We start from the raw sequence: 224,985 nt of genomic DNA on the forward strand, positions 1-224,985 counted from the left end.
CCAACCTCGTCGCCCTCAACACCATTGTTTATCGGGAAGTCCGGCGCTTTACCCGGATCTGGCCGCAGACCCTGCTGCCGCCGGCGATCACCATGGTTCTGTATTTCGTGATCTTCGGTAACCTGATCGGCCGGCAGATCGGCGACATGGGTGGCTTCACCTACATGGAGTACATCGTGCCGGGGCTGATCATGATGTCGGTGATTACCAACTCCTACGGCAACGTGGTGTCGAGCTTTTTCGGCAGCAAATTCCAGCGCTCCATCGAAGAACTGATGGTGTCGCCGGTATCGCCGCACACCATCCTGATCGGCTACACCATTGGCGGCGTGCTGCGCGGCTTGATGGTCGGGGTGATCGTGACGATTTTGTCGTTGTTCTTCACCCATCTGCAGGTGCATCACCTCGGCGTGACTTTGCTGGTGGTGATTCTGACGGCGACGATCTTCTCGCTTCTGGGCTTCATCAACGCCGTGTTTGCGCGCAACTTCGATGATATTTCGATCATCCCGACGTTTGTGCTGACGCCGCTGACCTACTTGGGTGGCGTGTTTTATTCGATCACGCTGCTGCCGCCGTTCTGGCAGACGGTGTCGCTGGCCAACCCGGTGCTGCACATGGTCAACGCCTTTCGGTACGGCATTCTTGGTGTGTCGGATATCCGTATCGGCATTGCGATCACCTTCATGCTGGTGGCGACCGTGGTGCTGTATGTCGGTTGTGCGCGGTTGCTGGTGAGTGGGCGCGGGATGCGGACCTGATCCCAAACCGCGTCGCTGCCATCGCGGGCAAGCCCGCTGCGACAGGGATTGTGTCGTTCACATAATTCCGGGCAAACCCGATTCTGTGAGAGCGGGCTTGCCCGCGATGGGGTTCATTCAGACGCTACAAAAAAACGGCCTCCAATGCGGAGGCCGTTTTGCATTCAGCGCATGCGGCTTTTCTTGCGCCGCGCCCATTGCCGCGCCACCCACCAGCGCCAATACATCATCACAATGCAGTAGGCGAGGGCACCGAGTACCAGCCCGCAGACCACCGAGCCCAGCAAAAACGGCTGCCACAACGTCGACAATTGGCCGCTGATCCATTCCCAGGTCAACTCATCGGGCAGATGCCGGGCAGGCACATCCATCAACCATGCCCCGGCCTGATAGGTGCAAAAGAACACCGCCGGCATGGTGATCGGGTTGGTCAGCCAGACCAGACTCACGGCGATCGGCAGATTGCCACGCACGGTAATGGCCAGCGCAGCGGCCACCAGCATCTGCGCCGGAATCGGCAGAAATGCAGCGAACAGGCCGACGGCCATCGCACGGGCCACCGAGTGGCGGTTGAGGTGCCAGAGGTTCGGGTCGTGCAGCAACTTGCCGAGAAAGCGTAAGGATTTGTGTTCCCTGATGCTCGTCGGGTCGGGCATGTAACGTTTGAATAAGCGCCGGGGCATAAGGCTTCTCGGTCGGTTAAGGCGGCAAGTATGTCTGGATTCTACGAAGCGCCCATTCAGACTTTGTGACAATTGTTGACGACGGTCGTGCCCGCCAACCGCTATGCCTAAGTGCGGGACTCTCAAGGACGGGCTTATGCGCACAGGGATGATGGCGCTGGCAGTCGGTCTGCTGGTGCCGCTTTTTATGCCGGCGTTACCGCCGGTCGGGGTCGTGGTGCTGCTGCCGGTGGTGGCGTTGATGGTGTTGCCGTTTCGCAGCTATCCAGTGGCGTTTCTGCTTTTCGGCTTCACCTGGAGCTGCGTCGGTGCGCAGTGGGCGTTGAATGATCGACTCTCGCCAGTGCTGGACGGCGAAACCCGCTGGATCGAAGGGCGGGTGACGGGATTGCCGCAAACCAGCGATGGCGTCGTGCGCTTCGAACTTGCCGATGCCCGCTCGCGTCACGAGAAACTGCCAACGTTGCTGCGGCTGGCCTGGTATGCCGGGCCACCGGTCAACAGCGGCGAGCGCTGGCGATTGGCGGTGAAGTTCAAGCGCCCCGGCGGGCTGCTCAATCCGGATGCCTTCGATCATGAAGCCTGGTTGTTGGCCCAACGCGTCGGTGCGACCGGCACGGTCAAGGACGGGCAGCGTCTGCGCGAGGCACACTGGGCCTGGCGTGACAGCATTCGCCAGCGTGTGCTGGCGGTGGATGCGCAGGGGCGGGCCGGAGCGCTGGCGGCTTTGGTGCTGGGTGACGGCTCGGGGCTCAGTCGCGAAGATTGGCGCATTCTGCAAGACACCGGCACCGTGCATTTGCTGGTGATTTCCGGCCAGCACATCGGCCTGTTGGCGGCGGTCATGTACCTGTTGGTCGCCGGGTTGGCCCGTCTGGGCGTATGGCCACTGCGCTGGCCATGGCTGCCGTGGGCCTGCGGTCTGGCGTTCGCGGCGGCGCTCGGCTACGCGTTGCTGGCCGGGTTTGACGTGCCGGTGCAACGCGCCTGCGTGATGGTGGGGCTGGTGTTGCTGTGGCGCCTGCGCTTTCGTCATCTGGGCGCGTGGTGGCCGCTGTTGCTGGCGTTCAATGGCGTGCTGTTGCTCGATCCACTGGCCGGGTTGCGGCCGGGGTTGTGGCTGTCCTTCGCGGCAGTGGCGGTGCTGATCTTCACCTTTGGCGGACGCCTCGGTGCCTGGCGCTGGTGGCAGACTTGGACACGGGCGCAATGGCTGATTGCGATCGGTTTGTGTCCGGTGTTGCTGGCGCTGAACCTGCCGATCAGCCTCAGCGGGCCGTTGGCGAATCTGTTGGCGGTGCCTTGGGTCAGTCTGGTGGTGCTGCCACCCGCGCTGCTTGGCACGGTGTTGTTACCGCTGCCGTATGTCGGCGAAGGCTTGCTGTGGCTGGCGGGTGTCTTGATCGACGGGCTGTTTCGCGGGCTGGCGCTCATTGCCGGACACTGGCCGGCCTGGGTGGCAGCTTCGATGCCGGTGTGGGTCTGGGCGATCGGCGCACTTGGCGCGTTGCTGTTGCTGCTGCCGCGAGGCGTGCCCATGAGGATTTTGGGCTGGCCACTACTGCTGATCCTGGCGCTGCCGCCACGCGAGCCACTGGCACACGGCCTGGCGGATGTCTGGCAATTGGATGTTGGCCAGGGCCTGGCGATTCTGATCCGCACGCGTCATCACACGTTGCTGTATGACGCCGGGCCGCGTTTCGGCGATTTCGACCTCGGTGAACGGGTGGTAGTGCCGGCGTTGCGCAAACTGCGCGTGGAACACATTGATCTGATGATGCTCAGCCATGCCGACGCCGATCATGCCGGCGGCGCGCTGGCGATCACACGCGGCTTGCCGGTGGCGCGAGTCATCAGCGGCGATCCGCCGGGCCTGCCTGCCGAATTGAGTGCCCAAGCCTGCGAAAGTGGACAGCAGTGGCAGTGGGATGGCGTCCGTTTTCGTCTCTGGCAATGGGCCGATGCCGACGACAGCAACCAGCGTTCCTGCGTGTTGCAGGTCGAGGCCAATGGCGAGCGCCTGTTGCTCACCGGCGACATTGACCTTCACGCCGAACGGGTTCTGCTCGACAGCGCGCTGGCAGTCCCGACCCAATGGCTGCAGGCCCCCCATCACGGCAGCCGCACCTCTTCCTCGATGGCCCTGCTCAAAGTGTTGAATCCTGAAACGGTGCTGATTTCCCGCGGCCACGGCAATTCGTTCGGCCATCCTCATCCGACGGTACTGGCGCGCTATCGCAAACAGGGCCTGCGCATTTACGACAGCGCCGAGCACGGCGCGATTCATCTGCAACTGGGCAGGTTCAAACCGGCGCGGACGATGCGTCAACACCGGCGTTTCTGGCGTGATTCGCCAGTATTGGCCCGTTGATCGGAGCGCGCTTGAATGCACCATCACGGTCGTCGGGCCGGCGGGTCCTGATCGCGAAGCGGTATGGTAAAGTGGCGCACTTTTTCGAGGGGACTGTCACTGTGTGGGAATTGGTCAAATCCGGCGGCTGGATGATGTTGCCGATCATTCTGAGTTCCATCGCGGCCATGGCGATTGTCGCCGAGCGCCTGTGGACCCTGCGCGCCAGTCGCGTCACCCCCGAGCATCTGCTGGGCCAGGTCTGGGTGTGGATCAAGGACAAGCAGCTCAATAAAGAAAAACTCAAGGAATTGCGCGCCAATTCGCCGCTGGGTGAAATCCTTGCCGCGGGCCTGGCCAATTCCAAGCATGGTCGCGAGATCATGAAGGAATGCATCGAAGAAGCCGCCGGGCGGGTGATCCACGAGCTCGAGCGCTACGTCAACGCGCTGGGCACCATTGCTGCCATGGCGCCGCTGCTCGGCCTGCTGGGTACGGTGCTGGGCATGATCGACATTTTCAGTGCCTTCACCGGCTCCGGCATGACCACCAATGCATCAGTGCTGGCCGGCGGTATTTCCAAGGCGCTGATCACCACGGCGGCGGGCCTGATGGTCGGTATTCCGTCGGTGTTCTTCCACCGTTTCCTGCAACGCCGCATCGACGAGCTGGTGGTGGGCATGGAGCAGGAAGCGATCAAACTGGTCGAAGTGGTGCAGGGCGACCGTGACGTCGATCTGGCCGGGGAAAGAGCGTGAAATTCCGTCGCAAACCCCGGGAAACGGTGGACATCAATCTCGCGTCGCTGATTGACGTGGTGTTCATCCTGCTGCTGTTTTTCGTCGTGACCACCACCTTCACCCGCGAGACCCAGTTGCGTGTCGATCTGCCTGAGTCGGTCAGTGGTTCGCCCGCCGAAGACCAGCAGCTCAAGCAACTGGATGTCGCGATCAGCGCCGAAGGCGTGTTCTCGGTGAACAACAAGATTCTGCCGAAGAACGACCTGGCGACGCTGATGGAAGCCATGCAGAAAGAAGCCAACGGCGACACCAACATGCCGTTGTCGATCAGTGCCGATGGCAAGACTCAGCATCAATCAGTGATCACCGCCATGGATGCGGCCGGCAAGCTCGGTTTCAGCCATCTGCGCATGACCACGGTCGAGGCGGCGCCCAAATCCTGATGAGCCTGTCCGATCGCTTGCTCGCCGCGTGGTATCAGGGGCACCCGGCCCTGACGCTGTTGCGGCCGCTGGAAATGTTGTATCGCCGCGTGGTGGTCAATAAACGTCGGCGCTTTCTTGATGGTGAAGGCGCAATCTATCAGCCGCCGGTGCCCCTGATCGTCGTGGGTAACATCACCGTCGGCGGTACCGGCAAGACGCCGATGATCCTCTGGCTGATCGAGCACTGCCGGCGCAGCGGTTTGCGCGTGGGTGTGGTCAGCCGTGGTTACGGTGCCAAGCCGCCGCAATTGCCGTGGCGGGTCGAAGCCGACCAGCACGCCGCCATCGCCGGCGACGAACCGCTGCTGATCGTCCAGCGCACCGGGGTGCCGCTGATGATCGACCCTGATCGCAGCGCCGCCGTCAAAGCTTTGCTCGCCAGTGAGCCGCTGGACCTGATTCTCTCCGACGATGGCATGCAGCATTACCGCCTGGCCCGGGATCTGGAACTGGTACTGATCGACGCCGCCCGTGGCCTCGGAAACAAACGCTGCCTGCCGGCCGGTCCGTTGCGTGAGCCGATCGAGCGCCTGCAAAGCGTCGACGGTGTGCTGTTCAACGGCGCCACGGCCGACCGCGACGATGGCTTCGCGTTTCGCCTGCAACCGACCGCGCTGGTCAATCTGCGCAGTGGCGAGCGCAAGCCGCTCGAGCATTTTGCGCCCGGTCAATCGGTGCACGCAGTGGCCGGTATCGGCAATCCGCAACGTTTCTTCAATACCCTCGAAGCGCTAGACTGGCGGGCAATCCCCCATGCGTTTGCCGACCACGCGCAATACAGCGTGCAGGCCTTGAATTTCACACCGTCATTGCCGTTGGTGATGACCGAAAAGGACGCGGTGAAGTGCCGTGCCTTTGCGGCTGACGACTGGTGGTATCTGGCGGTCGATGCCGTGCCGTCACCGGCCTTCGTGGCCTGGTTCGACACACAGTTGATGCGCCTGTTGCCCGATCGCCTTTTGCCTTAACTCTTTATCCAGGGAATGTTCATGGACACCAAATTGCTCGACATCCTCGCGTGCCCGATCTGCAAAGGCCCGCTCAAGCTCAGCGCCGACAAGACCGAACTGATCAGCAAGGGCGCCGGCCTGGCCTACCCGATCCGCGACGGCATCCCGGTGATGCTCGAAAGCGAAGCGCGCACCCTGACCACCGACGAGCGTCTGGATAAATGACCACTGCCTTCACCGTTGTCATCCCGTCGCGTTACGCCTCGACCCGTCTGCCGGGTAAACCGCTGCTGGATATTGCCGGCAAGCCGATGATCCAGCACGTCTGGGAACAGGCGAGCAAAAGCAGCGCCAGCCGCGTGGTCGTGGCGACAGACGATGCGCGCATTGTCGAGGCCTGCCAGGGTTTCGGCGCCGAAGTGGTGCTGACCCGTGAAGACCACAATTCCGGCACTGACCGCCTGGCCGAAGTCGCGGCGAAACTGGGCCTTGAGCCTGACGCGATCGTGGTCAACGTGCAGGGCGACGAGCCGCTGATCCCGCCGAGCGTGATCGATCAGGTCGCCGCCAACCTTGCCGCCCACACCGAAGCGCGCATGGCCACCCTGGCCGAGCCGATCGAGGACGTGCAGACCCTGTTCAATCCGAACGTGGTCAAGGTTGTCAGTGACCTCAACGGTCTGGCGCTGACCTTCAGTCGCGCAACCTTGCCGTGGGCGCGCGATGCATTCGCCAAGAGCCGCGAGCAGTTGCCCGAGGGTGTGCCGTACCGTCGCCACGTCGGCATTTATGCCTACCGCGCCGGTTTCCTGCAGGATTTTGTGAACTGGGGCCCGTGCTGGCTGGAAAACACGGAATCCCTCGAGCAACTGCGTGCCCTGTGGCACGGCGTGCGGATTCATGTCGCTGATGCGTTGATCGCACCGCCGACTGGCGTCGATACCGTCGAAGACCTCGAGCGCGTTCGTCGCCTGCTGGAGGCCTGATGCGCGTTCTGTTCGTGTGCCTGGGCAACATTTGCCGTTCGCCCACCGCCGAAGGCGTATTGCGCCACAAACTGCGCGAAGCCGGGCTGGCGGATCGAGTCGAGGTGGCTTCCGCCGGCACCGGCGACTGGCACGTCGGCAACCCGCCGGACAAGCGCAGCCAGGCCGCCGCCAAAGTGCGCGGCTATGACCTGTCGGCGCAACGCGCGCAGCAGGTCAGCCGGGCCGATTTCGCCAGTTACGACCTGATTCTGGCCATGGACAACAGCAACCTGCGTAACCTCAAGGCGCTGCAACCGTCCACCGCCAAGGCCGAACTGGATCTGTTCCTGCGCCGTTATGCCGGGGTGGTCGATGAAGTGCCGGATCCGTATTACGACGGCGATCAGGGTTTCGAACAGGTGCTGGATCTCATCGAAGCGGCCTGCGACCAACTGTTGATCGAAGTGAAGGGCCGGTTATGAGCGTGCAACTGCAACGGCAGGTTTCCCTGAAACCGTTCAACAGTTTTGGCGTGGATGTTCGCGCGCAACTGTTTGCCGAAGCCCACAGCGATGCCGATGTCCGTGAAGCGCTGGCTTATGCCGCTGCGCATGACATGCCGTTGTTGGTGATTGGCGGTGGCAGCAATTTGTTGCTGACCGCAGACATTCCGGCGCTGGTGCTGCGCATGGCCACTCGCGGCATTCGCGTGGTGAACGATGACGGCAATCACGTCGTGATCGAAGCTGAGGCCGGCGAACCGTGGCATCCGTTCGTGCAGCACACGCTGGCGCAGGGTTTTTCCGGTCTGGAAAATCTCAGCCTGATCCCCGGCACCGTCGGCGCTGCGCCGATGCAGAACATCGGTGCCTACGGTGTCGAGATCAAGGACGTGTTCGCCGGGCTGACTGCGCTGGATCGCCAGACCGGTGAGCTGCGCGACTTCAGCCTGGAAGAATGCAACTTCGCCTACCGCGACAGCCTGTTCAAGCAGCAGCCGGGGCGTTGGCTGATCCTGCGCGTGCGCTTCAAGCTCGACCGGGTCGCCCATCTGCATCTGGACTACGGCCCGGTGCGTCAGCGCCTGACCGAGCAGGGCATCGAGCAACCGACGCCTAGCGACGTCAGCCGGGCGATCTGCAGCATTCGCAGCGAAAAACTGCCGGACCCGGCGGTGCTCGGCAATGCTGGCAGCTTCTTCAAGAATCCGCTGGTATCGGCCGCTCTGGTTGAGCAGATCAAGGCGCAGCACCCGGATCTGGTGGCCTATGCGCAACCGGACGGGCAGATGAAGCTGGCCGCTGGCTGGCTGATCGAGCGCGCTGGCTGGAAGGGTTTCCGTGAGGCCGATGCCGGCGTGCATAAATTGCAGGCGCTGGTGCTGGTCAATTACGGCGCGGCCACCGGCCTGCAACTGCTGGAGCTGGCGCAACGCATCCAGAAAGATATTGCCGAACGTTTCAATGTCGAGCTGGAAATGGAACCCAACCGCTATTAATGCAGCTACGAGCCTCAAGTTTTTAGCGGCGAGCTACAATCTTGATCGTGAGCCAGCTCCTGCTTTTGCTTGCAGCTTGTAGCTAGAAACTTGCAACTGAAAAGCCCTGTCTCAGCAGGGCTTTTTTGTTAACGATGGGTTAACTTAGCCAGCTAACGATAACCGTCATTTGCTTCACCAAAGGCCCGGTGCAGACGTTCGCGTCGGCACGAGAGAGCCTATTAGCCTGAGTCGATCTGCGTGAACCATCGCCAGCCTCCGGCGGCAGATTGCTCGACCCCATAACCACCAAGAATATGCGGGCGTGCCCATGATTACCCTGAAACTCAACGGTCAAGACCATCCTCTCGATGTCACTGAAGACATGCCGCTGCTTTGGGCCATCCGTGATGTCGCCGGTTACAACGGCACCAAATTCGGCTGCGGCATGGGCCTGTGCGGCGCCTGCACCATTCACATCGACGGCTTGCCGGCCCGCAGTTGCATCACCCCCATCGGCTCGGTGGTTGGACAAAACGTCACCACCATCGACAACCTGCATGCCGATCCGGTCGGGCAAGTCGTCCAGCAAGCCTGGCTCGACAGCGCCGTGGCCCAATGCGGTTTCTGTCAGGGCGGGCAGATCATGTCCGCCACCGCGTTGCTCAAGACCAACCCGAACCCGAGCGATGAGCAGATTGAAGAGGCGATGGTCGGCAACATTTGCCGGTGCGGCACTTACAACCGCATCAAAACCGCGATCCGCCAGGCTTCCACTCATTTGAAGGAGGCCAAGGCATGAGCCGTTTGCCGAATGATTTTGCCCTGAGCAACCTCAGCCGCCGTGGTTTCCTCAAGGGTGTCGGCGCCACTGGCGCATTGGTGCTGGCCGCCAGTTGGGGCTGGCAGGACGCGTTGGCCGAAGATGCACCGAAGAAATTCGGCGCTGACGGCATGCCCAACGGCTGGATCGACGATCCGAAGGTCTACGTCAGCATTGCTGCGGACGGCACGGTGACCGTGGTCTGCAACCGTTCGGAAATGGGCCAGGGCGTGCGCACCAGCCTGACCATGGTCGTCGCCGATGAACTGGACGCCGATTGGGCCAAGGTCAAAGTCCGGCAGGCGCCGGGCGATGAAGTGCGGTTCGGCAACCAGGACACCGACGGTTCGCGCAGCATGCGCCACTGGTATGAGCCGATGCGCCGTTGCGGTGCGGCGGCCAGGACCATGCTGGAGCAAGCCGCTGCTGCACAATGGAAAGTGCCGGTGGGCGAGTGCCATGCGCAGTTGCACAAAGTCCTGCACAAACCGTCCGGTCGTGAACTGGGTTATGGCGAGCTCGCCGCTGCCGCCAGTGCGCTGGCCGTGCCGGCGCGCGACAGTCTGCGCCTCAAGCAACCGGCGGAGTTCCGCTATATCGGCAAGGAAGGCACCAAAGCCATCGACGGCGACGACATCGTCAACGGTCGTGCGGTGTATGGCGCCGATGTGCATTTTGACGGCATGTTGTTCGCCACTGTCGCTCGCCCGGCGGTGTACGGCGGCAAGGTCAAGTCGGTGGATGACAGCGCCGCGCTGAAAGTCCCGGGTGTGCTTAAAGTCATTCAGATCGAAAGTCGTCCGTTGCCGTCGGAGTTTCAGCCGTTGGGTGGCGTGGCCGTAATCGCCAGCAACACCTGGGCAGCGATCAAGGGCCGCGAGGCGCTGAAGATCGAATGGGACGATGGCCCGAATGCCAGTTACGACTCGGTGGCCTATCGCAAGGAACTGGAAGCTGCCGCGCTGAAACCCGGCAAAGTGGTGCGCAACACCGGTGATATCGACAAGGCCCTCAGTGGCGCCGCGAGTACGCTGGAAGCGTCTTACTATTTGCCGCACTTGGCGCAGGCGCCGATGGAGCCGATGGTCGCCATCGCCCGGTACAAGGACGGCACTTGCGAAGCCTGGGCGCCAAGTCAGGCGCCACAGGTGACCCGTGAACGGATTGCCGAGCGCCTTGGCCTGCCTTTCGATAATGTCACCTTCAATGTCACGTTGCTGGGCGGTGGTTTCGGGCGCAAGTCGAAACCGGATTTCGTCGTAGAAGCGGCGATCCTCGCCAAGGAATTTCCCGGCAAGGCCGTGCGGGTGCAGTGGACACGGGAAGACGACATCCATAACTCGTATTTCCACACGGTGTCGGCCGAATACCTGAAAGCCGGCGTCGGCAAGGATGGCATGCCGTCGGGCTGGCTGCATCGCACGGTGGCGCCGAGCATCACCGCGTTGTTCGCGCCGGGCATGAACCATGAGGCGGCGTTCGAACTGGGCATGGGCTTTACCAACATGGCCTATGCCATTCCCAGCGTGCGCCTGGAAAACCCCGAAGCGACGGTGCACACCCGGGTGGGCTGGTATCGCTCGGTGTCGAACATTCCTCACGGCTTCGCGATCCAGAGTTTCGTCGATGAACTGGCGCACAAGGCCGGCGTCGATCCGCTCGAGTATCAGATCAAACTGCTTGGCCCGGACCGGCAGATTGATCCGCGCACCCTCAGCGAAGAGTGGAACTACGGCGAATCTCCCGAGCGTTATCCAATTGATACCGGGCGCATGCGCGCAGTGCTGGAGACGGCGGCGAAGGCAGCCGGCTGGGGTCGCCAATTGCCCAAGGGCCGCGGGCTGGGGCTGGCGGTGCATTACAGCTTTGTCACTTATGTGGCGGCGGTCATTGAAGTTGAGGTCAAGGACGACGGTACGCTGATCGTGCACAAGGCCGATATCGCCGTCGATTGCGGGCCGCAGATCAACCCGGAGCGTATTCGCTCGCAGTTCGAGGGCGCTTGCGTGATGGGCCTGGGCAACGCGGTACTGGGGGAAATCAGCTTCAAGGATGGCAAGGTCCAGCAGGACAACTTCCATATGTACGAGGTGGCGCGCATGTCGCTGGCACCCAAGGAGGTCGCGGTGCATCTGGTGACGCCACCGGGTGATGTGCCGTTGGGCGGTGTCGGTGAGCCAGGCGTGCCGCCGATTGCGCCGGCACTGTGCAATGCGATTTTCGCCGCCACCGGCAAACGCATCCGTGACTTGCCAGTGCGTTACCAGTTGCAAGGCTGGCAGAAGGCGCAGGCGTAATGGACAGCGCTGATCTCAACGTCCTGCGCAGCGTGCTGGAATGGCGCCGCGCCGGGCAGCGCGTGGTGTTGTTCAGCGTGGTGCAGACCTGGGGCACTGCGCCCCGCGCGCCCGGTGCGATGCTCGCGTTGCGCGAGGATGGCGTGGTGATCGGTTCGGTGTCGGGCGGGTGTGTCGAGGATGACTTGATCGCGCGCCTGCATGACGGACGGATCGCGAGCGACGGCCCGCCGGTGCAGTTGATTACTTATGGCGTCACCCGTGAAGAGGCGGCGCGCTTCGGTTTGCCCTGTGGCGGCACGTTGCGCCTGACTGAGGAGCGGGTCGGCGATCCGGCCTGGGTTGCCGAGCTGCTCGCTCGATGCGAGGCCCATGAAATCGTCGCCCGTGAGCTGAACATCGCCACCGGTGAGGTGCTGCTGACGCCCGCCAGCCCAGCCGATTCGCTGCAGTTCGATGGTCAAACCCTGCGGGCGATTTACGGTCCGCGCTGGCGTCTGCTGTTGATCGGCGCCGGACAGCTGTCGCGGTACGTGGCAGAGATGGCGCGGTTGCTGGATTTCGAGGTGCTGATCTGCGACCCGCGCACCGAGTTCGTTTACGGCTGGGCAGAGCAACAGGGCCGTTTCGTTCCGGGCATGCCCGATGACGCGGTATTGAGCATTCAAACCGACGAGCGCACGGCGATTGTTGCGCTGACCCATGATCCTCGCCTGGACGACATGGCCTTGCTGACGGCGCTGGATTCGCCCGCCTTCTATGTCGGTGCACTCGGCTCTCGGGTCAACAGTCAGAAACGCCGGGAGAATCTGGCTCAGCTAGGCTTGTCAGAAGCAGCCATTGCGCGATTGCACGGGCCGATCGGTCTGCACATTGGCAGCCATTCGCCGGCGGAAATTGCCTTGTCGTTGCTGGCGGAGATTGTTGCGGTCAAGAACGGCATCGCGTTGAAACAGAAAAAGCCGGCGGAGGGCACATGAGTCGATCCATTGCAGTGATCGTGCTGGCAGCGGGCGAGGGCAGCCGCTTTCGCCAGGTGGCCGGCGCGGACAGGGACAAGTTACTGGCCGACTGCACCGGGCGCGATGGCGCGGTGCGATCAGTGATCGAGCAGGTGTTGGTGAATCTGCCCGCCAGCCTCGACAAGCGTGTGCTGGTGACCACCGAGGCGCGACCGCAAGCGATGCGTATGGCCCAGGCCTACGGCTGTGAAGTGGTTTCCATAGGCACCACCGGAATGGGCGACAGCATTGCTGCCGGGATTGCTGCGTGCCCGAAAGCCGATGGCTGGCTGATTGTATTGGGGGATATGCCGTTTATCTTGCCGTCGACGCTTGAGCGGGTGGTCGCGGCCATGGCGGACGATGCCGTAAGCGTACCGGTGCAGGCAGGTGAGTTTGGCCATCCGGTGGGATTTGGGCGTTCGTTTGGCCCGGCGTTGTTGGGGTTGAGTGGCGATCGCGGGGCCAGGCCGCTGTTCAAGCAGGGGCGCGTGGTGGAAGTGGCGGTGGATGATCCCGGAGTGTTGTGGGATATCGACGTGCCTGAAGCGTTGGTGTTTCCCCGGTCCTGAGGCCTGAACGGATGACCTTGTGGTAGCGGGCAGTGATGTCGAAAATGAAGGCAAAAAAAAGCCCCGCCTGATTGCTCAGGCGGGGCTTTTTACTGGCTGTTGGAATCAGACGAGCGGTTTAGGCTCGTGTTCTTTTTCCTGGGCCACTTCGTGCTGCTCGACCGCGTCCTGAACGGAGCGTGGTGCTTCAGCAATCACCGACTCAACGACAGCTTCCTCTGCGGCCGGGGCAGGGGCTGCCTCGACTACTTCAGCAGCGACCGCTGGAGCTGCCGCAGCAGCCAGTTCGGCTTCTTTGGCCAGACGCTCTTCTTCACGCTTGCGACGACGCACTTCACGCGGATCGTTAGGCGCGCGACCGTTTGGCGTCAGGGCGCTGACCGGTGCTGCAGCTTCAACCACCGGGGCCGGAGCTTCGGCTACCACGGGCGCTTCGACAACCGGCGCTTCAACCACTGGCGCTGGAGCAGGTTGAACGGCTTCCACTACGGGTTCGGCAGCCTTGGCTTCTTCAGCGGCTGGGGCCTCGACAACCGGCGCCGGGGTTTCAGCGACGGCAGGCTCGGCCACCCAGTTGAATGCGGTTTGTTCTTCACGAACTTCACGCACGCTTTCAGTCACGGTTTCAGCGACGGTTTCAACAACCGGCTCTGCCACCATAGCTGGGGCTTCGACAACCGGCGCAGGCTCGGCAGCAGCTTCAACCTGAGGCTGAGCTTCGCGAACCGGTGCCACTTCGACTTCCGGAGCGGCGATCACTTCCACCGGCGTAGTCGCTTCGACAACCGGCGCTTCCGCTGGAGCGGTTTCCAGGGTGGCGGCGGTGGCGCGTTCGGCTTGCTCGTGAGCCTGTGCTTCAGCCGGAGCGCTGATCACGCTGCTGGCAACAGCGGCGGTGACGGCCAGGCCGGCAGCCAGATCGGCAGTGCTTGGTGCTTCAGCGTTTTCGCCAGACTCGGATTCTTCCGAACCTTCGATTACGTTGCCGTTGGCATCACGCTGACGCTCACGACGGTTGCTGCGACGACGCTGACCACGGGAGCGACGACGCGGACGATCGCCTTCGGCGGTGTCCTGACCGTCTTCCGGCAGTTGCTCTTCGTTCGTAGTCACTTCTTCTTCGGCAACGGCAGCAGCGGCCTGCTCGGCACGTGGCTGACGCTCTTCACGCGGCGGACGCGGCGCGCGCTCTTCACGCGGCTGACGAGCCGGACGCTCTTCGGCAACGACAGCTGCAGCGGCGGTGGCTGGAGCGGCAGGAGCGGCGTCCAGAGGTTCGCGCAGTTCACGCACACGCTCTTCACGCTCGCCACGTGGCTTGCGGTCTTCACGTGGGGCACGCGGTGCACGTTCTTCACGCGGAGCGCGTGGTGCGCGTTCCTCGCGGGCGGCTGGTGCTTCGCTGCGGGCTTCACGCGGCTCGCGGACTTCACGGGCTTCACGTGGGGCGCGTTCTTCACGCGGCTCACGCGGTGCACGTTCTTCACGTGGCGCACGTTCTTCGCGCGGCTTGCGTTCTTCATCGCGGCGACCATTACGGTTGCGGCTCTGCTGACGACCGTTGCGACGCTCTTCATTGCGGGCCGGACGCTCGGTGGCCGGTTTTTCAACCACGACCGGAGCGGCTGGCTCTTCCTTGGTGGCGAACAGGCTGACCAGCGATTTCACCAGGCCTTTGAACAGGCTTGGCTCTGGCGCGGCAACCGGTGCCGGTGCTGGAGCCGCAGGTGCGGCGACTTCGGTCGGCACCGGAGCGTTGGCGCGGGCCGGTGCAGTCTTGACCGCAGCTTCCTGGCGAACCAGGGTGCGGGTCGCGGCGGCTGGCTGGACTTCTTCGACTTCGGCAGCGGCAGCAGCGATCTCGTAGCTGGACTGGTTGGTCGCGGCTTCCGGGCTGTCGTCACGCAGACGCTGAACTTCGAAGTGCGGCGTTTCGAGGTGATCGTTCGGCAGGATGACGATACGGGCACGGGTGCGCAGTTCGATCTTGGTGATCGAGTTGCGTTTTTCGTTGAGCAGGAACGCGGCGACCGGAATCGGCACTTGAGCGCGCACTTCGGCAGTGCGGTCTTTCAGGGCTTCTTCTTCGATCAGGCGCAGGATGGCCAGCGACAGCGATTCAACGTCACGGATGATGCCGGTGCCGTTGCAACGCGGGCAGACGATGCCGCTGCTTTCGCCCAGGGATGGACGCAGGCGCTGACGGGACATTTCCAGCAGGCCAAAGCGCGAGATGCGGCCGATCTGCACGCGAGCGCGGTCGGCTTCCAGGCATTCGCGGACTTTCTCTTCCACGGCGCGCTGGTTCTTGGCAGGGGTCATGTCAATGAAGTCGATGACGATCAGGCCGCCGATGTCGCGCAGGCGCAACTGACGGGCGATTTCTTCGGCCGCTTCAAGGTTGGTCTGCAGGGCGGTTTCTTCGATGTCGCTGCCTTTGGTGGCGCGCGCCGAGTTGATGTCGATGGACACCAGGGCTTCGGTCGGATCGATAACGATGGAGCCGCCGGAAGGCAGTTCGACGACACGCTGGAACGCGGTCTCGATCTGGCTTTCGATCTGGAAACGGTTGAACAGCGGCACGCTGTCTTCGTACAGCTTGATCTTACTGGCGTACTGCGGCATCACCTGGCGGATGAAGGTCAGGGCTTCGTCCTGTGCTTCAACGCTGTCGATCAGCACTTCGCCGATGTCCTGGCGCAGGTAATCGCGGATGGCGCGGATGATCACGTTGCTTTCCTGGTAGATCAGGAAAGGCGCGGAGCGATCCAGCGAGGCTTCTTTGATGGCGGTCCACAGTTGCAGCAGGTAATCGAGGTCCCACTGCATTTCTTCGCTGCTGCGGCCAAGGCCGGCAGTGCGCACGATCAGACCCATGTCGGCTGGTGCCACCAGGCCGTTCAGCGCTTCACGCAGTTCGTTGCGCTCTTCGCCTTCGATGCGACGGGAGATACCGCCGGCACGCGGGTTGTTCGGCATCAGCACGAGGTAACGACCGGCCAGGCTGATGAAGGTGGTCAGGGCGGCGCCCTTGTTGCCACGTTCTTCTTTTTCGACCTGAACGATGACTTCCTGGCCTTCGCTCAGGACGTCCTTGATGTTGACGCGGCCTTCAGGGGCTTTCTTGAAGTATTCGCGGGAGATTTCTTTGAGGGGCAGGAAGCCGTGGCGCTCGGAGCCGAAATCGACAAAGGCAGCCTCAAGGCTTGGTTCGATGCGAGTGATACGGCCTTTATAGATGTTGGCCTTCTTCTGCTCGCGTGCACCGGATTCGATGTCCAGGTCGTAGAGGCGTTGGCCATCTACCAGTGCAACACGCAACTCTTCGGGTTGAGTTGCGTTAATCAGCATTCTTTTCATGTAGTACCGTCGGTTTCCGGGCTGCCGGAAACGGCGTTCGGCACACACGACTTCTCACGGTCGGTGTCAGGTGCGTCGGGAATGGTTGGCCATTCCCGTGTCCAGCGATGTCAGGCCAATTGGGCCGATACCGCGACGTACGCGTCCTGCTTGCTGTGGCTACATAAGCACTCAGTCAGGAGGAGGAATCAACCAGCGGCTGTGGACGAGATGAAGCGTCTTGATAAAGCCTATTGCTACACAGTCCGGCGGTTGTGCATCTCCACCCTACACGTATCCCTGATAATTCGGGTGCTGCCGCGCGCAGAATCCGCAGCGGGTTGGCATTTACCGTGAGCTCCGAAAGGGGAGGTCACGCATCATGGCTAATTCAGGCGATGTTTCCGAAACATTCGCTCGGGGTCATCTGCAGCTGACTGCACTTTGTGAACTGGCCTCGAATATTTGCCTGTCAGGCGAGTGAAAACTCTGCTCGACGGTGTAATTCAGGCCTCATGTCACCTGCGCTTGTTACAACTGCAAACTCCACCGTTACGTAGCGAAAGCCCCGTAGGACGGCCTCGCGTCCTGGTGAATTGCGTTGGTCAGGGCCGGTTTTTGACCGTGGTTCCGCTGTCCAGGCCGCTTTTGGCGGCGTTCGCGACTATAGCAGCAATGATTAAGTGCTTCAAATCCATAAAAATTGTTATCATCCGCGGCATGACAACTACTGCCCCTTCGACTCCAGGCGTTCAACTGCTTGAAGTCTCGCCGGAGTATGCCGGCCAACGAATCGACAACTTTCTCCTCGCCCGGCTCAAAGGCGTGCCCAAGACCTTGATTTACCGCATTTTGCGTAAAGGCGAAGTGCGTGTGAACAAGGGGCGGATCAAGCCCGAATACAAGCTGCAGGCCGGTGATATCGTGCGCGTGCCGCCGGTTCGCGTGCCTGAGCGCGACGAACCGGTGCCTCTGGCGCAAGGCTTGTTGCAGCGTCTGGAAGCCTCGATTGTCTACGAAGACAAAGCCCTGATCGTGATCAACAAGCCTGCCGGCATTGCGGTTCACGGCGGCAGCGGCTTGAATTACGGCGTCATCGAAGCCTTTCGTCAGTTGCGCCCGGATGCCAAGGAGCTGGAACTGGTTCACCGACTTGACCGGGATACCTCCGGCCTGCTGATGATCGCCAAGAAACGCAGCATGTTGCGGCACTTGCACGCCGCATTGCGCGGTGACGGCGTCGACAAGCGCTACATGGCGCTGGTTCGCGGCAACTGGGCAACTTCGATCAAGCAAGTCCGTGCGGCGCTCGGCAAGAGCAATCTGCGCTCCGGCGAGCGCATGGTCGAGGTCGATGAGGAGGAGGGCAAGGAGTCGGTGACCGTGTTCAAGGTCCTGCGTCGCTTTGGCGACTTTGCCACCTTGATCGAGGCCAAGCCGATCACCGGCCGCACGCACCAGATCCGCGTCCACACGTTGCACGCCGGGCACTGCATTGCCGGCGACACCAAGTATGGCGATGACGGTTTCAGCAAGGAAATCCGAGATCTGGGCGGCAAACGCCTGTTCCTGCACGCTTACATGCTGACCGTGCCGCTGCCCGATGGCGGTGAACTCAAGTTGCAGGCACCGGTCGATGAAATGTGGGCCAAGACCGTGGAGCGATTGAGTGCGCCCATCTGATTGCAAACTGCTGATTTTCGATTGGGACGGCACCCTCGCCGATTCCATTGGTCGGATTGTCGAGGCGATGCACTCTGCGTCCGCGCGTTCCGGTTTCGAGTTGCGTGATGATTTTGCCGTCAAAGGCATCATCGGCCTGGGCTTGCCCGAGGCGATCCGCACCTTGTATCCGGACATCAGCGATACCGAGATGACCTTGTTTCGCGAGTATTACGCCGATCACTACATCGCGGCAGAAGCCGTGCCTTCGCCGTTGTTCGATGGCGTAGTCGAGTCGATGGCGTCGTTTCGCGAGCAGGGCTATCACCTGGCAGTCGCGACCGGCAAGAATCGTCGCGGACTGGATCGGGTGCTCAAGGCCAATGGCTGGGAAGACTATTTCGATATCACTCGCGCCGCCGACGAGACTGCGAGCAAGCCGCATCCGCTGATGCTTGAGCAGATTCTCGCGCATTGCGGTGTGCGCCCCGAGCAGGCGTTGATGGTAGGGGATTCGTCCTTCGACCTGTTGATGGCGCGTAACGCGGGCATGGCATCTGTGGCGGTGAGTTATGGCGCGCAGTCGATTGAATCGCTGCAGCAGTTCGAGCCGCGCCTGTCGATCGACCGGTTTAGTGAATTGCACGCCTGGCTGGGGCAGCAGGCTTAATACGTTTTTGCTGGGGTACAGCGCATGACCGACGAATGGAAAGCACCGGCCAAGGCAAGTGCCGACGACGGTGACGAGAAAAGCTGGAAACTATTGGAGAAAACCCTGCTGGCCGGCGTGCAGGAACAGCGTCGTTCGCGGCGTTGGGGGATTTTCTTCAAGCTGCTGACGTTTGTTTATCTGTTTGTTGCGCTGATTCTGTTCACGCCGCTGATGGATATGGAAAAAAGCGCCACCCGTTCTTCGAACTACACAGCGCTGATCGACATCACCGGCATGATCGCCGACAAGGAGCCGGCCAGCGCTGACAATATCGTCGGCAGTCTGCGGGCGGCCTTCGAGGACAAGAAGGTCAAGGGTGTGATCCTGCGCATCAATAGTCCAGGCGGCAGTCCGGTGCAGTCGGGTTACGTGTATGACGAGATCAAGCGTCTGCGGGGTCTGCACCCGGACACCAAGGTGTATGCGGTGATTTCCGATCTCGGGGCGTCCGGTGCCTATTACATCGCCAGTGCGGCGGATCAGATCTATGCCGACAAGGCCAGTCTGGTTGGCTCCATCGGTGTGACGGCGGCGGGTTACGGCTTTGTTGGCACGATGGACAAGCTGGGTGTCGAGCGTCGTACGTATACCTCGGGTGAGCACAAGTCGTTCCTCGATCCGTTCCAGCCACAGAAAGCTGACGAGACGGCGTTCTGGCAGACCGTGCTGGACACCACGCACAAGCAGTTCATCAACAGCGTCAAGCAGGGGCGCGGCGATCGCCTCAAGGACAAAGAGCATCCGGAGCTGTTCTCCGGGCTGGTCTGGTCCGGTGAGCAGGCGCTGCCGCTGGGGCTGATTGATGGCCTGGGTAACGCCAGTTCGGTGGCGCGGGATGTGATCGGCGAGAAAGAGCTGGTGGATTTCACCGTTCAGGAATCGCCGTTTGATCGCTTCTCGAAGAAGCTGGGTGCCAGTGTGGCTGAGCAGTTGGCGATGTGGATGGGTTTCCACGGGCCTTCGTTGCGTTAATTCGTTTCAAGTCAAAAGATCGCAGTCTGCGGCAGCGCCTACAGAGGTCGGTGTAGGAGTTGTCGCAGGCTGCGATCTTTTGCTTTAAGGGATCTGTACGCCTTCGGCCAGCAGCATGTCGATCAGGCGAATCAACGGCAGGCCGATCAGGCTGGTCGCGTCAGGCCCTTCGGTGGATTGAAACAGGCTCACGCCCAGCCCTTCAGCCTTGAAGCTGCCAGCGCAGTCGTAAGGCTGTTCGATGCGCAGGTAGCGCTCAACGCGAGCCTGGTCCAGTTTGCGCATGTGAACGGTGAACGGCACGCAGTCGACCTGGCATTGGCCGGTCTGGCTGTTAAGCAGGGCCAGGCCGGTCAGGAAGGTCACGCTTGCGCCGCTGGCGGCCATCAATTGTTCACAGGCCTTGTCGAAGGTGTGCGGCTTGCCGATGATCTGCTCGCCAAGCACGGCGACCTGGTCAGAGCCGATGATCAGATGGTCGGGGTGGCTGGCGGCCAGTGCCCGGGCTTTCTGTTCGGCGAGACGTTTGACCAGTTCGATGGCTGATTCGCCAGGACGATGGCTTTCGTCGATATCCGGCGAACTGCAGACGAACGGCAGGTGCAGGCGGGCGAGCAAATCCCGGCGATAAGTCGAGCTTGAAGCAAGTAATAAAGGCAGCATTGGCGTCTCCTGAGGCAGGCGCGAATTCTAGCGGAGGCACGCAAGTGACGGACAGGGCACAATTTCCTTTGACATGGGTGGGTGCATCCCTATAATGCTGCGCCTATGTTGAATGACCCGATTCCACCTCACGTTGACCCGCGCAAATTGGCTGACCGTGGCACCACCCTTCAAGGTGAACTGCTGCTGGCCGATTTGAAGAGACTCTGCGACCCGCTTTCCGACAATGTCGGTACGGTGCAGGCCAAATTCGTTTTTGAACGAGATGAACGTAAATCTGTGGTGATCCACAGCTTTATCGACACCGAAGTCAAAATGGTTTGCCAGCGTTGTCTTGAGCTGGTCACCCTGCCGATCCACAGCGAATGCAGTTACGCTGTAGTGAAGGAGGGTGCGAATACCCAGTCGTTACCGAAAGGTTATGACGTGCTGGAACTGGGCGAAGATCCATTGGATCTGCAGTCACTGATCGAGGAGGAGCTTCTGCTCGCCTTGCCCATTGTGCCTGCTCATCATCCGGAAGAATGCCAGCAGCCGGCGGGAGCAGATGAACCCGTATCGAGCGAGGACGAGGTAACGCGGTCCAACCCGTTCAGTGTATTGGCGCAGTTAAAGCGTGACCCAAACGTTTAGGAGTTAATCAATTATGGCTGTTCAGCAGAACAAAAAATCCCGCTCTGCCCGTGACATGCGCCGTTCGCACGACGCTCTCGAGGCTAGCACTCTGTCTGTAGAAAAAACCACTGGTGAAGTTCACCTGCGTCACCACGTATCGCCAGAAGGCGTATACCGTGGCCGTAAAGTGATCGACAAGGGCGCTGACGAGTAATCACTTGTCCGCTCAAGTCATCGCGATTGACGCAATGGGCGGGGACTTCGGTCCCCGCAGCATTGTTCAGGCCAGCCTTGCTTGCCTTTCTGCTACGCCCTCGCTGCACCTGACCCTCGTCGGTCAACCCTCCCTCCTTGAAGAATTGATCCACGGCCAATCGGCTGCCGATCGCGCGCGCCTGACGATTGTTCCGGCGTCCGAAGTCATCACCATGGACGAAAAACCGACCCAGGCCTTGCGTGGCAAGCCGGATTCGTCGATGCGTGTCGCCCTTGAACTGGTGCGTGATGGCAAGGCTCAGGCCTGTGTCAGTGCCGGTAATACCGGGGCGCTGATGGCGTTGTCGCGCTTCGTGCTCAAGACGTTGCCGGGTATTGATCGACCAGCGATGGTAGCGGCGATTCCGACGCAGACGGGTTATTGCCAGTTGCTCGACCTGGGCGCCAATGTCGATTGCAGTGCCGAGCATCTGCTGCAGTTCGCGGTGATGGGGTCGGTGGCAGCGCAGACGCTGGGGATTGCCCGGCCACGAGTGGCGTTGCTCAATATCGGCACCGAAGACATCAAGGGTAACCAGCAGGTCAAGCTGGCAGCGACTTTGTTGCAGGCGGCGCGAGGTATCAATTACATCGGTTTCGTCGAGGGCGATGGCCTGTATCGCGGCGAAGCGGACGTGGTGGTGTGTGACGGTTTTGTTGGCAATATCCTGCTCAAGTCCAGCGAAGGCCTGGCGACGATGATCGCGGCGCGCATCGAGGCGCTGTTCAGGAAAAACCTCGCGTCCCGGGTTGTCGGGGCGTTGGCGTTGCCATTGATGAAGCGCTTGCAGGCCGATCTGGCGCCGGCGCGACACAACGGCGCAAGTTTTCTCGGTCTGCAGGGCATCGTGGTGAAAAGTCACGGTTCGGCCGGGGTTCAGGGTTTTCAGAGTGCAATTCAACGGGCCTTGATCGAGATCCAGGAAAATCTTCCCGAGCGCCTTCATGGTCGTCTGGAGGATTTGTTGTCTTAGGCGTTTTCGTCGGACAATGCTTAAATGTGACCGCCCGGTTCAAAGGGCCATCCAACTGTCAGTTTCTTGCGTCCCCACGTGGGGCGTCATTTTTCGACGACAAGATCATTAGGGGCTTGTTACATGTCTGCTTCCCTCGCATTCGTCTTTCCAGGACAGGGTTCGCAGTCCCTCGGCATGCTGGCCGAGCTGGGCGCGGAATATCCGTTGATCCTCGAAACTTTCAAAGAAGCCTCTGAGGCTCTGGGCTATGACCTGTGGGCGCTGACCCAGCAGGGTCCGGAAGAGCTGCTCAATCAAACCGATAAAACCCAACCGGCCATTCTGACCGCTTCGATCGCCCTGTGGCGTCTGTGGCTGGCGGAAGGCGGCGCGCGTCCGGCCTTTGTTGCCGGTCACAGCCTGGGTGAATACAGCGCGCTGGTCGCTGCCGGTAGCCTGACGCTGGCTGACGCGGTGAAGCTCGTCGAGCGCCGTGGTCAACTGATGCAGGAAGCGGTTCCGGCCGGGCAGGGCGGCATGGCGGCCATTCTCGGTCTGGAAGATGCCGACGTACTGGCGGCCTGTGCTGAAGCAGCGCAGGGCGAGGTGGTCAGCGCCGTCAACTTCAACTCGCCGGGCCAGGTGGTCATCGCCGGTGCCAAGGCGGCCGTTGAGCGCGCCATCGAAGGCTGCAAGGCCCGTGGCGCCAAGCGTGCCATGCCGCTGCCGGTGAGCGTGCCGTCGCACTGCGAACTGATGCGTCCGGCCGCCGAGCGCTTTGCCGAATCCATCGCCGCCATCGACTGGCAGGCGCCGCAGATCCCGGTGGTACAGAACGTCAGCGCGCAAGTGCCGGCCGATCTGGAAACCCTCAAGCGTGATCTGCTCGAACAACTGTACAAGCCAGTGCGCTGGGTTGAATCGGTCCAGACCCTGGCCGCCAAAGGCGCGACCAGTCTGGTCGAATGCGGCCCGGGCAAAGTCCTGGCCGGTCTGAACAAACGTTGCGCCGAAGGCGTTTCGACTTCCAATCTCAATACCCCAGACGCTTTCGCTGCCGCTCGCGCAGCGCAAGCCTGAATCAGGAGAAGCTTGCATGAGTCTGCAAGGTAAAGTTGCACTGGTCACCGGTGCAAGCCGCGGTATCGGCCAGGCTATCGCGCTGGAACTGGGTCGTCAGGGCGCCATCGTCGTGGGTACCGCGACCTCCGCCAAAGGTGCCGAGGCAATTGCCGCCACGCTGAAAGAGCACGGCATTCAGGGCACCGGTCTGGAACTCAACGTCACCAGCGACGAATCGGTCAGCAAGGTGCTGGCGAGCATCCAGGAGCAGTTCGGTGCGCCGGCGATCCTGGTCAATAACGCCGGCATCACCCGCGATAACCTGATGATGCGCATGAAAGACGACGAGTGGTACGACGTGATCGATACCAACCTGAACAGTCTGTATCGCCTGTCCAAGGGCGTTCTGCGCGGCATGACCAAGGCGCGTTGGGGTCGAATTATCAGTATTGGCTCGGTGGTGGGTGCCATGGGCAACGCAGGCCAAGTAAACTATGCAGCCGCCAAGGCCGGTCTGGAAGGTTTCAGCCGGGCGATGGCGCGTGAAGTCGGTTCTCGTTCGATTACGGTCAACTCGGTGACCCCTGGGTTCATCGACACCGATATGACCCGTGAACTGCCTGAAGCACAGCGTGAAGCCTTGCAGACGCAGATTCCGCTGGGTCGTCTGGGGCAGGCTCAAGAGATCGCATCTGTGGTCGCTTTTCTTGCATCCGACGGTGCGGCATACGTCACCGGGGCTACAATCCCGGTGAACGGTGGGATGTACATGTAAGTAAAATGTGACGGATTGCTTCAAAAAAATGTCATACGAGCTGTCTAAAATCCGTTATAAAGCTGCAATCTATTTATAGGCAGAGGGCCGCAGGGTTTGAGGAGTGAAGCTTTCAGTTGAAAAGCTGAAAAGTCTTTCTATACACTTACCCACTGGCCAGCTGCCTGAATTTGTCCATTAGGAGTGAAAACAAGGTATGAGCACCATCGAAGAGCGCGTCAAGAAAATCGTTGCCGAGCAACTGGGTGTTAAAGAAGAAGAAGTGGTCAACACCGCTTCCTTCGTAGAAGACCTGGGTGCCGACTCCCTTGACACCGTTGAGCTGGTGATGGCTCTGGAAGAGGAATTCGAGACCGAAATCCCTGACGAAGAAGCTGAGAAGATCACTACTGTACAAGCTGCAATCGACTACGTTACTAGCCACCAGGCGTAATAGTTTGTAATCGTTGTTTGCTGTCATGGAAAAACCGCACTGCCATCATGGCGTGCGGTTTTTTCTTTAGGCCTGATGCAAAATCGTCATTTGAAAAAGGAGAGTGCTGTGTCGCGTAGACGCGTCGTAGTCACCGGTATGGGTATGTTGTCGCCACTGGGCACGGATGTGCCGAGCAGTTGGCAGGGCATTCTGGCTGGCCGCAGTGGCATTGGTCTGATCGAACACACCGACCTTTCTGCCTATTCCACCCGCTTTGGCGGCTCGGTAAAGGGCTTCAATGTCGAGGAATACCTGTCGGTCAAGGAAGCGCGCAAGCTCGACCTGTTCATCCAGTACGGTCTCGCGGCAGGCTTTCAAGCCGTGCGCAATGCCGGTCTGGAAGTCACCGATGCCAACCGTGAACGCATTGGCGTGGCCATGGGTTCGGGCATTGGCGGTCTGACCAACATCGAAGAAACCAGCCGTACCCTGCATGAAACGGGTCCGCGTCGAATCTCGCCATTCTTCGTGCCAGGCTCGATCATCAATATGATTTCCGGTTTCCTGTCCATCCATCTGGGGGCACAGGGGCCTAACTACGCCATTGCCACCGCGTGCACCACCGGTACGCACTGCATCGGCATGGCGGCGCGCAACATCATGTACGACGAAGCCGACGTGATGATTGCCGGCGGTGCCGAAATGGCTGCTTGCGGCCTCGGCATGGGCGGCTTCGGTGCCTCCCGTGCGCTGTCGACCCGCAACGACGAGCCGACCCGCGCCAGCCGTCCGTGGGACAAGGGCCGTGATGGTTTCGTCCTGTCCGATGGTGCCGGCGCCCTGGTCCTCGAGGAGCTGGAGCACGCCAAGGCACGCGGCGCGACCATCTATGCCGAGCTGATCGGTTTCGGTACCAGTGGCGATGCCTTCCACATGACCTCGCCACCCGCCGATGGCGCCGGTGCTGCGCGCTGCATCACCAATGCATTGCGCGACGCGAAGATCAACGTCGATCAAGTGCAATACATCAACGCCCACGGTACTTCGACCCCAGCTGGTGACCTCGCCGAAGCCAACGCGATCAAGTCCGTGTTCGGTGACCATGCCTACAAAATGGCGGTCAGCTCCACCAAATCCATGACCGGTCACCTGTTGGGTGCGGCGGGTGCGGTCGAGGCAATCTTCAGCGTGCTGGCGATCAACAGCCAGGTGGCGCCCCCGACCATCAACCTCGATGAGCCGGACGAAGGCTGCGATCTCGACTTCGTGCCGCACACAGCGCGCAACATGGACATTGATGTCGTGCTGTCCAACTCCTTCGGTTTTGGCGGCACCAATGGCACCTTGGCATTCCGCCGGTTCGCAGGCTGATGGACAGTTGGGTCGACGGTCAACCGGCTGACACTCTGTCGCTGAAAGATCGCGGCCTGGCTTACGGCGACGGTCTGTTCGAGACCATCGCCGTGCGCAGCGGCCAGCCGCTGTTGCTGGATCGCCACCTGACGCGTCTGGCCGATGGCTGTGCGCGCCTGGCCATCGCGGCGGACTTCGATCAGGTTCGCCACGAACTGCTCGTTTATGCGGCGGCGATGGGCGAGGGCGTGCTCAAGCTCATCCTCACCCGTGGCGACGGCTTGCGCGGTTACGCGCCGGATCCGACGGCGTCTGGCCGACGCATTCTGCAAGGCAATCCTCCTGCGGCTTATCCGGTGGTTCATGCTGAACAAGGCATCCGCCTGTTTCCGTGCAGCACGCGTTTATCAAAGCAGCCGTTGCTTGCCGGGCTCAAACACCTCAATCGACTGGAACAGGTTCTCGCCCGTGCCGAATGGCAGGACAGCGAACACGCCGAAGGCTTGATGCTCGATCAGGCCGGTCGCGTCATCGAAGGAGTGTTCAGCAATGTCTTTGTGGTGCGCGACGGGGTGCTGATCACGCCGGATCTGAAGCGCTGTGGTGTCGCCGGCGTGATGCGTGCCGAAATATTGTTTCAGGCCGAGTCACTGGCCATTCCCACCCAAATCGCCGATATCAGCCTCGAACAGCTGCAATGGGCTGATGAAGTTTTTGTCTGTAACAGCGTGTATGGCGTCTGGCCGGTTCGTGCCTATGCTGCGCTGAGCTGGCCGGTTGGCCCGCTCACCCGTAAACTGCAAGCCATTGCCCGCGCCCTACTGGATGCCTGATTCGTGAGACGTAAACTTTTGCTGCTGCTGGAAACCGGACTGGTTCTGGCAGGGCTGCTGATGGGCGCCAGCGCCTGGAAGATTCACTCCGCACTGGAACAGCCCCTGAACATCACGCAGGAAGAACTGCTGGATGTGCCGAAAGGCTCGACCCCGACCCGTACTTTCCTCGAACTCGAAACCGATGGCGTCATCAAGGATGCCTTCTGGTTGCGGATTTACTGGCGCTTCAATCTCGCCGGCACGCCGATCCACAGCGGTGAATACCGCATGCAGCCGGGCATGACCGTCAACGGCCTGATCGACTTGTGGAAGCGCGGTGAAGTGGTGCAGTACAGCCTGACCCTGGTCGAAGGCTGGAATTTCCATCAAGTGCGCGCCGCGTTGGCGAAAGACGAAAAGATCGAGCAGACCCTCAACGGTTTGAGCGACAGCGACGTCATGACAAAGATCGGTCACAAAGGGGTGTTCCCGGAAGGGCGGTTCTTCCCGGATACCTACCGCTTCGTGCGCGGGATGTCTGATGCCGAGCTGCTGAAGAAGGCGTTCGATCGACTCGATGAAGTGCTGGCCAGGGAGTGGGAAAAACGCTCCGCCGATGCGCCCTACACCGAGCCCTATCAAGCGCTGATCATGGCCTCGCTGGTCGAAAAGGAGACCGGAGTGCCACAGGAACGCGGGGAAATTGCCGGCGTCTTTGTGCGCCGTATGGCCCTGGGCATGCAGTTGCAGACCGATCCGACGGTCATTTACGGGCTGGGCGATCGCTACACGGGCAAGCTGACCCGTGCCCATCTCAAGGAGCCGACGCCTTACAACACTTACGTGATTCCCGGTCTGCCGCCGACGCCGATTGCAATGGTCGGGCGTGAAGCGATTCACGCCGCGCTGAATCCGGTCGACGGCACCAGTCTGTACTTTGTGGCGCGTGGCGATGGCAGCCATGTGTTCTCCGATGATCTGGATGCGCATAACAGTGCCGTGCGCGAGTTCCAGCTCAAGCGACGTGCCGATTACCGTTCGAGCCCGGCGCCGGCGACTGCGCCTGAAGCAGCTCCGACAACCGAGGAAGCGATTCCTGCGGCATCACCGGACACCGCACCGCAAGCACTGCCACCGGTTACGCCGCCGCAGCCCGCGCCGGAACCGGAAGCCGCCGCCCCGAAAAACGCGCAATGACTTTGATTAAGGACTGCCTGTGACTGGCTTGTTTATTACCCTGGAAGGCCCGGAAGGCGCCGGTAAAAGCACCAACCGTGAATACCTCGCCGAGCGCCTGCGCGCCGCAGGTGTCGAGGTGTTGCTGACCCGTGAGCCCGGCGGTACGCCCCTGGCTGAACGGATTCGCGACGTGCTGCTGGCCCCGGCCGACGAAGTCATGAACCCGGATACAGAGTTGCTGCTGGTGTTCGCGGCGCGTGCCCAGCATCTGGCCGAAGTGATTCGCCCGGCACTGGCCCGCGGCGCCGTGGTCCTGTGTGATCGTTTTACCGATTCGACTTACGCCTATCAGGGCGGCGGCCGTGGTTTATCGCTGGAGCGGATCGCCACGCTGGAAACCTTCGTGCAGGGTGACCTGCGTCCGGACCTGACGCTGATTTTCGATCTGCCGGTGGAAATCGGCCTGGCCCGCGCCAGTGCCCGTGGCCGTCTGGATCGTTTCGAGCTGGAAGGCCGGGCATTTTTCGAGGCCGTGCGTAACGCGTTCCTCAAACGTGCCGAAGCCGATCCTGCGCGCTACGTGCGGATCGACGCCGGTCAGCCGTTGGCCAAGGTTCAACAATCGCTGGATACCCTGATTCCGAATTTGCTGGAGCTGAGCCGTGGCTGAGGCCTATCCATGGCAGGACAGCCTCTGGCAGCAACTGGCCGGACGTAGCCAGCACGCCCACGCCTACCTGCTGCATGGTCCGGCCGGCATCGGCAAACGTGCGCTGGCCGAACGCTTGATGGCCAGCCTGCTGTGCCAGCGCCCGACGCCTGAGGCTTGCGGCGAGTGCAAATCCTGCCTGCTGCTCAAGGCCGGCAGTCACCCCGATAATTACATCCTCGAACCGGAAGAGGCCGACAAGGCCATCAAGGTTGATCAAGTGCGTGATCTGGTCAGCTTCGTGGTGCAGACCGCGCAGCTGGGTGGGCGCAAAGTGGTGTTGATCGAGCCGGTCGAGTCGATGAACATCAATGCTGCCAACGCCTTGCTCAAGAGTCTTGAAGAACCCTCCGGCAATACCGTGCTGCTGCTGGTCAGTCACCAGCCGAGCCGTTTGTTGCCGACGATCAAGAGTCGTTGCGTGCAGCAGGCCTGTCCGCTGCCGGGTGAGGCGATGAGCCTGCAATGGCTGGCCCAGGCATTGCCGGACTGTTCCGCAGAAGAGCGTGTCGAACTGCTGACGCTGGCGGCCGGTTCGCCTTTGGCGGCGGTCAGCCTGCAGTCGCAAGGCGTGCGCGAACAACGCGCGCAAGTGGTCGAAGGCGTAAAGAAGCTGCTCAAGCAACAGCAATCCCCCACGCAACTGGCCGAGGAATGGAAAAACATTCCGATGCTGCGCCTGTTCGACTGGTTCTGCGACTGGTCGAGCCTGATCCTGCGCTATCAACTGACTCAGGATGAAACCGGCCTCGGCCTGACCGATATGCGCAAGGTCGTGCAGTACCTGGCGCAGAAAAGTGCCCAGGGTAAAGTGCTCGATATCCAGGACTGGATTCTCGCCCAGCGCCAGAAAGTCCTGAGCAAGGCCAACCTCAATCCGGCCCTGCTGCTGGAGGCGCTCTTGGTGCAATGGGCGGGATTGCCTGGTCAAAGATAAGAATGTGTACCTAGACTCTGAACATCAGCAGTGGAGGTCATCATGAATGAACCCGCCAGCCCGGGGCCGCGTAACGGCATCTTGTCTCTGACCATCAAGGACAAGTCGGTGCTTTATGCCGCCTACATGCCTTTCATCAAGAACGGTGGCCTGTTCATCCCGACCAACAAAAGCTACAAGTTGGGCGATGAGGTGTTCATGCTGCTGAACCTGATGGACGAGGCCGAAAAGATTCCGGTCGCCGGCCGAGTCACCTGGATCACGCCCAAGGGCGCGCAGGGCAATCGCGCTGCCGGTGTCGGCGTGCAGTTCAACGAGGGCGACAACACCGCCCGCAGTCGCATCGAAACCCATCTGGCCGGAGCCCTGAAGTCCGACCGTCCCACCCATACGATGTAAGTAGCCGTGTTTTTATGCTCGTAGATTCCCATTGTCACCTTGATCGCCTCGACCTCGCCGCCCATGACGGCTCGCTGGATGCCGCACTCGACGCAGCGCGCGCACGCGGGGTCGGGCACTTTCTGTGCATCGGCGTGAGTGCCGATAATGCTGCCGATGTGAAAGCCCTGGCTGAGCGTTATGCCGACGTCGATTGCTCGGTCGGCGTGCATCCTCTGGACGTGCAACCTGGCGCGGCCCCGGCGCTGGACTGGCTGCTGGAAGAACTCAATCACCCGAAAGTGGTTGCGATCGGTGAAACCGGTCTGGACTACCACTACGAGCCGGAAGCTGCCGAGTTGCAGCAGCAATCCTTCCGCCTGCACCTGCAAGCCGCCCGGCAGACCGGCAAACCGGTAATCATCCATACTCGCGGCGCCCGTGCCGATACCCTTGAGCTGCTGCGCGAAGCGGCACTGCCTCAGGCCGGTGTGCTGCATTGCTTCACCGAAGACTGGGACATGGCCAAGGCGGCGCTGGACATGGGGTATTACATTTCCCTGTCGGGCATCGTCACGTTCCGCAATGCCGATGCGCTGCGCGACGTCGCGAGCAAGGTTCCGGCGGATCGCCTGCTGGTGGAGACCGACTCGCCGTATCTGGCGCCGATTCCTTATCGGGGCAAGCCGAACCTGCCGCAATACGTGCGCGAAGTGGCGGAGTTCCTGGCGATGTTGCGTGGGGAAAACTACGAGCGGTTTGCCGAGCAGACCACTGAAAATTTCAAGCGGCTGTTCCCGCTGGCCTCTGTCAAATCTGCCATGTAGGCGTTGCCGAAGGCTGTGATCGGTTGATCTTGCTCTTGGGAGATAAAGTCAAAAGATTGCAGCCTGCGGCAGCGCCTGCTGGTGAGCGATCATCAAATCGCAGGCAAAAAAAACCCGGGTTCTGGGGGGTGAATCCGGGTTAAGACCATTAGGAGTAAAACAAAGGCACGCGGTCCCTTGGTACCTTTATCGGCGCGGCACTTGGGGGAGATGCCGCCCGACAGTTCAAGTATTGATCAGTCTGGCGTTCAGTCCAGTTAGCCGGTCGGGGTTTTTAAACAAATTTGGAATACGTTCGCTTCGGTTGAGTTCTCATTGCGTCCTAATCGTTCTCAAAACGAACGGGAAACACAGATATGGTCGGATGATCCGTGCATTTTTGTGCAAGTTAGGCATAATACGCGGCTTCGAATTTTGACCCTTCAGACCTTTTCTTATGCACAAAGAACCTCGTAAGGTCCGTGAGTTTCGTCGCCGCGAGCAAGAAATTCTCGATACCGCGCTCAAGCTGTTCCTCGATCAAGGTGAAGACAGTGTCACCGTCGAGATGATTGCTGATGCCGTGGGTATCGGCAAAGGCACGATCTACAAGCATTTCAAGTCCAAGGCCGAGATATATCTGCGGCTGATGCTCGATTACGAGCGCGATTTGAACGAGCTGCTGCATTCGGCCGATGTCGACAAGGACAAGGAAGCATTGTCCCGTGCCTACTTCGAATTCCGCATGCGCGACCCGCAGCGCTATCGCCTGTTCGACCGCCTCGAAGAGAAGGTGGTCAAAGGCAATCAGGTGCCGGAGATGGTCGAGGAGCTGCACAAGATCCGTGCCTCGAACTTCGAACGCCTGACCCTGCTGATCAAGGGCCGCATCAGCGAAGGCAAGCTCGAAGACGTGCCGCCGTACTTCCACTACTGCGCATCCTGGGCGCTGGTGCACGGCGCGGTCGCGCTGTATCACTCGCCGTTCTGGAGCAATGTGCTGGAAGATCAGGAAGGTTTCTTCCAGTTTCTGATGGACATCGGCGTGCGGATGGGCAACAAGCGCAAGCGCGACCCGGAAACCCCGAGCAGCTGAATCATTCAGCGACCTGATGGCGCCATGATTTCGCTACATGACGCAGTACCGCAGGAATATACTCAGGCATAGGGCTTGCTAAAACTTGATTTGTGAGTCAAGTTTTAGCGGCTCGAATTTCTATCGCCGGAGTGATCATGATCGTTGACCGTCAAGGCAGGCGTTTTCGCAATTTGCGGATCAGTCTGACTTCCGCCTGCAATTACGCCTGTACCTACTGCGTGCCCAACGGCAAGCGGCTGGTGGCTGCGCAGGATGAGCTGTCGGCCGAAGCGATGGCACGCGGTGTGGCGTATCTGATAGAAGCCGCCGGTATCGAGCGCTTGCGCATCACCGGTGGCGAGCCGCTGGTCAGCCCCAAACTCGAGTCATTCATGACTGCCGTCGGCCGGATGGGGCTGGAAGACATCAGCCTGACCACCAATGGCCAACTCCTCGCAAAGAAACTGCCGCTGCTGGTGGATGCCGGTCTGCGCCGGATCAACGTGTCCCTCGATACCCTTGACGCCGGTGCGTTCCGCAGCATCGCCCGTGGCGGCGATCTGGCGAGCGTGCTCGACGGCATGGACCAGGCGAAAGCGTCGGGGCTGAAGATCAAGGTCAACATGGTGCCATTGCGCGGGCAGAACCTCGATCAGGTCATGCCACTGCTCGATTACTGCCTGGAACGTGGCTATGAGTTGCGCTTCATCGAGCTGATGCGCATGGGCCACCTCGCCACCGACTCCAATGCCTTCCTGCAACAGTTTGTCAGCCTGCAGCAACTGCTGAGCCTGATTGGCGAGCGCTACGAATACGCCCAGGCCGATGCGCCGGTGGACGCCACCGCTGTGCGTTATGCCATCCCGGGCGTCGGTCACTTCGGCGTAATCGCCAATGAAAGCGTGCCATTCTGCCGGACGTGCTCGCGTTTGCGCCTGTCGTCCACCGGTTGGCTGCATGGCTGCCTGTCGTCGAGCAACCGCCACTATGTCGGCGATCTGCTCGACAAGCCGCGCCATCAGGCTCTGCCGGCGTTACAGCGCCTGCTGGTCAAGGCGTTGGGTGACAAGCAGGAAGTGGCTTTTTCCGGTGGCGCGACGGTCATGAAGATTATTGGCGGCTGAGCTCCCTCGCCACAAAAGCCTCATTTCAAATTCGATACCTGTAGATTTCTGTGAGCTGGCGCAAAAGCTGCATTCAACGGCCATTCGCCGGTTTTCCGTCACCGGCTTCTGGAGGATGAGGATGCGTAGCCTGGTTTTGCTGCTGGCCGTTTTGGCGCTTGGCGGCTGTATGACTGTCAGCGATATGGCCGAGGGCACTCGCTATCAGATGAGCGACGCGGGGCTGCTGGATCACAGCGACAGCCGCCGGGTGAACAACTTCCGCATTCAGCCGGACTCGTTCATCTACATCGCCCAGGGTTCGTTCGCACCGCCGGGTGGTTCCTATCCACGGCCGAACGTGGTCGCCGAAGAAGCCTTCAAGGGCTTTGTGGAATACTTCCCGATGGTTCGTCGCGCCCGTGCGCCGGAAGGCCTCGATCAGGCGATGGGCGAAGCCCGCGATGCTGGCGCGCATTATTTGCTGTACACCCGTTTTGCCAAGGCTGACGACCGCATCGGCAACTCCGACGAGTGGCTCGATCAGGAAGCCGTGGATCGCGTGGGCATCGACGGCGGGGTGATTCAGATCATGTTGATCGAGACCAGCACCCAGTATTTGATTGATACTGCACGGATCAAGAGTCGTGGCGGTTTACTGACGTTCCACGACAACAAGCCTGAAGACCTGATCGGCCCGCCACTGGCGCAATACGCGCGCAGCCTGCTGGGAGTCGGCGACCAATAAGCCAAGGAGAACGCCATGAGTGGCCCGCAAAAAGCCAATGACCTGTTGGGACAGATCCCCAAAACCAAAGGCCTGCCGCCGGTGCACTTGTGGAACCCGGATTTCTGCGGCGACATCGACATGCGCATCGCCCGCGACGGCACCTGGTATTACCTGGGTACGCCGATCGGGCGCAAGCCGATGGTCAAATTGTTCTCCACGATCATGCGCCGCGACGGCGATGATTACTTCCTGATCACCCCGGTCGAGAAGGTCGGGATCAAGGTCGATGATGCGCCGTTCGTGGCGATCACCGTGGAAGTCGAAGGCGAGGGTGAAGCGCAGGTGCTGCGATTTACCACCAATGTCGATGAGACGACCGAGGCCGGGCCCGAGCATCCAATCCGCGTCGAGATCGACCCGGCGACACAGGAACCGGCGCCGTATGTGCATGTGCGCACCAACCTTGAAGCGCTGATCCATCGCAATGTGTTCTACCAACTGGTGGAGCTGGCGGTCAGTCGTGAAGTCGATGGCCAACGCTGGCTTGGTGTGTGGAGCGGCGGCGAGTTCTTCCGCATCGGCCTCGAACCCTGATCCAAAACAAAAAAATCTGCAGGAGTGAGCCTGCTGCATTTGTTTTGCGTTTCCGCAGTAAATCCTGATTGACACCCAATCATATGATCATTAGCGTGAACACCCATCGCGAACCGCTTTGAGGTGTTCATGTCCAGCAGCTTTCATGTGTCGACCGTCGACTGGCTGGGCAGCTGGATCGCCGCTGGCCAGGTCAAACCGGGGCAGACCCTCAAGGTCGAAGCGGATTTGGGTGAACAACTTGGCGTCAGCCGCACCGTCATCCGCGAGGCGATCAAAACCCTGGCGGCCAAAGGCATGCTCGAAGTCGGGCCGAAGGTCGGCACGCGGGTGTTGCCGGTACGGCGCTGGAACCTGTTCGATCCGCAAGTCGTCGGTTGGCTGTCGCGTAATGGTTTGCCGGAAAACTTCGTCGATGACTTGCTCGATCTGCGCCGCACCATCGAGCCCATGGCCGTGCGCTGGGCCTGCGAGCGCGCCACCGTGGAACAGATCGAGACGGTGCAACTGGCTTACAACGCCCTGGAGCGAGCCGTGGACAGCGGCATTGATTACAACCGTGCCGACCAGTCGTTTCACGAGTCCATTCTCGCGGCGAGTCATAACCAGTTCATTGAGCAAATGGTCCCGGCCCTCGGCGCCTTGCTGGCGGTGTCGTTCGAGGTCTCGGCTGCCGACCCGGATGAGCTGCGCCGCACCTTGCCGATCCACAAGGACATGGCCGAGGCCATCGCTGCCCGGGATTCGGCGCGCGGGGTGTGGGCGTGCATGACCCTGATTGATAACGCCGACCTGGCCATCAAGCGCTTCTACCCGAAGGTGATGGCCGACAAAAAAGCCAGCTGACAACCCAAATCCCCCTGTAGGCGCGAGCCTGCTCGCGATAGCGATTTATCAGTGCCAGACATCCCGACTGACCCGACGCCATCGCGAGCAGGCTCGCCCCTACAGTAAAAACAACAACAGGAAGGATTCAACATGACGTGGACCGCCGTAACCCAACACCGCGCCCGACTTGGTGAAGGTCCGTTCTGGGACGCGTCGACCCAGGCGTTGTACTGGGTCGATATCGCCGGCAAACAGGCCCTGCGGCTGATCGGCCAGAACGTGCAGATCTGGCAGATGCCGGAGCACGTGTCCGCGTTCATTCCCTGTGCCAGCGGCGATGCCCTGGTCACCCTCAGCAGCGGTGTCTATCGCCTGGACCTTGATTCCCCGGGCCTCGAACCGCGCCTGACCCTGTTCTGCGTCGCCGACCCGCAACCGGGCAACCGTGCTAACGAGGCTCGTTGCGATGCTCAGGGTCGACTGTGGCTGAGTACCATGCAAAACAACATCGGCGAGCAGGGCGAGGATCTGCCGATCATTCGGCGCTCTGGCGGTCTGTTTCGGGTCGATGCCGATCAACGTGTGACGCCCTTGCTGCGCGGTCTGGGGATTCCCAACACGCTGTTGTGGAGCAATGACGGCACCACGCTGCTGTTCGGTGACAGCCTCGACAGCACGCTCTATCGCTATTTCATTCACACCGACGGCAACCTCGACACTGCTTACGTCTGGTACGGCCCCGATCAGCACGGCGGCCCGGACGGTTCGGCGATGGACGCCGAAGGTTACGTGTGGAATGCGCGCTGGGATGGCAGTTGCCTGTTGCGCCTGACCCCGGATGGCGACGTTGACCGCAAGATCGACTTGCCCGTCAGCCGACCGACCAGTTGCGTGTTTGGCGGTGAAGACCTGAAAACCCTGTACATCACCAGTGCCAATAGCCCGCTCAACCACCCGCTGGACGGCGCGGTGTTGTCGATGCGCGTCGAGGTGGCCGGTAAACCGTGCTCCCGGTTTGCGGGATAAATCCCAAAATATGGGATGCAAAATTATATATTGAGATTATTTGTCGGTCGGGTTTATAGTCGGCTCCAGCAGTAACACGCACTCACACTTAAAAAGAACAAAACAGGTGAAGTGATGCAGCGAATCCATCTCGCACTCCCGAGCGGAGTCCGCGTCTTGCAACGGCCCACAGCCGTCAGCGGCGCCTGCCTGTTTCGTTCCACACGCCTTCCAGACCGGACATCGGCAGATGCCCGGTTTTTTTGTGCCTGCGAAACAGGAGTCCTGATCCATGGCTGAACCCCTTTCCCTGCCGCCGGTGCCTGCACCGCCGAAGGGCGAGCGTCTGAAAAACAAGGTGGTGCTGCTCACCGGCGCCGCGCAAGGCATTGGCGAAGCCATCGTCGCGGCGTTCGCCACGCAGCAAGCCAGGTTGGTGATCAGCGATATCCAGGCCGAGAAAGTCGAGCGGGTCGCCGCGCACTGGCGCGAGCAGGGCCATGACGTGCAGGCGCTCAAGGCTGACGTGTCGCGCCAGGAGGATCTGCATGCGATGGCCAGACTGGCTGTGGAGCGGCACGGGCGCATCGACGTGCTGGTCAACTGCGCCGGAGTCAATGTGTTCCGCGATCCGTTGCAAATGACCGAGGACGACTGGCATCGCTGCTTCGCTATCGACCTCGACGGCGCCTGGTACGGGTGCAAGGCCGTGCTGCCGCAGATGATTGAGCAAGGTGTCGGCAGCATCATCAACATTGCCTCGACCCATTCGAGCCACATCATTCCCGGCTGCTTCCCGTACCCGGTGGCCAAGCACGGCCTGCTTGGACTGACCCGCGCCCTCGGTATCGAATACGCGGCGAAGGGCATTCGCGTCAACGCCATCGCCCCGGGCTACATCGAGACGCAACTGAACATTGATTACTGGAACGGCTTTGCCGACCCGCAGGCCGAACGCCAGCGCGCACTCGATCTGCATCCGCCCAAGCGCATCGGCCAGCCGATCGAAGTGGCGATGACGGCGGTGTTCCTGGCCAGTGATGAAGCGCCGTTCATCAACGCCGCGTGTATCACCGTCGATGGCGGGCGCTCGGTGATGTACCACGACTGAACGCAGCGGCTTTCAGGCGGATAAGTCCGTTTGAAATCCAATCATCATACGATATGACTATTTTCGACAGGTTTTGCAGGAACACGCTTTAACGCTTTTCAAACATTGCTCAAAAAAAATAACAAGGAGTCAGCTTATGAAACGTCGTTTCGGGATTCGTACCCTGTGCAGTGCTGCCCTGGCGGTCACCGCGTTCAGCCTGAGCAGTGCGCTGCTCGCCGCCGACACCGTGAAGATCGGTTTTCTGGTCAAGCAGGCGGAAGAACCGTGGTTCCAGACCGAGTGGGCCTTCGCCGAAAAAGCCGCCAAGGACAAGGGCTTTGAACTGATCAAGATCGCCGTGCCGGATGGCGAGAAAACCCTCTCGGCCATCGACAGCCTGGCGGCCAATGGCGCCAAGGGCTTTGTCATCTGCCCGCCGGATGTCTCGCTCGGCCCGGCGATCATGGCCAAGGCCAAACTCAATGACCTCAAAGTGATTGCTGTCGATGACCGCTTCGTCGACGCCAACGGCAAGTTCATGGAAGACGTGCCGTACCTCGGCATGGCCGCGTTCGAAGTCGGCCAGAAGCAGGGTAACGCCATGGTTGCCGAAGCGAAGAAACGCAACTGGGACTGGAAAGACACCTACGCGGTGGTCAACACCTACAACGAACTCGACACTGGCAAGAAGCGCACCGACGGTTCGGTCAAATCCCTGGAAGACGCCGGTATGCCGAAGGATCACATCCTCTTCGCGGCGCTGAAAACCCTCGACGTGCCGGGCAGCATGGACGCCACCAACTCGGCGTTGGTGAAGCTGCCGAGCGCGGCGAAGAACCTGATCATCGGCGGCATGAATGACAACACCGTGCTCGGCGGCGTGCGCGCCACCGAAGCCGCCGGGTTCGCGGCGGCCAACGTGATCGGCATCGGCATCAACGGCACTGACGCCATCGGCGAGCTGAAGAAACCCAACAGCGGCTTCTTCGGTTCGATGCTGCCGAGCCCGCACATCGAAGGCTATAAAACTGCCGAGATGATGTACGAGTGGGTCACCACCGGCAAAGAGCCGCCGAAGTACACGGCGATGGACGACGTCACCCTGATCACCCGCGAGAACTTCAAGCAAGAGCTGGAAAAAATCGGCCTGTGGAACTGACGGCTGCTCGAACGCTGTGAAGAGGTGGCTTTATGCACGCGCAAGTACAGAAACATGAACAGGGCCGCGCCGGCAGCCTGCGCTTCAACGGGATCGGCAAAACCTTTCCCGGGGTGAAAGCGTTGGACGGCATCAGCTTCGTCGCCCATCCAGGTCAGGTTCACGCCTTGATGGGCGAGAACGGCGCCGGTAAATCGACCCTGCTGAAAATCCTCGGTGGCGCCTACATTCCGAGCAGCGGCGAGTTGCAGATCGGCGAGCGGACGATGGCTTTCAAGTCCACGGCCGACAGCATCGGCAACGGCGTCGCGGTGATCCACCAGGAGCTGCATCTGGTGCCGGAAATGACCGTGGCCGAGAACCTGTTTCTCGGTCATCTGCCGGCCAGTTTCGGTTTGATCAATCGCGCCACGCTGCGCCAGCAGGCGTTGAATTGCCTCAAAGGCCTGGCCGATGAAATTGATCCGCAGACCAGGGTCGGGCGCTTGTCCCTTGGCCAGCGGCAACTGGTCGAGATCGCCAAGGCGCTGTCGCGCGGTGCCCATGTGATTGCGTTCGACGAACCGACCAGCAGCCTCTCGGCCCGCGAAATCGACCGTTTGATGGCGATCATCGGGCGTCTGCGCGACGAGGGCAAAGTCGTGCTTTACGTGTCCCATCGTATGGAAGAAGTGTTCCGTATCTGCGATGCCGTTACGGTGTTCAAGGACGGTCGCTACGTGCGCACCTTCGATGACATGAGCCAGTTGACCCATGATCAACTGGTGACCTGCATGGTCGGTCGCGACATTCAGGACATCTACGATTATCGCCATCGCCCGCGTGGCGCGGTGGCACTGAAAGTCGATGGCTTGCTGGGTCCTGGCCTGCGCGAGCCGGTCAGTTTCGAGGCGCACAAGGGCGAGATTCTCGGCCTGTTCGGTCTGGTCGGGGCAGGGCGTACCGAGCTGTTTCGATTGCTCAGCGGCTTGCAGCGCAATACCGCCGGACGCCTTGAATTACGCGGCCATGAATTGAAGTTGCGCTCACCGCGCGACGCGATTGCGGCGGGCATTCTGCTGTGCCCGGAAGACCGCAAGAAGGAGGGCATCATTCCTCTGGCCAGCGTGGCCGAGAACATCAACATCAGCGCCCGTGGCGCCAACTCCGGCCTTGGCTGCCTGCTGCGCGGAATGTGGGAGAAGGGCAACGCCGACAAGCAGATCAAGGCACTGAAAGTGAAAACGCCCCACGCCGGCCAGCCGATCAAATTCCTTTCCGGCGGCAACCAGCAGAAGGCCATTCTTGGCCGCTGGCTGTCGATGCCGATGAAGGTCCTGCTGCTCGACGAACCGACCCGTGGCATCGACATCGGCGCCAAGGCCGAGATCTACCAGATCATCCATAACCTCGCCGCCGATGGCATTGCGGTGATCGTGGTGTCCAGCGACCTGATGGAAGTGATGGGTATTTCCGACCGCATTCTGGTGCTCTGCGAAGGCGCCCTGCGCGGCGAAGTCAGCCGCGATCAGGCCAATGAATCCAACCTGCTGCAACTGGCTTTGCCGCGCCACCGCGCTGACGGCGTGGCGAACTGAGAGGTGACTATGATGACAACCCAAAACGAAACCCTGCCCAAAGAGCGCAAACCGCTGGACATGCGCCGCTTCCTCGACGACTGGGTCATGCTGCTAGCGGCCGTGGGCATTTTTGTCGCCTGCACCTTGCTGATCGACAACTTCCTTTCGCCACTGAACATGCGTGGCCTGGGCCTGGCGATTTCCACCACCGGCATTGCCGCGTGCACCATGTTGTATTGCCTGGCGTCGGGGCATTTCGACCTGTCGGTGGGCTCGGTGATTGCCTGCGCCGGGGTGGTCGCGGCGGTGGTGATGCGCGACACCAACAGCGTGTTCCTCGGCGTCAGCGCGGCGCTGGTAATGGGCCTGATTGTCGGGCTGATCAATGGCATCGTGATTGCCAAGCTGCGCGTCAATGCGCTGATCACCACGCTGGCGACGATGCAGATCGTCCGTGGCCTGGCTTACATTTTTGCCAACGGCAAAGCGGTGGGCGTGTCGCAGGAATCGTTCTTCGTCTTCGGCAACGGCCAGTTGTTTGGCGTACCGGTGCCGATCCTGATCACCATCGTCTGCTTCCTGTTCTTCGGCTGGCTGCTGAACTACACCACCTACGGGCGCAACACCATGGCCATCGGCGGTAACCAGGAAGCGGCATTGCTGGCCGGGGTCAACGTTGACCGGACCAAGATCATCATCTTCGCCGTGCACGGTGTGATCGGCGCGCTGGCCGGGGTGATCCTCGCTTCGCGCATGACCTCCGGGCAGCCAATGATCGGTCAGGGTTTCGAGCTGACGGTGATTTCGGCATGCGTATTGGGCGGGGTGTCGCTGAGCGGTGGGATCGGCATGATCCGGCATGTGATTGCCGGGGTGTTGATTCTGGCGATCATCGAGAATGCGATGAACCTGAAAAACATTGATACGTTCTACCAGTATGTGATTCGCGGTTCGATTCTGTTGCTGGCCGTCGTCATTGACCGTCTGAAGCAGCGCTAAAATCAAGAGCCCCTCACCCCAGCCCTCTCCCAGAGGGAGAGGGGGCCGACCGAGGTGTCTTGCGTAATCCGTCGACCTGAGAGTTCTCGTCGATTATGGATTCGTCATGCATCGACCTGAAAGATTGGGTCAATTATGGATTCGGTAAGCCACTTTCAGGTCGATGTATCTCCCAAATATCCCCCATTCAGTTCCCTCTCCCTCCGGGAGAGGGCTAGGGTGAGGGGCTTTTGATCTTCTCGCCTTTTGTCCGCCCCCCCCCCTAAATTTAACTTGCTCGCCCGCATCCGTTTCGGGTATCAATTTGTACATGATTAGACAGGTACGATTTGACAAGAAACAACGGGTGGTCGACGAACTCGTCCGGCGCATCGAAAGCGGCCTCATGGAGGACGGCTTTCTGTTGCCCGGTGAGCATCAGTTGGCTCAAGAATTCAAGGTCAGCCGTGGCACGCTACGCGAAGCGCTGGCCGAACTGAAGCGGCGCAATTACATCGCCACGCAAAGCGGGGTCGGCTCGATCGTCACGTTCGACGGTGTGGTGCTCGACCAGCGCAGTGGCTGGGCGCAGGCGCTGGCCGACAGCGGCGCGCTGATCAACACCGAAGTGCTGCGCCTCGAAGCCGTGACCCGGCCCGATCTGCTCTCGCGTTTCGGCACCGACCAATTCATCACCCTCGACCGTCGCCGGCGCTCCAATGACGGCACGCTGGTGTCTCTCGAACGTTCGTTGATGCCGGCCACCGGCGGCCTGGAAAGCCTGCCGCGCGTCGGTCTGATCGACAATTCCCTGACCATCACCCTGGCTGCCTATGGCTACATCGGCGAGCGCGGCGATCAGTGGATCGGCGCCGAACCGCTGAATGCCGTGGACGCCGAATTGCTCGGGCGTCCGGTGGGCACCGTTTTCCTCAAAGCCTTGCGCACCACCTACGACCGGCAGAACCGTTTCATGGAGCAGGTCGAAAGCTTGCTCGATCCGGTGCATTTCCGCCTGCACCTGCAGTTTGGAGAATCGAAATGACCGCGTTCAACCGTGCCCTCGGTGCGTTTTACGGCCTGGCCCTCGGTGATGCGCTGGGCATGCCGACGCAGTCGCTGAACCGCGAAACGATCAAGACCCGCTTCGGCCGGATCACCGATCTGCAGGACGCCGGTCCCTTGCAACCGATCGCCGCCAATATGCCCAAGGGGTCGATCACCGATGACACCGAACAGGCGATTCTGGTCGGTGAGTTGCTGATCGAAGGCAAGGGCCGCATCGAGCCGGCGATCCTCGCGCAGCGTCTGATCGAGTGGGAAGCCGAAATGCAGGCCAAGGGTTCGCAGGATTTGCTCGGGCCCTCGACCAAACGTGCCATCGAGATGATCCTCGCCGGGCATTCGGCCGAAGAGGCCGGGCGCTACGGCACCACCAACGGCGCAGCGATGCGCATTACTCCGGTAGGGATCGCGGCGGATGTCGCCGAGCCCCAGCGCTTCATCGCCGCCGTGGTACAGGCCTGTCAGGTCACCCACAACACCACGCTGGGGATTTCCAGTGCCGCGGCGGTGGCAGCGGTGGTCTCGGCCGGGATCAACGGCATGGACCTTGGCGAAGCGCTGAACCTCGGACAGCAGATTGCGCAACAGGCCGAAGCGCACGGGCACTGGGTCGCCGGTGGGCGTATCGCTTCGCGGATCAGTTGGGCGCGCAGCATCAGCGTCGACAGTGACAAGGCGTTGTTGGCGGACTTGCTGTACGACGTGATCGGCACGTCGGTGGCGTCGCAGGAATCGGTGGTGGTGTCGTTCGCCCTGGCGCAGCAAGTGGCGGTCGGCGAGATGAGCGCGTTCGATGCATTGTGCATGGCCGCCAGCCTGGGCGGTGACACCGACACCATCGCGGCGATTCTCGGCGCCATGCTCGGGGCCTGCCTGGGCCTTGAGAGCTGGCCGGTGCCGATGATTGCCACGGTGAAAGCGGTCAATCATCTGGAGCTTGAGCCGTTGGTGCAGGGGCTGTTGGCCCTGCGTTGACGGGCTACGCCAACGCTGGCTTGCCAGCGATAGGCGCACCGCATAATCGAATTTTCAACCCGCAATGGATCGCGCAGACAGGCCGAGGACGGCCGGGATGTCTTGTCGTTCTGCATCATTGCCACAACCACAATAAAGGCAAACAGGAGCACAGTTCATGAGTTCATCAAACGCCGGGCAAAGCGCCGGACAGCTGGAGACCCGGGGTATCGAACCGGTGCCGGAAGCCGAGTGCAACGGCCATCCGCTGCAACTGTTCTGGGTCTGGTTCGCCGCCAACATTTCCATTCTCGGTCTGCCGCTGGGCGCCACGCTGGTTGCGTTTCGCGGGCTGGCGATCTGGCAGGCGATCATCGTTGCGATTGTCGGCGCAGCCGGTTCGTTCGCGGTAGTGGGGATCATCTCGATCGCTGGCCGTCGTGGCCGTGCGCCGAGCCTGACCTTGTCGCGAGCGATCTTCGGTGTGCGCGGCAACATTGGCCCGACGCTGGTCTCACTGATGTCGCGACTGGGCTGGGAAACCGTCAACACCACCACGGCGGCATTCGTATTGCTGTCGCTGTGCTCGATCCTGTTCGGCTCGCCGGTGGAAGCGAAGAGTGCGCCAGTGCTGACGCTGATCTTCATCGCGATTTTCGTCCTGCTGACCCTGTCGGTTTCCGGCCTCGGCCACGCCACCCTGCTGGTGATCCAGAAGTGGGCGACTTATGTGTTCGGCGCGCTGAACATCCTGGTCGGCGGTTTTCTCTGCGCGACCATCGACTGGAGCGCGGTGTTCAACGCCACCCCGGCGCCGCTGAGCGCAATGATCATCGGTATCGGCACCATGGCTGCCGGCACCGGGATTGGTTGGGCCAACGCCGGTGCCGACATGTCGCGCTATCAGCACCGCAGCGTCAAAGCCGTGCGTCTGGTGGCGTCTGCCGCGTTCGGCGCCGGGATTCCGCTGGTGCTGCTGATTACCCTCGGCGGCCTGTTGTCGGTAGGCAACAATGATCTGGCGTCGGCGACTGACCCGATCGTGGCGATCCGCGACATGCTGCCGACGTGGATGGCCGTGCCGTACCTGATCACTGCATTCGGCGGCCTGCTGCTGTCGAACAACCTGTCGGTGTACTCCGCCGGCCTGACCACGCTGACCCTCGGCCTCAAAGTCAAACGCGTCTACGCGGTGGTGGTGGACATCGTCGCGATCTTCGCCGGTTCGATCTACTTCATGCTGATTGCGGATAGCTTCTACGGCCCGTTCATTACCTTCATTTCCCTGCTGGCAGTGCCAATCACCGCGTGGGTCGGGATCTTCGTGGTTGATCTGATTCACCGCCACTACTACAGCCCCAAAGACCTGCTCGACGTCAGCCCGAGCAGCGCTTACTGGTATCGCGGCGGCATCGAGTGGCGCGCGTTCGGCGCGTGGGCGATTGCCATCGTGCTCGGCTTCAGTTTCACCACCATCGGCACCACCGCCGAGAACGTCTGGTTCAAGGGCTTTCTGTCCGACTCGTGGCTGGGCCACAACGGTCTGGGCTGGATCGTGACCTTCGTGGTGGCCGGTGGCATTTACTTCGTCCTCGGCGGGGCGAAAGACCGCCGCGCTGCGCAAGTCGAGCGTGCTCATGCCTAAGATGTTGCACACCGGCCAGGTCATCATCGACCTGGTCATGGCCGTGGAAAAATTGCCGCAGGTCGGCGGTGATGTGCTGGCGCAATCGGCCGGTTTCGAAGCCGGCGGCGGTTTCAACGTGATGGCCGCTGCCGTGCGCAATGGCTTGCCAGTGGTTTATCTCGGTCGCCATGGCACCGGGCGTTTCGGTGACCTGGCGCGTCAGGCGATGAATGACGAAGGCATTCATATCGGCATCCAGACGCCTGCGCCACGCGACACCGGGATTTGCGTGGCACTGACCGATGCGTCAGCTGAGCGCAGTTTCATTTCCTATATCGGCGCTGAAGGTGAGATGACGGCGGAGGATCTGAACAGCGTTGCGGCGGAGGCAGGCGATTACGTTTATCTCAGTGGCTACAGCTTGCTGCATGAAGGCAAGGCGCAGGCGTTGCTCGACTGGACGTTGGCGCTGGCGGATACGATCAACGTGGTGTTCGATCCGGGGCCTTTGGTCGAATCACCGGACTCACCGCTGATGCAGGCGCTGTTGCCGCGCATCGACGTGTGGACCAGCAACAGTGTCGAAGCGCTGCGGTTTACCGGCGCTGAAGAGATTGCATCTGCACTTGATCGTCTCTCTGAGCATCTACCCAAAGACGTGTTGATGGTGGTCCGCGACGGTCCGCAAGGCTGCTGGATTCAACAGCATGGCGAGCGCCGGCATGTGCCGGGGTTTGTCGTTAAAGCGCTGGACAGCAATGGTGCTGGGGATGCGCACGCCGGGGTATTTGTCGCAGGGTTGGCGCAGGGGTTGAACGCGCATGAGGCGGCACGCAGGGCGAATGCAGCGGCGGCTCTGGCGGTGACCCGGTGGGGGCCGGCGACTTCGCCGGAGGCTGCTGAAGTCGATGCGTTTATCCGCGAGTCACTCTGCGACTGATTTGTCGCTATCGCGGGCAAGCCAGCTCCCACAGGTTTTGATGGTGAACTGCTGCCGCAGGCTGCGATCTGTTGATCCGGAAATCAAAAGATCGCAGCGTGCAGCAGCACCGGCATGATCACGCGTTCACACAATCACCGCGCCGGGTCGTCGAGCTTTCGCGCCGCTTCAACCCCGGCCGCGCTGAGCTTGATCGGCAGGTTCAACGAGTGTTCGCCGGCCTCGTTGCAGGTCACATGACCATGGTGGATCAATCCGCGATCCTGCAGGGCGGCGAGGGCGCTGGCGACGACTTTTTCGCCGCGGTAATTGTCCAGCACCTCCTTGCCCAGACCACTGGGGTGAGCGTGCAGCAGGCGGGTGAGGACTTCTTTTTCCAGGTTTTTATCGACGTTCATGGTTACCTCTTCATGGATGTGAACAGGACGCTCGCGTCGGCGAACTACTGACTGCCGCCTTCGGAGCCCGAACCACCGGTGGTGGTTTTCGAGCCGATGCCGTGGCCGGCGTTATCGGGTGTAGCGGGGGAGTCAGGGGTGTTCATGCCACCCTGGCGGCCGGGATCGCTGCCTTGGGTGCGTGGGTCGGTGCCGGTGGCCGGTGGCTGGTTGATCAACGGAACACCGGAACCATCGGTGTTCATGCCGGGGGCACTGTTGATAACGGGAGCTCGCGGAGCCGGAGTCGGATCGGTGGGGCCGGTGCCCGCTGCGGTGGTAGAAGCGGCAAAAACCGCGGGACTCAGCAGGGCGGCGAAAACGAGGGCAGTCAACCTTGACGGGATCATAGGGCGTCTCCAGTGATTGAAATCCTTACCTGTCGTTGGTCTGCCCTCTTGTCCGATTGGTGCCTGATTAACGACGAACGGTCGAGTCGCAGGACGATCAGCCGATGCCGATTTCCTCCTTGAACTGCTCCATGAAACCCTTCAGGCGTTGATGGCGGATCTGCGCCAGACCTTGACCGGCAGCGGTCTGGAAACCCTCCGCCAGGTGCAGCAGTTTGGTCTGGAAGTGGTCGAGGCAAAAGCGCATGTCATCGTAGTCGCGCTCTTTTGCTTCGGGATCATGTGGGTCATACAGTGCCGAACCCATGCGCCCGGCGACGTAGAAAGTGCGAGCAACGCCGAGCATGCCCAATGAGTCGAGCCGGTCGGCGTCCTGGACGATTTTTGCCTCAAGCGTGAGCGGGCTTATGTTGGCGGAAAAGCTGTGGGCTTCGATGGCGTGGGCGACGCTGCTGATCTTGCTTTCGGGCCAGTCCAGCTCGGCCAGCACATTGGCGGCTTTCTTTGCGGCAAGACGCGAAGCCTGTGAGCGCAGCGGCGAGTTCTTTTCCACGGACACGCAATCGTGCAGCAGCACGGCGGCGAGCAACACTTCCAGGTCTCCACCTTCCTCGGCCTGCAAGGTGCGTACGTTGTGCCAGACCCGTTGCAGGTGGGCGAGGTCATGGGCGCCGTCTTCGGAGGGTTCGAGGGCGTGGGGCAGCAATTCGCGGGCGAGGGAGATCAGAGGGGCAAAAGCGTTGGCGGACATAAGTGTTCTTTCAGTTGAGTTGAGCTTCTGTGGCGAGGGAGCTTGTCGAATCGTCGCGCCGTTCCGCGCGACTGCGCAGCAGTCGCAAAACCTGGAAAACAAGCCCTGTCTGATAGATCACATTGGATGGAATTGGGGCCGCGCGCAACCCAGCGGGAGCAAGCTGCCTCGCCACAAAAGCCATGCAGCTTTAGTATGGCGCTTTCCATTTCCGACAAGGCCCGTCCATGACGATCGAAATCCGCCCGGCGACCCCCAGCGATGCTCCGCAAATCCTCGCCTTCATCACCGAACTGGCAGATTTCGAAAAGGCCCGCCACGAAGTGATCGCCAGCGTCACCGACATCGAGCGCAGCCTGTTCAGCGAAGGCGCTACCGCCCACGGTCTGATCTGCCTGCGTGATGGCCTGCCAATCGGTTTCGCGGTGTTCTTCTTCAGCTATTCGACCTGGCTGGGCAGCAACTGCCTGTACCTCGAAGACCTCTACATCACCCCGGAGCAACGCGGCGGCGGTGCCGGCAAAACCCTGTTGCGCCACTTGGCGAAAATCGCCTGCGACAACGACTGCGGCCGTTTCGAGTGGAGCGTGCTGGAGTGGAACACCCCGGCCATCGATTTTTACAAATCCCTCGGCGCGCAGCCGCAGGAAGAATGGGTGCGCTATCGCATGGACGGCAAAGTGTTGCGCGAGTTCGCCGAGGGCTGAACAACAATGTTGGCGAACCCGTGCTGATTTGAAGCTGCGTAAAGTTGTCGTTTGTAAGTTCAGGACTGCCGCTTATTCCTACGGCCCTTATTACTCAGAGTCGATGGATGTTCCTGCCAGCGCTTTTATCCAGGCGATACAGCATAAGCAGGCATTCTGATGGCAGGGATGGCTGAACCTGTTCGAGGTAGGGTGAGGCGAATTAATCCCAAAATATGGGATGCAAAATTACATATTGAGATTTACCGTCTGAGAGGTCTATAGTCCGTCGCACTCACTGCCAAAAACAAAACAGGTGAAGCGATGCAGGCGCAATTGATCGCGCTCGATTGGGGGACGACCTCATTACGTGCTTACAAACTCGCGGCGGGTGGTGTGGTGCTGGAGCAGCGTGCGCTGGCATCCGGGATCATGCAGTTGCCCGCGACTGCGCGAGTCATCAACGGTCGCGAATGCACTGACGGTTTTGAACTGGCCTTTGATGACGCGTGCGGCGACTGGCTCGACGCGCAGCCGGATCTGCCGGTGATCGCCTGCGGCATGGTCGGCAGCGCCCAAGGCTGGCGCGAAGCGGCCTACTGCGAAACACCGGCGAACGTCGCCCATCTCGGAAATTCCCTACAAACACTGGTCAGTCTGCGCGGCACGCGGGTGCACATCGTGCCGGGCGTGATTCAGCGTTCACACCTGCCCAACGTGATGCGCGGTGAAGAAACCCAGGTCCTCGGCGTGCTCCAGAATCTGCCGGCCGAGGCGAGCGGCGATCTGTTGATCGGTCTGCCGGGCAGCCATTCCAAATGGGTGGAGGTGGTCGATGGCTGCATCACTCATTTCGATACCTTCATGACCGGCGAAGTGTTCGCCGTGCTCAGCGAACACAGCATCCTTGGCCGTACCCAACAGCACAGCGCGGCTTTCGATGGCCCGGCGTTCGACCGTGGCGTGCAGGTGGCGCTGTCGGTGGACGGCGAGCTGGGCGTTCTATCGACGCTGTTCAGTGCCCGCACCCTGGGCCTGACCGGCGAACTCGGCGCCAGTGCGCAACCTGATTATTTGTCCGGCCTGTTGATCGGTCATGAACTGGCGGCACTCGCCACGGTTCAGCGCCGCCGCCGCAACAGCGTGCAGCTTCCTTCGATCATCCTCATCGGCAATGCGCAACTCTGCGCGCGTTACAGCCGTGCCCTCGACGCCTGCGGTTTCGCCGCGGTGACGCTGGCCGAGCAGGCCACCGAGCGTGGTTTGTGGCAACTGGCGCTGGCCGCCGGACTGCTCGATTCCTCATCCCGTTAACCCTGACTGGAGGCCTGACATGCTCAAGCAAGCATTGGCGCAAAACGGTCTGATCGCGATCCTGCGTGGCCTGCATCCGCAGGAAGCCGCTGCGGTCGGAGAAGTCCTGTATGCAGCTGGATTTCGCGTCATCGAAGTACCGCTCAATTCCCCTTCGCCGTACGAAAGTATCCGCATCCTGCGCAAGACCTTGCCCGCCGATTGCCTGATCGGTGCCGGCACGGTGTTGACCCCGGAACAGGTCGAGTTGGTGAAAGACGCCGGCGGGCAAGTGATCGTCATGCCGCACAGCGACGCCAAGGTCTTGCGCGCGGCGAAAGCGGCGGGGCTATTTCTGTCGCCAGGTGTGGCCACACCGACCGAAGCATTCGCGGCGCTGGCGGAGGGCGCAGACATTCTCAAGCTGTTCCCCGCCGAGCAGATGGGCCCGGCGGTCGTCAAAGCCTGGCTGGCGGTGTTGCCATCCGGGACGGTTCTGGCGCCGGTTGGCGGTATCACGCCGGACAACATGCAGGCGTTCATCGACGCCGGCGTGAAAGGTTTCGGCCTCGGTTCCGGGCTGTTCAAACCGGGCATGACGCCGCAGCAAGTGGCGGTGAACGCCGAGGCCTACGTGGCCGCGTGGAAGGCGCTTGGTTAAGACTTTTTGGCGCTGCGTGCGCTGCATCTAACAAGAGAGACAAACAGATGAAAATCACCAAACTCACCACCTTCATCGTCCCGCCGCGCTGGTGCTTCCTCAAGGTCGAAACCGATGAAGGCGTGACCGGTTGGGGTGAACCCGTGGTTGAAGGTCGGGCGCACACCGTGGCCGCTGCCGTTGAAGAATTGTCCGACTACCTGATCGGCAAAGACCCACGCAATATCGAGGACATCTGGACGGTGCTGTATCGCGGCGGCTTCTACCGTGGCGGCGCGATTCACATGAGTGCGCTGGCTGGTATCGATCAGGCGCTGTGGGACATCAAGGGCAAGGCCCTCGGCGTATCGGTCAGTGACCTGCTCGGTGGGCAGGTGCGCGACAAAATTCGCGTGTACTCGTGGATCGGTGGCGACCGTCCGGCCGACACCGCGCGCGCGGCGAAAGAGGCGGTGAGCCGTGGTTTCACCGCGGTGAAAATGAACGGCACCGAAGAACTGCAATTCCTCGATACCTTCGAAAAAGTCGATCTGGCGCTGGCCAACGTCGCTGCCGTGCGTGATGCGGTCGGGCCGAATGTTGGCATCGGTATCGACTTCCATGGCCGCGTGCACAAACCGATGGCCAAGGTGCTGATGAAGGAACTCGATCCGTACAAACTGATGTTCATCGAAGAGCCGGTGCTCAGCGAAAACTACGAAGCATTGAAGGAGCTGGCGCCATTGACCAGCACGCCGATCGCTCTCGGCGAGCGGCTGTTCTCGCGCTGGGACTTTAAACGGGTGTTGAGTGAAGGCTACGTCGACATCATCCAGCCGGATGCCTCCCACGCGGGCGGCATCACCGAGACCCGCAAGATCGCCAACATGGCCGAAGCCTATGACGTGGCGTTGGCGCTGCATTGCCCGTTGGGACCGATTGCGCTGGCCGCGTGTTTGCAATTGGACGCGGCTTGTTACAACGCGTTTATCCAGGAGCAGAGCCTGGGCATCCATTACAACGAGAGCAACGATTTGCTCGACTACGTGAAAGACCCACGGGTGTTCGACTACGACCAGGGTTTCGTGAAGATTCCGAACGGGCCGGGACTGGGTATCGAGATCAACGAGGAATACGTGATCGAACGCGCCGCCGTCGGCCACCGCTGGCGTAACCCGATCTGGCGCCATGCCGATGGCAGTTTTGCCGAGTGGTGATTTGTCTCTGACACACCACCCCCCTGTGGGAGCGAGCTTGCTCGCGAATGCGGCAGGTCAGTCAGATTGATGCAGGATGTGCCGCCGTCTTCGCGAGCAAGCTCGCTCCCACAGGGTGCAGTGCAGGCCACAGGCCGACCTCAAATAATCATAAGAAGAGGCACCCCCCCATGCCACCGCAAACCCTCACCGGGCAGGCGTCTTTAGTCACGCCCAGCCGCAAGCGGTTTTTCATCATGGTGCTGCTGTTCATCACCGTGGTCATCAACTACCTCGATCGCAGCAACCTGTCGATTGCCGCGCCCGCGCTGACCAGCGAACTGGGCATTGATCCGGTTCACGTCGGGCTGATTTTCTCGGCGTTCGGCTGGACCTACGCCGCGATGCAAATCCCCGGCGGCTGGCTGGTCGATCGCGTGCCGCCGCGCATTCTTTATAGCGTCGCGTTGCTGCTGTGGTCGCTGGCCACGGTGATGCTCGGCTTTGCGGCCAGCTTCATTGCGCTGTTTGTGCTGCGCATGGCGGTCGGTGCGCTGGAAGCGCCGGCTTATCCGATCAACAGCCGTGTGGTGACGACCTGGTTTCCTGAGCGCGAGCGGGCCACGGCGATTGGTTTTTACACGTCGGGGCAGTTTGTCGGGCTGGCGTTTCTGACCCCGGTACTGGCCTGGCTGCAACATGAGTTCGGCTGGCACATGGTGTTCGTCGCCACCGGCGCGGCGGGGATTGTCTGGGCGGCGATCTGGTACGCGGTGTATCGCGAGCCACGAGACTTCAAAGGCGTCAACCAAGGCGAAATCGACCTGATTCGTGAGGGCGGAGGGCTGGTCGATATTCAGCAGGAGACGGCCAAGGTCAAAGCCAGGTTCAGCTGGACTGATCTGGGTATCGTCCTGACCAAGCGCAAGTTGTGGGGCATCTACCTCGGCCAGTTCTGCCTGAACTCGACGCTGTGGTTCTTCCTCACGTGGTTCCCGACCTATCTGGTGAAATATCGCGGCATGGACTTCATCAAGTCCGGCCTGCTGGCGTCGCTGCCATTTCTGGCTGCTTTCGTCGGTGTGCTGTGCTCGGGGTTCTTTTCCGACTTGTTGATTCGGCGTGGCTGCAGCGTCGGATTTGCGCGCAAGTTGCCGATCATTGGCGGGCTGCTGATTTCTACCTCGATCATCGGCGCCAATTTCGTTGAATCGACACCGCTGGTGATTGCCTTCCTGGCGCTGGCGTTTTTCGGCAACGGGCTGGCGTCGATCACCTGGTCGCTGGTTTCGACCCTCGCTCCGGCACGTTTGCTCGGTTTGACCGGCGGGGTGTTCAACTTCATCGGCAACCTGTCGGCAATTGCCACGCCGATTGTCATCGGTTTCCTCGCCAGCGGTGATTCGTTCGCCCCGGCAATCACCTACATCGCGGTTCTGGCGCTGATCGGTGCGTTGTCCTATGTGCTACTGGTGGGCAAGGTCGAACGTATCGAGTTGTAGTGCTCCGCCTCGGGCGACCATAATGCCGCCCGTTCCCTCGCTCAACGGTAAAGGCTGGATATGCAGGAAGACGCCCCGGAAAAAACCAAGGACGCCGCACCCACCGGCACTCAGACACTGCTTCGCGGCCTGGGCGTGGTGCAGGCGGTGGCCAGTGGCGCCCGCGATCTGAAAGAGATTGCCCGGCTGATCGGCACCACGCGCAGCACCACCCATCGCTTGGCCAGTTGTCTGGTGGATGAGCGCTACCTGCGCGTGGTCCCGCAAATGGGTTATCTGCTGGGGCCGAAGCTGATCGAGCTGGGGTTTCAGGCACGCGAAGAGTTGCCGCTGGTGAGTCTGGCCGGACCGTATCTGGACGAGTTGTCGGCGCTGACCGGCGACACCGTGCATCTGGGTATTCGTGAAGGCGACGAGGTGCTGTACCTGCTGAAGAATCCGGGGCGCAATGGCCCGGAAATGCGTTCGCGGGTCGGCCATCGCATGCCGCTGGCGCGAACCGGGATCGGCAAGGCGTTGATGCTCGATGACTCGCCGCAAGACTGGCAGCGCCTGTACGACATCAGCCTGCCGGCGGGTGGGAAAAGTCAGTTCTGGCCGCAACATCCCCAGCAATCGTGGGAACAGCTTGAGCAGCGCATGACCGATTACGTGGCCGGCGGCTACGCTTTCGATCTGGAGGACAACGAACCGTCGATCCGCTGCGTGGCGGCGCCGATTCGTGATGCGAGCAAGCGCATTGTGGCGGCGATCAGCATCGCCAGCACCGTGCCGTACATGCCGCTGGAAAAAATGGCCGAGCTGATCCCCCTGATCAAAGGGGTCACAGCCCGGCTGTCGGCGGAGCTTGGCTTGAAGGTGTGAGGCCTTAAACCTTGAGCGTCGCCATGTCGATCACGAAGCGGTATTTCACGTCGCCGGCGATCATCCGCGCGTAAGCCTCGTTGATCTGGCGGATGTCGAGCATTTCGATGTCGCAGGTGATGTTGTGCTCGGCGCAGAAATCCAGCACTTCCTGGGTTTCGGCGATGCCGCCGATCAACGAACCGGCCAGCACGCGACGGCCCAGCACCAGGTTGGCGGCATGCACCGGCGGGTCGATCGGCTCGATCAGTCCCACCAGAATATGCACGCCATCAAAGCGCAGGGTTTGCAGGTACGGGTTGAGGTCGTGCTGCACCGGAATGGTGTCCAGCAGGAAGTCGAACTGGCCTGCGGCGGCAGCCATCTGTTCGGCATCGGTGGAGACGATCACATGATCGGCACCCTGACGACGGCCTTCTTCGGCCTTGCTCGCCGAGCGGGTGAACAACGTCACTTCCGCGCCCAGGGCCTTGGCGAATTTGATGCCCATGTGGCCAAGGCCGCCCATGCCGAGAATCCCGACCTTGTCACCGGCCTTCACGCCGTAGTGCTTGAGCGGCGAGTAGGTGGTGATGCCGGCGCAGAGGATCGGCGCGGCGCTGGCCAGGTCGAGTTTTTCCGGGATGCGTACCACGAAGTGCTCGCTGACGACGATGCTGTCCGAATAGCCGCCCATGGTGTTGCTGCCGTCGACCCGGTCCGGGGTGGCGTAAGTCATGGTCGGGCCTTCGAGGCAGTATTGCTCGAGGTTCTGCTGGCAGGCGGCGCAGGTGCGGCAGGAGTCGACCATGCAGCCAACGCCGACCAGATCTCCGACTTTATGTTGGGTGACGTTCGCACCGATGGCGGTGACTTTTCCGACGATCTCGTGGCCGGGCATCAGCGGATACACAGCGATGCCCCATTCGTTGCGGGCCTGGTGGATGTCGGAGTGGCAGACGCCGCAATACAGGATCTCGATCGCCACGTCGTCAGCGCGAGGGCTGCGGCGTTCGAATTTCATCGGGGCGAGGGGAGTGGTGGCCGATTGAGCGGCATAACCGATAGCGGTGTACATGAATAACCTCGCAGAAGCAGTGACAGGTGAGGTGGCGCATTCTGGGCGTCGTCTGTCGCGGCGGCCATGACGATTCCTCCGGGTCTCATGCCTAATCCTCCGGCATGCAGGTTTCGGCGAACGCATGGGCAAAAGGATCTGCGATGATGCTTGCATGCCTTTTTCCGTGACTTTTTTGAAGACCCCTCCGATGCAGTTGACCCGCCATCTTGATGCCAATGCCACGCTGGTTTCGCTGATCGAGCCGCTGGCGCTTGGCGACGGTTACAGCCAGACCGGGCTGCCGGGCGTGCAGGTCTTGCGCGCCAGTTGCGACGTGGCGCGTGGCCCGCATATTTATGAGCCGAGCCTGATGATCATCGCCCAGGGCAGCAAACTGGCGTTCCTCGGCCCGCGCACTATGGAGTACGGCGCCGGGCACTACCTGATTCAGGCGCTGCCGGTGCCGTTCGAGTGCGAAACCTTTGCCTTGCCCGACGCGCCGTTGCTGGGCGTGTCGGTGGCCATCGACCGGGTGCTGCTCGGCGAGTTGGTGCTGGCCATGGGGCTGGCGCCGGGGCGGCACATTCCGGCACAGACGCCGGAGTCGATGACCTCGGTGGTGCTCGATGATGACATGCGCGGCTGTGTCGAGCGCTTGCTGCGCTGCCTGCACGATCCGCTGGAGCGCCAGATTCTCGGACCGGCGCGGGTGCGCGAATTGTTGTTCACCGCACTGCGGGGGCCGCAGGCCGATGTGTTGCGTGCACTGGTGGAGCAGCAGGGACAGTTTGCCCGGGTCGCTGCGTCGATCAGTCACCTGCATGCGCATTACACCGAACCATTGAATGTCGAGACCCTGGCCAGTTGCGCGAACATGAGCGTTTCGTCCTTTCACGAGCACTTCAAACGCAGCACGTTGCTGTCGCCGGTGCAGTACCTGAAGCGCTTGCGATTGCTCAAGGCGCAGACGTTGCTGGTGGCGGAAGGGCTGGGCGTGGCGCAGGTGGCGCATCGGGTGGGGTATCAGAGCACGTCGCAGTTCAGTCGCGAGTACAAGCGTTACTTCGAGCGCAGCCCTGGCGACGAACGCGTGGCCTGAGTCTGCGCGGATCCCTTGTAGGAGTGTTGAAACAGAAATCATGGGCAACAAAAAGGCCCCCATCTCGGGAGCCTCGTTGTTCAGCGGTACGACTTACATGTTCGGGTAAGTCGGGCCACCAGCGCCTTCCGGCGTGACCCAGGTGATGTTCTGCGAAGGGTCCTTGATGTCACAGGTCTTGCAGTGCACGCAGTTCTGGGCGTTGATCTGGAAACGCTTCTCGCCGTCTTCCTTGGTGATCACTTCATACACGCCGGCCGGGCAGTAGCGCTGCGCCGGTTCGTCGTACAGCGGCAGGTTCTTGCTGATCGGGATGCTCGGGTCGGTCAGCTTCAGGTGGCACGGCTGTTCTTCTTCGTGGTTGGTACCGGAGATGAACACCGAGCTCAGTTTGTCGAAGCTGAGTTTGCCGTCCGGCTTCGGATAGTCGATCTTCTTGCAGTCGGCGGCCAGCTTCAGGCATGCGTAGTCCGGCTTGGTGTCGTGCAGGGTGAACGGCAGTTTGCCGCCGAAGATGTTCTGGTCCAGCCAGTTGAAACCACCGCCGACAATGGCGCCGAATTTGTGGATCGCCGGCCCGAAGTTACGGCTGGCGAACAGTTCGTCGTACAGCCAGCTCTTCTTGAACGCGTCGACGTAGGTGGTCAGCTCTTCGCTGCCATCTTTCTCGGCGAACAGGGCGTCAGCCACCGACTCAGCGGCGAGCATGCCGGACTTCATCGCGGTGTGGCTGCCCTTGATCTTGGCGAAGTTCAAGGTGCCGAGGTCGCAACCGATCAGCGCACCGCCCTTGAAGACCATTTTCGGCAGCGAGTTCAGGCCACCTTTGCAGATCGCACGGGCGCCGTAGCTGACGCGCTTGCCACCTTCCAGATACTGAGCCAGCACCGGGTGATGCTTGAGGCGCTGGAACTCGTCGAACGGCGACAGGTAGGTGTTGCTGTAGGACAGGTCAACGATCAGTCCGACCACCACCTGATTGTTTTCCAGGTGATAGAGGAACGAGCCGCCGGTGTTTTCGGTGCCCATGATGTCCAGCGGCCAGCCGGCAGTGTGGACCACCAGGCCTGGCTGATGTTTGGCCGGGTCGATTTCCCAGATTTCTTTCAGGCCGATGCCGTAGTGCTGGGCGTCGGCATCGCTGTCGAGGTTGAAGCGCTTGATCAGTTGCTTGCCGATGTGGCCACGGCAGCCTTCGGCGAACAGCGTGTACTTGCCACGCAGTTCCATGCCTGGGGTGTACAGGCCTTCTTTCGGGTTGCCTTCGCGGTCGACGCCCAGATCACCGGTGATGATCCCGCGAACCACGCCTTGCTCGTCGATCAGTGCTTCCTGAGCGGCGAAGCCCGGGTAGATTTCCACGCCCAGGTTCTCGGCCTGCTGGGCCAGCCAGCGGCACAGGTTGCCCAGGGAAATAATGTAGTTGCCTTCGTTGTGCATGGTCTTGGGCACAAAGAAGTCAGGAATTTTCTGCGCGCTGTCGGCGTTTTTCAGGACGAAAATATCGTCGCGGGTAACCGGAGTGTTCAGCGGGGCGCCGAGTGCTTTCCAGTCCGGGAACAGTTCATTCAGAGCGCGTGGTTCGAACACGGCACCGGACAGGATGTGTGCGCCGACTTCGGAGCCTTTTTCGACCACGCAGACGCTGATTTCCTTACCGGCTTCGGCGGCCTTCTGCTTCAGACGGCAGGCGGCGGACAGGCCAGCGGGGCCGGCACCGACGATGACCACGTCGAATTCCATGTATTCGCGTTCCACAGGCTATCTCCTACTCAAGGCTCAACAGTTTTTTTTCTAATTTGGAGGTTCGGTGACGCATCCGTTATTGCCTTTACGTTAACGTCAAGGGTAATAATGGGCAAACCACCTTTCTCTCTAGGCGGCGCATTATATCTACACCACTCTCAGCGTCCAATACAAACGTTTGTTTGAATCGGCTCCAGCCCAGAGAAATCAAAGAAGCGCGGCTTATGAATGGTCATTTTGCTGTATTGACCGGAATAGGCGTTCCGGTCAAGATACGGGCGGTTTTGCGCTCGTCGTAGGCAGACTGGCGGTTTCAAGAGCACCTCTAAAGACAGGGCACAGGCCGTAGAAGGTGATGCGCAGTGCAGGTCCGGCGCGCAGTTTACATGGCGTGAAGAGCAATGACTGGTCGGTCACCCCTGACGAACGGTCAGCGCTGTTCATAAAGTGAAATCACCCCGCACCCACGTCGGCGTTTTTAGAGGTGCCCTTTAGCCTGATGAGCATCAACCGCCAGGTTCGCCTAGGCGACTTTCTTTTCACCGGAGAGTAACGAGGAATCCATGAAGGTTCTTGTAGCTGTCAAACGCGTTGTGGATTACAACGTCAAGGTTCGCGTCAAGGCGGACAATTCCGGCGTCGATCTCGCCAACGTCAAGATGTCGATGAACCCGTTCTGCGAAATCGCAGTGGAAGAAGCCGTACGCCTGAAAGAGAAAGGCGTTGCGACTGAAATCGTCGTCGTCTCCATCGGCCCGTCCACCGCTCAGGAACAGCTGCGTACCGCACTGGCTCTGGGTGCCGACCGTGCCATCCTCGTCGAATCCGCTGAAGATCTGACTTCGCTGGCCGTGGCCAAGCTGCTCAAGGCTGTGGTCGACAAGGAACAGCCGCAACTGGTGATCCTGGGCAAACAGGCCATCGACAGCGACAACAACCAGACCGGCCAGATGCTCGCAGCACTGAGCGGCTACGGTCAGGGCACGTTCGCCTCGAAAGTCGAAGTCTCCGGCGACAGCGTTGCCGTGACCCGCGAAATCGACGGCGGCGCGCAGACCGTTTCCCTGAAACTGCCAGCGATCGTCACCACCGACCTGCGTTTGAACGAGCCGCGCTACGCGTCCCTGCCAAACATCATGAAAGCCAAGAAGAAGCCTCTCGAAGTGCTGACTCCGGACGCTTTGGGCGTTTCCACCGCCTCTACCAACAAGACCCTGAAAGTCGAAGCGCCGGCTGCACGCAGCGCAGGTATCAAGGTCAAGTCGGTGGCTGAACTGGTCGAGAAACTGAAAAACGAAGCGAAGGTAATCTAAATGACTATCTTGGTTATTGCTGAACACGACAACAAAGTGCTGGCCCCGGCCACACTGAACACTGTGGCTGCTGCTGCCAAAATCGGCGGCGATGTCCACGTTCTGGTTGCAGGTCAAGGCGCTGGCGCCGTGGCTGAAGCCGCTGCGAAAATCGCGGGCGTGAGCAAAGTCCTGAACGCTGACAATGCCGCTTACGCGCATCAGCTGCCGGAAAACGTTGCGCCGCTGGTTGCCGAACTGGGCAAGAGCTACAGCCACATCCTGGCTGCCGCTACTTCCAACGGCAAAAACATCCTGCCACGCGTTGCCGCGCAGCTGGACGTTGACCAGATCTCCGAGATCATCTCGGTAGAAAGCGCTGACACCTTCAAGCGTCCGATCTACGCCGGTAACGCCATCGCTACCGTACAGTCGACCGCTGCGATCAAAGTGATCACCGTGCGTGCCACCGGTTTCGACCCGGTTGCCGCTGAAGGTGGTTCGGCTGCTGTTGAAGCCGTTGCTGCTGCGCACAACGCCGGCACTTCCAGCTTCGTCAACGAAGAGCTGGCCAAGTCCGACCGTCCAGAACTGACCGCTGCCAAGATCGTCGTTTCCGGCGGCCGCGGCATGCAGAACGGCGACAACTTCAAACACCTGTACGCCCTGGCCGACAAGCTGGGCGCAGCCGTGGGTGCTTCGCGCGCTGCGGTCGATGCAGGTTTCGTCCCGAACGACATGCAGGTCGGTCAGACCGGCAAGATCGTTGCGCCACAGCTGTACATCGCCGTCGGTATTTCCGGCGCGATCCAGCACCTGGCCGGTATGAAAGACTCCAAAGTGATCGTTGCGATCAACAAGGACGAAGAAGCACCGATCTTCCAGGTGGCCGATTACGGCCTGGTGGCGGATCTGTTCGAAGCCGTCCCTGAGCTGGAGAAGCTGGTCTAATCCGGCGGCTTCACTTATAAAGAGCCCGACCTTTTGGTCGGGCTTTTTTTTGTCTCGCATTTGAGTGGAGCGTGTTGCCATGGATCTGCGCCGCAGGTTGTTATTGGGATTGATCCTCTTGCCGGGAATGGCGGCGGCCGCCGGCAAGTGTGAGCGCCTCGTCGTCACCGGCAGCCCGGACGCGCCGCCGTATCTGTGGCAGGACCCGCAGAATCCCAAACAACTGATGGGTGCCAGCGCCGACTTGTTACAGCAGATCGCCAAGGATCTGGGTATCAAAGTCGAGTTGCTCTACGCCGGTAAACGCTCACAAGCCCTTGATGAAGTGCGCAGCGGGCGCATGGACATGCTCGCCGACGCGCCGCTGACCCTCAATGAGCTGGAAAACCTCGACTACATCCATCCGCCGTTGCTGGAAAACGATTATCTGGTGTGGACCCGCAAAGGCTCGACGCTGGTTTACAGCGAGGCCAAAGACCTGCACGGCCACACGGGCGCGTTGTCGGAAAAGTCTCGCATGACCCAGGCATTTGGCACTTTCGCCGAGCAGAATCTGACCCTGACCCGGACAGCCAACCTCACCCAGGCTTTTCAGAAACTTCTGCTGGGCGAGGTGGAATATGTCCTCGCTGGCCGCTACTCGGGCATGGCCGCCGCGCAGGCGCTGGGGATGGCCAATGACTTGTTGGCCTTCGAACAACCGATCGACCGGCCGGGCCTGTTCCTCGCGGTTTCCCATAACTCGGCCTGCAACGATCCGTGGTTGCGCGGACAGTTGGCCAAAAAGATGACAGAATTGCCCGCGTCCGGACTGACGGAAGCCGCGCTGCAACGCAATATCGAGCGCTGGAAGGCGCAGCAGCAACAGCCGCAACAAGCCGTCAGCGCCCCAAAACAGTAGGGATTCTTAGTGAGTATTCGACCTCTTTTCGCGGCTGTGGCCGTTCTGGCCCTGGCCGGTTGCGCAACCGATCCGGCACCCATTGAACAAATGCGTTTGACCGAGCAGGCCATCACCCAGGCCAAGGCCGTTGGCGCCACCGCTGATGAAGTGCCTGAAATGAAACTGGCCGAAACCAAATACGACCGCGCCAAAGGCAACATGGCCGATGAGTCTTACCGCAACGCACGCATGCGGTCCGAGCAGGCTGAACTCGATGCGCGTCTGGCGGAAGCCAAAGTGCTGACGCAAAAGAGCGAAGAGCAGGTGAACGTGCTCAATACCCGCATCATCCGTCTGCGCAAACAACTGGGGGATGCCCAATGAGCCGCAAGTCCACCGTGCTCGGCGGTCTGATCCTCGCCGGTTGCGCCAGTCTGTACGGCTGCGCCGGCCAACACAGTGAATCCGCTTTGCAAGAAGCCAGCGCCGACTTCCAGAAGGTCAAGGAAGATTCCAACGTGTTGCGTATCGCGCCGAAAGACGTGATCCGCGCCGGTGAGTCGCTGGCCCGTGCCGATCGCCTGTCGACCTATTGGGGCAGTGGTTCGGACGTGGTGCATTACGCCTACCTGAGCCAGCGTTACAGCGAAATCGCCCGCGAGCACACCAATCAGGTGCTCAACGAGGAGCGCGCGGCCAAGCTCGAACTGGAACGTCAGCGCCTGCAACTTGCCTTGCGTGAGTCGAAGTTGCTCAGCGTGCAGCAGCAAGGCAAGTGGCTTGAAGAGCAGATCGTTGCGCTGGCCACCACCCAGACCGACCGTGGTCTGGTGATGACCCTCGGCGATGTGCTGTTCGATACCGGTGAAGCAGAGCTGAAGAATTCGGCCAACCGTGTTGTGCTGAAGATCGTCCAGTTCCTGCAACTGAATCCCAAACGCGTGGTGCGCATCGAGGGTTACACCGACAGCACCGGCGGCAAGCAGGAAAACCTCAAGCTGTCCCGCGATCGCGCGCAAGCGGTGGCCGACGTGCTGATGGACCTGGGCATCGACGACAAACGCATTCAGGTCGAAGGCTACGGCGACGAATACCCGGTGGACGCCAACGCTTCCGAGCGCGGGCGGGCACAGAACCGTCGCGTGGAAATTGTCTTCTCCGATGAAAAAGGCCAGCTCGGCGCCGCCCGCTGAGGGTTGCGTCTCTGGAAAGCCCGGCCTGTCATGCAGTGCCGGGCTTTTTTACGTGTGTCGAATGGCTCGCAAATCCGTACAGTCGGGGGCAGACACCGCACTGTATGGTCGAGTAATGTGGCAACTGTCCCAGTACACTTCTAAACTGTTCCGGTATTGTTTCACACAAGAATAAAATGCCCGTGAAATCGAGTGCTGCGTCATGACCAATCTCTTGCTCTACCAACGTATTGCTCAGCAACTGGCCGAAGACATCCGTCGTGGCGTCTATCAACCGGGAGAACGCGTGCCGTCGGTGCGCAAGATGAGTTCGCAGCTCAACGTCAGCCATGCCACGGTTTTGCAGGCTTACGCCAACCTCGAAGATCAGGGGCTGATTCGGGCGCGCCCGCAATCCGGTTATTACGTCCACCAGACGCCCGCCCTGACCGCGCCGACGCCCGACATTGCCCGGGTCGAGCGGCCGGGATTGGTCACCCGCAGCAGCATCATTCAGCAGGTTCTGGTCGAGTCACGCCGTGAAGGCGTCTTCCCGCTCGGCGCTGCGGTGCCAAGCGTCGATTATCTGCCGGTGCGCGCACTGCATCAGCAACTGGCCAAGGTCACGCGCTTCCATAGCCCACGGGCGTTCAGCTACATGTTCAGCCCCGGCTTCGAACCGCTGCGCCGGCAGGTGGCGATCCGCATGCGCGACGCTGGCGTGGTCATCGACCCGTCGGAAGTGGTGATCACTCACGGCTGCGTCGATGCCTTGCAGATGTCGTTGCGGGTGCTGACCCGTCCGGGCGATCTGATCGCCGCCGAATCGCCGACCTATTACGGGCTGTTGCAACTGGCCGATCTGCTCGGTCTGAAAGTCATCGAAATCCCCAGCGATCCCGCTACCGGCATGAGCCTCGAAGCATTGCAACTGGCCGCCAACCAGTGGTCGATCAAGGCCCTGGTGCTGACCACGCGCCTGAGCAATCCACTGGGCGGGACCATGCCGGAGGAGCGCCAGAAACAGCTGTTACGTCTGGCGTCGGACTTCGACATCCAGATCGTCGAGGACGACATCTATGGCGAGTTGATGTTTGAACAGGGGCGCACCAAGGCGCTCAAGGCCTATGACCGTCTTGACCGGGTGATCTACTGCTCGAGTTTCTCCAAGACCTTGTCGCCGGGAGTGCGCATCGGCTGGATGATTGCCGGCAAGTATCAGCAGGAAATCCAGCGTCTGCAGACCTTCAGCACCCATTCGGCCTGCAGCGTGACGCAGATGGCGATCGCCGCTTATCTGGAAAACGGTGGTTATGACCGGCATTTACGGTACATCCGCCAGGAATACCGGAAAAACCTCAGCGCCTTCCAGCTGGCAGTGCAGCAGTACTTCCCCGAAGGCACGCAAATGACCCGGCCCACGGGCGGTTTCATCTTGTGGGTAAGCTTGCCGGGCAGGGTCAACACCCAGGAATTGCATGTCCGCGCCTTGCAGCAGGGCATCAGCATTGCACCGGGTCTGATCTTCAGTAATACCGAGCAATTCAACCACTGTATCCGCCTCAATTGCGGCATTCCGTGGAACCGCGAGGCGGAGCGGGCGTTGATGACGCTCGGCCTGCTGGCGACTCAGCTGTGTCAGGAAACCGCGGGCGGATTTTAAGCCAGTAGTGGCTCGTGCTTGTCTTGTAGCGTTCAACAAGCGAGCATATGGCCCTCTGCCGTTAGTGTTGTAGGGTCCATGAAAGCGATTTTTTCTGCCGCCGGAGTCATCTTGGGTTTGCTACTGATCAGTCATGCGCCGAGTGCCTTGGCGGCAGCCGTTCAAGAAAAGCCGGCAACGGCTACCGCAGAAAAAAAGCCTGCAACGAGCGCAAAAGCGGCCCCGGACAAAAAATCGCAGCAGAAGAAAGCCGCCCCGGTGAAGAAGCGCCCGCCGATTGCGTCGAAATCAAAGTCGGCCAAAGAACTGGTGAACACTCCGTTGCCGCCCGCCAGGCTCGACCTGAGTCTGCCCAAGGAGATGGTTCAGGAGCTGAAACCGCCCGGCACCGTGGTGCTGCCGAAGCACGATCAGATCCTGCCGCAGTTTTTTGGCGAGAAAAACAATGGATTCCAGCTCAACGGCCGCTTGCTCAGCAACGAAATGCAGTTGCAACTGCGCAACGAAGACCGCCGGGAAATCGAAGGCGCGGCGCTGGATTTCGAATTCAAGCAGTAATTCCTGCTCACCTGTGACCCGCAGACCAGACGCTTTGTCGGAGACTGGTCAGTCACATTCACTTATCGGTAAAAACCCCGGATCAGGGAATTTTAAACGGCCGTTTTAGCGGTTACTCTGTTCCGCGTCTCTTTAGCACATTACCCGTCGTGAGGATTTGCCCGTCATGAAATGCCGTGAAGGCTGTGGCGCTTGCTGCATTGCCCCTTCCATCAGTTCGGCGATTCCCGGCATGCCTGATGGCAAACCTGCCGGCGAACGTTGCGTGCAACTCTCGGTCGAAAACCTGTGCAGCATTTTCGGCCAGCCGGAGCGTCCCGCTGTCTGTTCCGGTTTTGCCGCCGATGTCGAAGTCTGTGGCAGCAGCTCGGAAGAGGCGATCAGGTTGATCGGCTGGTGGGAGCAAATGACGGCGGCGTGATGTGTCAAACGAACGGAACTTCAACAATAAGGAATAAGACTATGGGTTCGCTGCATCGTATCGCTGTGTTGTGTGGTTTGACTGCCGTGCTGGCTACTTCGGCGGTTCAGGCTGAAGACTGGAAGGTCGCCAAGAACGAAGACGGCATCAAGGTTTCCCTGAGCGAAGTGCCGGGTTCGGACTACAAGTCCTATCAGGGCGTGGTCTTGATGAAGACCACCATCGCTAAACTGCGCGCACTGCAGGAAGACGTTTCCGGCGCCTGTGCCTGGATTCACGAATGCAAGACCCAGAAACTGCTCAAGCACGAAGGCGATCAGAGCTGGACCTACACCCAGTTCAACACGCCATGGCCAGTCACTCCGCGCGATTCGGTGCTGCACATCACCACCGTCGAAGGCGCCGATGGCAGCCTGACCCGCAACCTTGAAGGCGTGCCGAAGTACGTGCCGGAAGAGAAAGGCTTCGTGCGCGTTGCCCAGGTCAAGGGTTTCTGGAAGTTCGTGCCCAAGGGCGATCAGGTCGAAGTGACCTATCAAGTCCACACCGAGCCGGGTGGCAGTGTGCCGGCGATGGTGGCCAACAAGTTTGTCGTCGATGCGCCGTTCAACACGCTTAAAGCGTTGAAAGAACGCGCCGAGAAATAATCGCCGCCGGTTGAGCAAAACGCCCCGATCAAGTCGGGGCGTTTTTGTTTTGTCGCTATATTGTGTTTCCAGATATGCGTTGAACGAAATTTTCACAACGTGTTCAAGACAATTCGCCCGCGCCGTTGGCACGCGGCCGCGCTGCCGTGGCATTAAATGAAAGTGTCCGGCACCGAGGCAGTAATCAATGGTAATGGTGCGGGTGATCGTGCAACATTTGCGCACCGCGCAAGCCCCGGGGTCTGGAATGGCCAATAGAGGGCATGGCGCCGCTGTATTTTTGCAACTTTAACTTCCAATGGGTCCTAAAACGACATGGCAAACCCGGACGCCCTGAATCAGCAGCGATCTTCTGCTCGCCTGCTGCAACCGACCGTCAAATCGCATCTGGCCTACACGCTGCTTTGTGCACTGGTCATGATGGTGATGTTTTCCGTGCTGCGCCTCGCGCTGCTGGTCTACAACCGCGAGATGATCCTCGACACCCCGGCTTCGACCTTCATTGAAGCGTTCGCCAACGGCCTGCGTTTCGACCTGCGCCTGGTGGTGTACATTTGCATTCCGCTGGTGCTGGCGCTGTTCAGTGCCCGCGCCATGGCCGTGCGTGGTTTCTTCCGTCTGTGGCTGACGATCGCTTCGAGCATCGCGCTGTTCCTCGGCCTGATGGAGATGGATTTCTATCGCGAATTCCACCAGCGCCTCAACGGCCTGGTCTTCCAGTACGTGAAAGAAGACCCGAAAACCGTTATGAGCATGCTCTGGTACGGTTTCCCGGTGGTGCGTTACCTGCTGGCGTGGGCGATCGGCACCGTCATCCTGACCCTGGCGTTCAAAGGCGCCGACCGTGCGACCCGTCCACGCGGCCCCTTCAGTGGCGGCAACGTCGGTACCCGTCAGGTGGCGCCGTGGTACACCCGCCTGGCGGTGTTCGTGGTCTGCCTGCTGATCTGCGTCACCGCTGCTCGTGGCACCCTGCGTCAGGGCCCGCCGCTGCGCTGGGGTGACGTGTACACCACCGAGTCGAACTTCGCCAACCAACTGGGTCTCAACGGTACGCTGTCGCTGATCGCTGCCGCCAAGGACCGCATGGGCGAAGATCGCAACAACATCTGGAAAGCCACCCTGCCACAGGAAAAGGCGCAGAAAGTCGTGCGCGACATGTTGCTGATGCCCGACGACAAACTGGTCGATGCCGACATCGCCGCCGTGCGCCGTGAATACACGCCGCCCGCCGACAAGACCTTGCCGATCAAGAACGTCGTTGTGATCCTGATGGAAAGCATGGCCGGTCACTCGGTGGGTGCTTTGGGCGCGCCGGGCAACATCACCCCGTACCTCGACAAACTGTCGAAGGAAGGCCTGCTGTTCGACCGCTTCTTCTCCAACGGCACGCACACCCACCAGGGCATGTTCGCGACCATGGCATGTTTCCCGAACCTGCCGGGTTTCGAATACCTGATGCAGACCCCGGAAGGCAGCCACAAGCTCTCCGGCCTGCCGCAACTGCTCAGCGCGCGCAAGTATGACGACGTCTACGTCTACAACGGTGACTTCGCCTGGGACAACCAGTCGGGCTTCTTCAGCAACCAGGGCATGACCAACTTCGTGGGTCGTAACGACTTCGTCAACCCGGTGTTCTCCGACCCGACCTGGGGCGTGTCCGACCAGGACATGTTCGACCGCGGTCTGATCGAACTGAAGGCGCGGGAAAACGGCAAGCCGTTCTATGCGCTGCTGCAAACCCTGTCCAACCACACGCCATACGCTTTGCCGACACCCTTGCCGGTCGAGCCCGTGACCGATCGTGGCAGCCTCAACGAGCACTTGACCGCCATGCGTTATGCCGACTGGGCGTTGGGTCAGTTCTTCGAGAAGGCGCGTAAAGAGCCGTACTTCAAGGAAACCCTGTTTGTCATCGTCGGCGACCACGGTTTCGGCAACGAGCGTCAGATCACCGAAATGGACCTGGGCCGCTTCAACGTACCGATGCTGATGATTGCGCCGGGCATCCAGGAAAAGTTCGGTACCCGTGACCACACCGTGGGCACGCAAATCGACATCGTGCCGACCATCATGGGCCGTCTGGGTGGCGAAGTACGTCATCAGTGCTGGGGCCGTGACCTGCTCAACCTGCCGGAAGGCGATACCGGCTTTGGTGTGATCAAGCCGTCGGGCAGCGAGCAGACCACTGCCATCGTCACCGCTGACCAGATTCTCGTGCTGCCAAAGGATAAAGAAATGGCACCGAAGATCTGGCAGTACCAGTTGGGCGCCAATCCGCATGCCGAGGTCGTGCAGGATGCACCGCGTACCGCTGAATTGAAACTCAAGCTCGAATCGTTCCTGCAAACGGCGACCAAGAGCCTGATGGACAATACCGCCGGCGTGATAAACGGCAAGCCGGACTGATAAAAAACGCTGCATAAAAAAGAGGCCCCTGAGGGCCTCTTTTTTTGTCCTGCGTTTTATATCCTGCCGAGTAACAGCAAGACCAGCAGCACTACCAGTACCACGCCAATAATGCCCGACGGGCCATAACCCCAACTTCTGGAGTGCGGGAAGACCGGCAGACCACCGATCAGCAACAGGATCAGGATAATGATAAGAATTGTGCCCATGTCGATTTTCCTTGTTGATAGTATTCGAGAAGTCTTGATGTTCAGGGGCGGCTGGTAATTAACTAAATCCAGACGGCTTATAAATTCCGACTGTTGTGCATGAAAAAAAATTCAATGTTTTTTTAATGTATTTGGATCGCTCGCTTATTTCCTTTGAAACAAAAAAATCGCGGCCTGGTTCCTCTCGGCAGCGCCTGCACGAATCTTGTAGGCGCTGCCGAAGGCTGCGATCTTTTGATCCTGTATTCAGCAGTCTGATGGAGCGTGGAGGGCTAAGGATCCTTCGCTACACTCCGCGCATCTTCCCCGGAACAACAAGGCTGTCTGCTATGCAAAATCGCATGATGATCACTGGCGCGGGCTCGGGTTTAGGTCGGGAAATCGCGCTGCGCTGGGCGCGTGAAGGCTGGCAACTGGCCTTGTCCGACGTCAGCGAGCCCGGTCTGCAGGAAACCCTGAAAATGGTGCGCGAAGCCGGTGGCGACGGTTTTATCCAGCGCTGCGATGTGCGTGATTACAGTCAGCTCACGGCGTTCGCCCAGGCCTGCGAAGAGAAGCTTGGCGGCATCGACATCATCGTCAACAACGCCGGCGTGGCATCGGGCGGGTTCTTCAGTGAGTTGTCGCTGGAAGACTGGGACTGGCAGATCGCGATCAACCTGATGGGCGTGGTCAAGGGCTGCAAGGCATTCCTGCCGCTGCTGGAGCAAAGCAAAGGCAAGATCATCAACATCGCGTCCATGGCGGCATTGATGCAAGGCCCGGCCATGAGCAACTACAACGTCGCCAAGGCCGGTGTCGTAGCGCTGTCGGAAAGCCTGCTGATCGAACTGGCGCAACAGGAAGTCGGCGTGCATGTGGTGTGCCCGTCATTCTTCCAGACCAACTTGCTCGATTCGTTCCGTGGGCCGACCCCGGCAATGAAAGCGCAGGTCGGCAAGTTGCTGGAAAGTTCGCCGATCAGCGCAGCAGACATCGCCGACTACATCTATCAGCAAGTCGCCGCCGGCGAGTTCATGATCCTGCCCCATGAGCAGGGCCGCATGGCCTGGGCCATCAAGCAGAATAACCCGCAACTGCTCTACAACGAAATGACCGCGATGGCGGAAAAAATGCGCGCCAAGGCCAAACAGAACAACGGCTGAGCTTGCCCGGCGGGTGTCGCGTGGTTAGGGTGGCCGCAATGGTCACCCTGACGAGACGCTTCGATGCTCAATTACTTGTGGTTTTTCCTTGCGGCGCTGTTTGAAATCGCCGGTTGTTTCGCTTTCTTCATGTGGCTGCGTCAGGGCAAAAGTGCCCTGTGGGTGATTCCTGCGTTACTCAGCCTGACCCTGTTCGCCCTGTTGCTGACCCGCGTTGAAGCGGCCTACGCCGGTCGCGCCTATGCCGCGTATGGCGGGATTTACATTGTCGCGTCGATTGGCTGGCTGGCCGTGGTCGAGCGCGTTCGCCCGTTGAGCTCGGACTGGATCGGCGTGGCGTTGTGTGTAATCGGCGCCAGCGTGATTCTGTTCGGTCCGCGCTTCTCAGTTGCTTGAATTGACGGTTTTGTACGAAACGTCTGACGGCCTGTCGGCGGGGTGGGTGTAAGGCAAGACTGATTTGCCGGCCGCGCATTGTGTCGCACCGGCAAGCCGCGCATCTTCAGGGTTCGTTAACCCGGAAGGACGAATCCCATGCTTGTACTCAGCCGCGTCGTCGGTGAATTGATTTCAATCGGCGACGACATTTCCCTGCGCGTTCTGTCAGTGAACGGTTCCAGTGTGCGTTTCGGCGTCGAGGCGCCCCAGAAAGTCAACGTGCATCGCGCCGAAGTCTACGAACGGATCCAGCGCAAGCAGGCCTCTGAAAAGGCCCGCTGACGGGCTCAGTCGAACAGGTGCTTGGGCACGTCGTGCTTGAGCATCAATTGGCATTGCTCGCTTTCCGGGTCGAAGACGATCAGCGCCTGGCCTTTGGTCAGGGCCTGGCGTACGCGCAGGACACGGGTTTCCAGCGGCGTGTCATCGCCGTTGTCGGTGCCGTCGCGGGTGACGAAGTCCTCGATCAGGCGGGTGAGGGTGTCGACTTCAAGTTGGTCGTGGGGAATCAGCATGGGCACCTCGGTTCAATCAAGGTCAGGATGCTACGGCGATTGTCGGTTGCCTGCCAGTTTTGTGTGGGGTGTACCGGCCTCATCACTGGCAAGCCAGCCCCTACAGTTTTTGGTTGGACCACAGGGCCTGTGAACCGCACAAACCCTGTGGGAGTTGGCGTGCCGGCGATGCGGGCAGTCCAGCCGCTACACTAACCGAATCAACTGTCGGAACGCTGCCCCACCAGACTGTCCACCGACGGCACCCGCGTATCACTTTCCATCTGTGTGTCGTGCTCGATCTGATGACTGAACCGGTCGAGCGACGCATTGGCCGGCGCCGCGTCGCTGGCAAACACTGGCGGACTCAGAATATAGGCCCCGAGCAAGCGACTGAGCGCCGCCAGGCTGTCGATGTGCGTGCGCTCGTAACCGTGGGTGGCGTCGCAGCCAAAGGCGAGCAGGGCGGTGCGGATGTCGTGGCCGGCGGTCACCGCCGAGTGGGCATCGCTGAAGTAATAGCGAAACAGGTCGCGGCGCACCGGCAACTCGTTTTCACTGGCCAGGCGCAGCAAATGCCGTGACAGGTGATAGTCGTAAGGCCCGCCGGAATCCTGCATCGCCACGCTCACCGCGTGTTCGCTGGAATGCTGGCCGGGGGCGACCGGCGCGATGTCGATACCGACGAATTCACTGACGTCCCACGGCAATGCTGCCGCCGCTCCGCTGCCGGTTTCCTCGGTGATGGTGAACAGCGGGTGGCAGTCGATCATCAATTCCTGACCGCTGTCGACGATCGCCTTGAGCGAGGCGAGCAGCGCTGCAACCCCGGCCTTGTCATCCAGGTGACGGGCGCTGATGTGACCGCTTTCGGTGAACTCCGGCAACGGATCGAACGCCACCACGTCACCGACACTGATGCCCAGCGAATCGCAATCGGCCTTGGTTGCGCAGTAGGCATCCAGACGCAGCTCGACGTGATCCCAACTGATCGGCATTTCGTCCACGGCGGTGTTGAACGCGTGCCCGGACGCCATCAACGGCAGCACGCTGCCGCGAATCACGCCATTGTCGGTGAACAGGCTGACGCGGCTGCCCTCGGCAAACCGACTGGACCAGCAGCCGACCGGGGCCAGGGTCAAACGCCCGTTGTCTTTCACGGCGCGCACGGCCGCACCGATGGTGTCGAGGTGCGCCGAGACCGCACGGTCGGGGCTGTTTTTCTTGCCCTTGAGGGTGGCGCGGATCGTGCCGCGACGGGTCATCTCGAAGGGAATGCCAAGTTCTTCCAGACGCTCGGCGACGTAACGCACGATGGTGTCGGTGAACCCGGTGGGGCTGGGAATGGCGAGCATTTCCAGCAGGACTTTTTGCAGGTAGTTCAGATCCGGTTCAGGGATTTGTGTGGTCATGGAAACTCCTGATGAGTTGAGGCGCATCGATGGTTTCGATGAGGGAAAATTTGTGGTGTCTGTTGCGGCCCCTTCGCGAGCAAGCTCGCTCCCACATTTGGAATGCGTTCCCCTGTGGGAGCGAGCTTGCTCGCGAAGGCGTCAGTGGACGCGCTGCATGATCAAGAAACAGCCGGCTGACTGTGCGGAAACAGCAGATCGACAAACCGCTCCGCCGTCGGCTGCGGTTCATGGTTGGCCAGCCCGGCCCGTTCGTTGGCTTCGATAAACACGTACTCCGGTTGATCCGCCGCCGGCACCATCAAATCGAGGCCAACCATCGGAATGTCCAGCGCCCGTGCTGCGCGCACGGCGGCATCGACGAGGGTCGGGTGCAGGATCGCCGTGACATCTTCCAGTGTGCCGCCGGTATGCAGATTGGCGGTGCGCCGCACGAACAGATGCTCACCGGCCGGCAGGATGCTGCTGTAGTCATAACCGGCCGCGTGCAGGGTGCGTTGGGTTTCGTGATCCAGCGGGATCTTGCTCTCGCCACCGGTCGCCGCCTGACGGCGCCGGCTCTGCGCTTCGATCAACGCACCAATCGAATGGTGCCCGTCACCGACCACTTCCGCAGGCTTGCGAATCGCCGCCGCCACGACGTCAAAGCCAATCACCAGAATCCGCAGATCGAGGCCTTCGTGGAAGCTTTCCAGCAGCACCCGGCTATCGAATTGTTTTGCGGTTTCGATGGCACGCTGCACCTCTTCGATGCTCTGCAAATCCACCGCCACGCCCTGGCCCTGTTCACCGTCGAGCGGCTTGACCACCACCCGCTGATGCTCGTCGAGAAACGCCAGGTTGTCGTCGGCATTGCCGGCCAACTGTTGCGACGGCAGGTTGAGGCCGGCGGCTTTCAGCACCTTGTGGGTCAGGCTTTTGTCCTGGCACAGGCTCATGCTGATCGCGCTGGTCAGGTCGCTCAACGATTCTCGGCAGCGCACCCGGCGCCCGCCATGGCTGAGGGTGAACAGCCCGGCGTCGGCGTCATCGACCTGAACGTCGATGCCGCGTCGATGGGCTTCTTCGACGATGATCCGCGCATAGGGATTGAACTGCGCCTCCGGTCCCGGGCCGAGGAACAACGGCTGGTTGATGCCGTTCTTGCGCTTGATGGCAAACGTCGACAGGTTGCGAAAACCGAGCTTGGCGTAGAGATTCTTCGCCTGACGGTTGTCGTGCAACACCGACAGGTCGAGATAGCTCAAGCCGCGACTCATGAAGTGCTCGATCAGATGACGGACCAGCACTTCACCGACACCGGGCCGCGAGCATTGCGGATCGACCGCCAGGCACCACAGGCTGCTGCCGTGCTCCGGGTCGTTGAACGCTTTGTGATGATTCAGGCCCATGACGCTGCCGATCACCGCGCCGCTGTCTTCATCTTCAGCGATCCAGTACACCGGGCCGCCCTGATGATGCGGGGTGAGCCGCGTGGCGTCGATCGGCAACATGCCGCGCGCCTGATACAGCACATTGATCGCCTGCCAGTCCGCCTCGCTCTGCGCGCGACGAATGCGGAAGCCGCGAAACACCCGCGTCGCCTGACGATAATCGCTGAACCAAACGCGCAAGGTGTCGGACGGATCGAGAAACAATTGGGTCGGTTCAAGACCGAGAATCTGCTGCGGCGCGGCGACGTACAGCGCGATGTCGCGCTCGCCGGGTTGCTCGTTGAGCAATTCCTGCGCCAGCGTCGCCGGGTCAGGAAAGGTGTGGCCGATCAGCAGCCGGCCCCAACCGCAATGCACGGCGATAGGGTCGGCGCCGAGTTCGCTGCCGTCTTCGGCCAGACGCGCCTGCAAGCGTTCATACGACGGGGTCTGACCGCGCAGCAGGCGTTGGCTGATAGCCGTGGCGTGGGGTTTCATCAATCAGATTCCTTGTTCACTGAGCCACAGGTTCAAGGCCGCCAGTTGCCACAGTTTCGAGCCGCGTAACGGGGTCAGTTGGCCTTGCGGATCGGTCAGCAGTTTGTCGAGCATCGCCGGGTTGAACAGGCCGCGATCCTGACTCGGATCGAGCAGCAGTTCGCGCACCCAGTTCAGCGTGTCGCCTTGCAAATGCTTGAGGCCGGGCACCGGGAAGTAGCCTTTTTTGCGATCAATCACTTCACTCGGAATGACCCGTCGCGCCGCCTCTTTGAGCACCTGTTTGCCGCCGTCAGGCAGCTTGAAGCGACCAGGCACACGAGCCGACAGTTCGACCAGGCGATAGTCGAGAAACGGCGTGCGAGCTTCCAGGCCCCAGGCCATGGTCATGTTGTCGACACGTTTGACCGGGTCATCCACCAGCATCACCGTGCTGTCCAGGCGCAGGGCTTTGTCCACGGCGGCATCGGCGCCCGGTTGGGCGAAATGTTCCTTCACGAAGTCGCCGGCAGCGTCATTGGCCGTCAGCCATTTCGGCTGTACGGTGGCAGCGTAGTCGTCGTAGCTGCGGTCGAAGAATGCCGCGCGATAGGCCGCGTACGGATCCGCCGCACCGTCCACTTGCGGGTACCAGTGATAACCGGCGAACAACTCGTCGGCGCCCTGGCCGCTTTGCACTACCTTGCAGTGTTTGGCCACTTCGCGAGACAACAGGTAGAACGCGATGCAGTCATGGCTGACCATCGGCTCGCTCATCGCACGGAACGCGGCAGGCAGTTGCTCGATGATCTCTTTTTCGTCGATGCGCAACTGATGGTGCTGCGTGCCGTAGTGTTTGGCGATCAGGTCCGAATACTGGAACTCGTCACCGCGCTCGCCGCCAGCGTCCTGAAAACCGATGGAAAAGGTCGACAGGTTTTCTACGCCGACTTCCCGCAGCAGACCGACGAGCATGCTCGAATCGACACCGCCGGACAGCAGCACACCCACATCCACCGCCGCACGTTGGCGGATCGCCACGGCTTCGCGGGTGCTGTCGAGCACGCGGTCGACCCAGTCTTCCAGCGTCAGGTTTTTCTCATCCTCGTGTGGGCCGTAGGGCAGGGTCCACCAGGTTTTCTGTTCGGTGGTGCCATCGGCTTCAACGCGCATCCACGTGGCAGGCGGCAGCTTTTCGATGCCGGCCAGCAAGGTGCGCGGGGCGGGGACCACCGCGTGGAAATTCAGATAGTGATTGAGCGCCACCGGATCAAGGATCGGGTTGATGTCGCCGCCCTTGAGCAGCGCCGGCAGGGCCGAGGCGAAACGCAAACGCTGACCGGTGCGCGACAGGTACAACGGCTTCACGCCGAGACGGTCGCGAGCGATGAACAGGCGCTGGGCGTCGCGCTCCCAGATGGCGAAGGCAAACATGCCGTTGAGTTTCGGCAGCATTGCTTCGCCCCAGGCGTGGTAACCCTTGAGCAGCACCTCGGTGTCGCCACCGGAATAGAACTTGTAACCGAGCGCTTCGAGTTCGGCGCGCAGTTCCGGGAAGTTGTAGATCGCGCCGTTGAAGGCCAGGGACAAGCCCAGTTGACTGTCGATCATCGGCTGCGCCGAGCCGTCCGACAGGTCCATGATTTTCAGGCGACGGTGGCCCAGGGCAATCGGCCCTTGAGCATGGAAGCCCCACGCGTCGGGGCCGCGAGGCGCCAGGTGATGGGTGATTCGCTCAATGGCTGCAAGGTCTGCAGGGTGTTGATCAAAACGTAACTCGCCAGCTAATCCGCACATAAAATCCTTACCGGTTTTTCCGTTGGGGAGGGTGATTCTCAGTCAGGCCAAAATGGCCGTTACTCAGAAACTGACCCGGTGCAGTTGTGGGAGTTTTAGAACGATGAGTTATAAGGGGCGGCGACTGACCAGCGGCCAGTCGCTCTTTTTCATTTGCCGCGAATCAACGTGCGCAAGGCAAAACGGTTGGGATGGCAGGCTTCGGCGACGCTTCTGGGCAGGGGCAGCGGCTCGTTGTCCAGCCACGCCGCCAGCAGTTCGCCGGACAGCGGTGCGGTGATCAGTCCGCGTGAGCCGTGGCCGCTGTTGACATACAAGCCGTCGAGCCACGGGCAGGCAATGTCCGGCACTTGTCGCGCATCCTTGCTTAACGCCGCGTAGGCCTGAGCGAAGGCTTCGCGGTCGGCCAGCGGACCGACAATCGGCAGGTAATCGGGGCTGGTGCAGCGAAAGGCGGCGCGGCCCTCCAGCGTTTCTGCAGGCAGGTCATTGATGTGCAGACGCGCCACCAGATCGCCGGAGATCTCCTCAAGCATCGCCAGATTGCCCAGGTGTTCGGCGGTCGTCGGTGTCAGGTCATCGCTGGTGAAATCGAAACTGGCGCCCAGCGTGTGTTCGCCCAGGCGTGCCGGGGCGACATAACCTTCGGCGCAGACCACGGTGCGTAGCGTCTGGCTTTCCGTGGTTTGCGGCAGGCGCGTGATCTGCCCGCGAATGCGTTTGAGCGGCAGCTCGGCACTGTGTGCAAAGCGTTTGATTTCCGCAGCGCCGGCCAACACCACCACCGGTGCGCTGGCGAGCACACGGTCGCCGGCGAGGGCTTGCCACTGACCCTCGACCTTGCGCAGTTCCAGCGCCTCGTGATGCTTGAGCAATCCGATGTTCGCTTGCGCGGCCTGTGCCTGGCACAGCGCGGGCGGATGCACCCAGCCGCCTTCGGGGTAATACAAGCCGCCGTGGCTCAGTCCGACCCCGGCCTGAATTTCGGCCTGCGGCTGGTCGAGCCAGTGCACCAGATCTTCCGGGAACGCCGCCGCCAGTTGTGCATGGCGCTCGGCTTCCTTGGTATTGAACGCCAATTGCAGCACCCCGCAATCGTCCCAATCCGAGCCGCGTTGCAGGGTTTCCAGCAGGCGGCGGGTGTAGCCGAACCCGCTGACGATCAGTTGCGACAACGCGGTGCCGTGGGCCGACAGCTTCAGGTACAGCACGCCCTGTGGATTGCCCGATGCTTCCTGCGCCACGTCGGCATGCCGTTCCAGCAGGCTGACCTGCCAGCCCCGCGCCGCGAGACTGGCGGCGCTGGCGCACCCGGCCAGCCCGGCGCCGATCACCAATGCGCGGCGCTCACCGGTCAGCGGGGCAGGGCGGGCGAACCACGGTTTGTCTGGCGTGGGTGGCGCAACGTCCTGCGGCCAGCCGACAAATTCACCGCGCAGGATTTCCCACTTGTGGCCGATGCCCGGCGTGCGTTTCATCTTGAACCCGGCGGCATTGAGCAAGCGCCGCACCCAACCGGTGCTGGTAAAGGTGCTGATAGTCGAGCCGGGTGCGGCCAGGCGGGCCAGTTCGACGAATAGCTCGGCGGTCCACATGTCCGGGTTTTTCGCCGGGGCGAAGCCGTCGAGAAACCACGCGTCGATCTGCGCATCGAGTTGCGGCAATTGCTCCAGCGCATCGCCGATCAACAGCGTCAGCGTGACCCGGCCATTGCCCAGAATGAGCCGCTGAAAACCCTGATGGATCGCCACGTAATGGGTCAGCAACTGATCGGCCAGCGACTTCAATTGCGGCCACAAGGCCAAGGCCCGCTGCAAGTCCGCAGGGCGCAGCGGATACTTTTCGACGCTGACGAAATGCAGTCGCGCCCCGGCCACCGCATGTTGCTCGAACAGCTGCCAGGCGCAGAGAAAATTCAGCCCGGTGCCGAATCCGGTTTCGCCGATCACCAGTCGCCCGTGCGCCGGCAACGCGGCAAAACGTTCGGCCAGACGGTTCTGTTCGAGGAATACATAACGGGTTTCTTCCAGACCTGACTGATCGGAAAAATACACGTCATCGAACACCCGCGAACGCGGGCGTCCCTGGTCATCCCAGTCGAGCTGGGCGTGGGGCAATACGGGTTTCATGGCAGGCTCGGCAATCACAAGGCGGCCATTCTAGCCGATCGGGCGCTGGGTGCTTGATCCATGGCAAGGGGGGCCAGGGTCGAATGCAGGATCATCACCGGCTTTTGTGGCGAAGGCGCTTGCTCCCGCCGGGGTGCACAGCAGCCCCCAAACCGGTGAACGCGATGTGTCTGGAGGCCCGTGGTTGCAGGTCTTGCGACCGCTGCGCAGCCAAGCGCGAGCAAGCGCCCTCGTCAACGTTATTCATTCATTTAACTCACCTTGGCGGAGGAATTTCTCCGCCATCGCCGTGCCCAATCCGCTAGTCTTGCTGCATTCTGGAAGGAGCCGTCCCATGTTTGAATCCGCTGAAATCGGTCACGCCATCGACAAAGAAACGTACGACGAGGCGGTGCCTGCGCTGCGTGAAGCTTTGCTGGAAGCGCAGTTCGAGTTGCAGCAGCAGAAACGCTTCCCGGTGATCATTTTGATCAACGGCATTGAAGGGGCCGGCAAGGGCGAGACCGTCAAGTTGCTCAACGAGTGGATGGACCCGCGTCTGATCGAGGTACGCACCTTCGATCAGCAGACCGATGAAGAGCTGGCGCGACCACCGGCCTGGCGTTACTGGCGGATGCTCCCGGCGAAGGGGCGGATGGGGGTGTTCTTCGGCAACTGGTACAGCCAGATGCTTCAGGGGCGGGTTCACGGTCTGTTCAAGGATCCGCGCCTGGATCAGGCAATCAACGCCGCCGAGCGTCTGGAAAAGATGCTCTGCGACGAAGGTGCGCTGATCTTCAAGTTCTGGTTTCACTTGTCGAAGAAGCAGATGAAGGCGCGGCTCAAAGCCCTGGCCGATGACCCGCTGCACAGCTGGCGCATCAGCCCGCTGGACTGGCAGCAATCGCAGACCTACGACAAGTTCGTCAAATACGGCGAGCGCGTGTTGCGCCGTACCAGCCGCGACTACGCGCCGTGGCACATCATCGAAGGCATGGACGCCAATTACCGCAGTCTGGCGGTCGGCAAGATTCTGCTCGAAGGTCTGCAAAATGCGCTCAAGCGTCAGCAGGTGCACACCGAAGAAGTCAACGCGGCACCGCTGGGTACGGCGGTCGATCAACTGAACCTGCTCGACAGCCTCGACCTCAGCCAGCAGTTGGAAAAGAAAGACTACGAAGAACAACTGATCACCGAGCAGGCCCGGTTGTCCGGGCTGATGCGCGACAAACGCATGCGCCGCCACGCTCTGGTGGCGGTATTCGAAGGCAACGATGCGGCGGGCAAGGGCGGGGCGATCCGTCGAGTGGCGGCGGCGCTCGATCCGCGTCAGTACAGCATCGTGCCGATCGCCGCGCCGACTGAAGAGGAACGTGCGCAACCGTACTTGTGGCGGTTCTGGCGGCACCTGCCGGCGCGGGGCAAGTTCACCGTGTTCGACCGCTCCTGGTATGGCCGGGTGCTGGTGGAGCGGGTCGAGGGCTTTTGCAGCCCGGCCGACTGGCTGCGCGCCTACAGCGAGATCAATGACTTCGAAGAACAGATTGCCGACGCCGGGGTCATCGTCGTCAAATTCTGGCTGGCGATCGACAAGGACACGCAAATGGAGCGCTTCCAGGCGCGGGAGCAGATTCCGTTCAAGCGCTTCAAGATCACCGAAGACGACTGGCGCAACCGCGACAAGTGGGACGCCTACCGCGCTGCCGTGGGCGATATGGTCGACCGTACCAGCACCGAAATATCGGCGTGGACGCTGGTCGAGGCCAATGACAAACGCTGGGCACGGGTCAAGGTGCTGCGCACCATCAACCGTGCGCTGGAAGAGGCGTTCGAGAAGTCCGACAAGCGCACGAAAAAGCACAAGGACTGAGCCGATGGGCACGCATACGCGGGGTGAATGATTGTCGCGGTCGGCGATGAGGTGGACTTATGCTCGGTCCACTCTCAACCGACAACAACAATGAGGTATGCCATGCGTGAAGTGGTGATCGTCGACAGCGTGCGGACCGGCCTGGCCAAGTCCTTTCGCGGCAAGTTCAACCAGACCCGCCCCGATGACATGGCGGCCCATTGCGTCAACGCGCTGTTGACACGCAATGACATCGACCCGGCCAGCGTCGAAGACTGCATCGTCGGCGCCGGTTCCAATGAAGGTGCGCAGGGCTACAACATCGGCCGCAACGTGGCAGTGCTCTCGCGCCTGGGCACCCACGTGGCCGGCATGACCCTCAATCGTTTTTGTTCCTCGGGTTTGCAGGCGATCGCCATTGCCGCCAACCAGATTGCCTCGGGTTGCAGCGATATCATCGTCGCCGGCGGCGTCGAGTCGATCAGCCTGACCCTGAAAAGCGTCAACACTGATCACCTGATCAACCCGCTGCTCAAACAGCAGACGCCGGGTATCTATTACACGATGGGCCAGACGGCCGAAGTGGTGGCGCGCCGTTATGGCGTGAGCCGCGAGGACCAGGATCGCTATTCACTGCAAAGTCAGATTCGCACGGCACAGGCGCAGGCTGCGGGGTTGTTCGATGACGAAATCGTACCGATGGCCGTGAAGTATCGGGTCGAGGACAAAACCAGCGGTGAAGTGCAGGTACTCGACGGTTTCGTCGAGCGCGATGACTGCAACCGCCCTGACACCACTTATGAAAGTCTGGCGGGGCTCAAGCCGGTGTTTGCCGAGGACGGTTCGGTGACCGCGGGGAACTCCTCGCAACTGTCCGACGGGGCCTCGATGACGCTGGTGATGAGCCTGGAAAAAGCCCTGCAACTGGGGCTGAAGCCGAAAGCGTTTTTCCGCGGCTTCACCGTCGCCGGTTGTGAGCCTGACGAGATGGGCATCGGCCCGGTGTTTTCGGTGCCGAAACTGCTCAAGGCCAAGGGCTTGCAGGTGGCGGACATTGATTTGTGGGAGCTGAACGAGGCGTTCGCGTCGCAGTGCCTGTACAGCCGCGATCGGCTGGAGATTGATAACGAGAAGTACAACGTCAATGGCGGCTCGATTTCCATCGGCCACCCGTTCGGCATGACCGGGTCGCGGCAGGTCGGGCATCTGGTGCGCGAGTTGCAGCGGCGTCATCTGCGTTACGGCATCGTCACCATGTGTGTGGGCGGCGGGATGGGGGCGACGGGGTTGTTTGAGGCGGTGCGCTGAATCAGGAAGAAAGTTGTTGGCTGATAGATTGCTATCGCGAGCAGGCTCACGCCTACATTTTGGAATATGTTCCCTGTAGGAGTGAGCTTGCTCGCGATTGAATCAACCCGGTGACCGATTGGAATCCACAACCTGCATCCGCGCGATATACGCCTTTATTTCCAGCTCAGCCTTTTGCGCACTGGCAAACGGCCCCTCCAGGGTATTTTCCCGAGTGCTGAAGAACAGCTCGCCATTGACCCGACACAACCGCTCACTGCGAAAATGCGTCGCGGGGGCGCTGTCCTGAGCGCGCATACCGTACATGATCGGCCTCCTTGATATGAAGTCAGTGAATGCATCCCATGAGCTTATGCCTGAAGCACTTGGCGCGCCTGGCCAGACGATCAACGGCAATCCGTCAATTTAATGCTGCGACCTGCACAGTTTCATTCGCGGCCTGGCCTGAACTGTCCCTGTGTTGCGCCTGCATGCGGGCCTAGAATGACCGCTCTTGTCAGCAGGCATTGGGGTTCGCATGCACATTTCATCCGGTCGCTGGGTTTACGGTCTGTTCCTGGCGCTGCTGACGGCGTTTTTGTGGGGCATTTTGCCGATCAAACTCAAGCAGGTATTGCAGGTGATGGACCCGATCACGGTGACCTGGTTTCGCCTGATGGTCTCGGGCGGCTGCCTGTTCATTTATCTGGCCTCGGTCAAGCGTCTGCCGAGCCGTAAAGTGCTGGGGCCCAGAGGCGGTTGGCTGGTGCTGATGGCGGTGCTCGGGTTGGTGGGCAATTACGTGCTGTACCTGATGGGCCTGAATCTGCTCAGCCCCGGCACCGCGCAACTGGTGGTGCAGATGGGCCCGATCATGTTGCTGATCGCCAGCCTGTTTGTGTTCAAGGAGCGTTTCAGCATTGGCCAGGGGATCGGGCTGGCGGTGCTGCTGATCGGGTTTGTGCTGTTCTTCAATCAACGTCTGGCTGAATTGCTCACCTCATTGTCGGACTACACCGCCGGCGTGTTGCTGGTGCTGTCGGCCTCGACGGTCTGGACGTTCTATGCGCTGGGTCAGAAGCAGTTGCTGACGGTGTGGAATTCGTTGCAGGTGATGATGGTGATCTACCTGTTCTGCGCGCTGTTGCTGACACCCTGGGTGCATCCGCTGGAGGCGCTGGCGCTAAGCCCGTTGCAGGGCTGGCTGCTGCTGGCGTGCTGCATGAACACGCTGATTGCCTATGGCGCATTTGCCGAGGCGCTGGCGCATTGGGAAGCGTCGCGGGTCAGTGCCACGCTGGCGATCACGCCGTTGGTAACCTTTGGTGCGGTGGCGCTGGCGGCGTGGATGTGGCCGGAGTATGTGCATGCCGAGCAGATCAATGGTCTGGGCTATGGCGGGGCGGTGCTGGTGGTGCTGGGCTCGGCGCTGGTGGCGTTGGGGCCGTCGTTGATTGCCGGGCTCAAGGCGCGGCGGATGAAGATGGCAGCAGGCTAACCGCGTCAGGGCCATCGCGAGCAGGCTCACTCCTGCATGGGGAACGCATCCCCCCTGGAGCAGTGAGCCTGCTCGCGATGACTTATTAAGCAACGCTACAAAATCAGCCCTTGGCGCCAGCCTCGATCATGTTCTCCGGCCGCACCCAGGCATCGAACTGTTCATCGCTCAGATACCCTAGTTGCAGCGCCGCCTCACGCAAGGTCAGGCCTTCGCTGTAAGCCTTCTTGGCGATTTCCGCCGACTTGTCGTAACCGATGTGCGGGTTCAGCGCCGTCACCAGCATCAGCCCGCGTTCCAGGTGTCTGGCCATGACGTCGGCATCCGGCTCAAGCCCGGCGATGCAGTGCTGCTGGAAGTTGCTGCAGCCATCGGCGAGCAAGCGGATCGATTGCAGCACGTTATGGATGATCACCGGTTTGAACACATTCAACTGCAAGTGACCCTGGCTCGCGGCGATGCCGATCGTCACGTCATTGCCCAACACCTGACACGCCAGCATCGACAGCGCTTCGCACTGGGTCGGATTGACCTTGCCCGGCATGATCGAGCTGCCCGGCTCGTTCGCCGGCAGCTTCACTTCGGCAAACCCTGCGCGTGGGCCGGAACCGAGCAGACGCAGGTCGTTGGCGATTTTCATCAGCGCGACGGCGAGGGTTTTCAGCGCGCCCGACAGGTTGGTCAGCGGTTCATGGCCGGCCAGTGCCGCGAACTTGTTCGGTGCGGTGACGAAGGGCAGGCCGGACAGCGCGGCGAGCTCTGCGGCAATCGCCTCGCCGAAACCGTGTGGCGAATTCAACCCGGTACCGACCGCTGTGCCGCCCTGCGCCAGTTCACACACCGCCGGCAGCGCTGCGCGAATCGCCCGTTCGGCGTAATCCAGTTGCGCGATGAAGCCGGACAGTTCCTGACCGAAGGTGATCGGTGTGGCGTCCATCATGTGTGTACGGCCGGTTTTCACCAGTTTCATGTGGCGTGCGGCGAGTTCAGCCAGGCCGCCGGACAGCTCGGCAATCGCCGGCAGCAGTTGCTCTTGCACCGCTTGCGCGGTGGCGATGCTCATGGCGGTGGGGAAACAGTCGTTGGAGCTTTGCGAGCGGTTGACGTGATCGTTCGGGTGCACCGGCGTCTTGCCGCCGCGCGGGTTGCCGGCCAGTTCGTTGGCGCGACCGGCGATCACTTCGTTGACGTTCATGTTGCTCTGGGTGCCGCTGCCGGTCTGCCAGACCACCAGCGGGAACTGGTCGTCGTGCTGGCCGTCGAGCACTTCGTCGGCGGCCTGTTCGATCAGGCGGGCGATGTCGGCGGGCAGGTCGCCGTTGCGATCGTTGACCCGGGCGGCGGCTTTCTTGATCAGGGCCAGGGCGTGCAGGACCGGCAGCGGCATGCGTTCCTGACCAATGGCGAAGTTGATCAGCGAGCGTTGCGTCTGAGCACCCCAGTAGGCGTCGTCCGGGACTTCGATCTGGCCCAGGCTGTCGGTTTCGATACGGCTCATCGTGCACACTCCTGTTGGTCTGTTTGCGCAGTTTAGGCCCGGTCAGGCCCAGGTGGTTCCATCGGGGCGATTGTTGACCGGTAAAACCCGGTCAATCAAGCGCGGCAAGGGGCGGGGGTTGAGCCACAGCGTTTTTTAGGCGCAGAATGGGCGCCCTTGGGGTTTGACCTCGCCTGTTTAGAAAAGGAAACTCGATGACTCGTCTTCGTGCCATCTGTACCGCGGTTGCACTGGTTTGCGCCAGCGGCCAGGTGCTTGCCGATACCGCCAGCCACAACGCCAGTGCCGAAGCTTTCCTGACCCTGGCGCACGCTGACAAACTGGGTACTCCGGTGTACATGCAAGTGCAGCAAATGTTCGCCCAGCGCTTTGAACAGACCAAAGCCCCGGAGTCGAAGAAAGCCGTACTGGAAACCTACCAGGCCAAGGCCAACGCCGCCCTGGACCAGGCCATCGGCTGGAACAAGCTCAAGCCTGACATGGTCAAGCTCTACACCAGCAACTTCAGCGAATCCGAGTTGAAAGACCTCGTTGCGTTCTACCAGTCGCCGCTGGGCAAGAAAGTCCTTGAGAAAATGCCGCAGCTGACCCAGCAATCGGCCCAGATGACCCAGGCCAAGCTGGAAAGCGCCGTGCCTGTCGTCAACAAGCTGCTCGACGACATGACCAACGAGCTGGCACCGAAAGGCGCTGCGCCGGCCAAGAAGAAGTAAGCGGAGTTCGTGATGACCATGCAACAACGCATCGAATCGACGCTGGGCCTGCTTCAGCCTGAACATCTGCAGGTGCTGGATGAAAGCCACATGCACAGTCGCGGGTTACAGACTCACTTCAAGGCAGTGGTGGTCAGCGCGCAGTTCGAAGGCCTGAACCGGGTCAAGCGCCACCAGAAAGTCTACGGCACGCTCGGCGAGCTGATGGGCGAGTTCCATGCGTTGGCGCTGCACACCTACACCCCGCAGGAATGGGCAGAGGTGGGCGCCGCTCCGGCGTCGCCAACCTGTGCAGGAGGAGGGCACTAAAAGCAGCTGCAAGCTTTGAGCTCCAAGCCGCAAGTTAAAGCACTGCGCTGTCAGCTTGTCGCTTGAAGCTCGCCGCTTGAAGCTGCTTTTTTGCTAGAATCCGCAACGCGCCGTTCAACCGGCGCGTTTTTTTTTGAATCCGGTTCACCCTTTGCGAGGGTAGCCACCTGGAGAAATACCCATGACACAACCGATTGTCGTGGCGGCACTGTATAAGTTCGTCACCCTCGAAGATTACGTCAACCTGCGCGAGCCCCTGCTGCAAGCGATGGTCGACAACGGTATCAAAGGCACCCTGCTGATCGCCGAAGAAGGCATCAACGGCACGGTATCCGGCAGCCGCGAAGGCATTGATGGCCTGCTCGCCTGGCTGAAGAACGACCCGCGCATGATCGACATCGACCACAAAGAGTCGTACTGCGACGAGCAGCCGTTCTACCGTACCAAGGTCAAACTGAAGAAAGAGATCGTCACCCTCGGCGTCGAAGGCGTGGATCCGAACAAAAAGGTCGGCACCTACGTCGAGCCGCAAGACTGGAACGCCCTGATCAGCGACCCGGAAGTGTTGCTGATCGACACCCGCAACGACTACGAAGTGTCGATCGGCACCTTTGAAGGCGCCATTGATCCGAAAACCACCAGTTTTCGCGAATTCCCCGACTACATCAAAGAACACTTCGACCCGGCCGTGCACAAGAAGGTCGCGATGTTCTGCACCGGCGGTATCCGCTGCGAGAAGGCTTCGAGCTACATGCTGGGCGAGGGCTTCGAAGAGGTCTATCACCTCAAGGGCGGCATCCTGAAGTACCTCGAAGAGGTGCCGCAGGAAGAAACCAAGTGGCAGGGCGACTGCTTCGTGTTCGACAACCGCGTGACCGTGCGTCACGACCTCAGCGAAGGCGACTACGATCAATGTCATGCCTGCCGCACACCGGTCAGCGTTGAAGATCGCGCTTCCGAGCACTACGTGGCCGGCATCAGTTGCCCGCATTGCTGGGACAAGCTGAGCGAGAAAACCCGCCGCAGCGCAATCGATCGGCAAAAACAGATCGAACTGGCCAAGGCGCGCAACCAGCCGCACCCGATCGGCTACAACTATAAGCAAGCATCTACCGAGGCTTAATCATGTCTGCGCGCCTGCTCTATGTGATGGATCCGATGTGTTCCTGGTGCTGGGGGTTCGCTCCGGTGGCCAAGGCACTGGTCGAGCAGGCGCAGGCCGCCGGGGTGGAGTTGCACTTGGTGGTTGGCGGCTTGCGCACCGGCAGCGGTGCGGCACTGGAGCCGACCACTCGGCGCTACATTCTCGAACACTGGCAAGCGGTCACCGAGGCGACCGGTCAGCCATTCAAGTTCGACGGCGCATTGCCGGACGGATTTGTCTACGACACCGAGCCTGCCTGCCGCGCGATCGTCACGGCGCGCAGCCTGGCACCGGATTGCGCGTGGACCTTGCTCGGCCTGATTCAACACGCGTTTTACGCTGAAGGTCGCGATGTCACCCAGGCCAGCGTGTTGGTCGATCTGGCCGAACAGGCGGGCGTGCCGCGCATCGAATTTGCCGAACACTTTGACCGCGCCGAACAGCACGAAGCCACTCTGGCGGATTTCAACTGGGTGCAGGATCTGGGCATCGCCGGTTTCCCGACCCTGCTCGCCGAACGCAATGGCCAACTGGCGTTGCTGACCAATGGCTATCAACCGCTCAGCGAGCTGTCGCCGTTGCTCGGCCGCTGGCTGGAGCGCGCAGCCTGTGCCTGACCTGGCCGATGACACGTCAGCCGTAAAGCGTGTCGACCGGCTGAGCTGGGCAGAAGTCCGGCGACTGGCACTCCATCACAAAAAATCCTTGTGGATCGCCAATGGCGTCGCCGTGCTGGCGACGCTGTGCAGCGTGCCGATTCCGTTGCTGCTGCCGTTGCTGGTGGATGAGGTGTTGCTCGGTCACGGCGATGCCGCACTGAAAGTCATGAACCACGTACTGCCGGGTATGTGGCAGCAAGCGGCGGGTTACATCGGCCTGATGCTGGTGGTCACGCTGACCCTGCGCTGCAGTGCCCTGTGTTTTGGCGTGTTGCAGTCGCGGTTGTTTGCGCGACTGGCCAAGGACATCGTTTATCGCATCCGCGTGCGCCTGATCGAACGCCTCAAGCGTATTTCCCTCGGCGAATACGAGAGCCTCGGCAGCGGCACAGTGACCACGCACCTGGTCACCGATCTGGACACCCTCGACAAGTTCGTCGGCGAAACCCTCAGCCGCTTTCTGGTGGCGATGCTGACTCTGGTCGGCACGGCGAGCATCCTGATGTGGATGCACTGGAAACTCGCGCTATTGATCCTGCTGTTCAACCCGCTGGTGATTTACGCCACGGTGCAGTTGGGCAAACGGGTCAAGCACCTGAAGAAACTCGAGAACGACAGCACCTCGCGTTTCACCCAGGCGCTGAGCGAAACCCTCGATGCCATTCAAGAAGTACGCGCCGGCAACCGTCAGGGTTACTTTCTGGGTCGCCTCGGTCTGCGCGCGCAGGAGGTGCGCAACTACGCGGTCAATTCGCAGTGGAAAACCGACGCTTCCAACCGTGCCAGCGGTTTGCTGTTCCAGTTCGGCATCGACATCTTCCGTGCGGCGGCGATGCTCACGGTGTTGTTCTCCGACCTGTCGATCGGCCAGATGCTCGCGGTGTTCAGTTACCTGTGGTTCATGATCGGCCCGGTCGAACAACTGCTCAATCTGCAATACGCCTACTACGCCGCCGGCGGCGCGCTGGCGCGGATCAACGAACTGCTGGCGCGCGCCGATGAGCCGCAATATCCGGGCGGTGTCGATCCGTTCAAGGGCCGCGAGACCGTCGGCATCGAGGTTCAGGGCCTGAGCTTCGGTTATGGCGATGAGCTGGTGCTGGATCAGATGAACCTGTCCATTGCCCCGGGTGAGAAAGTTGCGATCGTCGGTGCCAGTGGCGGTGGCAAAAGTACCCTCGTGCAGTTGCTGCTGGGGTTGTACACGCCGTTGGCCGGTACCATCCGCTTCGGTGGTTCGACCCAGCAGGAAATCGGTCTGGAGCTGATCAGGGAGAACGTCGCGGTGGTGCTGCAGCACCCGGCGCTGTTCAACGACACGGTACGCGCCAACCTGACCATGGGCCGCACCCGCAGTGACGAAGCCTGTTGGCAGGCACTGGAAATCGCTCAGCTCGAAGCGACTATCCGCGCCTTGCCGGATGGCCTCGACAGTATCGTCGGGCGCTCCGGCGTGCGCCTGTCCGGCGGTCAGCGCCAGCGTCTGGCGATCGCGCGGATGATCCTCGCCGAGCCGAAAGTGGTGATCCTCGACGAAGCCACCTCAGCCCTCGACGCCGCCACCGAATACAACCTTCACCAGGCCATGGCGCGGTTCCTCAATGGCCGCACCACGCTGATCATTGCCCATCGTTTGTCAGCGGTGAAGCAGGCTGATCGCGTGCTGGTGTTTGATGGTGGTCAGGTCGCCGAAGATGGCGATCATCAACAGTTGATTGCCGACGGCGGTCTGTATGCCAAGCTTTATGGTCACCTGCAGCAGATCCAGCGCCCTTGAGTTTCGTGCCGATTTCTGTGCTTAGTGCTTGAATTGCATTGAGTAAAATCACTCGGAACGCCCGCACAGTCCCGCCATTTGCACAATCGACCTAGAGGACGGCCAAGCTGTCCCTTTGACTTGGCGAAAATTAGCCTAGGCTGAGCTGTCAGGAGCGGGATTTTCCGGTGTTCATCTGGCAGTGCTTGCGCAAGGGATCTCATGAAGCAAAAGCGGACTCTCGGAACGCCACGGTTGTTGGGCATCGTCTGGCCATTTATTGCCGTCGTGTTGTTTCAAGCGTTATTGGGCGGCGTGAGTCTTTACGTGCTCTCGGCGGTTCGCGGTTACGTCGCCGGCGAAAGTCTCTGGTCCAAGGGCCAGAAAGACGCGATTTACTACCTTAATCTCTACGCCGACAGCCGTGACGAGGCGACCTTCCTCAAGTACCGCACTGCGATCGGTGTACCGCAAGGCGGGCACCAGTTGCGTCTGGCGCTGGATCATCAGCCGCCGGATCTGGCCGCAGCGCGCGAAGGCATTCTCAAGGGTGGCAACCACCCGGATGACGTTTCCAGCCTGATCTGGCTGTACCTCAACTTTCGCCATTTCAGTTATCTGGAGACCGCGATTGACCGCTGGACGGTCGGTGACGCCTATCTAATCGAGCTGGATAACGTGGCGCAGGAGATGCACCGCAGCATTTCACAGAACAATGCCGGCAGCGCCGATATCCAGCGCTGGAAGGCACGGATTTTCGCCATCAACGATGGCGTGACCCCAGCCGCAAAAGCCTTCAGCGATGCCTTGGGCGAAGGCTCGCGGATGATTCTGCGGCTGCTGCTGTTAACCAATCTGGCCACGGCGCTGGGGCTGATCGTGCTGGCCCTGTGGCGCACGCACAAGTTGCTCAAGCAGCGCCATGCCTTTGCCGAGGCGTTGCAACTGGAGAAGGATCGGGCGCACGTTACCTTGCATTCGATCGGCGACGGGGTGATCACCACCGATGTCGACGGCGCCATTGACTACATGAACCCCGCCGCCGAAGCCATGACCCACTGGAAGGCCGAACAGGCGGCGGGCCTGCCGCTGGCGGCGTTATTCAATCTGCTCGATGACAACGCCCAGTCCGAAGGTCTGACCCTGATCGAGCACATTCTCAGCGGCAAGCTCAGTGGCGGCAGCGAGCATTCGAAACTGATCCAGCGCCTGGACGGCAGTACGGTGTCGGTGACCCTGGTCGGCGCACCGATCCGCAATGCCGGCAAAGTCAGTGGCACGGTGCTGGTGCTGCACGACATGACGCAGGAACGGCAATACATCGCCAACCTTTCGTGGCAGGCCACCCACGATGCGCTGACCGGTCTGGCCAACCGCCGCGAGTTCGAATATCGCCTGGAGCAGGCGCTGCACAACCTCACCCGCCAGGCCGGGCGGCATGCGCTGATGTTCCTCGATCTGGATCAGTTCAAGCTGGTCAACGACACGTGCGGCCATGCGGCGGGGGATGAGCTGTTGCGGCACATCTGCACCCTGCTGCAGTCGGGATTGCGCGAAGGCGACACCCTGGCGCGGCTCGGCGGCGACGAGTTCGGCATTCTCCTGGAAAACTGCGCTCCGGACGCGGCAGAAAAAATTGCCGAGGCACTGCGCCAGACCGTGCAGAACCTGCATTTTGTCTGGAAGGGGCGGCCCTTTCTCACCACCGTCAGTATTGGCCTGGTGCATGTCGCCCAGACCCCGACGACCCTGGAAGCGTCCCTGCGGGCGGCAGACATGGCCTGCTACATGGCCAAGGAGAAGGGGCGTAACCGCGTGCAGGTCTACCACGCCGACGATTCCGAACTGTCCCTGCGCTTTGGGGAAATGGCCTGGGTGCAACGCCTGCACATGGCGCTGGAAGAAAACCGCTTTTGCCTGTACGCCCAGGAAATCGCTCCGCTCAAGCCCAGTGACGGCAAAGGCGGGCACATCGAAATCCTGCTGCGTCTGCATGACGAGGCCGGGCGGATGATTCTGCCGGACAGCTTCATTCCTGCCGCTGAGCGCTATGGTTTGATGAGTCAGCTGGATCGTTGGGTCGTACAAAATGTTTTTAAGGTTATTGCTCAATGTATTGCCCAGAAACAGCAAGGGCCATTAGCAATGTGTGCGATTAATCTGTCAGGCATTACTATAGGAGATGACGCGTTTTTGCACTTTCTGCGAGAACAGTTTGTTAACTACGCTATACCTCCTGAAATGATTTGTTTTGAAATTACTGAAACCAGTGCAATTTCAAACTTGGGCAGTGCAATTAGATTTATCAATGAGCTCAAAGGCTTAGGTTGTTACTTCTCGCTAGATGACTTTTGTGCCGGAATGTCTTCGTTCGCTTATCTGAAACATTTGCCTGTAGACTTCCTGAAGATCGACGGGAGTTTCGTAAAGGATATGCTGGACGACCCGATTAACCGGGCAATGGTCGAAGTGATCAATCACATCGGGCATGTCATGGGTAAGCAGACAATTGCCGAGTTTGTTGAAACCACCCAGATCGAGCAGGCACTGCTTGAAATTGGCGTGGATTACGCTCAGGGTTATGTCATCGAGCGTCCGCAATTGTTTACCTGCGACAGTTTGCAAAGTCGGCCCGCCAGACCGCAACCGCTGTTATTCAAAGCGCCTGGCACGTTCCGTTGAAGTCTCTCGCCGATCCTTACAATCACAAATCAAAAGGAGCCGAACAGTGATCGACACATTCAACCGAACCGGACCACTCATGGAAGCTGCAAGTTATCCCGGCTGGGCACAACAGCTCATTCAGGACTGCAGCGAGAGCAAGCGCCGGGTTGTCGAACATGAACTTTACCAGCGCATGCGTGATAACAAACTCAGCGCCAGGACCATGCGTCAGTACTTGATTGGCGGCTGGCCGGTGGTCGAGCAGTTTGCGTTGTACATGGCGCAGAATCTCACCAAAACCCGATTTGCCCGTCACCCCGGCGAAGACATGGCGCGCCGCTGGCTGATGCGCAATATCCGCGTCGAGCTCAATCATGCCGACTATTGGGTGCACTGGAGCCGGGCGCATGGCGTCAGCCTGGAAGATCTTCAGGCCCAGCAAGTGCCGCCGGAACTGCATGCGCTGAGTCACTGGTGCTGGCACACCAGTTCGGCCGACTCGTTGATCGTCGCCATCGCCGCTACCAACTACGCCATCGAGGGCGCGACCGGGGAGTGGTCGGCGCTGGTTTGCTCGACGGGCGTATACGCGGCGGCGTTTCCCGAAGAAGATCGCAAACGCGCGATGAAGTGGCTGAAGATGCACGCCCAGTACGACGATGCCCACCCTTGGGAGGCTCTGGAAATCATCTGCACGCTGGCCGGCCTGAACCCGAGCAAGGCGTTGCAGGCCGAATTGCGCCAGGCCGTGTGCAAAAGCTATGACTACATGTACCTGTTTCTGGAGCGCTGCATGCAACTGGAGACGTCGGAACGCTTGCTGGTCAACCGAGAGCGCAGGGTAGTCGTCGAGAGCTGATACACCGCGTAAAAATGTAGGAGTGAGCCTGCTCGCGATAGCGGACTGTCGGTCAACATCAGTGTTGAATGTCAGATCATCATCGCGAGCAGGCTCACTCCTACAGTAGTTTTGTAGTGTCTGGAAAGGCTTAGCCCGCCATCGCCAGGCGGTTACGACCTTCGCGCTTGGCTACGTACAACGCACTGTCGGCGCGACGCAGCAGGCTGTCGGCCGATTCGCCGGGCAACAGCGTCGAGCAGCCGAGGCTGACCGTCAGTTCGATCAACTGGCCATCGGCGTAATACTCCGCCGCTTGCGCCGCATAGCGCAGTCGCTCACCGACCATCGCTGACGCTTCGCGGCCGGTGTTCGACAGCAGAATCAGAAACTCTTCGCCGCCATAGCGAAACACCATATCGACGTTGCGCAACTGACCCTTGATCGAGGCGGCCACGGCTTTGAGCACATCATCGCCGGCACTGTGGCCGTGACTGTCATTGACCCTTTTGAAGTGGTCGATATCCAGCATCAGCACTGACAATGGTTGCAGGTGCCGGCGCGACATTTCGATCTCGCGTTGCAGGGTCTGCTCCATGGCGATGCGATTGCCGGCACCGGTCAGCGGATCGCGCAGGGCGCTCTGGGTCGCGGCGCGGTAGAGCAGGGCGTTGCGCATCGGGTACAGCAACACCGACAGCAGCGATTCGAGGTGCCCTTGCTCCTGATCGTTGAAGCGCTGATTGCGGCGGAACACCAGTTCGCCCATGTGCTCGCCTTCATGGCTCAGGCTATAGCTGACGGAATGATGACCGCGAGCACCGAACTCCAGGCGCAAGTCGCTGCCCTTGTGCACATAGTGCAAGGCGTCCAGCGGCACGAGGCGCTGAACTTCGCGGAAAAACAGACCGAGGATGCGTTGCGGTTCGAGGCTGGTTTGCAGTTGCAGGCTCAGTTGCTGGCGCAATTGCGCGAGACTGGCGGGCCGCTCCAGAAGTGGCGGCTGCTGACCGAAACCCAGGCGTTGCAATTTGGCGCTGTCGAAGTCAATTGCATTGGTCTGGGAAGGTGATTTCATATGGCGTGAGCCCCTAAGCAGTAAGTCTGTCTTACAGGCTGGGTGAGAGCGGCTATGGGCTGCGCGTCATACTGATCCATCAGTCCCGTAGGACATTTGGCGTAAGTTTAGTCTGCCTGATGTCGATTAGTCAGCTATCGAAATCGCCCCGGCGCCACTGCCTTCACACGGCATGCTTTGAGGGAATTTAGAGCGAAAGTCGTGCCATTCAGTTCAGGTTAATTAAAGCCTTTTGTATTCAATGGCTTACGAACTTGATGGGGAAAACCGCGCTGGATTTTTGACTGGCTGGTGACGGTCGGTGCTGGCAAAAGCCTGCCGCGACGGGAATCCGCCGCGGCAACAAAAGCGACGTATGGCACTACTGAGCGTTGAATGCCTGGCCGTTGATACCCGTACTGTCCGGGCCCATCAGGTAGAGATAGACCGGCATGATCTCCTCGGGCGTCGGATTGTTCAGCGGGTTTTCCCCCGGATATGCCTGGGCGCGCATGCTGGTGCGGGTGCCACCTGGGTTGATGCTGTTGGAGCGAACCGGTGCCACGCCGTCGACTTCGTCGGCCAGGGTTTGCATCAGGCCTTCGGTGGCGAACTTCGACACACCGTAAGCGCCCCAGTAAGCCCGGCCCTTGCGGCCGACGCTGCTGGAGGTGAATACCACCGAAGCGTCCTGCGACAGCTTGAGCAACGGCAGCAGGGTGCTGGTCAGCATGAACATGGCATTGACGTTGACCTGCATGACCCGCATGAAGTTGTCGCCGGAGAGTTGTTCGATTGGCGTGCGCGGGCCAATGATCGAAGCGTTGTGCAGCAGGCCGTCAAGGTGGCCGAATTCGTTTTCGATCATCGCCGCCAGTTCATCGTATTGATGGGGCAGGGCGGTCTCGAGGTTGAACGGAATTACCGCCGGTTGTGGGTGACCGGCCGCTTCGATTTCGTCATAGACCTGGGTCAGATTGGCCTCGGTCTTGCCCAGCAGCAGGACGGTAGCGCCGTGGGCCGCATAGGTTTTCGCGGCAGCTGCGCCGATGCCACGACCGGCTCCGGTGACCAGAATGACCCGATCCTTGAGCAATTCGGGGCGAGCGGTGTAATCAAACATAAAAACCTCACAATCCATTCATGAAGACCTGCTTCGCACTTGTGGCGAGGGGATCTATCCCCGATGGGTTGCGAAGCAGCCCCAGCATTCTTCCAGTTCGATTTGACGTGCAGGTTTTACGGCGGCTTCGCCGCGATCAGGGATAAATCCCCTCGCCACAAAGGCATCCTGCAAACAGTCAGGTCAGCAACTGCAGAGTGCGCTGTCCAGCACCTTGCGCAGCTCCAGCGGATGATCCACCACCACGTCCGCGCCCCAGTGCCGCGGGTTGTCGTCCGGGTGAATGTAGCCAAAGGTCACTGCGCAGGTCTTGGTGCCGGCATCGCGCCCTGACTCGATATCGCGCAGATCATCGCCCACAAACAGAACGGTCGATGGATCCAGATCAAGCATTTTGCACGCGAGGATCAGCGGTTCCGGATCCGGCTTGCTGTTTTTCACGTGATCCGGGCAGATCAGTAGTGCAGAGCGCTCGGCCAGCCCCAGTTGCTGCATGATCGGCTCGGCAAAGCGCAGCGGCTTGTTGGTGACCACGCCCCAGATCAGATTGGCTTTTTCGATATCGGCCAGCAATTCGCCCATGCCATCGAACAGCTTGCTGTGCACGGCGCATCCCACCAGGTAGCGTTCGAGGAACTCAAGGCGCAGCTCCTCGAAGCCCGGCGATTCCGGGTCCATCGAAAACGTCACCGCGACCATTGCCTTGGCGCCGCCGGAAATTTCGTCACGGATGTGCTTGTCGTTCATCGGCGGCAGGCCGCGGTCCGTACGCATGGCCTGGCAGATGGCGATGAAGTCCGGCGCCGTGTCGAGCAGGGTGCCGTCCATGTCGAAAAGAACTGCTCTGATGGCCATCGGCTTATTCCTCGCGCAGGGTCTGGATCATGTAGTTGACGTCAACATCGTTGGCCAGCTTGTAGTGCTTGGTCAGCGGGTTGTAGGTCAGGCCGATGATGTCCTTGACGGTCAGGCCAGCCATGCGACTCCAGGCGCCGAGCTCGGACGGGCGGATAAATTTCTTGAAGTCGTGGGTGCCGCGTGGCAGCAGCTTCATGATGTATTCGGCGCCGATGATGGCGAACAGGTACGCCTTCGGGTTGCGGTTGATGGTCGAGAAGAATACCTGGCCGCCGGGCTTGACCATGCGGAAGCAGGCGCGGATCACCGACGATGGATCCGGCACGTGCTCAAGCATCTCCAGGCAGGTGACCACGTCGAACTGCTCGGGCATTTCTTCGGCCAGGGCTTCGGCGGTGATCTGCCGGTATTCGACGTTGACGCCGGATTCCAGCTGATGCAGTTGCGCAACGGCCAATGGCGCTTCGCCCATGTCGATGCCCATGACAGTGGCACCACGCTGGGCCATGGCTTCGCTGAGGATGCCGCCGCCGCAGCCGACGTCGAGGACTTTCTTGCCGGCCAGATTGACCCGTTCGTCAATCCAGTTGACCCGCAGCGGGTTGATGTCGTGCAGCGGTTTGAACTCGCTCTCGCGGTCCCACCAGCGGTGGGCCAGGGCTTCGAATTTGGCGATTTCGGCGTGGTCGACGTTGCTCATGATCAATTCCTCGAAAAACTTGAAAAAGGCTGTAGTCCCGGAGTGTGCCCCGGGGTGTTTACGATTCGGTGTGGCCGCTGATGCGCTGTCCCCAGGCGCGGGCGGTGGCGCCCAGCTGTTGTTCATCCATACGCGTCAGGCGCCGGTCGTCGAGTAACTGTTTGCCGGCGACCCACAGGTGCTTCACGCAGTCGCGACCGGTGGCATAAATAAGTTGCGAAACCGGGTCGTAGACCGGTTGCTGCGCCAGGCCGGACAGGTCAAAGGCGACAATGTCGGCGGCTTTGCCGATCTCCAGCGAACCGACTTGCGCTTCGATGCCCAGGGCTCGCGCGCCGTTGAGGGTGGCCATGCGCAGTGCGCGATGAGCGTCCAGTGCGGTGGCCGAACCGGCGACGGCTTTGGCCAACAGGGCCGCGGTGCGGGTTTCGCTGAGCAGGTCGAGATCATTGTTGCTCGCTGCACCGTCGGTGCCGATCGCGACATTTACCCCAGCCTGCCACAAACGTTCTACCGGGCAGAAGCCGCTGGCCAGTTTCAGGTTCGATTCCGGGCAGTGGATCACGCTGGTGTTGCTTTCTACCAGCAGCGCCAGGTCGTCATCGCTGATCTGCGTCATGTGCACGGCCTGGAAGCGCGGGCCGAGCAGGCCGAGGCGACCGAGGCGCGCCAGCGGGCGCTCGCCACGCTGCTCGACGGCTTGCTGCACTTCAAAGGCGGTTTCGTGCACGTGCATATGAATCGACGCGTCCAGCTCCTCGGCGATCACGCGGATTTTCTCCAGGTTCTCGTCGCCGACGGTGTAGGGTGCATGAGGGCCGAAGGTGATCCTGATCCGCTCGTGGTGCTTCAGATCGCCGAACAATTCGACGCCCTGACGAATGGCTTCATCGGCGCTGCCGGCGCCCGGGATCGGGAAATCGAGGATCGGAATGGCGATCTGCGCACGAATGCCGCTGTTGTGCACGCGCTCGCTGGCGACCTTCGGGAAGAAATACATGTCAGAGAAACAGGTGATGCCGCCCTTGATCTGTTCGGCGATGGCCAGGTCGGTGCCGTCACGGACGAAATCTTCATCGACCCATTTGGCCTCGGCCGGCCAGATGTGGTTTTCCAGCCAGGTCATCAGTGGCAGATCATCGGCCAGACCACGGAACAGCGTCATCGCCGCGTGGCCATGAGCGTTGATCAGGCCCGGAGCGAGCAGCATGTCCGGCAATTCACGGGTTTCAGTGGCGTTACACTTCAGTGCTTCGACGCGTGGGCCGATAAATACGATGCGACCGTCGCGGATCCCCAGGCCATGCTCTTTGAGCACGACGCCAGCGGGTTCGACAGGTACCAGCCAGGTCGGCAGCAATAATAAGTCGAGCGCAATGGCAGGTTTCGGCATCGAGGTCGGTTCCAGTGCTTTTGTAAAGGATGGCGAAGTATACCCGAGCGTCTTCGCGGGGGGATCGCTATAATCGGCGGCTTTTGTTCATGAGTGCGGGGTGAGGGATGCGCGATCGACTGTTGGCTGCGGAGAAAGTAAAGGCCATCGTTTGGCGAGACGGCGCGCTCCACCTGCTGGATCAGCGTGTTTTGCCATTCGAGGAAACCTGGATCGCCTACACCAGTGCCGCGGGCGTGGCTGAAGCCATTCGTTCGATGGTGGTGCGTGGCGCGCCGGCCATCGGCATCAGTGCCGCGTATGGCATCGTCCTCGCGGCCCGTGCCCGCGTGGCCGAAGGTGGCGACTGGTATGCGGCGCTGGAAGAGGATTTCGCCTTGCTGGCCGATTCTCGTCCGACCGCAGTCAATCTGTTCTGGGCGTTGGGTCGCATGCATGATCGGCTGGATCGTCTGAAAGACCATGCCGATCCACTGGCCGCGCTGGAAGCCGAAGCTATCGCCATTCATGAGAGTGACCGCGAAGCCAACCTGACCATGGCGCAGCTCGGCGTCGATCTGATCCGCAAGCACCAGGGCAATGCGCAGGCGATCCTGACCCACTGCAATACCGGCGCACTGGCCACCGGCGGTTTCGGTACGGCGCTGGGGGTGATACGCGCCGCTTATCTGGAAGGCATGGTCGAGCGTGTCTACGCCGACGAAACCCGGCCATGGCTGCAGGGTTCGCGCCTGACCGCCTGGGAACTGGCCAACGAAGGCATCCCGGTCACGTTGAACGCCGACTCCGCCGCTGCGCACATCATGAAAACCAAAGGCGTGACCTGGGTGATCGTCGGCGCTGACCGGATTACGGCCAACGGTGATGTGGCCAACAAGATCGGCACCTATCAGCTGGCCGTGAACGCCATGCATCACGGCGTGCGTTTCATGGTGGTGGCGCCGAGTTCGACCATCGACATGACTCTGGCCAGTGGCGATGACATTCCGATCGAAGAGCGTGATGGCGCCGAGTTGCTGGAAGTCGGTGGCAAGCGCGTGGGGGCGGACGTCGAGGCGTTCAACCCGGTGTTCGACGTGACCCCGGCGGATCTGATTGATGCAATCGTCACCGAAAAGGGCATCGTCGAGCGTCCGGATACGGCGAAAATGGCCCAGTTGATGTGCCGCAAGCGCCTGCATTGATTGGCTTGATATCTGCGCTGTTCTCTTCGCGAGCAAGCTCGCTCCCACAGGTTTTGTGAGCGCCACAGAACCCTGTGGGAGCGAGCTTGCTCGCGAAGGGGTCCTAAAAGTCAATAAACATCGCTAAACCAAGCCTCAATTCTGCATTCAACGAAGCTCTGAGCTTCTCTGGTCCCCTTTAAGCCTGTCACCGGTCAACTAACTATGCTCCATGCGCATCTGGGGGATAGGTGCGTGGCGGCTCTTGTGATAACATCCGGCGTTTTCCGAGGCAGCTTCACGGAGCTGTCTTCACTGCGCAAATCCGCGATCCAATGTTGATTTGTCGTAAGTCGGTGCATGGCACTCGGCCGGCCCCGACGAGCTTCGTTGCTCCCACATGGATATGACGAAGTTTCACCAGAAAAAGGAATCAGGCTTCTCATGGGCGAACTGGCCAAAGAAATCCTCCCGGTCAATATCGAAGACGAGCTGAAACAGTCCTATCTCGACTACGCGATGAGCGTAATCGTCGGCCGTGCACTGCCGGATGCGCGCGATGGCCTCAAGCCCGTGCACCGTCGCGTACTGTTCGCGATGAGCGAGCTGGGCAACGACTTCAACAAGCCGTACAAGAAATCTGCCCGTGTTGTCGGCGACGTGATCGGTAAGTATCACCCGCATGGTGATACTGCGGTGTACGACACCATCGTTCGTATGGCTCAGCCTTTCTCCCTGCGCTACCTGCTGGTAGACGGTCAGGGCAACTTCGGTTCGGTCGACGGCGATAACGCTGCGGCCATGCGATACACCGAAGTGCGCATGACCAAGCTGGCGCACGAGCTGCTGGCTGACCTGCACAAGGAAACCGTGGACTGGGTGCCGAACTACGACGGCACCGAAATGATCCCGGCGGTCATGCCGACCCGTATCCCCAACCTGCTGGTCAACGGCTCCAGCGGTATCGCCGTGGGTATGGCGACCAACATTCCGCCGCACAACCTCGGTGAAGTCATCGACGGTTGCCTGGCGCTCATCGACAACCCTGAGCTGACCGTCGATGAACTGATGCAATACATCCCCGGTCCGGACTTCCCGACCGCCGCGATCATCAACGGTCGCGCCGGCATCATCGAAGCCTACCGTACCGGTCGTGGCCGTATTTACATGCGCGCCCGCTCGATCATCGAAGACATCGACAAGGTTGGTGGCCGTCAGCAGATCGTCATCACCGAGCTGCCGTATCAGCTGAACAAGGCGCGTCTGATCGAGAAGATCGCCGAGCTGGTCAAAGAGAAGAAGCTCGAAGGCATCACTGAACTGCGTGACGAGTCCGACAAGGACGGTATGCGCGTCGTGATCGAGCTGCGTCGCGGCGAAGTGCCTGAGGTGATCCTCAACAACCTCTACGCCCAGACCCAGCTGCAATCGGTATTCGGCATCAACATTGTTGCGCTGATCGACGGCCGCCCGCGCATCCTGAACCTCAAGGATCTGCTGGAAGCCTTCGTCCGTCACCGTCGCGAAGTGGTCACCCGCCGTACCGTGTTCGAACTGCGCAAGGCGCGCGAGCGTGGTCACATCCTCGAAGGTCAGGCCGTTGCTCTGTCGAACATCGACCCGGTCATCGCCCTGATCAAGGCTTCGCCGACCCCGTCGGAAGCGAAAGAGGCGCTGGTCAGCACCCCGTGGGAATCCTCGGCGGTGGTGGCGATGGTTGAGCGTGCCGGTGCGGATTCGTGCCGTCCGGAAAACCTCGATCCGCAATACGGTCTGCGCGAAGGCAAGTACTTCCTGTCGCCAGAGCAGGCGCAAGCCATTCTCGAACTGCGTCTGCACCGTCTGACCGGTCTGGAGCACGAGAAGCTGCTGGCCGAGTATCAAGAGATCCTCAACCAGATCGGCGAGCTGATCCGCATCCTCAACAGCGCCGTGCGCCTGATGGAAGTGATCCGCGAAGAGCTGGAAGTGATCCGCGCCGAATACGGCGACGTGCGTCGCACCGAAATTCTCGATGCCCGTCTCGACCTGACCCTGGGTGACATGATCCCGGAAGAAGAGCGCGTCGTGACCATTTCCCACGGTGGCTACGCCAAGACCCAGCCATTGGCGGCGTACCAGGCTCAGCGTCGTGGCGGTAAAGGCAAATCGGCGACTGGCGTCAAGGATGAGGACTACATCGCTCACCTGCTGGTTGCCAACAGCCACACCACGCTGCTGCTGTTCTCCAGCAAGGGCAAGGTGTACTGGCTCAAGACTTACGAAATTCCGGAAGCATCGCGCGCCGCCCGTGGTCGCCCACTGGTCAACCTGCTGCCGCTGGATGACGGTGAATACATCACCACCATGCTGCCGGTCGAGGAATACACCGAAGGTCACTACATCTTTATGGCGACCGCCAACGGCACCGTGAAGAAGACCCCGCTGGAATCCTTCAGTCGTCAGCGCAGCGTCGGTCTGATCGCGCTGGAGCTGGACGAAGGCGACGTGCTGATCTCCGCGGCCATCACCGATGGCGAGCGTGAAGTCATGCTGTTCTCTGACGGCGGCAAAGTCACCCGCTTCAAAGAGTCCGACGTCCGTGCGATGGGCCGTACCGCCCGTGGTGTGCGCGGCATGCGTCTGCCAGAAGGGCAGAAGCTGATTTCGATGCTGATCCCGGAAGAAGGCAGCCAGATCCTCACCGCTTCCGAGCGTGGTTATGGCAAGCGCACCGCGATCACCGAGTTCCCTGAGTACAAGCGTGGCGGTCAGGGCGTGATCGCCATGGTCAGCAACGAGCGTAACGGCCGTCTGGTCGGTGCGGTGCAGGTGCTCGACGGCGAAGAAATCATGCTGATTTCCGATCAGGGCACCCTGGTGCGTACCCGTGTCGATGAAGTGTCGAGCCTGGGTCGTAACACGCAAGGTGTGACGCTGATCAAGCTGGCCAAGGATGAAACCCTGGTCGGTCTGGAGCGGGTTCAGGAGCCGTCGGAAGTCGAAGGTGAAGAGCTTGAAGGTGAAGAGGGCGAGGAGTTCGAAGGCAGCGTCGTGAGCGACGATGCTGACGAAGACCAGCAACTCGACGCCGCAGCAGACGAAGAACCGCAAGAATAAGCGGGCAAACGAGGGGGCGGATGAGAATTCGCCCCCTTGTTATTTGTCCGGTATGAAAACGCAGAGCCGTTTTCATCTGCAGATTTATTGTGATACCCAAATCAGAGCGAGATTGGATGTGAGCAAGCGAGCCTATAACTTCTGCGCCGGTCCTGCGGCGCTTCCTGAAGCTGTCCTGCAGCGTGCCCAGGGTGAACTCCTTGATTGGCACGGCAAGGGTTTGTCGGTCATGGAAATGAGCCATCGCAGCGATGAGTTCGTGTCCATCGCCACCCAGGCCGAGCAGGATCTGCGTGACCTGCTGAATATCCCGTCGAACTATAAAGTGCTGTTTCTGCAAGGTGGCGCCAGCCAGCAATTCGCGCAGATTCCACTGAACCTGTTGCCTGAAGGCGGCTCTGCCGACTACATCGACACCGGTATCTGGTCGCAGAAAGCCATCGAAGAGGCCTCGCGCTACGGTCACGTCAACGTTGCCGCTACCGCCAAGCCTTACGACTATTTCGCCATCCCGGGCCAGAACGAGTGGAAGCTGTCGAAAGACGCCGCTTACGTTCACTACGCGCCGAATGAAACCATCGGCGGTCTGGAGTTTCAGTGGATCCCGGAAACCGGCGACGTGCCGCTGGTGGCTGACATGTCTTCGGACATTCTCTCGCGTCCGGTCGATATCTCGCGTTTCGGCATGATCTACGCCGGCGCGCAGAAGAACATCGGCCCGAGCGGCATCGTCGTCAACATCATCCGTGAAGATCTGCTGGGCAAGGCCCGTTCGCTGTGCCCGACCATGCTCGACTACAAGGTCGCGGCCGATAACGGCTCGATGTACAACACCCCACCGACCCTGGCCTGGTATCTGTCCGGCCTGGTGTTCCAGTGGCTGAAAGAGCAGGGCGGTGTCGAAGCCATCGCCAAACTCAACGACGTCAAGCAGCGCACGCTGTACGATTTCATCGACGCCAGCGGCCTCTACAGCAACCCGATCAACAAGTCCGACCGCTCGTGGATGAACGTGCCGTTCCGTCTGGCTGACGACCGTCTGGACAAGCCGTTCCTGGCCGGTGCCGACGCGCGTGGTCTGCTCAACCTCAAGGGCCACCGCTCCGTGGGCGGCATGCGCGCCTCCATCTACAACGCCGTCGACATCAACGCCGTCAATGCGCTGGTGGCGTACATGGCTGAATTCGAGAAGGAGCACGGCTGATGTCCGAGCAAGAACTCAAGGCACTGCGCGTTCGCATCGACGCTCTGGACACCAAGGTCCTCGAGCTGATCAGTGAGCGTGCGCGTTGCGCCCAGGAAGTCGCGCGAGTAAAGATGGCCTCGCTGGCCGAAGGCGAAGTGCCGGTGTTCTATCGTCCCGAGCGTGAAGCTCAGGTGCTCAAGCGGGTGATGGAGCGCAATCAGGGGCCGCTGGGCAACGAAGAGATGGCGCGGTTGTTCCGCGAAATCATGTCCTCGTGCCTGGCGCTGGAGCAGCCGCTGAAAGTGGCTTATCTGGGGCCTGAGGGCACCTTCACCCAGGCGGCGGCCATGAAGCACTTCGGTCACGCGGTGATCAGCAAGCCGATGGCGGCGATCGACGAAGTGTTCCGTGAGGTGGCAGCAGGTGCGGTGAATTTTGGCGTGGTGCCGGTGGAGAACTCCACCGAGGGCGCGGTCAACCACACGCTGGACAGCTTCCTCGAACACGACATGGTGATCTGCGGCGAAGTAGAGCTGCGCATTCACCATCACTTGTTGGTTGGTGAAAACACCAAGACCGACAGCATCAGTCGCATCTACTCCCACGCGCAGTCGCTGGCCCAGTGCCGTAAGTGGCTGGACGCGCACTACCCGAACGTCGAGCGCGTGGCGGTGTCCAGCAACGCCGAAGCGGCGAAGCGGGTCAAGGGCGAGTGGAACTCGGCGGCGATTGCCGGCGACATGGCGGCAGGGCTGTATGGCCTGACGCGTCTGGCCGAGAAGATCGAAGACCGTCCGGACAACTCGACGCGCTTCCTGATGATCGGTAACCAGGAAGTGCCACCGACCGGCGACGACAAGACTTCGATCATCGTCTCGATGAGCAACAAGCCCGGCGCGCTCCACGAGCTGCTGGTGCCGTTCCATGACAACGGCATCGACCTGACCCGGATCGAAACCCGTCCGTCGCGCAGCGGCAAATGGACCTACGTGTTCTTCATCGACTTCGTCGGCCACCACCGTGATCCGTTGATCAAGGGTGTGCTGGAAAAGATCAGTCAGGAAGCAGTAGCACTCAAAGTGCTGGGTTCCTACCCGAAAGCAGTTCTCTAAGGGCGGTAGCAAATGAGTGGCAACTTCCTCGCTCTGGCACAGCCGGGCGTGCAACAACTCTCGCCGTATGTTCCGGGCAAGCCTGTGGATGAGCTGGCCCGCGAGCTGGATCTGGATCCGGCGAAAATCGTCAAACTGGCGAGCAACGAAAACCCGCTGGGCGCCAGTCCGAAAGCGCTGGCGGCGATCCGCGAAGAGCTGGCCGAGCTGACCCGTTATCCGGACGGCAACGGTTTTGCGCTGAAATCCCTGTTGGCCGAGCAGTGCCGCGTCGAGCTGAGCCAGGTCACTCTGGGTAACGGTTCCAACGACATTCTCGAGCTGGTGGCGCGCGCCTATCTGGCGCCGGGCCTGAATGCAGTGTTCAGTGAGCATGCGTTTGCTGTCTATCCGATTGCGACTCAGGCCGTTGGCGCTCAGGCCAAAGTGGTTCCGGCCAAGGATTGGGGGCATGACCTGCCGGCCATGCTCGCGGCCATCGACGCCAACACCCGCGTGGTATTCATCGCCAACCCGAACAACCCGACCGGTACCTGGTTCGGCGCCGAAGCGCTGGACGAGTTCCTGCAGGATGTTCCGGAGCACGTTCTGGTGGTGCTGGACGAGGCTTACATCGAGTACGCCGAAGGCAGTGATTTGCCGGACGGTCTGGACTTCCTTGCCGCGTATCCGAATCTGCTGGTTTCGCGCACCTTCTCCAAAGCCTATGGTCTGGCGGCACTGCGGGTTGGCTACGGTCTGTCGACTCCGGTGGTCGCTGATGTGCTGAACCGCGTTCGCCAGCCGTTCAACGTCAACAGCCTCGCCCTCGCGGCAGCCTGTGCAGCATTGAAGGACGATGAGTATCTGGCGCAAAGCCGTCAGCTCAACGAGTCGGGCATGCAGCAACTGCAAGCCGGTTTCCGTGAGCTGGGTCTGGGCTGGATCGAATCCAAAGGCAACTTCATCTGCGTCGATCTCGCTCAGGTCGCTGCCCCGGTATTCCAGGGATTGCTGCGCGAAGGCGTGATCGTGCGTCCAGTGGCCAACTACGGCATGCCGAACCACCTGCGGGTGACCATCGGTCTGCCAGCGGAAAACAGCCGCTTCCTCGAAGCGCTGCGCAAGGTTCTGGCTCGTGGGTGATGTCACTGCACTGCAATCTGCTGCACCTATGATCGGGCGCCTTGTGGTGGTCGGTCTGGGGTTGATCGGTGGTTCGTTTGCCAAAGGCTTGCGTGAAAGCGGCGTGTGTCGCGAAGTGGTCGGGGTCGATCTCGACCCGCAATCGCGCAAGCTGGCGGTCGAGTTGGGGGTGGTGGATCGTTGCGAGGACGATCTGATTGCCGCGTGTCAGGGCGCCGACGTGATTCAGCTGGCGGTGCCGATCCTGGCCATGGAAAAAGTGCTGGCCCGTCTGGCGAGCGTTGATCTGGGCGCGGCGATTTTGACCGATGTCGGCAGTGCCAAGGGCAATGTGGTGCGTGCGGCGACCGAGGCGTTCGGCGGTATGCCGGCGCGTTTCGTGCCGGGGCATCCGATTGCCGGTTCCGAGCAGAGCGGGGTGGAAGCTTCTAACGCTGAACTGTTCCGTCGGCACAAGGTGATCCTGACACCGCTTGAGCAAACCGATCCGGCGGCGCTGGCGGTGGTCGATCGCTTGTGGCGCGAATTGGGCGCTGACGTCGAGCACATGCAGGTCGAGCGTCACGATGAAGTGTTGGCTGCGACCAGTCATCTGCCGCACCTGCTGGCCTTCGGTCTGGTCGATTCGTTAGCCAAGCGCAATGAAAATCTTGAGATCTTCCGTTACGCTGCGGGCGGTTTCCGCGATTTCACAAGAATCGCCGGAAGCGACCCGGTGATGTGGCACGACATCTTCCTCGCCAATCGCGAGGCTGTCCTGCGCACACTCGATACATTTCGCAGCGACCTCGACGCCTTGCGCGACGCGGTCGATGCAGGGGATGGGCACCAATTGTTGGGCGTCTTCACGCGCGCCCGGGTTGCCCGCGAGCATTTCAGTAAAATCCTGGCCCGCAGGGCCTATGTGGACGCTATGAATTCCAACGATCTGATCTTCCTGGCTCAACCTGGTGGCCGCCTTTCCGGTCGGATTCGCGTACCGGGTGACAAATCGATTTCCCACCGCTCGATCATGCTCGGCTCCTTGGCTGAAGGCGTGACTGAAGTGGAAGGTTTCCTCGAGGGCGAAGACGCCCTGGCGACCTTGCAGGCTTTCCGCGACATGGGTGTGGTCATCGAAGGCCCGCACCACGGCCGCGTGACCATTCACGGTGTCGGCCTGCATGGCTTGAAGCCGGCGCCGGGCCCGATCTATCTGGGCAACTCCGGTACGTCGATGCGCCTGCTGTCCGGCCTGCTGGCCGCGCAGGACTTCGACAGCACCCTGACCGGCGATGCGTCGCTGTCCAAGCGTCCGATGAATCGCGTGGCCAATCCACTGCGTGAAATGGGCGCCGTGATCGAAACCGCTGCCGAAGGTCGTCCGCCGATGACCATTCGCGGTGGTCACAAGCTCAAGGGGCTGACCTACACCATGCCGATGGCCAGCGCTCAGGTGAAATCCTGCCTGCTGCTCGCCGGCCTGTACGCGGAAGGCAAGACCACTGTGACCGAGCCGGCTCCGACTCGCGATCACACCGAGCGCATGCTGCGTGGTTTCGGCTACCCGGTCAGCGTTGAAGGTGCGACGGCTTCGGTCGAGTCCGGTGGCAAGTTGACTGCGACCCACATTGAAGTGCCGGGTGACATCTCGTCGTCGGCGTTCTTCCTGGTGGCAGCGTCGATCGCCGAAGGTTCGGAGCTGGTACTTGAGCACGTCGGCATCAACCCGACTCGTACCGGTGTTATCGACATCCTGCGCCTGATGGGTGCGGACATCACTCTGGAAAACCAGCGTGAAGTCGGCGGCGAGCCTGTGGCTGACCTGCGCGTGCGGGCAGCTAAGCTTAAAGGTATCGAGATTCCGGAAGAGTTGGTCCCGTTGGCGATCGACGAATTCCCGGTGCTGTTCGTGGCTGCTGCCTGTGCTGAAGGGCGCACCGTGCTGACCGGCGCTGAAGAGCTGCGGGTCAAGGAATCGGATCGTATTCAAGTGATGGCGGACGGCCTGTTGGCACTGGGCGTCAAATGCCAGCCGACTCCGGACGGCATCATCATCGACGGCGGCCAGATCGGCGGCGGCGAAGTGCATGGTCACGGCGATCACCGTATCGCAATGGCTTTCAGTGTGGCCTCCCTGCGTGCCACCGCACCGATCCGCATCCATGATTGCGCCAACGTCGCGACGTCGTTCCCCAACTTCCTCGCATTGTGCGGGCAGGTCGGCATTTGTGTGGCACAAGAGGCTCAGTCGTGAAAAACATTGCACCGGTCATCACCATTGATGGGCCAAGCGGCTCGGGCAAAGGCACCGTAGCCGGGATTCTGGCCAAGCGTCTGGGCTGGAACCTGCTGGATTCCGGTGCGCTTTACCGTTTGCTCGCCTTTGCCGCGCATAACCATGGCGTTGATCTGACCAATGAAGAGCTGCTGAAGAAACTCGCCGCTCATCTGGATGTGCAGTTCATTGCGGCGACCGAAGGTCAGTTGCAGCGAATCATTCTGGAAGGTGATGAAGTCAGCGATGTCATCCGCACCGAAAGCGTCGGTTCCGGCGCTTCGCAAGTGGCTGCATTGCCCGCCGTACGCGAGGCGCTGCTGCAGCGCCAGCGTGCGTTCCAGGAAGCGCCGGGCCTGGTGGCCGATGGTCGCGACATGGGTACGGTGGTGTTTCCCGATGCACCGCTGAAGATTTTCCTGACCGCCAGTGCCGAGGAGAGGGCGCGCCGTCGATATTTGCAGTTGAAGGGCAAAGTCGAGGGTGTTAGTCTGTCGAGTCTGCTAGATGAGATCCGTGCACGCGACGAGCGTGATACCCAGCGCGCAGTGGCCCCGCTCAAACCGGCGGCCGACGCGATACAGCTGGATTCCACGGAGTTGTCCATCGATCAGGTGCTTGAACGCATCATGAGCGAGATCGCCATTCGCGATATCGCCGGGTGACCAAGAAGGTTGCAGGGGACCAGTCATAGTCCTGCGGCGCTTCTTCTATATGAAACTAACCCACACCGTCTGGGGTGTGGAGATGGGCGTATCCTTCGCCCTCATTTACAGGAATTAAAATGAGCGAAAGCTTTGCGGAACTCTTTGAAGAAAGCCTAAAAACCCTGAACCTTCAGGCAGGCTCCATCATCACCGGTGTTATCGTTGATATCGATTACCAAGCTCGCTGGGTAACCGTTCACGCTGGCCTGAAGTCTGAAGCACTCATCCCGCTTGAGCAGTTCTACAACGACGCTGGCGATCTGACTATCAATGTCGGTGACGAAGTTCACGTTGCGCTGGACTCGGTTGAAGACGGTTTCGGTGAAACCAAGCTGTCCCGTGAAAAAGCCAAGCGCGCTGAATGCTGGATCGTTCTGGAAGCAGCCTTCGCAGCTGAGGAAGTGGTCAAGGGCGTTATCAACGGTAAGGTTAAAGGCGGCTTCACTGTCGACGTTAACGGCATCCGTGCGTTCCTGCCAGGTTCCCTGGTTGACGTCCGTCCAGTGCGCGACACCACGCACCTGGAAGGCAAAGAGCTGGAATTCAAGGTCATCAAGCTGGACCAGAAGCGCAACAACGTTGTCGTTTCCCGTCGCAGCGTCCTGGAAGCCGAGAACTCCGCCGAGCGTGAAGCTCTGCTGGAATCCCTGCAGGAAGGCCAGCAAGTCAAAGGTATCGTCAAAAACCTCACCGATTACGGCGCATTCGTCGATCTGGGTGGCGTGGACGGCCTGCTGCACATCACCGACATGGCCTGGAAGCGCATCAAGCATCCTTCCGAGATCGTCAACGTTGGTGACGAAATCGACGTTAAGGTTCTGAAATACGATCGCGAACGCAACCGTGTTTCCCTGGGCCTGAAGCAACTGGGCGAAGATCCATGGGTTGCTATCAAAGCCCGTTACCCAGAAAGCACTCGCGTTACCGCTCGTGTAACCAACCTGACTGACTACGGCTGCTTCGCTGAGCTGGAAGAAGGCGTTGAAGGTCTGGTACACGTTTCGGAAATGGACTGGACCAACAAGAACATCCACCCTTCGAAAGTCGTACAAGTCGGCGACGAAGTGGAAGTCATGGTTCTGGACATCGACGAAGAGCGTCGTCGTATCTCCCTGGGCATCAAGCAGTGCAAGTCGAACCCGTGGGAAGACTTCTCTGGCCAGTTCAACAAGGGCGACAAGATCTCCGGCACCATCAAGTCGATCACCGATTTCGGTATCTTCATTGGTCTGGACGGCGGCATCGACGGTCTGGTTCACCTGTCCGACATCTCCTGGAACGAAGTGGGCGAAGAAGCCGTACGTCGTTTCAAGAAGGGCGACGAGCTGGACACCGTTATCCTGTCGGTTGACCCAGAGCGCGAGCGCATCTCCCTGGGCATCAAGCAACTGGAAAGCGATCCGTTCTCCGAGTACGTCTCGGTTAACGACAAAGGCGCAATCGTTACTGGCACCGTGAAAGAAGTTGACGCCAAAGGCGCCATCATCGTTCTGGCCGACGATATCGAAGCGACTCTGAAAGCCTCCGAAATCAGCCGTGACCGCGTTGAAGACGCGCGCAACGTTCTGAAAGAAGGCCAGCAAGTAGAAGCCAAGATCATTAGCGTTGATCGTAAGAGCCGTGTAATTCAGCTGTCGATCAAATCGAAAGACGATGCTGAAGAGAAAGAAGCTATCCAGAGCCTGAACTCCGTTCAGGAAGCTCCAGCCGATACCACTATGGCTGCTCTGCTGAAGCAAGCAATGGCCAAACAGAACTAAGTTCTGCTTGATCATGAAAAAGGGCGACTTCGGTCGCCCTTTTTTGTGCCTGCGATTTACCGATTTTTGCCGTCCTGTTTTATGAGTGTGCTTGTGGGTGAAACCAAATCATTTCCCTGATGGTCTGTTTCTTTAATCGGATCAATCGCCTATTCACGACTAAGCTAGGTCTTAAGCGTGTAGTCGTCGGGCTTCGCCTGACATAAGGAAGTGAATGAACAAGTTTATCGTCCTCTTGGCTGCTGTGGTTCTAGCGGGCTGTACCACCAGCGCCAAGACCCATGCGGTGCGAGGTGTCAGTGGCATAGAGATAGACTGCTCCGGATTGGGCTCTGGCTGGGACAAGTGTCAGCGGCGTGCGGCGAAGGAGTGCAAGGGGGCTGGATACAAGGTGATCACGCGATCTGACGATGCCAGGGATGAGGAGGAGTTTCCTTTTGGCTTCAACCCGGCAGGCTACGTCACCCGGACGATGCTGGTGATATGCCGGTAGAGCGTGTTTGCGGGTTTGATGCCCTGAAAACGGGCGTTTCGGCGCCGAGGAAGATATGTCAATCCCTGGGCTGTTCAAAATCTTCCGGGCGTGCTAAAACCTTTCAAGCGCTGATCTAGCTGCTTGAAAAAGAAGGGAAAAATATGACGAAGTCGGAGTTGATCGAACGAATTGTCACCCATCAAGGGCTACTCTCATCCAAGGATGTGGAGCTGGCCATCAAGACCATGCTTGAACAAATGTCCCAATGTCTGGCGACCGGTGATCGTATCGAGATCCGTGGGTTTGGCAGCTTCTCATTGCACTATCGTGCCCCGCGCGTAGGCCGCAATCCAAAAACCGGCCAGTCGGTCAGCCTTGACGGCAAATTCGTTCCGCATTTCAAGCCAGGTAAAGAGCTGCGTGATCGGGTGAACGAAGAGGAGGACGAGATTTGACAGTCGGGACTCTGCAGGGAGTTATTCATGCGTAATCTCAAGCGCATGCTTCTTGGCGCATTCATTCTTTTGCTGGTGTTGGTTGTTCTGGCATTCGTTCTGGAAAACCAGCAATCGATCTCGCTGATATTCCTCGGCTGGTCGGCTCCACAACTTCCGGCATCGCTTGTAATGGTTTTGGCGTTGCTTGTGGGTATGTTGATTGGTCCAATACTCGCCTGGTTTCTGGGGCGTTCGTCCAGAGCCTCGCGCAAGCGTCTGGTCTGAAATGGCAGCGGCGGGGCATCTGTCGAAATTGCGCTCTGGTCCATCTATATCCATTAGTAAATCGTTCATTAAGCTGTAAAATGCCGCCCTTATTCGATAGCGGCCTGTTTGCGCGTCGTCAAAGGCTGGCTTCAGCAGGCGCCTTTCGATGTAATGACAGTTGCGATCATGGACCGGACAGCGCTCGATTGGCGGTACTGTCAGCAACTCAAGGGTATGGTTTCGCGTGAAAATTCTAGTGACCGGCGGCGCCGGGTTTATTGGCTCGGCAGTTATTCGTCATATTATTTCCAATACAACCGACTCCGTAGTGAACGTCGACAAGCTGACGTATGCCGGTAATCTTGAATCGCTGGCGCAAGTCAGTCAGGACGAACGTTATGTTTTCGAGCGAGTGGATATCTGCGATCGCCAGCAGATAGACCGTGTGCTGCAAACGCATCAGCCGGATGCGATCATGCACCTGGCGGCAGAGTCCCATGTCGACCGTTCGATTTCCGGGCCCTCCGAATTCATTCAGACCAACATCATTGGTACGTACACCTTGCTGGAGGCGGCACGCCACTATTGGCTGGCCCTGGACGATGTGCGCAAGGGCGCTTTTCGCTTCCACCATATCTCGACGGACGAGGTGTACGGCGACCTTGAAGGGCCTGAAGACCTGTTCACCGAAGAGACACCCTATCAACCGAGTTCGCCGTATTCGGCCAGCAAGGCCAGTTCCGATCACCTGGTGCGTGCGTGGGCCAGAACCTACGGCCTTCCGACCCTGGTCACCAATTGCTCGAACAACTACGGTCCGTGTCACTTTCCCGAGAAGCTCATTCCGCTGATTATCCTCAATGCGCTGGAAGGCAAACCCTTGCCGGTGTATGGCAAAGGTGACCAGGTACGTGACTGGCTTTATGTCGAGGATCATGCCCGCGCGCTTTATAAAGTCGTGACCGAAGGCGTGGTTGGCCAGACTTACAACATTGGCGGCCATAACGAAAAGCAGAATATTGAAGTAGTGCACACACTGTGTGCGTTGCTCGATGAGTTGCGCCCCGATTCGGCCTATTGCCCGCACGCCAGTCTGATCACTTATGTGCAGGATCGACCTGGCCACGACCAGCGTTATGCAATCGATGCCAGCAAGATCCAGCGTGAGCTGGGCTGGACGCCAGAGGAAACCTTTGAGACCGGGATCCGTAAAACGGTCGAATGGTATTTGAGCAATGCTGATTGGGTTGCGCATGTGAAGAGTGGCGCCTACCAGCAATGGATCGATCAGAATTATGCGGATCGTTCGAGCAAGTGATGAAAATTCTGCTGCTGGGCAAAAGCGGGCAAGTCGGGTGGGAGCTTCAGCGCTCGCTCGCTCCGCTCGGCCAGTTGATTGCCCTTGATCGTCACGGCGCAGATGGCCTTTGCGCAGATCTCTGCGACCTCGTCGGGCTGCGCGCCACGATTCGCACGCTTCGTCCCGATGTCATTGTCAACGCTGCTGCATACACCGCCGTCGACAAGGCTGAGGTCGAGATGCAACTGGCCGATTGTGTGAACGCTCAGGCCAGTCAGGTCATGGCTGAAGAGGCAGCAGCCTTGGGAGCATGGCTGATTCACTATTCGACCGACTATGTATTCAACGGCCAGGGAACCACGCCCTGGGTGGAAACAGATGCCGTCGATCCGCTGAATCATTACGGCGCGAGCAAAATGGCTGGTGAAAACGCCATTATTGCCTCGGGCTGCAAACATCTGATTTTTCGAACCAGCTGGGTTTACGGCGCCCGTGGCAGCAACTTTGCCAAAACCATGATGCGCCTGGCCAAAGAGCGCGAAACCCTGAAGGTCATTTGCGACCAGATCGGCGCGCCAACGGGGGCGGATCTGATTGCCGATGTCACCGCTCTGGCGATTCAGCGCGTCAAGCTGGATCCACAGTTGTCCGGTGTGTACCACCTGGTGGCCGGCGGGGAAGTGTCCTGGCATGGTTATGCGTCCTTTGTGATTGACTTTGCCCGTACCTGCGGCGAAGCGTTCGCGGTCACTGCGATCGACCCGATTCCCACCAGCGCCTATCCGACGCCGGCGTGCCGTCCCTTGAATTCTCGTTTGAATACACGGAAGTTGTGTGACGCCTTTTCTCTACACTTGCCGGACTGGCAAAGTGGTGTAACCCGAATGCTCAGGGAAATTCTGAATAAATGATCAATACTAACCGTAAAGGCATCATTCTGGCCGGCGGCTCGGGGACTCGTTTGCACCCGGTCACCCTGGGCGTGTCCAAGCAACTGCTGCCCATCTACGATAAACCGATGATTTTTTACCCGCTGTCGGTACTGATGCTGGCAGGCATGCGTGAAATCCTGATCATTTCCACCCCGGAGGACTTGCCGAATTTCCGCAAGTTGCTGGGTGATGGCAGCCTGTACGGGATCGAGTTGAGTTATGCCGAACAGCCAAGTCCCGACGGGCTTGCGCAAGCCTTCATCATTGGTGAAGAGTTCATTGGCGACGACCCTTGCTGCCTGATTCTCGGCGACAATATTTTCTACGGACAATATTTCACCGAAAACCTGCGCTCCGCCAATGCCCAGCCTTCGGGGGCGACGGTCTTCGGTTATCACGTTTCCGATCCGGAGCGTTTCGGGGTGGTGGAGTTCGATGCCAACGGCAGCGCGCTGAGCATTGAAGAGAAGCCGCAAAAACCGAAATCCAATTACGCGGTCACCGGCCTGTATTTTTACGATAACCAGGTCGTGGAAATCGCTAAAAACATCAAGCCTTCAGAGCGTGGCGAGCTGGAAATCACCGACATCAACCGCGCTTATCTGGAACAAAAGACGCTCAACGTCGAAATGTTGGGTCGCGGCTTCGCCTGGCTGGATACCGGTACTCACGACTCGCTGCTTGAAGCCGGTCACTTCGTGCATACCATCGAGCATCGCCAGGGCCTGAAGGTCGCTTGCCTGGAAGAAATCGCTTATCACAACGGCTGGATTACCGCTGAGCAGGTCGATGCCCAGGCGCAGCGCCTGAAGAAAACCGGTTATGGTCAATATTTGCAGAAGTTGCTGGATCAGCCGTCGCATTGATGGCCGTTTTGCCTTTGACGTCGGTCTGTTGCATTCAATTGTCGAGTTATTAATAGCGGGCAGCCGCTGTAGAATGGCCGACAGCATCGGGCAATGTATTCGACGCTTTTAAGGGTGCGAGTGTCATGGGTTCCGTCGCCTTGAAGCGGGCAGACGGGGCAAGGGTCCTTCACCTGATTCGGTGCAGGAACGACTAGAAACATAACTGAGCCTGCTTTCCTGAAGATCACCGCAGGAAAGGGGATTAAGGACTTAGAGCATGGAACTGATTCCCGTAATTTTGTCTGGCGGAGTGGGCAGCCGGTTGTGGCCTGTTTCCCGTGAAGCCCATCCCAAGCCTTTCATGGATTTGCCGGATGGCCAGAATCTGATCCAGAAGACGTTCCTGCGTGCTTCACGTCTTGAAGGTGTCGTGGAAGTCCTTACGGTGACCAACCGTGAGTTGCTGTTCAAGACTGAAGACGAGTACGGGGTGGTCAATACCGCCAAGCATGCGCAAGGGTTCATCCTCGAACCGTTCGGGCGCAACACTGCGGCGGCAGTAGCGGCGGCAGCATTGCAACTGGAGGCCACTCATGGCCCCGACGCCCATATGCTGGTGCTGGCAGCCGATCACCTGATCAAGGACGAAAAGGCCTTCGCCGCCGCAGTTGCCAGCGCGGTTGCGCTGGCAGGTGAAGGCTGGCTCGTCACTTTCGGTATTCAGCCGACGTATCCTGAAACGGGCTTTGGCTACATCGAAGCGCAAAAGGATGCCCCGCTCAACGGTGGTTTGAAGGTCGCGCGGTTTGTCGAGAAGCCGGATCTGGAAACCGCACAGGCTTACGTAGGTGCTGGCAACTACTTCTGGAACTCGGGCATGTTCTGCTTCCGTGTCGGCACCGTTCTGGAAGAGCTGCGTCTGCATGCGCCCGACGTCGTCGAGGCTGTTGCGAAAACCATCGAGGTGTCGCGTCTGACCTCGTCCAGCAAATACCGTTGCCTGGCCCTGGATAGCGAAAGCTTCGCCCAGGTGCCGGATATCTCCATCGACTATGCGCTGATGGAGCGCTCGGACAAGGTCGCGACCATTCCTTGCGATATCGGCTGGAGTGACATCGGTTCCTGGAACGCCGTAAGCGAATTGACTGCGCCAGACGAAAACGGCAACCGCTTCGAAGGTGAAGTGCTGTCTCACGGTTCGCGCAACAACTATGTGAACAGTGAGGGGCGTCTGACAGCTCTGGTCGGTGTGGAAGACCTGTTGGTCATCGACACCCCGGATGCGGTGATGATCGCCCACAAGGACCATGCCCAGGATGTGAAGCACATCGTCAACCAGCTCAAGGCCTGCAGCCATACGGTGCATTTGCTGCATCGCACGGTCCACCGGCCATGGGGTACCTACACTACCCTGGAAAATGGCGAGCGCTTCAAGATCAAGCGTATCGTCGTGAAACCGAAGGCTTCGCTCTCATTGCAGATGCATCACCATCGCAGTGAGCACTGGATTGTTGTCAGCGGGATGGCCGTGGTGGTCAACGACCAGCAGGAACTGATGCTCAACACCAACGAATCGACGTTCATTCGCGCCGGACACCAGCATCGCCTGATGAACCCGGGCGTCATTGACCTCGTCCTCATTGAAGTGCAAAGCGGCGATTATCTGGGTGAAGACGATATCGTGCGTTTTGAAGACAACTACGGCCGCGTTGACAAGTAACCGCGTGCTGCCAGTCATAAGCCTGGTCGGTGATTGTTTTGCCGATCAGGCTTATTTGCATGTGCCCACCTGCGACTTCAATCCCTATAGATGACACACAGCCGTGGCGCTCCCCATCCGCCGTCTCGGACTACCAGGCAAGAGATCAAAATGCATACCCCGATCAAAACCCGATGCTTCAAGGCTTATGACATCCGTGGCGAAGTGCCGTCCGACCTGAACGAGGATGTCGCTTATCGAATTGGCCGTGCAATGGTCGTTGAGCTGCAAGCTAAAAGCATTGTGCTGGGGCGAGACATGCGCCTGGAAAGCCCGATGCTCGCCGAGGCGATGACCCGGGGTTTGAGGGAGGCGGGCGCGGATGTCATAGATATCGGACTGTGCGGTACCGAAGAGGTCTATTTTGCCACCAGTGCATTCGGTGCCGACGGCGGGGTGATGATCACCGCCAGCCATAATCCAAAAGGCTACAACGGGATGAAGCTGGTCAAGTCGCAGTCGCGACCGATCAGTGGCGACACAGGCCTCAATGCGATTCGTGACCGGGTGGAAAGCGGCGATCTCGGTGCGCTGGCGGACAAGGCTGGTGACGTTCGGCATGAGCTCGATAAGAGCCGCTACATCGATCACTTGCTCACCTATATCAACGTCGCAGAGCTCAAGCCGCTGAAAGTGCTGGCCGATCCGGGCAATGGCGCGGCCGGTCCGGTGTTGCAGGCCCTGATCGACAAGCTGCCGTTCGAATGGGTAGTGATCAATGCCGAGCCAGATGGCCATTTTCCCAACGGCGTACCCAATCCGCTGCTGCCGGAAAATCGCGAGCTGACCCGCCAGGCGCTGCTCGACAATGGCTGTGATGTCGGGCTGGCATGGGACGGCGATTTCGACCGCTGCTTCTTTTTCGATGAAACCGGCCGATTTATCGAAGGCTATTATCTGGTTGGGTTGCTGGCAGAAATGCTGCTCAAGCAACACCCCGAAAGCAAAATCATTCATGACCCGCGCCTGACCTGGAATACCATTGATCAGGTCGAGCAGGCCGGTGGTGTGCCGGTGTTGTGCAAGACCGGGCATGCCTTCATCAAAGAGCGCATGCGTCTTGAAGATGCCATTTATGGTGGCGAAATGAGCGCTCACCACTATTTCCGCGATTTCGCCTACTGCGACAGCGGGATGATTCCCTGGTTGCTCGTGACGGCCCTGATGTCCACCACGGGCAAGACCCTGGCGCAACTGGTCGACGAGCGCATTGCTGCCTATCCGTGCACCGGCGAGATCAACTATCGCGTCGAGGATGTACCGGCGATGCTGCAGAAGGTTCTGGCGCATTATTTGCCGCAGAATCCTGAGATCGACAGAACCGACGGCATCAGCGTTTCCTTTGCCGACTGGCGTTTCAACCTGCGCGGCTCCAACACCGAACCGCTGTTGCGGCTCAATGTTGAAGCCAGAGGCGATCAGGCGTTGATGTGGGCGCGTTTGAAAGAGATCGAGCTGTTGATCAAGGGCGCTTGAGTCTTCGTTTCTTTGGTATTCGACGGCGCCCGAGTCTCGATGAGCGAACCATTGCGGTGCGGGTGCAGGTTGTGAAATATCAATTCAATAGGTTCCTATTTTGAAAACGGTTTTATTGTTAAGCACCTATCCGATCGCCTCTCCCCGACACGGGGGGCAGGTCCGGGTTGCCAATATCGCGAAAACCTTTGGCGAAAATGGCTGGAGTGTGACTCATCTGGCGGTTTATGAGCCGGAGGGCTATCCGCCTTCAAGCCTGGGAGCCAACGATGTCAGTTTTCCCGCTGGCAGCCCCTTCCGGAAATACAAGGGCACCTATGTTCCCTTGATCAACGACTTGCTTTCGGGCGAATTCGCCGCATCGGAACAAGGCGGGTTCGCAGACATTCTCAAGAAATTACCGCCGGTTATCGACGTGATTCATGTCGAGCAGCCGTGGCTGTGGCCGTTGGTACTGAAGATCCGTCAGATGCCGCAGCACGCCAATGCGTGCCTGATTTACGGATCGCAGAACATCGAGGCTCCGCTGAAGCAGGAAATCCTCGACAGCTACGCTATCAAAGGTGCGGAGCCGGTCATCGCGGATATCGAGGCCCTGGAGCGCAAGGCGGCTCTTGAGGCCGATATTGCCGTGGCCGTTACCCAGGCGGATTACGACATTCTCCAGGCCTGGGGGGCGAAGAAACCACTGCTTGCCTCCAATGGAATCGCGCCTTGGTCGGCGAAGCCGGAGCTGCTCGCCAGCTGGAAAGAGCGTCTGCCGCAGTCTCCGTGGATTCTCTATGTTGCCAGCGCCCACCCGCCTAATTTCAAGGGCTTCAATGAGTGCCTCGGCAGTTCACTGGCGTGCATACCGCCGGATAGCAAACTGGTGGTGGTCGGCAGTGTGTGTGAGCACCTTGAGGCAGCGCTGCGTGACAGTCGCTGGGGACAGCTGAATCTGTCGCGTCTGCAGCTGCTCTACATGCTGCCGGATGAAGACCTGGATGCCGTGAAAACGCTGGCGCATGCGTTCCTGTTGCCGATTCCTCATGGTGGCGGTTCCAACATCAAGACGGCCGAAGCCATCTACTCGGGCAAGTACGTCATCGGCACAGAATCGGCTTTCCGTGGCTTTGAGCAGCACCTGAATCTGCCGGAAATCAGTGTTGCCCGTACGCCGGACGAGTTTCATGCGGCGATTCGCCTGCGCCTGACGGGGCCGGCAACCATTGATGCCAACGGGCCGGACAGAGTTTCCCGCGAACCATTGACCTGGGTCCGTAGCCTTGAGTCGATCCCGCATGCAGCGGCAGAAGTCATTGAAAAGAAGGCGCAAGCATGACCACCTGGTTTGATGTAACGACCATTCTCGGCTGGCGTCGGCCGGCGGTAGGCATTATTCGCACGGAGGCAGAGGCTGCCACCCATGCACTTGAGTTGATTGCTGCGGGCGAAGATGTGAAGTTTTGCTTCTACAGTCATGCCACCGGTTACAGCGCAATTGACGCAGCCGAGGTCGCTGCCACCCTGAAAAGAATTTCTGGCGCGCACATGCCTGCGCCAGGCCGGATCGCTGCAGGCAGTTCGAGTAAAAGTTCAATCGAGGCCCGGTTGAAAGAAAAGGCAATCAAGGTACTCAATCGCCTGCCGCCCAAGGTGAGCGGGCGCATTTATCAGTTCTTTCAATTGCGCCGTACCTCCATTGTCGAAGCCGTGATTGGTGTTCGACACCTGAAGTCGGCGACTCTGGCGTTCTTCAGGCCAGCCAATCGCAGCCATGTGTTCAATCCTTCGTTTCACAAGGTGCGCACCGGCGGTCATCCTTTTGCAAAGGGCGATAGTTACATCTCGGTTGGGCTGGACTGGGACAACAAGAACCTGCCGCATCTTTATGAACTCAAGAAGCAAGTTGGTCTGCGCGTCGTTCTTTTCTGCTACGACGTGATTCCGGTAAGACTGCCGCATCTGTGCGTCGGTGATGTGGCCGCCAAGTTTGCCAACTACTTTGCCGATGTTGCGTGGTGTGCGGACAAGATCCTGTGTATCTCGGAATGCACGCGCAAGGATCTGGTCGCGCTACTCGAAGAGTTGGGTGCCCCTGTGCCCGAGACAGCGGTGGTCAAGTTGGGTTGCCAGCTCTCCCATGAGTTGAGCGACACCATCAGCGCAGATGTGCAGGCCTTGCTGAAAGAGCGCTTCGTATTGTTCGTTTCGACGATCGAGCGCCGCAAGAACCATGAGGTCCTGTACCGTGCCTATACCCGTCTGATCGATGACGGAGTCAAGGATTTGCCGAAACTGGTGTTTGTCGGGATGCCGGGTTGGGGGGTAGGTGATTTGTTGTCGGATATCGCGCTTGATCCGCGGACAAAGGACTACATTCGCATCCTCAACAACGTTTCGGATTCTGACCTCATGCACCTGTATCGCAACTGCATGATGACGGCATTCCCGTCCTTGTATGAAGGCTGGGGTTTACCGGTTGCAGAAAGCCTGGCTGCCGGCAAGTACTGCCTGGCCTCCAATGCAGCGTCGATTCCCGAGGTGGGCGGGGAACTGCTGGATTATCTGGAGCCATGGGATGTGTCGGCGTGGGTCGCCGAACTGCAGAAGTATGCTTTTGATCCGCTGGCACTGGCGGCCAAGGAAGAAGCGATCAAGCGTGACTACAAACCCGTTGCCTGGAAAGACACGGCACAGTTTGTTTTTGGAAGTTTGAAGCAACAATAACGCGGGCGGTTTGCGGTGGATCAGATGCTGATCCACCGCACGTCCGGTTCAGACGATCGTATTGGTATTGAAGATGCTCAAGGGCTTGAGGATCTCCGGAGTCCCGAGCAATTCAGGGCTGGCTGACCATTTTTCGATGATGGTCGCAAAATGATCGACTGCCGAAATCACCACCTTCGCTCGAAGCACGACCGGAATGGCCTGTTCCAGCTTGTGAGCGTAATTCTCGGCGGTGAAAGTCTCTTTGGCCCATGCTTGCGCCTGTTTGCCGATCTCGGCGGCCGAAGATGGCTTGCTGCGCAGCGAAAGGAAAATCTTTTTCAGATCTTCAATTTCGTTGTCGGGCGACACTTTCAATACATATTGGTCCGGTAGTTCCTTGTAGAAGCCGGTGTCGGTGACGATCGTGGCTTTGCCATAGAGCATCGCTTCAATGGCTGAAGCAGAAGCGGCTTCCAGGCTAGGCCAGCGCAGGCAACTGATCACGTCGGCTTCTCTGATGGCTTCGGACAGCGTGGCATCGTCGACTTCGTTGGAAATGATCAGTTCGACCCCACCCTTGGCGGCCATTTCGGTCAGTTTACTTTCGACGTCCGGAAGAATGGCGCCTACCAGGCGATAGCTGATGTTCTTGCGCAATGAAGCGTTGCTTGCGATGGCCTTGATGCAGCTTTCAACCCGCTTGTTCGGGTTGACATGGCCGATCGTCAGCACCTTCAGTTTGCCGTCACTTTTGCGTTCTTCTTCGGCGTCAACAGCTCCCGGTGCATCGTAGGCCAGCGGCGTCACGAAAACCGGACCTGCACACGCATCCATTACCCGCTTGCAGCCCCAGTTACTGTGGGTGATCACGCCGGTGGCCATCGAGCTGATCCATTCGGTCAGCGGGGCAGTCTCGCGTGTCGAGCTGATAAAGGTGGCGCTATCACTGACATTGAAGTAGTTGGTGGCAATTTTGCTGCCATACCACTGAGTCAGGATGTCATTGGCCTCATCGCGTCGTTGTTGCGCCCAGCCCCAGAACAGGTGGCCAAGAAAGAAATCGTGCAGGCAAACAATGCCCGGGGCCTTATGCAGCCAGGCGACGCCACCTTCATGAAACTCGTAATTGTCGCCGATCTGGTAGACAAGGCAGTCGGCGCTGGCCACTTCTTGAGCAACCTGCTCTTCGTCGGTCCAGGGGATGGCGGTGCAACCAAAGTCGTGCGGCTCTTTGGCCAGGACATGGGCGCTCTCGGTTCGTACCAGAACAACGTGATGCTGCTGGCTCAGCAGTGCACGCACCACGAGGCGCGTCATCCGGCCAATGGCAGAGGATTTGACGCCGGGTGTGAAGATGACAAGTTTCATTTGAGAAGCGCCTCGATGGTCTCGGGCCAATTGATGCCCAGCGTATTCCACAGCGCCTGGGCGCCTTCACCATACTGGATGGTCCGGGTCTTGCTCTCAAAAGCGGCATTCATGGCTTCCGCGAGACTTTCGGCGGTGGGTTCTGCCCGCCAGCCGGACTCGTGGGGGGTGACCAGGCCAAGGATCCCGCCACTGTCTGTCGTGGTGATCAGCGCTTTGCGCGCCGTTGCAGCTTCCATGGCCACATAGCCCAGCGAATCTTCGTCAAAAGGGATGTAGGCGACGGCGAGCGCCTGATTGACGTAGTTGACGTAGGTGGCACGGGGCAGGAAGCCAAGGTCAAGCTTGACGCGGTCATGCAGGCCGAATTCGTTGATGATCGAATGCAGTTGCAGCGTATCGGCATGGGACTCGGGAGGGCCGGCAATGACCAGCTTGACGCGTTGATCGGCTTTGGCGAGCGCCTGCAGGAGCAGGTACTGACGCTTCATGCTGTTGACGCGGCCACCGGCAAAAATATAGTCGCCATACTCCCCGCCGGTGAGCGCTTCCGGGTCGTTGACCGGCGGCAGCAGCACCTGCGAATCGAACCCGTTGTATTTGAACAGGCGCTGTCGCGTGACTTCCGAGTTGGTGTAGATGTGGCGGCTCTCGGCGAAAGTTTCGTTGTCCGCGTTGATGATGGCGTTGCGAATGTCCGTACCACTTTGGTCCGCTGGCAGATTGGTTTGCCCGACATCGTACAGGTCGTAGGCCTGACGATATTGATGCAGCAGCCACAATGACTTTCTGTGGTGGCGGACCAGATACGCCGGAAACTTCAAGGCGATGACGTGATCGGTGTTGAAGATTTCCATGGTGCGCGTCATCAGCATCTGCGAGGGGATGCGCGAGGCAGGTTCCCATTGAGCCGGTATGCGCATGACTTCGGCATCGTGACCGGCAATGATCAGGTTTCTTTGCAGATTGACAGCCAGCTCTTCCGCACCACCCCAGATGAACGGGGCCATGTTGTTTACAATCAGGACTTTCATGCCAACAGACGCTCCAGCACATGTGACCAGGAAATTTTCAAGTCAACCAATCGCTGTTTGGCGTTCTTGCCCATGGCTTCGGTGTTGCTCCGATCCCTGTACAGCTTGTCCATCGCCTGGGCCAGGGACTCGGGCGTCGGTTCGGCGATGTAGCCGTTATAGCCGTCCTTGACCAACTCCAGCACGCCACCCGAGTCGGTGGTGGTGAGAATCGGTTTTTCGGCGTGACTGGCTTCCAGGCTCGGATAGCCGTAGGAGTCCTCGTCGACCGGCAGGTAAGCGGCGGCGAGACATACCGACAGATGCTCGACCTTTTCCTCTTCAGTGATCCAGCGATCATCAAGGGTCACGCGATCTTCGAGACCGTATTCCTCGATCTTCTGCCGCAGGGAAATACCGTAGTCAGGCCCGCCCCCCGTTCCCAACAGACGCAGGCGAACCGGCGTCGTGGTATAGCTCAGTGCATCGATCAGCAAGTGCTGGCGCTTGTGATGTTCGAGGCGGCAGATATAAGCGATCTCGTCGTTGTATCCGGCGCAAAAGAACCGTTCCGATTCGAATACAGGCGGGTAGAGCACCTCGCTGTCGACATCGTTATAGGTCTTGAGTCGGTTGGATACGACCTTGGAGTTGGTGAAAATGGTCTTTGCTTCGCCCAGTGCCCTTGTATCGGCGTCAGCCAGTGCATCGCGGATGGCGCGATGCTTGGCGTTGTCCGGAAAGTCGCGATACGGGCTGTCCCACATATCGTAGAACGCACGGATATGGTGGATAAACCAGAGGATTTTATGCGGGTGAGGAATTAGGTGCGACTGGGGTCGGAAGCAGATGATCCGATCGGCGGCCTGAAGATCCACCCAACGCAGCGCCATCATCTGCTGGAACAGCAGATCCGGTGCATCCAGTTCAGGCAGGTAGACGACTTCGACCTGATGCCCGGCAGCCGTCAGGGTGGAGGCCAGCCAGTCGACGATATTTCTTCCGCCCCCGCGGATAAAGGGCACAAAAGTGGAGCAAAGGGCGATTTTCATCAGTCTGCCAAGACCTCACGCAGGCTGGCTGCAATTCTGATGATGTCTGCCTGAGTCAGGTCCTGGTGCGTTGGCAGGTTGATGCCGCGGCCCGACCAGAGGTCCGCCACAGGGTAGACATTGTCTTCCTTATAAGGTGGCAGAACGTGCATCGGATAGAAAACGGGGCGGGTTTCGATGCCCATCGCATCCAGTTTCTGCATGACCGCGTCGCGTTTGTGCTCGTCACCATCGGCCAGGAAGATGTTGTACATCCAGAACACCTGTTTGGCCCAGGAGGCCTCGGTTGGCAGAACGATCTTGCCCTTGAGGTCTGCCAGCGCTTCGTTGTACCAGCCGGCCAGACGATCGCGATCAGACAGTGCAGTGGCAATGTTTTCCATCTGGGCCAGACCGATGGCTGCCTGGATGTTGGTCATGCGGTAGTTGTAGCCAATCACCGGGAACCAGTACCGACGATTCGGATCCATGCCCTGACCACGGAACAGGCGCAGTTTGGCGGCCAGTTCATCGTCGTTGGTGGTGATCATGCCGCCTTCGCCGGTGGTGATGATCTTGTTGCCGAAAAAGCTGAAGGTCGCACAAGTCCCCAGGCTGCCGACTTTGCTGCCTTTTACTTCGGCACCGTGTGCCTCGGCAGCATCTTCCACCACCCAGAGGTTGTGTTTGCGGGCGATTTCATTGACGACATCCATTTGTGCAGGATGGCCATAGAGGTGCACCGGGATAATGCCTTTGGTTTTTGCAGTGATCTTGCTTTCGATCGTCTGCGGATCGATGTTCATGGTGTCGGCGCACACATCCACCAATACCGGGGTCGCCCCGCAATAGCGCACGGCGTTCGCCGTGGCAATGTAGGTCACCGTCGGGATGATGACTTCGTCGCCCGGCTGCAGGTCCAGTACCACCAGGGCCAGGTGCAGCGCAGTCGTGCCGTTATTGGTGGCGATCGCATGCTTGACGCCGCAGAAGGCTGCAAAGCTTTCTTCGAAGGCGCCGATGTATTTGCCGTTGGAAGAGATCCAGTTGGTGTCCAGGCAATCCAGCACGTAATTGCGTTCATTGCCGGCGAGCTTTGGTTGTGCAACAGAAATACGTTTCATGTTTCTTCCTTCAAATTTTGTGTAGAGCTTTGGCTGGCACGCCGACTACTGTGGTTGCCGACCCGATATTCGAAATGACCACGCTTCCGGCACCGACCATGACCGACTCACCGATGTGGATCTCGGGAATGATTTTGCTGCCGACACCGATAAAGCTCAGGGGGCCCACCTGCACGTTGCCCGCCAGCGCGCACTGAGGGGCGATGTGTGCCGCGGCTCCAATCACGCAATCGTGGTCAATGGTGGCGCCGGTGTTGATGATGCAAAGGTCAGAAATCGTCGCCTCGGCATTGATGACCGCACCGGCCATCACCGCAATGCCTGTTCCCAGCAAGGCTGAAGGTGAAACCACCGCCGCCGGACTGATGGCATTGACCAGGCGGAACCCCATTTCGGTGACTTTCCGGGCCAGCTTGTTTCTCAGTGAATTCGAGCCGATGGCAATGAACGCCTGTTCGTATCCGTCCTGACGCAGGGCTGCAAGGTGATCGTCGCTTTTGAGTACGGGGATGCCCAGGCAGGTATCCGGGCTGTCCGGATTACCAACGCAATAGGCCACCTTGTCGCCTTGCGCGTGCAGCAGTTCGATGCACACCTTCGCGTGCCCGCCGGCACCGACCACGATGACTTCAGTCTTCATGCGTCTTCACCTCGGGCCAGCCGCGTATTGTCCACGTGTTCACCCGGTGTGGCGTCTGCTACCGGGATATTGTTGCCGAGGCTTTTCTGTTCTATCCGGTCCAGTTGCTGTTGCAGACCTTCCAGCGAGTGCTGGCTGGAAAAGATTTTCTGTGACAACCGGGTCTGGATTTTCGCCGAGTTTGCCAGGCGCTGAAACTCCAGGACGATCTGCTGGTGCTGCTGGTACTGGATCTTTTGCAGCTTGCTGAACTCTTCCAGCATTTCCTGGCGGATGGCTGCGGTGAAGTAATTGCGTAGACGAAACAAAAGCGGGCGGGTCAGCGGTCGGGCGACGCGCAAGCTGTGGTGGGCAATGCGACGAAGCGTCTGCTTTGTGTAGTGGCGAATGATCAGGCGCATGCCTGGCTGCATAGGTGCGACGTCCTCGGGTACGGCGGCACCCGTTTCGATGTTGTGTTTTGCGTGCAGTCGTCTGGATGCCAGGGTGAAGGCCACCTGGATATCCACGCCATTGCGCTTGGTACTGTTCATTGGCTCAAGCTCCGAAATAGGCAGCGGTGACCGTCGCCGGGTCGCCATCCATCTTTATTTTGCCGTGTTCCAGCCACAGCACCCGATTGCAGGTGTGCATGACCAGTTCGCGCGAATGGCTGGCGATCACCAGGATATTGGTCGACTTCACCAACTCGTTCATGCGGATTTCAGCCTTGTGCTTGAAGCCTTCATCGCCCACCGAGAGCCATTCGTCCATCAACAGGATTTCCGGTTTGATCGTCGTCGATACCGCGAACGCCAAACGCAGGTGCATGCCTGACGAGTAGGTACGGATTGGCATATCGACGAAATCGCCCAATTCGGAAAACTCGATGATCTCGTCCAGCTTTTCGGCGATCTGTGCCTTGGTCATCCCGAGGATGCCGCCACGCAGGAAAATGTTCTCCCGCCCGGTGGCTTCCGGATCGGTGCCCAGCGAGATGTCGATCAGCGAGCCGATTTCACCCTTGATCACGGCAGTGCCAGTGGAGGGCTCGTAAACGCTGCTGAGCAGGCGCAGCAGGGTGCTTTTGCCGGCGCCGTTATGTCCAAGCAGTCCGACGCGATCGCCGTCGCGCAGGGTAAACGTCAAGTCTTCCAGTGCTCTGACAACTACGCGACCTTGTTGGTCCGCACCCAACTGACCGCCGGTCGCAACCTGCATCAGACGCTTTTTCAGGGAGCGGCCGTTAGCGTTGTAGATCGGGAAATCTACACAAACATTTTTGAATTCGATCAAGGACATTAGTAGTTCTTCTTAGAGCCAGTAAGCGATACGGCGCTTGTAGCGACCGTAGACCACGAGCGCAATGGCCCAGCCGACGACGGCCATGCCCAGGGAAACCCACCAGTTGGTGGCAGTTGGCAATTGACCGATCAGCGGCGAACGAACCACCGACATGATGTGATAGGCCGGGTTCAGGTCCAGCAGGTACAGCCCGGCACGCTGTGGCAGCAGGCTTGGCATCCACATGATCGGTGTGAGGTAGAACACGACTTGCAACAGACTCCCGACGATTTGCGGGAGGTCGCGGTAGCGTGCGCAGAGAATCCCCAGCAGCAGGGCAATCCACGTCAGGTTGAGCAGTGCCACGGCGAAGCCCGGGATGCTCAGCAGCGCCAGCCAGGTCAGTGGCTTGCTGACCGCGAGCAGCACCAGGGGAAAGATCACGATGTTGTGACCCAGAATCAATATGTTGCGCCAGATCATGCGCATGATGTGCGCGAATAGCGGGATCGGCAGTTGTTTGATGATGCCTTCGGCCGCAATGAACCCGGTGCATCCTTCAGTAATGACCGTGGACATGAAACTCCACAGGATCATGCCGATGGCGAGGAATGGAAGGAATTCCTGAATCGGCGAATTGAAGATCTGACCGAAAACCACGCCGATGGTACCGATCATGACACCCATGCTGATGGTCAGCCAGAACGGTCCCAGTGCCGACCTTCTATAGCGCTGCCGGACGTCTTGCCAGCCTAGCATCCCTACTAATGAGTAGCGCCTTGTCGCGGCGATGATGTCCGACACGGCGATACTTACTGAACCATTGCGCATTAATAGCACCAGATTGTTGATCAAAAAAACACGCCATTTTAGGCTGGGGGGCGGGGAGTGTCACCCTTTCTACATTATTTCTTTGTACTGTGCGGTGCGCAGTGTCAGGTAGCGGCATGAAGCCCGCAACTTCCTGATTTTTATAGTGGGTGCCGGAGAGTGGCGTCGTGCAGAATGCAAGCCTTGGTCAGTCGAAAGACTGTCACGCAATGCTGGCATTATGACTCTGTTACGTGTTGCCAGCAGCTTTGGTATCGTCGTCACGAACCGCATTCTGTATGATCTGCAAGAACTTGCGGCTCGTCGCATAGAGCTCAATGGCGCACATGACACAGCAGGGCCTGGCAAAGGCTCTTTAATGGAGTTTAGAGGAATCGCATGAAAGCTATCGTTACTGGCATTACTGGGCAAGACGGCGCCTACCTGGCGGAACTGCTGCTGGAAAAGGGTTATACGGTGTACGGCACCTACCGTCGGACCAGTTCTGTCAATTTCTGGCGCATCGAGGAGCTTGGGATTGAAAAGAATCCCAACCTGCATCTGGTCGAGTACGACCTGACCGACCTGTCGGCCAGCATCCGTCTGCTTCAGACCACCGAAGCGACCGAGGTCTACAACCTCGCGGCCCAGAGTTTCGTAGGCGTGTCTTTCGATCAGCCGCTGACTACCGGCGACATCACCGGTATGGGCTGTGTGAATCTTCTGGAAGCTATCCGTATCGTTAATCCGAAGGTGCGCTTCTATCAGGCTTCTACGTCCGAAATGTTCGGCAAGGTGCAGGCGATTCCTCAGGTTGAAAGCACGCCTTTCTACCCGCGCAGCCCTTACGGCGTTGCCAAGCTGTACGCTCACTGGATGACCATCAACTACCGCGAGTCCTACGGTATCTTCGCGACCAGTGGCATCCTGTTCAACCACGAATCGCCACTGCGCGGCCGTGAGTTCGTGACCCGTAAAATCACTGACTCCGTTGCCAAGATCAAGCTCGGCCTGCTCGACAAGATGGAACTGGGCAACCTCGACGCCAAGCGCGACTGGGGCTTTGCCAAAGAGTACGTCGAAGGTATGTGGCGCATGCTGCAGGCCGATGAGCCGGACACCTTCGTATTGGCCACCAACCGTACCGAAACCGTGCGTGACTTTGTCACCATGGCCTTCAAGGCTGTCGGCATTGATCTGTCCTGGAGCGGCGCTGCAGAAGACGAGCAGGGCACTGATGCGGCCACCGGTAAAGTGCTGGTCACGATCAATCCGAAGTTCTATCGCCCGACTGAAGTGGAACTGCTGATCGGCAATCCGGCCAAGGCCAAGGCTGCCCTGGGCTGGGAGCCGAAAACCACGCTGGAAGAGCTGTGCCGCATGATGGTGGAAGCTGACCTGCGTCGAAATGAAAAAGGATTTTCGTTCTGATGAGTATTGCCGGTAAACGCGCGCTGATTACAGGTATTCAAGGTTTCACTGGGCGGTACATGGCTGCTGAGCTTCAAGCCAGCGGGTATGAGGTGATAGGGCTGGGATCCCAGCCTTCGGATGAGCCTGGATACTTTCAGGTTGATCTGGCCGACGGTACTGCTCTGCGTGACGTGCTGGCAACTATTCAACCGGATGTCGTCATCCATTTGGCGGCGTTGGCGTTCGTCGGGCATGGTGCTGCCGATACTTTTTATCGGGTCAATCTGATAGGCACGCGGCACTTGCTCGAAGCCATTGCGGCGTGCGGCAAAGTGCCTGACTGCGTCCTGCTCGCCAGTAGCGCCAATGTCTACGGCAATGCCTCCGCCGGACTGTTGAGCGAAACCACGGCGCCTGCGCCGGCCAACGATTACGCCGTCAGCAAGCTGGCCATGGAATACATGGCCAGTCTCTGGCATAACCGTCTGCCGCTGGTGATCACTCGGCCGTTCAATTACACCGGCGTCGGCCAGGCTGAAAGCTTCCTGTTGCCGAAGATCGTCGCCCATTTTCGTCAGCGTGCTGACAAGATCGAGCTCGGCAATCTGGATGTCTCGCGGGATTTCAGTGATGTCCGGGCAGTGGTCAAGGCTTATCGCGGTCTGATCGAAGCCCGGCCTTTGGGGCAAACGGTCAACGTGAGTTCTGGCAAAAGCCACTCGCTTCGTGAAGTCATCGACATGTGTTCGGCGATCACCGGTCACCAGATCGAAGTGGAAGTTAATCCGGCATTTGTCCGCGCCAATGAAGTAAAAATCCTGTGCGGTGACAATTCCCGTCTTTGCGAACTGGTCAAAGGGTGGGATACACCCGGTCTGGACCAGACGTTGAGCTGGATGCTTTCGGCGGAATAAAATGAAGCTAGTCCTGTCTGTCGAGCCGATCCGCTTTCCGCTGACCGGCATCGGCCGCTATACCTATGAACTTGCGCTGAGACTTCAGCAAAGTCCTGAAATCACTGATCTGCAATTTTTTGCCGGTCGACGTTTTTTGCCTGAACTGCCGACCGCTGCCAATGAATCCGGCAGTGGTTATGGCTTGAAGCGTGCGGTACAAAAGAACTTTCTCGCCGTAGAGGCTTATCGGTTACTGATGCCGATGCTGCGCAAGGCAGCCCTCAAGGGACATGGCGATTTTCTGTATCACAGCCCCAACTATTATTTGCCGCCCTTTGCTGGCCGAAGTGTGGCGACCTTTCACGATCTTTCGCCCTTCACCTGGGCCCATTGCCACGCGCCGCAACTGGTGCGTTATCTGCAGAAAGAACTGAAAACCACGTTGGTGAGGGCTGACGCGCTGATCACCGATTCGGAGTTCACTCGCCAGGAACTGGCGAGTTATTTCTCTTGGCCGGTCGAACGTATTCATACCGTGCCCCTGGCGAGTTCTCCAGAGTTCTACCCGCGGCCGCTCGAAGCGTTGCGCAGTGTTCTGGCTCGGCACGGTCTGGAACCGGGTGGCTATACACTTTTTGTCGGCACCATCGAGCCGCGCAAGAACATCGAGACATTGCTCGTGGCCTATAGCCGCTTGCCGCTGGCGGTACGAACCCGTTGGCCGTTGATCCTTACCGGCTACCACGGTTGGCGCAATGACGCGATTCACGAAAAACTCGAAAGCGCCAGGCGCGAAGGCTGGGCGCATTACCTCGGGTTCGTTCCCAGTGAAGACTTGCCTGTACTGTTTGCGGGCGCACGCCTGTTCGCCTTTCCATCGCTCTATGAAGGTTTTGGTCTGCCCGTTCTGGAGGCCATGAGCTCCGGTGTGCCGGTGGTCTGCTCCAATAGTTCCTCGTTGCCTGAGGTGGCGGGCAACGCCGCTCTGATGTGCGCCGCAATGGATGTCGATGAGCTGACGCGCTTGATCGAGCGAGGGCTGACTGATCAGGCCTGGCGTGAAATCGCCGTCGTCAATGGAATGAAACATGCCCAAGGCTTTTCCTGGGAGCGTTGTGCCAGGGAAACCTTGCAGGTCTATCGAAAGGTAATCGACGGAAAATGATCAAGGTTCTGCACTTTTTCAAAACCTACTATCCGGAAACGATGGGGGGTATCGAGCAAGTCATCTTCCAGATAGCCCAGGGCGGTGCCGAGCATGGATTTTCGTCCGAAGTGCTGTATCTCAGTGAGCGGGGCGCGGCGCGCAACGAAACGGTTGGTAATCACATTACCCATCGTTCAAAGCTTGATTTGCATGTCGCTTCGACCGGTTTCTCCCTGTCTGCTTTCAAGGACTTTGCCGAGTTGGCGAAAGAGGCGGACGTGGTGCATTTCCACTTTCCCTGGCCGTACATGGATCTGGTGCATTTTGCGACCCGCCATGGCAAGCCCTCAGTGGTCAGCTACCACTCCGATATCGTCAAGCAAAAGACCCTGCTCAAGCTGTATCAGCCGTTGATGAACCGCTTTCTGGGCAGCGTTGATTGCATCGTCGCCTCGTCGCCGAACTACGTGCAAAGCAGTCCCGTGCTGTCTCGGTTTCGCGACAAGGTCGAGATCATTCCCTATGGTCTGGACAGGGCGACCTATCCGTCGGTCTCCGAGGCGAAGCTTGATTTTTGGCGCGGCAAGGTCGGTTCAAAGTTTTTCCTGTTTGTCGGTGCGCTGCGTTATTACAAAGGGCTCGACTACCTGCTCGACGCGGCGAAGATCACCGGGTTGCCTGTGGTCATTCTCGGGGGAGGGCATCAGGAGTCCGAGCTTAAGGCGCAAGCTGCGCGGCTCGGACTTTCCAACGTGCATTTTCTGGGTGGTTTGGCCGATGACGACAAGGCTGCGTTGCTGACCCTGTGCCATGCGTTTGTTTTTCCATCGCACCTGCGGTCGGAATCGTTTGGCATTTCGCTGCTTGAGGCGGCGATGTATGGCAAACCGCTCATTTCCTGTGAAATCGGTTCGGGCACGACTTACATCAACATTGGCGGAGAAACCGGTCTGGTGGTTCCCCCGCGTGATTGTGCCGCCCTGGCTGACGCTATGAACACGCTTTGGCATGACGCCACCATGGCCGTTGAGATGGGAAGGCGGGCCTTTCAGCGGTATGAAGAAGTGTTTTCCGCTGAAACCATGGTGAAGGCCTATGCAGCCCTTTATTTGGGGTTGTGTAACAAGAGCTAGTGCTTGAGGGCGTACATCAATAATCTTTAGTTACCGCTCCTTCCGGTTTTTTCCGTATCGTGCCGTCCACATTTTTTCATTTAAGGCTTCGGACTTACTCCAAGCCTGCCAATAAATCTCAATGTGGTGTCTGGTAAAGAGCACTGACTGCGAGCGAGACCCACGCTGCACTTTTATCCCCTCCAATTTCGGGTAAGCATATACCCCGCTCCTGCCTGGAAAGACACCCGACTTCGTATTTGATTTGTGGAGCGTGATCCACTCCACCGGGTTCCATCGGATCGGTTGGATTACGCAAAGTGTGGCAAGGGGCATGAAGGGGGGGGGCGGTGTGGACACCACGACCGAGATTGCCGAGCAGAATCTGCGCAATCTCGCAGAGGAGTCGGACGCTATCTAATTTCTATTGTCGAAAAATGTGCAATGCCGAGGGGTGTCTGATGCGTGAGTCCACATCTAGTGGAGATGTGTTTTATCTGGATATTGTCCACTTGACACTAAGTGGTTCGGTGTTCGTGATAAAAGCTATTGCAGACTAGCTGGGTATTGTCGAGCGCTATGAGCGAGACCCTGTACGGGTCGGATGATTATTTATAGGAAGCTGCCGCTCAAGGGTTTATACCTTTGAGCGGCGGTTCTTTTTCCCTATGGTTGCCTGGAGATATGAATGCCTTCCAGAATAGCGGCTAGTCCAAAGTAATTATCATCGGTCTGGGAATTGAACTCGATAGTGTTGGAGCCGTCTTTCAGCACGCCTTTATTGATCGTGGCTTTAAAATTGCCCTGTTCGCCCCATTGGAGCACAACAGGCGAGCCATTGATCGATATGGCCATGCTGTTCATGATCGCATTATTGATAACCAGGCTGAACCTGCCCTCGAGAATGTAGGTACGATCGTCTCTGGGCCGGAAGTTAAATAACAGGCTGGATTGCTTCTCGCTCTTCCATGCGGACGATTGATGGTGGAAATAACCTACATCCCAACTGGCTTCCCTCCAGCCGGAGCCTTGGGTCGGAAGCTCCATGCTCCACCACCTTCCGAAGGTCCATTTATAGTCGTCTGTCACCTTGGTGTCTTTGAATTTAATGAATCGAGTCTTGTGCTGCAACACGTCGGCAATGGCACTGTAGCGCTCAGTTATCACACCCGGGGGTGGGGTTGATGCATAGGGCATTTGATCTGTAGCTGCAGTCTTTTCTTTACCGATAGTTACTGTAACGATATCCGATTTTGCGAATACCAGGCTTTCAGGCTGGGATGTTTCGGGCATATCTGGGCCACTTACCGGGCTTGGATACTGGAGTGTCCAGTTGTCTGGGCTCTCGATACACCGTCCCTTTCGCTGTACTGAGTCTGATTGTTGCCACTCTCCACCAGGCATGTGACAAACCTGGATATTTGAGACGGGTTTCCCATAAAGGTATGACAGCGATCCGTTTAGGCCGTCGGCGATGAACATCCAGGAATGATTGAGCTGATTGCCGTAGTCTAAAATGATTATTGGCTTGCCATCCAGCTTGCCATCCAGCTTGCCGTCAAAGTGAGTGGCAAAGTCTTTCAGTATCGCCATTTGCTTTTTCGAGATTTCTACGTAGTGATGAAACTGGTACAGCTGGAAGCCCAGGCCACTGACGAGCAGGATGCTGACGCAGATGTTGGTCAGTGTTCTTGATATCGAAAAACCAGTATTCAACAATGCGACCCAAAGCATTACAGCCCCTGGGGTAGCGAACAGAAAGGTTCTCTGGCTAATGGCAAGATGGGCCCCAGATAGAAGAAACGGCGCATAACCGACGAGTATCAGGATAATCCCGGACAATCCGAGTCGGGCATTCAGTGGCAGGTCACTGAACCTGGGCCTTTCATTATTTTGGGGTGAGACGAGTTTCAAGGTTGCGACAATCACAAGCATCAGCAGTGCACTGCTAATGATCAGATAACCATAGTTCTGAAACTCGGACATAGTCATTCTGGCGGCATCGAACCATCCGCCGATAGCGCTTCTTACGAACCCGACACTGAAAAGTTTGGGGCCGTTGACCTCTAAGGTGGCCAACAAGTTGTTGCCCGCGATACTGCCTTGATAGCTTTTGATCAGCGGTGCGGTATGTGCGACATAGGCAACATAGGTGAGGGCGCCGATTATCCAGATGATATGTTCGCCGACTCTTTGCTTGAGTTGCATCCATCCGTCTTTGATGCCGGCTTGCGAATAGATAATGAGTGCCGGGATGCAAGCGAGCAGCAGCGAAGCTTCATACATGAAGCATGCTGATGAAAAGAGAGCGGCACCGGCTGCGGCTGTCAGATAGGCGCGGGCCTTGGGCTTGAGACTCAGTGCATGAAGAAACAATGTACTGCCCAGCAATGCCAGACTGAGTGCCCAATTGATATGAATTCCGCGGAATGACAGTTGCATGGTGTCTGCCGGGTAAATAATCACCAGCACGCTTGCGATCATGCCGATCTTAAAACTACCGGTCAGTTTTCTCATCAGGTAACTGACTGTAGACCCTTTGATCACCAGTGCGACCATCAACAGTATGTGCCAGTAGTTGAATGAGTTGCTGTCTAGCGAATAAGCGATCGCATGAGGGAATATGGTCAGTGGGCGCAGGGCATGAGCGGCCAGAGGGCTGGAGCTGTCAGTCAGGAAGAACACACCGTTTTTGACAAAAAGTCCGAGAACTCCCCATTCCTCAAGAAGCCCCGTAAGGGCAAAACCGAACGGTAGCCAAATAATCAAAACGACGAATGCGGCGGGTAGAACATGGGCAATCATGCCGCTGGCAAGAGAGTGCCGGGCCACAGCAGTTTGAGAGGCGGGAATGGGACGAGTCTGATTTGTCTCCATCGGAAGCTTTGTAATCATTGCAAGCGCCTTGCTTGAAATGCCGGGATTCGATGGAAAACGAATCCTCGGCTGAGTTTATGCAAAAGTTGTCGGCGTTTCGGATACTTTCGGCGGAGTACCCGAAATCAGGGACGGTGGACCAACGGATAGTCGATTAGCGTTGCTTGGCTATTTTTACCCAGTCCAGTCTGGCCGAAAGCCCGTAGTAGTTGTTATCCACTGCCGATGCAAACTCGATGACATTACGCCCGATCTTGAGCAAGTCCGGATCCAAGTCGCCGCCGAAGCTGCCGTCTGCGGCCCATTGCACCGGAATCACAGTGCCATTTACCAATACCTGCATATCGGCACGAATTTTCTCGTTGGCAAAGGCATTGAACAGGCCGCTGATAGCGTAACGCCCGGGAGTTGGCGCCAGGTCAAAGTTGAGTGTGGCGTGAGGGGCATTCATCCAGGCTGACGATATATGGGCAAAGCGCTGGGCTTCCCATTCCGTATTACGCCATCCCGAGCCTGCAATGGGCGCATCCATGCTCCAGTATTTGCCGAAACCCCAGAAATATTCGTCTTTGTGTTCCTGGTTGCGGAACTTGAAGAAGTCAAACCATGGCGTGCTCTCGGTAATACCCCGCAGGCGTGCAGTAATCGGAAGGGCGTTCGAGGCAAGATTGCGGCGATATATCTCCAGTTCCGGGCTTGTCGGAGCCGGACCTTCTTTGCCGACGGCAACGGTCACGACATCGGCTTTCGCAAGTTTTTTACTAGGCAGTTGCGTAGTGCTGGGTACTCCCGGGCCTCCGGCCGATGTTGGATAGTGGAATGTCCAACCCTCTGCGGTTTCCTCGCAAGTCCCCTTGCGTGCCAGTGAGTCGGATTGTTGCCATTCATGACTTGGCATGTAGCAAACTTCTAATGTGTCGACCGGTTTGCCATAGATGTGGAAAAGAACCGCTGACAGATTCGGATTGAGGAACATCCAGTCATGGTTCAGTTCATTGGAATAGTCGAGGATCACCAGGGTTTTATTGACCGCATTGCCGTCGAAGTTTTCAACGATGTCTTTCAATACGCGTTGTTGTCTTTGCGATATGTCGATGTAGTACTGGAACTGAAACAGCTGGGCAGCCAAGCCCGTGCAAACAAGCACGGCTGCCAATGCAACGCTCGCAATCTTTGAAAGGCGCTCAACGGCGACAAACAGGGCCAGGAAAAACAATGTGGCACCAGGGGCTGCGTACAGGAATGTCCTCTGGCTGACCGACATATGGGCGACGTTGAAGATGAACGGCAAGTAGCCCAGGCAGATCAGAAGCAGGCCGACGATGGTCATGCGCGTCAGCACGGACCAACTCTGGCCGCGTTCACTTGTCGGGGGCAGGGGAGTGTATTTGCGGGCGACGACCTGAATCAGTCCCAATAAGGCCAGTGTGGCGACGGCGAGATACCAGTAGCTGCTGATTTCGGTGAGCGTGATCCGGATGGCGTCAATCCAGCCGCCGACAATGCTGTGTCCCAGACCGAGGGTGAAAATCTTCGAGTAATGATTTTTCAGGGAGGTCAGTGCGCTGTCGCCGACCACAGCACCTTGATAGGTTTGTACCAATGGCGCGGTATGGATCACGTAGACGATGTAGGTGAGCGCGCCGGCGGCCCAAATCAGGTATTGCCCGAAATACTGCTTGATGTGTGGAATCAGGTTCCTGAAGCCGAGCTGGATAAAGATCACCAGGGCCGGTATGGCTGCCAAAAGCAGTGCGACTTCGTACATTGCACAACTGGCCGCGAGCAACAGGCTGGCCAGGACACTGAGCGCATAGGAACGCGCCCGGCTGATCTGATCAAGAGCATGCAGAAAAGTGACGCTCGCCAGCAAGACCAGGCTCAAGGCCCAGTTGATGTGAATCGATCTGAACGACAACTGCATGGTGTCGGCCGGGAAAACGATGACCAGAATACTGGCCAGCATGCCCCACTTGAGTGCGCCAGTGACTCGCGTGGTGATGACGCTGAGCGACCAGCCTTTGATCACCAGAGCGATGATCAGCAATACGTGCCAATAGTTGAACGTGTCGGGATCAAGAAAATAGCCCACGGCGTGTGGGAAGATGGTCAGCGGGCGCAGCGCATGCGCTGGCATTGCGCTGGATACATCGGTCAGGAAAAACACGCCGATTCGGCTGAACAGTCCAATGACGCCCCATTCTTCGAGGAGACCGGTCAGTGCGAAACCAAAAGGCAGCCACATGAAGAATACTGTCAGTATCGCCGGCCCCAGATGGGCCAGCCAGGTCAGCGTTTTTCTATGCCGTAACGACGACGTCGGCGTGAACGCCAGTTTAGAAGATGTCATGGGGCGCCTGTTAATCCTTCGCGGGCTTTGTTTTGTGAGTTGCCTTAAGAACGATTTTGTTTAAAAGGTAACTTGAGGGTAGGAGCAGCAAGATGACGAGAATCGGGGCAATCGCCTTGTGCAGGTGCAAGTGCTCGACCAAAAGGTTAAGGAGCAGGGCGCCAAAAATGTATTGCACAAGATAAATGGTCGGATAAATGAGCATGCCAAGCAGCGAATGTTCGACCTTGAATACCACTTTCGAGTTGAAAAAGTAGGCGAAGACGATCCCGGCCACGTAAGCAATTGCATAAGCTATCTGATAGTCGATCAGATAGCTGAGCAATAAATAAAGGCAGTAAGTCAGTCCGGTATTAAGTCCGCCGCCGATCAGAAAGCTGATCCAGCGGCGAACTTGCGGATTGTTTTTCAGTGTATTCACAGTGCGGATTTTTTTGCGGTCAGCTTGGTGAACTCTGAATAGTCACGGATGTAGTCGTCCGCTTCGTAGTAGTCGGAGGTGAACACCAGCAAGACCGCGTCTTCAGAATATTTGTACTGAATGCCCCAGATCAGTGGTGGCAGGTAGATGCCTTTGTTCGGGGCGTCCAGCATGACTTCTGCACGGTTGGTGCCGTCATCCACGACCACGGCGCAACTGCCTTTCACGCAAATCAGAAACTGGTGGCATTTGTGGTGAGCGTGCTCGCCACGGGTTTTCTGGCTTGGTACGTTGAAGACCAGGAAGTAGCGCTTGGGCGTGAAGGGGATTTCCTTGTGGAATTCACCGACGGAGAGATCGCCACGCATGTCCGCAATGTATTTGAAGCGGTGAGTGGTGACATCGCCTACGCCGAGGCGGACAACTGCGTCTTCCTGCTCTTGCGGCTTTTGTGTCGGGGTTTTGCTGGCATCGCTGGAGGCGGAATTTTCCACGTAGCCGGTGATGCGCGCCGGAGAGCCGGTAACGATGGCGTACGGTGGCACGGATTTGGTCACGACCGCACCTGCGCCAACCATGGCGCCGGTACCGATGGTGATGCCAGGCAGAATCACTGCGCCGCCGCCAATCGAGGCGCCGTCCTGGATGACTGTCTGCGAGAACGACTCGGGGTAGACCTTGGAGCGCGGAAACTTGTCGTTGGTGAACGTGGCGTTCGGACCGATGAACACGTCGGAGCCGATGCGCAGGCCGTCCCACACGTACACACCGGATTTGATGGTAGTACGATCGCCGATGACCACATCGTTTTCGATCAAGGAGTGCGAACAAACGTTCACGTCGTCGCCGATCACTGCGTCCGGGAACACCACCACGTACTGCCAGATGCGCGTGTTTTTACCGATGTTCTTGCTTTTTACGTCAGCGCTGGCATGGATGAAAGGCTCAGACACTTGGGTTCTCCTTGTTATCGAGTTTCATGCAAACGATCGCCAGAGGCCGTTGTTTGCTGTTTTCGTAGGCGCGCCAGGCATATGTGCCCACCAGGCCTATCCCGAGCAGATTCAGCGTGCCGAGCAGCAGCACCACCGACATGGTCGCGGCATAACCCGGCACTTCAATGGCACCTGACAGTTTTGCAACGATCACCATCAAGCCGATAAACAGCGAAATCAGCGAGCCCATCGCGCCCATGCGCGTCAGCAGCCGGATCGGGTAGTCGGTGAACGCGAACACGCTGTCCATCATGTATTCGAGTTTTTTCTTGAAGGTCCAGGCCGACTTGCCTTCGAGTCGGGTCTGGCGCTCGTACTCGATAAACTTGCGGCGAAAGCCCAGCCAGAAAATCAGGGCGATCAGCGACGAGCGCGATTCGTTCAGTTGCAGCAGTTGTTCGCGGAAGGCTTTGTTGCAGCCGAAGATGTCGACGCCGCCCTTGGGCATGTCATGGACCACCAGGCGGCGGTACAGGCCCCAGAAAATCGACGAGGCCATGCGGCTCGAGAGCGGATCCTGGCGGGCATTGCGGGTGCCGATGGCGACGTCGCACTCATCGTTGGACAGCGATCTGAAAAAGCTGATCAACAGCTCGGGCGGCTCTTGCAGGTCGGCCGCCATCACTCCGAAATAATCGCCTTTTGCGGCCATCAGACCGGTACGAATAGCGGGGAACGAACCGAAGTTTCGCGAATGGGCCAGCAGTTGGGCCGAGAAACGCATGCTGCCCAATGCCTGTTTGAGCAGCAGGAACGAGTCGTCAGGGCTGCCATCCACCACAAACACCACCTCGAGTTGGTTCTCGAGCGCGGTATTCATGTCCGTCAGGGCCTGGATCAATCGGGGAATCGAATCAGCGTTTTTATAGACGGGAACGATGACGGAATATCTCATGCAGTCCATCCGTTGACTGCGGTGATCACGTTGCTGACTTCCTCGTCGGTCATTTCCGGGTAGCAAGGCAGGGTCAGGATCAGCGAAGCCAGTTGTTCGGTATTGGCCAGGCTGAGCCCGGCGAACTGCTGGCCGAATACCGGTTGCTTGTAGTCCGGGATCGGGTAGTGGACGTCGGAGGCGATCTGCGCCTCGCGCAGGTGCAATTGCAGAGCGTCGCGCTTCGGCGACTTGATCACATACAGGTGGGCAACCGACGCCAGGCCTGCGTCCTGCGCATGACTGATGTCGCTGTGGCGGATTTCGTTGCGATAGCGCGCTGCAATCTCGCGACGGCGGGCATTGCCTGCATCAAGGTGCGGCAGGAATTCGGACAAAATTGCTGCCTGCATTTCATCGAGGCGGCTGTTACGGGCGCCGTCCAGTTCAACGCAATACTTGGAAGACCAGCCGTACTGGCGCAATTGGGCCACGCGCTGAGCGATGGCCGCAGAGTTGGTCACAACGGCACCGCCATCGCCGAGTGCACCAAGGTTTTTGGTCGGGTAGAAGCTGAAGCTGGACGCATCGCCGAACGTGCCGACGCGCTGACCATCGCGTTCGGCGCCATGCGCCTGGGCGCAGTCTTCCAGCAGCGGAATGTTGTGCGTGGCGCAGTAGTCGGCGATCGCTTTGATTTCCGGTACTGCCAGGCCATACAGGTGGGTCACGACCACGGCTTTGGCGCCGGCCTCGATAGCCTGTTTGACGCCGTCCAGGGTGACGACGTGGGTGTGCAGGTCGACATCCATGAACACAGGCGTGGCGCCGATGGCCAGCACCGAGGTGGTGGTGTACATGCCGGCGTTGGCAACAGTGGCCACGGAGTCGCCTTTCTCGATGCCGAGCGCCTTGAGCGCCAGTTCGATGGCGTCGGTGCCGTTGGCGACGCTGACGCAATGACCGGCGTTCAGGTATTGCGCAAAGGCTGCTTCAAAGCGTTTGACTTCCGGCCCCAAAATCACCCAGCCGCTGGCGACCACCCGTTGCACCGAAGAGTTAATTTGCGACTGAAACTTGTCTATCTTCGCTGCAAGGTTGTTGATTTGCTGCATGGGTGCTCTCCATTTCGAAGCAAAAAGCGTCTGATATCTGATTTTTTGGCGGTGTTAGCCGAAATTCTGCATGAAGGGAAACTGAAATCCTAAATCAGGAAAGCGCTCTGATCCCTTTTCCGCACGGATTCTATCTGTACCCTGAGCCCGCTCCAACCAGCAAAGTGCATTTAGAGGAAGTTGGGTGTTTTAGCGATGATGTTGCCGCGCATTTGCAGGCGGTGTGCGAGAAGTGGCTAACCCGGCCTCGATTCAATAAACTGCCCCCCTCAAGCCGTTCTCCCTTTCAACCTTCTGACCTGCGCGCCAGAAACGGGTGATCGCCGCTTTACGAAAGGACTGGCTGCAGTCTCTTTGCAGCATTCATTTTTCCCAAGGGACGCCCGTGAGCACCAAGACATTTCTGGTAACTGGTGGCAGTGGTTTTGTGGGGCGGGCACTGATCAAGCAACTGGCGGCGTCAGCGCAGCGATGCGTGGTTGCTCCGGTGCGACATAGGGAGGCATCCCTTGCGCCGGGCGTGCGTCAGGTTCCGTGGGCCGGTCTGGGGAGCGGGGAGGACCTGACTGAAGCCTTGCAGGGCGTCGATTGCGTCATTCATGCCGCGGCACGGGTCCACGTCATGAACGAGGCGGTCGCCGATCCGCTGGCAGCGTTTCGTCAGGTCAATGTCGAAGGCACTCTGGAACTGGCGCGTCAGGCCGCAGCAGCGCAGGTCAGGCGTTTCATTTTCATCAGTTCGATCAAGGTCAACGGTGAAGGCACGCCACCCGGCCGTGCGTATACGGCCGACGACGTGCCGGCGCCAGTCGATCCTTACGGGATTTCCAAATACGAGGCTGAGCAGGCTTTGCTGGCGCTGGCCGGGGCGACCGGGATGGAGGTCGTCATCATCCGTCCGGTGCTGGTCTACGGACCCGGCGTCAAGGCCAACTTTCTCAGCATGATGCGCTGGCTGGAACGCGGGGTGCCGCTGCCATTCGGCGCTGTCGACAACCGGCGCAGCCTGGTGGCCCTCGATAACCTGGTCGACCTGGTGTTGACTTGCACTGAGCATCCGGCTGCGGCAAATCAGGTTTTCCTCGCCAGTGACGGCGAAGACGTGTCGACCACGCGCTTGTTGCGCTCGCTGGGTGTGGCGCTGGGCCGGCCCGCCCGCCTGCTGCCGGTGCCGGTCGGGCTGATGCGTGGCGTTGCCCGTTGGCTGGGGCGTGAGGCGCTGTCGCAACGGCTCTTCGGTTCGCTGCAGGTCGATATCAGCAAAAACCGCCAACTATTGAACTGGGTGCCTCCGGTCACCTTCGATCGCGCCTTGAGTCTGACGGCGCAGCATTTTCTGGATACTCGCCAAACATGAAGTACGGATGGTTCATCGCGTTCATCGCGCTTCTCTCCCTGGCGCTGACCTGGGCTCTGCGTCATTACGCACTGTCGCGCAGCCTGATGGATATTCCCAACGCTCGCAGTTCGCACTCAGTGCCAACCCCGCGTGGCGGTGGGGTGGCAATCGTCCTGACGTTCACTCTGGCGCTGGTGTTCCTGTGGTGGCGGGATCTGATCGCGGTCTCGCAATTCTGCGCGATTGCCGGGGCCGGGGCGCTGGTCGCCGTGATCGGTTTCATGGATGACCACGGCCACATCGCCGCGCGCTGGCGGCTGTTGGGTCATTTTGTTGCGGCTGGCTGGTTGCTCGTATGGCTGGGAGGCTTGCCTGCCCTGCAGTTCGCAGGCGTGGTGGTTGATCTGGGCGTGGTCGGCCATGTGCTGGCGGCGTTTTACCTGGTCTGGCTGCTCAACCTTTATAACTTCATGGATGGCATCGACGGCATCGCCAGTGTCGAAGCCATTTGCGTGTGTCTCGGTGCCTGCCTGCTTGGCTGGCTCGGCGGCTGGCCGCAACTGGTCTGGGCACCGCTGTTGCTGGCGGTTTGCGTCGGTGGCTTCCTGTTCTGGAACTTCCCGCCCGCGAGGATTTTCATGGGCGACGCCGGCAGCGGCTTCCTTGGCATCGTGCTGGGAGGTCTGTCGTTACAGGCAGCCACCCAGAGTGCCGAGTTGCTGTGGGGCTGGCTGATTCTGCTGGGCGTCTTCATTGTCGATGCAACATTTACCCTGTTTCGGCGTCTGTTGCGGGGCGACAAGGTGTATGAAGCGCACCGCAGCCATGCCTATCAATATGCCTCTCGTCGGTTTGGCAGTCATCTGCCCGTCACTATGGCCGTTGGCGTGATCAATATGTTCTGGCTGCTGCCTATTGCTGTCGCGGTCACCCGTTTCGGGCTGGACGGCAGCCTGGGCGTCATTGTCGCCTATGCTCCATTGCTGGGCCTTGCAATCAGGTATCGCGCAGGTGAGCTCGAAAAGAGCTGAACAACAACCCGGTAACAGATTTGTCATTTGGGTTTAAAGTGCATGGCATTCAAGCGGATCGACCACGGGAATACGGCAGTTGAAGGGAGGAGACTGAGTGTTTGAAGAGCTGATGGACAAGGTCCGGGAGCGGCTTGTCGCGCTGCCGAGACGACGCAAGCGTCTGATACAGGTGGCGACGGACATTGTTCTGGTCTGGGCCGCCCTCTGGCTGGCGTTCATCGTCCGTCTGGGCATTGATGACATGTATAACCCCTTCAGAGTGCACTTCTGGCTGTTTGTCTGCGCGCCGGTCGTGGCCATTCCCCTGTTTATCCGTTTCGGCATGTATCGGGCGGTGATGCGGTATTTCGGTAACGATGCCCTGATCGCCATTATCAAGGCTGTCAGTCTGTCTTCGCTGATTCTGGCGGTCGTCGTGTACTGGTACAGCAACCACGAAGCCGTGGTTCCTCGCTCGATCATCTTCAATTACTGGTGGCTGAGTATGGTCATCATTGGCGGCCTGCGCCTGTGCATGCGCCAGTATTTCATGGGCGACTGGTTTACGGCGGCTCAGCATGTGCCATTCACCAGTCGCGAAAACGGTTTGACCAAAGTGGCCATTTACGGTGCCGGCGTCGCTGGCAACCAGTTGGTGGCGGCGCTGCGCATGGGCAAGGTCATGCGGCCGGTGGCGTTCATCGACGACGACGCCAGCATTGCCGACCGATCGATCTCGGGGTTGCATGTCTACAAGCCCAAGCACATTCAGGAAATGATCGACGTCACCGGCGCTCAGGAGATCCTGCTGGCCCTGCCTTCCTCCACGCGGGCCCGGCGCCGGGAGATCCTTCATCTGCTCGAAGGCTTTCCGCTACACATCCGCAGCGTGCCGAATTTCACTGACCTGGCCAGTGGCAGGGTCAAGGTCGAGGATATCCAGGAAGTGGATATCGCCGACTTGCTGGGGCGTGACGCGGTGCCCGCACAACCGGACCTGCTTCAACGTTGCATCAAGGGCAAGACGGTCATGGTCACCGGCGCCGGTGGTTCGATCGGTTCGGAGCTTTGCCGACAGATTTTTGCCTTGGGGCCGACCACGCTGCTGTTGTTTGACCACAGTGAATTCAATCTCTACAGCATTTTGTCCGAGCTGGAGCAGCGTGGATGCCGGGAGTCGGTAGCTGTGCATCTGCTGCCGATCCTGGGATCCATCCGTCACCCGCACAAATTGCTCGACGTGATGAAAACCTGGCGTGTCGATACCGTCTATCACGCTGCCGCGTACAAGCATGTGCCAATGGTTGAGCACAACATTGCCGAAGGCGTGCTGAACAATGTGATGGGCACGCTGAATACGGCGCAAGCGGCGCTGCAATCGGGCGTCGCCAATTTTGTGCTGATTTCCACCGACAAGGCTGTCCGCCCGACTAACGTGATGGGCAGTACCAAACGTCTGGCCGAACTGGTCCTGCAGGCATTGAGCCGCGAGATCGCCCCGGTATTGTTCGGTGACAAGGGTAACGTGTCGAGGGTCAATAAAACCCGTTTCACCATGGTGCGCTTTGGCAATGTGCTGGGCTCCTCCGGCTCGGTGATCCCGCTGTTTCACCGGCAGATCAAGTCCGGCGGCCCGTTGACCGTCACCCACCCGAAAATCACCCGCTATTTCATGACCATCCCCGAAGCGGCGCAACTGGTCATCCAGGCCGGGTCGATGGGGCAGGGGGGGGATGTGTTCGTACTGGATATGGGTGAGCCGGTGAAGATTGTCGAACTGGCGGAAAAGATGATCCACCTGTCCGGTTTGAGCATCCGCTCCGAGCGTAATCCCCAGGGCGATATCTCTATCGAGTTCACTGGGCTGCGCCCGGGCGAGAAACTGTATGAGGAATTGCTGATCGGTGACAACGTGGCGGCGACCCCGCATCCGATGATCATGACCGCCAATGAGGATCACTTGCCCTGGGAGGTCCTGAAGGCGCGGCTGGGTGATTTGCTCGCGGCGGTCGAACTCGATGATTATGCTCGTGTCAGGCAGCTACTGCGCGAAACGGTCAGCGGCTACACCCCCGACGGTGAAATCGTTGACTGGATCTATCAGCAACGTCGTCTCGAACCCTGATTGTTTCACATCCTGTAACGCACGCATTTTTGACATGGGCGCACCATGACCTAAGTTTGGAGAGCAGCTTCGGAAAAGCTGCTTTCTCAAACGATGATGGAGCGTCACAAATGCGTACCGGTTACTTCTACTCTCTGATTTTCGCTTTCCTCACCAGCGCCTCGATTGCCGCAATCGCCGCACCTGTCGCGCCTTCCGATTCACCCAAGGCGCCTCTGGTGATGGAAGTGCCAGCGGCCGCCCAGAGTGCCAGGATTGATCTCAACGACGCCGACGCGGTAACGCTGCAGAAAGAGCTCTCAGGCGTGGGTGAAGCCAAGGCGAAGGCGATTGTTGCATATCGCGAAACAAACGGACCCTTTGCCTCGGTGGATGAGCTGCTGGAAGTGAAGGGAATCGGCAAGGCAATCCTGGATCGCAATCGCGAGAAGCTGGAAGTCAACTAAGCTGAAGGTTCAACGCCAAGGGGCCGGTCATTGACCGGCCTTTTTCGTTTTGCAATGCGAACACCTGCGGCAGGCAGGCGAGGTGTTCTCCAGTAGGGTAAAAATTACGACTATCATATTGGATTGATATTATGCCTATAATAATTCGCCACCCCTGAGCTGCCCGGCTCGGGGGTTATTTACCCACTCACAAGTGTTTCAGGAGCAAAGTCATGAATTCTGTGCAGTCTCAAGGTACGGCTCTGATCACTGGCGCCTCGTCCGGTATCGGTGCGATTTACGCCGAGCGTCTGGCGGCGCGTGGTTTTGATCTGTTGCTGGTGGCCCGTGACAAGGCCCGTCTGGACAGCGCCGCCAGCCAATTGCGCGACGCTCACGGTGTGCAGGTCGAGGTGTGGAAAGCGGATCTGACCCAAAAGGACGACGTGATCAAACTCGAACAGCGCTTGCGCAGCGATTCGAGCATCAGCCTGCTGGTTAACAATGCCGGCGTGGCCGCCGACGGCCCGCTGGCCAATGCCGACATGGATCAACTGGAACGCCTGATCCAGTTGAACATCACCGCCGTCACGCGTCTGGCGTCGGCCGCCGCTGCCAGTTTCGCCAAGGCAGGTCGCGGCACGATCATCAACATCGCCTCGGTCGTGGCGTTGTTCCCCGAGCGCTTCAATGCGACCTACACCGCCAGCAAGGCCTATGTGTTGAGTCTGACCCAATCGTTGAACGCGGAGCTCGAAGGCTCGGGCGTGCAGATCCAGGCCGTGCTGCCGGGCGTGACCCGCACTGAAATCTGGGAGCGTTCGGGGATCGACTCCAGTGGCATTCCGGCGGAAATGGTCATGGACGCCGGGGAGATGGTGGATGCCGCCCTGGCCGGTCTGGATCAGGGCGAACTGGTCACCATTCCATCGCTGCCCGATGCCGGCGAATGGCAGTCGTTTGTGGCGGCGCGCCATGTCATGGCGCCGAACCTTTCGCGCAGCGCTGCAGCCCAGCGCTACAAATCAGGTCATTGAATCGAACAGGGGTAATTACGGTATGAGTCAGCGTCGAGTAGTCGTCACCGGTATGGGCCTGGTGTCTCCGTTGGGCAGTGGTGTCGAAGCGGTCTGGCAACGTTTGTTGGCGGGACGTTCGGGTTTGCGTGCGCTGCCTGACGCGGTGGTCGCCGATTTGCCGGCACGGGTCGGTGGCAGCGTGCCGACACCGGAAGAGGACGCCGAGGCCGGATTCGATCCGGATCGCGCCACACCGCCCAAAGAACAGAAGAAAATGGATCGCTTCATTCTGTTTGCCATGGAGGCAGCACGCCAGGCGCTGGAGCAGGCCGGATGGCACCCTGCCGAAGCCGCCGGGCAGGAGCGTACGGCGACCATCATTGGCTCCGGTGTCGGTGGCTTTGGTGCCATCGCGGACGCGGTGCGCACCACAGACAGTCGAGGGCCTCGGCGTCTGTCCCCATTCACCATTCCATCTTTCCTGGTCAATCTCGCCGCCGGTCATGTGTCGATCCAGCATGGCCTTAAAGGACCATTGGGGGCGCCGGTGACGGCGTGCGCCGCCGGGGTCCAGGCGATTGGGGATGCTGCGCGGCTGATACGTGCCGGTGAAGCGGATATCGCCGTGTGCGGCGGTGCCGAAGCGGCAATCGACCGGGTCAGCCTCGCCGGTTTTGCTGCTGCCCGGGCGCTCTCCAGTGCTTTCAACGATACTCCCGAGCGCGCTTCACGACCGTTCGATCGCGACCGGGACGGTTTCGTCATGGGCGAGGGCGCCGGTCTGCTGGTGATCGAATCACTGGAGCATGCTTTGGCCCGTGGCGCGCAGCCACTGGCCGAGCTGGTCGGTTATGGCACCACTGCCGATGCCTATCACCTGACTGCCGGGCCGGAAGACGGCAGCGGTGCGCGGCGGGCGATGGCACTGGCGCTGGCGCAGGGTGGAATCACGCCGGATCAGGTGCAGCATCTCAATGCGCATGCGACTTCGACCCCGGTGGGCGACCTGGGTGAACTGGCAGCGATCAAGGCGCTGTTCGGCACGCAGAATAAAATTGCCGTGACCTCAACCAAATCCGCCACCGGCCACCTGCTCGGTGCTGCCGGGGGGCTTGAAGCGATCTTCACGTTGTTGGCGATTCGCGATCAGGTGGTGCCGCCGACCCTCAACTTCGATAACCCCGACCCTGCCAGCGAAGGGGTGGACATTGTCCATGGCCAGGCGCGGTCGATGCCGATCGAATACGCATTGTCCAACGGCTTCGGTTTTGGCGGAGTCAATGCCAGCGTGCTGTTCAAGCGCTGGCAGGCTTAATCTTCGGTGTGCTTGAGGTGTTCGCGGGTAACGTCGAGGATGCGTTGCGCAAACCCGGTATCCGCGACACTGCGCGACAGCAGCAACGCGCCGACGAGCGTCGACATGATCACAATGGCGCGGTCGGCGCAGTTGTCTCCCTCAAGGTTGTCCTCGATTTGTTCCAGTCGGGCATTGAGGACCTGATCGCTGGTGGGGCTCGGTTGTCCGCGCAGGCCCAGTTCCGAAGAAATGGTCAGCAGCGGGCAACCTTCATCGGGCGATGTCCTGTGCCATTCCGACAAATAGGTATCTATGAACGCCTCGAGCGGGTTGTCTGCGGCAAAGATTTGCGCACAGACCCCGGCGACTTGTTCACCCGCCTCCTGCAAGGCTTTCTCGACCAGTTCGTCCTTGGACTTGAAGTGCGAATAGAAACCGCCGTGGGTCAGCCCCAAGGCTTTCATTAACGGTTGCAGGCCGGTCGCGCCTATGCCGTCCTTGCGAAATCGTGCCGAGGCCTCCTTGATAATGCGCTGATGGGTCTGGGCTTTATGGTCTTGCGAGTAACGCATGTGTAGCTCTCCGCAACAATGCCCCATCTTAACCAAGGAAAATTACATGGTGACTGTACTTCAACTTCTAAAAACAGCGCGGATAAGTCCCACGGGTTACTGAAATGAAAACCCCGCCAGTCAGGCGGGGTTCGGGTTCAGCGATCTTGGGCTTCTTTGGCGTCCGCTTCGGCGTTGCGCTCGGCCACGCGTTTGCGTTCTTCATCGGTCAGTTCGACTTTGTTGGCGGTGTCGCGCAGCATCATCAATCCACCCACGATCGAGCCGATTGCAACGACCAGAATCAACCAGGCATACCAGGGCATAACGGCTCTCCTTAATGGCAGATCGACGGGCGAGAATTTCGCCGTACGAAGCTGCATACCACTTTTGAGCGAAGTGACGTCGCAGTGGTTCCATTCTAGGCCGGTTATGCCGGATGCACCTTAGTTCCTTGCAGGTGCAGCCCGCGCCTGCTTGAGCTTTACAAACCGGTAAGCATTGCGTCGGCCGGTGCGTTGGCGCGCAACTGGCCGGTGAGCAGGAAGTAAGCGAAACCAACGGCCATGAAGCCGAGGAAAATCAGCCCGATCAGCGCGTTGAACCAGGCCATTGCCACCAGGCACACCACCGCCAGTACCAGTGCAATCATCGGCACCAGCGGATAGCACGGCGCGCGGAAAGTTCGCTCCAGATTCGGCTCTGATCGACGCAGTTTGAACAGACTGAGCATGCTCATGATGTACATCACGATCGCCCCGAACACCGCCATAGTGATCATCGCCGCAGTGAGCGTCATACCGCCAAGGTTGATCAAACCGTCGCTATAGATGGCAGCGATGCCAATGATGCCGCCCACGATAATCGCGCGGTGTGGCGTCTGGAAACGCGAGAGTTTTGCCAGCGAGGCCGGCAGGTAACCGGCGCGGGCGAGGGCGAAGAATTGTCGCGAGTAACCGAGGATGATCCCGTGGAAACTCGCCACCAGGCCGAACAGGCCGATCCACACCAGCATGTGCAACCAGCCGGAATTGTCGCCGACCACGGTTTTCATCGCCTGTGGCAACGGGTCGTTGATGTTGGCCAGCGTGCGCCAGTCACCGACGCCGCCGGCGAAGAACATTACGCCCATGGCCAGCAGCACCAGGGTCAGAATGCCACTGATATAAGCCTTGGGAATCGTGCGTTTCGGATCCTTGGCTTCTTCGGCGGCCATCGCCGCACCCTCGATGGCCAGGAAAAACCAGATCGCAAATGGAATCGCCGCGAACATTCCGGCAATCGCCGGTGCGCCGAACACGTCCGAACCGGCCCAGCCATTGAGGGCGAAATGGCTGAAGCTGAACGCCGGCGCGACCACCCCCATGAACACCAGCAGTTCGGCGACGGCCAATACGCAGACGATCAGCTCAAAGGTCGCGGCCAGTTTCACGCCGAGAATGTTCAACCCCATAAAGACGATATACGCGCCAACCGCCGCGTGTTTCGGATCCAGCGCAGGGAACTGCACATTCAGATAAGCGCCAATCGCCAGCGCAATCGCCGGTGGCGCGAACACGAATTCGATCAGCGTTGCCAGCCCGGCAACCAATCCGCCTTTTTCACCGAAGGCGCGGCGGCTGTAGGCGAACGGCCCGCCGGCGTGGGGAATCGCGGTGGTCAGTTCGGTGAAGCTGAAGATGAAGCAGGTGTACATGGTCGCGACCATGAATGAGGTCACCAGAAACCCCAGCGTTCCGGCCACGCCCCAGCCGTAACTCCAGCCGAAGTATTCCCCGGAAATCACCAGCCCGACGGCGATGCCCCACAGGTGCAACGTGCCCAGTGTGGGTTTGAGTTGTGTGTTCATGCGCTTGCTCCCTGAACGGTTTGGACAGCTTCGGAGGAGGGCGTGTGCAGTGGGCGTGCCATTGCCGTGAAACAAGTCGTAATGAGTTGAAAGCTGTCGTATCGGGGATGTTCGCGGTGGGATAGCTGCTTTTTGTGCGCCAGTTGAGTGCGATGTTGCTCGTTATGCCGTCTTCGCGAGCAAGCTCGCTCCCACATTTTTGAGATGCGCTCGCCTGAACAACGCCGACACCTGTGGGAGCGAGCCTGCCCGCGAAGAGGCCCGCCCACACGACGCAAAAGCCTGCTGTAACGCCAGCATAAACCCACTCTTTACGCTTTCTTTATGCACAGCCAACACCCTCGCTCTCGTTCCTTTACAGCGTCCTTTCCGACAATGCCTCCACACGCGGCAATACGCCGTAACACGGAGATCTTCCATGAGCGTTCTGGACGGGGTGTCACTGCTATTGGCAGTGGGGCTGTTCATTTATCTGTTGGTTGCGCTGTTGCGCGCGGATCGGAACTAGGAGCGGCTATGCACAGTTATGACTATTGGCTGATCCTCGCGTTTTTCGCGGTGGTCTTGCTGCCGGCGCCGTTCCTCGGGCGCTTTTACTACAAAGTGATGGAAGGGCAGCGCACCTGGCTGACGCCGATTCTCGGCCCGGTCGAGCGCGGTTGCTATCGCGTTGCCGGGGTTGATCCGAACGCCGAGCAGAGCTGGCAGAAATACACCTTGGCGCTGCTGGCGTTCAACCTCGCCGGTTTCCTCCTGTTGTTCGCGATCCTGTTGTTTCAGGATCACCTGCCGCTGAACCCGCAAAACCTGCCGGGCCAGGAATGGACCCAGGCGTTCAACACTGCGGTCAGTTTCATGACCAACACCAACTGGCAGTCCTACAGCGGTGAAGCGACCCTCAGCTACCTGAGCCAGATGGTCGGTCTCACCGTGCAGAACTTCGTCAGCGCCGCCACCGGTCTGGCCGTGCTGGTTGCGCTGTGCCGTGGTATCGGCCGCAAGTCGACCAAGACCCTCGGCAACTTCTGGGTCGACATGACCCGCGCCACCCTCTACGGCCTGCTGCCACTGTGCCTGCTGCTGGCGCTGTATCTGGTGTGGCAGGGCGTGCCGCAGACCTTCGCGCAATACGTCAATGCGGTGACCATGCAAGGCGTTGATCAAGTGATCCCGCTCGGCCCGGCGGCCAGCCAGATTGCAATCAAGCAACTGGGCACCAACGGTGGTGGCTTCTTCGGCGTGAACTCGGCGCACCCGTTCGAGAACCCGAGCGCCTGGAGCAACCTGTTCGAGGTGTCTTCGATCATTCTGATCCCGGTGGCACTAGTGTTCACCTTCGGTCACTACGTCAAAGACCTGCGTCAAAGCCGCGCGATCATCGCCTGCATGCTGGCGTTGTTCCTGATCGGTGGCGCGACTTCGCTGTGGGCCGAATATCAGCCTAACCCGGCGCTGAACAACGTCGCCGTCGAACAGACTGCGCCGCTGGAAGGCAAGGAAGCACGCTTCGGTACCACCGCCACTGTGCTGTGGTCGGTGACCACCACCGCCGCATCGAACGGTTCGGTCAATGGCATGCATGACAGCCTCAACCCGCTTAGCGGCATGGTCGCGCTGGTCAACATGATGGTCGGCGAAGTGATCTTCGGCGGCGTCGGTGCCGGGCTCTACGGCATGTTGCTCAACGTGCTGATCGCGGTGTTCCTCGCCGGCCTGATGATCGGCCGCACCCCGGAGTACCTCGGCAAGAAACTCCAGGCGCGGGAAGTGCAACTGCTGGTGGTGACCTTGCTGGTGATGCCGATTGGCGTGCTGGTACTCGGCGCCATCGCGGCGACCCTGCCAGGCCCGGCGGCGACCATCAGCAACCCCGGCCCGCACGGTTTCAGCCAGTTGCTGTACGCCTACACCTCGGCCAGCGCCAACAACGGTTCGGCGTTCGGTGGTCTGAGCGCGAACACACCGTTCCACAACCTGATGCTGGGCTTGGGCATGTTGATCGGCCGCTTTGGTTACATCCTTCCGGTACTGGCCCTGGCCGGCAGCCTGGCGATGAAGAAAACCGCACCGATCGGCCAGAACAGCTTCCCGACCCACGGCCCGTTGTTCGTGACCCTGTTGACCGTGACCATTTTGCTGGTGGGCGGCTTGACCTTCCTGCCAACCCTGGCGCTCGGTCCAATCGCCGAACACCTAAGTATGGGCTTCTAAGGAATCCATCATGAATATGCATGTTCCTGCAAAACCTGCGGTGCCGGCCAAGTCGGCAGAAGCACCGAAAACCGCGATCTCGGCCCTGTGGCGTCCGGCGCTGGTGCAAGCCTTCGTCAAGCTCGACCCGCGCCAGCTGGTGCGTTCGCCCGTGATGCTGGTGGTCGAACTGACGGCGATTTTTACCACCGTGCTGTGCTTCATCCCGGACAACGTCGTGCCGACTTTCGTCGCCGCGCAGATTGCCCTGTGGCTGTGGTTCACCGTGCTGTTCGCCAACTTCGCCGAAGCCTTGGCCGAAGGTCGCGGCAAGGCCCGCGCCGACAGCCTCAAGGCTGGCAGCGAAGGCCTCAGTGCGCGGCGCAAACAGGCCAATGGCAGCTTCCAGGTGGTGCCCGCCGCCAGCCTGCGCAAAGGGGATGTGGTGCGCGTCGAAGCGGGGGAGATGATCCCCGGTGACGGCGAAGTCATCGAAGGCATCGCCGCGGTCAACGAAGCGGCGATCACCGGTGAATCGGCGCCGGTGATTCGCGAGTCCGGCGGCGACCGTTCCGCCGTCACCGGCAACACCCGGCTGGTGTCCGACTGGCTGCTGGTGAAGATCACCGCCAACCCCGGTGAGTCGACCCTCGACCGCATGATCGCGCTGGTCGAAGGCGCCAAGCGCCAGAAAACCCCGAACGAAGTGGCGCTGGACATCCTGCTGATCGGCCTGACCCTGATCTTCCTGTTGGTCGTGGTCACCCTGCAACCGTTCGCCCACTTCGCCAATGGCAGCCTGCCGCTGGTGTTCCTGGTGGCGCTGCTGGTTACGCTGATTCCGACCACCATCGGCGGCCTGCTGTCCGCCATCGGGATTGCCGGGATGGATCGCCTGGTGCGCCTGAACGTGATCGCCAAGTCCGGTCGCGCCGTGGAAGCGGCCGGTGACGTGCACGTGCTGCTCCTGGACAAGACCGGCACCATCACCTTCGGCAACCGTCGTTGCAGTGCGGTGCATGCCGCCCCCGGTGTGAATGGTCGCGAACTGGCTGAAGGTGCGTTGTTCGCCTCGCTGGCGGACGAAACCGCTGAAGGCAAATCCATCGTCGAATACCTGCGCGGTCTGCACCCGCAGTCCGAGCCGGCCCTGGATACCCTGACCGCCGTACCGTTCAGTGCCGAAACCCGTTTGTCCGGTGTCGACTATCAGGGCCGGGTTTATCGCAAAGGTGCGGTGGATTCGCTGCTGAGTTTCATCGGACAAAAACGCGCTGATCTGGCCCCGGCCCTGTCGCGGGAAGTCGACAAGATCGCCCAGAGCGGCGGCACCCCGTTGCTGGTCTGCGTCGACGGCAAACTGCTTGGTGTGATCCACCTCAAGGACGTGGTCAAACCAGGCATTCGCGAACGTTTCGCCGAGCTGCGCAAACTGGGAATTCGCACTGTGATGGTCACCGGCGACAACCCGTTGACCGCTGCTGCCATCGCCGCTGAAGCAGGCGTCGATGACGTCCTCGCCGAAGCCACTCCGGAGAAAAAACTGGCGCGCATCCGTCACGAACAGAATGACGGTCGTCTGGTCGCCATGTGCGGCGACGGCGCCAACGACGCCCCGGCGCTGGCCCAGGCTGACGTCGGCATGGCGATGAACGATGGCACCCAGGCGGCGCGCGAAGCGGCGAACATGGTCGACCTCGACAGCGATCCGACCAAGCTGCTGGACGTGGTGCAGATCGGCAAGGAATTGCTGGTGACCCGTGGCGCGCTGACGACCTTTTCCATCGCCAACGACGTAGCCAAGTACTTCGCGATCCTGCCGGCGCTGTTCGCGGCGATCTATCCGCAACTGGGCGTGCTGAACATCATGCACCTGACCAGTCCGCAGAGTGCGATTCTTTCGGCGATCGTGTTCAACGCCTTGATCATTGTCGTGCTGATTCCGTTGGCCCTGCGCGGTGTGCGAGTGCAGGCGGCGAGTGCGGCGGCGTTGTTGCGGCGCAATCTGCTGATCTACGGACTGGGCGGGATTCTGGTGCCGTTCGTGGGGATCAAGGCGATCGACATGCTGCTCACGGCGCTGCATCTGGTGTGAGGCTGATATCGCAGCCCCTCACCCTGACCCTCTCCCAAGGGGAGAGGGGACCGACCGAGGTGATTACGAAAGCTGCATCGACCTGAAATACCGAGCCGAACTCAGGTCTTGAACGATACAGAAATCGGCTCCCTTTCCCCCTCGCCCCCTTGGGGGAGAGGGCTGGGGTGAGGGGGGAAGAAGTCTCCCTGACACTCCACCCAAGTTGCCCAACGAATTCGAGGATTTTGCAATGTCCACAATGATACGTCCGGCCCTGAGCCTGCTGGTGCTGATGACCCTGATCACCGGCGTCGCCTATCCACTGGTGGTCACCGGTGTCGCGCAGGTTGCCTTTCCCGAGCAGGCCAATGGCAGCCTGGTGCATGACGCTGCCGGTAAAGTCCGCGGCTCGTCGCTGATCGCCCAGGACTTCGTCGGTGATGCGTGGTTCCATCCGCGTCCTTCGGCGGGCGCGTTTGCGACCGTTTCCAGCAGTGCCAGCAACCTGGCGCCGAGTAATCCGGCTCTGGCGACACGGGTCATCGACGACGCCAACAAGTTGCAAGTGCCCGGCCAGGGGCCAGTGCCTCTGGCGCTGCTGACCACCTCCGGCAGCGGTCTCGATCCGCACTTGCCACCGGCCGCAATTGCCTATCAACTGGCGCGTGTCGCGGCGGCGCGAAACGTGCCGGTGTCGACTTTGCAGCAACTGCTCGATGCGCACATCGAACAGCCGCTGGTTGGGCCACCGGTGGTCAATGTGCTTGAGTTGAACATGGCGCTGGAAAAGCTGTAATTCTGCGGCGCGGCCATTCGCCGGCAAGCCGCTCCCACAAGCGCAACGCTGAACCTGTGGGAGCCTGCTTGCGCGCGAAGAGGCCGGCACAGGTCACACATAATCACCTGAATGAAGAGATCCCCAAGCATGAGTGACTCCGGCCGCGCCGATGCGCTGTTAGCAGACCTGCCCCGCGACGGCCGTGGCCGGCTCAAGGTTTTCCTCGGCGCCGCCCCCGGCGTCGGCAAGACCTACGCCATGCTCCAGGCTGCCCACACCCAACTGCGCCAAGGCGTGAAAGTCATCGCCGGCGTGGTCGAAACCCATGGCCGCGCCGAGACTGAAGCGCTGCTTGGCGGTCTGCCGCAGCAACCGCTGGTGCGCTCGGAATACCGTGGCGTCATGCTTGAAGAAATGGACCTTGACGGTCTGCTCGCGGCGAAGCCGAAACTGGTGCTGGTCGATGAACTGGCCCACAGCAACGCCCCCGGCAGTCGCCACGCCAAGCGCTGGCAGGACATTCAGGAGCTGCTCGCCGCCGGCATCGACGTGTTCACCACCGTCAACGTCCAGCACCTGGAAAGCCTTAATGATCAGGTGCGCGGCATCACCGGTGTGCAGGTACGCGAAACCCTGCCGGACTGGGTGCTGCAGGAAGCCTACGAACTGCTGCTGATCGACCTGCCTCCCCGTGAACTGCTCGAGCGTCTGCGCGAGGGCAAGGTCTACGTGCCGGAACAGGCGCGCGCGGCGATTGATGCGTTTTTCACCCAGACCAACCTCACTGCATTGCGTGAGCTGGCGATGCAAACGGCGGCCGCGCAGGTCGATAACGATCTCGCCCAGGGTTATCGCCAGCTCGGTCAGGCGGCCCCGGCAGTGCGCGGCCGTTTGCTGGTGGGCGTCGATGGCGATGCACAGGCTGAACGTCTGGTGCGTCACGCCAGTCGCGTCGCCCAGCGTCGGCATTTGCCGTGGAGTCTGGTGCATGTCGACAACGGCACGGTGCGCGATGAGCAGTCGCGCCTGCGCCTGCAAAGCGCGCAGCAATTGGCCGAGCGTCTGGGCGGTGAAGTGGTATTGCTGCGTGCCGGTGAAGTGGCGAAGACCCTGATTCAGCATGCCGCCGAACGCCGTGCGAGTCTGGTGTTGGTCGGTCAGTCGCGGCCGAGTCTGCGTCGTCGGCTGTTCGGTGGCGGGCTCGCCGCACGTTTGCTGCGGCAGGCGCATGGCCTGGAAATCAACGTCCTCGATAACGACCGTGAACACCCTCAGCAGCGCCTGCAAGTGACGCCGACGCTGGTCTGGTTCGACTATCTGCTGGCATTGGTTGCCACGGTGCTGGCCTGTGCGCTGGCGTGGGCGGTATCGAGTATTTTGCCGTTGCCGAACATCTCACTGGTGTTCCTCGCCGCAGTGTTGCTGGTGGCGGTGCGCAGCAGTCTCGGGCCGGCCCTGGCCTGTGCCGCGCTATCGTTTCTGACCTACGATTTTCTGTTCATCCCGCCGAATTTTTCCTTCGCCATCCAGCGTGAAGAAGACGTCCTGACCTTGCTGTTTTTCCTGCTGATGGCGGCGCTCACCGGCAACCTCGCGGCGCGTCAGCGTCGACAACTGCAGGCGCTGCGTGACACCCAGGAAGAGACCACCGAACTGCTCGACCTGTCGCGCAAGCTCACTGCCGCGACGGATCGTCAGGCCGTGGTCAGCGCCGCAGCGCAACACCTCAACGGCTGGAGCGATCTGCAACTGTGCCTGCTCAATCGCGACGGCCAGGGCGGCTGGAAAGTCGAGACCGGCGGGCCGCTGGAGTTCAGCGAAGCCGAACGCGCCGCCGCCGACTGGGCCTGGCAACACGATCAACCCGCCGGCATGGGCACCGGTACGCTGCCGTTCGGACGTTGGTGGTGGTGGCCGCTGTCGGTCGAGGATGGGCCGCTGGCGCTGCTTGGGGTCTGCGCCAAAGAAAGCCAGACCTTGAGCGGTCAGCGTCGTCGCTTGCTCACCGCGTTGAGTCAGCCGCTGGCGCAGGCGCTGGCCCGGGCACAACTGGCGGATGATCTGGAAGCGGCGCGCCTGCATGGCGAAACCGAGCAGTTGCGCAGCGCGTTGCTGGCCTCGGTGTCCCACGATCTGCGCACGCCGCTGACCGCCATGCGCGGCAGCATCGACAGCCTGCTGGCGCTCGGTGAAGCGATCCCGCTGGAGGACCGTCGCGAGTTGCTCGAAGGTACCCGCGATGAGGCCGAGCGCCTCGACCGCTACATTCAGAACCTGCTCGACATGACCCGCCTCGGCCACGGTGCACTGAAACTGGCGCGCGACTGGGTGTCGCCGGCAGACATCGTCGGCAGTTCGCTCAATCGCCTGCGCGCAGTGCTGGCGCCGTTGCAGGTCAGTGCCGATGTGCCCGGCGAATTGCCGTTGCTGTACGTGCACGCCGCGTTGATCGAGCAGGCGCTGGTCAACGTGCTGGAGAACGCAGCACGGTTCTCGCCGCCCCACGGTCGGTTGCAACTCATCGCAGGCGCCAATGACCAAGAGATTTTCTTTTCGGTCAGCGATGAAGGCCCGGGGATTCCCGAGGACGAACGGGCGAAGATTTTCGACATGTTCTACACCGCCGCACGCGGTGATCGTGGCGGCCAGGGCACCGGCCTGGGGCTGGCGATCTGTCAGGGCATGGTCGGCGCCCATGGCGGGCGCATCAGCGTCGCCGACGGTATCGACGGCCGCGGCACCTGCATCACCTTGCACCTGCCGTTGCAGACCCAGCCGGGGATGGACGATGAAGCCTGATCGCTACTGCGCTACTCTCTTGCCAATCTTTTGTGTTGATGTGAATTCATGAGCCAGACCGCGACCATTTTGGTGATCGACGACGAACCGCAGATTCGCAAGTTTTTGCGCATCAGCCTCGCGTCACAGGGCTACAAAGTGCTGGAGGCCGGCACGGGTGCCGAGGGCCTGGCGCAGGCGGCGCTGAACAAGCCGGACTTGCTGGTGCTCGACCTCGGTCTGCCGGACATGGACGGCCAGCAAGTGCTGCGCGAATTTCGCGAGTGGGCCACGGCGCCGGTGCTGGTGCTGTCGGTGCGCGCCAGTGAAGGGCAGAAGGTGCAGGCGCTGGATGGCGGCGCCAATGACTACGTGACCAAGCCGTTCGGCATTCAGGAGTTTCTCGCACGAATCCGCGCGCTGTTACGCCAGGCGCCGGCGGGAGAAGCGCAACAGGCGGCGTTGAGCTTCGGCCCGCTGACCGTCGACCTCGCCTATCGCCGGGTGCTGCTCGACGGGGGCGAAGTGGCGCTGACCCGCAAGGAATACGCCGTGCTGGCGCAACTGGCGCGGCATCCGGGACGGGTGATCACCCAGCAGCAATTGCTCAAGGACATCTGGGGGCCGACCCATACCGAGGACAGTCATTATTTGCGGATTGTGGTGGGGCATTTGCGCCAGAAACTCGCGGATGATCCGACGCAGCCGCGGTTTATCGTGACGGAGGCGGGGGTTGGGTATCGCTTGTTGAGTGAGAACAGTCTGTAGGCTTTGTGTTGGCTGGTCTGGCCTCTTCGCGGGCAAGCCCGCTCCCACAGTGGACGGTGTGCAACACACATTTCAGTAACACCCGAGAACCCTGTGGGAGCGGGCTTGCCCGCGAAGAGGCCCGATCAGGTTGCCGGGATTTCAGCCCTGCTCGCTGTCATAGCGATCCAGCGTATCCCGGGCAATCTCGCGTCCCAGCGCGATCAACTCCGGCGCCTTGTAAAACTCGAAAAACCGGCACACCCGTTTCGGCACGTTGATCAGGATATCCGGCGGATACCCGGCGATCTTGTACTGCGCCAGCGAGGTCTGCATTACCTCGAAACTCTGGTTGATCAGGTCGAGCAACGACGCCGGCCCGACGTTGTCGATGATGTACGAACCGGTCGCCGACTTCGGTGCGCCTTCACGCTCGGGCGCGGCCGCCGGTTGCTGGCTCTCCGGCCCGACACCTTCGAGCCACGGGTTGATGTCTGCCGCCTCGGCGCGCAACGCTTCCTGTTCAAGCATCAGTAATTGCTCGGCCTGTTTGCGGCGGAATGGCATCTTCGAACCCAGTGAAGTGATCAGACTGTCGAACCGCGAGCGGAATGCGGGGGGACGCTGGATCACCGGCAATTGGTAATGGCGCTGGTTGGTCGAGTTGAGATTGACCGCGATGATCAGATCACAATGGCTGGACACTACCGGCACGATCGGCAACGGGTTGAGGATGCCGCCGTCGACCAGCATGCGATTGCCTTGCATCACCGGGGTGAACAGGCTGGGAATCGCCGCCGAGGCACGCATGGCCTGGTGCAGGCAACCTTCCTGAAACCAGATTTCCTGCTGGTTGGTAAGGTCGGCGGCGACAGCGGTGTAGGGGATGCGCAGGTCCTCGATATTGATTTCGCCGACGATCTTGCGGATCTGCCCGAAGACTTTCTCGCCACGAATCGCGCCGAGGCGAAAGCTCACGTCCACCAGACGCAGCACATCGAGGTAATCCAGGCTTTCGATCCAGTTGCGGTACTCGTCGAGTTTGCCGGCGGCGTAAATTCCGCCCACCACGGCGCCCATCGAACAACCGGCAATACAGGCGATGTCGTAACCGCGTCGTTCGATTTCTTCAATGACCCCGATATGGGCATAACCCCGGGCGCCCCCGGAGCCCAGCACCAGCGCGACACGTTTTTTCATCAAGCTTCCTCCCGACAAGGTCCCACAATGCACCCTTCGACAGACGGGCTCAATCGCCGAGGTCGCTCAGTGCGCCGGTGGCGTCGTTTTTCACAATGGCGTGATGTTTCAGCGCTATCCTTTTCGCCAGCGCAGATTCGGGTCGGGCAAGGCACTTTTTTGCAGCCCGACCGTCTTACCTGCACGTCTGTTGACCTATCGTTGAGGTGTGAGTGATGAAAGCCTGGATCTGTGTGCCGTTGATGGCTCTGGCATTGGCCGGTTGCGCCGGCAAGACCGCGTACCGTGATACCTGCGGCAGCCAGCTCGATGCGGCGTGGCATGAGCTGGACCTGGCCAAGGCCGAAGGGTTTGCCGGTACGGTCAGTTATTCCAAGGCGCTGTCGTTACTGACGGCGGCGAAAACCCAGCAGCAATTCGAAGGTTTCGAAGGGTGCAGCAACAAAGCCGAGAAGGCGCGCTTCTACATTCGCGAATCCCGCGCCGGACGCTAAGCTGCTGACGTGAAGCAAGGATGCTGAGTTCGCAAAACATCAGACTCGTCCCGCAAGCCATTTGAATCAGGAGCAAGTGATGTCTGTGTTGGTTGACCGGTTGGTAGCTCATGTCCTGAGCCTGGAAGTGCGGTTGCTGGCCTGTCAGGCGCGCCTGACGGCGCGCACCGACCCCGAGGCGTTGCACGACTTGCGCACCACCGTGCGACGCTTGCGCAGCCTGTTGCGGCCGTTGCGCGGCTTGCCCGGCGTCGAGCAACTGGAAGACGCCGCGTCAGCGGTAGGCCAGGTGACGACGCCTTGGCGCGACCGTGAAGTGCTGGCGGCGTATCTGCTGCAACACCATCAGCCTGAGGCCGCACAACGGCGCATGGCGCAAATGGCCGAAGCCTACCCGGCGCTGGCGGCGAGCACGGAGCTCAATGCGTTGCTGATGATTCTCGACGCGTTCCCGCGCTTCCTGCGGGCGTCCCAGCGGCAAGGATTGCTCAAGGACCTGGATAAACGCATTGAAAAACGTCTCGGCAAGCAATGGGAGAAACTCGACGAGGCACTGCACGATCCGGCCCACGATCGTCATCGCCTGCGCTTGCTGATCAAGCGTGTGCGCTATGGCATCGAAGCCTATCCCGAGCTGGATCGCTTGCCGAAGGCGGCGCTGAAACACTTGAAGGCCACGCAAGGAGCACTGGGTGATTGGCACGATTGCTGGCAATGGCTGGCCAAGGCGCAGCAGGAATCCGACCTGCAACCCTGTGTCGCCACCTGGCAGGCCGGGCTGATCGCGGCCGAACTCAAGGCCGACCGCGTGCTCGAAAAATTCAGCGCGACCTGCTTCAAATCCTGAATTCCCCTCAGATTCCCCCGAGGGAGCGGGCTGGCAAATCGGTGTAAGGCCTTTCTGTCAGCCCATTTGACCGGAATAGACGCTGCGGCGCTCTGCCATGCTGGTTAAGATCGCGGCATTCATTTCTTGATTGCCGAGGTTGTCATGCGTTTTTCCGATCTGCTGGAGGCGGTCCGCCGTCAACCGGAACTGACGATTCCCGCCGAGTGGGGTCAGGGCCGCGCCAGTTTTGGTGGCCTGGTGGCGGCGCTGCAATATGAAGCCATGCGCGCGAAGGTGCCGGCAGATCGCCCGGCGCGGTCGCTGGCGATCACCTTTGTCGGCCCGGTCGAGCCGCAAGTGCCAGTGAGTTTCGAAGTCGATGTGTTGCGCGAAGGCAAAGCGGTCAGCCAGGTGCTGGGGCGGGCCATGCAGAACGGGCAGGTAGTGACGATCGTGCAAGGCAGCTTCGGTGCTTCGCGACCTTCGGAAGTGGCCGTTGCGGCCTATCCGGCCGTTGACATGAAGCACTGGGAGGAATGCCAGGAATTGCCCTATATCAAGGGCGTGACCCCGGAGTTCATGCGTCATCTGGCGATGCGCTGGAGTGTCGGCGGCATGCCGTTCACCGGCACTCAATCGCGGCAGATGGGCGGCTGGGTGCGGTTGCGTGGGGACGTCAAGGAAGAGCCGGTCAATGAGGCGCATCTGCTGGCGCTGGTGGATGCATGGCCTCCGGCACTGTTGCCTTATCTGAAGAAACCGGCACCGGGCAGCACGTTGACCTGGACCATTGAATTCGTGCAACCGTTACACGATTTGAGCACGCTGGACTGGTGCAAATACCTCGCCGACATTGAGTACGCCGCCGACGGTTACGGCCATGTGGCCGCCAAGCTCTGGAGCGCGCAAGGGCAATTGATTGCCATGAGTCGCCAGACCGTCACGATCTTCGCCTGAATCAATGCCGACGGTGGCGCTCACGCCAGGCGCGCCACCAGCCGCCGCTGAGGAAAAACCGTGGAAAGGTCAGGAATTGTTCGACCAGCAAGCGCGACACGGCATCCTTGCGGTCACTGAACGGCTCGGAGGCTTGCGCCTCCAGGCTGTGGCCGTGGCGCTGCAGACCCAGCGCCGCGATGATGCCGATCACACCGATGGCCACGCTGGCCAGACTCAGGCTGAACACCCCGGAGACGATCAGCAGAAATGCCACGATGAACAGCGGTACGGCAATCAGGTGCAGCACCAGATTGGTCGGGTGCTGATGATTGTTCGGGTACGCGCGCCATTGCCACGCGGGAAGATTGGGGTGACGTTTGCCCATGTTGACTACTCCTCGATCCATGTTGAACACAAGGTTGAAGAATAGGCCGGGGCGGGTGGGGCGGCGAATCGAGGTTGGCTATGGCGGTGATAGGCACTATGGCTGGATTCGCTGGTGTCTCGGCAGGCGCCAGCGCGGGCAAGCTCGCTCCCACAGTGATCTTCAGTGAGCAGCCATTTTGTGAGCACCCATGAAACCTGTGGTAGCCGGCTTGCCCGTGATGAGGTCTTCAGAGTTTGAGTTGGCCTATCGCCTTGCTTAACTCCCCAGCCAACGTCGCCAATTCATTACTGGTCGTCGCTGAATCCACGGTCTGCTGCACAGTGTTCTCGGTCACATCCCGAATGCTCACCACCGCCCGATTCATCTCTTCCGCCACCTGACTCTGCTGCTCCGCAGCCACCGCAATCTGCGTGTTGCTCTCGCGCATCTGCGCCACGGCACCGGTGATTTCCGCCAGCGCTTCACCGGCCGCTTGCGCCTGTTGCACACAGTCATCGGCCTTGTACGAACTCTCCTGCATGAAATCCACCGCGTCGCGTGTGCCGGCCTGCAACGCCGAGACCATGGTGGTGATCTCGTCCGTCGAGGTCTGCACCCGTTTCGCCAGGTTGCGCACTTCATCGGCGACCACGGCAAAGCCACGGCCCATCTCGCCGGCACGCGCTGCTTCGATGGCGGCGTTCAGCGCCAACAGGTTGGTCTGTTCGGCGATGCTGTGGATCACGCTGACCACGCCGTTGATCTTCTGGCTGTCCTCGGCCAGACGCTGAATCATCTCGGCGGTCTGCTGCACGCCGCTCGATAACCCGGCGATCGAATGCTGCACCCGGGCCACCACTTGCTGGCCGCTGCCGGCCAGGCCATCGGCGGTCTGCGACAGGTCACGGGTGGCGCCGGCGTGTTGGGCGATGTGGTAAACGGTGGCGGTCATCTCGTTGATGGCGGTGGCGGCCTGATCGGTTTCGCTCTGTTGCCCGAGCATGCCGTGGCGCACTTCGTTCATGCTCGACGCCAGCCGCGCCGCGCCGACATCCAGTTGCCGCGCCGTGTTGGCAACGGTGGTGACCACTCGCTGATAACCGGCCTGCATCGCGTTAAACGCATTGGCCATCTGCCCGACTTCATCTTTGCAGGCCAGCGGCACCCGAGCGGAGAGGTCACCGCTTTTCTCGACATGCAGCATCACGTCTTTCAACGTGTTGAGCTGGCTGAGCAGGAAGCGGATCAGCAACTGCGAAGCGCCGAGCATCGCCAGCATCAGGATAAACACCGCCACCGCGTAGTTGGCGAATCGCTCGCTGAACACCTGACTCAGGCTCGGGCCATAAGCAATCACGGCGACGTGCTGACCGTCGGCGCGGCTGAACACTTCGGCGCCCATCAGCGGGTTGTCACCGAACAGCGGCATCGGATTGATCTCGTTCCAGCCGTTGCTGTCGGTGACCTCCAGCAACGGCTGATCATTGAGGCGGGGCGCTTCGCCGCGTTTGAAGGTCAGTACCTGATCGGCCTTGGGCAGGGCTTGCCCGGCCGGCCAGGCCTTGAGCAACTGCGCCTGAGCCTGAGCAGACGCTTGCGCGGCGTGGCTGCGAGCCTGCTGTTCAAGTTGCACGGCGTACAACACCAACAGCAGGGTGGTGACAAAGGCGACCGCGTTAACCGCCCAGAATTTGTATTTCAGCGAGATATTGCTAAGCCAGGCACCCATGGAGGTCTTCTCTGATAGCGGAAACAGCATTGGCAAGGTGCCATTATTGTGCCGCTATGCAGACTGGAAGATCTTGATATGAGTCAACAGACGAGCAGGCTCACTCCCATTGAGCTTTTAGGGTGTCAGGGAAGTGTGGGTAAACCGTAAAACACGCGGGCACACGCCGTGGTATGCGCCGCCAGATCTTCCTCGGTCTCACCTCGATGCAACGCCACTTCGCGCAACACCTCGGTCAGGTAGGCCGGTTCATTGCGGCCGTTTTTCGGTTTCGGCCGCAGGGTGCGCGGCAGCAAGTACGGTGCGTCGCTTTCCAGCATCAGCCGTCCACGCTTGATCTCTTTGACCAGCGGGTGCAAATGCGTGCCCCGGCGCTCATCGCAGATCCACCCGGTGATGCCGATGTGCAGGTCCAGATCGAGGTAACTGAACAACGCCTTTTGCTCGCCGGTGAAGCAGTGCACCACGGCGGCCGGCAGTTGATCGCGGAAGTCTTTGAGAATCTCCAGCAGGCGCTGGCTGGCGTCGCGCTCATGCAGGAACACCGGCAACTGCAGTTCAGCGGCCAGCGCCAGGTGTTCTTCGAGGACTTTTTCCTGCTGTGGGCGCGGCGAGAAATCACGGTTGAAATCCAGTCCGCATTCACCCACGGCGACCACGTTGTTCTCTTGCAACAGACTGCGCAAACGGCGGGCGCTGTCGGCGTTCCAGTCGCTGGCCGAATGCGGATGGATGCCGGCGGTGGCGAACAGTCGCTGAGCGCTTTCATCCAGTTGCTGGCACAGTTCCAGGGCCTGTTGGCTACCCTCGACGCTGGTGCCCGTCAGTACCAGTTGGCAGACCCCGGCAGCGTAGGCGCGGTCGAGTACGGCCTGGTGTTTGTCGGCGAAACTTGGGTTGGTCAGGTTGACGCCGATATCGATGAGTTGCATGGTTGCTACCTCGGGCCGAAGGCCGGAAAGCATACCAGAGCTGTAGATTCATAAGAAAAGCCAAGAACTACAACGAGTTATAGCTGTCTTTTGATGCCGCGACGCAGTCCGGGTTGGCAGCAATGCCATCACTGTGCCAGTCTCTCGCACTTTGTCAGCGCTCCAGGCGCTCTGTTTTCGTCGGTGATTTCGACCGTTCAGCGGTGAAATTACCCCGTATTCTTTCCGGAGAGTGGATGGTTCGTCCCTCGATGTTGCTCCTGTTGTGTGGTTCGCTGCTGCTGCCGATGACGGCGGTTGCGCGCCTGCCCGGGCCGCTGCAAGCCGTACCGGCGGCCAAGGTGCGTGACTTGTCCGAGATTCGCAGCAGCCGCGTCTTGCGCGTGCTGGTCAACCAGAGCCGCAACAGCTCCGGTGAAGTTCAAGGGCAGTCCATCGGTGTCGAATACCATCGCCTGCGCGCCTTTGAGCAATACCTCAACGGCCACGCCCGTGACGGCCAGGAAATCACCCTCAAGATCATTCCCAAAGCCAAGGATCAGCTGCTGGGCGCGTTGCAGCGCGGCGAGGGTGATCTGGTTGCACCGGGCGAGTTGCTTGAACTGCAACCGGGCCATGCGGTGGCCAGCAGTGAGCCGATCGCCAGCAACGTGCCACTGGTGCTGGTCGGGATCAAGGGCGAGCGGCGTTACACCAAGGTCGAACAGCTCTCCGGCAAGACCCTGGCGTTGCCGACCGGCAGTGCGGCGGGGGAGGCGGTCAGTCAGCTCAATCAGAAACTGGCGCTGCACAAACTGGCGCCAATCAAGATCGAATGGGTCGACCCGACGCTGGCGGTCGAAGATGTGCTGGAGATGGTGCAGGGCGGCATCTTCCACCTGACCATTGTCGAGCAACCGATTGCCGAGCGTTGGGGCAAAATCTTGCCGAAGCTGCGTTTCGACCGGCAACTGATGATCAGCGAGCCGGGAGAGGAATACTGGTTCGTGCGTCGCGATGCTTCGATGCTGCGGGCGAGCGTTGATCGTTTCCTCAGCGGTTACAAAAAACCGTCGAACGAAGATGCGGCGTTTCTGCGTATCTATCGGCGGCTGTACCAGGTTCACTATCCACTGGCCAGGGCTGATCGCCAGCGCCTGGAAAAACTGCGCCCGACCCTGCAAAAACATGCCCAGGCGCAGAACATGGACTGGTTGAACCTTGCCGCGCTGGCGTTCAAGGAATCGGCGCTGCAACCCAGCGCCCGCAGTGGCAGCGGCCCGACCGGGTTGATGCAAATCACGCCGTCCGCCGCCCAGCGTGTGGGTGTCAACAATATCCAGAATCTCGATGCCAACGTGCAGGCCGGCGCCAAGTACCTGGCGATGATCCGTCGCAAGTTCTTCAACAGCCCCAAGCTCAATGAGCGCGAGCGCATGGCCTTCACCCTGGCGGCCTACAACATCGGTCCCGAACGTGTGCAGGGCATGCGCGCTGAAGCCCGACGGCGTGGGCTGAACCCCAATCAGTGGTTTTTCCAGGTCGAACGCATCGCCATGGAGCAAGTAGGAATGGGACCTGTCAGCTATGTTAATAGCGTGAACAAGTATTACTTGGCGTTCGACCGGGAGCGGGAGTCGTTGGAGCCCGGGGCGCAAAAAATCGTCTCACGGAAATGATCTAATAAACTGATTGTTATGGCGGAATATTTGCGCTTTTAACATGAAATTTACTGATTAATATAGCGGCCAACCAACACACACAACTTCTCGCAAAAACAAGGAATGCCCCATGAGCTCTCTGATCAACAAAGTTCTGTTCACCCGCGCTGGCTACGGTCTGACCATCCTGCGCATCGCTGTCGGCGTGATCTTCGCGGCTCACGGTTCGCAAAAACTTTTCGGTCTGTTCGGTGGTTACGGTCTGGCGGGCACGGCGCAGTACATGGACAGCATCGGTCTGCACCCGGGTTACCTGATGGCCACACTGGCCGGCGGTACCGAGTTCTTCGCCGGGCTGGCGCTGATCATCGGCCTGCTGGTGCGTCCGGCAGCGCTGGGTCTGACCTTCCTGTCGCTGGTGGCCATCTTCACCGTGCACATCAGCAACGGTCTGTTCATGGCCAACAACGGCTACGAGTTTGCCCTGGCGTTGCTCGGTGGCAGCCTCGCAGTACTGATTGAAGGCGCCGGCAAGCTTTCGGTGGATCGCGCCATCGCCGGTTAAGCGCTCTGGCTCAAGCAACAGGCCCGCATTGTGCGGGCCTTTTTTGTTGCGGCTGATTCTTGACACCCATCGGTCACGTTCTCTAGGATGTTGCTCATGCGCCGATTTAAACAGCTACTTGCGGGGCGCCAGGTGACTCAGACAGTTGCCGTCAGAAGCCGGAACAGGGCTTCGAAATACCGCTAAAGCGCTGGTTCGGTGTTGCCTCTCACCTGCCATGCAGACTTTTGAGGCAGAGACACGACACGATGAATGCACTACGCCCTCCAGCACGTCCAGCGCCGATCACCGCGCATATCACCCAGCGCAACCCGAAAATCCTGCTTGGTGGCAAACATCAGCCGACGCTGTTGCGTTATCTCGATGGCTGGCCACGTCGCAGCGGCGGTCCTGCCGCGTTCCTTATCCAGTTTGTCGAAGACGGCGAGTCACTGGCACGCTTTGCCAGCGACAGTTTCGACCTGGCCGTGATTCAGGCGCCCAGCGCTGCAGATGCTGCCGAAATGATCAAACAGCTGACCCGTGTTGCGCGGCAGGGACTGATCACCCGTGGTTGAAATGCGTTACGGGTAGTCGATCGCCACGACATAGACGAATTGCTCGCCAGTCGGCGTCTGCACCCGCACTTCGGCGTCCAGCGCCTTGCCGATCAAGGCGCGGGCCAGCGGTGAGTCGATGCTGATCAAACCCAGCTTCAGATCCAGTTCATCCGGACCGACGATGCGGTAGCGCGACTGCTTGCCGTCTTCGTCTTCGATGGTGACCCAGGCGCCGAAATAGACCTTGTTCGGATCGCTGGGTTTTTCGCTGACGACCTTCAAGGCTTCCAGGCGCTTGGTGAGAAAACGCACGCGACTGTCGATCTCGCGCAGCATCTTCTTGCCGTAGGTGTACTCGGCGTTTTCCGAGCGATCACCCTGCGCCGCCGCCTCACTGACCGATTGCGTCACCTGCGGGCGGCGCACATGCCACAACTCATGAAATTCGGCGCGCATCCGCGCTTCACCTTCAGGGGTGATCAGCGCGGTGCCGGCGGTGCGGGGAGGGCGATAACGGCTCATGGCAAGTTCTTGTGATGGAGAGTGCTTGAGTCTATCAACCCTCGCGCAACACTGTCAGTGGGCTCGCGTTCAACGCGCGCCGGGTGCCGAACACTCCTGCGCCGCCAATCAAGGCCGCGCCAATCAGTGGCAATAACAGCAACCACGGGTGCGGATGCCACGGCAGATCGAAGGCGTAGCGGTACAGCACCAGGCTCACCACTTCCGAACCGATGGCCGCCAGCAAGCCGCTCACGGCGCCGAGCAAACCGAACTCGATGCGCCGCGCCTTGATCAGCAATCGCCGTTCCGCGCCGAGTGCGCGCAGCAACGCACCTTGGCGGATACGTTCGTCCAGGGTTGCCTGCAATCCGGAAAACAGCACCGCCATCCCCGCCGCCAGCACGAACAACAACACGTACTCCACCGCCAGCGTGACCTGGGCGAGGATGCTGCGCAGCTGTTCGAGCAGCGCTTCGACCTGCAGAATGGTCACTGCCGGGAACGCCCGCGACAGCTCGATGATCTGCTGATCGTGGCCGGGAGCCAGATAGAAACTGGTCAGGTAGGTCGCCGGCAGATCCCTCAAGGTGCCGGGCTGGAAGATCATGAAGAAGTTTGGCTGGAAGTTGTCCCAATTGATTTCACGCAGGCTGGTGACTTTCGCCTCTCGGTTGACCCCGCCGACGCTGAATACCAGGTGATCGCCCAGTTTCAGTTTGAGGCTCTCGGCGACTTTGCCTTCCACGGAAACGCCAGGAATCTCGTCGCCCGGCTGATCCTTCCACCATTCCCCGGCGGTCAGCTTGTTGCCGGCCGGCAGATCGGCGGCCCACGTCAGACTGAGATCGCGCTGAATGGCGCGGTCGCCGGCCGAATCCTTGCTGACGATCTGCTGCACTGCTTCGTCGTTGATGCTGATCAGGCGTCCTGGCACCACCGGGTACAGGGGCGCTGCTTGCGCTGACACATTGACCAAACGATCGGTGAAGGCCTGTTTGTCCGCCGGCAGGATGTTCAGGGCAAAGTAGTTCGGGGCGTTTTTCGGCAACTGGTTCTGCCAGGTGTCGAGCAGTTCACCACGCAGCAGGGCGATCAAGGCCATCGACAACAGAATCAAACCGAACGCCAATGCTTGCCCGGCGGCGGCCAGTGGATGACGCAACAACTGGCCAAGGCCCAGGCGCCACGGCAGGGAGGCGCGGGCCAGCAGGCGGCGCAAACTGTTGAGCAGCAACAGTAGCAATCCACCCAGAATGACCGCCGCTACCACACCGCCGCCGAGCAGGGCGAAGGTCAGCAGCAGGTCCAGGCTCAGGCGCCACATGATCAGGCCGAGGGCGCCCAGGGCTGCGCCGTAAACCATCCAGGTGCTCGAAGGAATCGGCAGCATGTCGCGGCGCAGTACGCGCAGCGGCGGTACACGTCCCAACGCGGCGAGCGGTGGCAGGGCGAATCCGGCCAGCGCCACCAGTCCGGTGCCGATCCCGGCAATGGCCGGGAACACTCCGCCCGGTGGCACATCACTTGGCAGCAGGTCATGCAGCAGCGCGAACAGACCCAGTTGCGCCAGCCAGCCGAGCAGCGCGCCAATGAGGGCGGCAAGCAGCCCGAGCGCCGTCAGTTGCAGGCTGAACAACACCATGGTTTCCCGGCGCGACAGACCCAGGCAGCGCAACAAGGCACTGGCGTCGAAGCGGCGACTGGCAAAGCGATTCGCCGACAACGCCACGGCCACCCCGGCCAGCAGCACCGCCACCAGACTGGCCATGTTCAGATAACGCTCGGCTTTGCCCAGCGCGCCGCCAATCTGCCGATTGCCGTCACGGGCATCCTGAATCCGCTGGTTCGCCGCCAGCCCCGGTTTGATCAATTGCCGATAGGTTTCCAGCGCCTGCGGTTCACCGCGCCAGAGTTCGCGGTAGCTCACGCGACTGCCGGGCTGGACCACGCCAGTGGCGGCGAGGTCATCGAGGTTGATCATGACCCGTGGCGTCAGGCTGTAGAAGTTGCCGGCGCGGTCCGGTTCGTAGGTCAGCACGCGCGTCAGCTTCAACGTCTTCATGCCGACGTCGATGCTGTCGCCGATCTTCAGGTCCAGTGCGGTCAGCAGGCGCGCCTCGACCCAGGCCTCACCGGGTTGCGGTTCACCGCCGGACGCTTCGACAGCGAATGGCGCCGGGGCGCTCTTCAGTTCACCGCGCAAGGGATAGGCGCGATCGACCGCTTTGATGCTCGATAGCTGAATGCCGTTGTCGGTAGCAATGACGCTGGAAAACTCCACGACCTGCGCGTGATTCAAGCGCAGCTCGGTGCCGCTGCGGATCTGTTCCTCGCGTGCCGGCGAGCTGCCTTCCAGCACCAGGTCGGCGCCCAGGAACTCGGTGGCGCGCAGCATCATGGCGCCATTGAGGCGGGCACCAAAGTAGCCGATGGCGGTACTGGCCGCCACGGCGACCACCAGTGCGAAGAACAACACGCGCAACTCCCCGGCGCGGGCATCGCGCAGCAGTTGGCGAATGGCGAGGCTGAACAGGCGCAACAGCGGCAGACGTGCCATCAAGGCTCCAGAGGGGCAACCAACAGCCCGGCTTCAAGTCGGATCAGACGCCGGCAGCGATGGGCCAGGCGTTCGTCATGGGTCACCAGCACCAGGGTGGTGCCGCGTTCCTTGTTCAATTCGAACAGCAAGTCGCTGATGCGCTCGCCGGTGTGGCTGTCGAGGTTGCCGGTGGGTTCGTCGGCGAACAGCACATCCGGCTCGGCAGCGAACGCACGGGCAATGGCTACACGTTGCTGTTCGCCACCGGAGAGCTGGCGCGGCGAATGTGTCAGGCGCTGGCCGAGACCCACGCGCTGGAGCAATTCGGTCGCACGTTCACGGGCGTCTTTGCGGCCATCGAGTTCCAGCGGCAGCATGACGTTTTCCAGTGCGTTGAGGCTGTCGAGCAACTGGAACGACTGAAAGACGAAGCCGACGTGCTCGGCACGGATGCGCGCGCGCTGGTCTTCGTCGAGATTGCTCAAGCCCTGGCCGGCGAGAATGACTTCGCCACTGCTCGGCAGGTCGAGGCCGGCGAGCAGGCCGAGCAGGGTGGATTTGCCGGAACCGGACGCGCCGACGATGGCCAGGCTGTCGCCCTTGTTCAGTTCCAGGCTGAGTTCGTGCAGGATAGTCAGTTCACCTTCCGCGCTGGAAACCACTTTGCTGAGGTTCTTCGCGGTGAGAATGCTTGCGCCCATGGAGAATCCGATGCGTGTGTGGTTTTTGAGTGCTGGCCTGGCCCTGATGTGCATGGCCCAGAACGCAGCGGCGGGTACTGTCCTGATCGTTGGCGATAGTATCAGCGCCGGTTTCGGACTGGATACCCGGTTGGGGTGGGTATCGCTGCTCGAGCAACGGCTCAAACAGGAGGGTTTCGACGATAAAGTCGTTAACGCCTCCATCAGCGGCGACACCAGTGCCGGAGGCCAGGCACGGCTGCCTGCGCTGCTTGCAGAGCATAAGCCGGAACTGGTGATCCTCGAGTTGGGCGGCAACGATGGCCTGCGCGGAATGCCGCCAACGCAATTGCAACAAAACCTTGCGGCGATGATCGACAGCTCGCGCCAGAGTGGCGCCAAGGTGCTGTTGCTCGGCATGCAGCTGCCTCCCAACTACGGCAAGCGCTACACCGATGCCTTTGCCGAGGTTTACGGCAAACTCGCCGACGAGAAAAAGATCCCGCTGGTACCGTTTTTCCTCGACGGCGTCGGCGGTCATCCGGACCTGATGCAGGCCGATGGTCTGCACCCGGCAGCCGGGGCTCAGGGCAAGTTGCTGGAAAATGTCTGGCCGACGCTAAAACCGCTGTTATGAGGCTTTTCTAGTGGCAGGCTTTCGGCTAATGTGGCGCCCCCTTATTTGGAGCCCCCAATGCCGCGTTCTGCCTGGTCCCTGTTTGCCTACCAACTGATCGAGCCTGACGAACAGCTGGATCTGTTCGCCTGCCAGGAAGTGCGGGTGCATCTGGTGACCCGTCAGCTGGAACTCGGCGGCTCGGCGGATCGCACCTTGTGCGGCAGTCTGCTGCCGGCGCAACCACGCTGGTCGAGCGTGGATCGCCGGGTGTTCCAGGATCAGCGCCTGTGTTCGTTGTGCCGGGCAATTCTGGAATCGCAGAAGCGCGGCACCTCGCCGATCTGGCCCGAGTTGCGTTTCGAACTCTAAGCTGCCCGGCGAGGCGTCCGGTGCGGGAGGGGGCTTGCTCCCATCCAAAGCACCTTGTCGCCTGCTGCGGGGTGGTCTCCCCGAACTCCCAAGGTGCGGTGTACAATCGCGCACTTATACCCTTGATGATCATGCGAAGGATTTTCCGGATGTTGCCGCGCTTTCCTGCCGTCACCCGCTGCCTGTCACTTGCCGCCCTGTGTGTGGCCGGTCCCGTTGCTGCATTGGAGTTTCCCCTGCCACCCCCCGGTGAAGACATCATCGGTCAGGTCCAGGTGATCAAAGCCAAGTACGAAGACACCTTCGCTGACCTGGGAACCAAATACGATCTGGGTTATTCGGAAATGGTCGCGGCCAACCCGGGCGTCGATGCGTGGTTGCCGGGCGCCGGTACCGAAATCGTCCTGCCGACGCGCTTCATCCTGCCGCCGGGGCCGCGCGAGGGCATCGTGATCAACCTCGCCGAATACCGCCTCTATTACTACCCGAAAGGCCGCAACGTGGTGTACACCTTCCCGTTGGGTATCGGTCGTGAAGGCTGGGGTTCGCCAATCGCGCACACCTCCATCACTGCGAAGACGCCGAACCCGACCTGGACGCCTCCGGCCTCGATCAAGGCCGAGCACGCCGCTGACGGCGATCCGTTGCCGAACGTGGTGCCGGCCGGCCCGGATAACCCGCTGGGGCCGTTCAAGTTCACCCTCGGCACGCCGGGCTACCTGATCCACGGTTCGAACAAGAAGTTCGGTATCGGCATGCGCACCAGTCACGGCTGCTTCCGCATGTTCAACAACAACGTGCTGGAGATGGCCAGCATGGTGCCGGTCGGTACTTCGGTACGCATCCTCAACGATGCCTACAAGTTCGGTCGCAGTGGCGGCAAGGTCTACCTGGAAGCGCACACGCCGATCGACGACAAGGGCAACCCGTCGGTGGTCGACAAGCACACCGCGGTGATCAACGCGATGCTCAAGCGTGACGACATCACCAACAACCTGCGTATGAACTGGGATGTGGTGCGTGATGTGGTCGCGGCTGAAGATGGCTTGCCAACCGAGATCGGCACGCCGAATACCTCGGCGCCGATTGTCTCGAGCGCGCCGATCGACCTGCAGCAGTAAGGTCTGGTCCGAACCCGTCGATGCGTCAGGCGTCGACGGGTTTTTTATTGCCCGGACGAAAGTGCGGGCAATAAAAAAGCCGACCCAAAAAATGGGTCGGCTTGATAACAATCCCGAGGGATTATTACTTGCGGCTAGCTTTGTCCAGCATACGCAGAGCACGCTCGTTAGCTTCGTCAGCAGTCTGTTGTGCTTTTTGAGCAGCAGCCAGAGCTTCATCAGCTTTACGGTATGCTTCGTCTGCACGAGCCTGGGCGCGAGCAGCTGCGTCTTCAGTAGCGGTCAGACGTGCTTCGGTTTCTTTCGATGCGCTGCTGCAACCGGTAGCCAGAACTGCGGCCAGAGCCAGAGCAGAGAATTTCAGAACGTTGTTCATCGTGTTCCCCTTCAAGGACTTTCAAATTAAGTGGCTGTCTCCTCACGATTGAGGAAATAGCCGGCGTACATAGTACCCATTACTTGTAGTAAGTAAACTGACGTAGCGCAAGAAGCAAAAAAAATTGTAGGCGTTGATTCTTTTTCGAGCAACTTTTAACAGGTTGTATAAAAAATACCCAGCTGCAAGCCCCGCGCCGAGCGAGTTAATGAGAAAAAGTTCCCTTGGCCGCGTGCTGTTTTCGCAGTCTTGGCTAAAGTCTGACTAGATGACTTCGTCTACACTTTTGTTTCGGTTTTGCGTGCTGCTTCGCTTATCTTTGTCCATGTTGAGGTGACTTTAAAAAAGGCGCTGCGTCTTAAGTCTCAACATCCGGCAATGTTCAGGTGCATCGATCGGGAAGAGGGTCTCCCGCACGATCCCTGCGTCCAACGGAGCAACCCCCCCGTCAACCACCCGTGATGACGAGTGCACCTTGAGCATTTTTGCCAATGGTGCCTACTATTTATCAGGTGCTCGGTTGCGCGAGATCGGTGTGGCTCTTCTCGGTGTCCATCAGGCACGGGGTGGCGTAGTTGTTCCTTCGCCGGAAAAACATCGGTAAGGTAGGGGTCAGAATCCAAGACCCGCGAGGAGTAGTGATGAGCGAGGCGTTGTCCATCCACCATGACCAGGCTGGTCATCAGTTCGAGACCAATGTGGACGGTCATCGTGCCTACCTGACATACATGGATCTGGGGAAACAGACCCTGGATATCTATCGCACGTTCGTGCCCAATGCCTTGCGTGGTCGTGGCATTGCCGCAGCGCTGACGGAAAGCGCGCTGCAGTACGCCGAAGAAATGGGCTACACGGTGATTCCGTCGTGCTCCTACGTCGAGCGCTACATGGAACGTCATCAGCGCCGCGCCGCGAAGATCTAATCGAACACACACAAAAACGCCGGGCAATGCCCGGCGTTTTTTTATGCCTGCGAAACCTGGATCAGCTGCGCTGACGTTTCGGCAACACGTCCTTGAGCTTGGCGTGCATGCTGCGCAGGGTGTTCTCGGTGGCGGACCAGTCGATGCAGGCATCGGTGATCGACACGCCGTATTGCAGGTCGGCGAGGTCTTTTGGAATCGCCTGGCAACCCCAGTTCAGGTGACTCTCGACCATCAGGCCGATGATCGACTGGTTGCCTTCGAGGATCTGGTTGGCGACGTTTTCCATCACCAGTGGCTGCAAGGCCGGATCCTTGTTGGAGTTGGCGTGGCTGCAATCGACCATGATGTTCGGCTTGATCTTCGCCTTGTCCAGTGCCTGCTCGCACAGGGCGACGCTGACCGAATCGTAGTTCGGCTTGCCGTTACCACCGCGCAGCACCACGTGACCGTAGGCGTTGCCCTTGGTGGTGACGATCGACACGCCACCTTCCTGGTTGATGCCGAGGAAGCGGTGCGGGCTGGACACCGACTGCAGCGCGTTGATCGCCACGGTCAGGCCGCCATCGGTACCGTTCTTGAAGCCAACGGCCGAAGACAGGCCGGAAGCCATTTCACGGTGGGTCTGGGATTCGGTGGTGCGCGCGCCGATGGCCGACCAGCTGATCAGGTCCTGCAGGTACTGCGGGGAGATCGGGTCGAGGGCTTCGGTGGCGGTCGGCAGGCCTTTTTCGGCCAGATCCAGCAACAGCTGGCGACCGATATGCAGACCGTCCTGAATCTTGAACGAGTCGTCGAGGTACGGATCGTTGATCAGACCTTTCCAGCCGACGGTGGTGCGCGGCTTCTCGAAGTACACCCGCATGACCAGATACAGGGTGTCGGAGACTTCCTCCGCCAGCACCTTGAGGCGATCGGCGTATTCGTGGGCGGCCTTGATGTCGTGGATCGAACACGGGCCGATCACTACGAACAGACGGTGATCGGTGCCATCAAGAATGTTGCGAATGACTTCGCGGCCCTTGGTGACGGTGCGCAGGGCAGCGTCGCTCAGAGGAATATCACGCTTGAGCTGATCGGGAGTGATCAGGGTCTCGTTAGAGGCGACGTTTAGGTCGTTGATCGGTAAATCAGCCATCGTTTACTCGTCAGGTCACGGGTGCCGGCCGCCAGCGATCCCCGCGCGGCGGAGCACAGCAGATTTAAGCGCGTCGGGGAGCGGAACCTTAGCGCGTCAGACGCTGCTCGACAATGGGCACGTAACGCTTTAGAAAACTGCGTCAGTCCGGCACAGGCTGGGCGAAAGCCTTGCGCACGCTGTCGTGGGAGAACTCGTCGGCATGCTGTTCGACCCATTGCAGGGCCAGTGCCTGAATATCCTGCAGATCTTCGTGGGCGTCGTTCATGCGGCAGAAACGCTCGATCTGACACACTTGCTCACCCATTCTTGCGCTGAACAGCGTCTGTTCGTCAGTGAAGGCGATCCCCACCAGATAACCTTTTTTGCGCCGCAGACACCACGCCACGTAGCCCGGATAGCAGATATCGGCATTGAGCGTCGGCATGCGCACTTGCAGCGCCGTGCCGTGGCGCCAGGCGCGGTGGTAATTGCAAGCGATGCCGCCGAGGCTGATAGTGTGCAGCTGTTGCCTGGAAATACACTCAGGCTTGAGCAAGGTTAATTCAACCGGCACCTCGTCCGGATGAGGAATGAAACGTCCCATGAGCACAGACTCCCTGTGTCGGCCATTTGACATTGTTTCCCCCAGTATAGTGGTCGAATCCGAGCTGACCGATTTCGACGCCGATCAGCGGCTGCTGGCAATGAGCGGCGTTTCCCTGGTGATTTTCACCAGTGTCGGCTGTGCCAGTTGCCGTTATGCCCGCGAGGTGTTGCCGGGACTCGATCTGGCAATCGATCAGTTGTGTTGGATCGATGCCGGCGACAACGGCGGGTTGGTCGAGCGTTATCAGGTCTTTCATTTGCCGGCGTTGTTTGTGGTGCGCGACGGCGAGTTCTTTGGAGCATTGCACACGCGCCTGACGGCCGATGCTCTCAACGGGGCATTGGTGCAGGCACTGGGTCGAATTGCAGAGGAGTTGCCATGATGGGGGCAGTGAACAAACCGGTGGTGGGGATTATCGGTACCGGTGCGATTGGCGGTTTCTACGGTGTGATGCTGGCGCGGGCCGGCTTCGATGTGCACTTTCTGTTGCGCAGCGAGTTCTCGGCGGTGGCCGAGCGCGGCTTGCAGGTGAACAGTGCGGTGCATGGTCCGCTGACGTTGCATCCGGCGCAGGCCTATGCGGCGGCCGAAGACATGCCCCAGTGCGACTGGCTGCTGGTCGGCGCCAAGACCACCAGCAATGCCGGTCTGGCACCGTCGATCATTCAGGCGGCGAAGCCTGACGCGAAGGTGCTGGTGCTGCAAAACGGCCTCGACGTCGAAGACAGTTTGCGTGAGCTATTGCCCGAGTCCCTGCATCTGCTGGGTGGGCTGTGCCTGATCTGCGTGCATCGCGAGGAGCCGGGGCAGATCACGCATCAGGCTCTGGGCGCGGTCAACGTCGGTTATCACAGCGGTCCGGCGCTGGAGAATGCCGCACGCATGGCGCTGGTCGAGGAGGGCTCCGGCCTGTTCCGTGCGGCGGGCATCGAGTCGCAAGCGATGCCCGATCTGCATCAGGCGCGCTGGCAGAAGCTGGTGTGGAATATTCCCTACAACGGTCTGTCGGTGCTGCTCGGCGCCGGCACCGCACCGCTGATGGCCGATGCCGACAGTCGCGTGCTGATTCAGGCATTGATGGCCGAAGTGGTGCAGGGCGCCAAGGCCTGTGGCCACGACATGCCGCCGGGCTACGCCGACTACCTGTTCACGATGACCGAGAAAATGCCTGACTACTGGCCGAGCATGCACCACGACTTTGTGCACAAACGTCCGCTGGAGCTTGAGGCGATCTACGCCCGGCCACTGGCGGCGGCCAAAGCGGCGGGTCTCGAACTGCCGCGTATCGACGCGCTGTATCGCAGTCTTTGTTTTATCGACCGACGTAACGTTTAGGTCGATTTTTGTGTAAGGGGTGGGGGAAGGCATGGCCAAGAACATCGATGACAAACTGGTGCTGGCGATCTCGTCGCGGGCCCTGTTCGACCTGAGCGAAAGCCACAAGGTTTACCTGTCGAGCGGCGTTGAAGCCTATCGGCAGTATCAGATCGAACACGAAGACGAAATCCTCGCGCCGGGCGATGCCTTCCCGCTGGTGGAAAAGCTCCTGAGCCTCAACAGTCGCCTCGGCCGCGCGCGGGTCGAGGTGATTCTGGTGTCGCGCAACAGCGCCGACACCGGCTTGCGGGTGTTCAACTCGATTCACCATTACGGCCTGGCCATTTCCCGCGCAGCTTTCGTCGGCGGACGTAGCCCTTATCCGTACCTGAAGGCCTTCGGTTGCGACCTGTTTCTCTCCACTCACGCCGAGGACGTGCGCGCAGCGCTGGATGCCGGGTTCGCGGCGGCGACGATTCTGTCCGGCGGCGCCAGCCGTGCGGCGAGCGACGAATTGCGCATCGCATTCGACGGTGACGCAGTGATTTTTTCCGACGAGTCGGAGCGCGTCTATCAGTCTGGTGGGCTGGAAGCGTTTCAGGCCAAGGAGCGTGAGTCGGCGCGTGAGCCTTTGCGCGGCGGACCGTTCAAAGGCTTTCTCGCTGCGCTCAATCTGTTGCAGCGCGAGTTTCCCGACGACGCGTGTCCGATTCGCACGGCGCTGGTCACCGCGCGTTCGGCGCCGGCCCATGAGCGCGTCATCCGCACCTTGCGCGAATGGGATATCCGTCTCGATGAATCACTGTTTCTCGGCGGCCTGACCAAATCGGCGTTTCTCGAAGCGTTTGCCGCCGATGTGTTTTTCGACGATCAGACCGGTCACTGCGAACTGGCGCGTGAAGTGGTCGCCACGGGCCACGTGCCCCATGGCATCAGCAACGAACCGCCGGTCTAAAGCCCTGTGGTTCAAGACGTTGCGTCGCCCGTCGTAGTCGCCAAGGCACTGCTAAGCTGAATCAAATCTCCGCCATGTTGGCACGCGAGGAGGTCATATGATTCGTTCGATGCTGTATGCCACTGACCTCGGTCTGTACGCACCGTTAGTGATGCAGCATGCCCTGGCGCTGGCGCGAACGTTCAATGCCGACCTGTATGTGGTGCATGCCGTGGAGCCGATGGGGCTGTTCGCCGAATCGGTGTTGCAGAGTTATCTCGACGAGCAGGCACTGAACGAATTCCACAGTCAGGGTCTGAAAACCGTCATCGCCAGTATCGAGCAGCGCGTGCTGGAAAGTTTTCGCGAAGAACTGGGTGAAGAGGGCGAGCAGGATCTGCAGCGCATTTGTGCCGTGCGTGTGCTGCAGGGCGATCCGTCGCAGGTGATTCTGGACCAGGTGCAGAAACTCTCTGTCGATTTGCTGATCGTAGGAAGTCACAGCCACGGGGTGGGCGCAGAAACGCCATTGGGGCGCACGGCGGCCCGGGTCCTGCAATTGGCCAAGGTGCCGGTGTATCTGGTGCCCTTGGTGGAGCGTCGGCGGCGGGAGGATCGCTGAGCAGGAATAATGGTCTTTTGATAAAAAAGTTCTAGATTTATTCTTCAAACCATTAATATAGTTATATAACAACGCTGATGCCCGTGGCGTCTACCTGCTTTGAGGGATTCATATGAAGCTTCAACAATTGCGCTACATCTGGGAAGTGGCGCACCACGACCTCAACGTTTCCGCTACAGCCCAAAGCCTTTACACCTCGCAACCGGGCATCAGTAAACAAATCCGCTTGCTGGAAGACGAACTCGGCGTCGAAGTGTTTGCCCGCAGCGGCAAACACCTGACTCGCGTCACGCCGGCCGGCGAGCGCATCATCACCACTGCCGGTGAGATTCTGCGCAAGGTCGAAAGCATCAAACAGATTGCCCAGGAATTCTCCAACGAGAAAAAGGGCACCCTGTCGATTGCCACCACGCACACTCAGGCGCGTTATGCGCTGCCGCCGGTGATCAGCAATTTCATCAAGCAATACCCGGACGTGGCGCTGCACATGCACCAGGGTTCGCCGATGCAGATCGCCGAGATGGCCGCTGACGGCACCGTCGATTTCGCTATTGCCACCGAGGCGCTGGAGTTGTTCGGCGATCTGGTAATGATGCCGTGCTACCGCTGGAACCGTTGCGTGGTCGTGCCGCAGGGCCACCCGTTGACCAAACTGCCGAAACTGACGCTTGAAGCGCTGGCCGAATACCCGATCGTGACTTACGTGTTCGGGTTTACCGGCCGTTCGAAACTCGACGAAGCCTTCAGCCATCGTGGCCTGACGCCGAAAGTGGTGTTTACCGCCGCCGACGCCGACGTGATCAAAACCTACGTGCGTCTGGGTCTGGGCGTGGGCATCGTGGCGAAGATGGCGGTCGACACCAAACTCGACAACGACCTGGTAGTGCTGGATGCCAGCGAGCTGTTCGAGTCGAGCATCACCAAGATCGGTTTCCGTCGCGGCACCTTCCTGCGCGGCTTCATGTGCGATTTCATCGAGAAGTTCGCGCCGCACCTGACCCGCGAAGTGATGGCCAAGGCCATTCAGTGTCACAACAAGCAGGAACTGGAAGAACTGTTCGACGGCGTCGAACTGCCGGTTCACTAAGCGGTTGTCCTACAGCACCTCGGTGACAGCGAACTGTTGCCGGGTGCCCGCCACCAGAATCTCCACCTCATCGCCCTCGAATTTGCCCAGCAGGCTGTTGCCCAGCGGCGAGCGCGGGGTGATGACGGTAATCGGCTGACCCACCACATCGACTTTCAGGCCCGCAGCATCCGGCGCCAGAAACAGCCATTGTCCGCGACCCTTTTCGTCCTCCAGACCGAGCAGGGAGCCGACCTCGATGCCACGGCTTTCGTCGTAGGCACGCAACGTCAGGTTCTGGCACAGCGCCAGTGACTGGCGAATTTCCTCGACCCGTTTCGCCTGACCTGCTGCCAGATACGACGCTTCCAGTCCGAGGGTGTCGTACTTGTTTTCGGCGATGTTTTCTTCGTGGGTCGCGGTTTCGTAAGCGGTTTGCGCGGCGCGCTCGGCGATGTCGAGGTCAACGCGCAGTTTGTCGAGAATCAGTTGGTGGACGATGTGTTTGTTCATGATCAATCGCAGAATTGCAAAACATTGGCGCGGCTCTTTTCGCTCGGCGCGGTCTGGTCCTGTTGCAGCCAGAACTGGCATTTAGGATTTGACTGGTTGCGCGTGTTACCGCGAGCCTGATCCAGTCGCGCCTGTTGTTCGTTCTTGCGCAGGTTCTCTTCGTACTGCTCGAACAGCGGGCTTTGCGGTGGACTCTCCGGTTGGACCTGGACGGCCGGCGGATTGGCCAGTTGCTGTACCGCCTGGGCGACCGGCGCCAATTGTTCCTTGAACAGCACAGGCGCGAGCAGCCAGCAGGTCAGCGCAATGGCCAGGAACCCCAGCCACATGCCCAGGGCAATACTGCCGGTCAGGCGCAGCGCGCTAAGCTGGACAGGCAAGGGGCGACGCGGATTGGGGCGATAGGGCATGGCTGCCTCCTGGCGGATGGTTGCGGGCAAGTGGCGATTGTCGCACGAAGATTAATCGCCGTCGGCTCTTCTGCGCGAGGTCATTTATGCGGACAATCGCGGCTTTTGCCAACGGGAGTCTTGAATGTCGGATCTGAAAACCCGCTGGGATATTTTTTGCACCGTGGTCGACAACTATGGCGACATCGGCGTGACCTGGCGTCTGGCCCGGCAACTGGTGGCCGAGCATTCACTGACGGTGCGCTTGTGGGTCGATGATCTGCGTGCCTTCGAGCGTATGTGCCCCGAGATCAATATCCATGTCGCGCAGCAATGGCAAGAGGGCGTCGAGGTGTGCCACTGGCCGAGCGAGTGGACACAGGCGCAAGCCGCAGACGTGGTGATCGCCGCGTTTGCCTGTCAGTTGCCGCCTGCATACATGGATGCCATGGCCGAGCGCCAACAGCCGCCGCTGTGGATGAACCTCGATTACCTCAGCGCCGAAGACTGGGTCGTCGGTTGTCATGGTTTGCCTTCGGTGAAATACAAATCGGTGCAGAAGTTTTTCTTCTTCCCCGGGTTTCAGCCGGGCACCGGTGGCTTGCTGCGTGAACGCGGTTTGCTTGAGCGGCGTCGGCAATTTCAACAGGACGCCGCTGCACAGCGGCAATTCCTCGACAGTCTGGGGATCGTTCGCGCACCGGGCGCACAATTGATTTCATTGTTCGCCTACGAGAACCCCGGTCTCGCCAGTTGGCTGGATGTGCTGGCCGCCGATGACGAACCCACCCACCTGCTGGTGCCGGAAGGGCGAATTCTCGGTGATGTTGCGCACTGGCTCGGGGTCGATTCGCTGGCCGTCGGCGACCTCAACGTGCGTCAGGCGCTGACGGTGCAGGTGCTGCCGTTCGTCCGTCAGGATCAATACGATCATCTGCTCTGGTGCTGCGATTTCAACGCGGTGCGGGGTGAAGACTCGTTCGTGCGGGCGCAGTGGGCGGGGCGGCCAATGCTCTGGCACATCTATCAGCAGGACGAAGACATCCATCTGGACAAGCTCGACGCGTTCCTCGCGCTGTATACGAAAGGGCTTTCACCGGCCGCCGCTGAGGCGATGAACGGTCTGTGGCGGGCGTGGAGTGCCGGACAGCCGATTGGCGATCACTGGCTCAACGCCCGCAAACATTGGCCAGAACTGCAGGAAAACGCCGAAGTGTGGTGTCTGGAACAAGGCTTGCAGGCCGATCTTGCCGCAGCGCTGGTAAGGTTTTACCTAAATTGGATATGATACGCGGCCTAGATTTTTGTAAATCCCATCCAAATTCGGATATTCGCAATGAAAACTGGTAAAGAACTCAAACCCGGTACCGTGATCCGTATCGACAACGATCCTTGGCTGGTTCAGAAAGCTGAATTCACCAAGTCGGGCCGTAACAGCGCGATCATGAAGACCAAGCTGAAGAACCTGCTGACCGGTTACAAGACCGAAACCGTTTACGGTGCGGACGACAAACTGGACGACGTGATCCTGGATCGCAAAGAAGCCACCCTGTCTTTCATCAGCGGTGACTCCTACACGTTCATGGACACCACCGACTACACCATGTACGAGCTGAACGCTGAAGACATCGAAGCTGTTCTGCCATTCGTGGAAGAAGGCATGACCGACGTTTGCGAAGCCGTGTTCTTCGAAGAGCGTCTGGTTTCCGTAGAACTGCCGACCACCATCGTGCGTCAGGTTGACTACACCGAAGGTTCCGCTCGCGGTGACACTTCCGGCAAGGTGATGAAGCCTGCCAAACTGAAGAACGGTACCGAGCTGTCGGTTGCTGACTTCATCGAAATCGGTGACATGATCGAGATCGATACCCGCGAAGGCGGTTCCTACAAAGGCCGTGCCAAATAAGCATCGCTTTTCGCGGAAAGAAAAAGCCCGACCATTGAGTCGGGCTTTTTTGTGCCTGCGATTTGAGTTTCACGCAATCCCCTGTAGGCGAAGGCCCACATTGGGATTTGCGTATGGCTTCAGACGGTGGTGTGCAGACGCACGTCAACGTTGCCACGGGTAGCGTTGGAGTACGGGCAGACCTGATGCGCCGCTTCGACCAGGCTCTGTGCATCGGCCTGTTCCAGCCCCGGCAGGCTGATGTGCAGATCGATGTCCAGACCGAAACCGCCCGGGATCTGGCCGATACCAACGTGTGCGGTGATCGAGGCGTCGTCAGGGATCTTGCGTTTGGTCTGGCTGGCGACGAATTTCAGTGCGCCGATGAAGCAGGCCGAGTAGCCGGCAGCGAACAGTTGCTCAGGGTTGGTCGCAGCACCGCCGGCACCGCCGAGTTCTTTCGGGGTGGCGAGTTTGACGTCGAGGATGTTGTCGCTGGAGATCGCACGACCATCACGGCCGCCGGTGGAGGTTGCGATTGCGGTGTAGAGCGTTTGCATGGTGTGAGCCTCGTTGAGTGTATTTGTGCGCTAATTGTTTGCGCGCTAACTAAGTGCGAAGTGAATGTAGCTCGCTAATGTTTAGCGCGCAAGATATTTTTTTGAGAAATGTTCGCTTCGACGCTAAAGCGCGCGCCCGGTTATCCTGGAAAGCGCTGTTTAGACGGGTTGGCGGGGAAGTCAGGCGTGAAAAAATATTTTTCAGACAACGAGATCACAGGTAGGAGCGAGCCTGCGCGCGATAGCGGTGTAACAGTCAGTACGATGGCGCTACCGATATCGCGAGCAGGCTCACTCCTACAGTGGAACTAATGGCGGGTCAGATCAGGCTGCCCTGCAGATGGCTACGCAGTGCCTGTAACTCCGCTTGCAGCTTCTGCAGGCGTTCCAGGGTGAAGCCGCTGGCGCCCAGGATGCATTGCGGAATGGTTTGCGCCTTGTCGCGCAGCGCACGACCCTGTTCCGTCAGTTCGACGATCACCACGCGCTCATCCTCGCGACTGCGTGTGCGGCTGAGCAAGCCTTCGCTTTCCAGGCGCTTGAGCAATGGCGTCAGCGAGCCCGGATCGGTCAGTAGTCGAGCGCTGATTTCTCCGACGGTCAAACCATCCTTCTCCCACAGCACCATCATCGCCAGGTACTGCGGATAGGTCAGGTTCAAGACCTGCAACAGCGGCTTGTAAACCTTGGTCATCATCAGAGAAGTGGAGTGCAGGGCGAAGCAGGCCTGGTTATCCAGCAGCAGGTCCTCGCAGGTATCGCGTTCGGAAGTCATGTCAAAGCCTTGTTCGAGAATGGTCATGAATCTAGCGCCCGAACCTTTAATGCGCCAGATAATTTTCCCGTCCTAGTGCCGGCCCAGCTCGCGCTGCAGCGCCAGATCCCAGGGCGGCACTGGGCTAAACCGCGTTTTGAGGTATTCCAGCAGCAAACGGCTGCGCGAATGGGTTTGCTGTTCCATGCGTAATGCGTAGATACCGGTGGATTCCGGTTCCGGCAGACCGTGTTCGCAGAACAGCGGCAACAACTCACCGCGCAGCAGGTATTCGCTCGCCAGCCAGGTCGGCAGGTGTGCAACGCCCAATCCGGCCAGAGCGCCACACACCAGCGCTTCGGCATTGTTGGCACTCATGCGGATGCGACCCGGCCGATGCAGTTGCATCTGGCCGTCCTGCTCGAAGCGCCAGGCGAAAGGCGGGGCGAGGCCGTCCCAGTCGAGGCCGTCGTGTTCGGATAACTGTGCCGGAGCACTCGGTAAGCCTCGGCGCTTGAGATAGTCCGGGCTGGCACAGGCGATGCGCACAATACTCGCCAGCGGGGTGGCGACCAGTCGGGTGTCAGCCAGTTGCCCGGCGCGCAACACCAGATCGACCTTGCCCAGATTCGATCCGGCCATGTCGACGAAGCTGTCGATCAGGTGCAATTGCACATCCAGCCCCGGGTAGAGGACGAGAAAGTCGGCAATCACTGGCGCCAGATGCCGTCGTCCGAAGGCTGCCGGCGCGTCAATACGGATCAGGCCTTCCGGCGCGCTGCTCAGGGACACGGCCTCGGCCCGGGCCAGTTGCAACTCGGCAATGATGCGCCGCGCCCGTTCGGCGAACGCCAGGCCCGCGGGGGTGGCGAGCACGGCGTGGGTGCTGCGGATGAATAATTGGCTGCCGACTGCACTTTCCAGGCTGTCGATACGCCGCGCGACCGCCGATGGTGTCAGCGGATGGCGCCGCGAGGCGGCGGAAAAGCTCCCGCTTTCCAGTACATCGAGAAACAGTCCGAGTTGCTCGGTCAATTGGTTGGGGTTCATGAAAAAGCTACGCCTGTGCGAAATCTGCATAGCCATTGTGCGTCGCTGTGCGTTTCCCCGCCAGCCGTGACTGCGTAGGATGATTCGCCTGACGTAAGAGGAATTCGCCTGTGATGGAGTTTTTGTTGTACCTGTTGTTCGGCGCCGCCCTCGGTACGCTCGGTGGCATCTTCGGCATTGGTGGCGGCTTGATCGCGATCCCGCTGCTGGGCGTGTGGTTCGGCCTTGATCAGCAGATCGCTCAGGGCACCGCATTGGTCATGGTGGTGCCGAATGTGATGCTGGCGTTGTGGCGCTATCACCAGCGCAATCGCATCGAACTGCGTCATGCGGTGCCGTTGGCGGTCATGGGCTTTTGCTTTGCCTGGCTCGGCTCGATCTGGGCGGTGGGTATCGACGCGCAAACCATGCGCATCGGTTTTGTCGCATTTCTTGTGGTGCTGTCGGCCTATAACTTGCTGAAAATGTTCGGCAAGCGTCCGGCGGCGACGTCCGAAATGCGTTACTCCTGGCCTTGGCTCGGCGTGCTGGGAGCGGCCTCCGGGACCATGGGCGGTTTGTTCGGTGTCGGCGGGGCAGTGGTGGCGACGCCCGTGCTGACCAGCCTGTTCGGCACCACTCAGGTGGTCGCTCAGGGTTTGTCGCTCGCCCTGGCATTGCCGAGCACCGGGGTCACGCTGGTGACGTACGCGGTGCATCATGAAGTGGACTGGATGATCGGCTTGCCGCTGGCCATCGGGGGGCTGGCCAGCATCAGTTGGGGGGTGAAGGTCGCCCACGCGATGCCGGAAAAGCTCTTGCGCGGGCTGTTTTGCGGTTTTCTGGTGCTGTGTGCGGTGATGCTCGCGTTTAAAGTTTGAAGCCTTCGACGATGTGCTCGGCCAGGCACTCGGTGATCGGCGACGGATTGTTCAGGTTGCGGATCAGCATGATGCTTGCCTCGGGTAACAGTGGCAGATCTTCGTTGGCGCCGAGAATGCGCATGTCCGGAGTGATCAGGCTTTCCAGCTGCGCGGTGATCGCCAGGCCGGCGCTCACCACGGCCATCAGCGCCGACAGGCTGGTGCTGTTATAGGCGATGCGGTATTCGCGGCCCATCGCGTCCAGCGCGTTGCAGGCCCACAAACGGCAAAAACAGTCACTGTTGAACATCGCCAGCGGCAACGGCGTCTGTTCGTGGGCACTGAAGTTCTGTGCCTCGGCCCAGACAAAACGCTCCTTGCGCAACAACTGGCCAATCTCGTTGCCCGGCTCGCGAGTCACGATCGACAAGTCGAGATCGGTGCGCTGCAGCAGCTGTCGGGTCGATTCGCAATGCACTTCGATCTGGATCAGCGGATAGAACTGCGCAAACCGCGAGAGGATCCCCGGCAGAAAACGCATCACGTAATCATCCGGCGTACCGATGCGCACCGTGCCGACCATGTGCGGCTCGCGCAATGTGTTGAACACTTCGCTGTGCAACTTGAGGATGCGCCGCGCATACCCGAGCAAGACCTGGCCCTCGGCAGTCAGGCGCACCTGGCGACCATCACGCTCGAACAACTGGCGCTGCAACACGTCCTCTTCCAGACGCTTCATCTGCATGCTCACCGCCGACTGTGTGCGGTTGACCATTTCGCCGGCGCGGGTGAAACCGCCCTGATCGGCAATCGCGACAAAGGTGCGCAGGACATCGGTATCAATACTGGGGTAGGCCGACAATTGATGAATCTCCGTGATGCATGCCATCAGAAACATTCGTTGGATTGATCTTAGCGTCGGCGCGAGACTTGAGCCATCCACAAGGAGGGCAACACGATGAAAGGTCAAAGAGAGTATGTAGACGAAACAAAGTTTTCCGGCCACGGCCATATCGTTTCCGACCTGCTGCACAAGTTTAGCCGCTGGTACGAACTTCACCGCGAACGCGAGTTGCTCGCCAGTCTGAGTGATGAAGCGTTGAAAGACATCGGCGTCAGTCGGGCCGACGTCGAGCACGAAGCGGTGCGGCCGTTCTGGGACGATCCGATGCATAAATGATCAGGCACTTACTACACAAACCCCTTTCCGGTGAGGTAGGTTGCGAGCAGACAAGGAGATGTTCATGCCCGCGACGCTGTCCTTTTCCCTCAAACAGGCGCGACGACTGGCGCTGGCTGCCCAAGGGTTCAACGGGCGCCAGCCGCCGACCGTCAAGGCGCCACACCTCAATCGTCTGATCGAACGGCTGGGTCTGCTGCAGATCGACTCCGTCAACGCCGTGGTGCGCTCGCACTACCTGCCTTTGTTTTCCCGTCTCGGTTGCTATTCCTCTGATTTGCTCGACCAGGCTGCCTGGAGTTCGGGTAGACGTCGCACGCTGTTCGAATACTGGGGCCATGAAGCATCGTTGCTGCCGCTGGCGATGTATCCGCTGATGGGCTGGCGGATGCAGCGCGCCAAACGTGGTGAGGACATCTATCAGCAACTGGCAACGTTCGGACGTGAACAACAGGAGACGATTCGCCGGGTCCTGGCCTCGGTCGAGGAGCGGGGCGCATTGGGCGCCGGCAGTTTGTCGACCCGCGAAGACAAGGCCGGGCCCTGGTGGGACTGGAGTGCGGAAAAGCATGCACTGGAATGGTTGTTCGCCGCCGGCGAGGTCACCGTGGCCGGCCGCCGGGGTTTTGAGCGTTTGTATGATCTGCCGGAGCGGGTCATCCCGTTGTCGATTCTGCAGCAGCCGCTGCCGGATGAAGCCGAAGCGCAGCGCGGTTTGCTGCTGCACGCGGCCCAGGCATTGGGCGTGGGGACGGAAAAGGATCTGCGCGATTATTTCCGCTTGAGCCCGGGGGACGCCCGGCCGCGTCTGGCGGAACTGGTCGAGGACGGGCAGTTGCAGGTTTGCGAAGTCGTCGGTTGGCGACAGATTGCCTATTGCCTGCCGGAGCCGCAAGTGCCGCGCAAAGTCGTCGCCAGTGCGCTGTTGTCGCCGTTCGATTCATTGATCTGGGAGCGCAGTCGCACCGAGCGGTTGTTCGATTTCCGCTATCGCCTGGAGATCTACACTCCGCAGGACAAACGAGTCTACGGCTATTACGTGCTGCCCTTTTTGCACAACGAGCGCATTGCCGCGCGGCTCGATCTGCGCGCCGAGCGGGCGACGGGACGCTTGGCGGTGCATGCGCTGCACGAGGAGGCGCCGGGGCTGGAGGATGAGGGGATGCTGGCGCTGGCTTTGAATTTGCGGCGCATAGCGGATTGGTTGGGGCTGGAGCGGGTGCAGCTCAATTGTCAGCGCCAGAGTGCAGGGCGGTTGCGGGTGGCATTGGCGCAGATCGGCGGTGACTGAACTGGCCTCTTCGCGAGCAAGCTCGCTCCCACAGTGGATTTGTGAACGACACAGATCCTCTGTGGGAGCGAGCTTGCTCGCGAATGCGGCCTCTCAGGCGCGAGATACCTGACTGATTCAGCGCCGGACTTGTTTCAACGTTTCGGCAATCAAAAACGCCAGTTCCAGCGACTGATCGGCATTCATCCGTGGATCGCAGTGGGTGTGATAACGGTCCGACAACCCATCTTCAGTGATCGGCCGCGCACCACCGATGCACTCGGTCACATTCTGCCCGGTCATCTCGATGTGAATCCCGCCGGCATAACTGCCTTCGGCTTCGTGCACCTGGAAGAACTGCTTCACCTCGCCAAGGATCTGCGCGAAGTCGCGGGTCTTGTAGCCGCTGCTCGCCTTGATCGTGTTGCCGTGCATCGGGTCGGAACTCCACAGCACCTGCTTGCCCTCACGCTGTACGGCGCGAATCAGCGCCGGCAGGTGATCGCCGACCTTGTTCGCGCCCATGCGAGCGATCAGGTTCAGGCGGCCCGGGTCGTTGTCCGGGTTGAGCACGTCGATCAGGCGGATCAGGTCGTCCGGGTTCATGCTCGGGCCGACTTTCACTCCGATCGGGTTGTTCACCCCGCGCAGGAATTCGACATGGGCGCCGTCGAGCTGACGGGTGCGGTCGCCGATCCACAGCATGTGCGCCGAGCAATCGTAGTAATCGTTGGTCAGGCTGTCGCGACGCACGAAGGCTTCTTCGTAGTTCAGCAGCAGCGCCTCATGGGCAGTGAAAAAACTGGTTTCGCGCAGTTGGGGCGAGCTGTCCATGCCGCAGGCGCGCATGAACGCCAGGGTTTCATCAATGCGATCGGCAAGGTGGCTGTACTTTTCGGCGAGTGCCGAGTTGGCGATGAAGTCCAGGTTCCACTTGTGCACCTGATGCAGGTCGGCAAACCCACCCTGGGCGAAGGCGCGCAACAGGTTCAGGGTGGCGGTGGACTGGTGATAGGACTGCAGCAGGCGCTCCGGATCCGGCACGCGGCTCTTTTCGTCGAAGCCGATGCCGTTGACGATGTCGCCGCGGTAGGCCGGCAGGGTCACACCGTCGAGGGTTTCATCGTTGGCCGAGCGCGGCTTGGCGAACTGACCGGCCATGCGCCCGACCTTGACCACCGGGCAACCGGCGGCGAAGGTCATGACGATCGCCATTTGCAGCAACACTTTAAAAGTGTCGCGAATCTTCGCCGCAGAGAACTCGGCAAAGCTTTCCGCGCAATCGCCGCCCTGCAGCAGGAACGCCCGGCCCTGGGTTACTTCGGCAAACTGCCGGCGCAGCTCGCGCGCTTCGCCGGCAAACACCAGCGGCGGGTAGCTGGCCAGAGTCTGCTCGACCTGACGCAGATGCGCGGCGTCGGGGTATTGGGGTTGTTGCTGGATCGGCAGGGCACGCCAGCTGTCAGGGCTCCACGGTTGGCTCATCACGGTCTCGAGTTTTCTACGCACGGAAGGGCATGGTATCAGCAAATTAGTGCGTGACCTGTTCCCGCCCCATCGCCGACAATCGCCGCTTTGCCACGGCACCATAGCGGTGCCATCGCGTCACCGCGCCCGGTGACCATCAGGAGACGAAATGACTGAGGAGCGCGTCGAGCATCTGCTCGCCGAAGTACAGGATGAGTTCGGCGTGATTCGCGTGCTGGAAGTGGCTGATTACCGCTTTCTGGAGTTCGGTGATGCCATCGAGCAAAGCTGCGTGTTTACCGCCGATCCGAGCTGGCTGGAATACGACTACACCCGGGCGATGCTGATTGGCGCGCTGTGCCACGCGCAACCGGAGAGCGCGCTGTTCCTCGGCCTCGGTGCCGGCACGCTGACCCAGGCCTGCCTCAAGTTCCTGCCGCTGGAGGACGTCGAAGCCATCGAACTGCGCCCGGACGTACCGCGTCTGGCGATCGAATACCTCGGGCTGGACGACGATCCGCGACTGTACATTCGTGTTGGCGATGCGCTGGAGTTGTTGCCGACGGCCGAGCCTGCAGATCTGATTTTCGTCGATCTGTATACCGATGTCGGTCCTGGCGTCGGGCATCTGGCCTGGAGTTTCCTCGGTGACTGTCAGAAACGCCTGAATCCGGGCGGCTGGCTGGTGATCAACCAGTGGGCCACCGATGACGGCAAACCGTTGGGCGCCGCGCTGTTGCGCGGGCTCTATCACCGGCATTACTGGGAACTGCCGGTGAAGGAGGGCAATGTGATTCTGATTGTGCCGGCGGACCTCGATCAGGCGCTGGACATGCAGGCGCTGACTGCGCGGGCTGCAGCCCTGGCGCCGAAGTTGGGGTATTCGTTGCAGTCGTTGATCAATGCGATTCGCCCGGCGACCTGAGTTGTCAGTGATGGCCCCTTCGCGAGCAAGCTCGCTCCCACAGGGTTAGCGTCGTTCACAAAATCCGTGAACGACCTGGTCACTGTGGGAGCGAGCTTGCTCGCGAAGGGGCCTCAAGACCACCACAGATTCATATTCCTTTGAATATGCCGGGTCGCCGCTCCACCAGCGACCGTACTCCCTCTTTGGCATCTTCACTGGCCAGCAACTTCTTCACCAGCGCCGGCAACCCTTGCGCCGCCGCTGTCTCACCTTCATAGCGCGCCTGCCGCGCCGACATCAACGTCGCCTGCACCCCCAGCGGTGCCTGCCGGGCAATCCGTTCGGCCAGTTCAATCGCTCGCGGCAACAAGTCTTCGCTGGCCATCACTTCCTGCACCAATCCCAGGCGCAGGGCATCGTGGGCATCGAACTCATCGCCGGTCAGCAGCCAGCGCATGGCATTGCCCCAGCCGGCGACCTGATGAAAACGTAACGTCGCGCCACCAAAAGGAAAAATCCCACGCTGCACTTCCATTTGCGCGAAGCGGGTATTGCTCGCGCAGAGGTTGATGTCCGCCGCCAGCATCAGCTCGATGCCGATGGTCAGGCAATAACCCTGCGCGGCGACAATCACCGGTTTGCTGACCCGTGGTCCGACGAAAACACCCCACGGGTCGCAACCGCCGGTCGGAACCTGCCAGCCTTCGGCCAGTGCGGCACTGGCGTTGACCAGATCCAGGCCGGCGGTAAAGTGCTCGCCGTGACCGAACACCACGGCCATCCGTGCTTCGTTGTCGGCCTCGAACTCGCCGTAGGCCAGGCTCAGTTCGTTGAGCAGGTCGAGGTCGAAGGCGTTGCGTTTGGCGGCTCGATCCAGGCCGATCAGGTGGACATGACCACGACGTTCACGGCTGACGCGGCCGGCGCAGGGCTGATTCATGGCTAAATCCTCGGACGGGAAGGGCGGGTGCAGCGACGGTATGTCGCAGCTCGGTGAATCGTTTAAGCGTCATCGCCCGCAGGGCCGGGCCCTTGAAAAATAGACCTTCGCCCGATTATCCGCAAAACCCCGTTACACGGCGGTGACACACGGATTCAGGCAATAAAAAAAGCTCCCTTTTTGGGCAAATTCCGGTATAGTGCGCGCCGGCCTTTAACCGGGCCGCGTTTAGGTAGCGCAATTCCCCGAAGTCAGCTTCGGCTGCACGTCCGCACTGCGGGCTCTTCCTTGACGATTCTTTTTCATTCATACGTTTTCGCAAATCCCCGCCGACAAAGCTGCCAGGGCGACTCTTGAGTCTCAACACGGCATGTGCAGCTTTGGAGCATGGGTCTTTGCGGATGCACTTAGAGGCAGACCCATGACCCAGGAAATCGGCGGCTTCGCCGCTCTTGAACTTCATCCTAATATTGTCGCTGCAGTAGTCGCTACCGGCTATGAAGAGCCTTCGGCCATTCAGCAGCAGTCGATCCCGATCATCCTCGCCGGTCACGATATGATTGGTCAGGCGCAAACCGGTACCGGTAAAACCGCTGCCTTTGCCCTGCCTATCCTGCACCGCATTGATCCGTCCAAGCGCGAGCCGCAAGCTCTGATCCTGGCCCCAACTCGTGAGTTGGCGCTACAAGTTGCAACCGCTTTCGAAACCTACGCCAAGCAAATGCCGGGCGTAACTGTTGTGGCTGTCTACGGCGGCGCGCCGATGGGCCCACAATTGAAAGCAATCCGTAATGGCGCACAGATCGTTGTCGCCACACCGGGCCGTCTGTGCGACCACCTGCGTCGCGACGAAAAAGTCCTCGCTACCGTGAACCACCTGGTTCTGGACGAAGCAGACGAAATGCTCAAACTCGGTTTCATGGACGACCTGGAAGTGATCTTCAAGGCCATGCCGGAAACCCGTCAGACCGTATTGTTCTCGGCGACCCTGCCGCAGTCGATCCGTGCCATCGCCGAGCGTCACCTGCGCGATCCGAAGCACGTGAAGATCCAGAGCAAGACCCAGACCGTTACCGCGATCGAACAGGCTCACCTGTTGGTTCACGCTGACCAGAAGACCTCTGCCGTTCTCAGCTTGCTGGAAGTGGAAGACTTCGACGCTCTGATCATGTTCGTGCGCACCAAGCAAGCGACCCTGGACCTGGCCAGTGCCCTCGACGCCAAAGGCTACAAAGCCGCGGCGCTGAACGGTGACATCGCCCAGAACCAGCGTGAGCGCGTGATCGACTCGCTCAAGGATGGCCGTCTGGACATCGTTGTCGCGACCGACGTTGCTGCCCGTGGTCTGGACGTTCCGCGCATCACTCACGTGTTCAACGTGGACATGCCGTACGACCCGGAATCCTACGTGCACCGTATCGGCCGTACCGGCCGTGCCGGTCGCGAAGGTCGTGCGCTGCTGCTGGTGACTCCACGTGAGCGCCGCATGCTGCAAGTGATCGAGCGTGTCACCGGTCAGAAGGTGGCTGAAGTTCGCCTGCCGGACGCTCAAGCCGTTCTCGATGCACGCATCAAGAAATTGACCAACAGCCTGTCGCCGCTGGTCGCTGATGCCGAATCGACTCACGGTGAGCTGCTGGATCGTCTGACCGCTGACATCGGTTGCACCCCGCGTGCACTGGCTGCAGCCCTGCTGCGCAAGGCTACCAACGGTCAGGCGCTGAACCTGGCAGCGATCGAGAAGGAACGTCCACTGGTGCCGAACAACGCACCGCGTGGCGACCGTCCTGAGCGTTCCGGTGACCGTCCTGATCGTGGTGATCGCGAGCGTCGCGCGCCAATGCCTCTGGGCGAAGGCCGTGCCCGTTGCCGTACCGCGCTGGGTGCGCGTGACGGTATCGCCGCCAAGAACCTGCTGGGCGCCATCCTCAACGAAGGCGGTCTGGCCCGTGAAGCGATCGGTCGCATCCAGGTGCGTGACAGCTTCAGCCTCGTCGAGCTGCCGGAAGATGGTCTGGACAAGCTCCTGACCAAGCTGAAGGACACTCGCGTTGCTGGCAAGCAGTTGAAGCTGCGTCGCTATCGCGAAGATTGATCCGCCCCTGGGCTGATTGATCGAACAAAAAAATCCCCGACTGGTTCGGGGATTTTTTTTGCCTGCTGCCCGGGTTCACACAAAACCCTGTGGGAGCTGGCTTGCCAGCGATGACGTCAGCCGAAGCGATAGATATCCATCCCCAGCGCACCCATCGTGAATCCCTGATGCGCCACACTGAATTCACCCCCCGCGCCCCGGGCGAAATACAACGGCAACAAATGCTCATCACTCGGATGGCTGCGCACCGCATTCGGTGCTTGCTGACGGTAGTCTTGCAGCGCCGCCTCATCATTTGCCGCCAGCTTGTCGATCATCCAGTCGCGAAAATCCCGTGCCCATGGCGCGACGCTCTCCGGACCCGCATGCCAATCCAGTTCCCGCAGATTATGGGTGATGCTCCCGGACCCGATCAGCAAAATTCCCTGATCACGCAGCCCTGCCAGCGCACGGCCGACACGGGTTTGCAGTGCCGGACCACCACGAGTTGGTAGTGAAACCTGCACCACCGGGATATCCGCCTGCGGGTACATCAGCGACAACGGCACCCACACGCCGTGATCGAACGGCCGTTGCGGGTCGAGGCGTGCAGGCAGATGCGCGGCGTTCAGCAGTTTGGTGACTTCGGTCGCCAGTTGCGGATCGCCCGGTGCCGGGTACTGCACTTCAAACAGCGCCCGAGGAAAGCCGCCGAAGTCGTGCCAGGTTTCGGGCTGTGGATGACTGCTGACCAGCAATTCGTCGCTCTCCCAATGGGCAGAGACGATCACGATGGCTTTGGGACGGGGCAGCTCGGCGGCCAGTCGGGCCAGTGCCGGACCGCTGGCGCCGGGCTCGAGAGCGAGCATGGGCGAACCATGGGAAATAAACAGGCTGGGAAACATGGAGGGATTCCTGAGCGTTAAGATGAGCCATCTTCGGTCAGTACATTGATCTAAATCTAATATAAGTTTTAACGCGTTTTGATCGGTTTTTTGGGAGTGATGCATGCAGCCTGAGTTTTGGCACAAAAAGTGGGCGTCGAATCAGATCGGCTTTCATCTGTCGGAGGTGAATCCGTATTTGCAACGGCACTGGCCGGAACTGTCGATCCCGGCAACGGCGCGGGTGCTTGTGCCTCTGTGCGGGAAAAGTCTGGATCTGGCGTGGCTGGCGGGGCGCGGTCATCAGGTGCTGGGGGTCGAACTGTCGGAAAAGGCCATTGAGGACTTTTTCAACGAGCACCAGATACAGCCACAGATCAGCGAGAAGGGCGCATTCAAGGTCTATCGCAGTGATGCCATCGAGTTGTGGTGCGGCGATTTCTTTGCGCTGACGGCGAGCGATTTGGCGGATTGTGTGGCCTTTTACGACCGCGCCGCGCTGATTGCCTTGCCCGCGCCGATGCGTGAGCGCTATGCGGCGCATCTTCAGCAGATCCTGCCGCAGGGTGTGCAAGGGGTGTTGATTACGCTGGATTACGATCAGGCGCAGATACCGGGTCCGCCATTTGCGGTGGGGGATGATGAGGTAAAGCGGTTGCTCGGGGATCTCTGGCAGGTTCAGGCGCTGGAAGAGCGGGATGTGCTGGGTGAGAGCTGGAAGTTTCTGCAGGCAGGTGTGACGCGGCTGGAGGAGCGGGTTTACCGGGTTTCTGGCCGATAGATTTTTTATTGGCAGGGCCGGCCTCATCGCTGGCAAAACAGCTCCCACAGTGATCCGTGTTGTATCAGAGATCCAGATAACAGCACAAAAGCCTGTGGGAGCAGCTTGCCAGCGATGGGGTCAGAACAGGCAATCCATTATCCCGAGCACAAAAAAGGCCCGCATCGCTGCGGGCCTTTTCGTTACAGATTGATCAACCGCGACGACGCAGCGCGTCGATACGCTCTTCCAGCGGCGGGTGGCTCATGAACATACGGGCAAAGCCCTGTTTGATGCCACCGTTGATGCCAAAGGCGTTCAGGGTGTCCGGCATGTGCACCGGCAGGCCCTGTTCGGCGCGCAGGCGTTGCAGGGCGCCGATCATGGCGTTGGTGCCGGCCAGGCGTGCACCGGCTTCGTCGGCACGGAATTCGCGTTTGCGCGAGAACCACATGACGATCGCGCTGGCGAGAATGCCCAGCACCAGTTCGGCGAAGATGGTCGCCACGTAGTAGGCGATGCCCTGGCCTTCTTCGTTCTTGAAGATCACCTTGTCGACGAAGTTACCGATGATCCGTGCGAAGAACATCACGAAGGTGTTCACCACGCCCTGGATCAGTGCCAGGGTAACCATGTCACCGTTGGCCACGTGACCGATTTCGTGGGCCAGCACCGCTTTCACCTCGTCGGGTGAAAAACGCTCCAGCAGGCCCTGGCTGACCGCGACCAGCGCGTCGTTCTTGTTCCAGCCGGTGGCGAAGGCGTTTGCTTCGTAGGCCGGGAAGATACCGACTTCGGGCATCTTGATCCCGGCTTCGCGGGACAGTTGCTCCACCGTTTGCAGCAGCCATTGCTCATGCCGGGTACGTGGCTGGCTGATGATCTGGGTGCCGGTGCTCATTTTCGCCATCCACTTGGAGATGAACAGCGAGAACAGGGAGCCGGCGAAACCAAAGACCGCACAGAAAACCAGCAGCTGACTAAGGTCGAGATCAACCCCGTTGGCCGCCATGAACCCGTTGAAGCCGAACAGGCTCAGGGTGATGCTGGCTATCAGCACGACCGCCAGGTTAGTGGCCAAAAACAGCAGGATGCGCATCATGGTTATAGAAATCTCCTCAAGCTAAAGATGTAGCGTACTGCGGGGTATATAAGGTGCTGCACCGGGCTATTCAACCGAGTGACTATTTCAAACTGTGTCCTACAGCCAATTCCCCAGTATGAAGGACAATTCTCACCGCCAATATCGAAACGGATGACGCGCGGCAGCGACCCGTCGCCATTACGCCAGGTGCGGATTAGCTGTTCGAATCGCAAGTGTAGAAGGGCGGTGGAAGTGCGGTTCACAGAAGTGTTGCTGAATCAGACAGTGCGCAACGTTCGGGCCGTTGCGCACTGCTGGCCAGTTACTGGCGGTACGACTTGAGGAAGTTGCCGATGCGGCCGATGGCCATTTCCAGATCATCGACGCGGGGCAGGGTGACGACACGGAAGTGATCCGGCCACGGCCAGTTGAACGCCGTGCCTTGCACCACCAGCAGCTTTTCCGAGAGCAGCAGGTCGAGGACGAATTTTTCGTCGTTGTGGATCGGGCAGACCTTCGGGTCGATTTTCGGGAACGCGTACAGCGCGCCCATCGGCTTGACGCAGCTCACGCCCGGAATGTCATTGAGCAACTCCCAGGTGCGATTGCGTTGTTCCAGCAGGCGACCCTGCGGCAACACCAGGTCGTTGATGCTCTGGTAGCCGCCCAAGGCGGTCTGGATGGCGTGCTGGCTCGGTACGTTGGCGCACAGGCGCATGTTGGCGAGCATGTCGATGCCTTCGATGTAGCTCTGGGCGTTGTGCTTCGGTCCGGAAATGGCGATCCAGCCGGAGCGGAAACCGGCCACGCGATAGGACTTGGACAGGCCGTTGAAGGTCAGGCACAGCAGGTCGGGCGCCAGCGAAGCGGTGCAGATGTGCACGGCGTCGTCGTACAGGATCTTGTCGTAGATTTCGTCGGAGAACACCACCAGGTTGTGTGCCCGGGCAATTTCCAGCATGCCTAGCAGGACTTCCTTCGAATACACCGCACCGGTCGGGTTGTTCGGGTTGATGATCACCATCGCTTTGGTGTTCGGGGTGATCTTGGCCTTGATGTCGGCCAGGTCCGGGAACCAGCCGGCGCCTTCGTCGCACAGGTAATGCACGGCGTTGCCACCGGCAAGGCTCACGGCAGCGGTCCACAGCGGATAGTCCGGGGCCGGCACCAGCACTTCGTCACCGTTGTTGAGCAATGCCTGCAACGACATCACGATCAGCTCGGAAACACCGTTGCCCAGGTAGATGTCTTCGATGCCGACACCTTCGACCTGCTTCTGCTGGTAGTACTGCATCACGGCCTTGCGCGCGCTGAACAGGCCTTTGGAGTCGCTGTAGCCTTGCGCGGTCGGCAGGTTGCGGATCACATCCTGAAGGATTTCGTCCGGCGCTTCGAAACCAAATGGCGCCGGGTTGCCGATGTTCAGCTTGAGGATGCGCTGGCCTTCCTCCTCCAGTCGTTTGGCGTGCTTGAGCACCGGGCCGCGAATGTCGTAGCAGACGTTGGCGAGCTTGTTCGATTTGCTGAACTGCATGGCGATGTGATCCCGAAAATGAACGATCCAGACGGCGAATGGACAACCGTACTGGGATTCCTGCGTCTTCGCACAGGCGGAGTCTTGCGCCGTGGCGCCGAGAATCCGTTTGAATGCGCCCGGTCTGACTGCCAGACTGGCGTGTGACGAGGCGCAATCATACGTGCCACCCGATCCGTGGAAAAGGTACAGATCGGGCTTTTTCAGCCGCTGAGGTGTGATGATGGAAAAGTTGGAAAAAACCCTGGAAGAATGGCGTGCGATGCTCGACCCCGAGCAATACAACGTGTGCCGTCTGAGTGCCACCGAACGACCGTTCTCCGGCAAATACAACGCCACCAAAACCGACGGTGTTTATCACTGTGTCTGCTGTAACGAGCCGCTGTTCGATTCCACGACCAAATTCGATTCCGGCTGCGGCTGGCCGAGCTTCTACGCGCCGATCGGCGCAAGCGCCATGACTGAAATCCGTGACACCAGCCACGGCATGATTCGCACCGAAGTGAAATGCGCCCGTTGCGATGCGCACCTGGGGCACGTATTCCCGGACGGCCCGCCGCCGACCGGTTTGCGTTATTGCATCAATTCGGTGTGCCTGAACCTTGAACCGCGCGAATGAACTTCACGTTTGAACGGTTGGATTGAACCTCGGCAGGAGCTGCCGAAGGCTGCGATCTTTTGATCTTCAAGACAAATCGAAAGATCGTCCGAATGCGGCCCGAGCCTTTGGCGGTTCCTGCGGGGAACGATTTCAAATATTAAATTGCACACAATTTAATTGCTCGCTATGTTTGGCCTTCGCCGATAACCCGAGGACCTCGTGCCATGAGCGACAACCTGCTGAATATTCCGTGCACCACCATCAAGGGTGAGCAAAAGACCCTGGCTGATTTCGCTGGCAAAGCGGTGCTGGTGGTCAATACCGCCAGCAAATGCGGTTTCACTCCGCAATACAAAGGCCTTGAGCAACTTTGGCAGACCTACAAGGATCAGGGCCTGGTCGTGCTGGGTTTCCCGTGTAATCAATTTGGCAAGCAAGAGCCGGGCAATGAAGGCGCGATCAGCGAGTTCTGCGAGCTTAACTACGGCGTCAGTTTCCCGCTGTTCAAGAAGATCGACGTCAACGGTGCCGAGGCCCATCCGCTGTTCGTGCAGTTGAAAAAACGTGCCCCTGGGGTACTTGGCTCCCAGGGCATCAAGTGGAACTTCACCAAGTTCCTGATCGGCAAGGACGGCCAGTTGGTCAAGCGTTTCTCCCCGGCCACCAAGCCGCAGGACCTGACTGGCGAGATCGAAGCCCTGCTCAAATGAACCGCCTGCCCGTCGATTCGCTGAAGCTCGACAGCCAGTTGTGCTTCAAGTTGTATGCCGCGTCCCGGGCGGTGATTCGTGCTTACAAGCCGATGCTCGATGAGCTTGGCCTGACCTATCCGCAATACCTGGCGATGCTGGTGTTGTGGGAGTGGCAGGATTGCGCGCCGGAGCAACCGACGGTCAAGGCGCTGGGTGAGCGCCTGGCCCTGGATTCCGGGACGCTGACGCCCTTGCTCAAGCGGCTGGAGCAGTTGCAACTGGTGCAGCGTCGACGCTCGGCGCGCGATGAGCGTGAAGTGCACTTGAGCCTGACCCCGGCAGGTCAGGCACTGCGCGAGCAGGTCGGGCCGCTCAAGGCGCGCCTGCTATGCGACAGCGGGGTCGATCTGGATCGCCTCAACGACTTGCGCCACGGTCTCGATCATCTGCTGGGGCAGATCAAGGCGCTGTCGTAGCCGGAATCCATTGATCGAGCAGGGCTGCCAGTTCTTCCCGGCGGAACGGCTTGGCCAGATAGTCGCTCATGCCCGCTGCCCGGCAGCGTTCGCGTTCCTCGGACATGGCGTTGGCGGTCAGGGCGATGATCGGCAGGTCCGGCCAGCGTCCGCTCTGGCGGATCTGCCGGCTGGCTTCGTAGCCGTCCATCACCGGCATGTTGCAGTCCATCAGCACCAGATCGAACGAGTGATACTCCAGTTGATCCAGCGCCTCGGCGCCGTGGGCAGCCACCACGACGTCGCAGCCCAGTTTGCCGAGCATGCCCTTGGCCACCAGTTGGTTGACCGGATTGTCCTCGACCAGCAGCACCAGCCCGCGCCGCACGTTTGGCGTTGTCTCCAGGCGAGTATCGTGGAAGGCCGCGGTGTCGGGTTGCAGGGTGCGGCGCAGATTCTGATAGAGCGCATTGCGTGCCAGCGGACGCGCCTGTTGCTGCAGTGGCGCAAGGGCCGCCGCTTCTTCGCTGGGCAGGAAACTGCCGTAAGCGGTCACCAGCAGGATCGGGGCGGTGAGGGTCGGACGCAGCCCGAACAGGCATTCCGGGCAATCGGTGATCAAAACGTCAGGCGTCAGACCGAGCAGTGAATCCTCGATGGTGCGCTGCTCGTATTCAAGGCCCCAGGCCGGCAGCAGGCTTTTCAGCAATTCGGCCAGGCCACTGCTGGCGGCGGTGATGGCCAGTACTTTGCCGTGCAATGGTGCGGGGGACAGTGCCCGGGTGTGGCAGGGCAACGGCAGTTCGGCACAGAACTGGCTGCCGAAGCCGGTCTCGGAGCTGATGGTCAGGCGCCCTTGCATCGCTTCGCACAGGTTGTACGTCAGCGCCAGTCCGAGCCCGGTACCACCGTACTGGCGCGTAATGCCGGCACCGGCCTGGGTGAACGGCTGGAAGATCCTGACCTGCGCTTCCTGGGCAATGCCTATACCGGTGTCGCAGACTTCGATGCGCACGCCGTCGTTACAGGTCGACAGGCGCACATCCACGCGACCGAAACGGGTGAATTTCAGCGCGTTGGACAACAGGTTGCTGACGATCTGCCGCACGCGGGTCGGGTCTCCCAGCACCAGCGCCGGGAAGTACGGATCGATCAGGCAGGTCAGTTCAACGCTCGGTGCGGCGTTCTGCGACAACAGGTTGGCCGTGTCCTCGATCAGCGAACCCAGATCGAACGGGATGTGCTCGAGCTCCAGTTGCCCGGCATCGAATTTCGACAGGTCGAGAATATCGTTGAGCAGTTCCACCAGCACCTTGCCCGAGTCGTGGGCGATCGAAAGCTGTTGCTGTTGCTCGGCATTCAACGGCCCGTCGAGGGACAGTGCGATCATCCCCAGCAGACCGTTGAGCGGCGTGCGGATTTCATGGCTCATGTTGGCGAGGAACGCCGATCGCGCTTCGGCCATTTCCAGTGCGGTGCGGCGGGCGACTTCGAGCTCCTCGTTGGACTGACTGAGCCGGGCATTGATTGCCTTGAGCTCGGCGGTGCGCGCCGAGACAATGTGTTCCAGTTGGCCGAGGTAGTCGGTCAGACGGTTTTCGGCGTTGCGCCGCTGCTGGATCTCGGTGGCGATATTTTCGAATTGTTGATTGGCCACTTTGACCAGCACACCGATTTCGTCATTGGCGTGTCCGCCCGGACAGATCAGTGAGGTCGGTTCGGCGCTGCGTGGATCGCGCCCGCTGAGTTCGCGAATCACCCGCACCAGCGGTTTGGTCAGCATCACGTAGAACAACGCCAGCAACAGGCCGGTGAGGATCAGGCTGCGGGCGAAACCGTTGAACAGGGTAATCTCGGCGCGGCGCAGAAAGCGGCTGCCGAATGCGTAGGTATCGACTTCAAGGCTCAACACCCCCAACGATTCGTTGGGCAGATGATCCAGGTACAGGCGATCCTCGAACTGGCGCTTGGCGCCGAACAGAAAATCGCTGATCACCCGGTAGCCGCTTTGCAGTTCCGGACGTTTGACGCTGGCCAGCACGTTACTGTTGTTGTCGGTCAGCTGCGCGGAGATGATCGCCGGTGAGCGCAACAGGCCCAGGGTGAGTTCCTGCGCGAGTTCGGCGTCGATGTTGTAGGCGATGCGTGATGCCGGATTGTGGCTGATTTCCAGCAAGGACAGGATTTCACGGTTGATGGAGGCGTCTTCGCTGGCATAATCGATGCCTATTTGCAGCAGACTGAGCAGCGTGCCCAGAATAAACCCGACCAGCACAGTCAGCCTGGCTTGCTTGTATGACAGCCGGTGGGTGAATTTGATATCCATGGGGTGTTGAACCACTTCCGTTTCCCTTCGCTGCTCAAGCATAGTCGATCATGTCTCGAAACCGAGGTTCCCGAATCGCCTTGTAACAAGGCGCGGCGCGGGATTATTGATCTGATTGTCGTCGCTGGATCACCATCATCACTGTGAACGTGCCCGAGGAGAAGACGTGGATTCCCGATTGAATGCTTTTCTTGAGCGCGCCGAGTCGGTTCTGGCGCGGATCGAGCCGCTGTTGCCGGCACCGCGTCCCGTCATTGACTGGAGCACCTGCCTGGCGGCGCGCTGGCAGCGCGACGGGCGCAGCGGGTATCTGCTGCCGCTGGAAGTCAGTCTCGACATGCGCCTGAGCGACCTGATCGGTGTTGATCGGCAGCTTGAGCAATTGGGTCGCAACACACAGCAATTCCTTGACGGCATGCCGGCCAACCATGCCTTGCTCTGGGGCTCGCGCGGTACCGGCAAATCGTCGCTGGTGCGGGCGCTGCTCGCCGAACACGCCGGGGCGGGTCTGCGCCTGATCGAAATCGAGCGTGACCATCTGGCCGACCTGCCGCGTGTGGTCGAGCAGATCGCCAAGTTGCCGCAACGGTTCGTGCTGTTCTGTGATGACTTGTCGTTCGAGTCCGGTGAAGGCGATTACCGCGTGCTCAAAAGTGTGCTCGACGGCTCGCTGGAGCAGGCGCCGGATAACGTCTTGCTGTACGCCACTTCCAACCGCCGCCATCTGGTGCCGGAGAAGGAAAGTGACAACGAAAACTGGAAACGCGTCGATGGTGAGCTGCACCCCAGCGAGGCCGTGGAAGACAAGATCGCGCTGTCGGACCGTTTCGGTCTATGGCTGTCGTTTTACCCGTTTACCCAGGAGCATTTCCTCAACGTCGTCGAGCACTGGATCGGTCAGTTGGCCGCCAAGGCCGGTTTGAGCTGGCAGCGCGACGAAGCACTGGACATCCTCGCCGTGCGTTGGGCCACCGGCCGCGGTAACCGCAACGGACGTTGCGCGTACCAATTCGCCCGTTACTGGGTGGGACTGAAATTGTTGGAGCACAAGGCATGATTGATTTGCAACAAAGCGGCCAGGGCCTCGAAGGCTATGGCATGTTGGCCGCGCAACTGGAATCGCTGCTGACGGACGAGCGCGATTTCATCGCCAACGCCGCGCAGTTTTCGGCGTTTCTGTTCAACCAGCTCGAGGACCTGAACTGGGCCGGTTTCTACCTCAACCGCAACGAAGAGCTGGTGCTCGGCCCGTTTCAGGGCCAGATCGCCTGCGTGCGCATTCCGTTTGGACGCGGTGTGTGCGGCGCGGCAGCTGCCAGTCGGCAAACCCAGCGGGTGGAAGACGTGCATGCGTTTCCCGGCCATATCGCCTGCGACAGCGCCTCGAACAGTGAGCTGGTGGTGCCGTTGGTCAAGGATGGCCGTTTGATCGGCGTGCTCGATCTCGATAGCCCGAAGCTGGCGCGCTTTGGCGTCGACGATCAGGCCGGCATTGAGCAACTGGCGGCGATTTTCCTGCGCCTGACCGACTGCTGATCAAGCGCTGAGGCCAGCCTTGCGCAACAGGCTGGCGGTATCCACGGCATCAATCTGCTGTGGATCGAGAAAGCGCGTGGCGTACTGCAGGTAGACGCCATCGCTGATGAACAGGCCGAACAGCGGCGCATCAATGTGCGCTTCGCGACACATGGTGGCCATGATCCCCAGCGCTTCGCTGAGGGTCTTGGCCTTCTTGTAGGGGCGATCGGCCGCCGTTAACGCTTCGAAAATATCGGCGATCGCCATCATCCGCGCCGGCAGGCTCATGTCTTCGCGCTTCAGGCGTTTCGGGTATCCGGTACCGTCCATTTTTTCGTGATGACCGCCGGCGATTTCGGCGATGCTGTCCAGATGGCCGGGGAAGGGCAGGTGGCTGAGCATCATGATCGTCTGCACCATGTGATGATTGATGATGTAGCGCTCCTCACGGGTCAGTGTGCCGCGGGTGATGCTCAGGTTGTACAGTTCGCCGCGATTGTATTTATAACGTGGCACGTCCAGCTTGAACCCCCATGGATTGTCGTCGGGAATCAACTCGTTCTTGTCTCGTTCGAACAAATGTTCGGGCTTGTCCGCCAATAACTTTTCGCGAACCGGCAGGGTCGATGCCGGTGTTTGTGCCTGACGTCTGTTTTCTGCCCACGACACCCCCAGACGGTCATCCAGGGTGCGCATCCAGGTGCGTTGGGCAAGGTCGTTGAGGCGTTCGAGATCCGCTTCGGCCATCGCCTCACTGCCAAGATTGCAGCGCGCGACGAAGGCAAAATCGTCGTCCAGCGCGCTCAGCGTGGCGTCTCGCTCCTGCGCCTGTGTTGTCGCGTCAGCACCGAGCGCCAGTGCCTGCCAGTAGCTGATCCATGCATCGCGCTTGAGCACCTCGAAGCGGGTGCGGATCTCGTGGATGCGGTCGTTGATGGTTTCCAGTTTGGTGGCTTTATCGACGACGTATTCCGGCGTCGTGACCTTGCCGCAATCGTGCAGCCAGGCAGCGATGTGCAGGGCTTCCCATTCATCCTCGGTCGGCCGATAGGCGCTGAACGCCGGGGCCTGACTGGCCGCGGCGGCCTGGGCCAGCATCAGGGTCAACTCCGGCACGCGTTGGCAATGGCCGCCGGTGTAGGGGCTCTTGGCATCAATGGCGCCGGCGAGCAGTTGAATGAACGCATCCAGCAACTGTTTCTGTCTGGCTTGCAGACGCTGGCTTTCGATACTCACGGCGGCGGCACCGGACACCGCTTGCAGGAACGCGATGCGATCAGGCTGCAGTTTTTCCAGATCCGCCGCCGTGCCGCTGTCGTTGACCAGCAGAATCAGCAGGCCGATGGTTTCATCGTGGCGGTTGTGCAGGCGGATGCCGATCATATGAACGCGCGGCGCTTGCATGGCCAGCAGGACTTGCTGCAGATCCGCCGCCTGATCGAAACCCAGATCGCTGACCAGGCTGTTCGCGCCGATCAGTTGCCTGAACCACATCGGGCCGTGGTCCTGTTGCAGGTCATGCGCCTGAATGTCGAAGTTCTCCAGGGGCTGCGGCGTGCCATTGATCACCAGTCCATAAGGCACCATGCGCGTGTCGTCATTGTCGCGCAGATAAATCAGACCGGCCTGGGCCTGGGCGATCCCCACGGTTTCGAACAGCACCCTGTGCAGCAACGGTGCGAAACGGGTTTCCGCGCACAGGCTGTCGGTGATGCGGAAGAAGCTCGCCAGCGTGTCTTTCATCTGCGCCATCGACACGCTCAACTGATCGACTTCCAGCACGGGTGAGCGTCGGCTCAGGGGAAAGTTGAAATCGAAGCTGCGGATTGCGTCTGCTTCCTTGACCAGCGCATGTAAGGGTTTGACCAGAATCCGCGAGATCAGCCAGCCCAGCGGCAGACACAGCAACAACGTGGCCAGGGTCACCAGTGCGCCTTGCCAGCGCATGCGATAGGCGTCGACCAACAGTTCGTCTTCGGGCACCAGCAGCGCCAGTTGCAGGCCTTTCGGCCCACCTTCCTGCATGCTGCTGCGGGCGACGATCCATTGCCGGCCATCGGCCTGCAGGCGCTTGCCAGGGTTGTCTGTCGTCAGCAGCACGTGCAGCCCGGGGCTCAGATCAGCCACTCTGGCCTGGCGTGCGTTGCGATCATCGACAATCAAGCGATCGCTGTCGGGGTAAGCCACGACGTTGCCATCGGCATCGAACAGGGCAATCTCGGTCGACGGGGTGACCCGGTGCTTGATCAGGGTGGCCGACAGTGTGGCCAGGGTCAGATCGGCACCGATCACGGCGCGCTCTCCACTGCGCCGGGCCAGCGTGGTGCCGATATTGTGGGTGGAGAAAAACACGTAGGGTTCAGTGGTGATCTGACCGGGTTGCCGGCGTGCATCGGTAAACCAGGCACGACTGCGCGGATCGTAGGCGTCGTCGCGGTTCTCCAGGCGGCTGACCGGCTGCAAGGCCTGATCGAAGAACAGCGATTGCGAGTGCGGCGTGCCCTGCGCGTCATGCTCGATGCTCCAGACTTGATAGCTTGCAGTATCCGGAGCCTTGAACCGTGTTTTCAGGGCAGCGTCGCGCAGCGGCCGGACCATGAAAAAATCGCCGTTGCTGTAACCCAGGTACAAGGAGGCGAGGTTGGGGTTGTCCGTCAGTGACTGGGCGAAGGGTTTGAGCAACGGCAAGCGTTCTTCAAGGCGCTGGGCCTGAGTGGCCGGGTTGTCCGCCAACAGACTGAGCACATGGCGGATCGGCTGGTAGGTTGCGCGCAGGTCCAGGCGTACATCCTGTTCGATACGGTTGAACAGTTGTTCGCTGCTCGACAGGATGATTTTCGTGGTCTGGTGATAATTGAACAGGCCCAGCACGATGCCAGTGAGCAACAGGAGAAACGTGAACATGACGCTGATGTGCACGTGCAGCGGGAACCGGCGTTGCTCCGGGCGCAGTGGGCTGGGCATTTCAGGCTCTCCATGATGGTTAACTCACTGCTCAGCGTTCAAGCATAGTTAAGGCAGGCTCATCGTGCTTCGATCCGCGAGGGCAAGTTGTTGCCGTAACGCCTGTTCGAGTTCGAGCATGGCCCGGTCAGTCGCCGCGCAATGGCGGGCGATGTCTTCGCTCGACAATGCGTGCGCGCAGGCCTGTTCGAGTGCATCGCAACAGGCGATCACCCGCGCAGCCTGGGCGATGCGGGCAGCGCCCTTGATTTTGTGGGCGACGATTGCCAGTGCGCCGAGATCGGAGGCGGACGACAGCGCGAGCAGTTCCTCCCGGTCAAGACGACTGCTCTTGAGCAGTTCAACCAGCAGGCGCCGAGCCTGCGTCGGGTCGCCACCGCACAGCAGATTCAGACTTTGCAGGTTGAAGGCCGGCGGTTGTGCCTTCGGGGTCATGCCATCGACCCATTGGCCGAGCACGCTCAGACTCAAGGGTTTGAACAGGCAGTCGTCCATGCCGGCCTGTTTGCAGCGCTGAACTTCCTCGGGCTGCGCATTGGCCGTGAAACCCAGCACGGTGCAGGGCGAGCAGCGCGTGAGCAGCTCATGCTGACGAATGGCGCGAGTCAGTTCATAGCCGTTCATCAAGGGCATGTTGCAGTCAACGATGACCAGGTCGAACTGGCCGGCCTTCCATTGCTCAAGGCCAATGCTGCCGTTCTCGGCAATGCTGAAACGATGCCCGAGAAACTCCAGTTGCTGACACATCAACAGGCGATTGGCGGGGTGATCGTCCACCACGAGGACGTTCAGCGGCGTCGGCGCAGTCTTGATCGATGGCACCTGTTGAGGGGGGCTCGCCTGGGCCGGCAGGGTTTGCAGGGGCAGAGAAACGCAGACCTGCGTGCCGATGCCTGGCTGGCTGCTCAATTGCAGATGGCCTCCCATCATTTCGCAGAGGTTGCGACTGATCACCAGACCGAGGCCGGCGCCACTTCTGGCCTGCTGACTGCTGTTTGGCGCCTGGGCAAAGGGTTCGAACAAGCGCTGCTGATCCTCGGCACTGATGCCGACGCCGCTGTCCTGCACGGTCAGTTGCATCAGCGCATGGGCAGGAGCCTCGGTTTGCATGAGGTCGAGGGTGATTCTGATCTGGCCTTGCTCGGTGAATTTGATGGCGTTGCTGATCAGATTCGACAGGACCTGCTTGAAACGCAGGGGATCCAGTTGCACGTCGACCGCGAGGTCCGGCGGATTGAAGTACGTGTGCAGGGCCAGGCTCTTCTGGCGTGCAAGACCGTCGAAGATTCGGGTGACGGACGCCACGGTTTCGACCAGGTTGACCCGCTCCGGACACAGACTCAGGCGTCCGGATTCGATCCGGGCAATGTCGAGAATGTCGCCGATCAGACCGAGCAGGTCTTTGGCCGAGTGGTAGGCGGTATCGATGGATGTTCGGTCCGGGTGCTGTTGATCCATGCGTCGGAGTGTCAGTTCGAGCATGCCGATCACCGCATTCATCGGTGTGCGGATCTCGTGGCTCATGGTGGCCAGAAACGTGCTTTTCGCCCGGTTGGCTTCATCGGCGCGTTCTTTGGCCGCGCGCAGTTCCTCGAAGAGCTGGCGGCGCTCACTGATGTCGATCCAGCCACCGATGACGCCTTTGACGGCTCCACTGGAATCACGATACGGGAGAATCCAGTGATAGATGGTCAGGCGGCGGTTGCCGATGTGCAGGGGACGGTCAAGTATCAACGGCGTGCCTTCGGCTACGACGCGGCGGTAATCGGCCTCAAAGGCCTGGGCTTCGAACGCGTTGCTCAGGGAGCCCTCAATCACGCTTTTGCCGATGACGTCTTCGCGCCTGGCGTTGAATGCTTCGAGGTAGCTGTCATTGCAGCTTTGCAGCAGGCCTTCGCGATCGCGAACGTAAATGGGGTGCGGTGTGCCGTTGACCAGCGAGCGCATGAACTCGAACTGATCGTTCAGGGCGCGCTCGGCTGCCTGGCGTTGCTTGATCTGGTGACGCATGTAGGCGTTCCACGCCAGTAACAGCAGGAGAACCAGCCCGGCGGCGCCGATCACTTGATAAAACAGGCGCTGATAATTGCGCCAGATATTCTGCGAGGTGGAGTAGCCGCGCCAGCGACCGTTGATCACCCCCAGTTCCTCGGCGGCGATGCTCAGCAACGCCTTGTTGATGATCGAGACCAGTTCGGTGTTGTCCCGCGCTGTTGCCAATGAGAACGCGGCCTGGCTGGTGCCGATGGTGGTGGTGATTTGCAGCGCCTGATCAAAGATCCGCGAAGAGATGAAATAGTTGGCGATCACCAGTGAGTTCACCGCGCCATCGACATGCTTTTCGGCGAGCAGCGAGACCGCGCTGAAGGTGTCCGGCGTCTCGATCAACTGGATGAGAGGAAACTCCCGGCGCAAGTACTCGACCATTGGATTGCCCTGGGCAATCGCCAGTTGTTTGCCCTTGAGCTGGCTCAGGTTTGTCGGACCATCGGCGCTCTTGCGGGTCAACAGGACATAGGAATTTTCCAGGTACGGGCGACTGAAGTTCAGGGTTCGCTCGCGTTCGGCGGACGGCAACAATGCGGCAATCAGATCGGCCTGGTGACTGTCTATTTGCCGGATCATCTCCGCGTCGTTGCGACTGCGCCGGATGTCGAAACGCAGGCCTGTGCGCAAACGGATCAGTTCGAGCAGGTCGGCGCTGATACCGCGTAAATTGCCGCCGCTGTCGAAGAACGTCAGCGGTGCCAGCGCTTCATTCACCACCACACTCACTACGGGGTGTTGTTTGATCCAGGTTTCTTCACGCTGGGTGAGTTGCAGTTTCTGGTCGGTCAGCAACAGGTCACTGCCGGCACTCCAGCGCTTGGCGATGTTATCGCGTTCGCTCCTGGGTACGGCATTGAGTACGGTGTCGATGATCGACAACAACTGCGGATTGTTGCGCCGTACGGCAAAGCTGAATCCCCGGGTTTCCTGCTTGCCGAAATTGGCCATGCGCACGTTATTCAGGTAGCCCTTGTTGACCATGTATTGGGTGGAAACGATGTCGCCGAGAAACACGTCGGCCTGATCGAAGGCAACCGCATTGATGGCATTCTGGTAGGAGGGATAACAAGTGATGAGCGCTTTGGGGTACAGCGCCTTGACCTCGTGCAACGGCAGATAGTGATAGACCATGCTCAGGCGCAGTCCGGCCAGGCCTTGGGCCAGGGAGCGGGTTTCGTCTTCACGGGTGACCAGCGCCGGCTGATCCCTCGCGTAGGGCACCGTCAGCGCGAGGTTCGCGTTGCCCGCCTCGAAAGCGTTCGCGGTGCCGAGCAGATCGATCTGGCCATCGACCAGGGCGCGTATCGCTGCGTCCCGGGAGGCAAAGCGCATGACACGGATCGGCAAGCCGGTGGCCTGACTGAGGAGTCCGGCATAGTCGGCCGTCAGACCTTCGTAGTCCTTGCCGCTGACAGTCATGTCAAAAGGCGGATAGTCGGGTGCAGAGGTGCCCAGTATCAATTCTTTACGAGCACTCAGCCACACGCGTTGGGACTGTTCGAAGATGACCGGCACCGCCTCGCCTGAAGACCGGCTGAGCAGGGCATAGTCCGGTGCCGCGTTGGGCATGGCAAAGGCGTAGGTACTCAAAAAAAGAGCAACGCTCAACGCAACTAAATAGTCCTTTAAACGACTGGGCATGCGGGGTCTCACACGAGTGCGTTTCGTTTGGCCATCTCGATAAGTTCGACAAGGGATCTGGCTTTGAGCTTTTGCATCAACCGCTTCTTGTAAGTGCTGACGGTCTTGTTGCTCAAGAACATGCCCTTGGCGATTTCCTTATTGGTGCGGCCTTGTGCAAAGAGTTGAAGCACCATCAATTCGCGATCGTTGACGGACTTGAATAATTCCAGTTCGGCATAACGAATATCGTCGCTGCGAACCGGGTTCAATGCCTGACTGGGGAAATAGTTGTAGCCGGAAAGTACGGCTTTGATTGCACTGACCAGTTCGCTCAAGTCCTCTTGTTTACACACATAACCTGATGCGCCGGATTGCATGCAGCGAACGCCGAACAGCGTTGGACATTGAGCAGTGAGTACCAGGGTTTTCAATGGCGAACTCATGGCGTTGAATCGGGCCAATACCTCAAGGCCGTCGAGCTTGGGAATGCTGATGTCGAGAATGATCAGGTCTGGCATGCACTCGCGCACCATCTGCATGGCATCGACCCCGTTATCGGTTTCACCGACGACCTTGTAACCCTCATGCTCCAGCAGCATTCGAACGGCGAGACGGATGACCGGGTGGTCGTCGACAATAAAAACGGAGTTCATAATCAAATCCCATACAAGCACGAATAAAGGGCGCACCTTAGCTCAGATGAATGAGCACTCGCATGAACTGTCATGAACTCACTTGCGTTATCAGATAATTCCTACAACTAATGAGGAAAGGGACTACGACTAATCTGGGTTTGGCGTAAGGATGCTCAATTTTTTAATTTGCTTATAGTTGGCATTGGATGTTTTGCAAATGCGGTGGACTAATGGTTTTAGAGGGGCGGTTGGTGTTGTGTCAGTTGTTTATTATTTGTTTGTGTAAATGTCTGGGCGGTGAATAAAAATACCGCAGCCCTGGGGAAACAGCGTTGACCACATTAACGCTGTACATGAAACAGCCCGTATTCAACCGGCCAAGAGCGCCGGCTGAATACGTCAGGATCAATGACTGGAGCGCCCGGTCATCTCCATGGCCATGTCGCTGGCGTAGCTGTCGGTCATGCCGGCGATGAAATCGATCATGCGCAGAAACGAGGTGTGCAACGAACCGTGTGGGTCCGGCGCATTGTTGCCCAGCAAGTCGAGGATGCGCCGGCTCTTGAAGGAAGGCGTACGGCCGTTGTGTTGCTCCAGGGCAGCCCCGCAAAAGGCATTCAGCAGGATTTCCAGCGTCGTATAGGCGCCGATTTCGTGCAGGGTCTTGCGTTTGTCCTGGAAGATCTTCTTGCGGGCGATGTCCTTGGCGTTCAACACGCAACGCTTGGCCGGTCCGTGCATGTGCTCAACCAGATCGCCGTGCAGCGTGCCGTCGAGCAGGGCATCCTGCTGCTCGACGAAGGCCCGGGCCGCAGCATTGGTCAAATGTTCGATGGCCTTGCCGCGCAGAATCGCCAGTTTGCGTCGGCGCGAATCCTGCGGACCGAGTTGCCGGTAGGTTTCCGGCAGGTCGTCACCGACCAGCCCCAGCAGCAGCGATTCGACTTCGCTGTAATCGAGCAGGTCCATCTCCAGACCATCTTCGAGGTCAATCAGCGCGTAGCAGATATCGTCGGCGGCTTCCATCAGGTACACCAATGGATGCCGCGCCCAGCGCTGGTCTTCCAGTTGAGGCAGGCCGAGCTTGTGGGCAATCTGCTCGAGTAACGGCAACTCGCTCTGATAGCAGCCGAACTTGTGCTTCTTGTAGCCGAGAGAGTCGGCGTGACGCGCGGTCCACGGGTACTTCAAATACGTGCCGAGGGTGGCGTAGGTCAGTCGCGTACCGCCGTCAAACTGATGGTACTCAAGCTGCGTGAGCACCCGGAAACCTTGGGCATTGCCTTCGAAATTGAGGAAGTCAGCACGTTCTGCCTCGCTCATGCCATCAAGCCAGCCGCGCCCGGCGGCCTGCTGGAACCAGTGGCGAATGGCATCCTCCCCGGAGTGGCCGAAGGGTGGATTGCCAATGTCGTGGGCCAGGCAGGCCGATTGCACGACCATTCCCAGATCGCTGGGGTCGCACCATTCGGGCAGGGCATTGCGCAGGGTTTCGCCAACGCGCATGCCCAGCGAACGGCCCACGCAACTGACTTCCAGTGAATGGGTCAGGCGTGTGTGGATATGGTCGTTGCTCGACACAGGGTGCACTTGGGTCTTGCGCCCGAGGCGGCGAAAGGCACCGGAGAAAATGATGCGGTCATGGTCTTTGTGAAAAGGGCTGCGACCCAGTTCTTGCGGGCTGTGCAGCGGTTTTCCGAGGCGTTCGCGGTTGAGCAGGGTTTGCCAATCCAAGGCTGGTTCTCTCCGTCAAAGTGACTGTTGCCCTAGCTTCCCGGTTCATGCTGCCACCTGCAAGCGGAACTACAGCCCCGCCGCATCAATATCGATCAACAGCAGCCGCTCGCCGTTATCGAAAAACTGCCCGGCCGTCAGGCAGTACTGATTGCTGGTGGCATCGCGGTAGGTGCTGGACAGGGTCAGGCGACGTTCCTCCCAGCCCTCGGCCAGCAAATGATAGAAGTAGGGTCGCCATGACCAGTTATGCCCCAGGTAACGGTTGTCGGCGACCCAGCCATGGTGCCGCCACTCCAGGTTCGGAGTCAGCTGCGTACCGTGCCGGTCGCATTGGTAAAACCGCAGCAGCCAGGGAAACGCCTCCAGGTGGGGCAGGGCGCTGAGAGGTGCATGGGCCTGCGCCCAGCCCTGCAGGATCGCCATCAATTCCGCCAGTTGCTGGCGCATCCGCATCAAGCGCCCGCGCTCAGCGAGTTTCTGTTGGACATAACGCTGGCGCAACTCGGCGAAGCGCGGCACAAACGCGTCGGTAGCAAAAAAGGCTTCCTGCGCCCGCGCGAACAGAAAACCCTGCACATAACGTGAGCCGCACTCAAGGGCGAAATTCAGTTGGGCTTCAGTCTCGACGCCTTCGGCGATGATCCAGCAACCCGTCTTCTCGGCCATCTGTGCCAGCGCCTTGACCACATCACTGCTCGGCCCGCCTCGTGCGGCGGCCTGGAACAGGCGCATGTCGAGTTTGAGGATGTCCGGCTGTAGCGCGAGCACGCGATCGAGTTGCGAGTAGCCGGCACCAAAGTCATCAATGGCGATTCTCGCCCCGGCCTCGCGGTAGCGGGCGACCACTTCGGCCAAACGCTGACTGTTGCCACCCAACTCGGTGATCTCGAACACAATGCGCTGCGCATCGACCCCGTGACGCGCCAGTTGCTTGAGGCTGGGCAAGGCTTGATCGGGGCGCAGGCGACTGATCCAGCGCGGCGACATGTTCAGGCTGAGAAACCAGTCCGCCGGTGCTTGGTGCAAACGGCTCAGAGCGTTGTCGCGGATTTGCCGGTCGAGACGCCGCAGGGCGACTGCCGGCGTACGCGGATCGGCGAACAGCGGCCCGACCGAGGTCAGTTGACCGTCATTCTGGCGCAGACGACCCAGTGCTTCGACGCCTGCTATACGGCCGGTGGCGGTGTCGATGAAAGGCTGAAAGCAGGCGAGCGGTTGCCCGTCGATCACGGGGCCTCCTTAGTCGTTCTTGTTCTGATTGAACCCTGTCGACCGGGTAGGCGTGCAGGGATCGAACCTCTCGATAAAAGAGGTTCATCCCGGTGATATTGCAAGAATGCAGCCAGATGTGTCGGTTTAACGCTTGGTCGAGCTTTGCATGACCAGTTTGATCAGCGGCCCGAGGCTGGTCCCGAGTCGGATCAACCGCGTCAGGCCACTGATACCACCGCTTTTCGCGCCTTTGCCGGTAATGAAGCCCAGCAGAGTGACAGCGGCTACGCCCCATAACGGCGCGTGTTTGATGCCGAAGCCGTCGTGCAGGTTTTGCGTCATGCCGCGCACGCGCTGCAACGGTTGCAGGACCTGTCCGGCTTCGTGGCGGATTTCCTGGCGATGCATTTCCATGCGCAAGCGGATCAGCGCCTTGCGCATTTCCCGGCGCGAGCTGTTGTGAGGCAGTTCAGGCAGGCTCATGGCAACAGGCGCTCCCGGTCGTTGGCCAGCTCTTCCAGCGTACCGTGGAAGGGTGAGGATTCATCGAAGATCGCTGCCTTGAGGCGCAGCCCGCAGAAGATTGCCGCCAGGGTGTAGAACACGCACAGGCCGATAATCCCGGCCAGCCGGTAGGTGTCCCAGAGCAGGATCAACACCAGGGCTGACAGGCCGACCAGCAACAGCAGCGCAAACACCAGCGCCAGACCCGCAAACAACAGCAGGCTGACGGTACGGGATTTCTGCTCCTGCAGCTCGATGCCGAACAATTCGACATGGCTGTGCAGCAAACCAAGGACAGCGGCGCCCAGACGCCGTGTGGAGGAGGCGGTGCCCGCAGTCGGGCCGGATTCACCGATCGACATGATCAGCGCCGAGTGGCCAGCAGGCCAATCAGGAAGCCGACGCCAGCGGCGATACCGACCGACTGCCACGGATTGGCCGACACGTAATCCTCGGTGGCGTTGACCGCTGCCTGACCGCGATCACGCAACGTCTCTTCAGTCAGTTTCAGGGTCTCGCGGGCACGCAGCAGGCTGTCGTGAATCTGCTCACGCAACTCATCCGCCTGATCACCGGCCAAGGTCGCGGTGTGCTCGAGCAACCGTTCGGTGTCGGCAACCAACGTCTGGAAGTCGTTCATCAGGATTTCTTGAGCAGTCTTTGCCTTGATGCTGGCCATGGGTGGATCTCCGTAAGTGGCGTCTGAAGCGTTCGAGTATGAGCCTTGCGCGAAGGTTCATTACAAATGACTGGTACAACTTTTGCTGTGTGCTGGTGCGTCGTCCGGCAGTCGTGCGCTGTTGCCGGGCGTGCATGCCGGAAAACCTTAACTCAAATAATCCCGGTTCGTGTCAGGACATCGACCTCGTGCGCCAAAACGGTACAGCGAATCTGCGGATCCCTGACCGGGCGGTCGCAACTTGGTGCATGAAATGCCCGCATGAACCGCTTTGGTGCTCTTTTTTCCTTCAGGTCTGCCTCTCCATGGAAAATCTGCAAAGTGCTGTGGACACACTGGTGCACAGCTCCAATACATTGTTCATTCTGATCGGTGCGGTGATGGTGCTGGCGATGCACGCCGGTTTCGCTTTTCTGGAGGTCGGTACGGTTCGCCAGAAAAACCAGGTCAACGCGTTGTCGAAAATCCTCAGTGATTTTGCCGTCTCGACCCTGGCCTATTTCTTTATAGGCTATTGGATCTCCTACGGTGTGACGTTCATGCAGCCAGCGGCCGTTTTGAGCGCTGATCATGGGTATGGGCTGGTGAAGTTTTTCTTCCTGCTGACTTTCGCCGCAGCGATCCCGGCGATCATTTCCGGCGGCATCGCCGAGCGTGCCCGGTTTGTTCCGCAGTTGTGTGCCACGGCGTTGATTGTGGCGTTCATCTATCCGTTTTTCGAGGGGATGATCTGGAACGGCAACTACGGCCTGCAAGCCTGGTTGACCGCGCAGTTTGGCGCAGCCTTCCATGATTTCGCCGGTTCCGTGGTGGTGCATGCCATGGGGGGATGGCTGGCGCTGGCAGCGGTGCTGCTGCTCGGCCCGCGCAACGGCCGTTACCGCGATGGAAAACTGGTGGCGTTCGCGCCGTCGAGCATTCCGTTTCTGGCGCTGGGCTCGTGGATTCTGATTGTCGGCTGGTTCGGCTTTAACGTGATGAGTGCGCAGACCCTGCAGGGCGTCAGTGGCCTGGTGGCGGTCAACTCGTTGATGGCAATGGTCGGCGGCACGGTGGCGGCGTTGATCGTCGGACGCAATGACCCGGGTTTCCTGCACAACGGCCCGTTGGCCGGACTGGTGGCGGTTTGCGCGGGCTCCGATCTGATGCATCCGGTCGGCGCGCTGCTGACTGGGGCGATTGCCGGGGCGCTGTTTGTCTGGTGCTTTACCGCCGCGCAGGTGAAATGGCGCATCGACGACGTGCTGGGCGTGTGGCCATTGCACGGTTTGTGCGGGGTGTGGGGCGGCATTGCCTGTGGCATCTTCGGTCAGACGGCGCTTGGCGGTCTGGGCGGTGTCAGCCTGATCAGCCAGTTGATCGGCAGCGCCCTCGGTGTGGCGGTGGCACTGATCGGCGGCTTCGCCGTGTACGGCGTGATCAAGGCGCTGCACGGATTGCGCCTGAGTCAGGAGCAAGAGTATTACGGCGCCGATCTGTCGCTGCACAAAATCGGCGCGGTGAGTCAGGATTAGGTTTCCACATCGTCGGCACCGGGATAAAAACCGTGCAACAGACGGTAGCGATCGATGCGCACCTGATCGACTTTCTCCTGCACCTGATGCGCCGGCAGACCCAGCATGATCAAGGCATGTGAGGCGAGCATCAGGCTCGACTCCAACAGCTCCGGCACCACCTCGGTGGCGCCGGCAGCTTTCAGTTCCGCCCATTGGCTGTCGTCGCGCGTGCGCACCAGAATCGGCACATGGGCATTGAGCCGGCGTGCTTGCGTGAGGATGCGCAGCGCGACGTCACTCTGGTCCACGGCGATCACCAGCAACCTGGCACGCAGCAGGCCGACGGCGGTGAGTAGATCGCCGCGTGTCGAATCGCCGTAGTGCACGTCGCTGTCCCCGCTTGTGGCTTCCTGAACGCGCACCGGATCGTTGTCCAGCGCAATGTAAGGCTGTTGCGCGTTACGCATGAACCGGCCGATCGACTGGCCGACCCGTCCGTAGCCGCAGATCACCACATGCTTGTTGAGGTCGGCATTGAGCGCACTGATTTCTTCGATCTGCGCTTCCTGATTGGGCTTGCGGTGCAAGGTCGCGGCAATGCGCGGGGCTGCCCGCAGTAACAGCGGCGTCAGTACCATCGAGCAAAAGGTGGTTGCCAGCAGCAGGGCGCCCAACCTGTCGGGCAGCAGGCTGTTTTGTTGCATTTGCGCCATCAGCGCGAAACAGAACTCGCCACCCTGGGCGAGGGCCAGACCACTGCGCCAGGCCGTTTCGCTGTCGCTGCCGCGCCACTTCACCAAAAGGGCCACGACGAGGCCCTTGATCACCATCAAGCCCAAGGTGAGACCGAGGATCAGCAGGCTGTGACTGACGAACAGTTGCAGGTCGATCAGCATGCCGATGCTGACAAAAAACACCCCGAGCAAAATGTCACGGAAAGGCCGGATGTCCGCCTCGATCTGATGGCGATAATGGCTTTCGCCCAGCAACATGCCGGCGAGAAATGCGCCGAGGGCCGGCGACAGCCCCAGCAGGTGAGTCAGCCAAGCGGTCAGCAGCACTATCACCAGCGCCAGCAGCACGAACAATTCTGCCGAGCGTGACGCCGCCACTTCATGGAAAAGACGCGGCAACAACCAGCGGCTGGCCAGCAGCAGGCCGACAAACAGCAGCACGGTTTTCAACAACGTCAGTGGCAAGGCCCAGTACCACGCCTGAGTGCTGCTGCCAGCGAACACCGGCACCAACGTCAACAGCAGCACCGCGACCACGTCCTGAAACAGCAAGACACCCACGGCGTTCTGCCCGTGGCTGCTGAACACTTCACCGAGGCTGCCAAGTTCCTTGGTGACGATCGCCGTGGAAGACAACGAAAGCCCGGCACCGAGCAGCAGCGCGGGCGTCGCGGACATGCCCAGCAGCATCAGCAACAGACCGAGCAGCGCCGTACTGATCAGCACCTGCTGACTGCCGAGACGGAATACCACCTGACGCAGGGCAATCATTTTCGACAGAGAGAATTCCAGGCCCAGCGAAAACAGCAGGAACACCACGCCCAGCTCCGCCACATCCGGCAGGTGTTCGCTCTGGTTGACCCAATCGAATGCGCTGGGCCCGACCAGCAAACCCACGCACAGGTAACCCAGCACGGGTGGTAGCCGCAGCCGACGAAACAGGGCAATCACCACGAGGGACGAGGCGAGGATAATCAACAGATTGGCAAACACTGGGCACTCCGATGTCAGGTTTTGACCTCTCAAGCGTAGAGGCAAAAAGTCCGGGAGCATCGTGTAATTGGCTTCTGGGCGAACTGATTTGCGTCAGGGTTTTGCGCGCCAACCGCCTGCAGGAGGGTTGCAGCCTTTGAGCGGCGTTGGCTCGACGGGTTTTCAGGCGCGGCCTAGAATAAGCCCACGAATTTTTGGTTGAGCGATCATGCTTCCTGAATGTCAATTGTTCGGCACCCTGGGGTGTCATCTGTGCGAAGTCGCGGAATCCATGCTGATGGAGTTCGTCGAGCGCGGTTTGCTGGTGGAACTGGTGGATATCGCTGACGACGAGTCATGGTTTGAGGCCTACAGCCTGCGGATTCCGGTACTGCGCCGGGTCGATACCGGCGCAGAGCTGGGCTGGCCATTCAGCGCGGATGAAGTCGTGGCCTTCTTGCGTTAATCATTCACCCCGCTGGTCGCAACGCTTATCCATCCCTTGGCACCTCGCGGCTTATTCGGTTACTGTATGTTCATACAGTAATTGAGTCAGAGGGACGAACCGTGGTCAATGTCGAACAGTTGAAGAACAGCGTGAACCGGATGTCGGTTGACGTGGTGCGCGAGGCCGTCCTCGAGTTGCGCCTTGACGGGCTGGTCACGGAAGGCAAGACGCCGTTCAACAAACTGCATTTCAACACCTGCTTTGCCGAGATCGAGGCCTTGTTTCAGCGGGCCGGGTACCACAAGCAGCTGGATGTGGTCGGCTATCAGGGCTTGCTGTACGCCTTGTATGATCCGGGGCGCTGGGAGGCTGTCGACGTGCTGCGCTGGCTCAAGGAGTTCACGGAGGCGGCTGCGCTCAAAACGATTCCGGCCTGAGGAATCTGCGCTAGGTTCGTGGCCTCCCGTGCTGGATAATGCCGGCCTGCATTGAGGGTTCGAATTTCCGTATGTCCACATCTCCATTTTCCGCTGCGCAGAATCAGGCCAGCACGCTTTATCTGCCGCCTGGTCACTGGCTGACCGTACTCGACTGCCTGTGCGATCACTTCAGCGCCATCGGCCGCGAGCAATGGCTGGACCGGATCGCCCGGGGCCGCGTGCTGGATGGTCAGGGACAGCCGATTGCAGTGGATCTGCCCTATAAGGAAGGCCTGCGGATTCATTACTTTCGCGAAGTGCCGGACGAAAAACCGATTCCGGTGATCGAGTCGATTCTGTATGCCGATAACCATCTGGTGGTGGCCGACAAACCGCATTTCCTGCCGGTGACGCCGGCCGGCGAGTATGTGGAACAGACATTACTGCGCCGGTTGATCCGACGCCTCGATAATCCCCATCTGGTGCCGCTGCACCGGATCGACCGGCATACGGCGGGACTGGTGATCTTTTCCGCCAATCCGCAGTCCCGTTCTGCTTACCAGTCACTGTTCCCGACGCGGCAGATCGACAAACGCTATGAAGCCATTGCGCCGGCGCTGCCCGGACTGGAATTTCCCCTGATCCATAAAAGTCGCCTGGTCGATGGCGAACCGTTTTTCCGCATGCAGGAAGGGCCGGGCGTCAGCAACACCGAAACAGCGGTTGAGGTGCGTGAGAAAAACGGCGATCTATGGCGTTATGGCCTGTATCCGGTCACTGGCAAGAAGCATCAACTGCGGGTACACATGACCGCGTTGGGGGCGAGTATCTGCAACGATCCGTTTTATCCAGATGTATTGAAAGATGTTGAGGATGACTACGCCAATCCGTTGAAGCTGCTGGCGCAAGGGCTGCGGTTTGTCGACCCGGTGACCGGTGAGTTGCGCGAGTTCGAGAGTCGAATCACCCTGCAGTGGTGATATCACCGGACTTTCCGAGCCCACATGAAAAAGCCCGCATCGAATGCGGGCTTTTCTGTATCGGGTGTCGACCCGGAGCTTACAGCTCCTTAACGGTACGAACCTGATCCTTGTTAATGCGAGTTTCTTTGCCGTCCAGCTGTTTGAACTCGTAGAAGCCCGAATCATCATCGTATTTCGGGGTGTCGACGGCCTGGATTTCGCGACCGTCATTCAAGGTGATCACTGTTGGCGACGAGCAACCTGCGAGGGTAGCCAGGCCCAGTGCGAGCATGAAAGTGGCGAGGGTCCGTTGAGTCATGAGTGTGTCTCCGAATGGGAATTCTTTTGGTTACTGAGCTTGAGACGTATACAAGGCGTGAGAGTTCCTTGAATGGTGTCAGTCTGACACAGTGTTGTGCGAACTTAACAGTTCAGGGGTGTTGAGGTTGGCCAGCCGCGGGTCATTGTCCGGGCATTGCAACGCGGTGGCACCGAGACCGCGCATCACCCGGCCGGGGCTGCGTTCACCGGCGTTCCAGGCGGTTTCGAAGGCCGGCAGAAGCGCAACCGGAATCACGCAGAGCAAAGGTTCCCAATGTTCATCGTGGCGCAACATTAAAGGTTTTTCAGGTTGCAATTGAGCGGCTTCGCGCATGCTTTGCACGAGTGCCGCGTCGATTCGCGGCACATCGCACGGCAATACCAGCAAATGCGAATGGTGCGCGACTTTCAGGCCGGCACGAATGCCGGCCAGGGGGCCCGGAAAATCGCTTTCGTCATCCACCACCAATTGATCGGCGAACGGTGCGTACCGCTCGCGATTGCGATTGCAGGAAATGATCAAGTCATCGGTCAGATCACGCACCTTGCGCTGCAAATGGGCGATCAAAGGCTCGCCCAGCCACTCGACCAACCCTTTGTCCTGGCCACCCATGCGTTGGCCGCGTCCACCTGCCAGGAGCAGGATGGAGCAGGGCGGCAATTGGGTATTCAGCGTCATGGCAGCTCTCCGTTAGGGCGGCGGGAAATGGGGGCGCTGTGATATAACACCGGGCTGTTTCCCCTACAACTGGACGAGCCTATGAAAGCCAAGGCTGATGTACCTTTCGTGCCGCTCAATATAGCGGTGTTGACGGTCAGCGATACCCGAACTCTGGAAACCGACACTTCAGGCCAGGTCTTCGTCGACCGCTTGACGGCCGCCGGCCATCTTTTGGCCGAACGGGTTCTGCTCAAAGATGATCTCTACAAAATTCGCGCGCAAGTTGCCAACTGGATTGCCGACGACGTTGTGCAGGTGGTGCTGATCACCGGCGGTACCGGTTTTACCGGGCGTGACAGCACGCCGGAAGCCGTTGCCTGTCTGCTCGACAAGCAGGTCGATGGGTTCGGTGAGTTGTTCCGGCAGATTTCGGTGGCGGATATCGGCACCTCGACCGTGCAATCGCGGGCGTTGGCCGGTCTGGCCAATGGCACGCTGGTGTGCTGCCTGCCGGGTTCGACCAACGCGGTGCGTACCGGCTGGGACGGGATTCTGGGTGAGCAACTGGACGCTCGTCACCGTCCGTGCAATTTCGTCACCCACCTGAAGCAGGCGGCGCCTTGTGAATCCCGTGGGTAAGCCGGGCAAGACCGGTAGCTTGCTGCCTGTCGAGGTGGCGTTGGCGCGGTTGCTGGAAATGGCCGAAGCCACGCCCATCACAGAGCATGAGTATTTGCCTCTGGCGCAGGTCGAGGGGCGGGTGCTGGCTGAAGATCTGGTGTCGACCCTCGATTTGCCACCTTGGCCCAACAGTGCGATGGATGGTTATGCCCTCAACCTGGCGGACTGGACGGGGGAAGCCATGCCGGTCAGTCAAAAGGTGTTCGCCGGGCAGGCTCCGCAGCCATTGACCCCGGGGACCTGTGCGCGAATCTTCACGGGCGCACCAGTGCCACCGGGCGCCGATTGCGTGGAAATGCAGGAAAACGCCGAGGTTGGGGCGGATGGTCGCGTACGTTTCATCGAGACAATGGCGGTCGGGCAGAACATTCGTCCGCAAGGCCAGGAAACCACCGTCGGCGAGCTGATCCTGACGGCGGGGACCCGACTTGGCCCGATCGAGCAAGGTCTGTGCGCGTCGCTGGGGCGCGCCGGACTGAACGTCGTGCGCAAGGTGCGCGTGGCGGTGATTTCCACCGGCGATGAGTTGGTCGAACCGGGTCAGGCGCTGGGGCCGGGGCAGATTTACAACAGCAATCGGGTGGTGCTCTGCAGTTGGCTGCAGCGCTTGGGCTGTGAGGTGGTCGATGCCGGTATTCTTCCGGATGACCTGGCCGCGACCCGCGCCCGCCTGGGTGAGCTGCAGGATGTCGATCTGATTCTTTCCACCGGCGGCGTATCGGTGGGTGAAGCGGATTTTCTGGGTATCGCCTTGCGCGAAGAGGGTGAACTGGCGCTGTGGAAACTGGCGATCAAGCCCGGCAAGCCCCTGACGTTCGGTCATTTCCGCAACGTGCCGGTCATTGGTCTGCCGGGTAATCCGGCCTCGACGCTGGTGACCTTTGCGTTGTTGACCCGGCCTTATCTGTTGCGACGCCAGGGTGTGCAGGATGTCGAGCCACTCAAGTTCACGGTGCCAGCAGGTTTTGTCTGGCCGATGGCGGGCAGTCGGCGTGAATACCTGCGGGGCCGGCTCGAACAGGGACGGGCGATTATTTATCGCAACCAGAGCTCCGGTGTGCTTCGCAGTGCCGCGTGGGCAGACGGCTTGGTGGAAGTGCTGGAGGGCAGAACGTTGCTTGAAGGCGATGCGGTGGTCTTCATTCCGCTGAGCGACCTTTTGGGGTGACTCCCGTCTTGCAAAGGCAGGCTTCGATCAATACCAGCGAAGCCTGCCACGATTGGCCCGCTCAATGGCTGATCAAGGTTACGAGCTGGTCGAACCGGCTATTGGCTACCCAGCCCAGCAGCGCCAGCACAACAGCGGTTGCTCCTGCCGAGTAGGCCAATCGGTGCTTGATCGTTTTGACGTCACCGCGAACCTCGTCCATGTCCCGCCGAATGTATTTCAGGTGGGTTTCCAGCTCGGTCACACGAGGTTCCATATTCACTTCTCCAGCGGTTCTGGTGTTTTGCCCAAAACCGGATTTGATGTTCGCGTGTTGTTCTTCCAGACCGGGCACCGAACACACCGGTATTCTCGCCTCAAGGCTTCCCATGGGAAAAACCACCGGCAGTTTCAACGGTACGCTTGCTGACGCTTCCGGCGCTCGAACGCCAGGAGGTATTGGGGGTGTATCCACTCATTAAATGCACATCCGTGTGGTGTTGAATTGAAAATTGATACCGCCTGCGCACGTTGAAGCATTGGTCGAGTTGGGTCAATTAAGCCGATTCCGTATGTTTTGTACGAAAAAATACCGCTGTGTAGGACGCGGTGCTCCGATGGGCGAATTAATTGCGGTGCCTGTGGCTTTTTTGCGTGTCTGAGTGGTCAAGATGTTTCAACCGATTCATTTCAGGGAGTGACGCTATGAGTGAGCGCCGGGCGCTGTTGATTCTGCATGGCAAGCAAGCGTTGAACGAGGCGGTCCGTACCGCCGTCGAGCAAAAGCGCCAACAAGGCTGGGAACTGGCGGTACGTCTGACCTGGGAAGCGGGCGACGCCCAGCGATGGGTCGAGCAGGCGCTGGCGGACGGCTACAGGACGATTATTGCCGGTGGCGGCGACGGCACTTTGCGCGACATCGCCGAGGCCTTGGCGGCGCATCCGGGCAAAGCCAGCCTGGTTCTGCTGCCGCTGGGCACTGCCAACGACTTTTCACGCGCAGCGGGTATTCCGCTGGAGCCGGCTGAGGCGCTTGAACTGCTGGATGTGCCGCCCAAGGATATTGATCTGGGTGAAGTAGGCGGGCAGATTTTTCTCAATATGGCCACCGGCGGTTTCGGCAGCCAGGTGACGGCCAATACCTCGGAGGATCTGAAAAAGGTGCTGGGCGGCGCGGCTTATCTGTTTACCGGTCTGTCGCGTTTCAGTGAGTTGCATGCCGCGTACGGCGAATTGCAGGGCCCCGACTTTCACTGGAGTGGCGAGTTGCTCGCCCTGGGGATCGGCAATGGTCGCCAGGCGGGTGGCGGGCACGTGTTGTGTCCCCAGGCGCTGGTCGACGACGGCTTGCTGGACATCAGCATCCTGCCGGCGCCGCAGGAACTGGTGGGCACCTTGAAAAACCTGCTCAGCGACGGTTTCGGGATCGACAATATGTTTGTCCGCACCCGTTTGCCGTGGGTCGAAATCAAAGTGGCCGAAGGGCTGTACATCAATCTCGATGGCGAGCCGCTGGAGGGCGACAGCATGCGGTTCGAGGCGCGACCGGCAGCGTTGCGCGTGCATTTGCCGGAGCACTCGCCGCTGTTGGGCGGCGTGCCTGCGGTCAGTCGTCCAGACTGATGATCTGTTCACGTACGGCGAACAGCACCAGGCCCGCCACGTCGTAGATCTGCAGGCGTTTCATGATCTGCGAGCGGTGGGTTTCTACCGTTTTGATGCTCAAACCCAGGCCGTTGGCGATTTCCCGCGTGGATTTTCCACGCACGATCAGGCGCAATATTTCCAGCTGTCTGGCGGTCAGGTTGTGCGAGTCGCTGGTTTCCGGCGCCTGCTTCTGATTGCGGGTCAGTGCCTGGTTGATCACCGTGTGGGCGATGGCCGGACTCAGGTAGCGTTCGTTGTTGCGCAACGCTTCCAGCGCGTGTTCGAGTTCGGTGGCCGTGGTGTCCTTGAGCAGGTAGCCGTGGGCGCCGGACTCCAGCGCCTGCATGATCAGGGCGGGGTCGGTGTGCATCGACAGGATCAGCACTTTGCTCTGCGGGCGCACGCGTTTGAGCCGTTGCAGGGCTTCCAGGCCGCCGGTTTCTTTCATGGAGATATCCAGCAACACGATATCGGGATTCAGTTGCTCGACCATTTCGAGCAACTGCGAGCCGTCATTGGCTTCGCCAATCACCGCGTAACCGGGAATATCCAGCACCAGAGCGCGCACGCCGGCCCTGATCAGCGAGTGGTCATCCACCAGAAGTAAGTTGCAAGTCAACGCATAACCTTATTCGTACTGGCCCGCTCGAGTGCCCGCGGCGCCCAGGGGAAGAGTGCTTCGATTCGAGTGCCTTTGCCAGGCTCACTGCTGACGCTCAGGGTGCCACCCAGTTGCTCGATCCGTTCGGCCATCCCGGCCATGCCGCGTTGTCCTTCTCGCCCGGGATCGACAGCCGGGGCGAACCCCTGACCGTCATCGCTGATCAGCAACGTCAGGCCTTGCGGCAACCGTTGTACACGAATCAGCAGGTTTTTCGCCTGGGCGTGACGCAGAATATTGGTGACCGCTTCCTGGGTGATTCGAAAGGCGGCGACCGCCATTTCTTCCGGAATGCCATTGAGCCGCTGCTGGCAATCAAGGCTCCAGTGCACGTTGGTGTTGGCCATGGTCTTGAGCAAGTGCGCACGCAGGCTGGCTTCAAGACCGAGACTGGTCAACTGTCGTGGATTGAGAATGGCCGAAACATCGCGCACTTTGTTCAGCGTTTCTTCCAGGGTGTCGCACAGGGTTGTGCAGTGCTCCTGCAGATCTTCCGGTATTCGCCTTTTCAGCCACTCACTCTGCAGCTTGGCGGCCGTCAGCAATTGACCGATATCGTCGTGCAGTTCGCGACTGAGTCGGTGACGCTCGTTTTCCTGAACTTCCAGCAAGCGGTCGGCGAG

216 protein-coding genes (2 of these 216 only partly in view) are annotated in these 224,985 nt (G+C 60.0%); 142 read left to right on the forward strand and 74 right to left on the reverse strand.

From position 1 onward, the window contains the following. Positions 1–761, forward strand: partial view of an ABC transporter permease gene (locus K5Y35_RS15465; protein ID WP_222832296.1) — the 3' portion only. The gene continues 19 nt to the left of window position 1, outside the view; the window shows 761 of its 780 coding nt (coding positions 20–780); its start codon lies beyond the left edge, outside the window; the stop codon is at positions 759–761. A gap of 164 nt (positions 762–925) precedes the next feature. Here K5Y35_RS15465 and K5Y35_RS15470 read toward each other — a convergent pair whose 3' ends face one another. Next, a complete protein-coding gene (locus K5Y35_RS15470) occupies positions 926–1,444 on the reverse strand; it encodes a DUF2062 domain-containing protein (protein ID WP_123466830.1) in 519 nt (172 codons plus the stop codon). 136 nt (positions 1,445–1,580) lie between these two features. On the opposite strand from K5Y35_RS15470, the gene K5Y35_RS15475 reads away from it, so the two are divergent. From K5Y35_RS15475 to K5Y35_RS15530, 12 genes are all read left to right on the forward strand, one after another. Next, on the forward strand, positions 1,581–3,815 hold the full coding sequence (locus K5Y35_RS15475; RefSeq protein ID WP_222832297.1) for a DNA internalization-related competence protein ComEC/Rec2: 2,235 nt from the start codon (positions 1,581–1,583) through the stop codon (positions 3,813–3,815). A 101-nt stretch (positions 3,816–3,916) separates the two neighbouring features. Next, positions 3,917–4,552 (forward strand): MotA/TolQ/ExbB proton channel family protein, encoded by a 636-nt coding sequence (locus K5Y35_RS15480; RefSeq protein WP_123466826.1) that lies wholly within the window; start codon positions 3,917–3,919, stop codon positions 4,550–4,552. Beyond that, positions 4,549–4,977 carry an ExbD/TolR family protein gene (locus K5Y35_RS15485; RefSeq protein WP_123466824.1) on the forward strand — a complete coding sequence of 143 codons (429 nt, stop codon included), beginning with the start codon at positions 4,549–4,551 and terminating at the stop codon, positions 4,975–4,977. The genes K5Y35_RS15480 and K5Y35_RS15485 overlap by 4 nt, the downstream gene beginning before the upstream one ends. After that, positions 4,977–5,987 (forward strand): tetraacyldisaccharide 4'-kinase, encoded by a 1,011-nt coding sequence (lpxK, locus tag K5Y35_RS15490; RefSeq protein WP_186744949.1) that lies wholly within the window; start codon positions 4,977–4,979, stop codon positions 5,985–5,987. The genes K5Y35_RS15485 and lpxK overlap by 1 nt, the downstream gene beginning before the upstream one ends. A 21-nt stretch (positions 5,988–6,008) precedes the next feature. Beyond that, positions 6,009–6,194: a Trm112 family protein gene (locus K5Y35_RS15495; protein WP_003174668.1), complete on the forward strand. Its 186-nt coding sequence runs from the start codon at positions 6,009–6,011 to the stop codon at positions 6,192–6,194. Further along, positions 6,191–6,955, forward strand: coding sequence for a 3-deoxy-manno-octulosonate cytidylyltransferase (gene kdsB, locus K5Y35_RS15500; protein WP_222832298.1), 765 nt, complete (start codon positions 6,191–6,193; stop codon positions 6,953–6,955). The genes K5Y35_RS15495 and kdsB overlap by 4 nt, the downstream gene beginning before the upstream one ends. Further along, a complete protein-coding gene (locus tag K5Y35_RS15505; RefSeq protein WP_123466818.1) occupies positions 6,955–7,419 on the forward strand; it encodes a low molecular weight protein-tyrosine-phosphatase in 465 nt (154 codons plus the stop codon). Before kdsB ends, K5Y35_RS15505 begins: the two co-directional genes overlap by 1 nt. Continuing rightward, a complete protein-coding gene (gene murB / locus K5Y35_RS15510; RefSeq protein WP_222832299.1) occupies positions 7,416–8,435 on the forward strand; it encodes a UDP-N-acetylmuramate dehydrogenase in 1,020 nt (339 codons plus the stop codon). Before K5Y35_RS15505 ends, murB begins: the two co-directional genes overlap by 4 nt. 310 nt (positions 8,436–8,745) lie before the next feature. Next, positions 8,746–9,216, forward strand: a complete 471-nt coding sequence (locus K5Y35_RS15515; RefSeq protein WP_123466814.1) for a (2Fe-2S)-binding protein — start codon at positions 8,746–8,748, stop codon at positions 9,214–9,216. Continuing rightward, positions 9,213–11,534 (forward strand): xanthine dehydrogenase family protein molybdopterin-binding subunit, encoded by a 2,322-nt coding sequence (locus K5Y35_RS15520; protein ID WP_123466812.1) that lies wholly within the window; start codon positions 9,213–9,215, stop codon positions 11,532–11,534. The genes K5Y35_RS15515 and K5Y35_RS15520 overlap by 4 nt, the downstream gene beginning before the upstream one ends. Beyond that, positions 11,534–12,514 carry an XdhC family protein gene (locus K5Y35_RS15525; protein WP_186744942.1) on the forward strand — a complete coding sequence of 327 codons (981 nt, stop codon included), beginning with the start codon at positions 11,534–11,536 and terminating at the stop codon, positions 12,512–12,514. The genes K5Y35_RS15520 and K5Y35_RS15525 overlap by 1 nt, the downstream gene beginning before the upstream one ends. Continuing rightward, the gene (locus K5Y35_RS15530; RefSeq protein WP_123466808.1) at positions 12,511–13,107 is read left to right on the forward strand and encodes a nucleotidyltransferase family protein; all 597 of its coding nucleotides are present in this window, start codon (positions 12,511–12,513) and stop codon (positions 13,105–13,107) included. The genes K5Y35_RS15525 and K5Y35_RS15530 overlap by 4 nt, the downstream gene beginning before the upstream one ends. Positions 13,108–13,212: 105 nt before the next feature. Here the strand turns inward: K5Y35_RS15530 and rne are convergent, their stop codons facing one another. Further along, the gene (rne, locus tag K5Y35_RS15535; RefSeq protein ID WP_222832300.1) at positions 13,213–16,467 is read right to left on the reverse strand and encodes a ribonuclease E; all 3,255 of its coding nucleotides are present in this window, start codon (positions 16,465–16,467) and stop codon (positions 13,213–13,215) included. Between the two features lie 699 nt (positions 16,468–17,166). Here rne and rluC point away from each other — a divergent pair. From rluC to K5Y35_RS15550, 3 genes are read left to right on the forward strand one after another with little or no spacing between them, the layout of a single operon-like run. Continuing rightward, the gene (rluC, locus tag K5Y35_RS15540; RefSeq protein WP_007950779.1) at positions 17,167–18,129 is read left to right on the forward strand and encodes a 23S rRNA pseudouridine(955/2504/2580) synthase RluC; all 963 of its coding nucleotides are present in this window, start codon (positions 17,167–17,169) and stop codon (positions 18,127–18,129) included. Next, positions 18,116–18,778 (forward strand): HAD-IA family hydrolase, encoded by a 663-nt coding sequence (locus K5Y35_RS15545; protein WP_123466802.1) that lies wholly within the window; start codon positions 18,116–18,118, stop codon positions 18,776–18,778. The genes rluC and K5Y35_RS15545 overlap by 14 nt, the downstream gene beginning before the upstream one ends. A 24-nt stretch (positions 18,779–18,802) precedes the next feature. Beyond that, the gene (locus K5Y35_RS15550) at positions 18,803–19,792 is read left to right on the forward strand and encodes a S49 family peptidase (protein WP_123466800.1); all 990 of its coding nucleotides are present in this window, start codon (positions 18,803–18,805) and stop codon (positions 19,790–19,792) included. 84 nt (positions 19,793–19,876) lie between these two features. Here K5Y35_RS15550 and K5Y35_RS15555 read toward each other — a convergent pair whose 3' ends face one another. Beyond that, positions 19,877–20,455 carry a Maf family protein gene (locus tag K5Y35_RS15555; RefSeq protein WP_222832301.1) on the reverse strand — a complete coding sequence of 193 codons (579 nt, stop codon included), beginning with the start codon at positions 20,453–20,455 and terminating at the stop codon, positions 19,877–19,879. 105 nt (positions 20,456–20,560) lie between these two features. Between K5Y35_RS15555 and K5Y35_RS15560 the strand changes: the two genes are divergently transcribed. The 27 genes from K5Y35_RS15560 (at position 20,561) to K5Y35_RS15690 (ending at position 45,423) form a co-directional block, all read left to right on the forward strand. Next, positions 20,561–21,088 carry a YceD family protein gene (locus K5Y35_RS15560; protein WP_123466796.1) on the forward strand — a complete coding sequence of 176 codons (528 nt, stop codon included), beginning with the start codon at positions 20,561–20,563 and terminating at the stop codon, positions 21,086–21,088. Between the two features lie 13 nt (positions 21,089–21,101). Further along, positions 21,102–21,284, forward strand: coding sequence for a 50S ribosomal protein L32 (gene rpmF, locus K5Y35_RS15565; protein WP_003179396.1), 183 nt, complete (start codon positions 21,102–21,104; stop codon positions 21,282–21,284). Between the two features lie 4 nt (positions 21,285–21,288). Further along, the gene (plsX, locus tag K5Y35_RS15570) at positions 21,289–22,299 is read left to right on the forward strand and encodes a phosphate acyltransferase PlsX (protein WP_186744935.1); all 1,011 of its coding nucleotides are present in this window, start codon (positions 21,289–21,291) and stop codon (positions 22,297–22,299) included. A 123-nt stretch (positions 22,300–22,422) separates the two neighbouring features. Next, a complete protein-coding gene (gene fabD / locus K5Y35_RS15575; protein ID WP_123466792.1) occupies positions 22,423–23,361 on the forward strand; it encodes an ACP S-malonyltransferase in 939 nt (312 codons plus the stop codon). A gap of 16 nt (positions 23,362–23,377) precedes the next feature. After that, a complete protein-coding gene (gene fabG, locus K5Y35_RS15580) occupies positions 23,378–24,118 on the forward strand; it encodes a 3-oxoacyl-ACP reductase FabG (protein ID WP_123466790.1) in 741 nt (246 codons plus the stop codon). Positions 24,119–24,314: 196 nt separating this feature from the next. Beyond that, positions 24,315–24,551 (forward strand): acyl carrier protein, encoded by a 237-nt coding sequence (gene acpP / locus K5Y35_RS15585; RefSeq protein ID WP_003175607.1) that lies wholly within the window; start codon positions 24,315–24,317, stop codon positions 24,549–24,551. Positions 24,552–24,659: 108 nt separating this feature from the next. Continuing rightward, positions 24,660–25,904 (forward strand): beta-ketoacyl-ACP synthase II, encoded by a 1,245-nt coding sequence (fabF, locus tag K5Y35_RS15590; RefSeq protein WP_123466788.1) that lies wholly within the window; start codon positions 24,660–24,662, stop codon positions 25,902–25,904. Continuing rightward, positions 25,904–26,719, forward strand: a complete 816-nt coding sequence (pabC, locus tag K5Y35_RS15595) for an aminodeoxychorismate lyase (protein WP_128615502.1) — start codon at positions 25,904–25,906, stop codon at positions 26,717–26,719. Before fabF (K5Y35_RS15590) ends, pabC begins: the two co-directional genes overlap by 1 nt. 3 nt (positions 26,720–26,722) lie before the next feature. Further along, entirely contained in the window at positions 26,723–27,898 is a 1,176-nt protein-coding gene (gene mltG, locus K5Y35_RS15600; RefSeq protein WP_128615501.1) for an endolytic transglycosylase MltG, read from the forward strand. 19 nt (positions 27,899–27,917) lie between these two features. Continuing rightward, positions 27,918–28,550, forward strand: a complete 633-nt coding sequence (gene tmk / locus K5Y35_RS15605; RefSeq protein WP_123466782.1) for a dTMP kinase — start codon at positions 27,918–27,920, stop codon at positions 28,548–28,550. Then, positions 28,543–29,526: a DNA polymerase III subunit delta' gene (locus K5Y35_RS15610; RefSeq protein WP_123466780.1), complete on the forward strand. Its 984-nt coding sequence runs from the start codon at positions 28,543–28,545 to the stop codon at positions 29,524–29,526. Before tmk ends, K5Y35_RS15610 begins: the two co-directional genes overlap by 8 nt. Before the next feature lie 42 nt (positions 29,527–29,568). After that, a complete protein-coding gene (locus tag K5Y35_RS15615) occupies positions 29,569–29,925 on the forward strand; it encodes a PilZ domain-containing protein (protein ID WP_123466778.1) in 357 nt (118 codons plus the stop codon). 14 nt (positions 29,926–29,939) lie between these two features. Continuing rightward, positions 29,940–30,731 (forward strand): TatD family hydrolase, encoded by a 792-nt coding sequence (locus tag K5Y35_RS15620; RefSeq protein ID WP_123466776.1) that lies wholly within the window; start codon positions 29,940–29,942, stop codon positions 30,729–30,731. 436 nt (positions 30,732–31,167) lie between these two features. Beyond that, on the forward strand, positions 31,168–31,806 hold the full coding sequence (locus tag K5Y35_RS15625; RefSeq protein ID WP_007908276.1) for a TetR/AcrR family transcriptional regulator: 639 nt from the start codon (positions 31,168–31,170) through the stop codon (positions 31,804–31,806). Between the two features lie 137 nt (positions 31,807–31,943). Next, on the forward strand, positions 31,944–32,912 hold the full coding sequence (locus tag K5Y35_RS15630) for a GTP 3',8-cyclase MoaA (RefSeq protein ID WP_222832302.1): 969 nt from the start codon (positions 31,944–31,946) through the stop codon (positions 32,910–32,912). A gap of 121 nt (positions 32,913–33,033) precedes the next feature. Continuing rightward, entirely contained in the window at positions 33,034–33,639 is a 606-nt protein-coding gene (locus K5Y35_RS15635) for a DUF4823 domain-containing protein (RefSeq protein WP_123466772.1), read from the forward strand. A 15-nt stretch (positions 33,640–33,654) separates the two neighbouring features. Next, positions 33,655–34,215 (forward strand): DUF1285 domain-containing protein, encoded by a 561-nt coding sequence (locus K5Y35_RS15640; RefSeq protein WP_123466770.1) that lies wholly within the window; start codon positions 33,655–33,657, stop codon positions 34,213–34,215. Between the two features lie 129 nt (positions 34,216–34,344). Beyond that, positions 34,345–35,061: a FadR/GntR family transcriptional regulator gene (locus K5Y35_RS15645; protein ID WP_222832303.1), complete on the forward strand. Its 717-nt coding sequence runs from the start codon at positions 34,345–34,347 to the stop codon at positions 35,059–35,061. A gap of 132 nt (positions 35,062–35,193) precedes the next feature. After that, entirely contained in the window at positions 35,194–36,069 is an 876-nt protein-coding gene (locus K5Y35_RS15650; protein WP_222832304.1) for an SMP-30/gluconolactonase/LRE family protein, read from the forward strand. Between the two features lie 271 nt (positions 36,070–36,340). Further along, a complete protein-coding gene (locus tag K5Y35_RS15655; RefSeq protein WP_123466762.1) occupies positions 36,341–37,159 on the forward strand; it encodes an SDR family oxidoreductase in 819 nt (272 codons plus the stop codon). 136 nt (positions 37,160–37,295) lie between these two features. Next, positions 37,296–38,300, forward strand: coding sequence for a substrate-binding domain-containing protein (locus tag K5Y35_RS15660; protein ID WP_123466760.1), 1,005 nt, complete (start codon positions 37,296–37,298; stop codon positions 38,298–38,300). Positions 38,301–38,332: 32 nt separating this feature from the next. Continuing rightward, a complete protein-coding gene (gene araG, locus K5Y35_RS15665; protein WP_222832305.1) occupies positions 38,333–39,877 on the forward strand; it encodes an L-arabinose ABC transporter ATP-binding protein AraG in 1,545 nt (514 codons plus the stop codon). Positions 39,878–39,889: 12 nt separating this feature from the next. Then, entirely contained in the window at positions 39,890–40,858 is a 969-nt protein-coding gene (gene araH / locus K5Y35_RS15670; RefSeq protein WP_026000669.1) for an L-arabinose ABC transporter permease AraH, read from the forward strand. Positions 40,859–41,168: 310 nt separating this feature from the next. Next, positions 41,169–41,882: a GntR family transcriptional regulator gene (locus K5Y35_RS15675; protein ID WP_123466756.1), complete on the forward strand. Its 714-nt coding sequence runs from the start codon at positions 41,169–41,171 to the stop codon at positions 41,880–41,882. Continuing rightward, complete coding sequence (locus K5Y35_RS15680) at positions 41,879–42,877, forward strand: ADP-ribosylglycohydrolase family protein (RefSeq protein WP_123466754.1); 999 nt, start codon at positions 41,879–41,881, stop codon at positions 42,875–42,877. Before K5Y35_RS15675 ends, K5Y35_RS15680 begins: the two co-directional genes overlap by 4 nt. A 157-nt stretch (positions 42,878–43,034) precedes the next feature. After that, a complete protein-coding gene (locus tag K5Y35_RS15685) occupies positions 43,035–44,501 on the forward strand; it encodes a purine-cytosine permease family protein (protein WP_123466752.1) in 1,467 nt (488 codons plus the stop codon). Then, positions 44,494–45,423, forward strand: coding sequence for a PfkB family carbohydrate kinase (locus K5Y35_RS15690; protein WP_222832306.1), 930 nt, complete (start codon positions 44,494–44,496; stop codon positions 45,421–45,423). The genes K5Y35_RS15685 and K5Y35_RS15690 overlap by 8 nt, the downstream gene beginning before the upstream one ends. A 134-nt stretch (positions 45,424–45,557) precedes the next feature. Here the strand turns inward: K5Y35_RS15690 and K5Y35_RS15695 are convergent, their stop codons facing one another. The 3 genes from K5Y35_RS15695 to K5Y35_RS15705 form a co-directional block, all read right to left on the reverse strand. Continuing rightward, positions 45,558–45,821, reverse strand: a complete 264-nt coding sequence (locus tag K5Y35_RS15695; protein WP_123466748.1) for a hypothetical protein — start codon at positions 45,819–45,821, stop codon at positions 45,558–45,560. A gap of 44 nt (positions 45,822–45,865) precedes the next feature. After that, on the reverse strand, positions 45,866–46,210 hold the full coding sequence (locus tag K5Y35_RS15700) for a hypothetical protein (protein WP_128614936.1): 345 nt from the start codon (positions 46,208–46,210) through the stop codon (positions 45,866–45,868). A gap of 97 nt (positions 46,211–46,307) precedes the next feature. Next, positions 46,308–46,961: an HD domain-containing protein gene (locus K5Y35_RS15705; RefSeq protein ID WP_222832307.1), complete on the reverse strand. Its 654-nt coding sequence runs from the start codon at positions 46,959–46,961 to the stop codon at positions 46,308–46,310. A 227-nt stretch (positions 46,962–47,188) separates the two neighbouring features. Here K5Y35_RS15705 and K5Y35_RS15710 point away from each other — a divergent pair, with 227 nt between their 5' ends. The 6 genes from K5Y35_RS15710 (at position 47,189) to K5Y35_RS15735 (ending at position 53,142) form a co-directional block, all read left to right on the forward strand. Beyond that, positions 47,189–47,668 (forward strand): GNAT family N-acetyltransferase, encoded by a 480-nt coding sequence (locus K5Y35_RS15710; protein WP_123466742.1) that lies wholly within the window; start codon positions 47,189–47,191, stop codon positions 47,666–47,668. Between the two features lie 303 nt (positions 47,669–47,971). Next, the gene (locus tag K5Y35_RS15715) at positions 47,972–48,961 is read left to right on the forward strand and encodes a 2-dehydro-3-deoxygalactonokinase (protein ID WP_222832308.1); all 990 of its coding nucleotides are present in this window, start codon (positions 47,972–47,974) and stop codon (positions 48,959–48,961) included. 19 nt (positions 48,962–48,980) lie between these two features. Further along, positions 48,981–49,601, forward strand: a complete 621-nt coding sequence (locus tag K5Y35_RS15720; RefSeq protein ID WP_222832309.1) for a 2-dehydro-3-deoxy-6-phosphogalactonate aldolase — start codon at positions 48,981–48,983, stop codon at positions 49,599–49,601. Positions 49,602–49,648: 47 nt separating this feature from the next. Further along, positions 49,649–50,797: a galactonate dehydratase gene (gene dgoD, locus K5Y35_RS15725; RefSeq protein ID WP_222832310.1), complete on the forward strand. Its 1,149-nt coding sequence runs from the start codon at positions 49,649–49,651 to the stop codon at positions 50,795–50,797. A 170-nt stretch (positions 50,798–50,967) separates the two neighbouring features. Continuing rightward, positions 50,968–52,278, forward strand: a complete 1,311-nt coding sequence (locus tag K5Y35_RS15730; protein WP_186744911.1) for an MFS transporter — start codon at positions 50,968–50,970, stop codon at positions 52,276–52,278. Between the two features lie 60 nt (positions 52,279–52,338). Then, on the forward strand, positions 52,339–53,142 hold the full coding sequence (locus K5Y35_RS15735) for an IclR family transcriptional regulator (protein WP_123466734.1): 804 nt from the start codon (positions 52,339–52,341) through the stop codon (positions 53,140–53,142). A 4-nt stretch (positions 53,143–53,146) separates the two neighbouring features. On the opposite strand, the gene K5Y35_RS15740 is transcribed toward K5Y35_RS15735, so the two are convergent. Beyond that, a complete protein-coding gene (locus K5Y35_RS15740; RefSeq protein WP_123466732.1) occupies positions 53,147–54,199 on the reverse strand; it encodes an NAD(P)-dependent alcohol dehydrogenase in 1,053 nt (350 codons plus the stop codon). A gap of 190 nt (positions 54,200–54,389) precedes the next feature. Between K5Y35_RS15740 and K5Y35_RS15745 the strand changes: the two genes are divergently transcribed. Then, positions 54,390–55,280: an AraC family transcriptional regulator gene (locus K5Y35_RS15745; RefSeq protein ID WP_123467312.1), complete on the forward strand. Its 891-nt coding sequence runs from the start codon at positions 54,390–54,392 to the stop codon at positions 55,278–55,280. A 93-nt stretch (positions 55,281–55,373) separates the two neighbouring features. Here the strand turns inward: K5Y35_RS15745 and K5Y35_RS15750 are convergent, their stop codons facing one another. Then, complete coding sequence (locus tag K5Y35_RS15750) at positions 55,374–57,038, reverse strand: electron transfer flavoprotein-ubiquinone oxidoreductase (RefSeq protein WP_123466730.1); 1,665 nt, start codon at positions 57,036–57,038, stop codon at positions 55,374–55,376. Positions 57,039–57,589: 551 nt separating this feature from the next. On the opposite strand from K5Y35_RS15750, the gene K5Y35_RS15755 reads away from it, so the two are divergent. From K5Y35_RS15755 to K5Y35_RS15800, 10 genes are all read left to right on the forward strand, one after another. Beyond that, positions 57,590–58,339, forward strand: coding sequence for an electron transfer flavoprotein subunit beta/FixA family protein (locus tag K5Y35_RS15755; protein WP_003226982.1), 750 nt, complete (start codon positions 57,590–57,592; stop codon positions 58,337–58,339). Next, a complete protein-coding gene (locus K5Y35_RS15760; RefSeq protein ID WP_123466728.1) occupies positions 58,340–59,269 on the forward strand; it encodes an electron transfer flavoprotein subunit alpha/FixB family protein in 930 nt (309 codons plus the stop codon). 79 nt (positions 59,270–59,348) lie between these two features. Further along, positions 59,349–60,170, forward strand: a complete 822-nt coding sequence (locus K5Y35_RS15765) for a substrate-binding periplasmic protein (protein WP_222832311.1) — start codon at positions 59,349–59,351, stop codon at positions 60,168–60,170. A gap of 9 nt (positions 60,171–60,179) precedes the next feature. Beyond that, the gene (locus K5Y35_RS15770) at positions 60,180–60,536 is read left to right on the forward strand and encodes a DUF4398 domain-containing protein (protein ID WP_123466724.1); all 357 of its coding nucleotides are present in this window, start codon (positions 60,180–60,182) and stop codon (positions 60,534–60,536) included. Next, positions 60,533–61,345 (forward strand): OmpA family protein, encoded by an 813-nt coding sequence (locus K5Y35_RS15775; protein WP_123466722.1) that lies wholly within the window; start codon positions 60,533–60,535, stop codon positions 61,343–61,345. Before K5Y35_RS15770 ends, K5Y35_RS15775 begins: the two co-directional genes overlap by 4 nt. A 202-nt stretch (positions 61,346–61,547) precedes the next feature. Further along, a complete protein-coding gene (locus tag K5Y35_RS15780) occupies positions 61,548–62,987 on the forward strand; it encodes a PLP-dependent aminotransferase family protein (protein ID WP_123466720.1) in 1,440 nt (479 codons plus the stop codon). 78 nt (positions 62,988–63,065) lie between these two features. Continuing rightward, on the forward strand, positions 63,066–63,545 hold the full coding sequence (locus tag K5Y35_RS15785) for a translation initiation factor 2 (RefSeq protein ID WP_123466718.1): 480 nt from the start codon (positions 63,066–63,068) through the stop codon (positions 63,543–63,545). A 166-nt stretch (positions 63,546–63,711) separates the two neighbouring features. Next, positions 63,712–63,966, forward strand: a complete 255-nt coding sequence (locus K5Y35_RS15790) for a YkgJ family cysteine cluster protein (RefSeq protein ID WP_123466716.1) — start codon at positions 63,712–63,714, stop codon at positions 63,964–63,966. Positions 63,967–64,007: 41 nt separating this feature from the next. Continuing rightward, on the forward strand, positions 64,008–64,613 hold the full coding sequence (locus tag K5Y35_RS15795) for an START domain-containing protein (RefSeq protein WP_123466714.1): 606 nt from the start codon (positions 64,008–64,010) through the stop codon (positions 64,611–64,613). A 315-nt stretch (positions 64,614–64,928) separates the two neighbouring features. Continuing rightward, a complete protein-coding gene (locus tag K5Y35_RS15800) occupies positions 64,929–67,022 on the forward strand; it encodes an LTA synthase family protein (protein WP_222832312.1) in 2,094 nt (697 codons plus the stop codon). Positions 67,023–67,078: 56 nt separating this feature from the next. On the opposite strand, the gene K5Y35_RS15805 is transcribed toward K5Y35_RS15800, so the two are convergent. Continuing rightward, entirely contained in the window at positions 67,079–67,237 is a 159-nt protein-coding gene (locus tag K5Y35_RS15805; protein ID WP_169432680.1) for a DUF3309 family protein, read from the reverse strand. Between the two features lie 323 nt (positions 67,238–67,560). Between K5Y35_RS15805 and K5Y35_RS15810 the strand changes: the two genes are divergently transcribed. The 3 genes from K5Y35_RS15810 to csrA all read left to right on the forward strand — a co-directional run bounded on the left by K5Y35_RS15810 (position 67,561) and on the right by csrA (position 69,096). Continuing rightward, positions 67,561–68,376 carry an SDR family oxidoreductase gene (locus K5Y35_RS15810; RefSeq protein ID WP_222832313.1) on the forward strand — a complete coding sequence of 272 codons (816 nt, stop codon included), beginning with the start codon at positions 67,561–67,563 and terminating at the stop codon, positions 68,374–68,376. A gap of 63 nt (positions 68,377–68,439) precedes the next feature. Continuing rightward, positions 68,440–68,772 (forward strand): YnfA family protein, encoded by a 333-nt coding sequence (locus K5Y35_RS15815; RefSeq protein WP_123466708.1) that lies wholly within the window; start codon positions 68,440–68,442, stop codon positions 68,770–68,772. A gap of 138 nt (positions 68,773–68,910) precedes the next feature. Further along, a complete protein-coding gene (gene csrA, locus K5Y35_RS15820; protein ID WP_123466706.1) occupies positions 68,911–69,096 on the forward strand; it encodes a carbon storage regulator CsrA in 186 nt (61 codons plus the stop codon). Positions 69,097–69,101: 5 nt separating this feature from the next. Here csrA and K5Y35_RS15825 read toward each other — a convergent pair whose 3' ends face one another. From K5Y35_RS15825 to mnmC, 5 genes are all read right to left on the reverse strand, one after another. Further along, positions 69,102–69,329, reverse strand: coding sequence for a YheU family protein (locus K5Y35_RS15825; protein ID WP_003199186.1), 228 nt, complete (start codon positions 69,327–69,329; stop codon positions 69,102–69,104). A gap of 200 nt (positions 69,330–69,529) precedes the next feature. Further along, positions 69,530–70,720, reverse strand: a complete 1,191-nt coding sequence (locus K5Y35_RS15830; RefSeq protein WP_105705262.1) for an osmoprotectant NAGGN system M42 family peptidase — start codon at positions 70,718–70,720, stop codon at positions 69,530–69,532. 161 nt (positions 70,721–70,881) lie between these two features. Further along, positions 70,882–72,630, reverse strand: coding sequence for an N-acetylglutaminylglutamine synthetase (ngg, locus tag K5Y35_RS15835; protein WP_222832314.1), 1,749 nt, complete (start codon positions 72,628–72,630; stop codon positions 70,882–70,884). A 3-nt stretch (positions 72,631–72,633) separates the two neighbouring features. Beyond that, positions 72,634–74,406 (reverse strand): N-acetylglutaminylglutamine amidotransferase, encoded by a 1,773-nt coding sequence (locus tag K5Y35_RS15840; RefSeq protein ID WP_222832315.1) that lies wholly within the window; start codon positions 74,404–74,406, stop codon positions 72,634–72,636. Between the two features lie 149 nt (positions 74,407–74,555). After that, positions 74,556–76,535, reverse strand: a complete 1,980-nt coding sequence (gene mnmC, locus K5Y35_RS15845; protein WP_222832316.1) for a bifunctional tRNA (5-methylaminomethyl-2-thiouridine)(34)-methyltransferase MnmD/FAD-dependent 5-carboxymethylaminomethyl-2-thiouridine(34) oxidoreductase MnmC — start codon at positions 76,533–76,535, stop codon at positions 74,556–74,558. A 334-nt stretch (positions 76,536–76,869) separates the two neighbouring features. On the opposite strand from mnmC, the gene pap reads away from it, so the two are divergent. Beyond that, entirely contained in the window at positions 76,870–78,384 is a 1,515-nt protein-coding gene (gene pap / locus K5Y35_RS15850) for a polyphosphate:AMP phosphotransferase (protein WP_222832317.1), read from the forward strand. A gap of 102 nt (positions 78,385–78,486) precedes the next feature. After that, positions 78,487–79,671, forward strand: a complete 1,185-nt coding sequence (locus K5Y35_RS15855) for a thiolase family protein (protein WP_222832318.1) — start codon at positions 78,487–78,489, stop codon at positions 79,669–79,671. A gap of 102 nt (positions 79,672–79,773) precedes the next feature. Here the strand turns inward: K5Y35_RS15855 and K5Y35_RS15860 are convergent, their stop codons facing one another. Next, positions 79,774–79,977 carry a DUF6316 family protein gene (locus tag K5Y35_RS15860; RefSeq protein WP_128614547.1) on the reverse strand — a complete coding sequence of 68 codons (204 nt, stop codon included), beginning with the start codon at positions 79,975–79,977 and terminating at the stop codon, positions 79,774–79,776. A gap of 211 nt (positions 79,978–80,188) precedes the next feature. Between K5Y35_RS15860 and K5Y35_RS15865 the strand changes: the two genes are divergently transcribed. Beyond that, positions 80,189–81,148 carry a DMT family transporter gene (locus K5Y35_RS15865; RefSeq protein WP_222832319.1) on the forward strand — a complete coding sequence of 320 codons (960 nt, stop codon included), beginning with the start codon at positions 80,189–80,191 and terminating at the stop codon, positions 81,146–81,148. Between the two features lie 103 nt (positions 81,149–81,251). Here the strand turns inward: K5Y35_RS15865 and K5Y35_RS15870 are convergent, their stop codons facing one another. Next, complete coding sequence (locus tag K5Y35_RS15870; protein WP_123466690.1) at positions 81,252–82,646, reverse strand: class II fumarate hydratase; 1,395 nt, start codon at positions 82,644–82,646, stop codon at positions 81,252–81,254. 194 nt (positions 82,647–82,840) lie between these two features. Between K5Y35_RS15870 and K5Y35_RS15875 the strand changes: the two genes are divergently transcribed. From K5Y35_RS15875 to K5Y35_RS15905, 7 genes are all read left to right on the forward strand, one after another. Beyond that, complete coding sequence (locus K5Y35_RS15875; RefSeq protein WP_003226938.1) at positions 82,841–83,359, forward strand: DUF2059 domain-containing protein; 519 nt, start codon at positions 82,841–82,843, stop codon at positions 83,357–83,359. Positions 83,360–83,371: 12 nt separating this feature from the next. Continuing rightward, entirely contained in the window at positions 83,372–83,668 is a 297-nt protein-coding gene (locus tag K5Y35_RS15880; RefSeq protein ID WP_123466688.1) for a BolA family protein, read from the forward strand. Positions 83,669–83,849: 181 nt separating this feature from the next. Beyond that, positions 83,850–84,791: a rhodanese-related sulfurtransferase gene (locus K5Y35_RS15885; protein WP_123466686.1), complete on the forward strand. Its 942-nt coding sequence runs from the start codon at positions 83,850–83,852 to the stop codon at positions 84,789–84,791. A 35-nt stretch (positions 84,792–84,826) separates the two neighbouring features. Further along, positions 84,827–85,429, forward strand: coding sequence for a DsbA family protein (locus K5Y35_RS15890; RefSeq protein WP_177490506.1), 603 nt, complete (start codon positions 84,827–84,829; stop codon positions 85,427–85,429). After that, positions 85,422–87,248, forward strand: a complete 1,827-nt coding sequence (locus K5Y35_RS15895; protein ID WP_123466682.1) for an ABC transporter ATP-binding protein — start codon at positions 85,422–85,424, stop codon at positions 87,246–87,248. Before K5Y35_RS15890 ends, K5Y35_RS15895 begins: the two co-directional genes overlap by 8 nt. A gap of 201 nt (positions 87,249–87,449) precedes the next feature. After that, a complete protein-coding gene (locus tag K5Y35_RS15900; protein ID WP_222832320.1) occupies positions 87,450–89,909 on the forward strand; it encodes an EAL domain-containing protein in 2,460 nt (819 codons plus the stop codon). Positions 89,910–89,988: 79 nt separating this feature from the next. Further along, a complete protein-coding gene (locus K5Y35_RS15905) occupies positions 89,989–90,750 on the forward strand; it encodes a TenA family transcriptional regulator (RefSeq protein WP_189655776.1) in 762 nt (253 codons plus the stop codon). A gap of 130 nt (positions 90,751–90,880) precedes the next feature. On the opposite strand, the gene K5Y35_RS15910 is transcribed toward K5Y35_RS15905, so the two are convergent. The 5 genes from K5Y35_RS15910 to K5Y35_RS15930 form a co-directional block, all read right to left on the reverse strand. Then, positions 90,881–91,807 carry a GGDEF domain-containing protein gene (locus tag K5Y35_RS15910; RefSeq protein WP_123466674.1) on the reverse strand — a complete coding sequence of 309 codons (927 nt, stop codon included), beginning with the start codon at positions 91,805–91,807 and terminating at the stop codon, positions 90,881–90,883. Positions 91,808–92,168: 361 nt separating this feature from the next. After that, positions 92,169–92,909, reverse strand: a complete 741-nt coding sequence (locus K5Y35_RS15915) for a YciK family oxidoreductase (protein WP_123466672.1) — start codon at positions 92,907–92,909, stop codon at positions 92,169–92,171. 183 nt (positions 92,910–93,092) lie between these two features. Further along, positions 93,093–93,764 (reverse strand): N-acetylmuramic acid 6-phosphate phosphatase MupP, encoded by a 672-nt coding sequence (mupP, locus tag K5Y35_RS15920; protein ID WP_123466670.1) that lies wholly within the window; start codon positions 93,762–93,764, stop codon positions 93,093–93,095. A 4-nt stretch (positions 93,765–93,768) separates the two neighbouring features. Beyond that, entirely contained in the window at positions 93,769–94,467 is a 699-nt protein-coding gene (gene ubiG / locus K5Y35_RS15925; protein ID WP_123466668.1) for a bifunctional 2-polyprenyl-6-hydroxyphenol methylase/3-demethylubiquinol 3-O-methyltransferase UbiG, read from the reverse strand. A gap of 58 nt (positions 94,468–94,525) precedes the next feature. After that, positions 94,526–95,860 (reverse strand): TRZ/ATZ family hydrolase, encoded by a 1,335-nt coding sequence (locus tag K5Y35_RS15930; RefSeq protein ID WP_222832321.1) that lies wholly within the window; start codon positions 95,858–95,860, stop codon positions 94,526–94,528. A 107-nt stretch (positions 95,861–95,967) separates the two neighbouring features. On the opposite strand from K5Y35_RS15930, the gene mtnA reads away from it, so the two are divergent. From mtnA to K5Y35_RS16020, 18 genes are all read left to right on the forward strand, one after another. Beyond that, positions 95,968–97,044, forward strand: a complete 1,077-nt coding sequence (gene mtnA / locus K5Y35_RS15935) for an S-methyl-5-thioribose-1-phosphate isomerase (protein WP_222832322.1) — start codon at positions 95,968–95,970, stop codon at positions 97,042–97,044. A gap of 423 nt (positions 97,045–97,467) precedes the next feature. Continuing rightward, positions 97,468–100,122: a DNA gyrase subunit A gene (gene gyrA / locus K5Y35_RS15940; RefSeq protein ID WP_222832323.1), complete on the forward strand. Its 2,655-nt coding sequence runs from the start codon at positions 97,468–97,470 to the stop codon at positions 100,120–100,122. Positions 100,123–100,240: 118 nt separating this feature from the next. Beyond that, a complete protein-coding gene (gene serC, locus K5Y35_RS15945; RefSeq protein ID WP_222018724.1) occupies positions 100,241–101,326 on the forward strand; it encodes a 3-phosphoserine/phosphohydroxythreonine transaminase in 1,086 nt (361 codons plus the stop codon). Further along, entirely contained in the window at positions 101,326–102,420 is a 1,095-nt protein-coding gene (gene pheA, locus K5Y35_RS15950; protein ID WP_016770924.1) for a prephenate dehydratase, read from the forward strand. Before serC ends, pheA begins: the two co-directional genes overlap by 1 nt. Before the next feature lie 12 nt (positions 102,421–102,432). Beyond that, complete coding sequence (hisC, locus tag K5Y35_RS15955; protein WP_128614695.1) at positions 102,433–103,545, forward strand: histidinol-phosphate transaminase; 1,113 nt, start codon at positions 102,433–102,435, stop codon at positions 103,543–103,545. Between the two features lie 28 nt (positions 103,546–103,573). Continuing rightward, on the forward strand, positions 103,574–105,781 hold the full coding sequence (locus K5Y35_RS15960; RefSeq protein WP_261991197.1) for a bifunctional prephenate dehydrogenase/3-phosphoshikimate 1-carboxyvinyltransferase: 2,208 nt from the start codon (positions 103,574–103,576) through the stop codon (positions 105,779–105,781). Beyond that, the gene (cmk, locus tag K5Y35_RS15965) at positions 105,778–106,467 is read left to right on the forward strand and encodes a (d)CMP kinase (RefSeq protein ID WP_064391442.1); all 690 of its coding nucleotides are present in this window, start codon (positions 105,778–105,780) and stop codon (positions 106,465–106,467) included. Before K5Y35_RS15960 ends, cmk begins: the two co-directional genes overlap by 4 nt. A gap of 119 nt (positions 106,468–106,586) precedes the next feature. Further along, positions 106,587–108,269, forward strand: coding sequence for a 30S ribosomal protein S1 (rpsA, locus tag K5Y35_RS15970; protein WP_025113090.1), 1,683 nt, complete (start codon positions 106,587–106,589; stop codon positions 108,267–108,269). Positions 108,270–108,483: 214 nt separating this feature from the next. After that, positions 108,484–108,762, forward strand: a complete 279-nt coding sequence (locus tag K5Y35_RS15975) for a hypothetical protein (RefSeq protein ID WP_123466655.1) — start codon at positions 108,484–108,486, stop codon at positions 108,760–108,762. A 143-nt stretch (positions 108,763–108,905) separates the two neighbouring features. Beyond that, entirely contained in the window at positions 108,906–109,199 is a 294-nt protein-coding gene (gene ihfB / locus K5Y35_RS15980) for an integration host factor subunit beta (RefSeq protein WP_119429682.1), read from the forward strand. 27 nt (positions 109,200–109,226) lie between these two features. Next, the gene (locus K5Y35_RS15985) at positions 109,227–109,466 is read left to right on the forward strand and encodes a LapA family protein (protein WP_123466653.1); all 240 of its coding nucleotides are present in this window, start codon (positions 109,227–109,229) and stop codon (positions 109,464–109,466) included. Between the two features lie 226 nt (positions 109,467–109,692). Then, positions 109,693–110,766, forward strand: coding sequence for a dTDP-glucose 4,6-dehydratase (gene rfbB, locus K5Y35_RS15990; protein WP_222832325.1), 1,074 nt, complete (start codon positions 109,693–109,695; stop codon positions 110,764–110,766). Further along, positions 110,766–111,659, forward strand: coding sequence for a dTDP-4-dehydrorhamnose reductase (gene rfbD, locus K5Y35_RS15995; protein ID WP_222832326.1), 894 nt, complete (start codon positions 110,766–110,768; stop codon positions 111,657–111,659). Before rfbB ends, rfbD begins: the two co-directional genes overlap by 1 nt. Beyond that, on the forward strand, positions 111,656–112,546 hold the full coding sequence (rfbA, locus tag K5Y35_RS16000) for a glucose-1-phosphate thymidylyltransferase RfbA (protein WP_222832327.1): 891 nt from the start codon (positions 111,656–111,658) through the stop codon (positions 112,544–112,546). Before rfbD ends, rfbA begins: the two co-directional genes overlap by 4 nt. A gap of 259 nt (positions 112,547–112,805) precedes the next feature. Continuing rightward, positions 112,806–114,248, forward strand: coding sequence for a mannose-1-phosphate guanylyltransferase/mannose-6-phosphate isomerase (locus K5Y35_RS16005; protein ID WP_123466645.1), 1,443 nt, complete (start codon positions 112,806–112,808; stop codon positions 114,246–114,248). 150 nt (positions 114,249–114,398) lie between these two features. Continuing rightward, entirely contained in the window at positions 114,399–115,763 is a 1,365-nt protein-coding gene (locus K5Y35_RS16010) for a phosphomannomutase (RefSeq protein WP_123466643.1), read from the forward strand. 100 nt (positions 115,764–115,863) lie between these two features. Then, positions 115,864–117,087: a glycosyltransferase family 4 protein gene (locus K5Y35_RS16015; RefSeq protein WP_148050916.1), complete on the forward strand. Its 1,224-nt coding sequence runs from the start codon at positions 115,864–115,866 to the stop codon at positions 117,085–117,087. Further along, on the forward strand, positions 117,084–118,475 hold the full coding sequence (locus K5Y35_RS16020; RefSeq protein WP_222832328.1) for a glycosyltransferase family 4 protein: 1,392 nt from the start codon (positions 117,084–117,086) through the stop codon (positions 118,473–118,475). Before K5Y35_RS16015 ends, K5Y35_RS16020 begins: the two co-directional genes overlap by 4 nt. A 48-nt stretch (positions 118,476–118,523) precedes the next feature. Here K5Y35_RS16020 and K5Y35_RS16025 read toward each other — a convergent pair whose 3' ends face one another. Genes K5Y35_RS16025 through K5Y35_RS16060 form a run of 8 tightly spaced genes read right to left on the reverse strand, consistent with a single transcriptional unit; the run spans position 118,524 to position 125,727 of the window. Further along, positions 118,524–119,825, reverse strand: coding sequence for a glycosyltransferase (locus tag K5Y35_RS16025; protein WP_222832329.1), 1,302 nt, complete (start codon positions 119,823–119,825; stop codon positions 118,524–118,526). Then, the gene (locus K5Y35_RS16030; protein ID WP_123466635.1) at positions 119,822–120,859 is read right to left on the reverse strand and encodes a glycosyltransferase family 4 protein; all 1,038 of its coding nucleotides are present in this window, start codon (positions 120,857–120,859) and stop codon (positions 119,822–119,824) included. The genes K5Y35_RS16025 and K5Y35_RS16030 overlap by 4 nt, the downstream gene beginning before the upstream one ends. After that, on the reverse strand, positions 120,856–121,890 hold the full coding sequence (locus K5Y35_RS16035) for a glycosyltransferase family 4 protein (RefSeq protein ID WP_123466633.1): 1,035 nt from the start codon (positions 121,888–121,890) through the stop codon (positions 120,856–120,858). Before K5Y35_RS16035 ends, K5Y35_RS16030 begins: the two co-directional genes overlap by 4 nt. Next, positions 121,890–122,993 (reverse strand): DegT/DnrJ/EryC1/StrS family aminotransferase, encoded by a 1,104-nt coding sequence (locus tag K5Y35_RS16040; RefSeq protein WP_222832330.1) that lies wholly within the window; start codon positions 122,991–122,993, stop codon positions 121,890–121,892. Before K5Y35_RS16040 ends, K5Y35_RS16035 begins: the two co-directional genes overlap by 1 nt. Positions 122,994–123,003: 10 nt before the next feature. After that, entirely contained in the window at positions 123,004–123,633 is a 630-nt protein-coding gene (locus tag K5Y35_RS16045) for an acetyltransferase (protein WP_123466629.1), read from the reverse strand. Continuing rightward, a complete protein-coding gene (locus tag K5Y35_RS16050) occupies positions 123,630–124,166 on the reverse strand; it encodes a hypothetical protein (protein ID WP_222832331.1) in 537 nt (178 codons plus the stop codon). Before K5Y35_RS16050 ends, K5Y35_RS16045 begins: the two co-directional genes overlap by 4 nt. A gap of 4 nt (positions 124,167–124,170) precedes the next feature. After that, a complete protein-coding gene (locus K5Y35_RS16055; protein WP_123466625.1) occupies positions 124,171–124,914 on the reverse strand; it encodes an ABC transporter ATP-binding protein in 744 nt (247 codons plus the stop codon). Between the two features lie 12 nt (positions 124,915–124,926). Beyond that, complete coding sequence (locus K5Y35_RS16060; RefSeq protein WP_123466623.1) at positions 124,927–125,727, reverse strand: ABC transporter permease; 801 nt, start codon at positions 125,725–125,727, stop codon at positions 124,927–124,929. 378 nt (positions 125,728–126,105) lie between these two features. On the opposite strand from K5Y35_RS16060, the gene gmd reads away from it, so the two are divergent. Genes gmd through K5Y35_RS16080 form a run of 4 tightly spaced genes read left to right on the forward strand, consistent with a single transcriptional unit; the run spans position 126,106 to position 130,295 of the window. Next, positions 126,106–127,137, forward strand: coding sequence for a GDP-mannose 4,6-dehydratase (gene gmd, locus K5Y35_RS16065; protein ID WP_222832332.1), 1,032 nt, complete (start codon positions 126,106–126,108; stop codon positions 127,135–127,137). Next, positions 127,137–128,033: a GDP-mannose 4,6-dehydratase gene (locus tag K5Y35_RS16070; protein WP_222832333.1), complete on the forward strand. Its 897-nt coding sequence runs from the start codon at positions 127,137–127,139 to the stop codon at positions 128,031–128,033. The genes gmd and K5Y35_RS16070 overlap by 1 nt, the downstream gene beginning before the upstream one ends. Position 128,034: 1 nt before the next feature. Continuing rightward, entirely contained in the window at positions 128,035–129,180 is a 1,146-nt protein-coding gene (locus K5Y35_RS16075) for a glycosyltransferase family 4 protein (protein ID WP_222832334.1), read from the forward strand. Further along, the gene (locus K5Y35_RS16080) at positions 129,177–130,295 is read left to right on the forward strand and encodes a glycosyltransferase family 4 protein (protein ID WP_123466615.1); all 1,119 of its coding nucleotides are present in this window, start codon (positions 129,177–129,179) and stop codon (positions 130,293–130,295) included. The genes K5Y35_RS16075 and K5Y35_RS16080 overlap by 4 nt, the downstream gene beginning before the upstream one ends. A 645-nt stretch (positions 130,296–130,940) precedes the next feature. Here K5Y35_RS16080 and K5Y35_RS16085 read toward each other — a convergent pair. From K5Y35_RS16085 to K5Y35_RS16110, 6 genes are all read right to left on the reverse strand, one after another. Then, a complete protein-coding gene (locus tag K5Y35_RS16085; protein WP_222832335.1) occupies positions 130,941–133,169 on the reverse strand; it encodes a hypothetical protein in 2,229 nt (742 codons plus the stop codon). Between the two features lie 136 nt (positions 133,170–133,305). Continuing rightward, positions 133,306–135,501, reverse strand: coding sequence for a hypothetical protein (locus tag K5Y35_RS16090; RefSeq protein WP_148050915.1), 2,196 nt, complete (start codon positions 135,499–135,501; stop codon positions 133,306–133,308). Positions 135,502–135,511: 10 nt separating this feature from the next. Further along, the gene (locus K5Y35_RS16095) at positions 135,512–135,922 is read right to left on the reverse strand and encodes a GtrA family protein (protein ID WP_225931032.1); all 411 of its coding nucleotides are present in this window, start codon (positions 135,920–135,922) and stop codon (positions 135,512–135,514) included. Then, on the reverse strand, positions 135,919–136,875 hold the full coding sequence (locus tag K5Y35_RS28035; RefSeq protein ID WP_123466609.1) for a WxcM-like domain-containing protein: 957 nt from the start codon (positions 136,873–136,875) through the stop codon (positions 135,919–135,921). Before K5Y35_RS28035 ends, K5Y35_RS16095 begins: the two co-directional genes overlap by 4 nt. Continuing rightward, positions 136,868–137,812 carry a glycosyltransferase family 2 protein gene (locus tag K5Y35_RS16105; RefSeq protein ID WP_123466607.1) on the reverse strand — a complete coding sequence of 315 codons (945 nt, stop codon included), beginning with the start codon at positions 137,810–137,812 and terminating at the stop codon, positions 136,868–136,870. The genes K5Y35_RS28035 and K5Y35_RS16105 overlap by 8 nt, the downstream gene beginning before the upstream one ends. Beyond that, positions 137,809–138,906, reverse strand: a complete 1,098-nt coding sequence (locus K5Y35_RS16110) for a DegT/DnrJ/EryC1/StrS family aminotransferase (protein WP_222832336.1) — start codon at positions 138,904–138,906, stop codon at positions 137,809–137,811. Before K5Y35_RS16110 ends, K5Y35_RS16105 begins: the two co-directional genes overlap by 4 nt. 385 nt (positions 138,907–139,291) lie before the next feature. Between K5Y35_RS16110 and K5Y35_RS16115 the strand changes: the two genes are divergently transcribed. From K5Y35_RS16115 to fabF (K5Y35_RS16140), 6 genes are all read left to right on the forward strand, one after another. Continuing rightward, positions 139,292–140,263, forward strand: coding sequence for a UDP-glucose 4-epimerase family protein (locus K5Y35_RS16115; RefSeq protein ID WP_222832337.1), 972 nt, complete (start codon positions 139,292–139,294; stop codon positions 140,261–140,263). Further along, positions 140,260–141,276, forward strand: coding sequence for an MraY family glycosyltransferase (locus K5Y35_RS16120; protein ID WP_222832338.1), 1,017 nt, complete (start codon positions 140,260–140,262; stop codon positions 141,274–141,276). Before K5Y35_RS16115 ends, K5Y35_RS16120 begins: the two co-directional genes overlap by 4 nt. Before the next feature lie 112 nt (positions 141,277–141,388). Further along, positions 141,389–143,383 carry a polysaccharide biosynthesis protein gene (locus K5Y35_RS16125; RefSeq protein ID WP_123467306.1) on the forward strand — a complete coding sequence of 665 codons (1,995 nt, stop codon included), beginning with the start codon at positions 141,389–141,391 and terminating at the stop codon, positions 143,381–143,383. A 110-nt stretch (positions 143,384–143,493) separates the two neighbouring features. Beyond that, a complete protein-coding gene (locus tag K5Y35_RS16130) occupies positions 143,494–143,829 on the forward strand; it encodes a ComEA family DNA-binding protein (RefSeq protein ID WP_123466599.1) in 336 nt (111 codons plus the stop codon). A gap of 212 nt (positions 143,830–144,041) precedes the next feature. Further along, complete coding sequence (locus tag K5Y35_RS16135) at positions 144,042–144,845, forward strand: SDR family NAD(P)-dependent oxidoreductase (RefSeq protein WP_222832339.1); 804 nt, start codon at positions 144,042–144,044, stop codon at positions 144,843–144,845. A gap of 22 nt (positions 144,846–144,867) precedes the next feature. Beyond that, positions 144,868–146,142: a beta-ketoacyl-ACP synthase II gene (gene fabF, locus K5Y35_RS16140; protein WP_222832340.1), complete on the forward strand. Its 1,275-nt coding sequence runs from the start codon at positions 144,868–144,870 to the stop codon at positions 146,140–146,142. Here fabF (K5Y35_RS16140) and K5Y35_RS16145 read toward each other — a convergent pair. The 3 genes from K5Y35_RS16145 to eat form a co-directional block, all read right to left on the reverse strand. Beyond that, on the reverse strand, positions 146,139–146,696 hold the full coding sequence (locus K5Y35_RS16145) for a TetR/AcrR family transcriptional regulator (protein ID WP_222832341.1): 558 nt from the start codon (positions 146,694–146,696) through the stop codon (positions 146,139–146,141). The genes fabF (K5Y35_RS16140) and K5Y35_RS16145 overlap by 4 nt on opposite strands. A gap of 137 nt (positions 146,697–146,833) precedes the next feature. Further along, positions 146,834–147,001: a DUF2897 family protein gene (locus K5Y35_RS16150; RefSeq protein WP_064503201.1), complete on the reverse strand. Its 168-nt coding sequence runs from the start codon at positions 146,999–147,001 to the stop codon at positions 146,834–146,836. Positions 147,002–147,159: 158 nt separating this feature from the next. After that, the gene (eat, locus tag K5Y35_RS16155) at positions 147,160–148,524 is read right to left on the reverse strand and encodes an ethanolamine permease (RefSeq protein WP_186744840.1); all 1,365 of its coding nucleotides are present in this window, start codon (positions 148,522–148,524) and stop codon (positions 147,160–147,162) included. A 418-nt stretch (positions 148,525–148,942) separates the two neighbouring features. On the opposite strand from eat, the gene kdpF reads away from it, so the two are divergent. The 6 genes from kdpF to K5Y35_RS16185 all read left to right on the forward strand — a co-directional run bounded on the left by kdpF (position 148,943) and on the right by K5Y35_RS16185 (position 157,115). Further along, positions 148,943–149,032: a K(+)-transporting ATPase subunit F gene (kdpF, locus tag K5Y35_RS16160; protein WP_007899818.1), complete on the forward strand. Its 90-nt coding sequence runs from the start codon at positions 148,943–148,945 to the stop codon at positions 149,030–149,032. 8 nt (positions 149,033–149,040) lie between these two features. Continuing rightward, the gene (gene kdpA, locus K5Y35_RS16165; RefSeq protein WP_186744837.1) at positions 149,041–150,735 is read left to right on the forward strand and encodes a potassium-transporting ATPase subunit KdpA; all 1,695 of its coding nucleotides are present in this window, start codon (positions 149,041–149,043) and stop codon (positions 150,733–150,735) included. Between the two features lie 10 nt (positions 150,736–150,745). Further along, positions 150,746–152,809, forward strand: a complete 2,064-nt coding sequence (gene kdpB, locus K5Y35_RS16170) for a potassium-transporting ATPase subunit KdpB (RefSeq protein WP_123466587.1) — start codon at positions 150,746–150,748, stop codon at positions 152,807–152,809. A gap of 232 nt (positions 152,810–153,041) precedes the next feature. Then, positions 153,042–153,587 carry a potassium-transporting ATPase subunit KdpC gene (gene kdpC / locus K5Y35_RS16175; protein WP_222832342.1) on the forward strand — a complete coding sequence of 182 codons (546 nt, stop codon included), beginning with the start codon at positions 153,042–153,044 and terminating at the stop codon, positions 153,585–153,587. Positions 153,588–153,716: 129 nt separating this feature from the next. Next, complete coding sequence (locus K5Y35_RS16180) at positions 153,717–156,368, forward strand: sensor histidine kinase (protein ID WP_222832343.1); 2,652 nt, start codon at positions 153,717–153,719, stop codon at positions 156,366–156,368. A 48-nt stretch (positions 156,369–156,416) separates the two neighbouring features. After that, positions 156,417–157,115 carry a response regulator gene (locus tag K5Y35_RS16185; RefSeq protein ID WP_222832344.1) on the forward strand — a complete coding sequence of 233 codons (699 nt, stop codon included), beginning with the start codon at positions 156,417–156,419 and terminating at the stop codon, positions 157,113–157,115. A 141-nt stretch (positions 157,116–157,256) separates the two neighbouring features. Here the strand turns inward: K5Y35_RS16185 and K5Y35_RS16190 are convergent, their stop codons facing one another. Further along, complete coding sequence (locus tag K5Y35_RS16190; protein WP_123466579.1) at positions 157,257–158,294, reverse strand: patatin-like phospholipase family protein; 1,038 nt, start codon at positions 158,292–158,294, stop codon at positions 157,257–157,259. Between the two features lie 215 nt (positions 158,295–158,509). Between K5Y35_RS16190 and K5Y35_RS16195 the strand changes: the two genes are divergently transcribed. The 3 genes from K5Y35_RS16195 to K5Y35_RS16205 all read left to right on the forward strand — a co-directional run bounded on the left by K5Y35_RS16195 (position 158,510) and on the right by K5Y35_RS16205 (position 160,574). Next, a complete protein-coding gene (locus tag K5Y35_RS16195) occupies positions 158,510–158,788 on the forward strand; it encodes a hypothetical protein (protein WP_123466578.1) in 279 nt (92 codons plus the stop codon). Between the two features lie 79 nt (positions 158,789–158,867). Beyond that, positions 158,868–159,635 carry a CHAD domain-containing protein gene (locus K5Y35_RS16200; RefSeq protein ID WP_222832345.1) on the forward strand — a complete coding sequence of 256 codons (768 nt, stop codon included), beginning with the start codon at positions 158,868–158,870 and terminating at the stop codon, positions 159,633–159,635. Positions 159,636–159,779: 144 nt separating this feature from the next. After that, positions 159,780–160,574 (forward strand): acyl-CoA thioesterase, encoded by a 795-nt coding sequence (locus K5Y35_RS16205; RefSeq protein WP_222832346.1) that lies wholly within the window; start codon positions 159,780–159,782, stop codon positions 160,572–160,574. Between the two features lies 1 nt (position 160,575). Here K5Y35_RS16205 and K5Y35_RS16210 read toward each other — a convergent pair whose 3' ends face one another. The 3 genes from K5Y35_RS16210 to K5Y35_RS16220 all read right to left on the reverse strand — a co-directional run bounded on the left by K5Y35_RS16210 (position 160,576) and on the right by K5Y35_RS16220 (position 163,584). Further along, positions 160,576–160,941, reverse strand: coding sequence for an Mpo1-like protein (locus tag K5Y35_RS16210; RefSeq protein WP_123466575.1), 366 nt, complete (start codon positions 160,939–160,941; stop codon positions 160,576–160,578). A 229-nt stretch (positions 160,942–161,170) separates the two neighbouring features. Further along, complete coding sequence (locus K5Y35_RS16215; RefSeq protein ID WP_123466573.1) at positions 161,171–162,652, reverse strand: methyl-accepting chemotaxis protein; 1,482 nt, start codon at positions 162,650–162,652, stop codon at positions 161,171–161,173. A 125-nt stretch (positions 162,653–162,777) separates the two neighbouring features. Next, positions 162,778–163,584: a TatD family hydrolase gene (locus K5Y35_RS16220; RefSeq protein WP_222832347.1), complete on the reverse strand. Its 807-nt coding sequence runs from the start codon at positions 163,582–163,584 to the stop codon at positions 162,778–162,780. Between the two features lie 236 nt (positions 163,585–163,820). On the opposite strand from K5Y35_RS16220, the gene K5Y35_RS16225 reads away from it, so the two are divergent. The 3 genes from K5Y35_RS16225 to K5Y35_RS16235 all read left to right on the forward strand — a co-directional run bounded on the left by K5Y35_RS16225 (position 163,821) and on the right by K5Y35_RS16235 (position 166,346). Further along, positions 163,821–165,242 carry a transglycosylase SLT domain-containing protein gene (locus tag K5Y35_RS16225; RefSeq protein WP_123466570.1) on the forward strand — a complete coding sequence of 474 codons (1,422 nt, stop codon included), beginning with the start codon at positions 163,821–163,823 and terminating at the stop codon, positions 165,240–165,242. A gap of 112 nt (positions 165,243–165,354) precedes the next feature. After that, the gene (locus K5Y35_RS16230) at positions 165,355–165,789 is read left to right on the forward strand and encodes a DoxX family protein (RefSeq protein ID WP_007908568.1); all 435 of its coding nucleotides are present in this window, start codon (positions 165,355–165,357) and stop codon (positions 165,787–165,789) included. A gap of 248 nt (positions 165,790–166,037) precedes the next feature. Beyond that, a complete protein-coding gene (locus tag K5Y35_RS16235) occupies positions 166,038–166,346 on the forward strand; it encodes a class I SAM-dependent methyltransferase (RefSeq protein ID WP_123466568.1) in 309 nt (102 codons plus the stop codon). Between the two features lie 6 nt (positions 166,347–166,352). Here the strand turns inward: K5Y35_RS16235 and greB are convergent, their stop codons facing one another. The 3 genes from greB to K5Y35_RS16250 are packed head-to-tail and all read right to left on the reverse strand — an operon-like array spanning position 166,353 to position 170,072. Then, on the reverse strand, positions 166,353–166,850 hold the full coding sequence (gene greB, locus K5Y35_RS16240) for a transcription elongation factor GreB (protein WP_123466566.1): 498 nt from the start codon (positions 166,848–166,850) through the stop codon (positions 166,353–166,355). 34 nt (positions 166,851–166,884) lie between these two features. Further along, on the reverse strand, positions 166,885–169,389 hold the full coding sequence (locus K5Y35_RS16245; RefSeq protein WP_222832348.1) for an ABC transporter permease: 2,505 nt from the start codon (positions 169,387–169,389) through the stop codon (positions 166,885–166,887). Then, a complete protein-coding gene (locus tag K5Y35_RS16250) occupies positions 169,389–170,072 on the reverse strand; it encodes an ABC transporter ATP-binding protein (RefSeq protein WP_186620589.1) in 684 nt (227 codons plus the stop codon). The genes K5Y35_RS16245 and K5Y35_RS16250 overlap by 1 nt, the downstream gene beginning before the upstream one ends. A 10-nt stretch (positions 170,073–170,082) precedes the next feature. Here K5Y35_RS16250 and K5Y35_RS16255 point away from each other — a divergent pair, with 10 nt between their 5' ends. The 3 genes from K5Y35_RS16255 to K5Y35_RS16265 all read left to right on the forward strand — a co-directional run bounded on the left by K5Y35_RS16255 (position 170,083) and on the right by K5Y35_RS16265 (position 172,160). After that, on the forward strand, positions 170,083–170,688 hold the full coding sequence (locus K5Y35_RS16255) for an arylesterase (RefSeq protein WP_166496840.1): 606 nt from the start codon (positions 170,083–170,085) through the stop codon (positions 170,686–170,688). Between the two features lie 57 nt (positions 170,689–170,745). Then, complete coding sequence (locus K5Y35_RS16260; RefSeq protein ID WP_007955656.1) at positions 170,746–171,039, forward strand: hypothetical protein; 294 nt, start codon at positions 170,746–170,748, stop codon at positions 171,037–171,039. Between the two features lie 149 nt (positions 171,040–171,188). Further along, complete coding sequence (locus K5Y35_RS16265) at positions 171,189–172,160, forward strand: L,D-transpeptidase family protein (RefSeq protein ID WP_123466563.1); 972 nt, start codon at positions 171,189–171,191, stop codon at positions 172,158–172,160. 124 nt (positions 172,161–172,284) lie between these two features. On the opposite strand, the gene oprI is transcribed toward K5Y35_RS16265, so the two are convergent. After that, the gene (gene oprI, locus K5Y35_RS16270; RefSeq protein ID WP_025113130.1) at positions 172,285–172,536 is read right to left on the reverse strand and encodes an outer membrane lipoprotei OprI; all 252 of its coding nucleotides are present in this window, start codon (positions 172,534–172,536) and stop codon (positions 172,285–172,287) included. A 641-nt stretch (positions 172,537–173,177) separates the two neighbouring features. Between oprI and K5Y35_RS16275 the strand changes: the two genes are divergently transcribed. Then, positions 173,178–173,459, forward strand: a complete 282-nt coding sequence (locus tag K5Y35_RS16275; protein WP_003226804.1) for a GNAT family N-acetyltransferase — start codon at positions 173,178–173,180, stop codon at positions 173,457–173,459. Positions 173,460–173,520: 61 nt separating this feature from the next. On the opposite strand, the gene K5Y35_RS16280 is transcribed toward K5Y35_RS16275, so the two are convergent. Together K5Y35_RS16280 and K5Y35_RS16285 are read right to left on the reverse strand one after the other, a co-directional pair. Further along, the gene (locus tag K5Y35_RS16280) at positions 173,521–174,597 is read right to left on the reverse strand and encodes a 3-deoxy-7-phosphoheptulonate synthase (protein ID WP_102900377.1); all 1,077 of its coding nucleotides are present in this window, start codon (positions 174,595–174,597) and stop codon (positions 173,521–173,523) included. Positions 174,598–174,739: 142 nt separating this feature from the next. Then, on the reverse strand, positions 174,740–175,183 hold the full coding sequence (locus K5Y35_RS16285; protein WP_123466561.1) for a PilZ domain-containing protein: 444 nt from the start codon (positions 175,181–175,183) through the stop codon (positions 174,740–174,742). Here K5Y35_RS16285 and K5Y35_RS16290 point away from each other — a divergent pair. The 5 genes from K5Y35_RS16290 (at position 175,182) to cysB (ending at position 179,146) form a co-directional block, all read left to right on the forward strand. Next, entirely contained in the window at positions 175,182–175,568 is a 387-nt protein-coding gene (locus K5Y35_RS16290; RefSeq protein WP_222832349.1) for a thioredoxin family protein, read from the forward strand. The genes K5Y35_RS16285 and K5Y35_RS16290 overlap by 2 nt on opposite strands. Beyond that, entirely contained in the window at positions 175,565–176,521 is a 957-nt protein-coding gene (locus K5Y35_RS16295) for a putative 2-dehydropantoate 2-reductase (protein ID WP_222832350.1), read from the forward strand. The genes K5Y35_RS16290 and K5Y35_RS16295 overlap by 4 nt, the downstream gene beginning before the upstream one ends. Before the next feature lie 31 nt (positions 176,522–176,552). Next, complete coding sequence (locus K5Y35_RS16300; RefSeq protein ID WP_123466556.1) at positions 176,553–177,458, forward strand: 5'-nucleotidase; 906 nt, start codon at positions 176,553–176,555, stop codon at positions 177,456–177,458. 97 nt (positions 177,459–177,555) lie between these two features. Continuing rightward, entirely contained in the window at positions 177,556–178,059 is a 504-nt protein-coding gene (locus tag K5Y35_RS16305) for a universal stress protein (RefSeq protein ID WP_123466554.1), read from the forward strand. Between the two features lie 112 nt (positions 178,060–178,171). Continuing rightward, complete coding sequence (gene cysB, locus K5Y35_RS16310) at positions 178,172–179,146, forward strand: HTH-type transcriptional regulator CysB (protein ID WP_007908591.1); 975 nt, start codon at positions 178,172–178,174, stop codon at positions 179,144–179,146. 9 nt (positions 179,147–179,155) lie between these two features. On the opposite strand, the gene K5Y35_RS16315 is transcribed toward cysB, so the two are convergent. Further along, complete coding sequence (locus K5Y35_RS16315) at positions 179,156–179,638, reverse strand: transcription elongation factor GreAB (protein ID WP_222832351.1); 483 nt, start codon at positions 179,636–179,638, stop codon at positions 179,156–179,158. 2 nt (positions 179,639–179,640) lie between these two features. Next, positions 179,641–180,048, reverse strand: coding sequence for a hypothetical protein (locus K5Y35_RS16320; RefSeq protein ID WP_222832352.1), 408 nt, complete (start codon positions 180,046–180,048; stop codon positions 179,641–179,643). 124 nt (positions 180,049–180,172) lie between these two features. On the opposite strand from K5Y35_RS16320, the gene earP reads away from it, so the two are divergent. Next, the gene (earP, locus tag K5Y35_RS16325; RefSeq protein ID WP_222832353.1) at positions 180,173–181,315 is read left to right on the forward strand and encodes an elongation factor P maturation arginine rhamnosyltransferase EarP; all 1,143 of its coding nucleotides are present in this window, start codon (positions 180,173–180,175) and stop codon (positions 181,313–181,315) included. A 48-nt stretch (positions 181,316–181,363) separates the two neighbouring features. After that, positions 181,364–181,933, forward strand: coding sequence for an elongation factor P (locus tag K5Y35_RS16330; protein ID WP_123466546.1), 570 nt, complete (start codon positions 181,364–181,366; stop codon positions 181,931–181,933). Between the two features lie 119 nt (positions 181,934–182,052). On the opposite strand, the gene K5Y35_RS16335 is transcribed toward K5Y35_RS16330, so the two are convergent. The 3 genes from K5Y35_RS16335 to K5Y35_RS16345 form a co-directional block, all read right to left on the reverse strand. After that, positions 182,053–182,472 (reverse strand): organic hydroperoxide resistance protein, encoded by a 420-nt coding sequence (locus K5Y35_RS16335; protein ID WP_007964807.1) that lies wholly within the window; start codon positions 182,470–182,472, stop codon positions 182,053–182,055. Between the two features lie 319 nt (positions 182,473–182,791). Then, on the reverse strand, positions 182,792–183,247 hold the full coding sequence (locus K5Y35_RS16340; RefSeq protein WP_185015810.1) for a MarR family winged helix-turn-helix transcriptional regulator: 456 nt from the start codon (positions 183,245–183,247) through the stop codon (positions 182,792–182,794). A 72-nt stretch (positions 183,248–183,319) separates the two neighbouring features. Beyond that, on the reverse strand, positions 183,320–184,276 hold the full coding sequence (locus tag K5Y35_RS16345; RefSeq protein WP_186746462.1) for a LysR family transcriptional regulator: 957 nt from the start codon (positions 184,274–184,276) through the stop codon (positions 183,320–183,322). Between the two features lie 110 nt (positions 184,277–184,386). Between K5Y35_RS16345 and K5Y35_RS16350 the strand changes: the two genes are divergently transcribed. Continuing rightward, positions 184,387–185,136: a sulfite exporter TauE/SafE family protein gene (locus K5Y35_RS16350; protein WP_222832354.1), complete on the forward strand. Its 750-nt coding sequence runs from the start codon at positions 184,387–184,389 to the stop codon at positions 185,134–185,136. Here the strand turns inward: K5Y35_RS16350 and K5Y35_RS16355 are convergent. Beyond that, positions 185,126–185,980 (reverse strand): LysR substrate-binding domain-containing protein, encoded by an 855-nt coding sequence (locus K5Y35_RS16355; RefSeq protein ID WP_177490677.1) that lies wholly within the window; start codon positions 185,978–185,980, stop codon positions 185,126–185,128. The genes K5Y35_RS16350 and K5Y35_RS16355 overlap by 11 nt on opposite strands. Before the next feature lie 96 nt (positions 185,981–186,076). On the opposite strand from K5Y35_RS16355, the gene K5Y35_RS16360 reads away from it, so the two are divergent. Both K5Y35_RS16360 and K5Y35_RS16365 read left to right on the forward strand, forming a co-directional pair. After that, on the forward strand, positions 186,077–186,298 hold the full coding sequence (locus tag K5Y35_RS16360) for a DUF1127 domain-containing protein (RefSeq protein ID WP_123466535.1): 222 nt from the start codon (positions 186,077–186,079) through the stop codon (positions 186,296–186,298). Positions 186,299–186,362: 64 nt separating this feature from the next. Continuing rightward, the gene (locus tag K5Y35_RS16365) at positions 186,363–187,589 is read left to right on the forward strand and encodes a winged helix-turn-helix domain-containing protein (RefSeq protein ID WP_222832355.1); all 1,227 of its coding nucleotides are present in this window, start codon (positions 186,363–186,365) and stop codon (positions 187,587–187,589) included. Between the two features lie 117 nt (positions 187,590–187,706). Here K5Y35_RS16365 and K5Y35_RS16370 read toward each other — a convergent pair whose 3' ends face one another. After that, positions 187,707–189,053, reverse strand: coding sequence for a class II 3-deoxy-7-phosphoheptulonate synthase (locus K5Y35_RS16370; RefSeq protein ID WP_123466531.1), 1,347 nt, complete (start codon positions 189,051–189,053; stop codon positions 187,707–187,709). Positions 189,054–189,204: 151 nt separating this feature from the next. On the opposite strand from K5Y35_RS16370, the gene K5Y35_RS16375 reads away from it, so the two are divergent. Next, the gene (locus K5Y35_RS16375) at positions 189,205–189,960 is read left to right on the forward strand and encodes a spermidine synthase (RefSeq protein WP_222832356.1); all 756 of its coding nucleotides are present in this window, start codon (positions 189,205–189,207) and stop codon (positions 189,958–189,960) included. 130 nt (positions 189,961–190,090) lie between these two features. On the opposite strand, the gene K5Y35_RS16380 is transcribed toward K5Y35_RS16375, so the two are convergent. Then, on the reverse strand, positions 190,091–190,882 hold the full coding sequence (locus K5Y35_RS16380; protein WP_222832357.1) for a crotonase/enoyl-CoA hydratase family protein: 792 nt from the start codon (positions 190,880–190,882) through the stop codon (positions 190,091–190,093). A gap of 421 nt (positions 190,883–191,303) precedes the next feature. On the opposite strand from K5Y35_RS16380, the gene K5Y35_RS16385 reads away from it, so the two are divergent. Beyond that, complete coding sequence (locus K5Y35_RS16385) at positions 191,304–192,977, forward strand: DEAD/DEAH box helicase (RefSeq protein ID WP_007964821.1); 1,674 nt, start codon at positions 191,304–191,306, stop codon at positions 192,975–192,977. Positions 192,978–193,093: 116 nt separating this feature from the next. Here K5Y35_RS16385 and K5Y35_RS16390 read toward each other — a convergent pair whose 3' ends face one another. Beyond that, positions 193,094–193,861 (reverse strand): DODA-type extradiol aromatic ring-opening family dioxygenase, encoded by a 768-nt coding sequence (locus tag K5Y35_RS16390; protein ID WP_222832358.1) that lies wholly within the window; start codon positions 193,859–193,861, stop codon positions 193,094–193,096. Positions 193,862–193,964: 103 nt separating this feature from the next. Here K5Y35_RS16390 and K5Y35_RS16395 point away from each other — a divergent pair, with 103 nt between their 5' ends. Beyond that, complete coding sequence (locus K5Y35_RS16395; RefSeq protein ID WP_222832359.1) at positions 193,965–194,621, forward strand: thiopurine S-methyltransferase; 657 nt, start codon at positions 193,965–193,967, stop codon at positions 194,619–194,621. 193 nt (positions 194,622–194,814) lie between these two features. Here the strand turns inward: K5Y35_RS16395 and htpX are convergent, their stop codons facing one another. Both htpX and K5Y35_RS16405 read right to left on the reverse strand, forming a co-directional pair. After that, positions 194,815–195,702: a protease HtpX gene (gene htpX / locus K5Y35_RS16400; RefSeq protein ID WP_123466521.1), complete on the reverse strand. Its 888-nt coding sequence runs from the start codon at positions 195,700–195,702 to the stop codon at positions 194,815–194,817. 304 nt (positions 195,703–196,006) lie between these two features. Beyond that, positions 196,007–197,218, reverse strand: coding sequence for a pyridoxal phosphate-dependent aminotransferase (locus K5Y35_RS16405; RefSeq protein WP_123466519.1), 1,212 nt, complete (start codon positions 197,216–197,218; stop codon positions 196,007–196,009). 223 nt (positions 197,219–197,441) lie between these two features. Between K5Y35_RS16405 and msrB the strand changes: the two genes are divergently transcribed. The 3 genes from msrB to K5Y35_RS16420 all read left to right on the forward strand — a co-directional run bounded on the left by msrB (position 197,442) and on the right by K5Y35_RS16420 (position 198,987). Beyond that, positions 197,442–197,837, forward strand: coding sequence for a peptide-methionine (R)-S-oxide reductase MsrB (gene msrB / locus K5Y35_RS16410; RefSeq protein WP_123466517.1), 396 nt, complete (start codon positions 197,442–197,444; stop codon positions 197,835–197,837). Positions 197,838–198,043: 206 nt separating this feature from the next. Continuing rightward, entirely contained in the window at positions 198,044–198,529 is a 486-nt protein-coding gene (locus K5Y35_RS16415) for a glutathione peroxidase (protein WP_123466515.1), read from the forward strand. Beyond that, entirely contained in the window at positions 198,526–198,987 is a 462-nt protein-coding gene (locus K5Y35_RS16420) for a MarR family winged helix-turn-helix transcriptional regulator (RefSeq protein ID WP_123466513.1), read from the forward strand. Before K5Y35_RS16415 ends, K5Y35_RS16420 begins: the two co-directional genes overlap by 4 nt. Here K5Y35_RS16420 and K5Y35_RS16425 read toward each other — a convergent pair. Next, positions 198,971–201,292 carry a response regulator gene (locus K5Y35_RS16425; RefSeq protein WP_222832360.1) on the reverse strand — a complete coding sequence of 774 codons (2,322 nt, stop codon included), beginning with the start codon at positions 201,290–201,292 and terminating at the stop codon, positions 198,971–198,973. The two genes, K5Y35_RS16420 and K5Y35_RS16425, sit on opposite strands and share 17 nt — an antisense overlap. Before the next feature lie 166 nt (positions 201,293–201,458). Between K5Y35_RS16425 and K5Y35_RS16430 the strand changes: the two genes are divergently transcribed. Together K5Y35_RS16430 and K5Y35_RS16435 are read left to right on the forward strand one after the other, a co-directional pair. Beyond that, positions 201,459–202,349: an ATP-binding protein gene (locus K5Y35_RS16430; protein WP_123466509.1), complete on the forward strand. Its 891-nt coding sequence runs from the start codon at positions 201,459–201,461 to the stop codon at positions 202,347–202,349. Continuing rightward, positions 202,346–202,828, forward strand: coding sequence for a GAF domain-containing protein (locus tag K5Y35_RS16435; protein WP_222832361.1), 483 nt, complete (start codon positions 202,346–202,348; stop codon positions 202,826–202,828). The genes K5Y35_RS16430 and K5Y35_RS16435 overlap by 4 nt, the downstream gene beginning before the upstream one ends. Here the strand turns inward: K5Y35_RS16435 and K5Y35_RS16440 are convergent, their stop codons facing one another. From K5Y35_RS16440 to K5Y35_RS16475, 8 genes are all read right to left on the reverse strand, one after another. Further along, a complete protein-coding gene (locus K5Y35_RS16440) occupies positions 202,829–205,774 on the reverse strand; it encodes an HD domain-containing phosphohydrolase (protein ID WP_222832362.1) in 2,946 nt (981 codons plus the stop codon). A gap of 48 nt (positions 205,775–205,822) precedes the next feature. Next, a complete protein-coding gene (locus K5Y35_RS16445; RefSeq protein ID WP_222832363.1) occupies positions 205,823–209,464 on the reverse strand; it encodes a transporter substrate-binding domain-containing protein in 3,642 nt (1,213 codons plus the stop codon). An 8-nt stretch (positions 209,465–209,472) separates the two neighbouring features. Then, a complete protein-coding gene (locus tag K5Y35_RS16450; protein ID WP_123466502.1) occupies positions 209,473–210,099 on the reverse strand; it encodes a response regulator transcription factor in 627 nt (208 codons plus the stop codon). Positions 210,100–210,486: 387 nt separating this feature from the next. Next, positions 210,487–211,815, reverse strand: a complete 1,329-nt coding sequence (locus tag K5Y35_RS16455; protein WP_123466500.1) for a deoxyguanosinetriphosphate triphosphohydrolase — start codon at positions 211,813–211,815, stop codon at positions 210,487–210,489. A 69-nt stretch (positions 211,816–211,884) separates the two neighbouring features. Then, positions 211,885–213,048 carry an EAL domain-containing protein gene (locus tag K5Y35_RS16460; RefSeq protein ID WP_123466498.1) on the reverse strand — a complete coding sequence of 388 codons (1,164 nt, stop codon included), beginning with the start codon at positions 213,046–213,048 and terminating at the stop codon, positions 211,885–211,887. Between the two features lie 126 nt (positions 213,049–213,174). Then, the gene (locus K5Y35_RS16465) at positions 213,175–213,513 is read right to left on the reverse strand and encodes a hypothetical protein (RefSeq protein ID WP_222832364.1); all 339 of its coding nucleotides are present in this window, start codon (positions 213,511–213,513) and stop codon (positions 213,175–213,177) included. Beyond that, positions 213,510–213,896 carry a phage holin family protein gene (locus K5Y35_RS16470; RefSeq protein WP_123466494.1) on the reverse strand — a complete coding sequence of 129 codons (387 nt, stop codon included), beginning with the start codon at positions 213,894–213,896 and terminating at the stop codon, positions 213,510–213,512. The genes K5Y35_RS16465 and K5Y35_RS16470 overlap by 4 nt, the downstream gene beginning before the upstream one ends. A 2-nt stretch (positions 213,897–213,898) precedes the next feature. Further along, on the reverse strand, positions 213,899–214,213 hold the full coding sequence (locus K5Y35_RS16475) for a YqjD family protein (protein WP_123466492.1): 315 nt from the start codon (positions 214,211–214,213) through the stop codon (positions 213,899–213,901). A gap of 305 nt (positions 214,214–214,518) precedes the next feature. Here K5Y35_RS16475 and K5Y35_RS16480 point away from each other — a divergent pair, with 305 nt between their 5' ends. Beyond that, entirely contained in the window at positions 214,519–215,727 is a 1,209-nt protein-coding gene (locus K5Y35_RS16480) for an ammonium transporter (RefSeq protein WP_128615823.1), read from the forward strand. On the opposite strand, the gene K5Y35_RS16485 is transcribed toward K5Y35_RS16480, so the two are convergent. Beyond that, on the reverse strand, positions 215,724–217,436 hold the full coding sequence (locus K5Y35_RS16485) for a cation:proton antiporter (RefSeq protein WP_222832365.1): 1,713 nt from the start codon (positions 217,434–217,436) through the stop codon (positions 215,724–215,726). The two genes, K5Y35_RS16480 and K5Y35_RS16485, sit on opposite strands and share 4 nt — an antisense overlap. A 208-nt stretch (positions 217,437–217,644) precedes the next feature. Between K5Y35_RS16485 and K5Y35_RS16490 the strand changes: the two genes are divergently transcribed. The 3 genes from K5Y35_RS16490 (at position 217,645) to K5Y35_RS16500 (ending at position 219,262) form a co-directional block, all read left to right on the forward strand. Continuing rightward, entirely contained in the window at positions 217,645–217,881 is a 237-nt protein-coding gene (locus tag K5Y35_RS16490; RefSeq protein WP_123466486.1) for a glutaredoxin family protein, read from the forward strand. A 101-nt stretch (positions 217,882–217,982) separates the two neighbouring features. Next, entirely contained in the window at positions 217,983–218,300 is a 318-nt protein-coding gene (locus tag K5Y35_RS16495) for a transcriptional regulator (protein WP_123466484.1), read from the forward strand. 71 nt (positions 218,301–218,371) lie between these two features. Then, on the forward strand, positions 218,372–219,262 hold the full coding sequence (locus K5Y35_RS16500; RefSeq protein ID WP_186746434.1) for a pseudouridine synthase: 891 nt from the start codon (positions 218,372–218,374) through the stop codon (positions 219,260–219,262). A 79-nt stretch (positions 219,263–219,341) separates the two neighbouring features. Here K5Y35_RS16500 and K5Y35_RS16505 read toward each other — a convergent pair whose 3' ends face one another. Next, positions 219,342–219,563 carry a YgdI/YgdR family lipoprotein gene (locus K5Y35_RS16505; protein WP_007908660.1) on the reverse strand — a complete coding sequence of 74 codons (222 nt, stop codon included), beginning with the start codon at positions 219,561–219,563 and terminating at the stop codon, positions 219,342–219,344. A 78-nt stretch (positions 219,564–219,641) separates the two neighbouring features. Further along, entirely contained in the window at positions 219,642–220,244 is a 603-nt protein-coding gene (gene mobA / locus K5Y35_RS16510) for a molybdenum cofactor guanylyltransferase MobA (protein WP_222832366.1), read from the reverse strand. Between the two features lie 81 nt (positions 220,245–220,325). On the opposite strand from mobA, the gene moaB reads away from it, so the two are divergent. Next, a complete protein-coding gene (gene moaB / locus K5Y35_RS16515; protein ID WP_123466480.1) occupies positions 220,326–220,865 on the forward strand; it encodes a molybdenum cofactor biosynthesis protein B in 540 nt (179 codons plus the stop codon). Next, a complete protein-coding gene (glp, locus tag K5Y35_RS16520) occupies positions 220,849–222,075 on the forward strand; it encodes a gephyrin-like molybdotransferase Glp (RefSeq protein ID WP_186746430.1) in 1,227 nt (408 codons plus the stop codon). The genes moaB and glp overlap by 17 nt, the downstream gene beginning before the upstream one ends. A gap of 61 nt (positions 222,076–222,136) precedes the next feature. Here the strand turns inward: glp and K5Y35_RS27920 are convergent, their stop codons facing one another. Then, the gene (locus K5Y35_RS27920; protein ID WP_259741330.1) at positions 222,137–222,445 is read right to left on the reverse strand and encodes a hypothetical protein; all 309 of its coding nucleotides are present in this window, start codon (positions 222,443–222,445) and stop codon (positions 222,137–222,139) included. 314 nt (positions 222,446–222,759) lie between these two features. Here K5Y35_RS27920 and yegS point away from each other — a divergent pair, with 314 nt between their 5' ends. Continuing rightward, positions 222,760–223,677 (forward strand): lipid kinase YegS, encoded by a 918-nt coding sequence (gene yegS / locus K5Y35_RS16530; RefSeq protein ID WP_222832367.1) that lies wholly within the window; start codon positions 222,760–222,762, stop codon positions 223,675–223,677. On the opposite strand, the gene K5Y35_RS16535 is transcribed toward yegS, so the two are convergent. Together K5Y35_RS16535 and K5Y35_RS16540 are read right to left on the reverse strand one after the other, a co-directional pair. Continuing rightward, on the reverse strand, positions 223,661–224,320 hold the full coding sequence (locus tag K5Y35_RS16535) for a response regulator transcription factor (RefSeq protein WP_123466472.1): 660 nt from the start codon (positions 224,318–224,320) through the stop codon (positions 223,661–223,663). The genes yegS and K5Y35_RS16535 overlap by 17 nt on opposite strands. Further along, positions 224,317–224,985: the 3' portion of a sensor histidine kinase gene (locus tag K5Y35_RS16540; protein ID WP_123466469.1), read on the reverse strand. Its footprint extends 225 nt past the window's final position; only the last 669 of its 894 coding nucleotides appear in the window; the start codon falls outside the window, past its right edge — the gene reads right to left on this strand; it ends in the stop codon at positions 224,317–224,319. The genes K5Y35_RS16535 and K5Y35_RS16540 overlap by 4 nt, the downstream gene beginning before the upstream one ends.

Source organism: Pseudomonas sp. SC3(2021) (assembly GCF_019856535.1).
In the GTDB taxonomy this organism is placed as follows: Bacteria; Pseudomonadota; Gammaproteobacteria; order Pseudomonadales; family Pseudomonadaceae; genus Aquipseudomonas; species Aquipseudomonas monsensis.

Bases quoted from the DNA above. Each gene is read 5' to 3' on its own strand.
- K5Y35_RS15470 (WP_123466830.1), bottom strand. From the start codon at position 1,444: ATGCCCCGGCGCTTATTCAAACGTTACATGCCCGACCCGACGAGCATC.
- K5Y35_RS15475 (WP_222832297.1), top strand. From the start codon at position 1,581: ATGCGCACAGGGATGATGGCGCTGGCAGTCGGTCTGCTGGTGCCGCTT.
- lpxK (WP_186744949.1), top strand. From the start codon at position 4,977: ATGAGCCTGTCCGATCGCTTGCTCGCCGCGTGGTATCAGGGGCACCCG.
- K5Y35_RS15495 (WP_003174668.1), top strand. From the start codon at position 6,009: ATGGACACCAAATTGCTCGACATCCTCGCGTGCCCGATCTGCAAAGGC.
- kdsB (WP_222832298.1), top strand. From the start codon at position 6,191: ATGACCACTGCCTTCACCGTTGTCATCCCGTCGCGTTACGCCTCGACC.
- K5Y35_RS15505 (WP_123466818.1), top strand. From the start codon at position 6,955: ATGCGCGTTCTGTTCGTGTGCCTGGGCAACATTTGCCGTTCGCCCACC.
- murB (WP_222832299.1), top strand. From the start codon at position 7,416: ATGAGCGTGCAACTGCAACGGCAGGTTTCCCTGAAACCGTTCAACAGT.
- K5Y35_RS15515 (WP_123466814.1), top strand. From the start codon at position 8,746: ATGATTACCCTGAAACTCAACGGTCAAGACCATCCTCTCGATGTCACT.
- K5Y35_RS15520 (WP_123466812.1), top strand. From the start codon at position 9,213: ATGAGCCGTTTGCCGAATGATTTTGCCCTGAGCAACCTCAGCCGCCGT.
- K5Y35_RS15525 (WP_186744942.1), top strand. From the start codon at position 11,534: ATGGACAGCGCTGATCTCAACGTCCTGCGCAGCGTGCTGGAATGGCGC.
- K5Y35_RS15530 (WP_123466808.1), top strand. From the start codon at position 12,511: ATGAGTCGATCCATTGCAGTGATCGTGCTGGCAGCGGGCGAGGGCAGC.
- rne (WP_222832300.1), bottom strand. From the start codon at position 16,467: ATGAAAAGAATGCTGATTAACGCAACTCAACCCGAAGAGTTGCGTGTT.
- rluC (WP_007950779.1), top strand. From the start codon at position 17,167: ATGACAACTACTGCCCCTTCGACTCCAGGCGTTCAACTGCTTGAAGTC.
- K5Y35_RS15550 (WP_123466800.1), top strand. From the start codon at position 18,803: ATGACCGACGAATGGAAAGCACCGGCCAAGGCAAGTGCCGACGACGGT.
- K5Y35_RS15555 (WP_222832301.1), bottom strand. From the start codon at position 20,455: ATGCTGCCTTTATTACTTGCTTCAAGCTCGACTTATCGCCGGGATTTG.
- K5Y35_RS15560 (WP_123466796.1), top strand. From the start codon at position 20,561: ATGTTGAATGACCCGATTCCACCTCACGTTGACCCGCGCAAATTGGCT.
- rpmF (WP_003179396.1), top strand. From the start codon at position 21,102: ATGGCTGTTCAGCAGAACAAAAAATCCCGCTCTGCCCGTGACATGCGC.
- fabD (WP_123466792.1), top strand. From the start codon at position 22,423: ATGTCTGCTTCCCTCGCATTCGTCTTTCCAGGACAGGGTTCGCAGTCC.
- fabG (WP_123466790.1), top strand. From the start codon at position 23,378: ATGAGTCTGCAAGGTAAAGTTGCACTGGTCACCGGTGCAAGCCGCGGT.
- acpP (WP_003175607.1), top strand. From the start codon at position 24,315: ATGAGCACCATCGAAGAGCGCGTCAAGAAAATCGTTGCCGAGCAACTG.
- pabC (WP_128615502.1), top strand. From the start codon at position 25,904: ATGGACAGTTGGGTCGACGGTCAACCGGCTGACACTCTGTCGCTGAAA.
- K5Y35_RS15615 (WP_123466778.1), top strand. From the start codon at position 29,569: ATGAATGAACCCGCCAGCCCGGGGCCGCGTAACGGCATCTTGTCTCTG.
- K5Y35_RS15620 (WP_123466776.1), top strand. From the start codon at position 29,940: ATGCTCGTAGATTCCCATTGTCACCTTGATCGCCTCGACCTCGCCGCC.
- K5Y35_RS15625 (WP_007908276.1), top strand. From the start codon at position 31,168: ATGCACAAAGAACCTCGTAAGGTCCGTGAGTTTCGTCGCCGCGAGCAA.
- K5Y35_RS15630 (WP_222832302.1), top strand. From the start codon at position 31,944: ATGATCGTTGACCGTCAAGGCAGGCGTTTTCGCAATTTGCGGATCAGT.
- K5Y35_RS15635 (WP_123466772.1), top strand. From the start codon at position 33,034: ATGCGTAGCCTGGTTTTGCTGCTGGCCGTTTTGGCGCTTGGCGGCTGT.
- K5Y35_RS15640 (WP_123466770.1), top strand. From the start codon at position 33,655: ATGAGTGGCCCGCAAAAAGCCAATGACCTGTTGGGACAGATCCCCAAA.
- K5Y35_RS15645 (WP_222832303.1), top strand. From the start codon at position 34,345: ATGTCCAGCAGCTTTCATGTGTCGACCGTCGACTGGCTGGGCAGCTGG.
- K5Y35_RS15650 (WP_222832304.1), top strand. From the start codon at position 35,194: ATGACGTGGACCGCCGTAACCCAACACCGCGCCCGACTTGGTGAAGGT.
- K5Y35_RS15655 (WP_123466762.1), top strand. From the start codon at position 36,341: ATGGCTGAACCCCTTTCCCTGCCGCCGGTGCCTGCACCGCCGAAGGGC.
- K5Y35_RS15660 (WP_123466760.1), top strand. From the start codon at position 37,296: ATGAAACGTCGTTTCGGGATTCGTACCCTGTGCAGTGCTGCCCTGGCG.
- araG (WP_222832305.1), top strand. From the start codon at position 38,333: ATGCACGCGCAAGTACAGAAACATGAACAGGGCCGCGCCGGCAGCCTG.
- araH (WP_026000669.1), top strand. From the start codon at position 39,890: ATGACAACCCAAAACGAAACCCTGCCCAAAGAGCGCAAACCGCTGGAC.
- K5Y35_RS15675 (WP_123466756.1), top strand. From the start codon at position 41,169: ATGATTAGACAGGTACGATTTGACAAGAAACAACGGGTGGTCGACGAA.
- K5Y35_RS15680 (WP_123466754.1), top strand. From the start codon at position 41,879: ATGACCGCGTTCAACCGTGCCCTCGGTGCGTTTTACGGCCTGGCCCTC.
- K5Y35_RS15685 (WP_123466752.1), top strand. From the start codon at position 43,035: ATGAGTTCATCAAACGCCGGGCAAAGCGCCGGACAGCTGGAGACCCGG.
- K5Y35_RS15690 (WP_222832306.1), top strand. From the start codon at position 44,494: ATGCCTAAGATGTTGCACACCGGCCAGGTCATCATCGACCTGGTCATG.
- K5Y35_RS15695 (WP_123466748.1), bottom strand. From the start codon at position 45,821: ATGAACGTCGATAAAAACCTGGAAAAAGAAGTCCTCACCCGCCTGCTG.
- K5Y35_RS15700 (WP_128614936.1), bottom strand. From the start codon at position 46,210: ATGATCCCGTCAAGGTTGACTGCCCTCGTTTTCGCCGCCCTGCTGAGT.
- K5Y35_RS15705 (WP_222832307.1), bottom strand. From the start codon at position 46,961: ATGTCCGCCAACGCTTTTGCCCCTCTGATCTCCCTCGCCCGCGAATTG.
- K5Y35_RS15710 (WP_123466742.1), top strand. From the start codon at position 47,189: ATGACGATCGAAATCCGCCCGGCGACCCCCAGCGATGCTCCGCAAATC.
- K5Y35_RS15715 (WP_222832308.1), top strand. From the start codon at position 47,972: ATGCAGGCGCAATTGATCGCGCTCGATTGGGGGACGACCTCATTACGT.
- K5Y35_RS15720 (WP_222832309.1), top strand. From the start codon at position 48,981: ATGCTCAAGCAAGCATTGGCGCAAAACGGTCTGATCGCGATCCTGCGT.
- dgoD (WP_222832310.1), top strand. From the start codon at position 49,649: ATGAAAATCACCAAACTCACCACCTTCATCGTCCCGCCGCGCTGGTGC.
- K5Y35_RS15730 (WP_186744911.1), top strand. From the start codon at position 50,968: ATGCCACCGCAAACCCTCACCGGGCAGGCGTCTTTAGTCACGCCCAGC.
- K5Y35_RS15735 (WP_123466734.1), top strand. From the start codon at position 52,339: ATGCAGGAAGACGCCCCGGAAAAAACCAAGGACGCCGCACCCACCGGC.
- K5Y35_RS15740 (WP_123466732.1), bottom strand. From the start codon at position 54,199: ATGTACACCGCTATCGGTTATGCCGCTCAATCGGCCACCACTCCCCTC.
- K5Y35_RS15745 (WP_123467312.1), top strand. From the start codon at position 54,390: ATGCAGTTGACCCGCCATCTTGATGCCAATGCCACGCTGGTTTCGCTG.
- K5Y35_RS15755 (WP_003226982.1), top strand. From the start codon at position 57,590: ATGAAGGTTCTTGTAGCTGTCAAACGCGTTGTGGATTACAACGTCAAG.
- K5Y35_RS15760 (WP_123466728.1), top strand. From the start codon at position 58,340: ATGACTATCTTGGTTATTGCTGAACACGACAACAAAGTGCTGGCCCCG.
- K5Y35_RS15765 (WP_222832311.1), top strand. From the start codon at position 59,349: ATGGATCTGCGCCGCAGGTTGTTATTGGGATTGATCCTCTTGCCGGGA.
- K5Y35_RS15775 (WP_123466722.1), top strand. From the start codon at position 60,533: ATGAGCCGCAAGTCCACCGTGCTCGGCGGTCTGATCCTCGCCGGTTGC.
- K5Y35_RS15780 (WP_123466720.1), top strand. From the start codon at position 61,548: ATGACCAATCTCTTGCTCTACCAACGTATTGCTCAGCAACTGGCCGAA.
- K5Y35_RS15785 (WP_123466718.1), top strand. From the start codon at position 63,066: ATGAAAGCGATTTTTTCTGCCGCCGGAGTCATCTTGGGTTTGCTACTG.
- K5Y35_RS15790 (WP_123466716.1), top strand. From the start codon at position 63,712: ATGAAATGCCGTGAAGGCTGTGGCGCTTGCTGCATTGCCCCTTCCATC.
- K5Y35_RS15795 (WP_123466714.1), top strand. From the start codon at position 64,008: ATGGGTTCGCTGCATCGTATCGCTGTGTTGTGTGGTTTGACTGCCGTG.
- K5Y35_RS15800 (WP_222832312.1), top strand. From the start codon at position 64,929: ATGGCAAACCCGGACGCCCTGAATCAGCAGCGATCTTCTGCTCGCCTG.
- K5Y35_RS15810 (WP_222832313.1), top strand. From the start codon at position 67,561: ATGCAAAATCGCATGATGATCACTGGCGCGGGCTCGGGTTTAGGTCGG.
- K5Y35_RS15815 (WP_123466708.1), top strand. From the start codon at position 68,440: ATGCTCAATTACTTGTGGTTTTTCCTTGCGGCGCTGTTTGAAATCGCC.
- csrA (WP_123466706.1), top strand. From the start codon at position 68,911: ATGCTTGTACTCAGCCGCGTCGTCGGTGAATTGATTTCAATCGGCGAC.
- K5Y35_RS15825 (WP_003199186.1), bottom strand. From the start codon at position 69,329: ATGCTGATTCCCCACGACCAACTTGAAGTCGACACCCTCACCCGCCTG.
- K5Y35_RS15830 (WP_105705262.1), bottom strand. From the start codon at position 70,720: ATGACCACACAAATCCCTGAACCGGATCTGAACTACCTGCAAAAAGTC.
- ngg (WP_222832314.1), bottom strand. From the start codon at position 72,630: ATGAAACCCCACGCCACGGCTATCAGCCAACGCCTGCTGCGCGGTCAG.
- K5Y35_RS15840 (WP_222832315.1), bottom strand. From the start codon at position 74,406: ATGTGCGGATTAGCTGGCGAGTTACGTTTTGATCAACACCCTGCAGAC.
- mnmC (WP_222832316.1), bottom strand. From the start codon at position 76,535: ATGAAACCCGTATTGCCCCACGCCCAGCTCGACTGGGATGACCAGGGA.
- pap (WP_222832317.1), top strand. From the start codon at position 76,870: ATGTTTGAATCCGCTGAAATCGGTCACGCCATCGACAAAGAAACGTAC.
- K5Y35_RS15855 (WP_222832318.1), top strand. From the start codon at position 78,487: ATGCGTGAAGTGGTGATCGTCGACAGCGTGCGGACCGGCCTGGCCAAG.
- K5Y35_RS15860 (WP_128614547.1), bottom strand. From the start codon at position 79,977: ATGTACGGTATGCGCGCTCAGGACAGCGCCCCCGCGACGCATTTTCGC.
- K5Y35_RS15865 (WP_222832319.1), top strand. From the start codon at position 80,189: ATGCACATTTCATCCGGTCGCTGGGTTTACGGTCTGTTCCTGGCGCTG.
- K5Y35_RS15870 (WP_123466690.1), bottom strand. From the start codon at position 82,646: ATGAGCCGTATCGAAACCGACAGCCTGGGCCAGATCGAAGTCCCGGAC.
- K5Y35_RS15875 (WP_003226938.1), top strand. From the start codon at position 82,841: ATGACTCGTCTTCGTGCCATCTGTACCGCGGTTGCACTGGTTTGCGCC.
- K5Y35_RS15880 (WP_123466688.1), top strand. From the start codon at position 83,372: ATGACCATGCAACAACGCATCGAATCGACGCTGGGCCTGCTTCAGCCT.
- K5Y35_RS15885 (WP_123466686.1), top strand. From the start codon at position 83,850: ATGACACAACCGATTGTCGTGGCGGCACTGTATAAGTTCGTCACCCTC.
- K5Y35_RS15890 (WP_177490506.1), top strand. From the start codon at position 84,827: ATGTGTTCCTGGTGCTGGGGGTTCGCTCCGGTGGCCAAGGCACTGGTC.
- K5Y35_RS15900 (WP_222832320.1), top strand. From the start codon at position 87,450: ATGAAGCAAAAGCGGACTCTCGGAACGCCACGGTTGTTGGGCATCGTC.
- K5Y35_RS15905 (WP_189655776.1), top strand. From the start codon at position 89,989: ATGGAAGCTGCAAGTTATCCCGGCTGGGCACAACAGCTCATTCAGGAC.
- K5Y35_RS15910 (WP_123466674.1), bottom strand. From the start codon at position 91,807: ATGAAATCACCTTCCCAGACCAATGCAATTGACTTCGACAGCGCCAAA.
- K5Y35_RS15915 (WP_123466672.1), bottom strand. From the start codon at position 92,909: ATGTTTGATTACACCGCTCGCCCCGAATTGCTCAAGGATCGGGTCATT.
- mupP (WP_123466670.1), bottom strand. From the start codon at position 93,764: ATGGCCATCAGAGCAGTTCTTTTCGACATGGACGGCACCCTGCTCGAC.
- ubiG (WP_123466668.1), bottom strand. From the start codon at position 94,467: ATGAGCAACGTCGACCACGCCGAAATCGCCAAATTCGAAGCCCTGGCC.
- K5Y35_RS15930 (WP_222832321.1), bottom strand. From the start codon at position 95,860: ATGCCGAAACCTGCCATTGCGCTCGACTTATTATTGCTGCCGACCTGG.
- mtnA (WP_222832322.1), top strand. From the start codon at position 95,968: ATGCGCGATCGACTGTTGGCTGCGGAGAAAGTAAAGGCCATCGTTTGG.
- gyrA (WP_222832323.1), top strand. From the start codon at position 97,468: ATGGGCGAACTGGCCAAAGAAATCCTCCCGGTCAATATCGAAGACGAG.
- pheA (WP_016770924.1), top strand. From the start codon at position 101,326: ATGTCCGAGCAAGAACTCAAGGCACTGCGCGTTCGCATCGACGCTCTG.
- hisC (WP_128614695.1), top strand. From the start codon at position 102,433: ATGAGTGGCAACTTCCTCGCTCTGGCACAGCCGGGCGTGCAACAACTC.
- K5Y35_RS15960 (WP_261991197.1), top strand. From the start codon at position 103,574: ATGATCGGGCGCCTTGTGGTGGTCGGTCTGGGGTTGATCGGTGGTTCG.
- rpsA (WP_025113090.1), top strand. From the start codon at position 106,587: ATGAGCGAAAGCTTTGCGGAACTCTTTGAAGAAAGCCTAAAAACCCTG.
- K5Y35_RS15975 (WP_123466655.1), top strand. From the start codon at position 108,484: ATGAACAAGTTTATCGTCCTCTTGGCTGCTGTGGTTCTAGCGGGCTGT.
- ihfB (WP_119429682.1), top strand. From the start codon at position 108,906: ATGACGAAGTCGGAGTTGATCGAACGAATTGTCACCCATCAAGGGCTA.
- K5Y35_RS15985 (WP_123466653.1), top strand. From the start codon at position 109,227: ATGCGTAATCTCAAGCGCATGCTTCTTGGCGCATTCATTCTTTTGCTG.
- rfbD (WP_222832326.1), top strand. From the start codon at position 110,766: ATGAAAATTCTGCTGCTGGGCAAAAGCGGGCAAGTCGGGTGGGAGCTT.
- rfbA (WP_222832327.1), top strand. From the start codon at position 111,656: ATGATCAATACTAACCGTAAAGGCATCATTCTGGCCGGCGGCTCGGGG.
- K5Y35_RS16005 (WP_123466645.1), top strand. From the start codon at position 112,806: ATGGAACTGATTCCCGTAATTTTGTCTGGCGGAGTGGGCAGCCGGTTG.
- K5Y35_RS16010 (WP_123466643.1), top strand. From the start codon at position 114,399: ATGCATACCCCGATCAAAACCCGATGCTTCAAGGCTTATGACATCCGT.
- K5Y35_RS16020 (WP_222832328.1), top strand. From the start codon at position 117,084: ATGACCACCTGGTTTGATGTAACGACCATTCTCGGCTGGCGTCGGCCG.
- K5Y35_RS16025 (WP_222832329.1), bottom strand. From the start codon at position 119,825: ATGAAACTTGTCATCTTCACACCCGGCGTCAAATCCTCTGCCATTGGC.
- K5Y35_RS16030 (WP_123466635.1), bottom strand. From the start codon at position 120,859: ATGAAAGTCCTGATTGTAAACAACATGGCCCCGTTCATCTGGGGTGGT.
- K5Y35_RS16035 (WP_123466633.1), bottom strand. From the start codon at position 121,890: ATGAAAATCGCCCTTTGCTCCACTTTTGTGCCCTTTATCCGCGGGGGC.
- K5Y35_RS16040 (WP_222832330.1), bottom strand. From the start codon at position 122,993: ATGAAACGTATTTCTGTTGCACAACCAAAGCTCGCCGGCAATGAACGC.
- K5Y35_RS16045 (WP_123466629.1), bottom strand. From the start codon at position 123,633: ATGAAGACTGAAGTCATCGTGGTCGGTGCCGGCGGGCACGCGAAGGTG.
- K5Y35_RS16050 (WP_222832331.1), bottom strand. From the start codon at position 124,166: ATGAACAGTACCAAGCGCAATGGCGTGGATATCCAGGTGGCCTTCACC.
- K5Y35_RS16055 (WP_123466625.1), bottom strand. From the start codon at position 124,914: ATGTCCTTGATCGAATTCAAAAATGTTTGTGTAGATTTCCCGATCTAC.
- K5Y35_RS16060 (WP_123466623.1), bottom strand. From the start codon at position 125,727: ATGCGCAATGGTTCAGTAAGTATCGCCGTGTCGGACATCATCGCCGCG.
- gmd (WP_222832332.1), top strand. From the start codon at position 126,106: ATGAAAGCTATCGTTACTGGCATTACTGGGCAAGACGGCGCCTACCTG.
- K5Y35_RS16070 (WP_222832333.1), top strand. From the start codon at position 127,137: ATGAGTATTGCCGGTAAACGCGCGCTGATTACAGGTATTCAAGGTTTC.
- K5Y35_RS16075 (WP_222832334.1), top strand. From the start codon at position 128,035: ATGAAGCTAGTCCTGTCTGTCGAGCCGATCCGCTTTCCGCTGACCGGC.
- K5Y35_RS16080 (WP_123466615.1), top strand. From the start codon at position 129,177: ATGATCAAGGTTCTGCACTTTTTCAAAACCTACTATCCGGAAACGATG.
- K5Y35_RS16085 (WP_222832335.1), bottom strand. From the start codon at position 133,169: ATGATTACAAAGCTTCCGATGGAGACAAATCAGACTCGTCCCATTCCC.
- K5Y35_RS16090 (WP_148050915.1), bottom strand. From the start codon at position 135,501: ATGACATCTTCTAAACTGGCGTTCACGCCGACGTCGTCGTTACGGCAT.
- K5Y35_RS16105 (WP_123466607.1), bottom strand. From the start codon at position 137,812: ATGAGATATTCCGTCATCGTTCCCGTCTATAAAAACGCTGATTCGATT.
- K5Y35_RS16110 (WP_222832336.1), bottom strand. From the start codon at position 138,906: ATGCAGCAAATCAACAACCTTGCAGCGAAGATAGACAAGTTTCAGTCG.
- K5Y35_RS16120 (WP_222832338.1), top strand. From the start codon at position 140,260: ATGAAGTACGGATGGTTCATCGCGTTCATCGCGCTTCTCTCCCTGGCG.
- K5Y35_RS16125 (WP_123467306.1), top strand. From the start codon at position 141,389: ATGGACAAGGTCCGGGAGCGGCTTGTCGCGCTGCCGAGACGACGCAAG.
- K5Y35_RS16130 (WP_123466599.1), top strand. From the start codon at position 143,494: ATGCGTACCGGTTACTTCTACTCTCTGATTTTCGCTTTCCTCACCAGC.
- K5Y35_RS16135 (WP_222832339.1), top strand. From the start codon at position 144,042: ATGAATTCTGTGCAGTCTCAAGGTACGGCTCTGATCACTGGCGCCTCG.
- fabF (WP_222832340.1), top strand. From the start codon at position 144,868: ATGAGTCAGCGTCGAGTAGTCGTCACCGGTATGGGCCTGGTGTCTCCG.
- K5Y35_RS16145 (WP_222832341.1), bottom strand. From the start codon at position 146,696: ATGCGTTACTCGCAAGACCATAAAGCCCAGACCCATCAGCGCATTATC.
- K5Y35_RS16150 (WP_064503201.1), bottom strand. From the start codon at position 147,001: ATGCCCTGGTATGCCTGGTTGATTCTGGTCGTTGCAATCGGCTCGATC.
- eat (WP_186744840.1), bottom strand. From the start codon at position 148,524: ATGAACACACAACTCAAACCCACACTGGGCACGTTGCACCTGTGGGGC.
- kdpF (WP_007899818.1), top strand. From the start codon at position 148,943: ATGAGCGTTCTGGACGGGGTGTCACTGCTATTGGCAGTGGGGCTGTTC.
- kdpA (WP_186744837.1), top strand. From the start codon at position 149,041: ATGCACAGTTATGACTATTGGCTGATCCTCGCGTTTTTCGCGGTGGTC.
- kdpB (WP_123466587.1), top strand. From the start codon at position 150,746: ATGAATATGCATGTTCCTGCAAAACCTGCGGTGCCGGCCAAGTCGGCA.
- kdpC (WP_222832342.1), top strand. From the start codon at position 153,042: ATGTCCACAATGATACGTCCGGCCCTGAGCCTGCTGGTGCTGATGACC.
- K5Y35_RS16180 (WP_222832343.1), top strand. From the start codon at position 153,717: ATGAGTGACTCCGGCCGCGCCGATGCGCTGTTAGCAGACCTGCCCCGC.
- K5Y35_RS16185 (WP_222832344.1), top strand. From the start codon at position 156,417: ATGAGCCAGACCGCGACCATTTTGGTGATCGACGACGAACCGCAGATT.
- K5Y35_RS16190 (WP_123466579.1), bottom strand. From the start codon at position 158,294: ATGAAAAAACGTGTCGCGCTGGTGCTGGGCTCCGGGGGCGCCCGGGGT.
- K5Y35_RS16195 (WP_123466578.1), top strand. From the start codon at position 158,510: ATGAAAGCCTGGATCTGTGTGCCGTTGATGGCTCTGGCATTGGCCGGT.
- K5Y35_RS16200 (WP_222832345.1), top strand. From the start codon at position 158,868: ATGTCTGTGTTGGTTGACCGGTTGGTAGCTCATGTCCTGAGCCTGGAA.
- K5Y35_RS16205 (WP_222832346.1), top strand. From the start codon at position 159,780: ATGCGTTTTTCCGATCTGCTGGAGGCGGTCCGCCGTCAACCGGAACTG.
- K5Y35_RS16210 (WP_123466575.1), bottom strand. From the start codon at position 160,941: ATGGGCAAACGTCACCCCAATCTTCCCGCGTGGCAATGGCGCGCGTAC.
- K5Y35_RS16215 (WP_123466573.1), bottom strand. From the start codon at position 162,652: ATGGGTGCCTGGCTTAGCAATATCTCGCTGAAATACAAATTCTGGGCG.
- K5Y35_RS16220 (WP_222832347.1), bottom strand. From the start codon at position 163,584: ATGCAACTCATCGATATCGGCGTCAACCTGACCAACCCAAGTTTCGCC.
- K5Y35_RS16225 (WP_123466570.1), top strand. From the start codon at position 163,821: ATGGTTCGTCCCTCGATGTTGCTCCTGTTGTGTGGTTCGCTGCTGCTG.
- K5Y35_RS16230 (WP_007908568.1), top strand. From the start codon at position 165,355: ATGAGCTCTCTGATCAACAAAGTTCTGTTCACCCGCGCTGGCTACGGT.
- K5Y35_RS16235 (WP_123466568.1), top strand. From the start codon at position 166,038: ATGAATGCACTACGCCCTCCAGCACGTCCAGCGCCGATCACCGCGCAT.
- greB (WP_123466566.1), bottom strand. From the start codon at position 166,850: ATGAGCCGTTATCGCCCTCCCCGCACCGCCGGCACCGCGCTGATCACC.
- K5Y35_RS16245 (WP_222832348.1), bottom strand. From the start codon at position 169,389: ATGGCACGTCTGCCGCTGTTGCGCCTGTTCAGCCTCGCCATTCGCCAA.
- K5Y35_RS16250 (WP_186620589.1), bottom strand. From the start codon at position 170,072: ATGGGCGCAAGCATTCTCACCGCGAAGAACCTCAGCAAAGTGGTTTCC.
- K5Y35_RS16255 (WP_166496840.1), top strand. From the start codon at position 170,083: ATGCGTGTGTGGTTTTTGAGTGCTGGCCTGGCCCTGATGTGCATGGCC.
- K5Y35_RS16260 (WP_007955656.1), top strand. From the start codon at position 170,746: ATGCCGCGTTCTGCCTGGTCCCTGTTTGCCTACCAACTGATCGAGCCT.
- K5Y35_RS16265 (WP_123466563.1), top strand. From the start codon at position 171,189: ATGTTGCCGCGCTTTCCTGCCGTCACCCGCTGCCTGTCACTTGCCGCC.
- oprI (WP_025113130.1), bottom strand. From the start codon at position 172,536: ATGAACAACGTTCTGAAATTCTCTGCTCTGGCTCTGGCCGCAGTTCTG.
- K5Y35_RS16275 (WP_003226804.1), top strand. From the start codon at position 173,178: ATGAGCGAGGCGTTGTCCATCCACCATGACCAGGCTGGTCATCAGTTC.
- K5Y35_RS16280 (WP_102900377.1), bottom strand. From the start codon at position 174,597: ATGGCTGATTTACCGATCAACGACCTAAACGTCGCCTCTAACGAGACC.
- K5Y35_RS16290 (WP_222832349.1), top strand. From the start codon at position 175,182: ATGAGCACAGACTCCCTGTGTCGGCCATTTGACATTGTTTCCCCCAGT.
- K5Y35_RS16285 (WP_123466561.1), bottom strand. From the start codon at position 175,183: ATGGGACGTTTCATTCCTCATCCGGACGAGGTGCCGGTTGAATTAACC.
- K5Y35_RS16295 (WP_222832350.1), top strand. From the start codon at position 175,565: ATGATGGGGGCAGTGAACAAACCGGTGGTGGGGATTATCGGTACCGGT.
- K5Y35_RS16300 (WP_123466556.1), top strand. From the start codon at position 176,553: ATGGCCAAGAACATCGATGACAAACTGGTGCTGGCGATCTCGTCGCGG.
- K5Y35_RS16305 (WP_123466554.1), top strand. From the start codon at position 177,556: ATGATTCGTTCGATGCTGTATGCCACTGACCTCGGTCTGTACGCACCG.
- cysB (WP_007908591.1), top strand. From the start codon at position 178,172: ATGAAGCTTCAACAATTGCGCTACATCTGGGAAGTGGCGCACCACGAC.
- K5Y35_RS16315 (WP_222832351.1), bottom strand. From the start codon at position 179,638: ATGAACAAACACATCGTCCACCAACTGATTCTCGACAAACTGCGCGTT.
- K5Y35_RS16320 (WP_222832352.1), bottom strand. From the start codon at position 180,048: ATGCCCTATCGCCCCAATCCGCGTCGCCCCTTGCCTGTCCAGCTTAGC.
- earP (WP_222832353.1), top strand. From the start codon at position 180,173: ATGTCGGATCTGAAAACCCGCTGGGATATTTTTTGCACCGTGGTCGAC.
- K5Y35_RS16330 (WP_123466546.1), top strand. From the start codon at position 181,364: ATGAAAACTGGTAAAGAACTCAAACCCGGTACCGTGATCCGTATCGAC.
- K5Y35_RS16335 (WP_007964807.1), bottom strand. From the start codon at position 182,472: ATGCAAACGCTCTACACCGCAATCGCAACCTCCACCGGCGGCCGTGAT.
- K5Y35_RS16340 (WP_185015810.1), bottom strand. From the start codon at position 183,247: ATGACTTCCGAACGCGATACCTGCGAGGACCTGCTGCTGGATAACCAG.
- K5Y35_RS16345 (WP_186746462.1), bottom strand. From the start codon at position 184,276: ATGAACCCCAACCAATTGACCGAGCAACTCGGACTGTTTCTCGATGTA.
- K5Y35_RS16360 (WP_123466535.1), top strand. From the start codon at position 186,077: ATGAAAGGTCAAAGAGAGTATGTAGACGAAACAAAGTTTTCCGGCCAC.
- K5Y35_RS16365 (WP_222832355.1), top strand. From the start codon at position 186,363: ATGCCCGCGACGCTGTCCTTTTCCCTCAAACAGGCGCGACGACTGGCG.
- K5Y35_RS16370 (WP_123466531.1), bottom strand. From the start codon at position 189,053: ATGAGCCAACCGTGGAGCCCTGACAGCTGGCGTGCCCTGCCGATCCAG.
- K5Y35_RS16375 (WP_222832356.1), top strand. From the start codon at position 189,205: ATGACTGAGGAGCGCGTCGAGCATCTGCTCGCCGAAGTACAGGATGAG.
- K5Y35_RS16380 (WP_222832357.1), bottom strand. From the start codon at position 190,882: ATGAATCAGCCCTGCGCCGGCCGCGTCAGCCGTGAACGTCGTGGTCAT.
- K5Y35_RS16385 (WP_007964821.1), top strand. From the start codon at position 191,304: ATGACCCAGGAAATCGGCGGCTTCGCCGCTCTTGAACTTCATCCTAAT.
- K5Y35_RS16390 (WP_222832358.1), bottom strand. From the start codon at position 193,861: ATGTTTCCCAGCCTGTTTATTTCCCATGGTTCGCCCATGCTCGCTCTC.
- K5Y35_RS16395 (WP_222832359.1), top strand. From the start codon at position 193,965: ATGCAGCCTGAGTTTTGGCACAAAAAGTGGGCGTCGAATCAGATCGGC.
- htpX (WP_123466521.1), bottom strand. From the start codon at position 195,702: ATGATGCGCATCCTGCTGTTTTTGGCCACTAACCTGGCGGTCGTGCTG.
- K5Y35_RS16405 (WP_123466519.1), bottom strand. From the start codon at position 197,218: ATGCAGTTCAGCAAATCGAACAAGCTCGCCAACGTCTGCTACGACATT.
- msrB (WP_123466517.1), top strand. From the start codon at position 197,442: ATGGAAAAGTTGGAAAAAACCCTGGAAGAATGGCGTGCGATGCTCGAC.
- K5Y35_RS16415 (WP_123466515.1), top strand. From the start codon at position 198,044: ATGAGCGACAACCTGCTGAATATTCCGTGCACCACCATCAAGGGTGAG.
- K5Y35_RS16420 (WP_123466513.1), top strand. From the start codon at position 198,526: ATGAACCGCCTGCCCGTCGATTCGCTGAAGCTCGACAGCCAGTTGTGC.
- K5Y35_RS16425 (WP_222832360.1), bottom strand. From the start codon at position 201,292: ATGGATATCAAATTCACCCACCGGCTGTCATACAAGCAAGCCAGGCTG.
- K5Y35_RS16435 (WP_222832361.1), top strand. From the start codon at position 202,346: ATGATTGATTTGCAACAAAGCGGCCAGGGCCTCGAAGGCTATGGCATG.
- K5Y35_RS16440 (WP_222832362.1), bottom strand. From the start codon at position 205,774: ATGCCCAGCCCACTGCGCCCGGAGCAACGCCGGTTCCCGCTGCACGTG.
- K5Y35_RS16445 (WP_222832363.1), bottom strand. From the start codon at position 209,464: ATGCCCAGTCGTTTAAAGGACTATTTAGTTGCGTTGAGCGTTGCTCTT.
- K5Y35_RS16450 (WP_123466502.1), bottom strand. From the start codon at position 210,099: ATGAACTCCGTTTTTATTGTCGACGACCACCCGGTCATCCGTCTCGCC.
- K5Y35_RS16465 (WP_222832364.1), bottom strand. From the start codon at position 213,513: ATGAGCCTGCCTGAACTGCCTCACAACAGCTCGCGCCGGGAAATGCGC.
- K5Y35_RS16470 (WP_123466494.1), bottom strand. From the start codon at position 213,896: ATGTCGATCGGTGAATCCGGCCCGACTGCGGGCACCGCCTCCTCCACA.
- K5Y35_RS16475 (WP_123466492.1), bottom strand. From the start codon at position 214,213: ATGGCCAGCATCAAGGCAAAGACTGCTCAAGAAATCCTGATGAACGAC.
- K5Y35_RS16480 (WP_128615823.1), top strand. From the start codon at position 214,519: ATGGAAAATCTGCAAAGTGCTGTGGACACACTGGTGCACAGCTCCAAT.
- K5Y35_RS16490 (WP_123466486.1), top strand. From the start codon at position 217,645: ATGCTTCCTGAATGTCAATTGTTCGGCACCCTGGGGTGTCATCTGTGC.
- K5Y35_RS16500 (WP_186746434.1), top strand. From the start codon at position 218,372: ATGTCCACATCTCCATTTTCCGCTGCGCAGAATCAGGCCAGCACGCTT.
- K5Y35_RS16505 (WP_007908660.1), bottom strand. From the start codon at position 219,563: ATGACTCAACGGACCCTCGCCACTTTCATGCTCGCACTGGGCCTGGCT.
- mobA (WP_222832366.1), bottom strand. From the start codon at position 220,244: ATGACGCTGAATACCCAATTGCCGCCCTGCTCCATCCTGCTCCTGGCA.
- moaB (WP_123466480.1), top strand. From the start codon at position 220,326: ATGAAAGCCAAGGCTGATGTACCTTTCGTGCCGCTCAATATAGCGGTG.
- K5Y35_RS27920 (WP_259741330.1), bottom strand. From the start codon at position 222,445: ATGGGAAGCCTTGAGGCGAGAATACCGGTGTGTTCGGTGCCCGGTCTG.
- yegS (WP_222832367.1), top strand. From the start codon at position 222,760: ATGAGTGAGCGCCGGGCGCTGTTGATTCTGCATGGCAAGCAAGCGTTG.